Genomic DNA, 230686 nt, shown 5'->3' with positions numbered 1-230686 from the left:
GCTCCGGGGTGGTCAGTTGCGGGCGCTGGTAATCCGGGCCGATGGCGCAGCCACTTAACAGCAAACTGAGCGCAAGCAGCCCCATGTAGGAGCGAGCCGTGCTCGCGAGTGGCTTCGCCACGGGAAAGGCTTCGCGAGCATGGCTCGCTCCTACGGGTATTGGCAGCATGCTCATAGCGGAGTTTCCAGGGCAGCGTCGGTACGCACGCCGCGCCAGCGGTTAACCCGGTGGCGCAGGCGATCGAAATACAGGTAGATCACCGGGGTGGTGTAGAGCGTCAGCAACTGGCTGAGGATCAGCCCGCCAACGATGGTGATGCCCAGCGGCTGGCGCATCTCCGAGCCTTCGGCACTGCCCAACACCAGTGGCAGGGCGCCGAGAATCGCCGCCAGGGTGGTCATCATGATCGGCCGAAAACGCAGCAGGCAGGCGCGGCGGATCGATTCCTGCGGGCTCAGCTGCTCCTGGCGTTCCAGCTGCAGGGCCAGGTCGATCATCAGGATGGCGTTCTTCTTGACGATGCCGATCAGCAGGAACAAGCCGAGCAGCGAAATCAGGCTGAATTCGATGCTCATCAACTGCAAGGCGAGCAAGGCGCCGACCCCGGCCGAGGGCAAGGTGGAGAGAATGGTCAGCGGGTGAATATAGCTCTCATAGAGCACGCCGAGGACGATATACACCACCCCCAGCGCCAGCAGGATCATCCATGGCTGGCTCTGCTGGGTCTGCTGGAAGGCGCCACCGGTGCCGCCGAGCAGGCCCTGCACTTCGGTCGGCAGGTTGAGCCGCGCCACCGTACGTTCGATCGCCACGCTGGCCTGTTCCAGGCTGACGCCTTCGGCCAGGGCGAAGCCGATGTTCTCCGCGGCGAACTGGCCCTGGTGATAGACCCGATCTTCTTCCAGGCTGCGCTCCCAACGGGCGAAGCTCGACAGCGGCACCCGGGCGCCCGCGGCGCTGATCAACTGGATCTGCTCCAGTGCCTCGGGGTGCTGGGCGTATTGCGGATTGATTTCCATCACCACGCTGTACTGGTTGAGGCTGTCATAGATGGTCGACACCTGACGCTGGCTGAAGGCGTTGTTGAGCACCCCGGTGACCATGGCCATGTCCACGCCCAGGCGCTTGGCCGCATCACGGTCGACCAGCAGGCGAATCTGCTGGGTGCCGTCGGCTTCCTTGGCGTCGATATCGGTCAGTTCGGGGAGTGCCCGCAGCGCGTCGCGCACAATCGGCAGCCACTGGCGCAGCTGATCCAGATCGCCGGAAAGCAGCATGTATTCGTTCTCCGAACTGCGCCCTTCGCGCCCGCCTATTTGCAGGTCCTGATCGGGCATGAGGAACATCCGCCCGCCGGGGACCTTGGGCACCGTGCGGCGCAGGCGCTCGATCACCTGTTGTGAAGACAGCTTGCGCTCGCTCACTTGTTTCAGCCGCACGATCATGAAGGCGTTATTGATCCCGCCCGAGCCGCCGATAAAACCGGCCACGCTCTCCACCGCCGGATCGGCCAGCAGCGCGCGGCGAAAGATTTCCATCTTCGGTTGCATGACCTGAAACGACAGGCCGTCGTCGCCACGCACGAAGCCGATCAGCTGGCCGGTATCCTGCTGCGGCAGGAAGGTCTTGGGCACGCTGACGAACAGGAACACATTCAGCGCTATGGTCGCCAGCAGGCTGAACAGCATCAGCAAGGAGTGCTGCAAGGCCCAATCCAAGCTGCGCTGGTAAACGCCCAGCACCCGCGTTTGCACACGCGCGCCCATGCGTTGCATGGCATTGGCCGGCGGCTCGGACTGTTCGGCCTTGAGCCAGCGTGCGCAGAGCATCGGCGTCAGGGTCAGCGACACCAGCAGAGAAATGACGATGGCCACCGCCAGGGTGATGGAAAACTCATGAAACAGCCGTTCGACAATGCCGCCCATGAACAGGATCGAGATGAACACCGCGACCAGCGACAGGTTCATGGCCAACAGGGTGAAGCCCACCTCGCGCGCGCCCTTGAATGCGGCGGCCATGGGCGTGGCGCCGGCCTCGATATGCCGGGTGATGTTTTCCAGCACGACGATGGCGTCGTCCACCACCAGGCCGGTGGCGATGATCAGCGCCATCAGCGACAGGTTGTTCAGCGAGAAGCCCAGCAGGTGCATCACCGCGAAGGTGCCGACCAGCGACACCGGCACCGCCAGTGCCGGGATCAGCGCCGCGCGCCAGCGGCCGAGGAAGGCGAACACCACCAGAATCACCAGGGCTACGGCAATCAACAGGGTGCGCTCGGCCTCGTGCAACGTGGCGCGGATCACCGGCGAGCGGTCCATCGCCACCTGCACCGTGACACTGGCCGGAATCACCGCGCGCAACGCCGGCAACTGCTGGCGAATGCTGGCAATGGTTTCGATGATATTGGCCCCGGTCTGGCGATTGACCACCAGCAGCACCGCCTGTTCGTCGTTGTAGAAACCGCTGTTGTAGCGATCCTCTACTCCATCGCTGACCGTCGCCACATCGCCCAGGCGCACGGCGGCGCCATCCTGGTAGCGAATGATCAGCGGCAGATAATCGGCGGCTTTCTCCAGCTGGTCGCTGGCTTGCACCTGCCAATGTCGGTCGCCCTGTTCCACCGCGCCCTTGGGCCGTTTGGCGTTGGCTGCGGTGATCGTCTGGCGCACCTCATCCAAAGCGATGCCGTACTGGTCGAGCAGGCGCGGTTCGAGGGCAACCCGCACTGCCGGCAGCGAGCTGCCACCGATGGTCACTTCGCCGACACCGCTCACCTGGGAGAGCTTCTGCGCCAGGATGGTCGACGCCACATCATAGAGCTGGCCCTTGTCCAGCACCGCGCTGGTCAGCGACAGCACCATGATCGGCGCCTGCGACGGGTTGACCTTGCGGTAGGTCGGCATCGCGCGCATGCCGCTGGGCAGCAGCTCGCGCGCGGCATTGATCGCCGCCTGCACCTCACGGGCGGCAGCGTTGATGTCCTTGTCCAGATCGAACTGCAGCATGATCCGCGTGTTGCCCTGACTGCTGCGGCTGTTCATCTGGCTGATGCCGGCGATGGTGCCGAGCGAGCGCTCCAGCGGCGTGGCCACGCTCGAGGCCATGATCTGTGGGCTGGCGCCCGGCAGGCTGGCCTGCACCGTAATGGTCGGGAAATCCATCTGCGGCAGCGGCGCCACCGGCAACAGGCCGAAGCTGACGCCGCCGAGCAGGAGGATCGCCAGGCTCAGCAGCAGGGTCGCCACCGGCCGACGGATAAAGGGCGCGGAGAGGTTCATGGCCAACGGCTTCCCTGGCCCCGTAGCAGCAGGGCACTCATACCAGCACTCCCGCTGCGCTGCGTCCGGTCAGGCGCCGCGACAGGCGGTCGAAGTACAGGTAGATCACCGGCGTGGTGAACAGGGTCAGCACCTGGCTGAGCAGCAGGCCACCGACCATCACCAGCCCCAGCGGCTGGCGCAACTCGGCGCCGGAACCGCTCGCGAGCATCAGCGGAATGGCGCCGAACAGTGCCGCCAGGGTGGTCATCAGGATCGGCCTAAAGCGCAGCAGCGCCGCCTGATAGATCGCCGCCTCGGGCGCCATGCCCTGGTTGCGCTCGGCGTCGAGGGCAAAGTCGATCATCATGATCGCGTTCTTCTTGACGATGCCGATCAGCAGGATGATGCCGATGATCGCGATCAGGCCCAGCTCATTGCCGCTCAGCAGCAACGCCAGCAGCGCACCGACCGCCGCCGAGGGCAAGGTCGAGAGAATGGTGATCGGGTGGATATAGCTCTCGTAGAGCACACCCAAGACGATGTACATGGTGACGACAGCAGCCAGGATCAGCAGCAAGGTGCTCGACAGCGAGGCGCGGAAAGCCTCGGCCGCGCCCTGAAACTGGGTCTGCACCCCGCCCGGCAGACCGATGTCCTGCTCTACCCGCTCGATCACTGCCACCGCCTCGCCGAGGGACACCCCCGCAGCCAGGTTGAACGACAGGGTCGCCGCCGGGAACTGACCGATATGGTTGATCAACAAGCTGGCGGCGCGCTCGTCGATGCGCGCCAGCGACGACAAGGGAATTTGCCCGCCGTCGGCCGTCGCCACGTGGATCTGCCGCAGCGCGGCCGGGCCGATGCTGCCGGCGTTCTCGCTCTCCAGCACCACCCGGTACTGACTGGCCTGGGTGTAGATGGTGGAAATCTGCCGCTGGCCGAAGGCGTCGTACAGTGCGTCGTCGATGTCGGCGATGCTCACGCCGAGGCGCCCGGCGCTGTCCCGATCGATCTGCAGGAACACCTGCAGGCCGCGACTTTGCAGGTCGCTGGCAACATCGCTGAGTTGCGGCTGTTCACGCAGCGCGGCGACCAGTTTGGGCACCCATTCCTCCAACAAAGCCTGCTCCGGCGACTCCATGCTGAACTGAAATTGAGTGCGACTGACCCGGTCCTCGATGGTCAGATCCTGCACCGGCTGCAGGTACAACTCGATGCCGGTAAGCCTGGCCAGTTCGGGGCGCAGGCGCTCGATCACCTGGCTGGCGGTGACATCGCGTTCGGCATGCGGCTTGAGGTTGATCAGCAGGCGCCCGCTATTGAGGGTCGGATTGTCGCCATCCACGCCAATGTAGGACGACAGGCTGACCACCGCCGGATCCTCCAGGATCACCTCGCCCAGGCGCTGTTGGCGCTCGCTCATGGCGGCGAAGGAAATCGACTGCGGCGCCTCGGAAATGCCCTGGATCACCCCGGTGTCCTGCACCGGAAAGAAGCCCTTGGGCACGGCCAGGTAGAGCAACACGGTCAGGGCCAGGGTGGCGATAGCGACCAACAGCGTCAGCGGCTGACGCTTGAGCACCCACTGCAACCAGATGCCATAACGCGCGATCATGCCGTCGATAACCGCACCACTGGCCTTATAGAAGCGCCCCTGCTCCGCCTCCGGCTCACGCTTGAGCAGACGCGCGCACATCATCGGCGTCAATGTCAGCGACACCACCAGGGAAATCAGGATGGCCACCGCCAGGGTGATGGCGAACTCGCGGAACAGTCGGCCGACCACATCGGCCATGAACAACAGTGGAATCAGCACGGCGATCAACGAGATGGTCAGCGAGATCAGGGTGAAGCCGATCTGCTTGGCGCCCTTGAGCGCCGCATTCAGTGGGGTTTCGCCTGCTTCCAGGTGGCGAGCGATGTTTTCCAGCATGACGATGGCATCGTCGACCACGAAGCCGGTGGCGATGGTCAGGGCCATCAGGGTCAGGTTGTTGATGGTGAAGCCTGCCAGGTACATCACACCGAAGGTGCCGATCAGCGACAGCGGCACCACTATCGACGGAATGATCGTCGCCGACAGCTTGCGCAGGAACAGGAAGGTCACCAGCACCACCAGCAGTACCGCCAGCAACAACTCGTGCTGCACGTCCGTCACCGCGGCGCGAATGGTCTGGGTGCGGTCGGTCAGCACGCTGACCTCGACAGTGGCCGGCAAGCCTGCGCTGAGGCTGGGCAGCAAGGCCTGGATCCGCTCGACCACCTCGATCACATTGGCGCCGGGCTGACGCTGCACATTGACCAGTACCGCTTCATTGCGGTTGGCCCAGGCCGCCAGGCGACTGTTTTCTGCGCCGTCGATGATCTCGGCGACATCCTTCAGGCGCAGCGCCGCGCCGTCCTGATAACTGAGGATCAGCTCGCGGTATTCGTCCGGAGATTTCAACTGGTCGTTGGCATCCAGTTGCGAGACGCGGGTCGGCCCGTCGAAGTTGCCTTTCGGCTGGTTGACGTTGCTGGCGGTAATCAGGCTGCGCACATCCGCGAGGTTCAGGCCATAGGCGGCCAGGGCTAGCGGATTGACCCGGATGCGTACCGCTGGGCGTTGGCCGCCGGCCAGGGTGACCAAGCCGACGCCGCTGGTTTGCGCCAGCTTCTGCGCCAGGCGGGTATCGACCAGGTCGAAGACCTGCGGCAACGGCATAGTGTCCGAACGAATTGCCAGGGTCAGCACCGGGGTGTCCGCCGGGTTGACCTTGTTGTACACCGGTGGCGCCGGCAGATCGCCGGGCAGCAGGTTGCTCGCCCCGTTGATCGCCGCCTGCACCTCCTGCTCGGCGACATCCAGTTGCACTTCCAGATTGAAGCGCAGGGTAATCACCGAGGCGCCAGCGGAACTGCTCGAGGACATCTGCTTCAAGCCCGCCATCTGGCCGAACTGGCGCTCCAGCGGCGCGGTCACCGCACTGGTCATCACGTCCGGGCTGGCGCCGGGATACAGAGTCATGACGCGAATGGTCGGGTAATCCACCTCGGGCAGCGCCGACACGGGCAACATTCGATAGGCGATCAGGCCGCTGAGCAGGATCGCCAACATGATCAGGGTGGTGGCGACCGGGCGCAGGATGAACAGGCGAGAGGCGTTCATGCGTCTTTAGGTATCCGTGCTTCGGCTTGCTTGGCGGTCGGTGTCTGGCCTTCGCCGACCACCTCGACTGCGCTGCCCTCACGCAGGCGGTCGGTGCCCTCCAGCACCAGGCGTTCGCCCACCGCGACGCCCTCCTCGATCAATGTCATCTGGCCATTGCTCGGCCCCGCCACAATCGGCCGCACCTGCACCTTGTCTTGCTCATCGATCACATAGACGAAGGTGCCGCGCGCACCGAACTGCAAGGCTGCAGCGGGAATCAGCAGGGCCTGCTCGCGAGTCTCCACCAGCAGACGGACATTGACGAACTGATTGGGAAACAGCAGCTCTTCGGCATTTTCGAAGCGGGCCTTGAGCTTGACCGTACCGGTGGCGGTATCGATCAGGTTATCCATGCTGTCCAGCTGCCCTTCGGCCAGCTTGAGTTTCTCGCTGCGGTCCCAGGCTTCGACGCGCAAGGTCTGCCCCGCCCTGAACTGGTGCAGCACCGCCGGCAACTCGGCCTCGGGCAAGGTGAACATCAGGGCAATCGGCAGGGTTTGGGTAATCACCACCAGCGGCAGTGCATCGGCGGAACTGACCAAGTTGCCGCGATCCACCTGACGCAGGCCGAGACGCCCACTGATGGGGGCGCGCACCTGGGTGAAGTCGAGGTTCAGACGCGCCTCGGCGACTGCGGCCTGGTTGCTCTTGAGGGTGCCGCGGTACTGATTGACCAGGGCCTGCTGGGTATCGAGGGTCTGTTTGGCAATCGAGTCTTCTTCGTACAGGCCGCGGTAACGGGCCAGGTCCAACTCGGCATTGTGCAACTGCGCCTGATTTTCCTGCTGCACCCCCAGGGCCTGTTGCAGGGCCACTTCATAAGGCCGCGGATCGATCACCGCGAGCAGATCGCCGGCCTTGACCCGCTGACCATCCTCGAACAGCAATTTGACCAGCTCACCTTCGACCCGGCCACGCACATTGACCGTGTTGTAGGCAGTCACGGTGCCCAGGGCTTTCAGCTCAATCGGGAAACTGCCTTGCGTGACAGTCGCCACCCGCACCGGCACTAGCCCACCATCACCCCAACGACCGCCGGCCTGGCTCTGCGGTTTAGCAGGCCAGAACCACCAGATCAGCACGAGCAGAAGCGCCAACAGCATCAAGCCAATCAGCCATTGGCGTGACTGCGTCGAGGTACGGGGTATTGCAGTTGTTTCAGGCATGGCAGGGTCACTTCCTTGGAATGCCTGAACGATAAGCAGTGTCAGGCATGAAGCAAAGCCTCTTTACCGGCTATTTACCTCCAGCTGACGTTGCTAAGCCCCTGAGCCACAAATGAAAACGGCCCCCACGGGAAGCCGTCGGCTATGTTGCCGGGTATTGCCGCAGCGCCCAGCTCAATTCGGCCGCAGCAGATCGTGCTGGGCAAACAGCTCGACCAGCCAATCGACGAACACCCGCACTCGCCGCGACAGCTGTCGGTGCGGCGGGTAGAGCGCCGCCAGCGGCATCGGCGCCGGGCGCAAATCGGCGAGGATCTCGCGCAGGCTGCCGGTCGCCAACTGCTCGCGCAGGTGGTAATAAGGCGCCTGGATGATGCCCATCCCCGCTTCGCAGGCGGCGACATAGCCTTCGGCGGTACTCAGGGCGATGCTGCCGGGCAGCTCCAGCTCGACTCGTTCGCCACCCACGAGGAAATCCAGGGGAAGACGCCGTCCGGTGCGGGCAGAGAAGTAATTGACGGCGCGGTGCCCCTCCAGCTCGGCGAGCGTCTGCGGGGTACCGTGGCGCGCCAGGTAGGTCGCACTGGCGCAGGTGATCTGCGGCAGTGCCGTCAGCGGCCGCGCCACCAGACTGGTGTCGTACACCTCGCCAGCGCGCAGCACGCAGTCCACCCCTTCGCGAATCAGGTCCACCGGCCGGTCGCTGGCGCCGACCTCCAGCTCGATGCGCGGGTAGCGAGCGCAGAAATCCGGCAGTGCCGGGATCACCACGCGGTGTGCCAGCGAGGCCGGCAGGTCGACCCGCAAGCGTCCCTGCGGGCCGCTGCCGCTCTGCGAGAAGAACGACTCGGCTTCCTCCAGATCGGTCAGCAACCGCAGGCAGCGCTCGTAGTAGGCCTGACCATCCAGGGTCGGGCTGACTTGGCGGGTGGTACGGCGCAGCAGTTGCACCCCGAGGTGGGCCTCCAGCTGCTTGATCAGTTGGGTGACCGAAGCCCGCGGCAGGCCCAGGCTGTCCGCGGCCTTGCCGAAGCCGCGCAGTTCGACGATCCGACTGAACACCTGCATGGCGAGAAAACGATCCATCTGCAACACCACTATTTCGAATAAGCAAATAGTTAATACGTTTTCACCATGTTTATCCATCCTGAACAAACAGCCAGACTGGGCGTGACTCTTCCCCACCACACAGGAGCACTCCCATGAAAACCCGTCGACTCGGCCGCAACGGTCCCTTGGTCTCGGCAATTGGGCTCGGTTGCATGGGCATGAGCGAGTTCTATGTCGCCGGCCGCGATGAGCGTGAATCCATCGCCACCGTACACCGGGCCCTGGAACTGGGCCTGAACCTGCTCGACACCGCCGACGCCTATGGCCCGCACAGCAACGAGCTGTTGCTGGGCAAGGCCCTGGCCGGCAGGCGCGAGCAGGCCTTCCTGGCCAGCAAGTTCGGTTTGTTGCGCGACCCGCAGGATCCACAGCGACGTGGCGTCAGCGGCAGGCCGGAGTATGTGCGCCAATCGATCGAGGGTAGCCTCAAGCGGCTTAACACCGACTACCTGGACCTCTACTACCAGCACCGCATCGACCCCGAGGTGCCGATCGAGGAGACCGTCGGCGCCATGGCCGAGCTGGTTCAGCAGGGCAAGGTGCGCTACCTCGGCCTGAGCGAGGTAGCGCCGGAGACCCTGGAACGTGCCCACCGGGTGCACCCGATCAGCGCGGTGCAGAGCGAATACTCGTTGTGGACCCGTGACCCCGAGGAGAATGGCGTGCTGGCGACCTGCCGCCGTCTGGGTATCGCCTTCGTGCCCTACAGCCCGCTGGGACGCGGCTTTCTCACCGGCACCCTGAAGAGCCCGGAGGACTTCGCCGCCGACGATTACCGGCGCTTCAGCCCGCGCTTCCAGGGCGACAACTTCGCCAAGAATCTGCAGTTGGTCAGCCAGGTCGAACAACTGGCCGCGGATAAAGGCGTGCTGGCCTCGCAACTGGCGCTGGCCTGGGTGCTGGCCCAAGGCGAGGACCTGCTGCCGATCCCCGGTACCAAACGCCGCAGCTACCTGGAACAGAACGTCGCCGCGCTGGACGTTCAACTGAGCGCCGCCGAGATCGCCACTCTGGACGGGATTTTTCCGCCGCAAGCCGCCGCGGGTGAACGTTATGCGGCGGAATCAATGGCGATGCTGACGCGCTGAATCTATTGGCAAAAAAAACGGCCTACCGAAGTAGGCCGTTCTTGTCCGCATCGTTTGCGATTACTTCAGCACAGCCAGGGCCGCCTCGTAGTTCGGCTCGTTGCCGATCTCGGCGATCAGTTCGCGGTGCAGGACCTTGTCGTGCTCGTCCAGCACCACCACGGCGCGGGCAGCGACGCCGGCCAACGGGCCGTCGGCGATAGCTACGCCGTAGTTTTTGAGAAACTCGGCACCGCGCATGGTCGACAGGTTGATCACGTTTTCCAGGCCTTCGGCGCCACAGAAGCGCGCCTGGGCGAACGGCAGGTCGGCGGAGATACACAGGACAACGGTGTTATCCAGCTTGCTGGCGCCGGCGTTGAAGGTGCGTACCGAGGTCGCGCAAGTTGGGGTGTCGACGCTGGGGAAAATATTCAGCACTTTGCGTTTGCCCGCCAGGCTGGCCAGGCTGACATCGGCCAGACCGGCGCCGACCAGGGTGAAGGCCGGAGCTTGCTGACCGACCTGTGGCAGCTGACCATCGACTTGTACCGGATTGCCATGCAGGGTTACTTGAGTCATTGAGATGTCCTCTTTTGTCGGGAAATGAAAACGAATACAGAGTTAAGCATGCCACCTATGAAAAAACTCCGAAACCCAGGGCTTTTTCCATGCACCGCCAGCTTCTGGATAGGGCGAACCCGTTCACCCGACCTCAGGGCCAGCTGCAAGTACTAGTAGTAGCAACCAACCCTGCTGGCAATCAGGCGTTGCGGGGTGAATGGATCGCCAGCATACCGGCTGCTAATAGGGCATGGCTTTGGACATACCGCTAGGTCCGCACACTGTCCCAGGCGACTTGGGCCAACAACTCGCGGCAGTCGGCCAACTGGGTCTGCGTCCTGCCGGCCAGCCAGTTGCGCGCGAAGTCGTGGGTTGGCCCGATGATCACCGAGGCGAAGCAATCGCTTGGCATCGCCCTGTGCAACGCTGCCGAACTGGCTGCCGGGACCATGACCGACGCCTCGATCCCGGCCGGCTGCCGCTGGATTCCACGCGGCATGACGGTGGAATACCTGGCCAAGGCCGACGGCGATGTGCGCGCCGTGGCCGATGGCGCCGCCGTGGACTGGAACAACCTGGGCGATGTGACGGTGCCGGTGATGGCTTACGTCGGCGACAAAGCGGTATTGCGCGCCGAGATCAGCATGTACGTCAGTCGCGCCTGAAACGCGACGGCCCGGAAAACCGGGCCGTCGTTGGCAGGCGAGTAAGTGCCGGTCGCAGGCAACAGAACCAGGCAGTATTTCTCAGTCCACCCGCACCAGTACCCGGCCAACCAGCTTGCCGGCGAGTATCTGGCCGATGACCTCGGGCAACTGCTGCAGGCTGACTTCAGTCACCAGGCGCTCGAGGCCATCGAGCTTCCATTGCAGCGAGAGCTTGTCCCACATGGAGGCTTTGACCACCAGCGGCAGTTCGACCGAGTCGACCCCCATCAGGTTGACCCCGCGCAGGATGAACGGCAGCACGCTGCCCTTGAACGCCACCCCGGCGGTCAGCCCGCAGCAAGCGGCGCTGCCACCGTAGCGCAGCGACTTGACCACATTGAACAGAATATCGCCGCCGACGGTGTCCACCGCGCCAGCCCATTGCTCCTTGAGCAGTGGGCGCTCCGCGCCTTCCTGCAACTCGTTACGCGGGACAATCTGCCCGGCGCCCAGGCCCTTGAGAAACTCGCCCTGTTCGGCCTTGCCAGTGGACGCCGCCACGCTGAAACCAAGTTTGCTCAGCAAAGCCACGGCAATACTGCCTACGCCGCCGGTCGCCCCAGTCACCAGAACAGGCCCGGCATCCGGGAGCACGCCGGCTTGCTCCAATTTGGCGACGCAGAGCGCAGCAGTCAGGCCTGCGGTACCCAGCACCATGGCCTCACGCAGGGACAAGCCTTGCGGCCGTTTCAGCGCCCAGGCCGACGGAATCCGAATGTACTGAGCAAAGCCGCCCGCCGTATTCATGCCCAGGTCATAGCCGGTCACGATCACTTCATCGCCCACGCTGAATTCGGCGACGCTCGACTGCTCGACCACGCCCGCCGCATCGATACCTGGGGTATGCGGAAAATGTTTGGTCACGCCACGGTTGCCACTGGCGGACAGGGCATCCTTGTAGTTCAACGACGAGTAGCGAACCCGAATCAACAGCTCGCCGGCCGGCAGTTCGCTGATAGTGCGCTGGACAATCGCTTGTTCGAACTCACCCGTCGCACTTTCGCGGGCCTGCAGTGCTGTGAACGTGGTCATTTTCATCCCCCAGGGCAAAAGTGGATTACCAGAAACGCTGCTGATTGAGGCGGCTTAGCCAATTCAAGCTGAAACGGTCCAAGGCTACGCTGGCCGCCAACCCGACACGTTCCTGCAAGCTTTTCTTCTCGGCGTAGTGCAAGTGAAACAGTTCTGCCTCCTTGGCCCGCTCAGCCAGGTATTCGTCGCTGGTCTTGAGTTCATCGACCAGTTGTTTTTCCAGCGCGGCCAGACCCAGCCAGACTTCGCCGGTGGCGATGTCGTCGATGTCCAGTTGCGGCCGATAGCGGGCGACGAAGTTCTTGAACAGCTCGTGGATGACTTCCAGGTCTTCCTGGAATTTCTCCCGGCCCTTCTCGGTATTTTCGCCAAAGATGGTCAGGGTGCGCTTGTACTCGCCAGCGGTCAGCACCTCGAAATCGATGTCGTGCTTTTTAAGCAGGCGGTGCACGTTGGGCAACTGGGCAACCACGCCGATGGAACCGAGCATGGCGAAGGGTGCGGAAATGATCTTCTCACCGATACAGGCCATCATGTAGCCGCCGCTGGCCGCGACTTTATCGATGCAGATGGTCAGCGGGATGCCCGCCTGGCGAATACGCGCCAGCTGCGAGGACGCCAGGCCATAGCTGTGCACCATGCCACCGCCACTTTCCAGACGCAGCACCACTTCATCCTGAGGGGTGGCCAGACTCAGCAACGCGGTGATTTCATGCCGCAAGCTGTCAGTCGCCGATGCCTTGATATCGCCATCGAAGTCCAGGACAAATACCCGCGGCTTGTGCACCCCGGCTTTCTTCGCCAACTTGGCCGCCTTGGCCTCTTCCTTGTGCGCCGCCTTGAGTTGGTCCTTGTCCAGCACGGCCTGCTCGAGGCGTTGGCGCAGCTGCTTGTAGAAGTCGTTGAGCTTGTCCACCTGCAAATGCCCGGCAACGCGCCGGCCCTTGCTGCGTGCTGCTACTGCTGCCACCAGAATCACCAGAACAGCCACAACCAGCGTTACCGTTTTGGCCAGAAAGGCCGCATATTCTGCGAAAAACTCCACGCATGTCCCCTCATTATTCACTTCAGCGCCAGTGTCGCTCAGCGCTCGTTGCAACCAAGCATACCGACGCCACCGCCCGCCGGCCAGTTGCCTGGCGTGCAGGCATGAATGACAGTCCATAAATTCAAACAAGCGTATGTTTTTTCGTTGACAGGCCTGTGCGATCCTCATACGCTCGGCGAACTTTTACCGAATCTGGATAGTGGCAAACGTGGGCAGCATTTACCTGATCAGACATGGCCAAGCCTCATTCGGCGCCGATGACTACGATGTGCTCTCGCCCATCGGTATTCGTCAGGCCGAAGTGTTGGGCGCGCACCTGGCTGATCTCGGCATTCGCATCGACCGTAGCCTGAGTGGCGCATTACGCCGCCAACAGCACACCGCCAACGCGGCGATGAGCCAGTTGAGCAACAGCGGTCAGGCAATACCTGATTTGTACGTGGATGCCGCCTTCAACGAGTTCGATGCCGACGCGGTGATCCACAGCCTACTTCCTGGCCTGCTTGGCGAAGAACCCGAAGCCCTGCATGTGTTACGCAACGGGGCACAGAACCGCGCCGAGTTCCAACGCCTGTTCTCATTGCTGATCGGTCGCTGGATATCCGGCGAATACGACCAGCATGGCCTGCAAAGTTGGCAGGCATTTGTCGAACAGGTCCAGGGTGGCCTGACCCGCCTGTTGCAACAGGCCGATAGCAAGCAGAACATCGCGCTCTTCACCTCCGGCGGCACCATCACCGCACTGCTGCAGTTGATCACCGGCGTGCCGGCCGCCAAGGCCTTCGAACTGAATTGGCAAATCGTCAACACCTCACTGAGCTGCCTGAAATTTCGCGGCAGCCAAGTGAGCCTGGCTTCCTTCAACAGCCATGTGCATTTACAGCTGCTGAAGGAGCCGGAACTCATCACCTACCGCTGAGCTCCGGCCTACCGCGCCCATAAGGGCGCGAGAAAACCCTGAAAACAAAGGAAGACATCATGAGCGTTGCAGACATCATCAATACCATGCAGTCCAAGTTCAATGCCCCCGCCGCGGCGGGTCTGGATCTGGTGTTCCAGTTCAACATCGAAGACGGTGATAACCACTACCTGGTCATCAAGGACGGCACCTGCGACGTCCAGCAAGGCGATGCCGACAACGCCAGCGTGACCCTGATCATGGACAGCGAAACCCTCAAGGGCATCACCAGCGGCGAGACCGATGGCATGCAAGCGTTCATGGGCGGCAAGCTGCGCGCCGAAGGCGACATGATGCTGGCCATGAAGCTGGGCGAATTGTTCCCAGTCTAAGCTTCACTGCAGCAGCCTCAGCGAAAAACCGGAGCCCCAAGCTCCGGTTTTTTTTCGCCTGCAGGCTGGCCTGCAGATCAATCAGGCTGTTTGATTAAGCGGCAACACGAGCGTCTATAACGGCGTGTATTACTTGTTACGGCCAGGGTGCAGTATTAGATTGAGCAATAATCTAGAGCACCCATTATAAGTAGAAGGGATAAGTATGGCGCTTACTGACCAGTCCACTCGCATCCGCGAGGGCGAAGAGCTCGACATTGCGATCATCGACCCGTACCTCAAGTCGCAGATTCCCGGCCTGACTGGCGAGCCACGGATCAGCCAGTTCCCCGGCGGCGCATCGAACCTCACCTACCTGATCGAATACCCCGAGAAGGAATTCGTCCTGCGGCGTCCGCCATTTGGCCACAAGGCCAAATCCGCTCACGACATGGGCCGCGAGTACCGCATTCTCAACCAGCTCTACGAGGCCTTCCCCTACTGCCCGAAAGCCTACGTGCACTGCACGGACGAAGCGGTGATCGGTGCCGAGTTCTATGTGATGGAACGGGTCAACGGCATCATTCTGCGCGCCGACATGCCGGCCGAACTGAACCTCGATGCCGACAAGACCCGCCAGCTGTGCAAGAGCTTCATCGACAAGATGGTCGAGCTGCACAACGTCGACTACGCCGCCTGCGGCCTCGGCGACCTGGGTAAACCGGAAGGCTATGTAGAGCGCCAGATCGGCGGTTGGAGCGCTCGCTACGAGAAGGCCCTGACCCCTGACGCGCCGCTGTGGGAACCGGTCAAGGCGTGGCTGAAAGACAAGATGCCGGCCGACCACCCCAAGCCGGCCATCGTGCACAACGACTACCGCTTCGACAACGTGATCCTCGACCCGCAGAACCCGATGCAGATCATCGGCGTGCTGGACTGGGAGCTGACCACGCTTGGCGACCCGCTGATGGACCTGGGCAACACCCTTGCCTACTGGATCGAAGCCGACGACCCGGCGGCGGTACAAATGATGCGCCGCCAGCCGAGCAATGCCCCCGGCATGCTCAGCCGTCAGGAGTTCGCCGACTACTACGCCGAACGCGCCGGCATCGAAATCAAGAGCATCGACTTCTACTACACCTACGGCCTGTTCCGCCTGGCCGGTATCGTGCAGCAGATCTACTACCGCTATTACCACGGCCAGACCCAGGACAAACGCTTCGCGCAGTTCATTCAAATGAACAAACTGCTGGAGCAGATGAGCCTGCAGGTCATCGCCAAGTCGCAGTTGTAATCGGCCGAACAGGCCTTCAACAAGAAAGGAAACGTCCATGTCCAAGACCCAACTGTTCGATCTCGATGGCAAGATCGCCTTCGTCTCTGGCGCCAGCCGCGGTATCGGTGAGGCCATTGCCAAGCTGCTGGCCCAGCAAGGCGCCCACGTGATCGTCTCGAGCCGCAAGATCGACGGCTGCCAGGGCGTCGCCGACGCCATCATCGCCGACGGCGGCAAGGCCACCGCGATGGCCTGCCATATCGGCGAAATGGAGCAGATCACCAACGTGTTCGCACAGATCCGCGAGCAGTTCGGTCGCCTGGACATCCTAGTCAACAACGCGGCCACCAACCCGCAGTTCGGCAATGTCCTGGAGACCGACCTGTCGGCCTTCCAGAAGACCGTCGACGTCAACATCCGCGGCTATTACTTCATGTCCATCGAAGGCGGCAAGCTGATGAAGGAAAACGGCGGCGGCAGCATCGTTAACGTCGCCTCGATCAACGGCGTCAGCCCAGGTGAGATGCAAGGCATCTACTCGGTGACCAAGGCCGCAGTGATCAGCATGACCAAGGTGTTTGCCAAGGAATGCGCGCAGTTCGGCATCCGTTGCAACGCCCTGTTGCCGGGTCTGACCGACACCAAGTTCGCTTCGGCACTGACCAAGAACGACGCCATCCTCAACCTGGCCCTGCAGCGCATCCCGCTCAAGCGCGTAGCCGCCCCGAGCGAAATGGCCGGCGCCGTGCTGTACCTGGCCAGCGACGCCTCCAGCTATACCACCGGCGTGTCACTGAACGTCGACGGCGGCTTTCTCTCCTGATAAAGACCGGCGCCATGCAAAAAGGGACCTTCGGGTCCCTTTTTGTTTGCGCTCAACCACGTTCTACTGGGGTGACCTCAAGCGGATCTGCGCACCCCACTCACCGCACTCTACTGCCAATCCTGCAACGCCTGCTTGGCCGCTTGGTTCATCGGCTGCACCAGCAGGCCGGTTGACGTCAGGCTGATGCTGTATACCGCTTGGTCGGCGATCGGCAGGTAGGTGACCCGGCGTGCCTGGGCATCGAACATGAACAGGTCATGCCGGCCCAGGCGTAGCCAGCGCCACAGGTCGATGCCATAGGGGCTCTGCGCCAGCTCGACCTGGGCCTGCTGAGCTCGCGCCTGTTGCTCGATGGAGAGGAAGCGCCCCGAGAGATTTTCCAGGCGGTAGCCGGGTTGCAGTCCGATCAGTGCAGCGAGCCCCTTCCAATGGAGAAAACGCGCATCCAACTGCCACAAGTCCCCCTCCAGCAGCACACTGCGCTCGCTCCCGCGCTCCAACAGATTGACCCGATAACGTGGGCCGTCAGCCTCGAAACTCAAGGTCACCAGCGGTTTGTCTTCCGGCAACGGGGCATAGCTATAGAGGTCGTAGGCCACCAGGCCGATGAAACCGGCCAGGGCCAGAAAGGCCAGACCGCAGGTGCCGCGCAGCCAGCCGAGGAACCAGTGGCTATTGAACAAAATTCGCGCGGCAATCAATACCGCCAGCAAAGCCAGTAGCGCCGTCGCCCATGCCAGACCGTCGTATTGCATTGAGTCAGTTCCTTGCCCGTGAAAATGCCGGCATTATGCGCAGCTACCTCGCCTGCGCACAGCAGGTTCATTGCACAATCTGACACAGGTCGTCTTTTCCATGCCCTTGCCTTTCGAGCTTGCCGTTGACCCGGCAACCTTGGCCATTCTCGCCCTGGTGGCCTTCGTCGCCGGTTTCGTCGATGCCATTGCCGGCGGTGGCGGCCTGCTGACCATTCCGGCCCTGCTGATGGCCGGCCTGCCGCCGCATCTGGTGCTGGGCACCAACAAACTGTGCGCCACCTTCGGTTCGGCCACTGCCAGCTATACCTTCTACCGGCGCAAGCTGTTCACCCCCCTCCTCTGGCGCAATGCACTGATCGGCACCGCAATCGGCGCCCTGCTGGGCGCAACGCTGGTGCACTGGCTACCGGCCGCCTGGCTCAATCAACTGCTGCCGGTGGTGGTATTCGCCTGCGGGCTGTATTTACTGTTCGGTCGCACCCCGGCGGCTCCGCTCAACGCCGATGCGCCTATTGCGCAAGGCCGGCAATGGCCGCAAAGCCTCGGTCTGGGGTTCTACGATGGCGTCGCCGGGCCGGGCACCGGAGCCTTCTGGACGGTCAGCAGCCTGTTGCTGTATCCCTTGGATCTGGTTCGCGCCAGTGGCGTGGCACGCAGCATGAACTTCGTCAGCAACGCCTGTGCCCTGGTGGTATTCATCGTCGCCGGGCAAGTGGCCTGGTTGCTCGGCATCAGCATGGGCATCGCCCTGATGGCCGGGGCGTTTCTCGGTGCGCGCTCGGCAATCCGTGGCGGCTCGAAATTCATCCGCCCGGTGTTCATCCTGATGGTGTTGGCGCTCGCCGCGCGGTTGGCCTGGCAACACTGGTTCGGCCTGGCCTAGGAGCCTGTCGGACTTAACGCTGTTCTACTGCGGAAAAGCCGGACTTTCCCTCGCTACGAATGGTCAAGTCCGACAGGCTCCTAGGTGGATGGCGCTGTGTCCATCCAGCGAGCGCGACTATTCCGACAGCGACGGCTCCGGCAGCCCTAGCCGGCGCGCCACATAGACGTCGATCAGGTAGCGGGCGATCGAGCGCGCTGCCGGCAAGGGCGGTAACTGGTGCACGCTGAACCACTGTGCATCCTCGATCTCGTCGGCCTGCATGACAATCTCGCCAGTCGCAAACTCGGCATGGAAGCCGAGCATCAGCGAATGTGGAAACGGCCAGCCCTGGCTCCCCAGGTACTGCAGGTTCTTGACCTCGACCCCCACTTCTTCGCGCACCTCACGCACCACGCACTGTTCGACCGACTCACCCGCCTCGACGAAACCGGCCAGAGTGCTGTAGACACCGGGAACGAAACGCGGCGATCGGGCCAGGAGGACTTCATCCTCGCGGGTAACCAACACAATCATGCTCGGTGACAGGCGCGGGTAGTGGTGCAGCTCGCAACGCGGGCAATGCATCGCGCGCTCGCCAGCGAAATGCAGCATCGGCTCGCCACAACTGCCGCAAAAACGATGCTGGCGCGCCCAAGTACCGATCTGCGTCGCATAGCCGAGCATCTTGAAGGTCTCGGCATCGCCTTGCAGCATGAACTGGCGCAGGCTTTGCCAGCTGCAGCCGGGCATGTCGAACGGTTCCTGCAGCTCCAGCAGGTAGATGGCATCGCCAGCGAAATGGCCGATGCCGTGCTCGGCCAGAATCGGCAGCTCCTGCTTTTTCAGCCATTGGCGGGGAAACAACACGCCGTTGCTGTCCGCCAGAAACTGCTGCCGGCAATGTACCAGCGCCCAACCACCGGGCTGCTGGCTATCGAGTAAGGCGGGCTGCCAACGCTGGGTCATTTATGCGGCTACCGGGAAGCCAAGGGCACGCACGCTGTCTGCGGCCAAGTCGAGCACACTGGGCTGGGTTTCCGGGCGCAAAACCGCACCCGCTTCCAGATAGTATTCGAGACTGCTAAGTGCGTCGGCAAGGGTTTCCAGCATTTGTTCGGAAGGCATCTGGGCCGCTTCGAACATCTGCGTCTGGATGTATTCGGCGCAGGCGCCGACCAGCAAGGCCGCCCGTTCCTGGCCGAGAAACCACAGGCCGCCGCGCACCGCCTGCAAGCTGAACGGCACATTGGACAGGTGCATGCGGTCGCCGTCGGCCTCCAGGTAGGCGGTGATCGCCCGCTTGGCCAGCGCCAAGCCGCCGCGGGCCTCATCGACCACAACGATGCGTGCTTCGTTGAGCTGATAGTAGGCGAAGGATTCGATCTCCTTGCCAGGTAATAGCTGCCCAACACTGGTGTCACGCCGCTCGCCGCGCTCCAGGCTGGCGACCATGCCCTCGACATAGAGCACTGCATCGGCCAGTTTCAGCAGCTCCTGTTGTTGCGGGGCACGCGCCTCACTCCAGGCTGCAACCGTCTGCAGTTGCGCATTCAGCGCGTTGCCCGCCGAACTGAGGCCGACCATGCCCAGGGTCTTGCTCAGTTTGCCGAGCACCGCATGCAGATGGGCGAGGCTTTCAGCCTGCACGGTGCCCCGTTCGATCAGGTCGAGCATGTCCTTGGTGCTGGTCAGTTCTTCGCGAATGGCCGAACTCAGCGAGCGCATGACCGCCTGCCCAGGGCCGGCCAGACGCTGGTATTCCTCTTCCAGCAAGTGATCGGTGAATGGCAGCGAGGTCAGGCCAAATAGCCCGCGCACGGGCATGACCGCAGGTCCACTGCTGTCGGCCAGGGCCACCAGATAGAGCAGCTCCTTGAGCAGGCTACGTGGCGTCTCGTACTGGCTGTTGGCAAGTACTTGCTTGAGTTCACGATCGATCCGCGAGAACAGCTGCTTACGCGACTTGCGTGCCAATAGCTGGCCATCGAGCTGCGCCTCCACAGCCGCAGCGCCGATCCAGCACAGACGGCCACGCGGCTCGTTGGCGTACAGACTGTCCAGCCGACCCATGGCTCGGCCCATCAACTTCAGGCTGGCCTGCGGATTTTGTTCGCGAATAAAACCCAGCAGCCCTACTTGATACATCTGCCGTAGGCGCCGGCCTTCGATTTCCTTGGCCGCTGCATCCAGGGCAGCCGGCGCGGTTCGCGGGCGCGCATGATCGAGGCGCACGCTGAAGAAGAAGCTTTCCGGCAGTGCTGGCTGGCCCCCCGCCTGGCGCAGATCATTGATCGCCGGCAGCAGCAACTCGGGCATTTCCTGTCGGTGCACGTCGAGGTTTTCCAGATAGCGGCGCAATACATGCAGCGCATTGCTCAGCGCCGAGAGCTGCACATCGCGCTCCTCGCCGGCGCCGGCGGGAATATCGGTGGCCTGCTCAAGCACTTCCTGAGCGAGCAACTCGGCACCGGTCAACTCGACCACATTGAGCGTGCCGCGGACTTGATGAAGGCTTTCCACCGCCTGTTGCAGCAAGCTGCCGTTAAGCCGCTCGGCAATGAAATGCTCGAGGCTCGACTCGGCCTCCTCCATGGTGGCGAACAACTCTTTACGCACCAAATTCAGTGACGTGGCTCCAGAAACCATGCGCTAGTGCGCCTCCCGCGCCGGTAGAGAAGACAGTGGCATAGCGCGCATCAGTCGGCGAACTCCGGCTTCTGCTTACTCATGTGTGCGGCCATGGCCACGCGCAAGTCAACCGATTGCAACATCGCGGCATTCCAGGTGGCGATGTACTCGAGGCCATCGTCAACCCGATGGTCGCGCATGTAGCGAAGCATTTCCTTGGTGCCGCGTACTGCGATCGGCGATTTCGCGGCGATTTCACGGGCAATGCCCATCACCCCGTCGAGCAAGGCGGGCATGTCAGCGAAAGTGCGATTGACCAGGCCGATGCTGCGCGCTTCTTCACCGTCGATGGTACGCCCGGTGAATGCCAGCTCACGCATCATACCGTCGCCAATAATCCGCGGCAGGCGCTGCAAGGTGCCAACATCGGCGGCCATGCCAATATCGATTTCCTTGATCGAGAACTGCGCGTCGACCGTCGAGTAGCGCATGTCGCAGGCCGACACCAGGTCGATGGCGCCGCCCAGACAATAACCCTGGATCGCCGCCAATACCGGCTTGCGACACTGGTCGACGGCATTGAACGAGGCTTGCAGCTCGAGGATCTTGCGCCGTAGTTTTTCCGCGTTGCGGCCGACATCCGGGCCCATCTGGCTGCCGAGTTGGGCCAACATCATCAGGTCGATACCGGAGGAAAAATGCTTGCCGGCCCCCGACAGCACCACCACCCGCACCTCGTCCGTGGTGTCGATCCAGCGAAAGATCTCGATGATCTCCGTCCAGAAGTCGGCACTCATGGCGTTGATTTTTTCCGGGCGGTTGATCACCACGTGGGCGATCTTATCTGCCAACTCGACACTAAAGGCTTTGTAGTCGGACACGGCAGTCATCCTCAGCAACAAAAGGCGCGAACGCGCACAGAGACATTCTTGTGGTTACAACCGGGCAACTATAACAAGCACGGCATAAATGTCGATGCCGGCCTCTGTGACGCAGAACACGCCATTGGACTTAAGCAGCGTTTCGACTGTTGACGGTAACCACTTGATCTAGCGGAAATAGTCCGGCAAGGCCGCTGACGACTGACGACTGACGACTGACGCAGTCGCCCAGCCGCCAACGCGCCGGGCGCGCCCTAGACCTTGATGCAGTCCACCGTGTAGGCGTTGCCGTCCGGCCCTTCATTGCGTTGCAAGCCATGCACGTCGACGTCGAAGCCGGGGAAGCTACGGTCGAAGGTGCGGGCGAACTCCAGATAATCGATGATCGAGCGGGTCGCTGGGGTAAAGCGTTCGCCCGGCATGATCAGCGGGATACCCGGTGGATAGGGCACCAACATGACCGCGGCGATCCGTCCGTCGAGCTGATCGATAGGCACAGCTTCGACTTCGCCGCGTACCAGTTGGTTATAGGCATCGGCGGGTTTTAGCGCGACTTCCGGCAGCACCGTGTACATCCGCTTCATCGCCTTGGCCGTAGCGTTCTCGCCGTAGCAACGATGCAGCGCATCGCACAGGTCGCGCAGGCCCATGCCGTGGTAGTGGGCGCCGCCTGCCCTGGCGATCGAGGGCAAGGCGACCGTCAACGCCAGGTTGACGTCATAACTGCGCTTGAACTCCAGCAGCTCGGTGAGCAAGGTGCTCCACTTGCCCTTGGTGATGCCCATGGAGAACAGTACCAGGAAGGAATACAGGCCGGTTTTCTCGACCACCAGGCCGCGCTCCCAGAGGAACTTGCTAACCACCGCCGCCGGAATCCCACACTCATCGAGCTTGCCGCCCGCGGTCAGGCCGGGGTCACCAGGGTGACCTTGATCGGGTCGAGCAGCACGTAATCCTCGGCCACCTCGCCAAATCCATGCCACTCGGCTTGCGGCTGCAACAACCAGCTCGCGGTCGCCACCTCGTCGACGCCCTCGGCCTGAGGCGGCTGCCAGATGCTGAACCACCAATCGTCGGCGCTGAGATTCTGCCGCAGATTGGCCAGGGCACGGCGAAAGCTCAGCGCCTCGTCGAAGGTTTCCTGGATCAGCGAACGGCCCGCCGGGCCTTCCATCATCGCCGAGGCCACATCCAGCGAAGCGATGATGCCGTACTGCGGCGAGGTCGAGATATGCATCATGAAGGCTTCGTTGAAGCGGTCGCGATCGAGTTGACGCGCACCGCCATCCTGCACATGGATCATCGAGGCCTGACTGAACGCCGCCAACAGTTTGTGCGTGGAGTGAGTACTGAACACCAGCGGCGTATTGGCTGTGCGGGTCGTGCCCATGCCATAGCGCCCGGCATAGAACTCGTGGAACGCCGCATAGGCATACCAGGCCTCGTCGAAATGCAGCACCTCGACGCTGTCGCCCAGGGTCTGCTTGATCAGTTCGGCGTTGTAGCACAGGCCGTCGTAAGTCGAGTTGGTCACCACCACCAGCTTGACCATAGCCCCACTGCTGCTGGGCACGCGACCGCGTGCCAGCGGGCTGGCATCAATCTTCGCCTGGATCGACTCGCGACTGAACTCGGACAGTGGAATCGGCCCGATGATGCCCAATTCGTTGCGCTCCGGGCACAGATACAGCGGAATCGCGCCGGTCATGATGATCGAATGGAGGATCGACTTGTGGCAGTTGCGATCGACCAGCACCAGGTCGTCGCGCCCGACCATGCCGTGCCAGACGATCTTGTTGGCCGTCGAGGTGCCGTTGATCACGAAGTAGGTGTGATCGGCACCGAAGTTGCGTGCGGCGCGGGCCTCGGCCTCGGCCAGGGGGCCGGTGTGATCGAGCAGCGAACCCAGTTCCGGCACCGACACCGAGAGGTCGGAGCGCAGGGTGTTTTCACCGAAGAATTGGTGGAACGCCTGGCCGACCGGACTCTTGCGGTAAGCCACGCCGCCGCCATGGCCGGGCGTGTGCCAGGAGTAGTTGGATTGCGCGGTGTGCTGCACCAGCGCCTTGAAGAATGGCGGCAGCAGGCAGTCCAGATAATTGCGTGCGGCGCGGGCAACCTGGCGGGCGAGGAACGGTACCGTGTCCTCGAACAGATAGAGGATACCGCGCAGCTGGTTGAGGTCGGCCATGGCTTCGGCCGGCGCGTTCTCGATGGTCACCTGCTCACCAAGGGCGAAGATCGGCAACTGCGGCGCCCGTCGCCGGGCGATGCGGATCAACTCGACCATGTCCTGCAACAGGTGCTTGTTCTCCCCCGCGCCCTCGGCGGTCACCAGAATGCAGGCGAGGCCGTGATGGGTCGAAGCGACGATCCGCCCCTCGGCGGAGCTGGCGGTGGACAGGATGCTGAAACCGTCCTGCTCCAGTTCGTGGGCGATGGCACGCACCCGATCGCCGGCCACGGTGTCGGCCTTGATGTCGCGGTGCACGATCAGCACGGGAAACTTGAGGTCTTTATACATTGGGGTAATCCGGTGCTCACGGAGCGATTTGATAATTGCCGTCAGTAAACACCATGCAATGGCCTTTTAGGAAACCGCGCGACTCGGCGTCGGCAAGGCATCGCGCAGGAGAAGCACTAAAGAGCGCAGCGGTAGTTCGTCATTTAGCCGTGCCAATGATGGAGTAGCAGATCAAGTGGGCCGTTTCCTCAAATCCATGCTCACCCTCACTTGCCTCGCGACGCGCCGATGTAGATTCGACTAAACGCACTCGCAGCACGTCAAAACGTAGGATTTTTTCATCTTATCGATGGTTTATGAGTCTTATTGTCATACCAGGTGCTCTTTAGACTGAACCGGTCCGAAATAAACCCCTGGAGAAAATAACAATGAATGTCCTCCTGCTTGGCGCCGGCCACATCGGTTTCACCATCGCTCAACTGCTGCACAACACCGGCGACTACAAAGTGCTGGTGGCTGATCGCGAGGCCAGTTCGCTGCAGGCGATCGATGCCTTAGGCATCGCCACCCAGCAGCTCGATTCGGCCGATGCCGGCGCCCTCGAAGCACTGATGCACGGTTACGACGCGGTGCTCAATGCCCTGCCGTACCACATGGCCATTACCGTCGCCCAGGCGGCCAAGCACAGTGGCACCCACTACTTCGACCTGACCGAAGACGTCCACGCAACCAGGACCATCATGGAGCTGGCCAAGGATGCCAAGACCGCCTTTATGCCGCAATGCGGCCTGGCGCCTGGCTTCATCGGCATTGCCGCGCACTCCCTGGCGCGCGATTTCGACAGCGTACGCGAGGTCAAGATGCGTGTCGGCGCCTTGCCGGAGTTCCCCACCAACGCCCTCAAGTACAACCTGACCTGGAGCGTCGACGGCCTGGTCAACGAGTACTGCCACCCTTGCGAAGCGATCCGCAACGGCAAACTGCAGATGGTCCAGCCCCTGGAAGGCCTGGAACACTTCTCCCTGGACGGCGTCGAGTACGAGGCGTTCAACACCTCCGGCGGTCTGGGCACCCTGTGTGAAACCCTGCAAGGCAAGGTCGAAGTACTGGACTACAAGACCGTGCGTTACCCGGGCCACCGCGACCTGATGAAGTTCCTCCTGGAAGACCTGCGCCTGGCCGGCCATCAGGAAAAGCTCAAGGACATCCTGCGCGGCGCCGTGCCGAGCACCATGCAGGACGTGGTGCTGGTGTTCGTCACCGTCAATGGCATGCAGGACGGCAAGCTGGTGCAGCAGGTGTTCAGCCGCAAGATCTTCGCCGCCGTGCAGAACGGCCGCCTGACCAGCGCGATCCAGATCACCACCGCCGCCGGCATCTGCGCCGCGCTGGACCTGTTCCGCGAGAAGCGCCTGCCGCAAGCGGGCTTCATCAGCCAGGAGCAGGTGTCGCTGGAAGACTTCCTCGCCAACCGTTTCGGCCTGGCCTACGAAGAACACAGCGACCAGACCCAGAAAGCCGCCTGAGTTGGCCCGGTGTGCGGCGGCCTGGCTGCGGCACACCCCTGACACGCTTACCGCTGAACAACGCGCTGGGATTGCTCGACAGCCCAGCCGTTGCAAGGTCCGACCCGCAGGCACCACGCCGCCGGGCCTGCTGCGGCTCGCTCAGACTGCAAGTTGAGTCATTTGCGGAATGATGTGGGTCGTTGTTTTCGTTCGACGGATGCTCGCGCAAGCGCCCACCATCGAAGCTTGAAGCTGCCCAGGCGCGCGACTGCAACGCCTGTATTCGCTGACCAGCGACTGGTCAGCCTGACGCAATACTGAACGCCTGCGACGCATAGCGGGCAGCAGTGATCGGCGTGACCCGGCAGTATCCGCTACGCGAAAAAAGAATAATAAGAGGTGCTTCAATGACTGGCTCCCCAGCTGCACTGGAAATCCGCGACCTGCACAAAAGCTACGGCGACCATGAGGTGCTCAAGGGCATTTCCCTGACCGCCCGTGACGGCGACGTCATCTCCATTCTCGGCTCTTCCGGCTCGGGCAAGTCGACCTTCCTGCGCTGCATCAACCTGCTGGAATCGCCCCACCGCGGACAGATCCTGGTCAACGGTGAAGAGTTGCGCCTGAAGAAAAGCCACGGCGGCGCCCTAGTCGCGGCCAGCAACCAGCAGATCAATCGGCTGCGCAGCGAAATCGGTTTCGTCTTCCAGAGCTTCAACCTGTGGCCGCACATGAGCGTGCTCGACAACATCACCGAGGCGCCGCGCCGGGTGCTCGGTCTGAGCCGGGCCGAGGCCACCGAACGGGCCGAGGCGCTGCTGGCCAAGGTCGGCATCGCCGACAAGCGCCACGTCTACCCTAATCAGCTGTCCGGCGGCCAGCAGCAGCGCGCGGCGATTGCCCGCACCCTGTGCATGGAGCCCAAGGTCATCCTGTTCGACGAGCCGACCTCGGCCCTCGACCCGGAAATGGTTCAGGAAGTCCTCAGCGTGATCCGCGCCCTGGCCGATGAAGGCCGCACCATGCTGCTGGTCACCCATGAGATGAACTTCGCCCGCCAGGTGTCGAGCGAAGTGGTGTTCCTCCACCAGGGGCTGGTGGAGGAACAAGGCACGCCGGCGCAGGTGTTCGATCACCCGCAGTCGGCACGTTGCAGGCAGTTCATGTCCAGCAATCATTAACGGAGCGTCATCGCATGCATAACTACAAGAAAATCCTGCTGACCGCCGCCGCTACCCTGGCTTTCGCCAGCAGCGTAGTAGCCGCCGAAAAACTGAAGATCGGCACCGAGGGCGCCTACCCGCCCTTCAACCTGATCGCCGCCGGCGGTCAGGTGGTCGGTTTCGACGTGGAAATCGCCCAGGCCCTCTGCGCCAAGATGGAAACTGAGTGCGAAGTGCTCACCTCCGACTGGGACGGCATTATCCCGGCGCTGAACGCCAAGAAATTCGACGCCATCGTCGCCTCCATGTCGATCACCGCGGAGCGCCAGCAGGCGGTCGATTTCACCGCCCCCTACTACACCAACAAACTGCAGTTCATCGCGCCCAAAGGCGCCGAATTCAAGACCGACAAAGTCAGCCTGAACGGCAAGGTGATCGGTGCCCAGCGCGCCACCATCGCCGGTACCTGGCTGGAAGACAACCTCGGCGAGGTGGTCGATATCAAGCTGTACGACACCCAGGAAAACGCCTACCTCGATCTGACCTCGGGGCGCCTCGATGGCGTGCTGGCCGACACCTTCGTCAACTGGGAATGGCTCAAGAGCGACGCCGGCACGGGCTTCGAGTTCAAGGGCGAGCCGGTGTTCGACAACGACAAGATCGGCATCGCCGTGCGCAAGGGCGATCCGCTACGTAGCCGGCTGAATGCCGCACTGGCGGAAATCGTCGCCGACGGCACCTATCAGCAGATCAACAGCAAGTACTTCCCCTTCAGCATCTACTGACCGGCCTGACAGGCACGGCGCCTGTCGCGCCATGCCTGTCCCTGTGGTGGTACGAACTATGACTCTCGATCTCTACGGCTTCGGCCCGGCGCTACTGGCCGGTGCCCTGATGACCATCAAGCTGGCGCTGTCGGCGCTCTCACTGGGTCTGGTGCTTGGCCTGCTCGGCGCCCTGGCCAAGACCTCGCCCTACCAATCACTGCAATGGCTCGGCGGCTGCTATTCGACCCTGGTGCGCGGGGTGCCCGAGCTGCTCTGGGTGCTGCTGATCTATTTCGGCACGGTCAGCCTGCTGCGCAGCTTGGCCGACCTGCTCGGCCTCGACAGCCTGGAACTCAGCGCCTTCGCCGCCGGCACCATCGCCCTCGGCCTGTGCTTCGGCGCCTACGCCACCGAGGTGTTTCGCGGCGCCATCCTGGCCATCCCCAAGGGCCATCGCGAGGCTGGCCAGGCCCTCGGCCTGTCCAGGCCGCGAATTCTCTGGCGCCTGATCCTGCCGCAAATGTGGCGCATCGCCCTGCCGGGCCTGGGCAACCTGTTCATGATCCTGATGAAGGATACCGCCCTGATCTCGGTGATCGGCCTGGAGGAAATCATGCGCCGCTCACAGATCGCCGTGACCTCGAGCAAGGAGCCCTTCACCTTCTTCCTGGTGGCCGCCTTCATCTACCTGAGCCTGACCATCCTCGCCATGATCGGCCTGCACCTGCTCGAGAAGCGTGCCGGCCGCGGCTTTATCAGGAGCGCCGCATGAACTGGGAACTGATCATCAAGTGGCTGCCGAAGATTGCCGAAGGCGCCATGCTGACCCTGGAGCTGGTAGCGATCGCAGTGATCGCCGGGCTGATCCTGGCGATCCCCCTGGGCATCGCCCGGGCATCGCGACACTGGTGGCTGCGCGCCCTGCCCTATGGCTACATCTTCTTCTTCCGCGGTACGCCACTGCTGGTCCAGCTGTTCCTGGTCTACTACGGCCTGGCCCAGTTCGAGGCGGTGCGCGAGGGACCGCTCTGGCCGTTGCTGCGCGACGCCTACTGGTGCGCGGTGGTCACCCTGACCCTGCACACGGCCGCCTATATCGCCGAGATCCTGCGCGGCTCGATCCAGGCCATTCCGCCCGGCGAGATCGAGGCGGCGCGGGCCCTGGGCATGTCCAACCTGCGCACCCTGGTGCACATCATCCTGCCGCGCGCCGCGCGCATCGGCCTGCCGGCCTACAGCAACGAGGTGATCCTGATGCTCAAGGCCAGCGCCCTGGCCAGCACCATCACCCTGCTCGAGCTGACCGGCATGTCGCGCACCATCATCGCCCGCACCTATCAGCCGGTGGAGATCTTCTTCGCTGCCGGGCTGTTCTACCTGATCGCCGCCTATGTGCTGGTGCAGGCTTTCCGTGTGCTGGAGCGGCGCCTGCGGGTGGACGCCTGTCAGGGCCGCTGAATCATGGCAGCCCCACCCGCCGTGGGTGGGGCTGCTCCAGCGCTTTACCTCATCTCGCGCTGCCCGCAGACTTTGCCGGTTTTCCCCTTGCTCCGGCCCCACTTCTGTTCCCCTAGGTACGACCCCGTATGGCTGAACTGAACACTGCCCGCCTGGATGATATCGACCGCCAGCTGATCGCCGCCCTGCAACTCAATGCCCGCGAGAGCGTGGCCATGCTCGCGCGCAAGCTGGGCATCGCCCGCACCACGGTGATCTCGCGGATCGCCCGGCTGGAAAAGAACAAGATCATCACCGGCTACGGCCTGCGTCTGGGCCAGCGGGTTCTCGATGGTGGCCTGCAGGCCTACGTCGGCATCACCCTGCAACCGCGTTCGGGCAAGGAGGTGCTGCGTCGGCTGACCCACATGGCCGAAGTCCAGCAGCTCTGCACGGTCAGTGGCGAGTTCGATTTCGTTGCCTGGCTACGCACCGAGTCACCGGAGCGGCTCGACGAACTGCTCGATGAGATAGGGGCGGTGGATGGGGTGGAGAAGACCACCACCTCGATCATCCTGTCCTGCAAGCTGGACCGCGGGCAGAAGCTCTAGCAGGCCGTTGAAAAACTACCTACGTTGCCGATACGGCGTTAAAAACAGGCTCGGAATGCTCATTTACAGCTCGTAAACTCCGCGTCCTCGCCTGTTTTTGCCTTGTCTCGGCTGCCACGCCTACATTTTTCAACGGCCTGCTAGGACTGAGAGCGGCGGGCGCCGAACACGCCCGCCTTAGCAGGTCGTCAGGACTGCGCCAGGGCCTGCTCGCGGATCTGGCTGAGACTCTGCCGCGGGGTCAGCGCCTCGGGGTCGAGACGAATTTCGATCAGGGCCGGCATGCCGGCCTGGACGGCGCGCTCAAAGGCTGCCGGGAACTCCTCGGTGGCGGCCACCACCTCACCATGCACGCCATAGGCCCGCGCCAGGGCGGCGAAATCCGGGTTGTGCAACGTGGTGCCGGATACCCGTCCAGGATAGTGGCGCTCCTGGTGCATGCGAATGGTGCCGTACATGCCGTTGTTGACCACGATGACGATCAGGTTGGCGCCGTACTGGGCCGCAGTGGCCAGTTCCTGGCCGTTCATCATGAAGCAGCCATCGCCGGCGAAAGCCACCACCATGCGCTGCGGGGCGGTCAGCTTGGCCGCGATGCCGGCCGGCACGCCATAGCCCATCGAGCCATTGGTCGGCCCCAGCTGGGTGCGGAAACCGCGGTACTGATAGAAGCGCTGGACCCAGACCGCATAGTTACCGGCACCATTGGTGAGGATGGCGTCGCTCGGCAGGCGTTCGCGCAGCCAGGCCATGATCTCGCCGAGCTGCACCGGCCCCGGCGAGGGTGGACAGTCGAGGTTGGCCAGGTAGTGGGCATTCAGGCCGTGGGTCCAGTCGGCATGTACTGGATTGTTGCTGGACGCGAGCCTTGCGGACTGGGCCGCAAAGGCCGCCATGCCGCTGTTGATCGCCAGGGTTGGCTGGTAGACCCGGCCCAGTTCATCGATACCGGCGTGCACATGCACCAGCTGCTGGCGCGGCACCGGGATCTCCAGCAGGCTGTAGCCGCCGGAGGTGATCTCGCCCATACGCGCGCCGACCACCAGCAGCAGGTCGGCATCGCGCACCGCCTGGCTCAGCTGCGGTCCGGCCGCCAGGCCAAGGTCGCCAGCGTAGTTCGGGTGGCCATTGTCGAACAGGTCCTGACAACGGAACGAGGCCGCCACCGGCAACTGCCGTTGCTCGGCGAAGCGCTGGATGTCGGCGACCGCCGCCGCACTCCAGCCACCACCACCGAGGATCAGCAAGGGCCGCTGGGCCGCATCGAGCAGCTCGGTCATGGCCTGTAGATCGGCAGCGGCCGGACTCGCCTCGATGCGCCGGCAGGGTCTGGCATCGGCCACCGCGACGCAATCGCTCAGCATGTCCTCCGGCAACGCCACCACCACCGGTCCGGGGCGGCCATTGATGGCGCGGTGGAAGGCCTGGCTGAGCAATTCCGGCAGGCGCCGGGCATCGTCGATCTGCACCACCCACTTGGCCATCTGGCCGAACATGCGCCGGTAGTCGATTTCCTGGAAGGCCTCGCGCTCCATCTGGTCGCGGGCCACCTGGCCGATGAACAGGATCATCGGGGTGGAATCCTGATAGGCCGTGTGTACGCCAACGGCCGCATTGGTCGCACCGGGGCCGCGGGTGACGAAACAGATCCCCGGCTTGCCGGTCAGCTTGCCGTAAGCCTCGGCCATATAGGCGGCGCCGCCTTCCTGGCGGCAAACCACCAGGTCGATCTCCTCGCGGGCATCGTGCAGCGCATCGAGCACCGCCAGGTAGCTCTCGCCGGGCACGCAGAAGGCGCGCTCGACGCCATTGATGCGCAAGGCATCGACCAGAATCTGCCCGCCGCTGCGGGCACCCTTGTTGTTGTCCATGACGCGACTCCTCGAAAACGGCCAGGCTCGCGCCCGGCGGCAAGTGACTATTCAATACACCGAGCACGCGACCAGCCGTCAGTCGCCGAGCAGTTCCGCCAAGCCGAGTTGCTCGGCGCACTGGGCCAACGAGCGCTGCTGGGTCTCGGCATACAGCGCCAGTTCGTCGTAGACCGCCGCGCCCAGGTCGCGCTCGAAGGCATCCTGATTGGCCGAATGGCCGTAGCTGCCTCGCCCTGCTTCGCCGAGATTCGACTGGAAGATGCCCGCCGCGCTGACCGGCAGAAAGTCTTCGTAGACCAGCGCCTCGCAACAGAGATGCCCGGCGGCGAGCAGCGCTTCCAGGTCGCTCGCCAGCTCGCCACCCGCCCTGGCAGCCAGCCCGGCCGGACTGACGAAGTAGCGAAAATAGGCCAACTCCTGGCGCCGCAGGCTGGCGTAGTCGTCCGGGAACTCGGCGAACTGCGCAATTAGCGCCGGCACATAGGCTTCGCCGGCCTGACGGGCGTTATCCAGCAGGCGGTCAAATAGCGCCCGGCCTTTCGCGGTCAGGGCGGCACCGCGTTGCTCGATCTCGCCGAAGCGAGCCGAATGACTACCCAACGTCCGATCACCATTGTCCTCGACGAACACTACCTGCTCGTGCAGGGCCTTGAAGCTGGTCTGACGCAGCAGGATCGGACAGCGCCGCGCGGGCGGGCCTTCGATGATGGCCTTGGGGTCGATGCCGCGGCGCGGCATCCCGGCCTGCACCGCGTCTATGTCGAGGGTGCGCGGGGTCAGGTGGTTGATATGCGGGCCCTTGAACGCCACCACATCGGCGATCAGCCGGTGTTGCTCGCTCAGCTGCTGGTAGAGCGCGGCACTGACTGTCGCCTCGCGGTGCCAGCGGAAGGTCTCCAGGGCCTGTTCGATGAACTCAGCCGCCTCGGTCTGCTCCAGGCCGCCGGCCTGTTCGCAGCGCTCGATCAGCTCGATGGCGCGCGGGGTGAAGATACGCCGGCCCTCCAGCACGCTGGCGGCCAGCTTACGCAGCGCCGGGTTCTCGATCAGTTCCAGACGTAGCAAGGAGGTAAACACGCGGAAGGGACTGTGCTGCAAGGAACCTTCGTGGAGCGCCCGGAACGCAGTGGCATGCACCGGTACGCCCGCGCAGGAGAGGTCATAGTAGCCGACCGGAAACATGCCCATCACCGCGAACAGGCGGCGCATGGTGGCCAGCTCACTAGCGCAGCCCAAGCGGATGGCGCCGTGCCGTTCCATGTCCAGGCGCTGGATTTCGCCGGTCAGCTCCAGCCGCTCGGCCAGCTCGGCGTCCTGTTCCAGGGCCTGCTGGTTGACCAGGCCCACCAGCGCCAGCAACTCGCCGTAGAGCGGCACCTCAGCCTTGTACAGGGCGGACATGGCGCGGGAAAACTGCACGCGGATTTCGTCCGGATGGACCCACATTGCTCGGTTGGCGGCCGCGTGCACACTCATGGGGTTCGACTCCTTGCTTCGCCTGATCGGTCTGACCGGGATCTCCAGCGCAGAGACCTATTCCGGTGATTCATGCCAAACATACTGGCGAACCGAACAGCCCCTTTCAAACGACTAATCCTCTCCTGATCATTCCCTGAAAGAATCCTCCAGTCCATCCGTCAGTGCTGCGCCGCCTGTTTCAGGCGTCGCGCCAGCAGCACCAGGGTCAGCAGGAACAGCGGCGCCAACAGGGCGAACAGCACCTTGCTGGAAAACGGCGAACCCAGGGCCGCCAGTCCCTCCAGGGTCATCTTCAGCAGACCGATCAGGTAGTAACTGATGGCGATCAGGGAGAAACCCTCGACCGCCTTCTGGATCTTCAGCTGGGTGCTGCTGCGCGCATTGAGGCTCTCGAGGATCTTCGAGTTCTGCTCCTCGACTTCGACCTGGGCCTTGGCCTGCAGCAGCTCGCCGAGGTTGGCGATGCCGGCGGCCAGGCGATCGAGACGCTGCTCGGTGGCCGCGCAGTAACGCACGCGAGGCTTGAAGCGCCGCTCGATGAACACGCCGAGGCGCTGGTGACCGTCGACATGGCTTTCGCGCAACTCGGCAATGCGCTCGAAGACGATCTGGGCATAGGCCGCGGTGGCGCTGAAGCGCTGCCGGCAGCCAGCCGAGCAGCGCATCAGCCGGGCCGAGAGCGAGGTCAGACCGTCGAACAGGGCCTTGGCCTCGCTGTTGTCGGCGGCGGCATTACGCTCGGCCAGACCGATCAGCTCGCGGTCCAAGTCCTGCAGGATAGCGCTCAGCTCCTGGGCGGCCGGCAACCCCAGCGAGGCGAGCATCCGGTAGGTTTCGATTTCCACCAGGCGGCGGATCATCCGCCCTAGCCGGTAGGCATTCAGGCCGCGATTGACCAGCAGCAGGCGGTTGAAGCCCTGCGCCGACAAGCGAAAGTCGCTCCAGACCGTGGCATCGCCGCTGCCGAAATGCGGGCCGGCCGGGTCCTTGAAGCCATAACTGCACGGTTGGCCATCGGCGTTCGGTTCATCCTCGACGAGGATCACCAGGGCATTGATGATCAGGTGGCGATGGGTGTCGAGCCCAGCACGCAACGGCTGCGGCAGTTCGGCCCAGCGTGAGGTATCCGCCTGACGCGGCACCACCCAGGTCAGCGAGAGAAATTCGCTGTGGCGTTCCCACTTGAAGGCACAGCCGGCGATGCGCAGCAGGCCATGACGCTGCACGCCCCGTCAGGGGTTGTCCGCCAGTTCGTCGAGCTGGCGGACCAGACCGTCGAGCGACACCCCGTCATCCAGCATGGCGAAGTGGTAGACATGGGCCGGACCGGCGAAATAGATCGACGGTCGCGCATGCAGTTCCGCGTGCAGGCTTTCTCTCAGCGGGTGCATCAAGGGTCTCCTGGAAACTCACCGTCAGATCCTGACAAAGTTCCTGCCCTGAGTTTTCTAGACTGCCCCAGGCGCCGCGAGGGCACAGCCGCTGGCCGCGAGCGGCGCGCTCAGGCCAGCGCGGCCAGGCACCGTTCGAAGATGTCGAAGCCCTCCTCGAGACGCTCGCGCTCGCAGGTCAATGGCGCCAGCAAGCGAATGATGTGCCGCGCCTTGCCACTGGGCATGAGCAGCAGACCCTGCTCGCGAGCGGCGCCGAGCAGGGCGGCCAGGCGCTCGCTGCCGGGACCGCCCTCGGCGCTGCGTAACTCGATGCCGCGCATGGCGCCGACCCCGGTCAGGCGACCGATCATCGATGCCCAGGCCGTCTGCTGCCAACTGCGGTAGCGCGTCTCGATGGTGCTGGCCTGCAACTCGCCCCAGGTCGCCAGGTTGGCATCGCTCATCTCTGCCAGGCTGGCCAGGGCCGCGGCACAGGCGATCGGGTTGCCGGAGTAGGTGCCGCCCAGGCCGCCCTTGGGCAGCGCATCCAACAGTTCGCGACGGCCGACCACGGCGCCCAGCGGCAGGCCGCCGGCGATGCTCTTGCCGAGCAGCAGCAGGTCAGGCTCGATGCCCAGGCGGCTAAAGGCGAAGCGTTGGCCGGTGCGGCCGAAGCCGGACTGGATCTCGTCGATGATCAGGACGATGCCGTGGGCATCGCAAAAACGCCGCAGGTCCTGGGCGAAAGCCGCATCCAGCGCCTGGAAACCGCCCTCGCCCTGGATCGCCTCGACGATGAAGCAAGCCACCTCGGCGCGGTCGATCTCCACGCTGAACAGCCGTTCCATGGCCGCCAGCGCCTGCTCGCGGCTGACCCCGTTGTCGGCGCTGGGATAAGGCAGGTGATAGACCGGCCCCGGCAGGGTGCCGACCTTCTGCTTGTAGGGCGCGACCTTGCCGTTGAGGTTGAGGGTGGCCAGGGTGCGGCCGTGGAAGCCCCCATCAAAGGCGATCACCGCACTGCGCCCGGTGGCGGCGCGGACGATCTTCAATGCATTCTCCGCGGCCTCGGCACCGCTGTTGGTGAGCATGCCGGACAGCGGGTAACTCACTGGCACGAAGCGCGCCAGCGCGTCCATCAACTGCCCATAGCCTTCGTGCGGCACGGCATTGAATGCCGAATGGGTTAGCCGACCGGCCTGCTCGCGCACGGCCTCGACGATGCGCGGATGGCAGTGGCCCAGGTTGAGCACGCCGATGCCGCCGACGAAGTCGATATAACGCTTGCCGCTCGTGTCCCAGACCTCGGCATTGCGCCCATGGCTGAGGCTGATCGGATGGACGATGGCCAGGGAGTTGCTGATCGGCGCCTGGCTCATGGGCGCGCCCGCGCTGCGAGCGACTGGCGCAGAGGGAACGGATAACAGCTGAGCGTCTGGCATGCGGGCATGGGTGAATCCTCTGGGCCTAGTGGGATAGGCCGCTATGAAAGCGAGAGTTCAACCCGGCGCACAAACGAAAAAAAGCGCGGCTGTTATTCCTTAAATTCCGAGATCGCGTCGGTTAGCGCCCCTGCTCGAGCCTGACCTGCTCCTCGATCCACCTGACGAAGCTGCGGATCTTCGGCACCTCTGCCGCGTGCTCGGCGTAGGCCAGGAAGTGTGCGCCACTGCTGGCGACCGGATGATCCCAGGGAATCACCAGCTTGCCCTCGGCCAGTTCATCTTCCACCAGGAACCGCGGCACCAGCGCCACCCCGCAGCCGGACTGGGCGGCGCGGATGCACATATAGAAGGTCTCGAAGCGCGGGCCGTGGTAGCTGTGTTCGGTCTGCAGGCCAGGCCCTGGAACCATTCATGCCAGGCCTCGGGACGCGACGCGCACTGCAGCAGGAGCATGTCGGTCAGCTTGAGGGGGCTTTCCAGCGGCGCGACCGGGAGGATATCCGGGGCGCACACCGGCACCACCTCCTCGCCGAACAGTTCGATGCACTCGGCGCCCGGCCAGGTGCCCTGACCGAAGAAGAACACCACGTCGGCCCGCGACTGCAGCAGGTCAAAGGGTTCCAGCTCATTGCGGATATCCAGGTGAATACCCGGGTTGGCGGCGCCAAAACCCTTGAGGTGAGGGATCAGCCAGCGCGCGCCAAAGGTTGGCTGGGTGGCGACCTTGAGCACCTCGGTCTCGCCACCGTAGGAGAGGATGTAGCGGGTCGACATCTCCACCTGCTTGAGAATCTTGTTGACCTCGGTGAGGTACAGCGAGCCGGCTGGAGTCAGCTGCAGGCGCCGGCGGATGCGGCGGAACAGCAGATGCTGGAGCATCTCCTCCAGCTGCGCGACCTGCTTGCTCACCGCGCTCTGGGTCAGGAACAGCTCCTCGGCGGCGCGGGTGAAGCTGAGATGCCGGGCCACGGCCTCGAAACACTGCAGGGCGGCCATCGACGGCATCAGGCGTTTGGACATGGGGTACTCGCGAAGGCCCACTGGGGCACATGAATGAATCCTAGGAATGACATGGCGAATAATGGTCGCTTGTTGTGTTCCAGACGGAAGATTAATACTGATCTGGATCGCAATTTTCAACCACCAGCACAAACAGGAGATAGCCATGGTTGACGGACTTCTGAGCCGCCTCGGGGTTAACGCCCACGCAGTAGAGAATGGCAACTACCCGGTTTATACCCCCATCGACGGCAGCCAGATCGGTTCGGTCAGCCTCGAGGACCGCGTCGCGGTACTGGCCAAGATCGAGCGCGCCGAGCAGGCGTTCCTGGCCTGGCGCAGCGTCCCCGCCCCCCGTCGCGGTGAGCTGATCCGCTTGTTCGGCGAGGTGTTGCGCAAGCACAAGGCCGATCTCGGCGAACTGGTGTCCTGGGAAGCCGGCAAGATCACCCAGGAAGGCCTGGGTGAAGTGCAGGAAATGATCGACATCTGCGATTTCGCCGTCGGCCTGTCGCGGCAACTCTACGGCCTGACCATCGCCTCCGAGCGCCCGGGCCACCACATGCGCGAGACCTGGCAGCCGCTTGGCGTGGTCGGCGTTATCAGTGCCTTCAACTTCCCGGTCGCGGTCTGGGCCTGGAACACCACCCTGGCCCTGGTCTGCGGCGATTCGGTGATCTGGAAACCCTCGGAAAAGACCCCGCTCACCGCCCTCGCCTGCCAGGCCCTGTTCGAGCAGGCCCTGCAGGCCTTCGGCGACGCCCCGGAAGGTCTCAGCCAGCTGGTCATCGGTGATCGCGCCGCCGGCGAAGCCCTGGTCGACGACCCGCGCATGGCCTTGATCAGCGCCACCGGTAGCACCCGCATGGGTCGCGAAGTCGGTCCACGCGTGGCCGCCCGTTTCGGCCGCAGCATCCTCGAACTGGGTGGCAACAACGCCATGATCCTCGCCCCGAGTGCCGACCTGGACATGGCCGTGCGCGCCATCCTGTTCGGCGCCGTGGGCACCGCCGGTCAGCGCTGCACCAGCCTGCGTCGGCTGATCGCCCACGAGTCGGTCAAGGACGAAATCATCGCCCGCCTGAAAGTCGCCTACGCCAAGGTGCGCATCGGCCATCCGCTGGAGGGCAACCTGGTTGGCCCGCTGATCGATCAGCACGCCTATGAGGCCATGCAAACCGCACTGAACCAGGCCCGCGAAGAAGGCGGCCAGGTCTTCGGCGGCGAGCGCCAGCTGGCCGAGCAGTTCCCGCATGCCTATTACGTCGCCCCGGCCATCGTCGAGATGCCGGGCCAGAGCGAGGTGGTACGCCACGAAACTTTCGCGCCGATCCTCTACGTGATCAGTTACAGCGACCTCGATCAGGCGCTGCGCCTGAACAACGAGGTGCCGCAGGGGCTGTCGTCCTGCATCTTCACTACCGACCTGCGCGAGGCCGAGCAGTTCCAGAGTGCCGCCGGCAGCGACTGCGGCATCGCCAACGTCAACATCGGCACCAGTGGTGCGGAAATCGGTGGCGCATTCGGTGGTGAGAAGGAAACCGGCGGTGGCCGCGAGTCCGGCTCCGATTCCTGGAAGGCCTACATGCGCCGCCAAACCAACACGGTCAACTACTCCCGCGAGTTACCGCTGGCCCAGGGTATCGTCTTCGACTGAGCAACCACGCAATAAAAAGCAGCCCCGGCGCAATGCGCCGGGGCTGCTTTTTATGTATGGATACGGCAAAACAACCTCTGTAGGAGCCAGCTTGTTGGCTCCTACAGATACGGTACCGGCCTGTCTGCCCTATGGCTCCAACGTCGCCCACAACGCCGGGGCCCCAGCCGCTTTCTCGATCGCGGCCAGACGCGCGGTATGCGCCTCCAGCTCGGCCTGAGAAGCGCGAACCACCAGGGTAGGCTGGCGTTCGGCGGGCAAGCGGCGAGTCGCGCTGGGCTGCTGACGACCATTGCTGTCACCCTCTGAGCCGTCGCCGGCGAGGGACAGATGGGTCTGCCCGCCGGTCATGGTCAGGTAGACATCGGCAAGGATCTCAGCATCGAGCAAGGCGCCGTGCAGGTCGCGCCCGGAGTTGTCGACGCCATAGCGCTTGCACAGGGCATCGAGGCTGTTGCGCTGCCCCGGATGACGTTCGCGGGCCATCAGCAGGGTATCGAGGATCGAGCAATGCTCGCTGATGTCGGCGCGACCCTGCTGCTTGATCAGGGCGAATTCGTTGTTGATGAAGCCAACGTCGAACGCTGCGTTGTGGATGATCAGCCGCGCGCCCTTGATGAATTCGAAGAACTCATCGGCCACTTCCTTGAAGCGCGGCTTGTCCTGAACGAAATCGTTGGTGATGCCGTGCACCGCAATGGCGCCCTCGTCGATCTCGCGATCCGGCTGCAGATAGGCATGGAAATGCCGCCCGGTCAGGCGTCGGCCCATCAGTTCGACACAGCCGATCTCGATGATCCGGTGGCCATCGGTGACCGGCATGCCGGTGGTTTCAGTATCCAAAACTACGCTACGCACGTTGCAGCCCTCTCACTTCTTCGACGCCACGGTTGGCCAGCTGGTCGGCACGTTCGTTGCCGGGATCACCGGTATGGCCACGCACCCACTGCCAGGTCACGGTGTGTCGATTGACCTGCTCGTCCAATTCGCGCCACAGATCGGCATTCTTCACCGGCTGCTTGGCGGCGGTTTTCCAGCCGCGTTTCTTCCAGTTCGGCATCCAGTCCTGGATACCCTGCATGACGTACTGCGAGTCGGTCACCAGGCGCACATCGCAAGCCCGCTTCAACTCGGCCAGGGCGCGAATCGCCGCGGTCAGTTCCATGCGGTTGTTGGTGGTCTCGGCCTCACCGCCCCAAAGCTCTTTTTCCACGCCCTTGAAAATCATCAACGCGCCCCAGCCACCGACGCCGGGATTGCCCTTGCAGGCACCATCGGTATAAATCTCAATTTGTTCATTCATGCAGAGCATTTCTCTCAATAAATTCCGCTCGGCAGGCTCTAGCACTTACGGCTTCGAATCGCGGCGACTGACCTTGGCCACCGGCATGGGCACCAGCTTGCCCATGGGGGCTCGCTGCGTTTGCCGTAACGGGCGCAACCCGATCACCAGCTTGCGCGCCACTAATATATAGAAGCCGCCTCCTGGCGATTGCCACGCGTCGCCCCAGGCTTCCAGCGGAGCCAGGCGAGCCTGCCAGGCAGTGGAAGCAAGCGGCGGACGATAGCACCCGAAGCGGCGTTTCTCCAGCGCGAAGCCCAACAGGTGCAGCCAGTCACTGACGCGATTGGGTGCGATGCAGCGGGCCTGACGCAAGGCATCACGGGCGAACAGGTGACGCACGCCCCAGGCGCTCATCGGGTTGATACCGACCACCAGCAGGTGGCCACCTGGGCGAACGCTGTGGGCAGCCTCGCGCAACAGACCATGGGGCGACAGACTAAAATCCAGGCCATGCTGCAGCAATACGACATCGGCGGCATACTCGGTCAACGGCCAGGCCTGTTCCTCGCAAACGATCTCCACCCCGCTGAAAGGCGCGCCGACCCGCACGCTGCGCTGGATCTGCGCGGCATTCGGCGAGGCTCGTGCGGAAGGGCCGTAATGCACCATGTAGCCGCCAAAGAAGCGCGCCAGCTCTTCCTCGAGCAAGCGCTGCTCGTCCTCCAGCAGCAACTGCCCATAAGGCCCATTGAACCAATGGCGCGCCGTGCCGATGAGCTTGAGCCAATCGGTATCGGCCTGGGCGAAAGGATGATCGGACATAAAGGATTACCTGCGTAGCCAGCACCGCCAATGAGTTCTAAGATGCACCTTTATGACCTGCTTAGCGACCCGCATGATGATAAAGATCGACGCCCTGCCCGCCTTCTCGGACAACTATATATGGTTGCTGCAAGACCTCGACCAGCGCCGCTGTGCAGTGGTCGACCCCGGTGATGCGGCGCCAGTGCTGGCCTGGCTGGACAGCCATCCGGACTGGCAATTGAGCGATATTCTGATCACCCACCATCACCCCGACCATGTGGGTGGCATCCAGCCGTTGAAGGCGGCCACAGGGGCACGGGTACTCGGCCCAGCGCAGGAAAATATCCCCGCGCGCGATCTGGCGTTGCGTGAAAGCGACGAGATCGAGGTCCTCGGTCAACGCTTTCGCGTGATCGAAGTACCCGGTCATACCCTGGGGCATATCGCCTATTACCAGGCAGAGCAGCACTGGCTGTTCTGTGGCGACACCCTGTTCGCCGCCGGCTGCGGTCGCCTGTTCGAAGGCACACCCGCGCAGATGCACGACTCGCTCAGCCGTCTGGCCGCCCTGCCCGAGCAAACCCAAGTCTACTGCACCCATGAATACACCCTGAGCAACCTGCGCTTTGCCCAGGCAGTCGAGCCGGACAATCTGCAGGTCGCCCAACGCCTGAAGGAAGTCAGCGCCTGGCGCGCCGAAGGCCGCATCAGCCTGCCCTCCAGCCTGGCCCTGGAATGCGCGACCAACCCCTTTTTGCGTAGCGCCGAAGAAGCGGTCAAGGCAAGGATTGACCAGCATGACGGCCCGCAAAAACGCTCGCCCAGCGAGGTTTTCGCGCGTCTGCGCGCATGGAAGGATAATTTCTAAAAAGTCGATAACCCAGCAAAAAGAGTGGTTAAAACTTGACCACCCCGGCATCGGTTTCTAGAATCCCCCGATCTTTTCCTCGGGAAGCCCCAGCCAACTAATGCCTTTACCTCCACGCAAGACCTTGAATTTAAAGGCATTGACACTAGGCGCCCAGGCGCTCGTGGTGGTGTTTTGTGTAACCCTGGCCGGCTGCCAGACCACGGGCAAAGGCCTCGCCAGTGATCACGGCAACGATACCGATCTTACCGTGGGCCTGGAGCGGGAGCCTGTATGGCTAACCGACAGCATCACCACGGCTGAGCCCGAGGATATTTGGCAGCGGGTCCGTGACGGTTATCAAATGCAGGATGATATTGGTATCAATCCTCGCATCGAACAGCAGCGCCTGTGGTTCGTCAGCAACCCCTCCTTTATCGAGAAATCCGGCGAGCGCAGCAGCCCTTATATCCATTACATCGTCGAACGCCTGGCCGAGCGCAATATGCCGATGGAGTTGGCGTTGCTGCCGATGATCGAAAGCGCCTACAACCCCTTCGCCTATTCCAGCGCCAATGCGGTCGGTTTATGGCAATTCATCCCCTCCACCGGCCGTTATTTCAACCTGCGCCAAACCAGTTGGTACGACGGCCGCCGCGATGTCATGGCCTCGACCAATGCCGCGATGGACTATCTGTCGCGCTTGCATGAAATGTTCAATGGCGACTGGTTGCTTGCCCTGGCTGCCTACAATGCCGGTGAAGGCCGCGTTAGCCGGGCCATCGAGCGCAATCAAAAACTCGGCCTGCCGACCGACTACTGGAATCTGCCACTGCCCAAGGAGACGCAGAATTACGTGCCCAAGTTGCTGGCCCTGTCACAGGTAGTGATGTCCCCACAAGCTTACGGCGTCGACCTCGAGCCGATTGCCAACGAGCCATATTTCGAGCAGGTCGTACTCAAGCGGCGCATGGACCTGTCCAGGGTCGCCGCCATGGCTGACCTGGATGAAGATGAGCTGTATCAGCTCAACCCCGCCTTTAAACAACGCATCACCCTGGACGGCCCGCCACATCTGCTGGTGCCGACCGCCAATGCAGAACTACTGACCGCCAACCTGGCGCTGATGAAACCACAGGACCTGGTCGACTGGCAGCAGTACAGCGTCCGCTCGGGCGACAGCCTCAGCGGTATCGCCAACCGCCACCACCTGACGGTCAGCATTCTTAAAGATATCAACAAGCTTTCCAACAACCACTTACGCATTGGCCAGATGCTGAGCATACCCGCGCAACCCGGTGTCACGCCGAAAGAGCCGCTGTTTCAGACGGCCGCCGGTCGCACTGCGACGCTACGCACTTACCGGGTCAAAAATGGCGACAACCTCTGGCAAATCGCCAAGACCCATCAGGTTTCGGTCAAAGATGTAAAACGCTGGAACAAAATCACTGGCAATACCCTGCATGCCGGCCAGGCTCTGGCCTTATACGACGCCAAGGCGTCAACGAAGACCAGCAACGGCCCGCGCGGCGACGTGACCTATTACAAAGTGCGCAAAGGCGATTCGTTATACGTGATCGCCAAACGCTTCAAGGTCGAGATGCAGCACCTGCAACGCTGGAACCCGCGTACGGGCAGCGCCATCAAGCCGGGGCAGACCCTGACCCTGCGTCTACCCTGAGCAACTGGGTCAATCGCGCTGGATCAGCGCTTCCAGGCAGCGCTGGGTGAGCTGAGTAAAGCGCTGAAATGCGACAAACTGCTCATGCCTCAAGGCGCGTCCGGAAATCCGATTGTCAGCATAGAGCACGCCAATCTGACGACTGCCGGCCAATAATGGGGCGATAAAGAACATGCCCTGACCCAGCCGCTGACGAATTGGCTGGGTCACCAGTTCGTTGAGGCTGTAGCTGGCCGGTACGCCCATCCACAAAGCTTCTTTATTGCGCAGCACGTAGCTGAAGATATGCGGCTGCTCGCGCTGCTCGACAGGCAGGAGGAAATCGCTCATCCAGCCCTCAGTACCTTCGCCCACCACCCGCTTGGCCCGGAAACAACTCTGTCCATCGGCCAGCACCACCAGCATCACTCGTTCCAGCCCCGCGCCCTGATGCAGGCCTTTGAGCAGGGTATCGAGGATCAAGCCGAGATCGCCTCGGCGAGACGCCAGCAAGCCCAGATCCTGCAGGGCTTGTTGCAGCAGCTGCAGATTAGGTTGCAACAGGCGCGCCTTGCGCTGCTGCTGTTGCAAACGGATTTGCTCGGGATCGGTATTGGGGATCAGGCGGCAGAGCTGGCTGGCACCAAAGGTCGCCGCTACCTTGACCGCTTCGTCGGCACTGGCGAGAACTTGCTGCATGGCCTCTTGCGGGCTGACCCCGATAAAAGTCGCTATCTCAGCGACCACGGCCTCCATCGCCGGCGAGTCCCAACCTTCCAACGCGGCCTCACTGATCCGTGCGCCCAGACTGACCGCGCGTACCGCCGGGTCGTTATGGTTGACGCTGTTATGCGCCAAACTGGCGATCTCGCCGATGTTCCAACCTTTCACCAAGCCCTGCGTCAGTTGGCGGAAGCTGGTGCCAAGCACCGCACGCACGGCTTCCTCGACATCGACGCCGGGCTGGGCCAAGGCACTGGCCAGCTCGTCCGCCTGTTCACCGCCACATCCCCAGAAGGCCAGTTCACCCAAGTGATGGAGCAAGGCCGCGATGAAGACCTCCTCCGCATGCCTTGACAGCACGTAACCGGCAATATTGCGTGCCTGTACGGCCGCGTGAAACGACCGCGCCAGCAACTCCTGCAACTGCTCGCGCGGAGCGCGGGTAAGCAAACCATCGATAAGGCTCACGGACAGACTGATCAGGCGAACATTGTCGAAGCCGATCAGCACGATGGCCCGCGAGATAGTCTTGATGGGTTCTTGCGAGGGGTTGTAATAGGCGCTATTACCGACACGCAGCACCTTGGACGTCAGCGAAGCATCGCGAAGCAGGACGTCCGCCAGTTGTTGTACGGACGAGCGTTCGTGTTGCGCCAAGCGCTGCAGATCCTGCACCACAGTCGCCAGGGCCGGCAATTCGGCCTCGTTCAGACGATCAATCCATGCCTGCAGGCCATGGCTACGTGTATCCAAGTTCAGGGCCTCGTTGTGATTAAGCCGAAGATGGCAATAATGCCAGCATACCTAGCCAATAGGCTCGGCCTTTTTCCTGCGGATACAAGCTGTTACTGTACCGGACAAGAAGCCCCAAAGCCGCTCCGGATCGGATCTTTCACTTGATACGTCCCCTCCTCTCGCTAATCCTCAGTATGGCCATCGGCTTGCCCGCCTGGGCGACCGTCAGCGAAAGCCATGGCTATGCGCAATTTGGTGCGCTCAAGTATCCCGCCAGCTTTACCCATTTCGACTGGGTCAATCCCAATGCGCCGAAAGGTGGAACCCTGCGATTCATGGGGGCTGGCAGCTTCGACACCCTCAATGCCTACACCTTCAAGGGCACCAGCCCGATTTCCACCGCCAACTTCCTCCAATACGGCGTCACCGGGCTGAACGAAACGCTAATGGCGGGCACCGGTCATTACGACCCGTCCGGCGATGAGCCGACCTCCAGCTACGGCCTTATCGCCAAGTCGGTCGAATACAGCGAAGATCGCAGCTGGGTGGTGTTCAACCTGCGCCCTCAGGCGCACTTCCATGACGGCAAGCCGATCACCGCCTATGACGTGGCGTTCTCCTATCGCCTGCTGCTCAAGCAGGGACACCCGCAGTACCGCACCAGCCTGCAGGAAGTGAAGCGGGTCGACATCCTCAATCGTCATCGCATCCGCTTTGTGTTCAAGCGCTCGGGCAACCCCCTGCTGATTCTGCGCCTGGGCGAATTGCCGGTACTGCCGCAGCATTACTGGAAAGATCGCGACTTCAAGGCAACCACGTTCGAACCGCCGCTGGGCAGCGGCCCTTACCGCATTACCCAGGTCAACCCGGGGCGCAGCCTGACTTTCGAGCGGGTGAAGAATTGGTGGGGGGTGAAATTGCCGGTCAATCGCGGCAAATACAACTTCGATCGGGTCGAGGTCGAGTTCTATCGCGACAGCCATGTTGCCTTCGAAGCCTTCAAAGCGGGTGAATTCGACTTCTATATCGAGCAACAAGCGAAGAACTGGGCCAACGGCTACCACTTTCCGGCAGTGGATCGTGGCGAGGTGATTCGCGCCGAGATTCCGCACCAGATTCCCACGCAAACCCAGGCCTTGTTCATGAACAGCAGGCGCGCGGCATTCGCCGACCGCAAGGTACGTGAAGCCCTGGGACTGATGTTCGATTTCGAGTGGACCAACCGCGCGCTGTTCAATGGCTCCTATGTGCGCGCCAAGAGCTATTACCCAAACAGCGAGTTTTCCGCCACCGGCACGCCCGAAGGTGCCGAATGGCTGCTGCTGTCGCCCTACCGCAAGCAACTGCCGAAACGCCTGTTCAGCGAACCCTTCGCCATGCCGCAAACCGATGGTCGCGGTATCCCCCGGGATACCTTGCGCCGCGCCCTCGGCCTATTGGCCGAAGCTGGCTGGAAACCATCCGGTCAGCATCTGTTGAACAACAAAGGCGAGCCACTGCAGCTTGAGATTTTGCTGGTCAACCCAAACCTCGAGCGCATCCTTCAGCCGTTCACCGAGAACCTTGCCAGCATCGGCATCCAGGCCAACCTGCGCACCGTCGATCGCGCGCAGTACAAGCAACGCCTGGATCAATTCGATTTCGATATGATTTTGCTGACCCTGCCACAAAACCTCAGCCCGGGTCTGGAGCAATCGTTGTACTTCCACTCCAGCCAGGCAAAGGTCAAAGGCGGCAAGAACTACGCAGGCGTCAATCACCCGGTGGTCGACGCCTTGCTCGACAAACTGTTGGCGGCGCAAACCCGCGATGAACAGATCGCAGCCACTCGTGCACTCGACCGAGTGCTGCTGTGGCAGCACTACACCATCCCGAATTGGTACATCAACTATCACCGCCTGGCCTACCGCAACCGGTTTGCCTTCGTCACCACGCCGCCTTATACCCTGGGCCTGCGCACCTGGTGGCTGAAATCCACGGAGAATGCCCGATGACGTCGCCTCTGCGCTCATTTCTACTGCACGGCAGCGCTATCCTGCTGCTCGGCCTGGCCAGCTTGACCCAGGCCGCCGGCAAGCACGCCCTGACTCTGTATGACGAACCGCCGAAATACCCGGCCGACTACCAGCATTTCGACTATGTGAACCCAGAAGCCCCCAAAGGCGGCACCTTTCGTCAGGCCGGTTTTGGCGGCTTTGACAGCCTCAACCCCTTCATCAACAAGGGTGTGGCGGCCGATGATATCGGCATGATTTACGACACCCTGACACGCCACAGCCTGGACGAACCCTTCAGCGAGTACGGCCTGCTCGCTGAAAAAATCGAGAAAGCCCCAGACAACGCCTGGGTGCGCTTCTACCTGCGCCCCGAGGCCCGCTTCAACGACGGTCAAGCGGTGACCGCCGAGGACGTCAAGTTCACCTTCGAAACCCTGATGACCCATGGGGCGCCCACGTACCGCGGCTACTATGCCGATGTCGAGCGGGTCGAAGTCGAGGGCCCGCACCAGGTACGCTTCATCTTCAAGCATGCCGGCAACCGCGAACTGCCACTGATTCTCGGGCAACTGCCGGTACTGCCCAAGCACTGGTGGGCCGAACGCGACTTCAGCAAAGGCAATCTGGAGATTCCACTGGGCAGCGGCCCCTATGAAGTTGCCGAGGTCAAAGCCGGGCGCTCTATTCGCTATGAGCGGGTCAAGGACTGGTGGGGCAAGGATCTGCCGGTCAACCGCGGTTTCTACAACTTCGACACCATGCGGATCGATTACTACCGCGACAACACGGTAGCCCTCGAAGCGCTGAAAGCCGGGCAATTCGACTACTGGCTGGAAACTAGCGCGAAAAACTGGGCCACCGCCTACGACACCCCCGCCGTCGCCAATGGCCAACTGATCAAGGAAGAGATCGAGAACCACAACCCCACCGGCATGCAGGGCTTCATCTTCAATACCCGCCGACCACTGTTCCAGGACAAACGGGTGCGCGAGGCACTGGGTCTGCTGTTCGATTTCGAATGGACCAACCGCCAGCTATTCAATGGTGCCTACACCCGCACCCACAGCTATTTCGACAACTCCGAACTGGCCTCCAGCGGCCTACCCGAAACCGACGAATTGAAGCTCCTCGAACCGCTGCGCAGCATGATCCCGACGCAGGTGTTCAGCGATGAATTCAGCGTTCCCGTCACCGACGGCAGCGGCATCATCCGCGAGCAGCAGAGGCGTGCCTACCAACTGTTGCAGGAAGCCGGCTGGCGCATCGAAGGCGACCAGATGCTCAACGCCGAAGGCGAGCCAGTCAGCGTCGAGTTCCTCCTCGCCCAAACCGAGTTCGAACGGGTGCTGCTGCCACTCAAGCGCAACATGGCCGATCTCGGCATGGAGCTGGTAATTCGCCGAGTCGACGTCTCGCAATATATCAACCGCCTGCGCTCGCGGGATTTCGACCTGATCGTGGGTGGCTTCGGCCAGTCCAACTCGCCGGGTAACGAGCAGCGCGAGTACTGGCACTCCAGCAGCGCCGACAAGCCCGGCAGCCGCAACTTCATCGGCCTGAAAGACCCGGCCATCGACCAGTTGGTCGAAGGTCTGATCAACGCCAACTCACGACAAAGCCTGGTCGCCTACACTCGGGCCCTCGACCGCGTATTGTTGTGGGGCCATTACATCATCCCCAACTGGCACATCAAGACCTGGCGCGTGGCCTACGGCAACCGCTTCGAGCACCCGGCAATCACCCCCAAATACGACATCGGCCTGAATACCTGGTGGGCTCGCCCGCAACAGGAACCCGCCACCACGGACAATGCCGAAGCGGCGAACACGGAGCAATAAGATGCTGGCGTATATCTTTCGTCGCCTGTTGCTGATCATTCCCACCTTGTTCGGCATCCTGCTGATCAACTTCATCATCATCCAGGCCGCCCCGGGCGGCCCGGTGGAACAGATGATCGCCAAGCTGGAGGGCTTTGAAGGCGCCACCAGCCGTATCGCTGGCGGCGGCGCCGAAGTTGCAATCGCCGGTTCCAACTATCGTGGCGCCCAAGGCCTCGACCCGGAACTGATCGCCGAGATAGAACGCCTGTACGGCTTCGACAAGCCGGCTCCCGAACGTTTCTGGATCATGCTGAAAAACTATGCCAGTTTTGACTTTGGCGAGAGCTTTTTCCGCGATGCCAAGGTGATCGACCTGATCATCGAGAAGATGCCGGTATCGATCTCCCTGGGGCTGTGGAGCACCCTGATCATGTACCTGGTCTCCATCCCGCTGGGCATCGCCAAAGCCACCCGCCACGGCAGCGCCTTCGACGTGTGGACCAGTTCGGCGATCATCGTCGGTTATGCGATTCCAGCCTTCCTCTTCGCCATTTTGTTGATCGTGGTGTTTGCTGGCGGCAGCTACCTCGACTGGTTTCCGCTACGCGGCCTGACCTCGAACAATTTCGACGAGCTCAGCCTCACCGGCAAGATCCTCGACTATTTCTGGCACCTGGCGCTGCCCGTGACAGCCCTGGTCATCGGTAACTTCGCGACCCTGACCCTGCTGACCAAAAACAGCTTCCTCGACGAGATCAACAAACAGTATGTGACCACCGCCAGGGCCAAGGGCCTGAGCAATAATCGCGTGCTCTATGGCCATGTGTTCCGCAATGCCATGCTGATCATCATTGCCGGTTTTCCCGCCGCCTTTATCGGCATCTTCTTCACCGGCTCCTTGTTGATCGAGGTGATTTTTTCCCTCGACGGTCTTGGCCTGATGAGTTTCGAGGCGGCCATCAACCGCGACTACCCGGTGGTTTTCGGCACGCTGTTCGTCTTCACCTTATTGGGATTGGCCGTGAAACTGATCGGTGACATCACCTACACCCTGGTCGATCCGCGCATCGACTTTGAAAGCCGGGAGGGTTGAGATGACGCTCTCTCCGCTTAATCAGCGACGCCTGCTACTGTTCAAGGCCCATAAGCGCGGCTGGTGGTCGTTGTGGATCTTCCTCTTGTTATTCGGCCTGAGCCTCGGCGCCGAACTGATCGCCAACGACAAACCCCTGGTCGTGAACTATGACGGCGAGTGGTATTTCCCGGTGCTCAAACGCTACCCGGAAACCGTCTTTGGCGGCGAATTCCCCCTGCAGGCCAATTACAAGAGCCCTTATATCCAGGAGCTGATCGCCCAGAAAGACGGCTGGATGCTCTGGCCGCCGATCCCCTTCAGTTACTCCAGCATCAATTACGATCTACAAGTACCCGCCCCAGCACCGCCTTCGCGCGACAACTGGCTGGGCACCGATGATCAGGGCCGCGACGTCATGGCCAGGGTGATCTACGGCTTTCGCATTTCGGTGCTGTTCGCCCTGATCCTGACCATCCTCAGCTCGATTATCGGCGTGTTCGCCGGCGCCTTGCAGGGCTTCTATGGTGGCTGGGTCGACCTAGTCGGACAGCGCTTCCTGGAGGTCTGGTCGGGACTGCCGGTGCTCTACTTGCTGATCATTCTCGCCAGCTTCGTGCAACCGAATTTCTGGTGGCTGCTGGGCATCATGCTGCTGTTCTCCTGGATGAGCCTGGTCGATGTGGTGCGCGCCGAGTTCCTCCGCGGACGCAACCTGGAATACGTGCGCGCCGCCCGGGCGCTGGGCATGCAGAACGGCGCCATCATGTTCAATCACATCCTGCCCAATGCCATGGTCTCGACCATGACCTTCATGCCCTTCATTCTCACCGGCGCCATTGGCACCCTGACCGCGCTGGATTTCCTCGGCTTCGGCCTGCCGCCAGGCGCGCCCTCACTGGGCGAACTGGTCGCCCAGGGCAAATCCAACCTGCAGGCGCCCTGGCTCGGTATCAGCGCCTTTACCGTACTGGCACTGATGCTCAGCCTCCTGGTGTTTATCGGCGAAGCGGCACGCGATGCCTTCGACCCAAGGAAATAAGATGACCCAATCCGATGTCCTTATCGAAGTACGTGACCTGGCCGTCGAGTTCGTCAGTGGCGACTCGAAGCAGCGCGTGGTCGAAGGCGTCACCTTCGATATCCGCCGCGGCGAGACCCTGGCCCTGGTCGGAGAAAGCGGCTCGGGAAAATCGGTCACAGCCCACTCGATCCTGCGCCTGCTGCCCTATCCCCTGGCCCAGCATCCGAGCGGCAGCATTCACTATGCCGGGCAAGACCTGCTCAAACTGAGTGAGAACAAACTGCGCAACATCCGTGGCAACCGCATCGCCATGGTGTTTCAGGAGCCCATGACCTCGCTGAATCCGCTGCAATGCATCGAAAAGCAGATCAATGAAGTCCTCGCGCTGCATAAAGGGCTGTCGGGCAAAGCCGCCACCGCGCGCACCCTGGAACTGCTCGGGCTGGTCGGCATCCCCGAGCCGCACAAGCGCCTCAAAGCCTACCCCCATGAACTCTCCGGCGGCCAACGGCAACGGGTGATGATCGCCATGGCCCTGGCCAACGAGCCGGAGTTGCTGATCGCCGATGAGCCGACCACCGCGCTGGACGTCACCGTGCAGCTGAAAATCCTCGAACTGCTCAAGGACCTGCAGGCGCGCCTGGGCATGGCGCTGCTGCTGATCAGTCACGATCTCAACCTGGTTCGACGAATTGCCCATCGCGTATGTGTCATGCAGCAGGGAAAGATCGTCGAACAAGCGTCGTGTGAGCAACTGTTCCATGCACCGCAGCATCCTTATACCCGGGAGCTGCTCGGTGCCGAGCCAAGCGGCGAGCCGGTGGCCAACCCTGCCGGCGAGCCACTGTTGGAAGTCGATGATCTGCGCGTCTGGTTCCCGATCAAGAAAGGACTGCTGCGCCGTACCGTCGATTATGTGAAAGCGGTGGATGGCATCAATTTCAGCCTGCCCCAGGGCCAAACCCTGGGTATCGTTGGCGAAAGCGGTTCCGGCAAGTCCACCCTGGGCCTGGCAATCCTGCGGCTAATCGGCAGTCAGGGCGCCATTCGCTTTCAGGGCCAGACACTGAACGGATTGACGCAGCAGCAGGTTCGTCCGCTGCGCCGACAGATGCAGGTGGTGTTTCAGGACCCGTTCGGCAGCCTGAGTCCGCGGATGACGGTAGGCATGATTGTCGGTGAAGGCCTGCGCATTCATGGCATGGGCACGGCGGAGGAACAGGAACAGGCGATCATCGACGCACTTTTGGAGGTGGACCTGGATCCGGATACCCGGCACCGCTACCCCCACGAGTTTTCCGGTGGGCAACGGCAGCGGATTGCCATTGCTCGCGCACTGGTACTGAAACCGGCGCTGATACTGTTGGACGAGCCTACTTCGGCACTCGACCGTACCGTTCAGCGCCAAGTAGTCGAGTTGCTGCGTTCATTACAGGCCAAGTACAACCTGACTTACCTGTTCATCAGCCACGATTTGGCGGTGGTCCGCGCGATCAGCCACCACCTGATAGTGGTCAAGGAGGGGCAAGCGGTCGAACAAGGCCCGGCAGCGGCGATCTTCGCCGCGCCACAGCATATTTATACCCAGCAGTTACTGGAAGCGGCCTTATTGGCTCCAGGCGCTGCTGACTAAATCCTTAAAAGCAGGAAGAGGAAGAGCACACATGGGTTTTCTAAGCGGTAAGCGCGTACTGATCGTTGGCGTTGCCAGCAAACTGTCCATCGCCTCGGGGATCGCCTCGGCCATGCACCGTGAGGGTGCCGAATTGGCCTTCACTTATCAGAATGAAAAACTCAAAGGTCGCGTCGAAGAGTTTGCCGCCGGTTGGGGCTCCGGTCCCGAGCTGTGCTTTCCCTGCGACGTAGCCAGCGATGAAGAAATCGCCGCGGCATTCGACGCCCTGAGCAAGCAATGGGATGGCCTGGACTGCATCGTCCACTCGGTTGGCTTCGCCCCCGGCGATCAACTCAATGGCGACTTCACCGACGTCACCACGCGCGAAGGCTTCCGCATCGCCCACGACATCAGTGCCTACAGCTTCGTCGCCCTGGCCAAGGCCGGCCGCGAGATGATGAAAGGCCGCAATGGCAGCCTGCTGACCCTCTCCTACCTGGGTGCCGAACGCACCATGCCCAACTACAACGTCATGGGTATGGCCAAGGCCAGCCTGGAAGCCGGCGTACGTTATCTGGCCGGCAGCCTCGGCCCAGAAGGCACTCGGGTCAACGCTATCTCTGCCGGCCCGATCCGCACCCTCGCCGCCTCGGGGATCAAGAGCTTTCGCAAGATGCTTGCCGCCAACGAGAAGCAGACCCCGCTGCGCCGCAATGTGACCATTACTGAAGTCGGCAACGCCGGCGCCTTCCTCTGCTCCGACCTGGCCTCGGGCGTCAGCGGTGAAATCATGTACGTCGACGGTGGCTTCAACACCACGGCCATGGGTGCAATGGAAGATTGATTGCCACACCATGAATAATAAAAAAGGCCGCTTATAGCGGCCTTTTTTATACTCGACAGAAATCAGAAACGCTCGATATCCGCCTTGCTTTCCAATTGCTTGCGAAATGCCGCGAAGTCCTGCTGCCCACTGCGCGAAGCGAGGAAACGGCTGTATGTGGCCTTTTCTTCATCCGCCAGCGGCGCTTCAGGCTCGCTCACGCCACTGAGGCGTACCACCACGAAATCACCATTGCTCAGCGTGACTCCGGCAAACGTCGACTGGCCGGCAGCGCTCGGCTTGGGCATGCGGAACAATGCCTGCAGTACCGCGGGCTCAACCCCCTCCTGACTGCGTGTCGCCGCTTCAACCACTTCCCAGGCCTGCTCCGAGCCAGCCTGTTCAACCGGCGTCTTGCCATCACCCAAAGATGCCAGAAGAGCCTCGCCCTCAGTCTTGACAGCTTCAGTGGCACGAACCTTGGTCAGCTGCTCACGAATGCTTTCTTCAACCTGCTCGAGAGCCAGTTGCTCAGGCTTCCTGTGCTCCTTGACGCGCAACACAACCACGGTATTCGGGTCGAGTTCGATAGCGTTGCTGTTACTGCCATCCTCCAGCACCTCAGCACTGAATGCAGCCTGAATCACCTGACGGTTAGCGGCCAGACCCTCGCCACCTTCACGTCCAAAGGCTTCGCTGGTTTTGATATCCAGCCCCAGCTCCTGGGCAGGCTGAGCCAGGTCCGACGCTTCGAAGGCGGCATCCTCGAGCTGCTTGCTAATCTCGACAAAGTGCTGTTCGAGTTTGCGTGTTTTCAGATCACGCACCAGCTTGTCTTGCAGGCTGGCAAAGCTCGGCACCTCTGGAGCCTGAACAGCCAGCAGCTTGATCAGGTGCCAGCCAAACTCGCTACGTACCGGCGCCGAAACCTGGCCTTCGCTCAAGGCATACAGCGCCTTTTCGAAAGCCGGATCGTAGACACCCGGGCCGGCATAACCGAGATCGCCACCATTGGCAGCGGAACCTGGATCATCGGAGAGCTCCTTGGCCAGCGCAGCAAAGTCTTCGCCTTGTTGCAGGCGTTTCTGCACTTCGTCAATCTTGGCTTTGGCCTGCTCATCGTCTAGCGAGTCACTTGCCTCGACCAGAATATGCGCGGCTTGACGCTGCTCGGCCAAATTGGCAATTTCGTTTTCGTAAGCGCTTTGCAGGTCTTCATCACTGACTTCAACCTGATCGAAGAATGCATCCTTGCTCAGTTCGACATATTCCAGCACAACCTGCTCAGGACTCATGAACTGACTGGCCTGTGAGTCGTAGTAGGCCTTGATGTCGTCATCACTGAGCTGAACCGCATTGCTATCGGCCTTCAGAGTCAAAGTCGCGAAGTCACGGGTCTGTTTTTCCAGGCGCGCGAAAGCAGTTACTTCAGCATCGGTCACGAAGGCGCTGCCAGATAGGCCCGCGCGCAACTGGCCAATGAGCATTTCCTGCTCGAGCATCTGGCGGAACTGCATGCGCGTGTAGCCGAGCTGGCGGATTACCTGATCGAAACGAGCGGAATCGAACTTGCCATCGACCAGAAATTCGGGCGTTTGCAGAATCAGCTGATCGAGTGCCTGCGAGGAAAATGCGAATTTTGCATCGGTTGCGCCTTGCAGCAATAAAGTGCGCTCGATCAAGCCCTTCAAAGCAGCTTCGCGAAGCAATTTCTCGTCCAGCAAGGAAGCATCAAAATCACGCCCAAGCTTCTGCAACAACTGACGCCGCTGCATCTCGACGGCTTGGCCAAGGTCGTTGATCGTGATTTTTTCGCCGTTGACTTCAACGGCATTCTGGCTGTTGCTGGTACTGGTGAAAATGGCTTCGACACCGGTCAGCGCAAGCAGTACCACGATGAGACCGATGATGGTTTTGGCAATCCAACCTTGTGAATTGTCCCTGATGTTTTGCAGCATGCTTCCCCCAGAACGACTGTACAAATAAAGCAGTCGCGCAGTGTGGGTACAATCCGGATAGAAGAAAGGCGCATCCGAGGATGCGCCTTCTCGTAACTGGCGGAGCGGACGGGACTCGAACCCGCGACCCCCGGCGTGACAGGCCGGTATTCTAACCGACTGAACTACCGCTCCGCTGCCAGATCAGGGATTAAGCTGACCTGGGACAATGCCTGAAAGACGCTTAGTTGACCGCGTCTTTCAGTGCCTTACCGGCTTTGAAACCTGGAATCTTGGCGGCAGCGATGCTGATCGGATTGCCAGTTTGCGGATTGCGACCAGTGCGCGCAGCGCGCTCTTTGACAGCAAAGGTACCGAAACCAACCAGTACAACGGAATCACCAGCCTGCAGAGCGCCAGTGACAGATTCAATTACTGCATCCAGCGCACGGCCAGCAACAGCTTTCGGGATATCAGCAGATGCAGCGATGGCATCGATCAGTTCCGACTTGTTCACTCTAAGTCCCCTTAATTTCTGATGAGTTTGTTTCTTGATTTTTAGTGTAAGCAAAACGAGTGCTGGATGATCTTCCGACACAATAAGAGCCGCTTTATAACAAGGGCTCTAAAATTGTGTCAAGGAAGTCTCCCAACTAGTGCGTGCTAATTCGCTCCTTGGAATCAGTCTCGCGCTTGTCATCCTTTGTAACCAGCTCAGGAGCCGCATCAGGCAAGGGCTCCGGCGCGTATTGCAGCGCAATTTGCAGGACTTCGTCAATCCATTTAACTGGTTTAATCACCAAGTCTTGCTTAATGTTCTCCGGAATCTCTTTCAAATCGCGCACATTCTCTTCCGGAATGATCACAGTTTTGATTCCACCCCGATGCGCAGCCAGGAGTTTTTCTTTCAAACCACCGATGGCCAACACTTGGCCACGCAGGGTGATTTCTCCGGTCATGGCCACATCTGCGCGCACCGGAATCTGAGTCAAGGCCGAGACCAGCGCCGTGCACATGCCTACACCCGCGCTAGGGCCATCTTTCGGGGTTGCCCCCTCCGGCATATGGATATGGATGTCGCGCTTCTCGTAGAAGTCCAGAGGGACTCCCAGGCTCTTCGCCCGACTACGCACCACGGTCTGCGCTGCAGTAATGGATTCAAGCATCACATCGCCCAGCGAACCGGTCTTGATCAACTGCCCCTTGCCCGGCACCACTGCGGCTTCGATGGTCAGCAACTCGCCACCCACTTGAGTCCAGGCCAGCCCTGTCACCTGACCGATCTGATCTTGCAGTTCCGCCAAGCCATAACGATGCTTGTGCACACCGAGGAAATGCTCAAGCGAGTCTGCGGTCACCAGCACTTCAAAACGTTTTTCCAGGCTGTGCTCCTTCACCGCCTTGCGGCAGACCTTGGCAATCTGCCGCTCCAGGCTGCGTACACCGGCTTCGCGAGTGTAGTAGCGAATGATGTCGCGAATGGCTTCGCGCTCGACAGTGAGCTCGCCTTTTTTCAGGCCATTCGCCTGGATCTGCTTGGGCGCCAGGTACTTGATGGCGATGTTGATCTTCTCGTCTTCCGTGTAGCCGGGCAGACGGATCACCTCCATGCGATCGAGCAAAGCTGCCGGAATATTCATGGAGTTGGCGGTACAGAGGAACATTACATCCGAGAGGTCGTAATCGACCTCCAGATAGTGATCGTTGAAATTGTGGTTCTGCTCCGGATCAAGCACCTCAAGCAGCGCGGAAGCCGGATCACCCCGCATATCCTGGCCCATCTTGTCGATTTCATCGAGCAGGAACAGCGGATTACGTACGCCCACCTTGGTCATTTTCTGAATCAGGCGACCCGGCATCGAACCAATATAGGTACGGCGATGACCGCGAATCTCTGCCTCATCGCGTACACCGCCGAGCGCCATACGCACGAACTTGCGGTTGGTGGCGTGAGCGATGGACTCCGCCAACGAGGTCTTGCCCACACCCGGCGGCCCGACCAGGCAGAGTACCTGCCCCTTGATCTTCTTCACTCGCTTCTGCACAGCGAGGTACTCGAGGATACGGTCCTTGACCTCATCGAGCCCGTAGTGATCGGCATCCAGGATTGCTTCGGCGCGCGCCAGATCCAGGCGTACCTTACTGCGCGCAGTCCACGGTACATTCACCAGCCAGTCGATATAGGAGCGCACCACCGTGGCTTCGGCCGACATGGGCGACATCTGCTTGAGCTTGCTCAGTTCGGTCTGGGCCTTGCTATAGGCCTCTTTGCTCAACCCGCCGTTCTCGATGCGCTTTTTCAGCTCATCGAGCTCATTGAGACCGTCCTCGCTGTCGCCAAGTTCTTTCTGAATGGCCTTCATCTGCTCATTCAGGTAGTACTCGCGCTGGCTGCGCTCCATCTGCTTCTTGACCCGGCCACGAATGCGCTTCTCGACCTGCAACAGATCAATCTCGACATCCAGCAGGGCAAGTACATGCTCGACTCGCGCCGACAAATCGGTGATTTCCAGGATTTCCTGTTTCTGTTCGATCTTCAGCGCCATGTGTGCGGCCATGGTGTCGACCAGGCGGCTCGGCTCATCGATACTGTTGAGCGAGGACAACACCTCTGGCGGAACCTTTTTCCCCAGCTGCACGTATTGCTCGAATTGACTGAGCAAACTGCGGACAAACACTTCGGACTCGCGCCCCGGCGCATCGACCTCGTCGATCAACTGCACTTCGGCGCGACAGTGGCCATCCACTTCAATAAACCGTTCGACTTCTCCGCGCTGCTCACCTTCGACCAGCACCTTTACGGTGCCATCGGGCAGTTTCAGCAATTGCAATACCGTCGCAACGGTACCGACACGGTAGAGCCCTTCTTCGCCGGGATCATCATCGGCAGGATTTTTCTGGGCAATCAGCAAAATCTGCTTCTCGCCGGTCATCGCGGCCTCCAGGGCCTCGATGGATTTCTCGCGTCCGACGAAAAGCGGGATGACCATGTGCGGATAGACCACGACATCGCGTAGCGGAAGGAGAGGCAATTCGATGGTTGTCTTCATGATTTTTCGCTCTACAGCGGCCCATTAGGCCTTAAATAGTTGGGATAACCCTTAACCCTAAGATGGGGGTAGCCCCAGCAAAAAACAAGCGTTTCGGCTGCAAAAGCAAAGGGGCCCGCGGGCCCCTTGCTTTCAACATGTAACAGACGGACTCAAGCGTCAGGTGCGACCTTGGCAACAGGTTCGCTGTTCTCGTAAATCAACAGGGGCTTGGATGTTCCATCGACAACACTCTCATCGATGACAACCTTACTCACCTCCGACTGCGAGGGGATTTCGTACATGGTATCGAGCAGAATACCCTCGAGGATCGAGCGCAAGCCGCGAGCGCCAGTCTTACGCTCCAAGGCCTTGCGTGCAACGGACTGCAATGCGTCTGGACGGAACTCCAGATCGACACCTTCCATCTCGAAAAGCTTGGCATATTGCTTGGTCAGGGCATTCTTCGGCTCGGTCAGAATCTGCATAAGCGCAACTTCATCCAACTCGTCGAGGGTTGCGATAACTGGCAAACGACCAACAAATTCCGGGATCAAACCAAACTTGACCAGATCGTCCGGCTCAACCGCACGCAGCGATTCACCAATCTTCTTACCCAGATCCTTGCTGCGAACCTCGGCATTGAAACCGATCCCGCCCCTGGTCGAACGGCCCTGAATAACCTTTTCCAACCCAGAGAAAGCGCCGCCGCAGATAAACAGGATATTGCGCGTATCGACCTGCAGGAACTCCTGCTGTGGATGCTTGCGCCCACCTTGCGGAGGAACCGAGGCAACTGTGCCCTCGATCAGTTTCAACAAGGCTTGCTGTACACCCTCACCCGACACATCGCGAGTGATCGAAGGGTTATCGGACTTACGCGAGATCTTGTCGATTTCGTCGATATAGACGATGCCCATCTGGGCCTTTTCCACATCGTAATCGCACTTCTGCAGCAGCTTCTGGATGATGTTCTCGACATCCTCCCCCACATAACCAGCTTCGGTCAGCGTGGTGGCGTCAGCGATGGTGAACGGAACATTAAGCAAGCGCGCCAAGGTTTCAGCCAGTAGGGTTTTACCCGAACCGGTTGGACCGATCAGCAGGATATTGCTCTTGCCCAGCTCGATATCATCCTTCTTTTCGCGCTGATTAAGCCGCTTGTAGTGGTTATAAACTGCCACTGCCAAGATTTTCTTCGCCCGCTCCTGACCAATCACATACTGATCGAGGATGGCGCTGATTTCCTTTGGCGCAGGCAGCTTGTGCGCGCTGCTTTCGGCCTGGGCTTCCTGCACCTCCTCACGGATGATGTCGTTGCACAGGTCGACGCACTCGTCGCAGATAAAGACCGAGGGGCCGGCAATCAATTTGCGCACTTCATGCTGGCTTTTGCCGCAGAAGGAGCAATAAAGCAGCTTGCCGTTGTCCTCGCCATTGCGGGTGTCAGTCATTCGATCAATCCAATACGATAGGCTTGAAAAACAAGATGGAGGCAAATGCGAGCATTTTCAAGCCCGCAATGCGACCGACGGCATGTCGGCCGCGCACAATCAGCGCTGATTAGCTGGAAGCCAGGCGTTTATCGAGCACCTTGTCGATAAGGCCATAGGCAACCGCCGTTTCACCGCTCATGAAGTTATCGCGATCGGTGTCACGGGCAATTACATCCAGCGGCTGACCGGTGTGGCCAGCCAGTACATTGTTCAGGCGATCACGGATGGTCAGGATTTCGCGGGCATGAATTTCGATATCCGACGCCTGCCCCTGGAAGCCACCCAGCGGCTGATGGATCATCATTCGCGAGTGCGGCAGGCAGAAGCGCTTGCCGGCAGCGCCAGCAGTCAGCAGCAAGGCACCCATGCTACACGCCTGGCCGATGCAGATAGTCGACACGTCCGGCCGAATGAACTGCATGGTGTCGTAGATCGACATGCCTGCAGTCACCGAACCACCCGGCGAGTTGATATACAGATGGATGTCCTTGTCCGGATTTTCCGCTTCAAGGAACAACAGCTGCGCGGCTACCAGATTGGCCATATAGTCTTCGACCGGGCCAATCAGGAAGATCACGCGCTCCTTGAGCAGGCGCGAGTAGATGTCATAGGCGCGCTCACCGCGGGCCGTTTGCTCGATAACCATAGGCACCAAGCCGCCAGCGGCCTGAATGTCTGGCATTTGTTGCATAAAAGGATTGCGGGACATTTCTTGCACTCGCTCCCTAAACAGTCATGTATCAAATACGCATAAGCCAGCACGGTGGCTGGCTTATGGTGTGCTCGAACGAGGTAAAGAAATCAGGCGGCTTGCGGAGCTTCCACCGGCTTGACAGCTTCTTCGTAGGAGACCGATTTATCGGTCACATTAGCCTTCTGCAAAACAGTATCTACAACTTGCTCTTCCAGCACAACCGAACGGACTTCGTTCATTTGCTGGTCGTTTTTGTAGTACCAGGCCACGACCTGCTCAGGCTCTTGGTAAGCGGAGGCCATTTCCTGGATCATCTCGCGCACACGGGCATCGTCAGGCTTGAGTTCGAACTGCTTGACTACTTCGGCAACGATCAGGCCCAGCACCACGCGACGCCTGGCTTGTTCTTCGAACAGCTCCGCCGGCAGCTGCTCGGGTTTGATGTTGCCACCGAACTGCTGCACAGCCTGGACGCGCAGGCGATTGACTTCGTTGCCGATCAGGGACTTCGGCGCTTCGATCGGATTGGCAGCCAGCAGACCGTCCATCACCTGGTTCTTCACCTTGGACTTGATAGCCTGACGCAGCTCGCGCTCCATGTTCTTGCGCACTTCGGCGCGAAAGCCTTCCAGGCCGCCTTCCTTGACACCGAACTGGGCGAAGAATTCATCGTTGAGCTCAGGCAACTGAGGAGCGGAAACGCTGTTCACGGTAACAGTGAACTCGGCAGTCTTACCGGCCAGATCCAGGTTCTGGTAATCCTCCGGGAACACCGGGTTGATTACCCGTACATCACCGGCTTTGGCACCAACCAGTGCATCTTCAAAGCCAGGGATCATGCGGCCGGAGCCAAGAACCAGCTGAGAACCAGTGGCAGAACCACCAGCGAAGGCTTCGCCGTCGATCTGACCAGCGAAATCGATATTCAGCTGATCGCCATCTTCGGCAGCACGCTCAACCACTTCGAAGCGGGTGTTCTGCTTGCGCAGAATTTCCAGCATGTTGTCCAGATCGGCATCAGCCACATCGGCCTGAAGACGCTCGATAGCGATAGTCTCGAGACCAGCCACCACGAATTCCGGGAAGACTTCGAAAGTCGCCACGTACTCCAGGTCCTTGCCCTTCTCGAAGGTTTTCGGCTCGACGGCCGGAGAGCCTGCCGGATTGAGCTTCTGCTCGACCACGGCCTCGTAGAAGGTGGCCTGAATCAGATCGCCCAAGGCTTCCTGACGAGCGGAGTCTTCGTAGCGCTGGCGAATCACACTCATCGGTACTTTGCCAGGACGGAAGCCAGCAACTTTAGCCTTACGGGCAGTCTGTTGCAGACGCTTGTTGACCTCAGTCTCGATGCGCTCGACGGGAACGCCGACGGTCATGCGACGCTCAAGAGCAGAAGTGCTTTCAACAGAAACTTGCATGGGTATTCCTCGTTGCACAGACATAGGCCGGCCGTTTACCGGCCCCGAATCAAGGGCATGCATTCTAGAGGGTCAATTTGCAGAAGTCACCCTAGATGCTAGCGGCAAACGGGAGGGAGCTAAAGATGGTGCGGACGGAGAGACTCGAACTCTCACACCTTGCGGCGCTGGAACCTAAATCCAGTGTGTCTACCAATTCCACCACGTCCGCGTGGTAAGGCTTTCAAACAAAAACGCCAGGCTTTCGACCTGGCGCCTTTAAATATGGGGTGGACGATGGGGATCGAACCCACGACAACAGGAGTCACAATCCTGCGCTCTACCAACTGAGCTACGCCCACCATATTGCATGTACTTGCGCCAAAGCTGCCAAATGGCACGCCCGGCAGGACTCGAACCTGCGACCATCCGCTTAGAAGGCGGATGCTCTATCCAGCTGAGCTACGGGCGCCTATCCATCTGCAAGAGCAGACTTAAAGCTTTCGGCTGCAGCAGAAACCTTGCGGCCCCTGCGTTTGCCGTCTTACCCAGCGACTGGCTGTGCTCGACAAGCGGGGCGAATGTTATAGAGGCGCCGATAACACGTCAACAGGGAATGCTAAAAAAATTCAGCTATATAAAGGAGTTACGCGAAAACCCTCGCACGCGCCTTTGCCCTGGGGTTACGCCATGCGAGAATGCGCCTCCTTTTTCAATCCTTTCCAATGGTTAACCAAGCGCAATGACCGCACAACTGATCGATGGCAAAGCGATCGCCGCCAGCCTCCGCCAGCAGATCGCCAAACGGGTCGCCGAAAGGCGTCAGCAAGGTCTGCGAGCACCTGGCCTCGCGGTGATTCTGGTCGGCAGCGATCCTGCCTCTCAGGTCTACGTGTCGCACAAGCGCAAAGACTGCGAAGAAGTCGGCTTCGTTTCTCAGGCCTACGACCTTTCCGCCGACACCAGCCAAGGTGAGCTTCTGGCGCTGATCGAACGACTGAATGATGACCCGAGCATTGACGGCATCCTGGTGCAGCTGCCGCTGCCAGAAAGCCTGGATGCATCGTTATTACTCGAGCACATCCGCCCGGACAAAGATGTCGACGGCTTCCATCCTTACAACATCGGCCGCCTGGCCCAGCGCATGCCGCTGCTACGCCCCTGCACACCAAAAGGCATCATGACCCTGCTGCACAGCACCGGCGTGGATCTGTATGGCCTGCATGCCGTGGTAGTCGGGGCCTCCAATATCGTTGGCCGCCCCATGGCCATGGAACTGCTGCTGGCCGGCTGCACCGTCACCATCACCCATCGCTTCACCAAGGATCTGGCCAGCCATGTGGCACAAGCCGACATCGTGGTGGTGGCAGCCGGCAAGCCTGGCCTGGTCAAGGGCGAGTGGGTCAAGCAAGGCGCCATCGTCATCGACGTTGGGATCAACCGCCAGGCGGACGGCAAGCTGATCGGCGACGTGGAGTATGAAGCCGCCCTGCCCCGCGCCGGCTGGATCACCCCGGTACCGGGCGGAGTTGGCCCCATGACTCGCGCCGGCCTGCTGGAAAACACCCTGCATGCCGCCGAGCACCTGCACAAGTAGCGCGCTCGACAGTCATAAAAAACGGCACCCGAGGGTGCCGTTTTTTATGACCGGTTAACTATCAATCACCCGCCTGTTCCCAGGACTTGAGCAGCTCGTTGTAATTGATGGTTTCACCCTTGGGTTTTTCGTTCGCCAGTTTCGGCTTGGGAGCGCCTGGCTGATCCAACCAATACTGCGGGTCTTTTGCCTCGTTCAGCTTAGGACCGCACTCACCCAGCACGCCGGCACGCTCCAGACGACCGAGCATGGTGTCCTGAGCGGCAGCCAGACCATCCAGCGCCTCTTGCGGCGACTTGTCGCCACTGGCCGCCTCGGCAATAAACTGCCACCACAGCTGCGCCAAACGCGGATAGTCCGGTACGTTGGTACCGGTCGGCGTCCACTGCTCCCGTGCCGGACTGCGATAGAACTCGACCAAACCTCCGAGTTTCGGCGCGATATCGGTCATCGCCTGCGAGTTGATATCCGACTCGCGAATCGGCGTCAGACCAACCAGCGTCTTCTTCAGCGACACGGTTTTCGAGGTGACGAACTGGGCATACAACCAGGCCGCCAGACGCTGCTTGTCCGGGGTGGATTTGAGGAAGGTCCAGGAACCGGCGTCCTGATAACCCAGCTTCATGCCCTCTTCCCAGTACGGACCTTTCGGCGAAGGTGCCATGCGCCACTTCGGCGTGCCGTCTTCGTTGACCACCGGCAAGCCGACTTTGGTCATGTCGGAGGTAAAGGCGGTGTACCAGAAGATCTGCTGGGCGATGGCGCCCTGAGCAGGCACGGGACCGGCCTCGGAGAAGGTCATGCCCTGGGCTTCCGGCGGCGCGTATTGGCGCATCCAGTCGACATACTTGGTGGTCGCATAGACCGCCGCCGGACCATTGGTAGCACCACCGCGCGCGACACTGGAACCGACCGGGCGGCAACCGTCTACACGAATGCCCCACTCGTCCACCGGTAGGCCGTTAGGCAGACCCTTGTCGCCGCCACCGGCCATGGAGAACCAGGCATCGGTAAAGCGCCAGCCCAGGGAGGGGTCTTTCTTGCCGTAATCCATATGGCCGTAGACGCGCTGGCCGTCGATTTCCTTGACCTTCTCCGAGAAGAACTCGGCAATGTCCTCATAGGCCGACCAGTTAACCGGCACACCCAGCTCGTAACCGTAGATCTCCTTGAACTTGGCCTTCAGCTCCGGACGCTCGAACCAGTCGGCGCGGAACCAATAGAGGTTGGCGAACTGCTGGTCGGGCAGTTGATACAGCTTGCCATCCGGCGCGGTGGTGAAGTCCAGGCCGATGAAGTCCGGCAGGTCCAGAGTCGGCGAGGTGAAGTCCTTGCCATCGCCGGCCATCATGTCGGTCAGCGGCACGGCCTTGCCGTAACGGAAGTGGGTGCCGATCAGGTCCGAGTCGTTGATATAGCCATCGTAGATGTTCTTGTCCGACTGCATCTGGGTTTGCAGCTTCTCAACCACATCACCTTCTTGCATCAGGTCGTGCTTGAGCTTGATCCCGGTGATTTCACTGAAAGCCTTGGCCAGCACCTTGGACTCGTACTCGTGGGTGGCGATCGTCTCCGAGGCGACGCTGATCTCCATGCCACGGAACGGCTCCGCCGCCTTGATGAACCACTTCAGCTCTTCGAGCTGTTGTTGCGCGGTCAACGTCGAGGGACTGAATTCATCGGCAATCCATTTTTTTGCCGCCTCCTCATAGGCATCCGCCCAAGCGGCGCCGCTCAATCCGGACAACGTCAGCAAGGCAGCCAGCGCCATGCTATGTCGTGTTTTGTTGTTATTGTCGAACATAGAGACCTCCATCTCAGGTTTTGGGCGAGGTAAGTCGGTTACAGGTCACGAGTCCAGCGGTCGTGACCGACAGCAACCCGGCTTAGCCCCAACGCATCACTGCAAACAGCAAAAATAAGGACAGCACCGAGGCTATCCACACACTCCAATCGGTCGTGCCCACCACCAGCAGATGCAGGTAGGCGCTTCCCAGCAGACCGATAAACAGCCGATCACCACGGGTAGTGCTGATCGGCAAGAAGCCTTTGCGCTCAATACAAGGGGAGCGCAGTTCCCACGCCGTCATACCCGCCAGAATCGCGGCGATAGCGCAGAAGAACAATGCGGTGGGCAGAGTCCAAGCCATCCAATCCATAATTTTTGCTCCTTAGACCCGGCCCAGGGCAAAGCCCTTGGCCACGTGGTTGCGAACGAACCAGATCACCAGCATCCCCGGCAGGATAGTCAATACGCCGGCAGCCGCCAGCACCCCCCAATCGATACCGGAAGCCGAGACTGTGCGGGTCATCACCGCGGCGATGGGTTTGGCGTTCACCGAGGTCAGGGTGCGCGCCAGCAGCAGCTCGACCCAGGAGAACATGAAGCAGAAGAACGCGGTGACACCGATGCCAGAACCGATTAACGGGATAAATATCTTGACGAAGAATTTCGGGAAGCTGTAGCCGTCGATATAGGCTGTTTCGTCGATCTCCTTCGGCACCCCGGACATAAAGCCTTCGAGAATCCACACCGCCAGCGGCACGTTGAACAGGCAGTGCGCCAGGGCCACGGCGATATGGGTATCGAACAGGCCAATTGAGGAGTACAGCTGGAAGAACGGCAGCAGGAACACTGCCGGCGGCGCCATGCGGTTGGTCAGCAGCCAGAAGAACAGATGCTTATCGCCAAGGAAGCGGTAGCGCGAGAAGGCATAAGCCGCCGGCAGCGCCACCGTCAGGGATATCAGCGTGTTCAGGGTCACGTAGTACAGCGAGTTGAGGTAGCCCTCATACCAACTGGGGTCGGTGAAGATCACCTTGTAGTTGGCCAGGGTGAAGCTGTGCGGCCACATGCTCAGACCACCGAGAATCTCGGTATTGCTCTTGAACGACATGTTCAACAACCAGTAGATGGGCACCAGCAGGAACAGGATATACAGCCCCAACACCACTTTTTTTCGTAGGGTCATGGTCGGCCTCAGCGCGTCTTGTCGTTATGGGTCATGGCGGTATAGAACAGCCAGGACACCAACAGAATGATCAGGAAGTACACCAGAGAGAATGCCGCCGCCGGGCCCAGATCGAATTGGCCGATGGCCATCTGGGTCAGGGTCTGGCTGAGGAAGGTGGTGGCATTGCCCGGGCCGCCACCGGTAAGCACGAACGGCTCGGTGTAGATCATAAAGCTGTCCATGAAACGCAGCATCACCGCGATCAGCAGCACGCTTTTCAGCTTGGGCAGCTGAATGTGGCGAAACACCGCCCAGTCCGAGGCACGGTCGATGCGCGCCGCCTGGTAATACACATCGGGGATCGCCCGCAGCCCGGAATAACAGAGCAGCGCCACCAGCGACGTCCAATGCCAGACATCCATAATCAGCACCGTGACCCAGGCATCGCTGGTGTTGGCGGCATAGTTGTAGCTGATGCCCATGCTATTCAGTGCCCAACCCATCAGGCCGATGTCGGCGCGGCCGAAGATCTGCCAGATGGTGCCGACCACGTTCCACGGGATCAGCAACGGAATCGCCATAACGATCAGCACCAGCGACGCCCAGCGACCCTTGGTCGGCATGGTCAAGGCGATGGCAATGCCCAGGGGAATCTCGATCAGCAGCACGCAACCGGAAAAAATGAACTGGCGCAGCAACGAGTCATGCAGGCGCGTGTCCTGCAGCACCTGCCGGTACCAATCGACCCCGACGAAATAGCGCGTCGAATGGTCGAAGATGTCCTGCACCGAGTAGTTGACCACCGTCATCATTGGCACGATGGCGCTGAACGCCACCAGCAGGAACACCGGCAATACCAACCACCAGGCCTTGTTGTTATAAACCTTCATGGCTGCACCTCCACTGATTGCGAGCGAGCTTGCGTTGGCAGCTCTTGCACCAGGTATTCGTCGGCATAGAGCATCAGCCACTGCGCCGGAAAGCTCAGATAGACCTGCTGTTGCGGCACCGGCTGATCCTCCTGCAGGCGCACTTTGAGCAGCTGTCCGTCTAGGCGCAGGGTGAGGATTTTATAGGTACCCAGATCTTCGAGATGCACCACCTCACCGCACAGCGCGTCTTCGTTCGGGCCTTCCCAGACATGCACGAATTCGGGGCGAATGCCGACTTTCAGGCTGCTCCAGTCCAGTTCGTCAAGCCGTTGAGTCAGCGCTGGCGACAAGGGCAGCACGGTATCGGCGAAACGCACACCGCCCTCGCAACGACTGACCTCGATCAGGTTCATCCCCGGGCTGCCGATGAAATAGCCGACGAAGGTGTGGCTGGGCCGCTCGAATAGTTCGCGCGGGGTGCCGAACTGGACGATCTGGCCGCCGTACATCACCGCGATCTTGTCGGCGAAGGTCGAGGCCTCCAACTGATCGTGGGTGACGTAGACCATGGTGATATTGAACTGCTCGTGGATCTGCTTGAGCTTGCGGCGCAGTTTCCACTTCAGGTGCGGGTCGATCACCGTCAGCGGCTCGTCGAAGAGAATCGCCGAGACGTCATCGCGCACCAGGCCGCGGCCCATGGAGACCTTCTGCTTCTCGTCGGCGGTCAGGTTGCTCGCTCGCCTGTGCAACAGTGGATGCAGATCCAGCACCTCGGCGATTTCGTTGACCTTGGCCAGAATCTTGGCCTTATGCATGCCCTGGTTACGCAACGGGAAGGCCAGGTTGTCGAACACCGTCATGGTGTCGTAAACCACCGGAAACTGGAAAACCTGGGCGATATTGCGCTGTTCGGGATGCAGATGGTTGACCACCTTGCCGTCGAACTGCACCTCGCCGTGGGACGGGCTGAGCAAACCGGAGATGATATTGAGCAGGGTCGACTTGCCGCAGCCGGACGGCCCGAGCAAGGCATAAGCACCGCCCTGCGCCCAGACATGGTTCATCTCGCGGATCGCATAATCAGCCGCACTCTTGGGCTCGTGGCTGTAGCTATGGGCCAGGTTGTGCAAACGTATCTCAGCCATCAGGCAGTCCTCGCTAAACGGCGGCTCGGCGCCTGGATCAACCGGCCATTGGCTTCGAAGACGAACAGTTTATGGGTCGGGATATAGATGAGGATCGGCGTATCGACGGCGTACTCGTGTACGCCAGGCAGGTGCAGCACCAGCACGAACTGCTCATTGCGCACATGCAGGAAGGTTTCCGAGCCGCTGATTTCCGCCAGTTCGACGGTTACGGCCAATTCCAGATCGTCGTCGTTGGACGGCACCAGGCCGATATGACTGGGGCGCACGCCGAAGCGGTATTCGCCTTCGGCGATGCTTTGCAAATCGGAGTTGAGCGGAAAATGCACGGCGTCGGCGAAGCTCACTTCGGTACCACTGATGCGCCCCGGCATCAGGTTGATCGCCGGCTCCGAGAACAGCTCGGCGGCCAGCACAGTCTGCGGCTGGTGGTAGACCTCGGCGGCCTTGCCGCTTTGCACCACCCGCCCCTCGTGCAGGATGGTGGTGGTGCCGCCCAGGGCCAGGGCCTCGTTCGGTTCGGTGGTGGCATAGATGGCGATGGTATGCCGCGCTTCGAATAGCTCACGCATCTCCTGGCGCAGCTCTTCGCGCAGCTTGTAGTCGAGGTTGACCAGCGGTTCGTCGAACAGAATCAGCGAAGCATCCTTGACCAAGGCGCGAGCCATGGCCGTACGCTGCTGCTGGCCGCCGGACAGTTCCAGCGGGTGGCGCTGGAGCAAGGCCTCGATGCGCAGCATCTTCGCCGTGGCATGCACTTTTTCGAGAATCTCGGCTTTGTTCACCCCGGCCTGGCGCAGCGGCGAGGCGATATTCTCGAACACCGTCAGGGTCGGGTAATTGATGAACTGCTGGTAGACCATCGACACGTTGCGCTGGCGCACCGAGACATTGGTCATGTCCGCGCCATTCATCAGGATGCGCCCGCTGCTCGGCTTGTCCAGGCCCGCCATCAAACGCATCAGGCTGGTCTTGCCGGACAGGGTGCGGCCGAGCAACACATTGAAGGAGCCGGGGTCGAAGCTCAGGCATACATCGTCGATGTGCACCTGCTGATCGACGATACGCGTGACATTCTCAAGCGTAAGTGACATGGGCCGTCCTATTTTCTTGTTATTTGCGTTCTAGCTGCCCAGTGACAAAGCGAGTTCCGTGCCAAGCGCCTACAAATTCATATATGCAATTGATTTACATAGAATTAGCTGAATATTTCCGCGGGTAATATTTTTCCAGATGAACAATATTGAACAGTCGACCATGAACACTTGAACAGTCGACGCGTTGACTTTGAACAGCCATAGGCGACACTGAGTGCACCTCGGCGCAGACCGAAACCCGATAAAAACAAGACCCCCTGCGAGACCTTCGTTATGGCTGAAGCTGCCAGTGTCCTGCCCCACGAGACCATCATTCAGGACTCCTGGTCGCGTTGCCGCGACTTCGGCCTGACCCACCAGAGCACGCCCATCTTCACTCAGCCCAGCCCCGGCGAAGTCTCTGCCCTGCTGGAAAGTCAGCACGCGCTGGTGCATACCACCCATAAAGAAGTGCTGCCCTACTACGGCAACATCCTCGCCAATTCCAATTGCCTGATCATGCTCGCCGACAATCAGGGCCAGGTGCTGCAGTCCTGGGGCGACCAGCGCTTTATCGAGCCCAGCCGCGCACCCGGCTTCGTCGCCGGGGCCAGCTGGCTGGAGCGCTACACCGGCACCAATGCCATAGGCACCGCCTTGAACTGCGCGCAACCGGTGCATATCCAGCACGATGAGCACTTCCTCAAGGTCAACCGTTTCATGACCGGCTCGGCCTCGCCGATTTTCGACGAGCAACGGCAAATGATTGCGGTACTGGACGTTTCCAGCGACAGCTACCTGCCGCCCTCCCATACCCTGGGCATGGTCAAGATGATGAGCCAGTCGGTGGAAAACCGCCTGATCCTCAACCTGTTCCAGCAGCGCTACTTTCAACTGACGTTCAATACCAGCCTGGACAACCTGGAAAGTCCCTGGGCTGGGCTACTGATCTTCGATGACCAGGGCCAGGTGGTGTCGGCCAACCGCCGCGCCGACAGCCTGCTCGGCGTCAGTCTGGCGCGGGTGAATATCGAAAGTCTGTTCGACGTGCCCCTGCTACACCTGTTCAACCAGCCCGAAGCCCTGCCCTTCTGCCTGCGCGCCGGTGGCCGTTTCCGCTTTCACGCTCAGGTCAAACGCCCGCAGCAGCCGGCGCCGATCCAGGCCAGGGATTTCCGTCAGCCCATTGACCCTGAAGACGGCAGCAAAGGCTTTACCCTGGCCTCGATCAACCTTGGCGACCCACGCGTCGATAAAGCCGTACGCCAGGCCGAACGCCTGCTGGAAAAAGACATCCCGATTCTGGTGCATGGCGAAACCGGCGTCGGTAAGGAAGTTTTCGTCAAAGCCCTGCACCACGCCAGCTCCCGCGCCAAGCATGCGTTGATCGCGGTCAATTGCGCGGCCATTCCCGCCGAGCTGGTGGAATCCGAACTGTTTGGCTACGAAAAAGGCGCCTTCACCGGCGCCAACCAGAAAGGCAGCGTCGGCCTGATCCGCAAGGCCCATCAAGGCACCCTGTTTCTCGATGAAATCGGCGACATGCCACTGCGGGTGCAAGCCCGCTTGCTCAGGGTATTGCAAGAACGCTGCGTGCAACCGCTAGGCAGCAGCGAACTCTACCCGGTGGACGTCCGCCTGATCTCCGCCACCAACCGCTCCTTGCGCCAGGACGTCGACACCGGCCTGTTTCGCCAGGATCTCTACTACCGCATCAGCGGCCTCAACCTGGAGCTGCCACCGCTGCGCGAACGCACCGACAAAGCCGCCATGGTGCAACGCATCTGGGAATACCACCGCGAACCCCAGCAATGGGCCAAACCCAGCGCTGAGGTGATGGAACTGTTCGAGCGCCACCCCTGGCCGGGCAACCTGCGCCAACTCAGCAGCGTGCTGCAAATCGCCCTGGCCATGGCCGATGACCAGCCGATTCGACCGGAGCATCTGCCGGATGATTTTTTTGCCGACTTGCAGGACATCGATGAGGGGACATCGGCAAGTGAGCAACCGGGTTTACTGACCGCCGGTGATGATGACCTGGCCAGCCAGTTTCAGGCCTGCGGCGGCAATATTTCGCACCTGGCAAGGCGCTTGGGCGTGAGCCGCAACACGCTGTATAAGCGGTTGAGGGAGCAGGGGCTGAAGCTTTAAGGCGCTGTCATCGATCGCCCCTTGCACGGCAAGGTTGTCACAGGCTTAACACCGACTGCAGGCGAGTTCTTGCGGCGAATAGTGGACAAATTTAACTGATAATCGCCAAAACGTATTGAAACAAGCAAAACCGCCAACAATCGAGCAGCGCCGTTTTCTCACTCTCCATCTCGCGCCGTTAGCCGGCACTTGCCGGCATCCACAGCAAAGCCCCGAACCACCCCGGCTGCTGTACCCTTCGCCCCCGGCCTTCACGAGTCAAACAACCCGATGAGTTTCCCATTGCGCCCTACAGTCGCCGCTTTACGAGCATCGGCATCATTTTGCCGAGCCGCACGAAAGCTACGTACATGGGGCTGGGCGATAACGGCCCTGGTTCTGTTGAGTGCCTGCGTCAGCGCGCCGCCTCCCCAGCCATCACCCGAGATTGCGCCGATACGCTTTTTGCTTAGCTTCGACGACGGCCCGAGTGGCAGCCTGGAGCTCAACCCTACCCGACAGATTCTCGACGCCCTGGCAGACAACCCCATTCAGCCCGGAATCAAGGCGCTGTTCTTTATCCAGACGCGCGCGCCTTACGCTGGCGGCAGCGCTCAAGGGCAGGCATTGCTGCGCCGCCAGCAGAAAGACGGTCACTTGCTGGGTTTTCACACCGCCACACCTAGGCACTCCAATCACCGCTTCCTCAGCCTGGCCGAACTGGAACAGTCGCTACGCGATGGCGTGGCCGACCTCAGCGCCATCAGTGGCAAGCCGCCGCGTTTGGTCCGGCCACCGTTCTGGAACTACAACCCGCGCACCTTTGCCGCCTACCAGGCGCATGGCCTGCATTTGCTGCTGACCGACCTGAGCGCCAACGACGGCAAGACCTGGGGCATCAACGGCAGCCTGCGCCGACGCAGCAACCTGCGCGAGCAACTCGCACTGATAGCGACTCAGATCCACGCCGACCGCATGCCAGTGGTGGATGGGGTAATCCCGGTGGTCGTGACCTTCCATGACCTCAACACTTACACCGCGCGGCATATGCAGGAGTACCTGCAGATTCTGCTGGATGTAGCCGTAGACGTAGGGCTCGCCACTGATGCCAAACCCTTCTATGACCAGCGCACGGCCCTCGAACGTGCAGCCTTGCAGCGCACCCTGAGCGACCCGCTGCAGTACGCGCATCTGCCTGGCATATGGAACTGGCTATGGAACTGAGACTGACTCCCAGTGACCTGCTACAAGCCATTGTGATGACCTTTGCAGGGTGTGCCCGCGCCCTCCTTCGCATGCAGCAGCGCCAGCAGCTGGATCCTGCAAAAGCCTGCGTCCAGCCAGCGCCAGCGCACTGCTCTTGAGCAGCCGCAAATATTCAGGGCGTTGCGGGGTAGCTGCACGCCAGACTCATCCCCGATCAGCAAGAAACCCCACACCCTCGCCAAGGTATGGGGTGTCTATCGCGCTTGCGTAGAACCCGGGCGACAAAAAGACTGCTCATCGCCCTTGCCGGGAAAACCCGCGGTGATGTTCCGGAACAAGGATGACTATCGCTTCGCTCAACCTGCGCGGCCCACTCCATACCGCGAAAAAGAAAAAGGCCGCTCGAAAGCGGCCTGTCTAATCTGGCAAACGATTATTCTGCCAAGCGCCAGGTGGTCCCGCCCTTGCCGTCTTCCAGCACCACGCCCATGGTGGTGAGCTGGTCGCGGATGCGGTCGGATTCACCCCAGTTCTTCTCGGCGCGGGCTTGCAGGCGCGCGGCGATCAGCGTCTCGACCTCTGCGGCATCGACCTTGCCTGCGGCGCCGGCCTGGAGAAAAGCGTCCGGTTGCAGTTGCAGCACACCGAGCACGCTGGCCAGTTCCTTCAACCGCGCAGCCAGACCGGCCGCCGCCGGTTGATCGCTTTCGCCCAAGCGATTGATCTCACGCGCCAGTTCGAACAACACGGCGCAGGCTTCCGGCGAGTTGAAGTCATCGTCCATGGCCGCGCCGAAACGCTCGACGAAGGCTTCACCGCCGGCTGCCGGCACCTCTGGCAAGCCGCGTAGTGCGTGGTAGAAACGCTCCAGAGCGCCCTTGGCTTCCTTGAGGCTGTCTTCCGAGTAGTTGATCGGACTGCGGTAGTGACTGGACACCAGCAGGTAACGGACCACTTCCGGGTGGTACTTTTCCAGCACCTCGCGGATGGTGAAGAAGTTGCCCAACGACTTGGACATCTTCTCGCCATCCACGCGCACCGCGCCGGCGTGCATCCAGGCGTTGGCGTAAAGCTTGCCGGTGGCCGCCTCACTCTGCGCGATCTCGTTTTCGTGGTGCGGAAACACCAGGTCCGGGCCGCCGCCGTGAATGTCGAAAGTCTCGCCCAGGCAGCAGGTGGACATTACCGAACACTCGATGTGCCAGCCCGGACGGCCCGCGCCCCAGGGCGACGGCCAGCTCGGTTCGCCGGGCTTGACGCCCTTCCACAGGACGAAGTCCAGCGGATCCTGCTTGGCTTCGTCGACCTCGATGCGCGCACCGACTTTCAGGTCTTCGATCTTCTTGCGTGACAGCTTGCCGTAACCGACGAACTTGCCGACCCGGTAATACACGTCGCCATTGCCTGGGGCATAGGCGAAGCCCTTGTCGACCAGGGTCTGGATCATCTGGTGCATGCCGGCGATATGCTCGGTGGCGCGCGGTTCCTGATCCGGACGCAGCACGTTGAGCCGCGCTTCGTCTTCATGCATGGCGGCGATCATCCGCTCGACCAGGGCTTCGAACGGCTCGCCGTTCTCATGGGCGCGCCTGATGATCTTGTCGTCGATGTCGGTGATATTGCGCACGTAACTCACCTCATAACCGCGATGGCGCAGCCAGCGGGTGACCAGGTCGAACGCCACCATCACCCGCGCATGACCGATATGACAGAAGTCGTAAACCGTCATGCCGCACACGTACAGGCGCACCTGGTTGTCCACCAGCGGTTTGAAAACGTCTTTGTTTTTGGTCAGCGTGTTGTAGATCGAGAGCATCGGGATTCCTTGGAAAACCACGGGCCAGCGCACTGGCCCGGTTCAAATCAAAGCACCTGAGCCTTAAGCCCAGGAATCGCGCAGAGTCACGGTACGGTTGAACACCGGGGCACCGGGCTTGCTGTCCTTGATGTCGGCGCAGAAGTAGCCCTCACGCTCGAACTGGAAGCGCTGCTCAGGCTGGGCCTGGGCCAGCGACGGTTCGGCGCGACATCCTTTGAGCACCAGCAGCGACTCGGGATTGATGTTGTCGAGGAAGCTGCTGCCCTCTTCTGCCTTTTCTGGGGTCGGCGAGCGGAACAGGCGATCGTACAAGCGCACTTCGCACTCGATGCTGGCAGCGGCCGGTACCCAATGGATCACGCCTTTGACCTTGCGCCCCTCGGGGTTCTTGCCCAGGGTATTTTCGTCATAGGTGCAGCGCAGCTCGACGATATTGCCCTCGGCATCCTTGATCGCCTCATCGGCGCGGATCACGTAGCTGCCACGCAGCCGGGCTTCGCCACCGGGGATCAGGCGCTTGAAACCGGCGGGCGGGACTTCTTCGAAGTCGCCGGCGTCGATATAGATCTCGCGGGCAAACGGCAGCTGACGTACGCCCATGTCCTGCTTGGGATGGCGCGCCAGCTCGAGGTTTTCCACCTGACCTTCGGGGTAATTGGTGATCACTACCTTCAAGGGCCGCAATACGCACATGGCCCGCGCAGCGGAGGCATCGAGGTCTTCGCGAATGGCAAATTCGAGCATGCCAATATCTACCAGACCGCCGGCGCGGTTGACGCCGAGCATGTCGCAGAAGGTCCGGATCGAACCCGGGGTGTAGCCGCGACGGCGGTAGCCACTGAGGGTCGACATGCGCGGATCGTCCCAGCCATGCACATGACCTTCATCGACCAACTGCTTGAGCCGGCGTTTGCTGGTGATGGTGTAGTTCAAGTTGAGACGGGCGAATTCGTACTGGCGCGGCTTGGCCGGCACCGGCAGGTTGTCGAGGAACCAGTCGTAGAGCGGACGGTGATCCTCGAATTCCAGGGTGCAGATCGAGTGGGTAATACCTTCGATGGCGTCCGACTGGCCATGGGTAAAGTCATAGTTCGGGTAGATGCACCACTTGTCGCCGGTCTGATGGTGATGAGCATGGCGAATGCGGTAGAGGATCGGGTCGCGTAGGTTCATGTTCGGCGAGGCCATATCGATCTTCGCGCGCAAGGCACGAGCGCCATCAGGGAACTCACCGGCCTTCATGCGGGCGAACAAATCGAGGTTTTCCTCCACCGAGCGCTCGCGGAACGGGCTGTTTTTGCCCGGTTCAGTCAGATTGCCGCGGTACTGGCGCGCCTCATCCGGCGACAGGTCACAGACGTAGGCCTTGCCGGCCTTGATCAGCTCGACGGCCCAGTCATGCAACTGGTCGAAGTAGTTGGAGGCGTAACGCTCCTCGCCGGCCCACTGGAAGCCCAGCCACTGCAGGTCGCTCTTGATCGCGTCAATGTATTCCTGGTCTTCCTTGGCCGGGTTGGTGTCGTCGAAGCGCAGGTTGCACTCGCCGCCAAACTCCTTGGCCAGGCCGAAGTTCAGGCAGATCGACTTGGCATGGCCGATATGCAGGTAGCCGTTGGGCTCCGGCGGAAAACGAGTGATGATCTTCGTATGCTTGCCGGCATCCAGATCGGCCTGGACGATGGGACGAAGAAAGTTCGAAGCGGCGACAATCTCTGGCTTGCTCATGGGGTCCTTGATCATGCAGGTTCGCGGCACAGGGTAGGCCGACTAAAACAAAGCGCTTATCATAGCCGAAGCTGTCAACCCCCTGACAGGCCCACGAGCCCGTTCTCTATCCACCGCACAGCGCTAACGCGGCGTCAGCAACGGATATTGAGCAAGCTTGTGGATTTCTCGACAGAGCGATTACCTATGATCAAGCTGCACACCAACCACGGCGTCATCACCCTCAAGCTGTTCGAAGATAAAGCGCCGGAAACCGTGGCCAACTTCAAGCAATACGCGAAGGAAGGTCATTACGACGGCACCATCTTCCACCGCGTGATCAGCAACTTTATGGTGCAAGGTGGCGGTTTCGAGCCGGGCATGAAGCAGAAAACCACCCGCGCGACCATCAAGAACGAAGCCAACAATGGCTTGCTCAACAAGATCGGTACCGTGGCCATGGCCCGCACCATGGAGCCGCATTCGGCCTCCGCGCAGTTCTTCATCAACGTCGGCGACAACAGCTTCCTCAACCACAGCGCACCAACCGTACAAGGCTGGGGCTATGCGGTATTCGCTGAAGTGGTCGAAGGCATGGACGTGGTCGAAAAAATCAAGGGTGTTGCCACTACCATGAAGTCCGGTCATCAGGACGTGCCGGTCGACGACGTGATCATCGAGCGTGCCGAGATCGTTGAGTGATTCTACTGATCTCCGATCTGCACCTTGAACAGGAGCGCCCGGATATCAGCCGGGCGTTTCTGCATTTTCTCGAGACTCGTGCGCCTCAGGCAGAAGCGCTGTATATCCTCGGCGACTTCTTCGAAGTCTGGATTGGCGATGACGCCATGAGCCCCTTTCAACGTTCGATTGCCCAGGCCCTGCGCCAACTGAGCGACAGCGGCACGCGCATCTACCTGATGCATGGCAATCGCGACTTCATGCTCGGCAAGGTGTTCTGCCGCGAAGCCGGCTGCACCCTGCTCAGCGATCCCAGCCTGGTCGAACTGGGCGGGGAGAAAGTCCTGTTGATGCACGGCGACAGCCTCTGCACCCAGGACGCGGCCTATATGCGCCTGCGCCGCTGGCTACGCAACCCGCTGTCGCTGTTGATCCTGCGCAACCTGCCGCTGGCCACCCGACGCAAGCTGGCGCGCAAACTGCGCAATGAAAGCCGCGCGCAAAACCGCATGAAAGCCAGCGACATCGTCGATGTCACCCTGGCAGAAGTGCCGCGGGTCATGGCTGCCCATGGCGTGCGCACGCTGATTCACGGCCACACTCACCGCCCTGCGATACACCCACTGCAAGTGGCAGGTCAGCCCGCCAGGCGGATTGTCCTGGGCGACTGGGACAGTCAAGGCTGGGCCTTGCAGATCGATGGCCAAGACTGGCAACTGGCACCCTTCTCGCTCAGCTGATCACCGCCGCTGCTGGCTTAGCGCTGCAACGGCGACAGCTGCTCATAGCGTCGGTATTGCGGGCTTGCCTCGATGGTTTGCGCCAGGCGTTGAGTCGCCTCGTTGACCTGATCAGCGACGAACAGGGTGATATCCGTACCCGGCAGGGACGGCAGCCCTTCTTCGATAACGTGTAGACCCGGCTCCAGGGTCGAACGGGGAATGATGCCCACACCGATCCCCGCACGTACGGCCGCCAGGACGCCAGCCCGGCTCTGACTGGTGAAAGCGATCCGGTACGGGATCTGCGCGTCGGCCAGAGCTTTGTGCGCCGAATCACGGTGGAAGCAGCCCTCGACGAATACCGCCAGCGGCAGCGGCTCGCGCTGGTGGGTCGAATGCGCCTCGTTGCGCACCCAGACCAGTTCGTCGCGAAACAAGCGCTGCCCGCCATCCGACAAGGCCGGCATCTCAACCAGGGCCAGGTCCAACTTGCCCTCGGCCACCAGCGACGCCAGATGATAGGGCCGATGATCGCAGACCACCTCCAGGCTGGCCTCTGGGTAGCTGAGCACGAAGGCCTCCAACAGAGAGGGAAGACTGCGTGTCGCGTATTGGTCATGAGTGCCAAACCGTACCCGCCCGCCCACATCGGCGTGCTGGAAACTACCGAGGATACGGTCATGCAAGTTGAGCAGCTGCTGGGCACAGGATTTCAGCTGCTCCCCGGCCGGCGTCAGCCTGACCCCGTACTGGCCACGCTGTAGCAGTTCGGCCGTGACCAGTCCTTCCAGCCGCGTGAGCTGCATGCTGATGGTCGAAGGCGCACGATGCAGACGCGTGGCCGCAGTGGTCAGGTTCAACGTCTCGGCGACCACGACGAAGGTGCGCAACAAAACGATCGGTAGATCGCGCATGGCAGAATTCAACCTTATTGAAAGTGATGATCAATATTTATCGTTTTTCTGAACGCTGGCAAGCCTATATGTTAGCCAGCATCCAGCTTGCCCCATATGGATTCCCGAGCACTGTCACGGAGCACGAACGATGCGAATGCCCATCACGTTTGGCATGAACCAGATCGTCAGCCACGGTTTTGGCATGTTCCTGTTCGCCGCTCTGATGCCCTACATGCGCGAGTCCATCGACATCAGCAACTGGCAATTGGCAACCATCGGCGCCCTGACCCAGCTGGCCTACCTGGCCGGGGCCATGCTCCTCGGCGTGCTCGGCCACCGCCTCGGCACGGGGCGACTGGCCTTGCTGACCGGCATCACCAGCAGCAGCCTGCTGCTGACCATGGCGCAATTGCACGATCCCACGCTGATCACCCTGGTCCTGACCTGCCTGGCCGCCAGCGCGGCGATCAGCTGGGGCTGTATCGTCGAGATCCTCAGCCGCTGCGCCCGCCCCGAACTGCGCTCGACCTATCTGTCATGCGCCTCTAGCGGCACGGCTTGGGGCTATGCCCTCAACGGCCTGCTGATCCTGCTTGTGGTGCCGATGCTCGGCTGGCAAAGGAGCTGGCAGGTCGCCGGTCTGTTCGGCGCCCTGGTGGTCGGCTTCACCTGGCATCTGCTGCGCAACCTCGAGAGCCTGCCCGTCAGCCAGCTGGACCGGCGCGAGGCGGTAATCCCGACCTCCAGGCTGTTCGCCACCATCATCGGCGAGCGCACCGCGCTGTTTGCTTGCCTGATCTGCCTGCTGGTGGGCTTTACCACCATGCCGTTCTCCTACTGGCTCAATAGCTACCTGGATGAACTCATGCTGCCCGCCGCACTCGGCGGCTTCACCTGGGCGACGGTCGGCGGCACCGGCATGGTCGCCGGTTTCATCACCGGCAAGCTGGCCGATCGTAGAGGGCATGGCACGGCATTGATGGTGATTTTCAGCGGCTTCGCCTTGGGCCTGCTGGCATTTGTCTATGATCCAGGCAGATACGCCCTGATTGCCGGCTTCGGTTACGGCCTGATGTACTTCCCGATGTGGGGCATCGTCGCCGGCTGGGTCAACCAGCACTATTCGTCGACCGCTACCATGCAGATCAGCGGCATCTGCATGGTCACCTTCGGCCTGGGCGGCACGCTGGGCAACCTGCTGGCCGGGTATATCCGCGAAACAACCGGCTCATTGCAAAGCGTTTTCCTCGTGCTGACCGGCGCTTCCTTGCTGCTGGTGGCCCTGGCAATCGTCATCCTGCGCAGCAATCGCAAGGCGCTGGCGGCGAACCCAGCAACGGCCGATGCCTGCTGAGTAGCAGAAACCGCAGCGCTTTCAGGGTGACTTAGGCGGCCGCGCCACTGTGAAAGCGAAATTCCGTGTCCGGCGTGAGTATCGCCTCGCGCTCGACCTCGGCGAAGAAAGCCACCCGCTCATCGATTGGCCCCGCCGCATAATCGCGCGCCATCTTCAGGTAACCCTGGTAATGCCGCGCCTCGGACTTGAGCAAGGATCGGTAGAACTGCCCCAGCTCCTCGTCCAAGTGCGGTGCCAGGCGAAAGAACCGCTCACAGGATCGCGCCTCGATAAAAGCCCCGACGATCAGGGTGTCCACCAGTTTGTGCGGTTCGCTGGTGCGCATATTCTTGTGCAAGCGCTGGGCATACAGGGCGGCACTGACCGGTCGATAGACAATGCCGCGCTTCTTCATCAATGCTGCGACCTGCTCGAAATGCCGCAACTCTTCACGGGCCAAACGCGACAGGTTGTGCTGCAAATCGGCCTTCTCGATATAGCGGAAAAGCAGCGTCAGCGCGGTAGATGCGGCCTTCTTCTCGCAATTGGCGTGATCTATCAGCATCACGTCCTGATTCTGCAAGGCTTGGGCAATCCAGGCATCGGGGGTTGGGCACAACAGGAAGGCTTCGATTTCTGGTAACAGTTGCATAGGCTCACGACAGTGGGTGGTGGTAACCGGCGAATCGGGCCGGCCATTATACGAATGAAGCGGCGCGCGACCAGCCGGTCAGTTGATACCGGTCAACAACACAGCACTGTTGCTGCATCTATGCTGTGCCTATAGTTAATTGTTACGAGTCACAACCCACTTCGGACGGAGACGAACATGCAAGCCATTCGCAACATTTTAGTCGTCATGGAACCAGAGCGACCCGAAGGCTTGGCACTCAAGCGGGCCAAATTGATTGCTGGCGTGACGCAATCGCACCTGCACTTGCTGGTCTGCGGCAAGAAGCATGACCACTCGACTTATCTCAGTGACCTGTGCGCCACGCTCGATAAAGAGGGATACACCACCTCCAGCCAGCAGGCTTGGCATGAAAACCTGCACCAGACCATCATCAGCGTGCAGCAGGCCGAAGGTTGCGGCCTGGTGATCAAGCAGCACTTTCCCGACAACCCGCTGAAAAAAGCCCTGCTCACTCCAGACGACTGGAAACTGCTGCGTTATTGCCCGGCCCCGGTGCTGATGGTGAAAACCGACAAATCCTGGACTGGCGGCACCATACTCGCAGCGGTCGATGTCGGTAACGCCGACGGTGAACACCGTACCCTGCACAACAGCATCATCAACTACGGCTACGACATTGCCGCGCTGGCCAAGGCCAGCCTGCATGTAATCAGCGCCCATCCTGCGCCGATGCTGTCGGCCGCAGACCCGACCTTCCAGCTGAAAGAGACCATCGAGGCGCGTTATCGCGAGCAGTGCAAAGCCTTCCAGGCCGAATACGACATTGCCGAGGAGCGCCTGCATATCGCCGAAGGCCCGGCCGATGCGCTGATTCCGCAAATCGCTCATCAACTGAATGCCGCCGTGACCGTGATCGGCACAGTGGCGCGCACCGGACTGTCCGGGGCGCTGATCGGCAACACTGCCGAGGTGATCCTTGACGCGCTGGATTGTGACGTCCTAGTGCTTAAGCCCGACGACATCATCGCCCACCTGGAAGAACTGGTGGCACAGCACTGACCCCCACCACCCAAGCCGCCTGCAGGCGGCTTGCTGCCTGCCGCCCACCTGCGCGAGTGCAACGGCACTAGCACCGCTTGGCGGCGGCCCTGCAACCAGCCGACATACGGCAAGGAAAAAGTGCTGAGTATCTACCATGCTGCTTAGGTTGCACTCAGGCTCGCAGTACCTCCCACATTGCACGGCATCATGAGGTCGGCCTCTATCACAATCACTGTGGTGTAGATCGAATCGTCTGGGAGATAGCCATGCATAGCATTCGCCGCATCCTGGTGGTGCTCAATCCCGAGCAACCCGACAGCCTTCCATTGAGACGCGCCAAGCACATCGCCACGGGTATTCACGCAGAAATCCACTTAGTGCTTTGTGACAACCAGCGCGAGCATGCACCGTTCCTCCGGCACCTTAGCAAACAGCTCAGCGGTGAGGGCTTTGTTGTCTCCACGCAACAGATCAACTGCGACCATTCGCAACCAACAGACGCAATTCTCACCACCCTTCAAACCCACTCTTGCGACTTGCTGATCAAGCAGCATTACCCCGATAGCCTGTGGACCAAGCACCTGGTCATTCCTGAGGATTGGCGGCTGCTTCGTCAATCCCCGGTTCCGGTATTGCTGACCAAGACCGCGCGGCCCTGGAATGGCGGCCGGGTGCTGGCTGCCATGGATATAGAAAACGCCGAGAACCAGCATCGTGATCTGCAAGGCAGCATCATGGGCCATGCAGTCGATCTCGCCGCATTGATCGGCGGCTCCACCCATGCGGTCAGTGCCTACCCGGCAACACTCTTTTCCGCAGCTGACTCCAGCGCGCCTCGCTACGACGGCCAGGCGGCCCACTGTCTCGAGGCAAGCCGCTGGTTCAAAGAGGAATATCAGCTCCACGATTATCAGCTGCACATTGGCGAAGGGCCTGCCAAGGCGCTAATCCTGCAAATCGCCCATCAACTGGAGATCGCCGTCACCGTCATTGGCACCGTCGCACGCAATGGTCTTGCTGGAATGCTGATAGGCAATACGGCCGAAGCGATACTCGACCGCCTCGACAGCGATCTACTGGTTCTGAAGCCTCACGACCACGCAGTCCATTTACTGGAGCCCTACGAGGAATTCCAGCAAGCACCGAGCGAGGCCATCCACAGGGTTTCGCAGTGAACAACCAATTCTGTTTGCAGACTGCCCCTTGGCTCTAGGCAATCATCAGAGGCGCGGCTGCAAGCCCTCGCGCATGAACTTCGGCGCGATGTAGCGCTCGTAGTGCGCCTCGGAGAGCAGGAAAAATTCGCGATCGATGGCATCACGCAACTCGGGAAGGGTCCAGTCGCGAAACTCGGGCAGTAACACCATGCCGTAAGCGTCCAGCTGATTGATCGCTCGTGCGCCGCGGGCAATTAGCTGGTATGCCCAGCAATAAGGCGACTGATGCGGTACGAAACGAATTTTCCGTTGCTCCAACTGGCTGCGCAGGCGCGCAGCATCGAAGACTTCCAGCTTTGCCGTCATCACCTGCACCAACAACACCTCGAGGCGCAGCCAGACCGCGTATTTTTCCTCGTCGCTATAGCTGTTCCAGTTAATCACTTCATGGTGAAAGCGCTTGCAGCCACGGCACACCACGTCACCGTAGACAGTGGAGCAAAGGCCGACGCACGGGGTCTTGATGCGCTGATTGGACATGGTAAGGATGGATACATACTGGCGGAAAGGCAGGCATGTTAGCCCTTTGTCTAAGTCAGTTCACCCCTGTCGACAGACCCGATGAAAACCACCGCGCGCTTGCTTGCAGCATGGATAAACGAGCGGATAGTCACCTTAACCCTAGGGAAGCTCGGCTTTTCACCGACGATCTCTACATCTCCCCTTTGCAGATAAGCAATTTACCTAGCCTGCTCGCCGCGGGGCTTTAGCTTAACTTTATCAACGCTTTCCAGTAGAATCGGCCCGCCTTTTATAGGCACCAATGTCCGTTGGAAGCTGTTTTCAAAGCGTCACGAGCACAGTCGATCCTGCAGGTACGATGTTGACGCAGGCCCTTGGAACGCCCGTTCAAGTGTCTGCGTCAGCCCTCATCAAACCGTCCTGCCGGCGTAAAACTTTGAAAACAGCTTCTGCAAGAAACCTCTGAAACCTCGGCTGAGGGGCCCATAAAGCCACGAAGCGCCTGGTTCAGGGTTTTCTGGATCGCGTCCCGGACAACCCTTTGGGACCACTGATGAGGGTAATAACTGTGCTTGAAGCCTATCGCATACACGTAGCAGAGCGTGCCGCTCAGGGTATCGTGCCCCAGCCGCTGAACGCCGAACAAACCGCAGGCCTGATCGAGCTGCTGAAGAACCCGCCGGTTGGCGAAGACGCCTTTCTCCTCGACCTGATCACCAACCGCGTACCGCCAGGCGTGGACGAAGCCGCCTACGTCAAGGCCGGCTTCCTCTCTGCCGTCGCCAAAGGCGAAGCCTCTTCCCCGCTGATCGACAAGCAACACGCCGTCGAACTGCTCGGCACCATGCAGGGCGGCTACAACATTGCCACCCTGGTTGAGTTGCTCGACGACAGCGAACTGGCGGCTACAACTGCCGCCCAACTAAAGCACACCCTGCTGATGTTCGACGCCTTCCATGACGTCGCGGAAAAAGCCAAGAACGGCAACGCTCTCGCTCAAGGCGTACTGCAGTCCTGGGCCGATGGCGAGTGGTTCAAGAACCGCCCGACCCTGGCCGACAAGATCAGCCTGCGCGTATTCAAGGTCACCGGCGAAACCAACACCGACGACCTCTCCCCTGCGCCTGATGCCTGGTCGCGCCCGGATATCCCGCTGCACGCCCTGGCCATGCTGAAAATGGCCCGTGACGGCATCGTGCCGGACGAGCAAGGCGTCACTGGCCCGATGCAGCAAATCGAAACCATGCGTGGCGAAGGCTTCCCTATCGCTTATGTGGGTGACGTGGTCGGTACCGGCTCCTCGCGCAAATCCGCCACCAACTCGGTGCTGTGGTTCTTCGGCGACGACGTACCGAACGTGCCAAACAAGCGCGCTGGCGGTTTCTGCTTCGGCAACAAGATTGCTCCGATCTTCTACAACACCATGGAAGACGCCGGCGCTCTGCCGATCGAGTTCGATGTATCGAACATGCACATGGGCGACGTGATCGACCTGTACCCGCATGCGGGCAAAGTCTGCAAGCACGGTACTGACGAGGTTCTCACCAACTTCGAGATGAAGACCCCGGTACTGCTCGACGAAGTTCGCGCTGGCGGCCGTATCCCGCTGATCATCGGCCGTGGCCTGACCGAGAAAGCCCGTGCCGAACTCGGCCTGGGCCCAACCGACCTGTTCAAACTGCCTGAGCCTCCGGCTGTCAGCACCAAGGGCTTTACCCTGGCGCAGAAGATGGTCGGCAAAGCCTGCGGTCTGGCTGAAGGTCAAGGTGTACGCCCTGGCACCTACTGCGAACCGAAGATGACCACCGTCGGTTCCCAGGACACCACTGGCCCGATGACCCGTGACGAGCTGAAAGACCTGGCTTGCCTGGGCTTCTCCGCCGACCTGGTCATGCAGTCGTTCTGCCACACCGCGGCTTACCCGAAGCCGATCGACGTGACCACCCACCACACCCTGCCGGACTTCATCCGCACCCGTGGCGGCGTGTCCCTGCGTCCTGGCGACGGCATCATCCACAGCTGGTTGAACCGCATGCTGCTGCCGGACACCGTCGGTACCGGTGGTGACTCGCACACCCGCTTCCCGATGGGCATCTCCTTCCCGGCCGGTTCTGGCCTGGTAGCCTTCGCCGCAGCCACCGGCGTCATGCCGCTGGACATGCCAGAGTCCATCCTGGTGCGCTTCAAAGGTAAGCTGCAACCGGGCATCACCCTGCGTGACCTGGTGCATGCCATTCCTTACGCAGCCATCCAGAAAGGCCTGCTGACCGTCGAGAAGAAAGGCAAGATCAACGCCTTCTCCGGCCGCATCCTCGAGATCGAAGGCCTGGACGAGCTGACTGTAGAGCAAGCGTTCGAACTGTCCGACGCCTCGGCCGAGCGTTCGGCTGCTGGTTGCACCATCAAGCTGCCGGAAAAAGCCATCGCCGAGTACCTGCGTTCGAACATCACCCTGCTGCGCTGGATGATCAGCGAAGGCTACGGCGATGCACGCACCATGGAACGTCGCGCTCAGGCGATGGAAGCCTGGTTGGCCGATCCTAAGCTGATGACTGCCGACAAGGATGCCGAGTACGCCGAGATCATCGAAATCGATCTGGCCGATATCAACGAGCCGGTCCTCTGCGCCCCGAACGACCCGGACGACGCCCGTCTGCTGTCCAGCGTTCAAGGCGAAAAGATCGACGAAGTGTTCATCGGCTCGTGCATGACCAACATTGGTCACTTCCGCGCAGCCGGCAAGTTGCTGGAAAAAGTCGAAGGCTCCCTGCCGACACGCCTGTGGCTGTCGCCGCCGACCAAGATGGACCAGCATCAGCTCACCGAAGAAGGCTACTACGAGATCTACGGCAAAGCCGGTGCGCGTCTGGAAATGCCTGGCTGCTCGCTGTGCATGGGTAACCAGGCACGCGTTGAGGCGAACTCCACCGTGGTATCGACGTCGACCCGTAACTTCCCCAACCGTCTGGGCGATGGTGCCAACGTCTACCTGGCTTCGGCCGAGTTGGCTGCGGTTGCGGCGATCACCGGCAAACTGCCGACCGTCGAGGAGTACATGGTCTACGCGAAGGAAATCGACACCATGGCAGCCGATGTCTATCGCTACCTGAGTTTCGACCAGATCGCCGAGTTCCGTGAAGCTGCAGCGAACGCCAATATCCCGGTCGTTCAAGCCTAACGCAACAACGCAACAACGCAGCAAGAAGAGCCCGCCATCGTGCGGGGCTTTTTCTTTTCTGAAGCCCTTGCAGGTGATGCCCAGCAACTACCTTTTTCAAGCGGGGGTAACAGCGGCCTCACTCCCAGCATACGAAGCCATTCATGAAAATCTGGCTTATCGCGGCTGTATGCGCTTTCGCCCTGGCCGGCTGCAGCAGCGAATACAGCATCACCACCAGCGATGGCCAGATGCTGACCAGCGATGGCAAGCCTCGCCTGGATAAAGACACCGGCATGAGCGAGTTCACCGACAGCGAAGGCCGCGAGCAGCAGATCCCGCAAAGCAACATCAAGCAGATGCTCGAACGTTGAGCGCGGTTTGCTCATAGCGGCCATAGCATTGCCGTACGCCAGCCACAGTTCCGCCAGCACATCTCGGGTACTGGCATATCACTTGCTTAACCCCAGGTAACAGAGCCCTTCCAACGGCTGAATAGACAATGGTGTCGCTCCAATCGCTGGGTCATGCAGCTTGGTGCGGCACCTTTTTGTGTTGATCTGGGAAAAGCGCCATGAGCGAGCATACACACAGCCGTATCGATACACAGGCCTGGCCTGCCGGCAGCGAGGCTCCGGAAAAGCGCGTACTGAACGTGGGCTTTATGGCCCTGACTGATGCCGCGTCGGTGATTGTCGCCGCCACCCAGGGCTTCGCCGAGAAATATGGGTTAACCATCAACCTGCAGCGCCAGGCGTCCTGGGCAAGCCTGCGCGACAAACTGCTCAGTGGCGAGCTAGATGCCGCGCACAGCCTTTATGGCCTGATTTATGGCGTGCAGCTTGGCCTTGGCGGCGCGCCGGCTACCGACATGGCGGTGTTGATGGGCCTGAACCAGAACGGTCAGAGCATCAACCTGTCACATGCACTGCAATTCGCTGGTGTGACCACAAGCGACGCACTAAATCTGCACGCGCACCAAAAAGGCGCAAGACTGACCTTCGCTCAGACGCTACCCACCGGCACCCATGCCATGTGGCTCTACTACTGGCTGGCCAGTCAGGGCATTCACCCACTCAACGATGTCGATAGCGTGGTGGTGCCACCGCCACAGATGGTCGCTCATCTCAAAGCCCGGCGCATCGACGGCTTCTGCGCGGGCGAGCCTTGGTGTGCCCAGGCGGTCGATGAAAACCTCGGATTCACCCTGGCCACTACCCAGTCGATCTGGCCCGACCACCCGGAAAAGGTCCTCGGCTGTACCCGCGCCTTTGTCGAGCAACATCCCAATACCGCCCGCGCCTTGGTGATGGCCGTGCTGGAGGCCAGCCGCTTCATCGACGAGAACGAAGAGAACAAGCGCAGCACCGCGCAATTGCTCAGCGGCAATGACTATGTGGATGCGCCTCTGAGCGCCATTCAGCCGCGCTTCCTCGGCCAGTATCAGGATGGTCTTGGCCATGCCTGGCTGGACCCGCACCCGCTGCGCTTTCACGCCGACGGCGCAGTCAACATGCCCTACCTCTCCGACGGCATGTGGTTCATGACCCAGTTTCGCCGCTGGGGCCTGCTGCGCGACGACCCCGATTACCTCGGTATCGCCCGCCAGGTACAACAGCTTGACCTCTACCGCCAAGCGGCGGAGGCTTTGAATATCAGGGTGCCGACCGAACAACGCAGCGCTACGTTGCTCGATGGCAAGACTTGGGATGGCTCAGATCCGGCTGGCTATGCCCGCAGCTTTAACCTCCACGCCTTGGTCGATAGCGACGTTGTCGCCCTGTAATTGCCCGGAGAATCACCCCTATGCTGCGCATCCTATTGATCAACGACACCCCGAAGAAGGTCGGTCGCCTGAAAGCCGCGCTGATCGAAGCCGGTTTCGAAGTGATCGACGAATCCGGCTTGACCATCGACCTGCCCGAACGCGTCGAGGCGGTACGCCCCGATGTGATCCTGATCGACACCGAATCCCCCAGTCGTGACGTGATGGAGCAAGTGGTACTGGTCAGCCGTGATCAGCCGCGCCCGATCGTCATGTTCACCGACGAACACGACCCTGGCGTAATGCGCCAGGCCATTCAGTCTGGGGTCAGTGCCTATATCGTCGAAGGCATCCACGCTCAACGCCTGCAACCGATACTCGACGTGGCCATGGCCCGCTTCGAGAGTGATCAGGCGCTGCGCGCACAACTGCAGGCCCGCGACGCGCAGCTGGCCGAGCGCAAACGCATCGAGCTGGCCAAAGGCCTGCTGATGAAGATGAAAAGTTGCAACGAGGAAGAGGCCTACACCCTGATGCGCCGCCAGGCCATGAGTCGTCAGCAGAAACTGCTCCAAGTCGCCGAACAGATCATCGCCATGCACGACATGCTCGGTAACTGATAGCCGGGCAACCTTTCGCCCCCGCTGTACGCCTGCAGAACTGTACCGCTCGACGAGCCGCTGTTCGGCTCGTCGAGGCTTTCGCCACACCACTGTACGGCGGCAACACCGAGCGAGTGTGCCTGCTGTTAAGGGCTGCGGCTGGCTAAAGTAGATAAGACCTTTGCCTACTGCGAGCCGCCCATGAACAACCCTTGCGAAGAACGCCAGCTCCTGGTGGATGCCGACCAGCGCGCCCTCAACTACTTCGACGGCATTGCCGAGCGCCCGGCGTTTCCCTCCGCCTCAGCCATTGCCGGACTGCAGGCCTTCGAGCGGAGCCTGCCAGACCAGGGCTACCCCGCCGGCCAGGTGCTCCAGCAGCTGGATGAACGCGGCTCGCCCGCCACAGTCGCCTCCAACGGCCCGCGCTATTTCGGTTTCGTCATCGGTGCCACCCTGCCCGCCGCCGCCGCTGCGGAGCGCATGGTGCTGGCCTGGGATCAATGCGCCTCCTCCTTCGATAACTCACCGGTGGCCGACTGCCTGGAACGTATCGCCGGGCGCTGGGTCACCGAGCTGCTCGGCCTGCCCCGAGACAGCGCGGTGGGCTTTGGCACCAGCGCCACGGCCTGCACCTTGGCCTGCCTGAGCGCGGCCCGTCGCGCCTTGCTGGCACGCAATGGCTGGAACTTCGATGAAGACGGCCTGAACGGTGCGCCGACGGTGCAGGTGGTGGTGTCGGCCACCTGCCATGTCACGGTCATCAAGGCCCTGCGCATCCTCGGCTTCGGCGTCAAGCGCTTAAAGATCGCGGCCACCGACGCGCACGGGCGCATCGACCCTGGACAACTTCCCGCGCTGGACGAACTGAGCATCCTCTGCCTGCAGGCCGGCGAAGTGAATACCGGGGAGTTCGACCTCTTTACGGCGTTGATCCCCACCGCCAAGGCCGCCGGCGCCTGGGTGCATGTCGACGGCGCCTTCGGCCTCTGGGCGCGCGCCTCCTCATCGGCGCACCTAGCCGCAGGCGTCGAGCTGGCCGACAGTTGGACCACCGACGGGCACAAATGGCTGAACACCCCCTACGATGGCGCCATGGCCATCTGTCGCGACGCCGATGCCCTGGCCAGCGCGATGAACAGCGATGCGGTATATGCCAGCGCGTCCAAGGATGCGCAAAAGAACCTCAACCTGGAATTCTCCCGCCGTGCCCGCGGCATCCCGATCTGGGCTGCGCTGTCCTCCATGGGCCGCGACGGCTTGCGCGAGATGATCGACCAGCATATCCGCCAGGCCGGCCAACTGGCCGATGCATTGCGCGCCGCTGGCTATCAGGTGCTTAACCGGGTGGTACTCAATCAGGTGCTGGTGCGCGCCGACAGCGACGAACAGACCCTGGCGATTCGCCTGGCGGCCCAGCAATCTGGTCTCGTCTGGTTCGGCCCGACCGTCTGGCAAGGTCGCCCGGCCTTTCGCCTGAGCATCAGCTCTTGGCGCACCACCGACGCCGATATCGCGCTGCTGGCAGACCTGTTGCTGCGCCTGAAAAGGCAGCTTGCATAAGAGGGCTTGAACACAGTGACGCCCATCATCGTCAAGATGCAGGGCGTCTATGCAGCGCACCCATCCTGCAGCTGATTTCAGTTGCCAAAACAGTATCCAACGACGCTTACAAGACACTCGACAACCCCCTGGCAGTCGGCTTATCTTCGTCACCTGGCCAGCGCACTGGCCAACGTCGCTCGGACGGTTCCGGGCGCTTACGTTTTCGAGGACAGCATGGCTGACCAAGCTCCGCGCCGCTTTGCGCGCATCGATCGACTCCCGCCCTACGTATTCAACATCACTGCCGAACTGAAGATGGCTGCCCGCCGCCGCGGCGAGGACATCATCGACTTCAGCATGGGTAATCCCGACGGCCCGACACCGCCGCATATCGTCGAGAAACTGGTACAGGTCGCCCAGCGCGAAGACACCCATGGCTACTCCACCTCCCGTGGTATCCCACGTCTGCGCCGCGCCATTTCGCGCTGGTACCAGGATCGCTACGCCGTCGAGATCGATCCGGAAAGCGAAGCCATCGTCACCATCGGTTCCAAAGAAGGCCTGGCGCACCTGATGCTCGCCACCCTGGATCATGGCGACACCGTACTGGTACCCAACCCCAGCTACCCGATCCACATCTATGGCGCGGTGATCGCCGGTGCCCAGGTGCGTTCGGTGCCGCTGGTGCCCGGCGTGGACTTCTTCGCCGAACTGGAACGGGCGATTCGCGAGTCGATTCCCAAGCCGAAGATGATGATCCTCGGTTTTCCCTCCAACCCCACCGCCCAATGCGTGGAGCTGGACTTCTTCGAGCGCGTGGTGGCCCTGGCCAAGCAGTACGACGTGCTGGTAATTCACGATCTGGCCTATGCCGATATCGTCTACGACGGCTGGAAGGCCCCGTCGATCATGCAGGTACCCGGGGCCAAAGACATTGCCGTGGAGTTCTTCACCCTGTCGAAGAGCTACAACATGGCCGGTTGGCGTATTGGCTTCATGGTCGGCAACAAGGAACTGGTCAACGCCCTGGCGCGGATCAAGAGCTACCACGACTATGGCACCTTCACTCCGCTGCAAGTCGCCGCCATCGCGGCGCTGGAAGGCGATCAACAGTGCGTGCTCGATATCGCCGAACAGTATCGCCAGCGCCGCAATGTGCTGGTCAAAGGGCTGCATGAGATCGGCTGGATGGTGGTGAACCCGAAAGCTTCGATGTACGTCTGGGCGAAGATTCCCGAAGCCTACGCCAAGCTTGGCTCGCTGGAGTTCGCCAAGAAGCTGCTGCTGGATGCCAAGGTGTGCGTGTCACCCGGCATCGGCTTTGGCGATTACGGCGATGACCATGTGCGCTTTGCCCTGATCGAGAATCAGGATCGCATTCGCCAAGCCGTACGCGGGATCAAGGCAATGTTCCGTGCCGATGGCTTGATTCAGGCCCCAGTGCCGAGCAAACCGCGCAAGACGCCTACAGACAGCTAAGCAATTCGTCACTTTGCTGTCGTGCCCGCTAACGCATTGTAGCGGGCACGACAGCGGGTAGCCCGTCTGCGTATTAGCCCGAATAATCCAGCACCGTCCACACCCGAGCCAGCCCATTGCCAAGCATGCAGCCAGCGTCGTCTAGTTGCTGGTTGTTGTGCAGCGACATCAGGGTGGTGGCACCGTCCGCATCATCGGCGCGCTCGGTCAGCCATTGCACCCGGCCGCAGTTGGTCGTTTCGATCACATAGCTGGCGGCCACTGCAGAATGCCGGCTGGCCAGCTTGATCACATCCACCACGGTGCCGCGCTCCTCCACCCGCTTGCCATCGGAGATGAGTACCGCCCACGCCTGGCTGTTTTCAATCACCAGATAGGAGCCATTGGCCTTGGGTTGCTCGACCTGCGGCTGGGCGCAGCCTGCCAGCAGCCCCAGCAGCCCCAGCAGCCCCAGCAGCACAATTGTCATCAGCATCTGTTGCATTACTAGTTGCTCCTCTGCAGTCCCGACGGTCAGTGGCTGTGCAAGCGGCTGGCGAGGGTGATCGAGTGAATACCCGGGTGGGTCTTGGGATTACTATTGTCGAATACTGTTTATTTGTACAGTCCTTTTCGACTACCCTTGTCTCAGTCATCTCGTCAGGTCTGCTGGCTACGGACACCTGACCAAACCACAGCGTCAATCAGGAGCACAACGATGCTGGACGTCATACAACTGAAACACAGCATGAACCGGATGCCCCTGGATAAAGTTCGTGCCACCGTCGCCGAACTGCACCTGGAGGGCATTGTCACTGAGGGGCGAACCCCTTTCACCCGCGTGCACTTCAACACCTGCTTCGCCGAAATCGAAGCCCTATTGCAACGCGCCGGCTATCACAAGCAACTGGACGTGGTGGGCTATCAAGGCCTTGCCTACGCGATGTTCGACCCTGCGCGCTGGGATGCTGTCGATGTGCTCAAGTGGCTCAAGGAGTTTGTCGAGGAGGCGCAGGTTAAACCTACCGTGCAATAAGTCGCGGGCGCAATCAAACGACCCGCTCGATTGCACGGGCTGCGCCCTCGACGTAGGAGCGAGGGCCGCAGGCCAAGTAGCGCCGCCATCTGGCCGCGCGTTTGGCACAGGTACAGAGCAAGTCTCCACCAACATCCTTCACGTTGCCGAACAGGCCGTCTGCCACTAAGCGGATTGCAACATGGCGAATCGAGCATGAGTGATGAGACATCGAGGCGGTGTTTCAGAATTAGTGACAGTCGGCGGCAAAGGAACGAAGGGCTACTGTTGGTCTTTGTACTTGGCCGCACTCTGCCTGAGAAGGGCAACGCCGAAGGACATCATCAGCACGCGAGCAACGCCTGCCACCACGAATACCTTGGGGGGAGGTAAAAACAAAGGCACTCAAGACTGAGGGCCCATAGCCTGCAAGAAGCGGTTGACTGCTTCAACCCTGGAACCCAGCCAGCAGACCCGATCCCCTGCACACAACCGCTTTCAGTCGCAGGCAGCTGTGGAGGAGGCTCGATCACCCTGTTCGGATGATCGAGCAGCAACTGACCGACCAAAAGTCAGTTTGCCGGATACTCCGCGACCACTTGATCGCTACCCGCCTTGCTCAAGCCGATGACCTGATAGGCCTGCTGCTTGCCGCCGACCTCCATACCAGGAGAATCTGCCGGCATGCCCGGCACAGCAATCCCAAGCAGATCGGAGCGCTTGCTCAACGCCACAATCTGCGCCGCCGGCACGTGCCCTTCGACGAACTTGCCATCGATCACCGCGGTGTGACAGGCGGCCAGGCGCGGAACAACGCCGAGGCGCTGCTTGACTGCCGTCATGTTCGATTCGACATGATCGATGACCTTGAAGCCATTGGCCTCAAGGTGCGCGACCCATTTCTTGCAACAACCGCAGTTGGCGTCGCGGTGCACATCGATGCTCAGCGGATCAGCCGCTTGCGCCGCAGAGCCGCTGAACAATGCAGCCAGTGCGGCGACACGCAGTAGTCGCCCCCCGTACAGGCGTCCCTTAGTTGGCATGGACATGCTCCTTGCCATCGGCATGGGTGTGAGAATTGGCAGCCAGTTTGGACTTGGCCGCGGGCTTGTCAGCTGCTTGCTCCGCGTCATGGTGGCTCATCCCAACCATCTCACCAGCATGGTGATCTTCGCCGGCGGCGTCATGCCGGCTTGCCCCGGCCGCTTCGCCAGCATGGTGGTCTTGAGCTGCCGAGTCATGGTGACCGGCCTCAGCCTTTTCGCCGGCATGGTGATCTTCGCTGGCTGCGTCATGCTGACTGGCCCCAGCCGCCTCGCCAGCATGATGATCTTCGACTGCCGCGTCATGCTGACTCATCCCAGCCATCTCACCGGCATGGTGGTCTTCGTCTGCCGCTTCTGCGCCGCCGTGCTGACCTTCATGGTTGTGCATGATGGTCTCACCGCCGCCATGCTGGTGACCGCTGCTGGAGGCGACCAGCGTTTGATACTGCTGCGCGTCGAGCGTCGGCAATTGCTGCATGAAGGCGACCATTCCCCAAATATACGGATCACCCATGCTCTTGCCCCACGCGGGCATGCCAGTGGCCTTGATGCCATGCTTGATGGTCCAGAAGGTCGCCGCCGGGTTGCCATTGACGCCGATCTTGGTCAAGTTCGGCGGCGCGGGATAGAGGCTCTGACTCAACTCGGTTTCGGCTGTGCCAGGCGCCAGGTGACAGCCAATGCACATCGAGTTGTAGTTACCGGCCCCGGCACGGATCAGCGCCTCATCCTGCAGATCAGGCACCTGAATATCCCGCGAGCGCACCTCGATGGAGCGATCACGGGCCATGGTCAAAAAGGCATGCACAGCCGGCAAATGGGGATCATCGGCACCGACGTTAACCAGACCAAAGTAGGCAACGGCGGTGGCCGCAGTGCCAGCGACGACACTGGCTGCAAGCAAGGTTTTAATTGTTCTTTTCATCTCAGGTCCTCAAAACCACAGCCGAATACCGGCGACAAAGCGCGCCTCGCTAACATCACCGCCTTCATCGCGCAGCAGGTCGGCAGTATTGCCGTAGGCACGATTCCAGGTCACCCCGATATAGGGTGCGAACTCGCGGCGGATTTCATAACGCAATCGCAGGCCCACCTCAGTATTTGCCAGCCCGGAGCCAATACCGCGCTCAGGGTCGTTCTTGCCATAGAAGTTCACTTCAGCAGTGGGCTGCAGGATCAGGCGGTTGGTCAGCAGGATGTCGTAGTCGCCTTCCAAACGCGCGGCAGTCTGGCCGTTCTCGCCGATAAAGGCCGTGGCTTCAGCTTCGAAGGCATAGAGCGGCATGCCCTGGATGCCGAAGGCCGCCCAGGTCTGTGGCGAGCCGGGTTTGAAGTCCTGGCGAATCCCGCCGACCACATCCCACCAAGGGCCGATGGCGTGGCCCCAGAGCGCCTGGATTTCTGCCTCTTCGGTCACGCCATTGGTTCGCTCACCTTCGGAGCGCAACCACAGGCGGTCGATATCGCCGCCGATCCAGCCGGAAGCGTCCCAACTGAGTACGCTGCCTTCATCGGCCGCCTGATACTCCAGCTGATCGAGCAGGAAGAACGCGTTAATCGCGTCGTCATGCACGTTATGACCCTCCAACGGCGGGAACGCAGCTTCACGATCGGCATCGGTCAGCACGGGAATCGGCGTGCGACTGGTGGTGCGCGGCGCGCCTTCTGCGCTGTCCTGGTCCATCTTGCTGTGATCCATGGCGCCGTGGTCCATCGAGCTCATTGAGCCCGGGTCCATCTGCGCATGATTCATTTTGCTGTGATCCATCGCGCCCATGTCACTGGACTGCGTGGACTGCATGGCGCCATGCCCCATTGCCGCATGGTCCATCGGGGCGCCTTCGCCGCCGTACTGATTGGCCGGGGGCGTTTTCGTCGTCGATGCGGGTTGTGCCTCGACCGCCGTCGGCGCGGCCGCAGAGGAGTGCATCGAATGATCCATGGGCTCGGCAGCGCTGGCCATGCCGGCCGTCACTGTGCCGAGCGAGACTGCCAAGGCAATCAGGGTCGGGCGTGAAAAGCTACTGGTCATGATGGTTATCCGCCGCAGCCGGGTTGGCGTTGTGCTCATGCTTCATGGTGCCATGCGCCATCTTGCTGTGATCCATCGCGGCATCCGCCATGGAACCCTTGGCCATGGCGGCGTGATCCATTTTCTGGGCGTCAGCGGCATGGCCCATATGCGCGGAGGCGGCCTTGTCGGCAGCGGGCGCAGCGAGGTGCACTTGCTCAGCATGAGCGCCGGATGCAAGCGCGCCAGGCACCTGTACAACACTCAGTACACCGAGGATTAAGGCGCTAGCGACCAGCGCTTTACGATTGAGAAATTTGCTCATCATTGGTCTCCCTAATTATTCATCCACACGGACTTCACGGAACATGCCCATTTCCATGTGCAACAGCAGGTGACAGTGGTAGGCCCAACGCCCTAGCGCGTCTGCCGTAACCCGGTAGCTGCGCTTCGAGCCTGGCGGCATGTCGATGGTGTGCTTGCGCACCATGAAATTGCCGTTCTCATCTTCCAGGTCGCTCCACATGCCATGCAGGTGAATCGGGTGAGTCATCATGGTGTCGTTGACCAGGGTGATGCGCAGACGCTCGCCGTACTTGAGCCGCACAGGCTCCGAGCTGGAGAACTCGATGCCGTCGAACGACCAGGAGAACTTCTCCATGTGCCCGGTCAGGTGCAGTTCGATGGTACGGCCAGGCTCGCGCCCGTCCGGATCGGCGAACGTGCTCCTGAGGTCGGCATAGGTCAGCACCCGACGACCGTTGTCGCGCAAGCCTATGCCCGGATCATTCAATTTATGGGTTGGCATCATGGTCTGCATATCGACCAGCGGGTTGTTGGTCTCGGACGCCGGGTGCGCTTGCATCTGGCCGCTCATTCCAGCCATACCAGCCATGCCAGCCATCTTGCTGTGGTCCATCCCGGCCATGTCGCCCATGCCAGCCATCTTGCTGTGGTCCATACCGGCCATGTCGCCCATGCCAGCCATCTTGCTGTGATCCATCCCGGCCATGTCGCCCATGCCGGCCATCTTGCTGTGGTCCATGCCGGCCATGTCGTCCGTGCCAGCCATCTTGCTGTGGTCCATGCCGGCCATGTCGTCCATGCCAGCCATCTTGCTGTGATCCATGCCGGCCATGTCGCCCATGCTGCCGTGGTCCATGCCCATGTCGCCCATGCTGATCAACGGCCGCGGATCGAGTTCAGGCACAGGCGCGCTCACCCCTTCACGCACGGCCAGGGTGCCGCGGGCATAGCCGGTGCGGTCCATGGACTGGGCGAAAATGGTGTAAGCCTCGGCGCTGGATGTTTCAACGATCACGTCATAGGTTTCCGCCACGGCGATGCGCAATTCGTCGACGCTGACCGGCTCCACGTACTGGCCGTCGGCGGCCACCACGGTCATCTTCAGGCCGGGGATGCGCACGTCGAAATAGCTCATGGCCGAGCCGTTGATGAAGCGCAGACGCAGCTTCTCGCCCGGCTTGAAGATACCGGTCCAGTTGCCGTTGGGCGCCTGGCCGTTCATCAGGTAGGTGTAGGTGTGAGCGCTGACGTCGGCGAGATCGGTGGGGCTCATCTTCATCTCGGCCCACATCTTGCGGTCGGCCACGGTTGCAGCCCAACCCTGCTCACTGACGTCGTCGATGAAGTCACCGACGGTGCGCTTGTGGAAGTTGTAGTAGTCCGACTGCTTCTTCAGCTTGGCCATGACACGCGAAGGGGCTTCGTCGGTCCAGTCGCTCAGCATCACCACATAATCGCGGTCGTACTGAAATGACTCCGGCTCCTTGGCATCGATCACGATCGGCCCATAGACCCCGACCTGCTCCTGCAGGCCCGAGTGACTGTGATACCAGTAGGTGCCGTTCTGCTGCACCTTGAATCTGTACTCGTACATGCCATCGGGCGCGATGCCGTGGAAGCTCAGGCCCGGCACACCGTCCATGTTGGCCGGCAGGATGATCCCGTGCCAGTGGATCGAGGTGTCTTGGTCCAGGCGATTTCTAACCCGCAGGGTCACGGTATCGCCCTCGCGCCACCGCAGCAGTGGCCCAGGCAGGCTGCCGTTGATGGTCATGGCGGTACGTGGCGAACCGGTGATATTCACCGGGGTTTCGCCTATGAACAGTTCAAAATCGGTGCCACTGAGAACGTTCGGCTGGCCTGGGCTGACGACTGCCCAAGCTGGGGCTCGCCACAGGCCTAGACCTGCGAGTATGCCGCAGGCGGTCAGGCCCTTGACGAATGTTCGCCTCGAATTTTTGGATTGCATGCCGTTTATGTCCAATCGATCAAAGGAAATCAGTGCTGAATAGCCAGCGCGCAGACTTGCGGGTTAGGAGGCTCGCCCAGAAAGATGGCGCGCCCCGCTCCGTCCCAGCCACAACTTGGTTAAATGCGCACGGCCAGCGAGCCTAGAAACTGCCACATTTAAACCGTCAGGGTGATTACATTTCTGTCAGCTTGGACACGCCCTGCAAAGATCAGCAGCTGACGTGGTCTGTCATCTTGGCTTTGCTTTTGCTCAAGGGCGCTTGACTCTTCTGCGTCTGGGCAACTTGCTCGACTGGTGACGACGCTTGCTGAGCTTGCTCGATGCGGGTAAGGGTGCGCTCGGCACCACCTTCGGCCATAGCCAAAGAGGAAAGGCTCAGAGCGGCGACTACGAAGAGAGTTTTCATGGCTTTCATATGGGTATCCTCAAGTACGATTTAGTTAGCCCATCGACGCCACATCTCGACGTAGCGCTTAGGGCGGAGCTTCAAACTCGAAGTAACCTTAACTGGCAGGCCCTGTCAGAAAGCTGAGGTGGGCATTACAGTTCTGTCAGATTGCTCTTGCCGTGCGGCTCGCTCTCACGCGCTTGCTTAAGTGCCATGGGCTTGGTGCGAGACAGGCAGCACGGTCCCCACGCCGCTAAAGTTCGTTCAGACGGGCGCTGAATACAGCGGACTAAATCGATGAGCGCAAAGCTGCACATGTCCTCAGACGCTGATCTTGGCGAGGTAGCCCGCAGACTCATGCCCACCAGCAATAAAGCGACCTACCTGACATGCCTTATGGCTGGGCACCCTGCTCCAGTTGTTCCAGGGCGCGAGCGAGGCTCGCGCGGGACAATTCACCGAGATGGCTGCCTACTTGGCGGCCATCGGCGTCGTAGAACAACGTAGTGGGCAGAGCCATGGAGCCGACGTGCTGGCCGAGCCGTCCGTCGCTGTCGAGCAGGACGTTTTGCAGGTCCAGCCTGCCGGCATCGAGGAAGCGGCGGATTTCGCCCTCGCCCTCGCCCTGATTGACGAACAGAAAGGTCAGTGCCTGTTCCCTGGCCTGAGCCTCGGCCAACACCGGCATTTCTCGCCGACAGGGTGGACACCAGGTCGCCCAGAGGTTGATCACCAGCGGTTTGCCCAGATAATCCTGTAGCGCTACTGGAGCGCCGCGACTATCGCGCAGTGCCAGTTCGGGCAGACGTGTGCCTTGCTCGAGGGCATGCCAAGCGAGATTGCCCAAGCCCCAACTCAGCATGCCGACCGCCAGCGCCACGCCAAGCGGCTTGCGCAATCCACGGTCGCGCCAGGCCTGCCAACTGCCCAGCAACAAGGCCGCGATCAAGCCGGGCCAGGCGATGAAGCCGCCGTCGCGAATGTCCAGCACTCGCCAGAGCTCGCCCTGATAGTGCTCGAAATAACCCACCACGAAGGCCAGACGCGCCACTAACAGGGCGACCAGCAGCAACCGGAACACCTGCTGTTCGGGGTTGCGTGCGCTGGCCCGACCGACCCACCAGCCGCTCAGCGTCGCCAGCAGCAGGCTGCCGATCAGCAGTAGATGAGGGACGCCCAGGGTCAGCGGCCCCAGATTGACGGTTAGCATCAACGATACTCCGGGTTGCCCAGCACACGCTTGGCGGTGCCGAAGCGCGATGCCAGATTGAAGCCTGGTTTTGTGGTTGTTGAACAGCGCGGGCCTGATCGACTGACACACCGCCGCAACTCAGAGCTTGTTGAGTTACTGGCGATGCTCATGCGGGGTTTTGCAGAACCCCTGAGCTGGCACATCGAGAGCGCTATTGAATTTGCTCGACAAGTTCTGGAATGCAATAAGCCCAGTCAACTCAACGATACCGTCCTGGTCAAAGAAACGGCTTAACTTCAGCATCAGCTCATCAGTGACTGTCGATCCGAATACGTGATGGCTTCAGCATATTCCAGCACCACCTTTTCCTTATCGTCAAACAGCTCACTCGCCCTCCACTGCGAGAGCTGCTCAACCTTTTCCGTAGATCCCGAGCGTTTTGCAAGCGTGGCTGAATTGAGATCAACACAGAAGTTGCACCCATTGATCTGTGATACTCGCACCGTAACCAATGAGCGCAAAATCGGGCTCAGTGGAGAGTTCTTTCTGTCCAGCACACCATAAAGTACCGCCACCGCCCCGAACAATCTTGGAACGCGTGCCCACAGCAACCCTGGCTGCAGGATCGCGCCATATTTCCTTTTTTGATTCCAGAAAAATGGCCGCAAAATCCACGGATAGTCGCTCAATTTTTGAGCTGAAACTCTCACGCGGCACCTCAAAATAAGCCCAGGCTTTAGTTCAGCCAACTGGTTGTGCGCTTATCGCGAAAACAACCTCTGCCTGCATGCCCACAAACACCCGGAAGCATCCGTTCAATCGCGTGAGCTCCCGCGCGCTCGGCTTGTTGGCCACTCTGAGAATGCCAGAAAATACAGCAGTATGAGGTTGACGATCGGCACGATCATCAGCAGCCCCAACCACTGTGAGTACCCTGCCTTCCGAAAAATGAAGCTAAACGGCAGGATAATTAGCACTGCAAATACCAGCATCATCAATGGCCCAAATGGCCACATCGTAGTGTCATGCATCATCCGTCTCCGATAGGTTGTTTATATATCTGTTGAGTTCAGTCCCATTTTCAGCCGATTACCACCCGCCGCAGACGCAGCGCATTGAACACCACCGAGGCCGAACTCACGCTCATGGCCAGCGCCGCGATCATCGGTGACAGCAAGAGGCCGGTCAGTGGATACAACAGTCCGGCGGCGAGCGGAATGCCCATCGCGTTGTACAGGAAGGCAAACCCCAGGTTCTGGCGCATATTCCTCACCGTGGCGACTGACAAGGCTCGCGCACGGAGAATGCCCATCAAGTCACCCTTGACCAGGGTCACCTGAGCACTGTTCATCGCCACATCGGTGCCGGTACCCATGGCGATGCCGATGTCGGATCGCGCCAGGGCCGGGGCATCGTTGATGCCATCCCCCGCCATTGCGACGCGTCGGCCCCGGGCCTGCAAGTCGGCGACCAAACGTTCCTTGTCCTGTGGTTTGACTTCGCCATGCACCTCGTCGATGCCCAGTTGCTTGGCTACAGCCCGTGCGGTGGTGAGGCCATCGCCAGTCGCCATGATGACGTTCACATGCTCGGCTTGCAGCTTGGACACGGCCTCTTGGGAGGTCGCTTTGATCGGGTCAGACACCGCCAGCAGCCCGGCCAGCACGCCATCGGCTGCCAGGTAGATGATGCTGATACCCTCGAGGCGGAGCTGTTCGGCGCGGCTTTTCAGCGGCGTGATATCCACCCCGGCATCCTCCATCAGGGCGGTATTGCCCAACTGTAGTGCTGCGCCGTCTACCTGACCGCTCACCCCAATACCGGAGGCGGACTCGAATGAGTCCGGCTTGCTCAACTCAAGCCCTTGGGCACGGGCATGGTCGACGATGGCATGTGCCAGAGGGTGTTCGCTGCCTTGATCGAGACTGGCGGCCAGGCGCAGCAGCTCTACTGAGTCGAACTGGGCAGTCGCCTCCGCGCTATGGAAAACCGGCCGTCCCTCGGTCAGGGTGCCGGTCTTGTCGACGATCAGCGTGTCGATCTTGCAGAGGTTCTCGATGGCGCTGGCATCCCGGAACAGCACGCCGCTGCTGGCGGCCTTTCCGGTAGACACCATGATCGACATGGGTGTGGCCAGGCCAAGGGCGCAGGGACAGGCGATGATCAATACGGCCACCGCATTGATCAGGCCGAACACCCAACCGGGCTCAGGCCCGAACAACCCCCAAGCGAAGAAGGTCAATACCGCGATCGCGATGACGCCCACCACGAAATACCCGGCGATCACATCGGCCATGCGCTGCATGGGCGCTTTCGAACGCTGTGCGCGCACCACCATCTGCACAATCTGCGACAGCGTGGTCTCACTGCCGACCTTCTCCGCACTCATAATCAGACTGCCGTGCGTATTGAGGGTGGCACCGATGAGCGTATCGCCCGCCCTCTTCATCACCGGCACAGGCTCACCCGTCAGCATGGATTCATCGACGGCGCTCTCCCCCTCCAGCACGCTGCCATCGACCGGCACCTTCTCGCCCGGGCGGACCCGCAGATGGTCGCCCTGATGGACGTGGGTAAGGGGGATGTCCTCCTCCTGGCCATCCGCATTGATCCGCCGGGCCGTCTTCGGCGCCAGCCCAAGCAGCGACTTGATCGCCGCAGAGGTCTGCGAGCGCGCTTTGAGTTCGAGCATTTGCCCCAGCAGGGTCAGGGAAATGATGACCGCGGCGGCCTCGAAGTAGACGCCAATGCGCCCGTCCTGCATGAAGGTCTGCGGGAATAGCTGCGGGAACAGGGTTGCCACCACGCTGTACAGATAGGCCGCCGATGTGCCGAGGCCGATCAGGGTCCACATGTTCGGGCTGCGCTGACGTACGGAGGCCACGCCGCGAACAAAGAAAGGCCAGCCAGCCCATAGGGTCACGGGTGTGGCGATGACCAGCTCGACCCAGTTTTGCGTCGTCCCATGAAAAATCTGCAACGCATGACCGGCCATCGCCAGTACCGTCACGATCACCGTCAGCGGCAGCGTCCACCAGAAGCGCCGGGAAAAATTCTTGAGTTCTGGGTTTTCCTCCTCATCCAGTGCGGGCATGACCGGCTCCAGCGCCATGCCGCACTTGGGGCAGGTGCCAGGACCGGGCTGGCGGATTTCCGGATGCATGGGGCAGGTGTACTCAGCCGCCTCCGCTATCGGCTCAAGCGTCTCATGAGGCGCATGCCCTGCATGCTCAGCCGCGGGCTGAAGCCCGACGTAGGACTGCGGCTGAGCACGAAACTTGTCCTGACACTTCTGGCTGCAGAATCGATAGGTCTGCCCTTCGTACTGTTCGCGTAGTTGACTGTCGCTGCTGACAGTCATGCCGCACACCGGATCCGTCAGTCCCCCCTGTTGCGCTTCACCAGGCTTGGAGTGAGCGGGATCGTGGTGGCTCGCAGAGCTGTGCATAAGCTATTTCCTTGTATCGTCCATGGAGTCATCTGTGGCGTCACGGTGCGCCGCATGGCCGCCGTGCTTATGCCCAAACAGGTGCATCAAAGGGCACAGCAGCAGAATCAGGTAAGGCAGGTAGGGCAACGCCTGAGAGGCATGGTAGTAGTGCTCGCGCAGCAGATAGAACGCGCCGATAACCAGCAACATGATCAGTGCGACAGCGGCCTTGCTGCGCCAGAAGGATGGCGAGGGATCAGTCGGGTTATGCCAATGGCTCATGACTGTATCTCCTTGGTTTATCCACTCGGGCTCTGCTCAGTTCTATACAGGTGAGGGTAGACAACGCCCGTCCCGATGTATTGATACTCATCAAGCTGACGTCACTTGGCCTTAATCTGACCATCCCTCTCAGACTGAATAGTGAGCGGATCGTTGCAGGCGAATTCACCACGGCACTCCGGCCACCGCCCAGCCCCATGCTTCGGTGGCGCCGATCTCGACTAGAACCTTGTTCGCAGCGCCTGCTGACGCAACGCCGAGCGAGTGGCCTGTTCGGCTAGTTGCTTAACTCACGTGCGGAAGGCAGAGGCGCTGAGGCAAGGCACTGCAACGGGTCATAGCGGGCTATGGCGAGGAGCGGCAACTCGGTATCAGAAGCTCAGAAAGCATAATTGACGCATTGAACTCGCCGCACTGGGCACTGGGCACTGCACCGAAAAATACGGCGCCCTAAAGCGCCGTCAGGCCAAAGGAGCAATCAGGGAAGGCCTCGAAAATGGAGAAGTCTATTGGTGAAGGTCGAGCATCATTAACCTGCGTGCATGCGGCAACGGGCTAAGTAGAGGGATCGCAGCTGATCGTGCGGCGCCATTCGGGTCTGCTGGTGCTTGGTGCTCAGGGTCTTACCCTAAACACCTTTGCCTGACAGCGACCTGAAGCGCGGATTACATTTCTGTCAGCCGCTGGTTGGTTCGGGGTTTTCACTGCACACTCGGGCCGACATTCGCTTGAGCAAAAACCCATGAGACTTTTGGTCGCCGAGGATGAGCCGAAAACCGGCACCTACTTACAGCTGGGGCTCAGAGAGGCAGGGTTCAACGTCGACCGGGTTACCACCGGCACGGATGCGCTGCAGCATGCATTGAGTGAGGCGTACGACTTATTGATCCTCGACGTCATGATGCCGGGTCTGGATGGCTGGGAAGTGCTGCGCAGGGTGCGCGCGGCGGGCAAGGATGTTCCGGTGCTATTTCTCACCGCCCGCGACCGGGTGGAAGACCGGGTCAAAGGGCTCGAGCTGGGCGCGGACGATTACCTGATCAAACCCTTCGCGTTTTCCGAGCTGCTCGCACGGGTCAGAACCCTCTTGCGTCGCGGCAACAACACGCCCACCCAGACCCACCTGAAAATTGCGGATCTTGATGTCGACCTCCTCAAACGCAGGGTCATTCGGGCGGGCACACGCATTGACCTGACCGCCAAGGAGTTCGCGCTCTTGGAATTGCTGCTGCGCCGGCGCGGCGAGGTGCTGCCGAAGTCGCTGATCGCCTCGCAAGTCTGGGACATGAACTTCGATAGCGACACCAACGTCATCGAGGTGGCCATCCGGCGTTTGCGCGCGAAAATCGATGATGACTTCGAGCCCAAGCTTATCCACACCGCTCGCGGCATGGGCTACGTGCTGGACGCCCCGGAGAGCAAATGAGGCGCCTATCCCTGACCACACGCCTGAGCCTGATGTTCATGCTCGCAGTGACTGGCGTACTGATCGTTGCTGGGCTCAGCTTTAATCGTCTCAGCCAGCATCATTTCGAATCCCTTGATCGGCAAGAGCTGCTGGAAAAGGCCCACGCGGTCCAGAGCATTCTCGGAAAACTGCAGAGTCTCGATAACTTTGCGGCACTGAAACCCCAGCTGGGTGCCTTGCTCGGTGCCCACAGAGACCTGAAAGCGATCATCAAGGACAGCGCCGGACGGGTGCTGTTCGCCGACCCTGGGCCGCTCGATCTTCCGGAGCGCTTCAGCGTCATCGCCAGCAACGTCATCTGGGAGTGGCAGGATCAGCAACAGGTGTTTCGTGGCCTGACCCAGCAGGTAACCGGCCCTGCTCAGGAGCCTCCCCTGACCCTGATGCTGGTGCTCGATGTCACCCCGCACATGGACTTCTTCGACGCACTGGAGCGCTGGTTCGCAATTGGCCTGATCATCAGCGCGCTGGTCAGCGCCGGGCTGGGCTGGGTGATGGCCCGCAGTGGGTTACGCCCTTTGCGTCAGGTCACTGCGGTGGCGACCGCCATGTCAGCCAAGTCGCTCAAAGAACGTATTCCCCTGGCGCCGGTGCCATTAGAACTGCAGCAACTGGTCTCGTCCTTCAACGCCATGCTGTCACGCCTGGACGAGGACTTTGTGCGGCTGTCCAATTTCTCCGCCGACATTGCGCACGAGCTGCGCACGCCCGTCAGCAACCTGATGACCCACACCGAGGTGGTGCTGTCGAGAAAGCGCAATATCGAGGACTACGAGGACAACCTGCACTCGAATCTGGATGATTTGAAACGCATGTCACGGATGATCGATGACATGCTTTTTTTGGCCAAGGCGGACAATGGCTTGATCACTCCAGAACATAAGAAGATTGCCCTTGAGCAGGTCATCGACAAACTGTACGAGTATTACCGCCTGCTGGCAGACGAACATGCTATCGAGCTCAAGCTGATCGGCTCTGGCGAGATTCAGGGTGACGTACTGATGCTCCGCCGCGCCATCTCCAACCTGCTGTCCAATGCCCTTCGCTATACGCCAGAGCGCCATGCCATCACGGTGAATATCAGCCAGACCAGACAATCCACCCGGCTGACCGTGGAGAACCCCGGCGAGGCCATCTCGCCCGAACACCTTGAATGGTTGTTCGACCGCTTCTACCGCGCGGACCCTGCCCGCCGCGAAGGCAGCCCCAGCAATGCAGGCCTCGGTCTGGCCATCACGCGCTCCATCGTCGAGGCGCACCAGGGCAAAATCTGGTGCACCTCATCCAATGGCCAGACCGCATTCCATATGGAATTTCCTCGGTCAGCAGGCTCGACAGCGAAGCAATGACAACAGATGCCCCCAAATACCAGGGGCAAGCTCATATCGAGCACGACACCGCTGAACGTTGACGCGCTTCCTGTGCGCGTGAAAAACGAACCAAAAGCGCTCATTACTCCTTCAGCGCGCCCGCCATTGGCTCAAAACCTCGCCAACAGGCCGACCGCTTAAGCGTTTCGGCTTCAGCGAAGGCTGGGAACGTTATATATATTCAGCATTAACTAACAACCCTATCTAACTGATATATATAGTTTATATATAACCATTCTAGAATCAGTCGAGGTGCCACAACCGCGCCAGACAAGCCGCCCTGCCCATCGCCGCAGCAAACCTGGCAAGCCCTTTGCAGATATCTCCCCAAGACCTAACACCCGTCTTCGGATCGCCAACGGCGGTGATCGAGACGAATAGACAAAGACGTCAAAGGCACCCTGCCCTAGCTGGCCGAGTTGTCCGTTGACGTCTTTTTTCGTTTCCGAGAACTGAGGAATCACCATGCGTAAGGCCACCGCTCGCCGCTCCTTGATGAAAAAGACCCTGACTGGCCTGGGCTGCGTCGCCGTCATGCTGCTCACGCCGCTGAGCATGCAGATCGCCCACGCCGCCAATCCGGAGAAGGACGAACTCAAGCTTGGTTTCATCAAGCTGACTGACATGGCACCACTGGCCATTGCTTACGAAAAAGGCTTCTTCGAGGACGAGGGCTCTACGTCACTCTGGAAGCCCAGGCCAACTGGAAAGTCCTGCTGGACCGGGTGATCACCGGCGAACTGGACGGCGCGCACATGCTCGCCGGCCAACCCCTGGGCGCCACCATCGGCTTCGGCACCAAGGCCGACATCGTCACCGCCTTCTCCATGGACCTCAATGGCAATGGCATCACTATGTCCAACGCCGTCTGGGAGGAAATGAAGAAGCATGTGCCGATGGCAGACGGCAAGCCGGTGCATCCGATCAAGGCCGACGCGCTGCTGCCGGTGATCGAGCAGTACAAGGCCAAGGGCAAGCCCTTCAACCTGGGCATGGTGTTCCCGGTGTCCACCCACAACTATGAGTTGCGCTACTGGCTGGCCGCCGGCGGTATCAACCCAGGCTATTACGCACCGGCCAAGGGCGATATCACTGGCACGCTCAACGCCGACGCCCTGCTCTCGGTGACCCCGCCGCCGCAAATGCCGGCCACCCTCGAAGCCGGCACCATCGACGGCTACAGCGTGGGCGAACCCTGGAACCAGGCGGCCGTATTCAAGGGCATCGGCGTGCCGGTGATCACCGACTACGAAATCTGGAAAAACAACCCGGAAAAAGTGCTCGGCGTGTCAAAAGCCTGGGCCGATGCCAACCCGGAAACCCACAAGCGGCTGGTCAAGGCGCTGATCCGCGCCGGCATGTGGCTGGATGAAAACAACAACGCCAACCGTCAGGAAGCCGTGGAGATCCTCTCGCGTCCTGAGTACGTCGGCGCCGATGCCGAGGTGATCGCCAACTCGATGACCGGCACCTTCGAGTACGAGCAGGGTGACAAGCGCGAGGTCCCGGACTTCAACGTGTTCTTTCGCTATAACGCGACCTACCCTACTACTCCGACGCCATCTGGTACCTGACTCAGATGCGTCGCTGGGGCCAGGTTGGCGAAGCCAAACCGGATAGCTGGTACTTCGATATCGCCAAACAGGTCTACCTGCCGGCGGTGTACCGCAGTGCCGCCAATGAGCTGATCGCCGAAGGCAAAGCCAAGGCCGCAGACTTCCCCGCGGTTGGCGAAGAAGGTTTCCGTGCCCCCACCAACGAGTTCATCGATGGCCTGAGCTACGACGGGCGCAAACCGAACGAGTACATCAACCAGTTCAAGATTGGTCTGAAAGCCGACTCAGTTCTGTAACGCAGCCAATGCCCTGGGGGCCGGACACGCCGGCCCCCTCTGCTCCGAGGACAAGACGATGAGCAACCCCGCCGTCGCCCAGCCCATTCAAGACACCCTGAAATCCGCGCGCAGACTGGCGATCAAACGCTGGTTACCTAGCGTACTGATGCCCATGTTTGGCATCCTCGCCTTTCTGCTGTTCTGGCAGATGGTTGCCAGCAGCATTGATACCAGCCTGGGTAAATTCCCTGGGCCAACCCAGGTGGCCAGCCAGTTCGGCACGCTGATCGATGAACACCTGCGCGAACAGAGGCGCGCCGATGCCTTCTTCGAGCGTCAGGACGTACGCAACGCCGAGAAGCTGGCCAAGGACCCTGAAGCGAATGTCAGCATTCGCCCTTACACCGGCAAGCCGACGTTCTTCAAACAGATCTTCACCAGCCTGTACACGGTGATGACCGGTTTCTTCATCGCCTCGCTGATCGCCATCCCGCTGGGGATTGTCTGCGGCCTGAGCAAGCCGATCTACAACGCCGTCAACCCGCTGATCCAGATCTTCAAACCGGTGTCACCGCTGGCCTGGCTACCGCTGGTGACCATGGTGGTCAGCGCCGTCTACACCAGCAGCGACCCACTGTTTGCTAAATCCTTCGTCACTTCGGCGGTGACCGTGGCGCTGTGCTGCCTGTGGCCGACCGTGATCAACACCACCGTCGGGGTGGCCAATCTGGACAAGGATCTGCAAAACGTCAGCCGTGTGCTCAGTCTGTCGCCTCTCAGCCATGTCCGCCGCATCGTCCTGCCGGCCGCGATCCCGATGATCTTCACCGGCCTGCGCTTGTCCCTGGCCACCGGCTGGATGGTGCTGATCGCCGCTGAAATGCTGGCGCAGAACCCAGGCCTGGGCAAATTCATCTGGGACGAGTTCCAGAACGGCAGCTCCAACTCGCTGGGGCGGATCATGGTCGCGGTGGTGGTCATCGGCCTGCTCGGCTTCGCCCTCGACCGTCTCATGCTCATGCTCCAGCGCTATGTGAGCTGGGACAAGCACGCCGACCTGCGCTAATCGCCACTTCCAGGAGCTCTCCATGAACCATCCACACCTTGAACTGACCGGCGTCGGCATCAGCTTTCCCACCGACAAGGGCCTGTACTGCGCCCTGCAGAACGTCAATCTGAAAATCAACAAGGGCGAGTTCGTGTCCTTGATCGGCCATTCCGGCTGCGGAAAATCGACCGTGCTGAACATCGTCGCCGGCCTCTACCAGGCCAGCACCGGCGGGGTAATCCTCGACAGCCGCGAGGTCAACTCGCCAGGCCCGGAGCGCGCGGTGGTGTTCCAGAACCACAGCCTGCTGCCCTGGCTGAGCTGCTACCAGAACATCGAACTGGCCGTGCGCCAGGTGTTCCAGGGCAAGAAGTCGCGCAGTGAAATGCGCGAATGGATTGAGCACAACCTGGAACTGGTGCACATGAACCACGCGCGCGACAAACGCCCCAGTGAGATTTCCGGCGGCATGAAGCAGCGCATCGGCATCGCCCGCGCACTGGCCATGCAGCCCAAGGTGCTGTTGATGGATGAACCCTTCGGCGCCCTGGATGCCCTGACCCGCGCCCATCTGCAGGACTCGCTGATGGAGATCCACGCGGACCTCGGCAATACGGTGATCATGATCACCCACGACGTCGACGAGGCCGTGCTGCTGTCCGACCGTATCGTCATGATGAGCAACGGCCCGGCGGCCAGTGTCGGCGAGATCCTCCGCGTAGAACTGCCGCGTCCGCGCGAGCGTATCGCTTTGGCACATGACCCGCGCTATCACCAATACCGCGCCGCGGTGCTGGAATTCCTCTACCAGAAGCAACAGCGCCCGGCTGCTTGAGCGGTGCCCCTGTGAACCCGCTGCAACCCACGCACCAGGGCGCGGGTTGCAGCGTTCTTGCCTGTATCCAGGCCAAACGACGCCGCCACTAGCCGTCGATAAATCCTGCTAAGCCAGCCGCACAGGCCCGATCAATCCCCCGGCAGTCTGGTTGAGCAATTCCCGATCCAATTGAACTTACTGCGCTTGAGGCTACCGAACCGAGACCATTCGTATTTTTTCAAGGCCATTAAGGATCAGTCGTGCTTGATCTCACCACCTGGAATCTCTCGATTCCCACCGACCCATCCCCCACAACCATCGAAACCGGGCGCTTGAACAACGGTTATGACAGCCAATATTTTCGCCACAACGACGACGGCAGCGTCACGTTCTGGGTACCGGTTGATGGCTCGCATACCGCTGACGCCCGCTACCCGCGCAGCGAGCTGCGTGAAACCCAGGCCGACGGCATCCTGAGCAACTGGTACCACGCCAGTTCCGACAGCTACCTCAGTGCAGTTGTGTCGGTCAATCAGGTGCCGAGTAAGAACAAGGTCGTCATCGGCCAGATCCACAGCACGGACGAACCCGGCAGCGACAATGACCCACTACTCAAGCTGCAATACCACTACCTGCGCGGCGTTGGCCGTCTCGAGTTGTTGCTACGCAACCGCCCCGGTGATTCCGAGGTACAGAACATCCTGCTGGCCGAGAACATCCAGCTCAACGAGCGTTTCAGCTACGATCTGCGCATCACGCCGAGCGGCAAGCTCGGCGTCAGCGTCCAGAGCAGCGATGGTGACCATGGCTCGCTGTATCAGCAACTGAGCGGCTACTGGAGCGTGCAACAGTTGTACTTCAAGGCTGGCGCCTACATTCAGGACAACTACGGTCCGGCCAATGAGGGCGGCCGGGTAACCTTCTACCACTTGAATAGCCTGCATCGCTGATCCGCGGCCACGGGCACGGGCACGGGCAGCCTGCTAGTCGGCGGCGCGTCATTCACCGGGCAAATCATGCAAAATCGGCACAAGCCCACGTACAATCGCGCCGCCTATCCCGCCTATCCCGCCTGCACGAGACCTGCTCATGGCCCGCCTTCAACTCGAGTTCCCGGAAAACCAATTCTGCTACAGCACCCACCTGACCGTCCGCGTGACCGACATCAATGCGGCCAACCACCTGGGCAACGACTCGATGATCTCGATGATTTCAGAGGCACGGGCGCGTTTCTTGTTCGAATTCGGCATTCACGAAACCCACGCAGATGGCACCGGCATAATCGTCACCGACCTCGCCACCACCTACCGCACGGAAGCTCACGCGCGCGATCAATTGCTGTTCGAGGTCGGCGTGATGGATTTCAACAAATACGGCGGCGATATCACCTTCCGGATTACTCGCCCGGCAGACGGCAGCCAGGTGGCGATGGCCAAGTCAGGCTTTGTGTTCTTCAACTACAAAGCAGGCAAGGTGGTGGCGATGCCCGAGTCGTTCAGCGTGCTGTTTCCCGCCGTCAATTGGCTCGAGTAACCGCCGGGCGGCACGCTTGATGCGGTGATACGGGCTAACCGGCTTTGCTTAACCCGCGATCGCGCTCAAGGCCTGTTGCAGATCGCGGCGCAGGTCCTCGACATGTTCAATACCCACCGACAGGCGCACCAGGTTATCGCTGATGCCAAGCTGCGCGCGGCGCTCGGCGGGAATCGAGGCGTGGGTCATTTTCGCCGGTTGGCTGATCAGGCTTTCCACCCCGCCCAGGCTTTCGGCCAGGGTGAACAGCCGGGTGGCTTCGAGAAAACGCCGGGTGCCTGCACCATCGCCGGCCAGGTACAGGCTGATCAGGCCGCCGCTGCCGCGCATCTGCCGCACCGCCAGTTCGTGCTGGGGATGGCTGCTCAGGCCAGGGTAGAGCACCGACGTCACCTGTGGCTGCTGCTCCAGCCAGACGGCCAGCTCAGTGGCGTTGGCGACGTGGCGTTGCAGGCGCAGCGCCAGGGTGCGCATGCCGCGCAGGCAGAGGAAGCTGGAAAACGGATCGAGGATGCTACCCACCGAGTTCTGCAGGAAGGCCAGTTGCTCGGCCAGTTCCGCGCGATCGGCGATAGCCACCAACCCGGCGATTACGTCGGAATGGCCGTTGAGGTACTTGGTCGCCGAGTGCACGACGATGTCGAAACCGTATTCGAGCGGCCGCTGCAGGTAGGGCGAGGCGAAGGTGTTGTCGGCCACCGTGAGGATGCCGCGGGCGCGACCCAACTTGCCGACCTGGGCCAGGTCGCAGAGTTTCAGCGTCGGGTTGGTCGGCGTCTCGACCCAGATCATCTGCGTTTCGGGCCTGAGCGCGGCGGCCAGGGTGGCGGCGTCGGCGTCCGCCGGCACGTAGCTGACCTGCAGGCCGGCGCTGGGCTTGCGCACCCGCTCGAACAGGCGATAGCTGCCGCCGTAAAGGTCGTCCACCGCGACTATGTGACTATTCACCGGGAGCAGTTCCAGCACCGTGGCGCAGGCCGCCAGTCCGGATGCAAAGGCATAGCCGTGGGCGCCTCCCTCCAGCTCGGCAATCGCCCGTTCCAACGCCTGGCGCGTGGGGTTCTGGCTGCGCCCGTATTCGTAGCCGGCGTGCACCCCCGGCGACTGCTGGCGGAAGGTCGAGGTGGCGTAGATCGGCGGCATCACCGCGCCGGTCCAGTCCGGCTCGTAACCGGCGTGCACGCTAAGGGTTTCGAATTCGCTCATGCTGGACTCCCGTATAGGTTATGCCTGCCCACTGCCGGCGCTTCGACCCGTAAGATGGGTTAGCCGCGCAGCGGCGTAACCCATCGTTCCGCCAGCCCTCGCAGGCCTGCAACAGCATAGATATCGCTGCGCTCAACCTACGCGGCCCGGCCCATCCTACGCACTGCCCGGCGGTCGCAAGAACATCGCCCCGGCGCGGGGCTCCTACAGATAAGGCTCAAGCCTGCGACTCTGAGTCAACCGACTAACCGTACCTAACGCAGGGTGCGGCGCCAGAGGTTGAGCACATCGCTCTTGGTGATCAGGCCGAGAAAGCGGCCCTGCTCGACGATCAACGCCACATGGCCCTCGTCGAAGGTCTGCAGCAGGCGCTCCAGCGACACGTCAGGGTCGAGGGTCTGCAGCTTGCTGACCATCGCATCGCGCACCGGCAGCTGGAAATGCGTCGGCGCGTCCTTCACCGCGCGCAGCAGGTCCCACTCGTCAATCAGGCCGACCACGCGGTCGCCGTCCATCACCGGTACCTGGTCGATGTCGTGGAAGCGCATGCGCGCGTAGACCGCCGCCAGGGTTTCGTCGGGCTTGCAGGTGACGGTGCTGCCTTCCTCGTAACGGCGGACGATCAGGTCGCGCAAGTTGCCCTGTTTGGGCCGCTCGATCAGGCCCTGGTCGAGCATCCAGTAGTCGTTGAACATCTTCGACAGGTACTTGTTGCCGCTGTCGCAGACGAATGTCAGCACCCGCTTGGGCGTGGTCTGCTCGCGGCAGTAGCGCAAGGCCGCGGCAAGCAGGGTGCCAGAGGAGGAACCGGCCAGCACGCCCTCCTGCTGCAGCAGTAGCCGCGCGGTGTGCAGGCTCTCGGCGTCGCTGATGCGGTAGGCGCGCTTGACCAGGGCGAAGTCGGCGATGGCCGGGATAAAGTCCTCGCCGATGCCCTCCACCAGCCAGCTACCGGCCTCGCCGAAGTGGCCGGACTCGACGAAGTCGGCCAGCACCGAGCCCTCGGGATCGGCCAGGACCATCTCGATCTGCGGCGCCACCTTTTGAAAGAAATGGGTCAAGCCGCCCAAGGTACCGCCCGAACCCACGCCGACCACCACCGTATCGACACGCTGTTCCATCTGCCGCCAGATTTCCGGGCCGGTGCCGCTCTCATGCGCCCAGGCGTTGGCCGGGTTGTTGAACTGGTCGATGTAGAAGGCACCCGGCATTTGCGCGGCGATGCTGCGCGCCAGATCCTGGTAGTACTCGGGATGGCCCTTGGCGACATCGGAGCGGGTCAGGCGCACCTCCGCGCCGAGCGCCTTGAGGTGGAAGATCTTCTCGCGACTCATCTTATCCGGCACCACCAGGAGCATGTGGTAGCCCTTCTGCGCGGCAACCAAGGCCAGACCCAGGCCGGTGTTGCCGGCGGTGGCTTCGATAATGGTGCCGCCCGGCTGCAACTGGCCGCTGAGCTCCGCGGCCTCGATCATGCTCAGGGCGATGCGGTCCTTGATCGAGCCGCCGGGATTCTGGTTTTCCAGCTTGACGAACAGCTGGCACGGGCCGGTGTCGAGGTGGGTGAGCGGCAAAATCGGGGTGTTGCCGATCATCTCGAGCAAGGGATTGGCGGACATCGTCTTGGCCCTCCGCGACACAGTCGATCGCACTGCCGAGTCGGAATTACGCCTTAACTTATAGGTGCTGCACCGGCAGAGGGCCAATCCACCCGACCGACGACCCTCGCCAGGCACACCTACTGTCGACTTGGGCAGCGCGACTTTTCCTCCCCTATACTTCCCCCAGCGCTTCCCCCAGCGTTGCTCGCTGGCCTGCTAGTTGCTCGCCGGCCTGCTAACAGGACCAGGCGCGACGCGGGAAGAATTGCTGGCCGAATTTATTCGACCTTGCTGTTCGGCAGGATGTTTGTGTAGCCAGTGCGCGACAGGAACAGGATGCAAAACACATGGTATTTGCAATTGTCTTGGTGCTAATCGTTGTGGCATCGGTACTGTTCCATGTACTGAGCCCTTGGCAGGCAACAGCGGCAGCCTCCAACTGGGGTTCGATAGACGCCGCACTGTTTATCACCCTGCTCATCACCGGCATATTCTTCATCGCCGTCACCCTGTTTATGGCGCTTGCGATCGTTCGCTACCGCCATAAAGAAGGGCGCAGAGCGGCCTATCAGCCCGAAAACAAGAAGCTGGAATGGTGGTTAATCGGCGTCACCAGCGTCGGTATCATCGGCCTGCTGGCGCCAGGCCTGGTGGTTTACCACGACTTCGTCCGGGTTCCGCAAGACGCTCACGAACTGGAAGTGGTCGCCCAGCAGTGGCAGTGGTCTTATCGCTTCCCGGGCCAGGACGGCAAGCTGGGCAAGTCGGGGATCAAATGGATCAACAGCGCCAACCCCTTCGGCCTCGACCCCAATGATCCTCTCGGCCAGGACGATGTGCTGATCCGCAACAATGAAGTGCGCCTGCCGCTCGATCAACCGGTGAAAGTACTGCTGCGCTCCAAGGACGTGTTGCACAATTTCTATGTTCCACAGATCCGCAGCAAGATGGACATGGTCCCCGGCATGGTTTCCCACTTCTGGTTCACCCCGACCAAACTCGGCACCTATGAAGTGTTGTGCGCCGAGTACTGCGGCCTGGCCCATTACAATATGCGCGGCCACATGATCATCGAGGAGCCCGCGGCCTTCGACCAGTGGCTGAGCAGCCAGCCGACCTTTGCCCAGACCCTGCGTACCGCCGCCAAACCCAGCCGGGAAACGCTGCTGGAGACAGGCCGCCAGCTGGTGCAAAACCATGGCTGCCTGGCCTGCCATAGCCTGGATGGCAGCGCCAGTCTCGGTCCCGGCTGGAAGGGTCTGTACGGGCGCACCGAGTTGCTGGCCGACGGCAGCAGCGTGAAAGTCGATGAGGCTTACCTGATCGAGTCGATCTCCGCCCCCAAAGCCAAACTGGTCCAGGGCTACCCGCCGGTCATGGTGGCCTACACTTTCAACCAGGATGAATTGGATGCGCTGCTCGCCCTGATCAAATCATTGAGTGGCGCGCCGCCAGATGAACCCCCTGCGGCCGACGTCGATCTGGCGCTGCAGGGCCAACGCCTGGCAGAGACCCACGGTTGCCTGGTCTGCCACAGCGTCGATGGCAAGCTGGGCGTCGGGCCGACCTGGCAGGGCCTGTACGGCAAGACGCAGAGCCTGGCCGACGGCACGTCGGTGATGGTCGACGAGGCCTATCTGCAGGCATCCATTCGCGATCCCGCTGCGGTGATCGCCAAGGGCTTTGCCCCGGTCATGCCGACTATCGACCTGACGGATGACGAGCTGGACGCCTTGATCGCGTTCATCAAGTCCATCGCCGGAAAAACTGACGACACAGCGGAAGCAGTGCCCTAGCCGGCTGTCGGACTTCCCCTCGCGACGGTGGATGGTCAAGTCCGACAGCCGGCCAACCGCCAACATCCACTCAACCCTCACCCGGAGGATGACGTGATGGCCTATGCGGAACAGGTGGAAACAGAAGAGTTACATGAGCCCAAGAGCTTTCTGACCCGTTATATCTGGAGTCAGGACCACAAGGTCATAGCCATTCAATATTCCTTGACGGCTATCTTCGTCGGCCTGATCGCCCTGGTGTTGTCCGGCCTGATGCGCATGCAGCTGGGCTTCCCCGGCAGCATCGAATTCATGGACGCCAGCGCCTATTATCAGGCGATGACCATGCACGGCATGATCATGGTCATCTACCTGCTCACCGCCCTGTTCCTCGGCGGCTTCGGCAACTACCTGATCCCGCTGATGGTCGGGGCCCGGGACATGGTCTTCCCCTACGTCAACATGCTCAGCTACTGGTTCTACCTGCTCTCGGTAGTGGTCTTGCTCGCCAGTTTCTTCGCCCCCGGCGGCCCCACCGGCGCGGGCTGGACGCTCTACCCACCGCAGTCAATCACCCAGGGCACCCCGGGCACCGAATGGGGCATCGTATTGATGCTGGTGTCCCTGGCGATTTTCATCGTTGCCGCCACCATGGGCGGTTTGAACTACGTGACCACGGTGCTGCAGGCGCGCACCCATGGCATGACCCTGATGCGCATGCCGCTTACGGTCTGGGGCATCTTCATGGCCTCGATCCTGGCCTTGCTGGCCTTCCCGGCGTTGCTAGTCAGCGCGGTGATGATGCTGTTCGACAAACTGCTGGGCACCAGTTTCTTCATGCCGGCGATCATCTCGCTGGGTCAGACGCTGGAGCACCAGGGCGGCAGTCCGATTCTGTTCCAGCACCTGTTCTGGTTTTTCGGCCATCCGGAGGTCTATATCGTCGCCCTGCCCGCCTTCGGCCTGGTCTCCGACCTGATCAGCACCCATGCGCGCAAGAATATCTTCGGCTACCGCATGATGGTCTGGGCCATAGTCGCGATTGGCGTGCTCAGCTTCGTGGTCTGGGCACACCACATGTATGTCAGCGGCATGAACCCCTACTTCGGCTTTTTCTTCGCCACCACCACCCTGATCATCGCGGTGCCGACCGCGCTGAAGGTCTACAACTGGGTGCTGACCCTGTGGCAGGGCGACATCCACCTGACCGTGCCCATGCTGTTCGCCCTGGCCTTTATCGTGACCTTTCTGGTCGGTGGCCTGACCGGGTTGTTCCTCGGCAACGTGATCGTCGACATCCCGCTGTCGGACACCTATTTCGTCGTCGCCCACTTCCACATGGTCATGGGCGTTGCGCCGATCCTGGTGGTGTTCGGCGCCATCTACCATTGGTACCCGAAAGTAACCGGGCGGATGATGAATGAGCGCCTGGGCAAGCTGCACTTCTGGATCACCTTCCTCGGCACCTATGCCATCTACTTCCCCATGCACTACCTGGGTTTCCTCGGCATGCCACGGCGCTACTACGCCTATGAGGACTACGCGTTCATTCCGCAGTCGGCGCAGGACCTGAATGCCTTCATCACCGTGGCCGCCCTGATCGTCGGCGTTGCCCAACTGCTGTTGCTGTTCAACCTGTTCTGGAGCCTGTTCAACGGCAAACCCGCTGGCGGCAATCCCTGGCAGGCCACCAGCCTGGAATGGCAAACCCCGCAAACCCCGCCAGTACACGGCAACTGGGGCGCCAAGCTGCCGGTCGTGCACCGCTGGGCCTATGACTACAGCGTGCCCGGGATCGAGCAGGACTTTGTCCCGCAGACGGTGTCCGCCGAGGAACTGCAACGGATGCGCCAGCGCGGCGCCGAGACCACCCCAGCGGATGAACGACCATGAACCGGCTACTGTTGAGGAACACCGACAGCATCGAGCCCAGTGGCGGCTGGAATCCCGACGCAGGGATGCCCAGTCCTGCCGCGATGGATAGTGCACGCACCGCAAGAGTCGGCCTGCGCCTGTTGCTCGCGGTGGTCAGTTCGTTATTCCTGCTGTTCCTGATCGCCTTCATCATCCGCGCGCAAGTACCTGACTGGCAGCCACTGACCGAACCGCTGGCGCCGCTGGCCGACACCCGCGCGCTCTGGCTGAATACCGCCGCGCTGGCAGGCGCCAGCATCGCCCTGCAATGGGCCCGCGTGGCCGCCCGCCGAGGTAATGCGCAGGCGACGCTGGTCGGCTTCGCCTTGGCCGGCGTGCTGGCGATCGCCTTTCTGCTCGGGCAACTCTGGGTCTGGCAGCGGTTCGCCGCCTGGGGCTATTTCGTCGCCAGCAACCCGGCCAACAGCTTCTTCTACCTGCTCACTGGCCTGCACGGCCTGCACCTGCTGGGCGGCCTGGTGGCCTGGGGCAGAACCCTGGGTAAATGCCTGCGGCACGTGCCCCTGGCGCGGCTCGCCAGCAGCGTCGAGCTCTGCGCCATCTACTGGCATTACCTGCTGGGGCTGTGGCTGCTGCTCTTCGCCCTGCTGACCAGCACACCGCAAACCTATGAGGCCATTGCCGCATTCTGCGGCCTGAGGTGAAGCCATGGCAGCGCACTCAGCAACACCCGAAGATCGCCCAGCGCTTGCACCCGATGCATCTGCCGCGGGCTGGCAGGGCATCGCCGGCGACTGGTCGTCGGATAAGGATGCGTTCAAGCAGGTGCCTTGGGGCAAGGCGATGATGTGGATCTTCCTGCTCAGCGACACCTTTATCTTCACCTGCTTCCTGACCGGCTATATGGCGGTGCGCATGACCACCACCGAGCCCTGGCCGAACACCAGCGAAGTCTTCGCCCTGACCATCGCCGGCAACCACATTCCGCTGATCCTGATCGCCATCATGACCTTCGTGCTGATCAGCAGCAGCGGCACCATGGCCATGGCAGTCAACTACGCCTACCGCCGCAACCGCGGCAAGACCGCCGCCCTGATGCTCGCCACCGCCTTCTGCGGCGCGGCCTTCGTCAGCATGCAGGCGTTCGAATGGAGCAAGCTGATAGCCGAAGGCGTACGCCCCTGGGGCAACCCCATGGGCGCGGCGCAATTTGGCGCGAGCTTTTTCATGATCACCGGGTTCCACGGCCTGCACGTATCGATCGGCGTGCTCTACCTGTGCATCATCGCGTGGAAGGTGTTACGCGGGGACTACGAGCGCTCCGGCAACTATCAGAACGTCGAGATAGCCGGGCTGTACTGGCACTTCGTCGATCTGGTGTGGGTGTTTATCTTCGCTTTCTTCTATTTGTGGTAGCACTGCAGAGGAGCACTGGTCATGACGCACACCGGACAACAGCATCCGATCAGCCTGTACCTGAAGATCTGGGGGCTGCTATTCGTCCTCAGCACCTTCTCCTACTTGGTCGATTACTTCCACTTCAGCGGGTATCTCAGGTGGGCGCTGATCATCACCTTCATGCTGCTGAAGGCCGGCTTGATCCTCGCCATCTTCATGCACATGGCCTGGGAGCGCCTGGCCATGGTCTACGCCATTCTCGTGCCGCCCCTGTGCCTGCTGGTGCTGGTGGGGCTCATGGCCAGCGAGGCGGACTATATCTTTCTCAGTCGAGTGCTTTTCTTTGGCCAAGGCATAACCGCGCAGTCACCTTGATGACCCGCGGTTGCTGTAATCACGGCTAGCTAGATCGTTCGTTTGAACTGATGCCATCTGTGCTGCCAGACCACGATCCAGTGCGGGGCTGCCGAACCTATGCCGGCGACCTGCAGCGCAGGATGATGGTTGACCACCTGCTCCAGCACGGCTTCCTGCTCCGGCTCGACATCGACGAAAAAGACGTGTTTGCCTTCTTGTAGATTTTCCTTGAAGCGACGGAATTGGGTATTGGGCACCTGGATACCGAAAAAGCCACCTTCCCAGGTACAGAAACCCAGCAGCACGATCGCCAGGAAGATAAAGGGCACCCAGCCCGCAGCGGTTGCGGTCCACCCCAGTAGATAGGCGCCACCGAGCACCAGTATGGCAAGGACCACACCGACGGCTGCACCAATCTCCCCGGAGTGAACGACATCCTGCTTCATAAAGGAGGGCACATCGTGCAGGTGATGTTGCTCAACATCGGCATCCTTTTCGCTGAGCACATGAATCTGCTCGGTGCTGATGCCCTTGGCCTCCAACTCCTGCTCGACGGCTTCAAGATCGTCGAGATTGTCACTGGTGTAATAGTGCCGATTCATGACGCACCTCCCATCTAGCGTAACGGCCGCCGCCACTGCAAAATCGCGATCACCCGACAATCACAGACTGAGCCCTGCAGAGGTAAACGACATGGCCCTACTTGTCTTGTTCGATCAACTTCAAGTATAGGCGCCGCGACACAAACAACAAATAAACAAAAGTCAAGGCCAATAATAAAAACCCTCGCAAACACTCTGCATAGAGCCCAGATCACGGATTCCGACCATCACTGCGGCGAACGGACTTTCTGACCAATGGATCCGTGCTGACGTGTCCAGAGCACTGGCCGCGGCCCCACCGACCTCAGCGCATGACCTCGCCCCATCTCGGCGCACAAACAAGCATCACGCTCCTTTTTGCATCACAGAAAGGGCCGCGTGCTACCTGCATATCCCGCGCAACCGTTGAGTTTCTGTGTTGGCTCAGCTCTTGCTTAGGCATAGCCATAGGCAGCCAATGGCGGCTGTCCTCATAAACGACAAAGACGTCGCCTCACCCTCGCCCAAGCGCGAACGGTGCCGCGGCGTTTTTTAGTTTCTGCCCCAACGCTTGGGGATGGTGGCTCCTCTGCGATCCAGAGGTTCCGCTTGTCACTCTCTCAACCCAGCTGTGGCCTCGGCCGCAGGGCCTTGCACCACAAGTGCATAGCCTCCCCGGCCCGTTGCGGTCGCCGTGTCCACGACCACGACGAACCGCAACAGACCGGGACCCTTTCTGCTGACGAGGTATTCGATGAATAACAGTTTCTGGAAAGCCGGCCATACACCGACACTGTTCGCCGCCTTCCTCTATTTCGACTTGAGCTTCATGGTCTGGTACCTCCTCGGCCCCCTGGCCGTGCAAATTGCTACCGACCTCGATCTGACTGCGCAACAACGCGGCCTGATGGTCGCCACGCCAATCCTGGCAGGCGCCGTGCTGCGCCTGCTCATGGGCTTTCTGGCCGACCGGCTATCGCCCAAGACTGCCGGTTTGCTCGGTCAGGTGGCGGTCATCACGGCCTTGTTCTGCGCCTGGCAAATCGGCATTGAAAGCTACGAGCAAGCCTTGTTGTTCGGCCTGTTCCTCGGCTTTGCCGGTGCCGCCTTTGCCGTCGCCCTGCCGCTGGCCTCGCAGTGGTATCCACCTGAGCACCAGGGCAAAGCCATGGGCATCGCCGGCGCCGGCAACTCCGGCACCGTACTGGCGGCGCTGTTCGCCCCGGGCCTGGCGGCCTTGTTCGGCTGGCAGAACGTGTTCGGCTGGGCGCTGATTCCGTTGCTGGTGACCTTGGTGATCTTTGCCCTGATGGCGAAGAACTCGCCTGAGCGGCCCAAGCCAAAGGCCGCGGCCGACTACCTGCACGCCTTGGGCGACCGCGACAGCTGGTGGTTCATGTTCTTCTACAGCGTCACCTTCGGCGGTTTCATTGGCCTGGCCAGTGCCCTGCCTGGTTATTTCAGCGATCAGTACGGCCTCAATCCAGTCACCGCCGGCTACTATACGGCCGCCTGCGTCTGCGCCGGCAGCCTGATGCGCCCGCTTGGTGGCGCTCTGGCCGACCGCATCGGTGGCATCCGTTCGCTGCTGATGATGTACACCCTGGCCTCGCTGAGCATCGCCGCCGTCGGCTTCAACCTGTCTAGTTCCACCGCAGCGCTGGCCTTGTTCGTCACCGCCATGCTCGGCCTGGGTGCAGGTAATGGTGCGGTGTTCCAGCTGGTGCCACAGCGCTTTCGGCGGGAGATTGGCGTCATGACCGGCTTGATCGGTATGGCCGGCGGCATCGGCGGTTTCCTCCTGGCCGCAGGCCTGGGGGCGATCAAGCAACAGACCGGCGACTATCAGTTGGCCCTGTGGTTTTTTGCCAGCCTCGGTGTACTGGCCTGGTTCGGCCTGTATAGCGTCAAACGCCGTTGGCGCACCACCTGGGGCTCGGCCGCCGTCACCGCGGCAAGAGTGTAGGCTGCTAACGTAGGGCGGGTGCAACCCGCCCTACGGATGAACGAATCAACGGAGGAGTGAGGCAAAGGCGGGGCTGACCGGCAGAGTTGAATCGCACTGGTCAGCAACGAAGGGTGAAGCCGGCAACGGCCAACCCATGCAGCCATGCCCCGGCCCCGCCTTTGCCTCAACCCTTCCTCGCCAGGAACGCCGCCATGGCCCTGCAACTCATCTTCGGCGAAGCCAGCGCTACCGGTCCGCGCCCAGAAAACCAGGACGCCATTCGCGTGGTGACCCCGGCTCCATCCCTGGCGGCGAGCAAGGGTTACCTGTTTGCCCTGGCCGACGGTGTCAGCCAATGCGCCGACGGCGGCCTGGCCGCTCGCGCGACCCTGCAAGCGCTGGCGCTGGACTACTACGCCACCCCGGAAACCTGGGCAGTGGCGCAATCGCTGGATCGTCTACTGGTCGCGCACAATCGCTGGTTACAGGCCAATGGTGGCGGCCAGCCGTTGCTGACCACCCTCACCGCCCTGGTGCTGCGTGGCCGGCGCTTCACCCTGGCGCATGTTGGCGACTGCCGAGCCTATCGCTGGCACGCAGGCCAACTCCAGCGCATCAGCGAAGACCACGTCTGGGAACAACAGGGCATGCAGCATGTGCTCAAACGTGCCATGGGCCTGGACCAACACCTGGTGGTCGACTACCTGGATGGTGAGTTGCGCGAGGGCGAGAGCTTCCTGATGGTCAGCGATGGCGTCTGGGCGACACTCGGCGACCCGGGTATCCAGCGCATCCTGCACGATGAGCGAGACCCTGCCGCCGCGACCCGCGCGCTGGTCAGTGCCGCTCACCTGGCCGGCAGTCAGGACAATGCCAGCGCCTTGCTGGTGAGGGTCGAAGGCCTGCCGGAAAACGCTCTGGCCGATACCCTCGCCCAACTCGAGCATTGGCCCTTGCCGCCGAAACTGCGCGCAGGCCAGGACTTCGAAGGCTGGCAGGTCGAGCGCTTGCTGGCCGAGTCGCGCCAGTCGCTGCTCTACCGCGTACGCGATGGCCAGGCGCGCCGCTGGCTGTTGAAGACGCTGCCCGCCAGCCGCGCCGACGAGCCGCAAGCAGGCCCTGCCCTGCTGCTCGAGGAATGGTTCTTGCGCCGAGTGGCCGGGCGCTACTTCGCCGAAGTCCATCCGCTGCCGCAACGCCAGCACCTGTACTACCTGCAGCGCGAATACGCCGGGCAGACCCTGGCCGAACAGCTGCGCCTGTCCGGCCCTCTCGGCCTGCCCGACTGGCTGGATCTCGCCCCGCGCCTGGTCAGGGCCCTGGGCATGCTGCATCGGCGCAACATTCTGCACCGCGACATCAAGCCGGAAAACCTGTTGTGGGGTGACGACGGCGAACTGCGCGTGCTGGATTTCGGCCTGGCCTACTGCCCCGGTCTGTCTCGCGATGCGCCCAATGACCTGCCTGGCACCCCCAGCTACATTGCTCCGGAGGCCTTTACCGGCGGCGCACCCAGCGCCCAACAAGATCTCTATGCAGCAGGCGTAACCCTCTACCACCTGCTTACCGGCCACTATCCCTATGGCGAGATCGAGGCTTTCCAGCACCCCCGCTTCGGCAGCGCAACGCCAGCCAGCCGCTATCGCCCCGACTTGCCGAACTGGATCGACGAGAGCCTCAGTCGCGCGGTCAGCGCCGAGCCGAAGCAACGCTACGAGACCGCCGAGGAGTGGCTACTGGCTCTGGAACAGGGTGAGCGCCAGTCACTGAGCAGCAGGCCGCGTCCATTGCTCGAACGCGAACCGGTGAAAGTCTGGCGCACCGTGGCCCTGGTGTCCTTACTCGCGAATCTGGCCCTGCTGGTACTGCTGCTGAAGTAAGCCTGCAAACGCACCAGAACGGCGCAACACGCCTTATACAGGTGCGATTAAACGCCAATACGCCAGCAAAAAACTGCTCCGACTCGCTAATATTCAGGCCCTTGCCAAGTTGGCATAAGCCCTGCATTGATATTTGCAAATTTCAATAAAGTGCGTCCTTCAACGGTGAAGAACGCACTTCCCGAGAGAACGGGACTTGGACAAAGGCGTCCTCGCTAGGTGACTAGCGGGACGCCTTTTTTGTTTTCCGGTTATGCGTGACGGTGAGGAACCATGAAAAAACTCAAGCTGGTAATGATCGGTAATGGCATGGCCGGAGTGCGTACCCTCGAAGAGCTGATCAAGCTCGTCCCTGACCTCTACGACATCACGGTGTTCGGCGCCGAACCGCACCCGAACTACAACCGCATCCTGCTTTCCCCGGTATTGGCCGGCGAGCAGACCTTCGAAGAGATCGTGCTCAACGACCTCAGCTGGTACGCGGACAACGGCATCCAGCTACTGCTCGGGCGCAAGGCGGTGAAGATCGACCGCAAGACCCGTGTAGTAGTCGCCGATGACGGCAGCCAGGCCGAATACGACCGCCTGCTGATTGCCACCGGCTCCAACCCGTTTATCCTGCCGATACCGGGCAAGGACCTGCAGGGCGTGATCGGCTACCGCGATATCGCCGACACCCAGATGATGATGGACACCGCCAAGACCCATAAGCATGCAGTGGTCATCGGCGGCGGCCTGCTCGGCCTGGAAGCGGCTAACGGCCTCAAGTTGCGCGGCATGGACGTCACCGTGGTGCATATCGGCGACTGGCTGCTGGAACGCCAGCTCGACGTCACCGCCGGCCGCCTGCTGCAAAAATCCCTGGAAGACCGTGGCCTGAAGTTCCTCCTGCCCAAACACACCGCCGAGCTGTTGGACAACGGCGAGGGCCGGGTCTGCGCGGTCAAATTCAAGGACGGCGAGGTCATCCCCGCCGACCTGGTGGTAATGGCCGCCGGTATCCGCCCCAACAGCGAACTAGCGGAACAATCCGGGATCGCCTGCAACCGCGGCATTCTGGTCAACGACACCCTGCAGACCTATGATCCGCGGGTCTATGCGATCGGCGAATGCGCCAGCCACCGCGGTATCGCCTATGGCCTGGTGGCACCGCTGTTCGAGCAAGCCAAGGTCTGCGCCAACCACCTGGCTCAGCTCGGCTTCTCGCGCTACCAGGGCTCGGTGACTTCGACCAAACTGAAAGTCACCGGCATCGACCTGTTCTCCGCCGGCGAGTTCATGGGCGCCGAAGGCACCGAGACCATCACCCTGTCCGACCCGATCGGCGGCGTGTACAAGAAGCTGGTGATCAAGGACGACGTGCTGGTCGGCGCCTGCCTGTATGGCGACACCGCCGACGGTGGCTGGTACTTCCGCCAGATCCGCGAGAACCACAACGTCAGCGAGATCCGCGATCACCTGATGTTCGGTGAAAACGCCATTGGCGACGCCGGCCACCAGGGCCAGAGCAGCGCCGCCAACATGCCGGACGACATGGAAGTGTGCGGCTGCAACGGCATCTGCAAAGGCACCATCGTCAAAGCCATCCAGGAAAACGGCCTGTTCAGCGTCGACGACGTGAAGAAGCACACCAAAGCCGCCAGCTCCTGCGGCTCCTGTGCCGGCCTGGTCGAGCAGATCCTGATAAATACCGTGGGCGGCGCGGCGGACGTCAAACCGAAGAGCGAGAAAGCCATCTGCGGGTGCAGCGATCTCAACCACGGGCAGATCCGCAAGGCCATCCGCCAAGAGCACCTGACCAGCATCCCGGCCACCATGGCCTTCCTCAACTGGAGCACGCCGAACGGCTGCGCCACCTGCCGCCCAGCGCTGAACTACTACCTGATCTCCACCTGGCCGGGTGAGGCCAAGGACGATCCGCAATCGCGCTTCATCAACGAGCGGGCCCACGCCAACATCCAGAAAGACGGCACCTATTCGGTGGTGCCACGCATGTGGGGCGGCGTGACCAATTCAGCCGAACTGCGGCGCATCGCCGATGTTGCCGACAAGTACAACGTGCCCATGCTCAAGGTCACCGGCGGTCAGCGTATCGACCTGCTGGGGATCAAGAAAGATGACCTGCCAGGCGTGTGGAAGGATCTCGACATGCCGTCCGGTCACGCCTACGGCAAATCCATCCGCACCGTGAAGACCTGCGTCGGCAGCGAATTCTGCCGCTTCGGCACGCAGAACTCGACGCAGATGGGCATCGACCTGGAACACGCGCTGTTCAACATGTGGTCACCGCACAAGGTCAAGCTTGCGGTCTCCGGTTGCCCGCGCAACTGCGCAGAATCCGGCATCAAGGACGTTGGCATCATCGGCGTCGACTCCGGTTGGGAGCTGTATATCGGCGGTAACGGCGGGATCAAGACCGAGGCCGGCGAGTTCTTCGTCAAGCTGAAAACGGCCGAAGACGTCATGGAATACAGCCTGGCGTTCCTCCAGCTCTACCGTGAAGAAGCCTTCTACCTCGAGCGCACCGTGCACTACATGCAGCGCGTCGGCATGGAGCACATCAAGAAGGGCGTGCTGGAAGATGCCGAAAGACGCAAGGCGCTGCACGAGCGCCTGCTGTTCTCGCTGTCCTTTGAGCAGGACCCGTGGCAGGAACAGCTGGCCAAACCGCAACTGAAGAAAGAATTCGAGCGCATCGCCCTGCGCGACCTGGAGATGCACGCATGAGCTGGCTGGATATCTGCGCCCTGGAAGAAATCAACCCGCTGGGCTCGCGCATAGTCGCCGGGCCCAAGGGCAATATCGCCATTTTCCGCACGTCCAACGATGAAGTGTTCGCCCTCGATGACCGCTGCCCGCACAAGGGCGGACCACTGTCCCAGGGCCTGGTCTACGGCAAGCGCGTGGCTTGCCCGCTGCATAACTGGCAGATCGAACTCGACTCCGGCGAAGCGGTGGCGCCAGACGTTGGTTGCGCGCACCGGCATGCAGCCAAGGTCGAGAACGGCCGGGTGCTGCTGACCCTGAATACCGCCACCGAATGTGCCTGAAAGGTCATGTGTAGGCCGCGCCCCGCGCGGCGCGGCCTACACAATTACCGCAGAGAGATGACGCCATGACCCATCCCCATCAGATCACCGCCTCCACCTGCTGCTATTGCGGCGTGGGTTGTGGCGTGCTGATCGAACACGATGACGAGAAGATTCTCGGTGTCCAAGGCGATCCCGAGCACCCGGCCAATTTCGGCAAGCTGTGCAGCAAGGGTTCAACCCTGCACCTGACCGGCGACCTCGATGCCCGCGGCCTCTATCCCGAACTGCGCCTGGGCAAGGGCCTGGCGCGCTCGCGCACGGACTGGGACAGCGCCCTGGATCACGCCGCCAACGTCTTCGCCGAGACCATCCGCGAACATGGCCCGGACAGTGTCGCCTTTTATATCTCCGGGCAACTGCTGACCGAGGACTACTACGCCTTCAACAAATTGGCCCGCGCGCTGGTCGGCACCAACAATATCGACAGCAACTCACGCCTGTGCATGTCCTCCGCGGTGGTCGGCTACAAACGCAGCCTCGGCGCCGATTCGCCGCCGTGCAACTACGAAGACATCGAGCAGAGCGACTGCGTGCTGATCGCCGGCAGCAACATGGCCTACGCCCATCCGGTCCTGTTCCGCCGCTTGGAAGAAGCCAAGGCCAAGCGCCCGGACATGCGCGTGATCGTCATCGACCCGCGGCGCACCGACACCTGCGAACTGGCCGACCTGCACCTGGCGATCCAGCCGGGCAGCGACGTCGCCCTGTTCCACGGCATCCTGCATATCCTTATGTGGGAAGGCTGGATCGACCGCGCCTTTATCGATGCCCACACCCTGGGTTTCGACGCATTGAAGACCCTGGTGCGCGACTACAGCCCACAGATGGTCAGCGAGCTGTGCGGCATCAGCCAACAAGACCTGCAACAGTGCGCACGGATGATCGGCAGCGCGCCGAGCTTCCTCTCACTCTGGTGCATGGGCCTTAACCAGTCGAGCAGCGGCAGCGCGAAGAACAGCGCCCTGATCAACCTGCACCTGGCCACCGGCCAGATCGGCAAGCCCGGCGCGGGCCCCTTCTCCCTTACCGGCCAACCGAATGCCATGGGCGGCCGCGAAACCGGCAGCCTGTCCAACCTGCTGCCAGGCCATCGCGATGCCGCCAACGCCAAGCACCGCGCCGAGGTCGCTGACTACTGGGGCAGCGACGCCCTGCCGGAAAGCACCGGGCTGACCGCCATCGAGCTGTTCGAGGCGGTGCGGGTCGGCAAGGTCAAAGCCTTGTGGATCGCCTGCACCAATCCGGCGCAGTCCATGCCGGATCAAAACAAGGTGCATGAAGCCCTCGCCGCCTGTCCTTTTGTCGTTGTGCAAGAAGCGTTCTTCACCACCGAGACCTGCCACTACGCCGACCTGCTGCTGCCCGCCGCCAGCTGGGGCGAGAAGGAAGGCACGGTGACCAACTCCGAGCGCCGCGTCAGCCATGTGCGCCGCGCCGTGCCCGCGCCCTTCGAGGCGCGGCCGGATTGGGCGATCACCTCGGATTTCGCCCGCCGTTTGGAAAAGCTGCTCCGCCCCGGCCTGCCCAGCCTGTTTGCCCTCGATAGCAGCGAAGCGCTGTTCGAGGAATACAAATACCTGACCCAGCATCGCGACCTCGACCTCAGCGGTCTGAGCTACGCCATCCTCGACAACCAAGGCCCCCAGCAATGGCCGTTCCCGGCCGGTGCAACCCAGGGAACGGCGCGCCTGTACGGCGACGGCCGGTTCCCCACCGAGAATGGCCGTGCGCGCTTCCATGCCGACCCCTACCGCGCGCCCAAGGAACAACGCGACGCGCGTTTCCCGCTGGCCCTCAATACCGGCCGCCTGCGCGATCAGTGGCACGGCATGAGCCGCACCGGCACTGCTGCCCGCCTGTTCGGCCATGTCGAGGAGGCAGTGCTCAGCCTGCATCCGGATGAACTGCGCCGCCTGCGCCTGCAAGCCGGCGACCTGGTCAAGGTGCGCAGCCGCCGCGGCAGCCTGATCGTACCGGTCCAGGCCGACGAGGCGGTTCGCTCCGGCCAGGCCTACCTGCCCATGCACTGGGGCAACCGCTTTCTCAAGGGGTTGGGCACCAACGTACTGACCCTGCCGGCCTACGACCCGCTGTCCAAGCAGCCCGAACTCAAGCACGCCGGCATCCAGGTGGAAAAGGTCGATCTGCCCTGGCAGTTGTTCGCCCTGGTCGAGGGTGACGTACAGAAGCGCTTCGAGGCATTGCGTCCGCTGTTCGAGTCCTTTGCCTACGCCAACCTCAGCCTCACTGGCCGCGAACGCCCGGCCCTGGTCATCCGTGCGGCAAGCGCGGTAGCCCCCGAGGCCGAACTGCTGACCCAGATCGATCAATTGCTGGGCCTGCACGAAGGGCCGGTACTGGCCTACGACGACCCACGCCGGGCAGTGGGCAAGCGCGTACGCATCGAGGACGGCCGCATCATCGCCATCCGCCTGGCCGGTGAGACCGCGGCCCGCGACTGGCTGAAGAGCCTGTGGAGCGAAGGCCAGGCCGATGCCGACCTGCGCCGCTGGCTACTGGCGCCGCTGTCCACCCCGCCGGGTGCGGCTGCGGGCAAGAAACCCAGCAAGACCCTGTGCAACTGCCTGAACGTCAGTGAAGCCGCAGTCTGCGCTGGAATCGCCCGCGGCCTCGACATCGACGGACTGAAGCAGGAACTGGAATGCGGAACCAGTTGCGGTTCTTGCGTACCGGAAATCAAACGGCTATTGGCCACCCAGCCTGTAGTGCTGAATGCATAACCCTAGGGTGGAAGGCCACCCCGTGGAAATCCGCGAAGTGTTTACTGCCAAGGCAACTACCACGGTGGGGAACGCTTCGCGGTTACCCGCCCTACGACGAGGATTTTGATATGAGCGCAAAAGTCTGGCTGGTAGGTGCAGGCCCGGGTGACCCGGATCTGTTGACGCTCAAGGCAGTGAAAGCCTTGCGTCAGGCTGAGATCGTGATGATCGACGATCTGGTCAACCCGGCGGTGCTGGAACACTGCCCAAGCGCACGCATAGTCCAAGTGGGCAAGCGCGGCGGCTGCCGCTCGACACCGCAAGCCTTTATCCATCGCCTGATGCTGCGCTATGCGCGCCAGGGCAAGTGCGTGGTACGCCTGAAGGGCGGTGATCCGTGCATCTTCGGCCGCGGCAGCGAAGAGCTCGACTGGTTGCAGCAGCACGGTATCGAAGTGGAGATGGTCAATGGCATCACCGCTGGCCTGGCTGGCGCCACCAACTGTGGCATTCCCCTGACCCTGCGCGGTGTTGCCCGCGGCGTGACCCTGGTTACAGCCCACACCCAGGACGACAGCACGCTGAACTGGCAAGCCCTGGCCCAGGGTGGCACCACCCTGGTGGTGTATATGGGCGTGGCCAAGCTGGCGGACATCCGCGATAGCCTACTGGCGGGCGGCATGTGCGCCGACATGCCGGTGGCGATGATCGAAAATGCCTCACTGCCACACCAGCGCGAATGTCGCAGCTCACTGGCGGCGATGCAGCAAGACGCCCTGGCTTTCCAGCTGAAAAGCCCGGCGATCCTGGTGATTGGCGAAGTCGCAGCCGGACATCAAGCACAAACCATGGCCGCGACTGCCTGACCCCTGCGGAGTTGTTCGTGCCCGGCCTGCTCCGGGCTTTTTTATAGACAAAGAAAAACCCGGCCGAAGCCGGGTTTTTCCTAGCAGCTAAGACCCGTTACTGGACTTGAGCTTCTACTTGAGCTTCAACGCGACGGTTGATGGCACGGCCCGACTCAGTTGCGTTGTCGGCAACCGGCTGAGTTTCGCCATAACCAGCGGCATTTACGCGCTGACCTTCAACACCGTACTGGTTGACCAGAACTTCACGCACAGCGCTCGCACGCTTTTCGGACAACTTCTGGTTGTAGGTATCAGTACCGACGGAGTCAGTGTGACCTTCAACAGTGGTGTTGGTCTGCGGGTACTGATTCATGAAATCAGCCAGGTTCTTGATATCGCCATAGCTTTCTTCTTTGACTTGAGCCTTGTCGAAGTCGAATTTCACGTCCAGTTCAACGCGCACAACCTGGGCTGGCTCTTCAACAACCGGAGCCGGCTCTGCCATCGGCTCTGGAGCGGCTTCTGCAACCTGGACAGGCTTGCTGCCACCACCGAAGTTCATGCCAACGCCGATGCTTGGAGCCCACTCGGTGTCGCCCTGGTCGATGTTGTACTGAGCTTCAACGCCAGCACGAGCATAGAGATTCTCGGTGATGAAGTACTTGGCACCGCCGCCAATGTTGGCAAAGGTGGAGCCGTTACGACCGCCGCGACCACTTTGACCGATGCTCTGATCCGAGAAACCGGCAGAGACGTAAGGACGCAGCGCGTCACCGGTATTGTTGAAGTGGTACAAAGCATCAAGGGCGGTATTCGAGCCTTTGATGTTACGACCGTCTTCGCCACGAGCGTTGTGTACTTCGTCATAGCCCAGACGCAATTCAACGTCGTCGGTCAGGTAGTAACCGATGCTGCCGCCGAACAGATTGCCGTTGTTCTTGAAGTCACGGGCGCTGTCGAACATTTCCTTCTTAGCAAAACCCTCCACTTCGACCGCGCCTTGGCCCTGCGCCAGAACGCTAAGGGAAGAACTAGCGAGCATCGAGCCGATGACAACGCCTAAAGTGTTTTTAAATTTCATCCGTAAATCCCCATCATTGGTGGCCAGTAAGTTGTCTGACAAACAAGACAACCAAGGAGCGATTCTAACAGAATCGCTCCGGATGTTAGAGCGTCCTACATATATTTAAGTTTCAAGATTGCCTGAAAATTTTTCTCGCAGCCGGTCGAGGGCGCGCTTGTAGCGCATTTTAGTGGCGCTCAGACCCATGTGCATGATGTCGGCAATCTCTTGAAACTCCAGCTCTGCGACAAAACGCAGAACCAGGATTTCCCGGTCAATTGGGTTGACATGCACAAGCCAGCGATCCAGCCCCCCACGGCTCTCAACTGTAGGCATCTTTTCTTCAGATGCCTCTTCCAATGGATCCAGACTTAATGCATCCACTAGGCGACGTTTGCGCCGTTCTTTACGGTACTGGGTAATACACTCGTTATAGGTAATGCTGTACAGCCAGGTTTTAAACTTCGATTTACCTTCGAAATTCTTCAAACCATAAAGAACCTTGAGCATAACCTCTTGACAAACATCATCGGCGTCACGCTCGCTCCCCAGATAACGTGCGCATACGTTAAACAATGTGCGCTGGTAACGACGCATCAGCTCTTCATAAGCACGGGTAACGTGAAAAAGCTCGCCATGCGCGCGCGCAACGAGTTCCTCATCGGAGAGTTCGCGGGGGTCATAGCGCAAGGACATCGGTTGGGCTTTATTCAAAACAAGTCAGGCCGACAGTCGGGACGGAGGCTGCCAACGCCTAATGCATCAGGCGCTGGGTTGGCGGCATACTTTAGCAGGATTGGCGCGTTAGCGACTGCTTACCCGCTGCTCGAGCAGGGTGCGATTAGCCACCGAGACCAACTCGCCCGCGTCGGTTAGCAGGATAGTCTTGACCGTGCCAATTTCCTCGATCTGCCCTTCGACCTCACCAACCTGAACTTGTTGCCCTACCTGGTACAACTCGCGCACATAAATTCCGGCCAGGATCTGTCCGGCAATTTCCCGGCTACCCAAGCCCAGCGCCAGAGCGGCAGCCAGCCCCACCGAAATCAACACGATGGCAATGACGTTGTTCAGCAGGTCGGTTTTGATCTCCAACTGGCCGATGGCCACCGAAATACTGATGATGATCACCAGACCCTGGCCAATGCGGGCCAGGCCATGGGCATAATCCAGGCCTACGCCCTCGGCGGCACCGCGCACCACGCCACTGACCAATTGCGCCAACAGCACGCCAGCGACCAGCACCAGTGCTGCACCAAATACCTTGGGCAGATAGGACGCCAGCACATCGAGCGTGGCCGATACTCGTTCCAGACCGAGCGATTCCGCCGCCGAGACGAGAAAAATCAACAGTACGAACCAGTAGATGATCTTGCCTATGAAGGTCGAAACCGGCACCTGGATACCGGCGCGGCTCAGTAGTTTGGTCAGCCCGGTACCCGCCATCAGACGATCCAGACCGATCTTGCCGAGCAGCTTCGACAGCAAGGTATCGAGCAGCTTGGCCACGACAAAGCCGAGCAGCACCAGGATCAACGCCACGAACAGATTCGGGATAAACACGGCGACTTTGGTCCAGAGCGCAGTCATCGCGGTTACCAGGCTTTGAGTCCAGGGATCTAGTTCCATTTCAGTCAGCCTTATTAGTAGAAGCAGAATTGGTAGACGCGCTAGAGTCGCGACGGGTAACCGGTGCGACATGGGCCGAGCCGCTATTCAGGGCGATCATCAAGGCGCCGAGCCAATGGCCCATGAGCGCGAACAGATCACCCGCGCCGACCTGGCGATTGGCAGTCTTCAATACGCGATGCAGACAAGCGTCGTCGTCGTGATCGGACGCGCCGGACTTGAGCATATCGCGCAGGGATTCTTCAAATGGATCGGGCATGACGCACCTCACAGGACGTCTCGGCTAGACGAGACCAACTCGGGGCAAGTCACATCAGGCCCAGCGCAAACGGCGTAGCAGCCACCACTGAGCAAGGGCGACAACCAGCATGATCAAGCAGGCGATAAGGAAGCCATAGGCGTTCTCAGAGCCGGGGATGCCGCCAACATTGATGCCCAGCAGACCGGTAAGGAAGCTCATCGGCAGGAACACCCCGGTGATGATGGCAAAGCGGTACATGATGCGGTTCATCCGCTGATCCATACGGCGGTTTTCCGCCTCCAGCAGCAGACTGACTCGTTCACGGCTGAGTTCCAGCTCTTCCAGGTAGCGGGTCAGACGGTTGTGCAGTTCGTTCCAATAACCAGGGTCGTCGACAAGGAACCAGATCTGTTGCTTGCGCGTCAGCTGCGCGTAGATTTCACTCTGTGGCGCGAGAAAGCGGCGCAGGCTGGCAGCGCGCCGCCGCACTTGCAGCAACTGCGCGTGATCCGGTACCGCGTGCTCATCGGCATCGACCAGTTCCTCCTGCTCGTCGACCCGCTCGGACAAGTCGGCGACCAGGGCGTCGACCTTGTCCGTCAGGTAATCCGCCAGGGTCAGGATCAGCTCTGACGAGGTTTTCGGTCCGCGCCCGACCGCAAGGTCGGCGATCACGTCCTCGGTCGCGCGCAACGGTCGCAGGCGCAGAGAAATGACCCGGCGGGCAGCGGCGAAGATGCGTACTGACACCATGTCCTCCGGCTCCGCGCCTGGGTTGAGATTGATCCCACGGAGAAACAGCAACAACTCGTCATCAGGCAGTGCCAGCAAGCGTGGCCGGGTGTTCTCCTCCAGCAGCAGATCGCAGGCGAATTCGCTCAAGCCGCTTTCGCCGCGCAGCCAGTGCTGGGTCTGCGAGTGACTGCGATCCCAGTGCAGCCACAGGCTTTCCTGCTCGGCCAGTTCGAGGCCGGCCAGTTGCCCCTGGGTTATCGCACGCGCTCCGCCTGCGCCATCCAGGACAAAAGCATGCACCAAGCCCCATTGCGCGTTGTCTTCCTCGTGCATGCCTACTCCTGGCATCACTTATTCCGGCATTTTCAGTGCAGCGGGCGAAATGATGATGCCGTTGTTGTCGGCATACAGGTACTCGCCCGGGCGGAAAGTCACACCAGCAAAGGTCACCGCCACATTTAGGTCGCCGATACCGCGCTTGTCGGTCTTCATCGGATGGCTGGCCAACGCCTGTATACCGAGGTCGGTCTGCGCCAAGACATCCACATCGCGTACACAGCCATAGATCACCAGGCCTTCCCAGCCATTCTTCGCGGCTTTTTCCGCGAGCATGTCGCCAAGGAGAGCGCGGCGCATGGAGGCGCCACCGTCGACCACCATCACCTTGCCCTTGCCTGGCTGCTCGACCTGCTCCTTGACCAGCGAGTTGTCTTCAAAGCACTTGATGGTGACAATCTCGCCGCCGAAGGAATCGCGGCCGCCGAAATTGCTGAACATCGGCTCGACGACCTGCACCAACTCCGGGTAGGCGTCACACAAATCTGGGGTGATGTAATGCATGGGAAAACTCCTGGTTAACTAGACAGTGAAAATCAGTTCGATGCCGGCACGATCAGCGCATACGTCACAGGCAGTGGCACCAGGCCCGCCAGCACCTGACTTATGCCAGTGGCCCCGCGCAAGGGTGCCCTCATGTGGATAGCAGTTCTCCCGAGCGACGAGCAACGCAACTGCGCCAAGCCCAGAAAACCACCGAGCAACCACTTGGCAGCATATTAGCGGGTATCACTGCGCAGGCGAAACGCCCTCTCCCTGCTCAAGCGCGGCCCTTTTGATATCCCGAGCCTTGCCCAGCCAACCCGCCACCAGCGGCCATACCTCGCGTTGCGCCTCTTTGCTGACCAGCATCTCGACATGGCCAAAATCGCTGGCGAAACCGTTTTCCTTACCCAGACAAAGAAACTCGTTGAGCGGTGAACCGAACTGCTCGAGCAACTTGCGGCAGGCCCACGGCGGATCCTGCCGGTCACCCGCTGCCGCTACCGCCAATACCGGAACCCGCACCTCGGCCAGGCCGGCCCACCAATCACGTTCGGCATCGCCAAAGCGGCCAAACAGACCATGCCAGCGCAAACTCTCCAAAGCCAGACCAATCGGCTCATCTTCCGGCCCGCGCTTGAGCCGGCTGCCGGACAATACGGAAAAACGCTTGAGCAGCAAGCGCCCGCCCCACTCCACCGGCGGTACTTTCAGCGGCCAGTAGGTGCGACTGATCTGACTGCCGAATAACGCCGCCGACGCCACTCGGTCCTGGTCAAGATGATGCCCGCCCAGCGCACCGGCCAAGGTGATGCCGCCCAGCGAGTGCCCCAGCCAATGGGCCGGTTGTGGATTCTGCTCATGGACGAAGTCGGCAATCGCCGGCAAGTCGTAGCGCACGTAGTCGCTGACGCGGTTGTGCCTGTAACCCTTGTTGCGCGGTGACAGCCCATGCCCGCGCATTTCGGCGATCCATACATCGAAGCCGGCACGCGCCAGGTGAGGACCGAGACCAAGCCCCTTGGGTGAATACCAGAAGCGTCGATTGGAAAAACTGCCAGGCAACAGGATCACCGGCACGCCGCGCTCGGTCGCGTGGCCGGCCACGCCCAAACGGGTGAGGGCCAGCTCGACGCTGGCGTCGGGGCTGTTGCCGGGCTTGAGGCGATAGACATCCTCACTCAAGTCGAAACGAAATTCCGCGCTGATCAAGGCGACGGGGAAAAGCTGACTGCTACTTTGCATCTTCGCTCTGGCACAAAAAAGGGCAGGATTAACCTGCCCTTGAATCAAAAGGTTAACGGTAAATCAGGATGGCTGGGCTTCCGCCAGGAAGAACCAGGTATCCAATACCGAGTCTGGGTTAAGCGACACACTTTCGATGCCCTGTTCCATCAGCCACTTGGCCAGATCCGGGTGATCGGATGGACCCTGACCACAGATGCCGACGTACTTGCCGGCCTTGTTGCAGGCCTGAATGGCATTGGACAGCAGCTTCTTGACCGCCGGATTACGTTCATCGAACAGGTGCGCAACGATGCCGGAATCGCGGTCCAGGCCCAGGGTCAACTGGGTCAGGTCGTTGGAACCAATCGAGAAGCCGTCGAAAAACTCGAGGAACTCTTCAGCCAGAATCGCGTTGGACGGCAGTTCGCACATCATGATGATGCGCAGCCCGTTCTCGCCGCGCTTGAGGCCATTGCTGGCCAGCAGGTCGATCACCTGGCTGGCTTCGCCCAGGGTGCGCACGAAAGGCACCATGATCTCGACGTTAGTCAGGCCCATCTCGTTGCGCACCTTCTTCATCGCCCGGCATTCCAGCTCGAAGCAATCGCGGAAGGACTCGCTGATATACCGCGAGGCGCCACGGAAGCCGAGCATCGGATTTTCTTCTTCCGGCTCGTAGAGCTTGCCGCCGATCAGGTTGGCGTATTCGTTGGACTTGAAGTCGGACAGACGCACGATGACCTTCTTCGGCCAGAACGCCGCAGCCAGGGTGCTGATACCTTCGACCAGCTTCTCGACATAGAAATTGACTGGATCATCGTAACCGGCAATACGCTTCTCGACGCTGTCCTTGATTTCCGGCGGCAGGCCGGCGAAGTTCAGCAGCGCTTTCGGGTGTACACCGATCATCCGGTTGATGATGAATTCCAGACGCGCCAGGCCCACGCCGGCGTTCGGCAGCTGGGCAAAATCGAAGGCGCGATCAGGGTTGCCGACGTTCATCATGATCTTGAACGGCAGGTCGGGCATGGCATCTACGGAGTTTGTGCGGATATCGAAGCCCAGCTCGCCCTCGAAGATGAATCCGGTGTCGCCCTCGGCGCAGGAAACCGTCACACCCATGCCGTCTTTCAGCACCTGGGTGGCATTGCCACAGCCAACCACCGCCGGAACACCCAGCTCACGGGCGATGATCGCCGCGTGGCAGGTGCGCCCGCCACGGTTGGTGACGATGGCACTGGCACGCTTCATCACCGGTTCCCAATCCGGGTCGGTCATGTCGGAAACCAGCACGTCGCCTGGCTGGACCTTGTCCATTTCGGAGATGTCATTGATTACCCGCACCTTGCCTGCGCCGATCTTCTGCCCGATCGCCCGGCCCTCGACCAACACGGTGCCGGTTTCCTTGAGCAGGTAGCGCTCCATCACATTGATATTGGTGCGGCTTCTCACCGTTTCCGGACGGGCCTGGACGACGTATAGCTTGCCGTCATCGCCGTCCTTGGCCCATTCGATGTCCATCGGCCGGCCGTAGTGCTTCTCGATGATCAAGGCTTGCCTGGCCAGCTCGCTGACCTCGGCATCGCTCAGACAAAACCGTGCACGATCAGCACAGTCGACATCGACCACCTTGACCGACTTGCCGGCCTTGGCTTCATCGCCGTAAATCATCTTGATTGCCTTGCTGCCCAGATTGCGGCGCAGGATCGCCGGACGCCCGGCCTCAAGAGTCTGCTTGTGCACATAGAATTCGTCGGGATTGACCGCCCCCTGCACCACTGTCTCGCCGAGACCGTAAGCGCCGGTGATGAACACCACATCGCGAAAACCCGACTCGGTGTCGAGGGTGAACATGACCCCCGCGGTGCCGGTTTCCGAGCGCACCATGCGCTGCACGCCGGCAGACAGGGCCACCAGCTTGTGGTCGAAGCCTTGATGGACGCGGTAGGAAATGGCGCGGTCATTGAACAGTGAAGCGAACACTTCCTTGGCCGCACGGATCACGTTGTCCACGCCGCGAATATTCAAGAAGGTCTCTTGCTGGCCGGCGAAGGAAGCATCTGGCAGGTCTTCCGCGGTGGCCGAAGAACGCACAGCTACGGCCATATGCTCGTTGCCTTCGGACATAGCGGCGAAGGCCTTGCGGATCTCAGAATTGAGCTTCTCCGGGAAGGGTGCATCCATCACCCACTGACGAATTTGCGCACCGGTCTTGGCCAGAGCATTGACATCGTCAACATCCAAGGCATCCAGCGCCGCATGGATCTGCGCATTCAGGCCGCTCTGCTCGAGAAAGTCGCGGTAGGCCTGAGCGGTAGTAGCGAAACCACCGGGAACCGATACACCGGCGCCAGCAAGGTTGCTGATCATCTCGCCCAGGGAGGCGTTCTTGCCCCCTACGTGCTCAACATCGTGATTGCCGAGCTTATCGAGGGAAACTACGTACTCTACCAAGGTGATCTCTCCACTAATGGTGTTGGAAAAGCTCAAGGGGCTGGAAAATTCGGCGGAGCATGTCCGCACGATTGTGGCCGGGCCCTGGAAAATAAGTAACAATGCAGCCACTTTCGGCCTGCAAAAGCGGGCCTATGATAGCCAAGAATCGTCCTCAGCTTAAGGCCCACGGTGCAAATGAAACGAACCGCTTTCTTCATCTCCGACGGCACCGGCATTACGGCCGAAACCCTGGGTCAGAGCTTATTGGCGCAGTTCGAAACCATCACCTTCACCAAACTCACGCGACCGTACATTGATAGCGTGGAAAAAGCGCGCGCAATGGTACAACAAATCAATAGTGCTGCCGAGAATGACGATGCGCGACCAATCATCTTCGACACCATCGTCAACCAGGAAATCCGCGAGGTTCTAGCCGAATCCGAAGGCTTCATGATTGACATCTTCTCGAGCTTTCTCGCACCACTCGAGCAAGAATTGAGTTCGCACTCGTCCTACTCGGTCGGCAAGTCCCACTCCATCGGGCACAACTCCAATTACATGGAACGTATCGAGGCGGTGAACTTCGCCCTGGACAACGACGACGGCGCCCGCACTCACTATTACGACAAGGCCGACCTGATCCTGGTCGGCGTTTCCCGTTGCGGTAAAACGCCTACTTGCCTGTATATGGCAATGCAATACGGAATTCGTGCCGCAAATTACCCGCTAACCGAAGACGACATGGAACATCTGCAGCTTCCAGCCGTGCTGAAGAAGTACCGAGACAAGCTGTTTGGCCTGACCATCGACCCGGATCGATTGACCGCCATTCGCCATGAGCGCAAGCCCAACAGTCGCTACGCCAGCTTCGCCCAGGCCGAATTCGAGGTGCGCGAGGTGGAGGGTCTGTTCCGCCGCGAAAACATCAACTTCATCAATTCCACGTATTTTTCCGTGGAAGAGATTTCCGCCAAGATTCTGGTGGAAAAAGGCGTCGAGCGCCGCCTAAAGTAGGGTTGATCGGGGCTTTACACCACCCACATATCCATGAATCGCTGCACCGGCGTGGCTTCAAGCGCCGCCTGATCCTGGCACAGGTGGAAAATCTGCGCGCTACGCTGGGCGCTGAAACGGGTTGCCAGGTTGGCCTTGAACTTGTCCTCCAGCAACGCAATGCCCTCGGCGCGACGACGGCGGTGACCGACTGGGTACTCAACCGCGACCTGCATGGTCGATGAGCCATCCTTGAAGAACACCTGAACGGCATTGGCAATCGAACGCTTGTCGGCTTCCAGGTACTCGCGGGTGTAGCGCGGGTCCTCGACTATCTCCATCTTCTCGCGCAACTGGTCAATGATCGGGTGGGCGGCATGAAAGTCATCTTCGTACTGCTCGGCCACCAGGTTGCCGAACACCAGCGGTACGGCGGTCATGTACTGGATGCAGTGATCACGATCGGCCGGATTGGCCAAGGTGCCCACCTTGGAGATGATGCGAATCGCCGATTCGTGGGTGGTGATGACGATTTTATCGATTTCGTGCAGGCGATCCCTGACCTCAGGGTGCAGAATGACCGCCGCTTCGCAGGCGGTCTGCGCATGGAATTCGGCCGGGAAACTGATCTTGAACAGCACGTTTTCCATTACGTAGCTGGCGAAACCCTGCGGGAAACTGAATTGGCGCGCCTCAGTAGGCTTCAGCGCCAGGTCGTTGTTGGTATGACTGAACAGCACATCGTAGAAACCCCATTGCGCTGCGCTTAGCGCGCCAGGAATGCCCATTTCGCCACGCATGGCGATATCGGCCAGGCGCACACCACGGCTGGTAGCATCGCCCGCCGCCCAGGATTTGCGCGACCCGGCGTTCGGCGCGTGGCGGTAGCTACGTAGCGCCTGGCCGTCGACGAAGACATGCGAGATAGCCGACAGCAGTTGCTCGCGGTTGGCCCCCATCAGCCTGGCGCAGACGGCGGTGGAGGCCAGCTTGACCAGCAGCACATGATCCAGACCAACCCGGTTGAAGGAATTTTCCAGGGCAAACACGCCCTGGATCTCGTGGGCCATGATCATCGCGTCCAGCACCACACGCATGCTCAGCGGCGTTTCGCCCCGGGATACGCGCAGTTGCGACAGGTGGTCGGCCACCGCGAGAATACCGCCGAGGTTGTCCGATGGATGGCCCCACTCGGCCGCCAGCCAGGTGTCGTTGTAGTCCAGCCAACGCACGATGCAGCCGATATCCCAGGCGGCCTTAAGCGGATCCAGACGGAAACTGGTGCCCGGCACGCGCGCCCCATTCGGCACCACGGTACCCTCGACGAACGGACCGAGATGCTTGGTGCACTCGGGAAAGCGCAGCGCCAGCAAACCGCAACCGAGGGTGTCCATCAGGCAGTTGCGTGCGGTATTCAGGGCCTCGGCGGACTCGATCTTGTAGGTCAGGACGTAGTCGGCGACGTCCTGGATCACTTGGTCATAGTCGGGGCGGATATTCAGGTCGACATTGGCGCTCATGTGTTCACTCCTCCTTCGGCTTCTTGTGGCCCGGCCCCTCGGGGAAACGCGAAACCACTGCAGGTATACGGCGTTGGCGCAATTTGTAGCCCGTCTGACTTCATAGAGCAGGCACCAACGCAATCCCAGAGCACTCCAAGGGTGCATGGCTAAACGTGGGGCTAGGTCAGGGGCGATCCGAACCACCTACATGACTGCAGCCACGACATGCCAACCCAGAAGGCGAAAAACCCGCTTGTGCGGGCTCTTCTTCAGCTTAGGCCATACGCCTCAGAACGCATCGCCGGGTACGCGCACCCAGCCTTCCATCAGCACGCGGGCGCTGCGACTCATGATCGCCTTGACCACCGTCCACTCGCCGTCGACTTGGTTGGCTTCGGCGCCAACCCGCAGGGTGCCGGAGGGGTGGCCGAAGCGCACGGCGCTGCGCGCCCCGCCGCCAGCCGCGAGGTTCACCAGGGTGCCCGGAATCGCCGCGGCGGTGCCGATGGCCACGGCAGCCGTGCCCATCATGGCGTGATGCAGCTTGCCCATCGACAGCGCGCGCACCAGCAGGTCGATATCGCCCGCGGCCACTGGCTTGCCGCTGGAAGACAGGTAAGCCGCCGGCTTGGCGACGAAGGCGACTTTCGGCGTGTGCTGGCGTTGGGCGGCTTCATCCACGTTCTGGATCAGGCCCATGCGCAGCGCACCATAGGCGCGAATGGTCTCGAACATGGCCAGGGCCTTGGCGTCACCGTTGATGGCGTCCTGCAGTTCAGTGCCGGTGTAGCCAATGTCCTCGGCGTTGACGAACACGGTGGGGATGCCGGCGTTGATCATGGTCACCTTGAAGGTACCGACACCCGGCACCTCGAGCTCGTCGACCAGGTTGCCGGTGGGGAACATCGAATCACCGGCGCCCTCCTCGTCCGCGGCCGGGCTGATGAATTCGAGCTGCACTTCGGCGGCAGGGAAGGTCACCCCATCGAGTTCGAAGTCACCGGTTTCCTGCACGTCACCCTGGGTGATCGGCACGTGGGCGATGATGGTTTTGCCAATATTGGCCTGCCAGATCCGCACGACAGCCATACCGTTCTCGGGAATGCGGCTGGCATCGACCAGGCCGGCACTGATGGCGAACGAGCCGACCGCCGCCGAGAGGTTGCCGCAGTTGCCGCTCCAGTCGACGAAGGCCTTGTCGATCGACACCTGGCCGAACAGATAATCGACGTCGTGGTCGGCTTTCTCGCTTTTGCTCAGGATCACGGTCTTGCTGGTGCTGGAAGTCGCCCCCCCCATGCCATCGGTTTGCTTACCATAGGGATCGGGGCTGCCAATCACGCGCAATAGCAAGGCATCGCGGGCCGCACCGGCAACCTGCGCAGTATCGGGGAGGTCTTGCAGGCGGAAGAACACGCCTTTACTGGTGCCGCCACGGATATAGGTGGCAGGAACCTTGATTTGGGGTACATAGGCCATGAAATGCCTTTCCTCTGAGACTGAAGCGGCAACTTGCCGCCTCGCTCAATCATGTTCGGTGGGTTGTAGATCGGGCCACGCGTGTTGAACGTCGCGATACCCGCGCGCCTTGGCACATTGGCTATCGCTACGTTCAACAGCAACCTACGGGCTGTCAGGCCGTGACAGTCGATTCCAGGAAGTCCTGGGCAAAACGCTGCAGCACACCACCCGCCTCGTAGATCGAGACCTCTTCGGCGGTATCCAGACGGCAGGTCACCGGCACCTCTACTCGCTCGCCATTCTTGCGGTTGATCACCAGTGTCAGCGTGGCCAGCGGCTTGCGCTCGCCAATCACGTCATAGGTTTCAGTACCGTCAATATTCAGCGTATGGCGATTAGTGCCCGCCATGAACTCCAGCGGCAACACCCCCATACCGAGCAGGTTGGTGCGGTGGATGCGCTCGAAACCTTCCGCGGCAATGGCTTCCACACCGGCCAGACGCACGCCCTTGGCAGCCCAGTCGCGGGAGGAACCCTGACCGTAGTCAGCACCGGCAATGATTATCAGCGGCTGCTTACGCTGCATATAGGTCTCGATCGCTTCCCACATGCGCGTGACCTGGCCTTCCGGCTCGATACGCGTCAGCGAACCCTTCTTCACCTTGCCATCGACTACCGCCATCTCATTGACCAGTTGCGGGTTGGCGAAGGTGGCGCGCTGCGCAGTCAGGTGATCGCCACGGTGGGTGGCGTAGGAATTGAAGTCCTCCTCCGGCAGGCCCATCTTGTGCAGGTACTCACCGGCGGCACTGTCGAGCATGATGGCGTTGGACGGCGACAGGTGATCGGTGGTGATGTTGTCTGGCAGCACGGCCAACGGGCGCATGCCCTTGAGCGAGCGCTCACCGGCCAGCGCGCCTTCCCAGTACGGCGGACGGCGGATATAGGTGCTCATCTCGCGCCAGTCGTACAACGGGCTGATCTGTTCGCGGGCCTCGCGGGTGATGTCGAACATCGGGATATACACCTGACGGAACTGCTCGGGCTTGACCGAAGCCTTGACCACCGCGTCGATTTCCTCGTCGCTCGGCCAGATGTCCTTGAGGCGGATTTCCGTGCCATCGACCACGCCCAGCACATCCTTTTCGATATCAAAGCGGATGGTACCGGCAATGGCGTAGGCCACCACCAGCGGTGGAGAAGCGAGGAAGGCTTGTTTGGCGTATGGGTGGATACGCCCATCAAAGTTGCGGTTACCCGACAATACGGCGGTGGCGTACAGGTCGCGCTCAATGATTTCCTGCTGGATAACCGGATCCAGCGCGCCGCTCATGCCATTACAGGTGGTGCAGGCAAACGCCACTACGCCAAAGCCCAGCTGCTCCAACTCAGGCAGCAGCTGCGCTTCTTCCAGGTACATTTTTACGGTTTTAGAGCCCGGCGCCAGGGACGACTTGACCCAGGGCTTGCGCGTCAGCCCCAGCTTGTTGGCATTACGCGCGATCAGGCCGGCGGCAATCATGTTGCGCGGGTTACTGGTGTTGGTGCAGCTGGTGATGGCGGCGATGATCACCGCACCGTCCGGCATTTTGCCCGGCTGGTTTTCCACCACACCGCTGATGCCACGGGCAGCCAGCTCGGCGGTAGGCAGCAAGGCATGCGGGTTGGACGGGCCGGCCAGGCTACGCGCGACATTGGACAGGTCGAAACTCAGCACCCGCTCGTACTCGGCGCTCTTCAGGCTATCGGCCCACAGGCCCGTGTGCTTGGCGAACTGCTCGACCAACTTGACCTGCTCGTCCTCGCGACCGGTGAGCATGAGGTAGTCGATGGTTTGCTGGTCAATGTAGAACATGGCCGCCGTGGCGCCGTATTCCGGGGTCATGTTGGAAATTGTGGCGCGGTCTCCAATGGTCAGCGCATTAGCGCCTTCACCGAAGAACTCCAGGTACGCACCAACCACCCGCTCGCGCCGCAGGAACTGGGTCAGCGCCAGCACCATGTCGGTACTTGTAATGCCCGGTTGCAGCCGGCCAGTCAGTTCGACCCCGGTAATATCCGGCAGACGCATCCAGGACGCGCGACCGAGCATCACGCTCTCCGCTTCAAGACCACCAACGCCCACGGAAATCACGCCCAACGCATCGACCATCGGGGTGTGACTGTCGGTACCGACACAGGTATCGGCAAAGGCCACCCCGTCACGCACCTGCACCACCGGCGACATCTTCTCCAGATTGATCTGGTGCATGATGCCGTTGCCCGGTGGGATCACGTCGACGTTCTTGAACGCCTTCTTGGTCCAGTTAATGAAGTGAAAACGGTCTTCGTTGCGCCGGTCTTCGATGGCGCGGTTCTTGTCGAAGGCGTCCGGATCAAAACCACCCGCTTCGACCGCCAGCGAGTGGTCGACGATCAGCTGGGTCGGCACCACCGGATTGACCAGCGCCGGATCGCCACCCTGATCGGCAATCGCATCACGCAGACCGGCCAGATCAACCAGTGCGGTCTGGCCGAGAATGTCATGGCACACCACACGGGCCGGGAACCAGGGGAAATCCAGGTCACGTCTGCGCTCGATAAACTGGCTCAGCGAGGCCGTCAGCGTGGCCGGGTCACAGCGCCGCACCAGGTTTTCCGCCAAGACGCGGGAGGTGTAGGGCAGCTTGTCGTAAGCACCCGGCTGGATCGCATCGACTGCGGCACGGGTATCGAAGTAATCCAGCGTGGTGCCGGGCAGGGATTTGCGGTATTGGCTGTTCATCTTATTGGCGATCCTTGAGCGGCACGAACTTGCGGTCCTCGGGACCGACGTAGTTGGCGCTCGGGCGAATGATTTTGCCGTCGATGCGCTGCTCGATGACGTGGCTGGACCAGCCTGAGGTGCGGGCAATCACGAACAGCGGAGTGAACATGGCGGTCGGCACACCCATCATGTGGTAGCTGACCGCACTGAACCAGTCGAGGTTGGGGAACATCTTCTTGATTTCCCACATGGTCGATTCCAGGCGCTCGGCGATGTCGTACATCTTAGTGCTGCCCTGCTCGGTGGAGAGCTCGCGGGCTACGCCCTTGATCACATTGTTACGCGGGTCGGACACGGTGTAGACCGGATGGCCGAAACCGATGACCACTTCCTTCTTCTCGACCCGGGCACGAATGTCGGCCTCGGCCTCGTCCGGGTTGTCGTAGCGCTTCTGAATCTCGAAGGCGACCTCGTTGGCACCACCATGCTTGGGTCCGCGCAGGGCGCCGATGCCACCGGCAATGGCGGAGAACATATCCGAACCAGTGCCGGCAATCACCCGCGAGGCAAAGGTAGAGGCATTGAATTCGTGCTCGGCGTAGAGAATCAGCGAGCAGTGCATGGCACGCACCCAGGACTCGCGCGGCGTCTCGCCATGCAGCAGATGGAGGAAGTGACCACCGATGGAGTCGTCGTCGGTTTCCACCTCGATGCGCTTGCCGTTATGGCTGAAGTGGTACCAGTACAACAGCATGGAACCCTGCGAGGCCATCAGCTTGTCGGCGATGTCGCGGGCACCGGGGTGATTATGATCATCCTTCTCTGGCGCCAGGCAGCCGAGCACGGACACGCCGGTGCGCATCACATCCATCGGGTGAGCGGACGGTGGTAGCTGCTCCAGGGCGGCTTTCAGCGCCGCCGGCAGGCCACGCAGGGCCTTGAGTTTGGCCTTGTAACCCGCCAGCTCGGCGGCATTGGGCAGCTTGCCGTGTACCAGCAGGTGAGCGATTTCCTCGAACTCGCAGGTGGTGGCGACATCGAGAATGTCATAGCCACGGTAGTGCAGGTCGTTACCGCTGCGACCGACGGTACACAGCGCGGTGTTGCCGGCGGTGGTGCCGCTCAGGGCTACGGATTTCTTCGGCTTGAAGCCTGGGGTGGTGGTTTCTGGGGTCGAGCTCATCGTTTGTCTCTCCTCGTCCGATCCGGTCGGGTATTTCTTGTTATGCGCAGGCCGCGGCGGCTCGCGCGCCAGTTATTTCTTGGCGGCAAACAGCGCGTCGAGATGCGCTTCGAACGCGTGGTAGTTGATGCGCTCGTAGAGCTCCATGCGGGTCTGCATGGTGTCGATCACATTCTTCTGGGTGCCGTCACGGCGCAGCGCGGTGTAGACGTTCTCGGCCGCCTTGTTCATGGCGCGGAAGGCCGACAACGGATAGAGCACCAGGGACACGTCGACACTGGCCAGCTCGTCGGTGGTGTACAGCGGGGTGGCGCCAAACTCGGTGATGTTGGCCAGGATCGGCGCCTTGATGCGGTCGGTGAAGGTCTTGTACATCGCCAGTTCGGTGATCGCCTCGGGGAAGATCATGTCGGCGCCGGCCTCGACGCACGCCTCTGCACGATCCAGCGCCGAGTTCAGGCCCTCGACGGCTAGCGCATCGGTGCGCGCCATGATCACGAAGCTGTCGTCGGTGCGCGCATCCACGGCCGCCTTGATCCGGTCGATCATCTCCTGCAGGGTGACGATTTCCTTGTTCGGCCGATGACCGCAGCGCTTGGCGCCCACCTGGTCTTCGATGTGAATCGCCGCGGCGCCGAACTTGATCATCGACTTGACGGTACGCGCCACGTTGAACGCCGAGGAACCGAAGCCGGTGTCGACATCCACCAGCAGCGGCAGGTCGCAGACGTCGGTGATCCGCCGTACATCGGTGAGCACATCGTCCAGCCCGGTGATACCCAGATCCGGCAAACCCAGTGAGCCGGCCGCCACACCGCCACCGGACAGGTAGATCGCCTTGAAACCGGCGCGTTTGGCCAACAGCGCATGGTTGGCATTGATCGCACCTACGACCTGCAGCGGATGTTCTGCGGCAACCGCATCGCGGAAACGCTGGCCGGGACTGCTCTGACTGGAAGGCTGACTCATGACTCACCTCGGGGTTTGGCTGTCTTGGTTGACGCGCCCTGGTAGTGGCGCTCGATATTGCGCTTGGACGCACCGATGTGACGGCGCATCAGCAACTCTGCGAGTTCACCATCGCGCTCGGCGATGGCGTCGAGAATGCGGTGGTGTTCGGCGAACGCCTGACGCGGGCGGTTCGGTGTAGCGGAGAACTGCAGGCGGTACATGCGCACCAGCTGATACAACTCACCGCAGAGCATCTGCACAAGGGTGCGGTTGCCGCTGCCTTGAATGATCCGGTAGTGGAAATCGAAATCGCCTTCCTGCTGGTAGTAGCCGACACCCGCCTTGAAGGCCGCGTCCTGCTCATGCAGATCGAGCACCCGGCGCAGGTCATCGATTTCCGCCTGGCTCATCCGCTCGGCGGCCAGGCGGCAGGCCATACCCTCCAGCGACTCGCGGATCTCATAGAGCTCGATCAGCTCGGCGTGATCGAGCGACACCACCCGTGCACCCACATGGGGAATGCGCACTAACAGACGCTGACCTTCCAGGCGGTGAATCGCCTCGCGCAGCGGCCCACGACTGATGCCATAGGTGCGTGCAAGCTCCGGTTCGGAAATCTTGCTGCCTGGTGCGATCTCGCCTTTGACGATGGCAGCCTGAATCCGGCGAAAAACATGCTCGGACAGCGTTTCCGAGTCATCTTGAACGATACGGGGCAACTCAATGGCATCGGGCATATTGTCGACACTACTTGCTAGATTTGCCAAAAAATTACCCCATGTAAGCATTGATGTCAAACATTCGACCTAGACTGTCGACAATCACCCGGATAACAAAAAGTTCTGACCCGCTCTCTCTTCTTGCATAAACGCCTATAAGCGTCTGTCGCAGCAGCAAAACCCCCGTGATAGAATGCCACCCACTTGCGCCTGGCCTAGCGTTGCTGCCATGCCCGCTAGAGTTCAAACCAGGCGCAGCGGCTATGCCGTCTCGCCCGCTGGTCTTGTTATTCGATGACCGCGCTATACCTAAATAGGACTTATGAGACTCAAGCCCTTCGCCCTGCCGTTCTGCCTGTTATTACTGCCTGGCCTGGGTCTCGCCGCCGCAGAGAAGGCCGTATACGGCCTGAATGAACACGCAATGCTGTTCAACCTCGGCCTGCAAGTGCCGGCCAAGTTGGATACTGGCGCCAAGACAGCGTCCTTGAGCGCGCGGGATATCAAACGTTTCAAGCGTGAAGGCGAACCCTGGGTACGCTTTTACCTGGCAATCGACGATGCCCATGCCCATCCTATCGAGCGCCCGCTGGCGCGGATCAGCAAAATCAAACGCCGCGCCGGCGACTATGATCCAGAGGAAGAAAAAACCTATACCGCACGCCCGGTCATCGAGCTGGATATCTGCATGGGCCAAGCCCTGCGCACTATCGAAGTGAACTTGACCGACCGTAGTGCATTCCAATACCCGTTATTGATCGGCTCCGATGCACTCAAGCGTTTCAGTGCACTGGTCGATCCAAGCCTTAAATACGCAGCAGGAAAACCTGGCTGTCCTCCTGACGCAAACATTGGCGCCACCCCTAATGAGTAATGCCTATGCGCTCTCTTAACCTGCATCTGAAAATCCTGATCACACTATTGGTGGGTCTGGGGATTCTGATTACGGCCTATCAAATTTTCATTCTCGGCATACCACTGACCGAAGATGAAACCGATGACCTGTGGAACATCGACGCCAGAGTCGAATTCCAGGCCAGCCCGCGTGAGCCAGTCAAGCTACAGATGTTCGTGCCGCCACTGAATCAGGATTACGTCAGCCTCAACGAGAGCTTCATCTCGAACAATTATGGCGTGAGCATCAATCGCGCCAACGGCAATCGCAAGGTCACCTGGTCTGCCCGGCGCGCCGGCGGCAAGCAAACCCTGTACTACCGCCTGGTATTGACCAAGCGCTACAGCGGCGAGCAAGCCAAGAGCGAAGGCCCGATCTTCCGCGACAGCATTCCCGTGGAAGGCGCCGAGAAGATTGCGGCCGAAGCCCTGCTCGCACCGATCCGGCAACACTCGGCGGACGTCGAAACCTTTATCAGCGAGACCATCAAACGGGTCAACAACGTCAACGACGACAACGTCAAACTGCTGCTGGGCGGCGATGCCTCGACCGCAAATAAAGCCGATGCCATCGAGCTGCTGCTGTCCATTGCCCATGTGCCTATGGAGCGCGTACACACCATTCGCCTGGCTGCCGAGATTCAGCAAAGCCCCGAGTTATGGTTGCGCAGCTTCAACGGCGAAAAATGGCTGTACTTCAACCCTGATACTGGCCAACAAGGTATGCCGAGCGACCGCCTGATCTGGTGGATCGGCGACGATAATCTGGTCAACCTCGAAGGCGGCAAGCAAGCGAACGTCAGCTTCACCCTGAGCAACAGCGAGATGAATGCCATCCGCCTGGCCAAATTAACTGACGAAAACACTGACGCCGACTTCCTCGAATACTCGATGTACAGCCTGCCGCTTTCTACCCAGCAGACTTTCCAGATCATGATGGTGATCCCGGTCGGCGTGCTGGTGATTCTGATCCTGCGCAACCTCGGTGGCTTGCAGACCCTAGGCACCTTCACGCCGGTGCTGATCGCCCTGGCCTTCCGTGAAACCCAGCTGGGCTTCGGCATCATGCTGTTCACCGTCATTACGGCTTTGGGCCTGTCACTGCGCTCCTACCTCGAGCACCTGAAACTGCAGATGCTGCCCAGACTCTCGGTGGTCCTGACCTTCGTGGTGGTACTGATCGCGGCAATCAGCCTGTTCAGCCATAAACTTGGCCTCGAACGCGGCCTCTCGGTGGCGTTGTTCCCGATGGTGATTCTGACCATGACCATCGAACGCCTGTCCATCACTTGGGAAGAACGTGGTGGCGGTCATGCCTTCAAGGTTGCCATCGGCACCCTGGTCGCCGCGACCCTGGCTCACTTGCTGATGAGCGTGCCGGAGCTGACCTACTTCGTCTTTACCTTCCCGGCTGTGCTGATGATCCTGGTGGGCTTCATGCTGGCGATGGGCCGCTATCGCGGTTACCGCCTGACCGAACTTTTCCGCTTCAAAGCCTTCCTGAAGGATTGAGCCATGCTAGGTCTCTGGAAAACATGGAAGGCCCTTGAAGCCAAAGGCATCATGGGCATCAACCGCCGTAATGCGGACTACGTACTGAAGTACAACAAGCGCAATCTCTATCCGATCGTCGATGACAAGATCATCACCAAGGAACGCGCCATCGCAGCCGGCATCGATGTGCCGGAAATGTATGGCGTGATCGAGACCGAAAAAGGCATCGACAAGCTGCGCGAGATCATTGGCGATCGCCCGGACTTCGTGGTCAAGCCAGCGCAAGGTGCTGGCGGCGATGGCATTCTGGTCATCGCTGACCGCTTCGAGGATCGCTATCGAACGGTTTCCGGCAAGATCATCAGCCATGAGGAAATCGAACATCAGATCTCCAGCATTCTCACCGGCCTCTACTCGCTGGGCGGTCACCGTGACCGCGCACTGATCGAATACCGCGTCATTCCCGACCCCATCTTCAAGAGCATCAGCTACGAAGGTGTACCGGACATCCGCATCATCGTGCTGAAGGGCTACCCGGTGATGGCCATGGTGCGCTTGCCGACCCGCCAGTCTGGCGGCAAGGCCAACCTGCACCAAGGCGCGATCGGTGTGGGCGTGGATCTGGCAACCGGGGTGACCCTGCGCGGCACCTGGCTGAATACCAAGATCAGCAAGCACCCAGACACCACCAATTCGGTAGACGGCGTACAGCTACCCAACTGGAACGGTTTCATGACGCTTGCCGCCGGCTGCTATGAGCTGTGTGGCCTTGGCTATATCGGCGTGGACATGGTCCTCGACCAAGAGAAAGGCCCGCTGATTCTCGAGCTCAACGCGCGCCCCGGCCTGAACATCCAGATCGCCAACGACTGCGGCCTCACTCACCGCGCCCATGCAGTGGAAGCACGCCTGGTCGAACTGGCGAAAAAAGGCATAACCGAGACGCCAGAGGAACGCATGCGCTTCGCCCAGGAGCTGTTTGGTCACGCAGCCAAAGCAGAGATCTGAACCAAGTCGTCCGCAGGTTTTATCACGGCGGCCAGCGAAGGTAGACAGGCTGCCCGCAACAGAAATCGGAAACGACCCAAAGTGCCGCTCACTCAAGCAAAGTGATCGGCACTTTTTTTGACCTGGATGCACGCCTGAATATCGAGACCCAGCTCCCTTATCCGCACAGTACCCAGACAGAGCTCTAGGATGAATCTGGCAGGCGTTCTACAATCGCCTGCCGCGCGCCTCCGAAAGCCTCGCATGTCTACTTGCCTTGTACACGCCCTGCCCTATCGTGCCGACCCGGCCAGCTACTTCGACGTCGTCTGTCACGCGCCAGGGGCGGTGCTGTTGGATGCCGGCCGCCCGGCCGCCCAGCGTGGACGCTATGATCTGATCAGCGCCTGGCCAACGGCCGAGCTGATCCCAACGCCTGACGAACCGGCCACTGACTTCCTGCAACGCCTGCGCGCCAGTCTGGCGGCGCTGGGTGTGGCCAAAGCACCTGACGACTGCCCACTGCCCTTCGTCGGCGGCTTGATTGGCTACCTGGGCTACGACTTCGGCCGACGCCTGGAAACCATGCCCGAACAGGCAAGCGACGACCTGGGCTTGGCCGATGCGCAACTGGGCTTGTATGCCTGGGCCCTGATTACCGACCATCACCTGGGCACCAGTCAGCTGATGTTTCATCCAACGCTGAGCACTGCACAACGGCAGCGCTTGATCGAGCTGTTCGATGCGCCACAAGCGCCAGCGCCGGCGCCTTTTGCGCTGACCGGGGCATTCAAGGCAGATATCGATGCAAGCGAGTATCGCCATGCCATCGAACGCATCCAGGCCTATATTCAGTCCGGCGACTGTTACCAGGTGAACTTTGCCCAACGCTTTCGCAGCCACTACCAGGGCGATCCCTGGACGGCTTATCGCACCTTGCGCGCGGCCTGCCCGACGCCCTTCTCCGGCTACCTGGCCCTGGCAGATAACGGCGCAATCATCAGCCTGTCGCCTGAACGCTTCCTGCGCGTCAGCGAAGGTCACGTGGAAACCCGCCCGATCAAGGGCACCCGCCCACGTCACAGCGACCCCGAGCAGGATGCCGCGCATGCCGAAACGCTATTGGGCAGCCCCAAGGATCGTGCCGAGAACCTGATGATCGTCGATCTGCTGCGCAACGACCTGGGCCGCAGCTGCACGATCGGTTCGGTACGTGTGCCCGAGCTGTTTGCCCTGGAGAGCTATCCCAACGTGCACCACCTGGTCAGCGCGGTGACGGGCGAACTGGCGCCAGGCAAAGACGCCCTGGATCTGCTCGCCGGCAGCTTCCCCGGCGGTTCAATCACCGGCGCGCCGAAAATCCGCGCCATGCAGATCATCGACGAACTGGAGCCCACCCGCCGCGCACTCTATTGCGGCTCGCTGCTTTATCTGGACGTGCGTGGAGAGCTGGACAGCTCGATTGCCATCCGCAGCCTACTGGCCAAAGACGGGCAGATCAGTTGCTGGGGCGGCGGCGGGATAGTCGCCGACTCCGCCTGGCAGGCGGAATACCAGGAGTCCATCACCAAGGTGAAGATCTTGCTGGAAACGCTGGAGGGGATGTAGCTGCAAGCTGCAAGCGAGCTCGGAACGAAGTGACAACCGCCTAACGCCTTCGCCCTACTCTTGCAAGCTTGCAGCTTGTCGCTGCGGTTACACGCTCAGGTCGCGATTGGACGCCTTGATGAACTCGCGCTTGAGATCATCAAAGGTGTGCACCGCCGGGAACTGCGGAAACTCGCGAATCACGTTTTCCGGCGCATGAAACAGGATGCCCGCATGGGCCTCGCTGAGCATGGTGGTGTCGTTGTACGAGTCGCCTGCGGCGAGCACCCGGTAGTAGAGACTCTTGAGCGCGACCACCGACTGCCGCTTGGGATCCTTCTGGCGCAACTGGTAACTCACCACGCGATCATTCTCGTCGGTGATCAGCTTGTGGCACAGCAGCGTCGGGAAACCCAGCTGACGCATCAGCGGCTGGGAGAATTCATAGAAGGTGTCCGAGAGAATCACCACCTGAAAGCGCTCACGCAGCCAGTCGATGAACTCCACCGCGCCGTCCAGCGGCTTGAGGGTGGCAATGACTTGCTGGATGTCGTTCAGCTTCAGGCCATGCTCATCGAGAATGCGCAGGCGCTGCTGCATCAGCACGTCGTAATCCGGAATATCCCGGGTGGTCGCTTTCAGCGATTCGATGCCGGTTTTTTCCGCGAAGGCGATCCAGATCTCCGGGACTAGAACACCTTCCAGGTCGAGACAAGCGATTTCCACGGGACACTCCTAGATTGGGCTTGAAAGAAGGCGGCACTCTAGCGGCTCGCCGGAGGCTGCGCAACGCAAGGCTTATACCCAAACTAGACGGACACCCTCGCACTTGGTTATTTAGCGGTATAACGCCTTTTTGCTACCATCGACGCACAGAGCGTCCCGAGGACGCAAATACGCCAGGCGCAGTAGCCGGGCAGCTTCCTCTTAGCGCCACCCCAACCAGGAATCCAGCCCGATGAGCCACCCATTCGATGTAGCCGAACTGGCCGCAACCTACGCCAACAAGTCGCCCCAGGACATTCTCAAACTTGCCTTTGAGCACTTTGGCGATGAACTGTGGCTGTCCTTCAGCGGCGCCGAGGACGTGGTGCTGGTGGACATGGCCTGGAAGCTGAACAAAAACGTCAAGGTCTTCAGCCTCGACACCGGCCGCCTGCACCCGGAGACCTACCGCTTCATCGAGCAGGTGCGCGATCACTACGGCATCGCCATCGACGTACTTTCCCCCGACGCGACGGCACTAGAGGCACTGGTCAAGGAAAAAGGCTTATTCAGCTTCTACAAGGACGGCCACGGCGAATGCTGCGGTATTCGCAAGACCGCCCCGCTGCGGCGCAAGCTCGCCACGGTCAAGGCCTGGGCTACCGGCCAGCGCCGCGATCAGAGCCCCGGCACCCGCAGCGAGGTCGCGGTGGTGGAAATCGACACGGGCTTCTCCACCCCGGAAAACACCCTGTACAAGTTCAACCCGCTGGCGCAGATGAGCAGCGAAGACATCTGGGCCTATATCCGCATGCTGGAAATCCCCTACAACAGCCTGCATGAGCGCGGCTTCATCAGCATCGGCTGCGAGCCGTGCACCCGCCCCGTACTGCCCAATCAGCACGAGCGCGAAGGCCGCTGGTGGTGGGAGGAAGCCACGCAGAAGGAGTGCGGCCTGCACGCCGGCAACCTGATCGCCAAGAGCTGATGCACTGATGAGCAAGAAAAACCCGGCACTTGGCCGGGTTTTTTCTTGCTCGAAAGCCACTCAGTAAGTCGGCAACTCGACATCGCGGAACAACTCTTCCAGCTCGGCCTTGTTATGACACTGCACCGCACTGGCCAGCACATCGCGGGTCAGGTGCGGGGCGAATTTCTCGATGAAATCGCACATGAATCCGCGCAGGAAGGTGCCGCGGCGGAAACCTATCTTGGTCACACTGGACTCGAACAGATCGCTGGCATCGAGCACCACCAGATCGGGATCGAGTGTGGCATCCACCGCCATTTTGGCCACGATGCCCACGCCGAGCCCAAGCCGCACATAGGTTTTGATCACGTCGGCATCGGCGGCGGTGAAGACCACCTTGGGCGTCAGGCCGCGGTGACTGAAGGCCTCGTCCAGCTTGGAGCGGCCGGTGAAGCCGAATACATATGTGACGATAGAGTGCTCGGCGAGGGCTTCCAGGGTCAGCTTCGGCAGCTTGCTCAACGGATGCCCCTGAGGCACTACCACGCAGCGATTCCAGCGGTAGCACGGCATCATCACCAGATCATTGAACAGTTCCAGCCCCTCGGTGGCAATGGCGAAATCCACGGTGCCATCGGCGGCCATTTCGGCGATCTGCATCGGCGTGCCCTGGTGCATGTGCAGGGCGACATCCGGGTATTGCTTGATGAATCCACTGATCACTGCCGGCAAGGCATAGCGCGCCTGGGTATGGGTCGTGGCGATGGACAAGGTGCCCTTCTTCTCGTTGGAGAATTCCTGGGCGATCTGCTTGATGCTTTCGACCTTGCGCAGGATTTCTCCGGCAGTGGTGATGATCCGCTCGCCCGCCGGGGTAACCCGGGTCAGGTGCTTGCCGCTGCGTGCGAAGACCTCCACGCCCAATTCGTCTTCGAGTAAACGGATCTGCTTGCTGATGCCCGGCTGCGAGGTATAGAGGCTTTGCGCTGTGGCCGACACATTGAGGTCGTGATGCGCGACTTCCCAGATGTAGCGCAGTTGCTGAAGCTTCATAAAAATCCCTCAAAGCAAAATAAGCAGCCGTTCAGTGGCCGGCGGCGTCATATAACCATATATATGGTTTAACTATTAAATCTAGATGATTTTATTTGGTTTTGCCGATTATTCTTTGAAATATAAAACGACCTCAAGCCTCCCCACGAGCTCGGTGCTGCAGCATCGGCACCAGATACACCGGAACTTCGGACAACTGCACCAGGCGCGCGGCCGTGCGCCCCAAGGGGATATCCAGACCGGCGCCATGGCTATGACTGCCGACGACCAACATATCCACCCCACGTTTCTGCGCCTCCTCGAGAATCACCTGAGGCGGATCGCCCTGCACCACCTGCACCGCACGGATCACCTCGAGCTCATGCTGGGACTCGCCAAGTTCATCACGAAAGCCCTCCAACACCCTCTGTTCGATACTCGCCATGACCGTACTCAGGCCATTAGAGCGCAGCTCCTTGAGCTGCTCTTCATCCAGGAAGGTTTGCAGCACCGATTCGGCAAACAACCCCATTGGCTCCACCGCATGCACGACATATAGGCTGGCATTGAACGCGCGAGTCAGCGCCAAGGCATGTTGCAAGACATAGGGGGCATAAAGACCAAGATCGGTAGCATAGAGAATCGAGCGAATCATGCGGCCTCCTAGACTGCCTACGTCTGGCAGGCCTCACTTGAGCTTAGCAGTGCCATCCGCATGTCAACAAAACTACAGTTATTCAGGACGAATGGTTATATGCACAAGGCCTGGGTGCCGCGGGGTTCGGCATCCGTATTCAGGCTTGTACAGTAGAACTACGCGTGAACCGACAGGCTGCTAGAGCTGCGGCTCGTTACTCACGCCATGCGGTACATGCCCGGTAGCAACGACTTCACGGGCTTTCTCGCAGTGCCCCGCCTGGTCGTCGAAGAATACGTCGGCACCGAAGGTCTCGAGGATCGCAGCCTTCTCCAGCCCGCCCAGAAAGAACGACTCATCCAGGCGAATATTCCACTCGCGCAAGGTGCGAATGACCCGTTCATGGGCCGGCGCCGAACGAGCCGTGACCAAGGCCGTGCGGATCGGACAGGCCTCCTCGGGAAACTCCTGCTGCAGGAGGTGCAGCGCCGCCAGGAAGGGCTTGAAGGGTCCCCCGCCGAGCAACTCGCGAGCCGACTCGCGCTCGTGGCTCTGGAAGGCTTCCAGGCCGCCCTGCTGATAGACCCGCTCGGACTCGTCGGAAAACAGCACGGCATCGCCGTCGAAAGCGATGCGCAGCTCATTGCTCGCGGCCCGCCGCGCCCCACCAGAAAGAATAGTGGCCGCGCCAAAACCCGAGCGCAGCGCGCTACGCACATCTTCGGCGTGAGTCGAGAGAAACAGATGGCAGCCGAACGCCGCCAGATAGGGATCAGGGCTGCGACCCCCGACAAAAGCCGCACGCGAGATGCCAAGGCCGTAGTGCTGGATCGAGTTAAACGCGCGCAACCCGGTATCGGCACTGTTGCGCGACACCAGAATCACTTCCACTCGCGCCTGACCCAGCGTCGTGTTCAACCCCAGCAGCTTCTCGACCAAGGGAAACGCGTCGCCAGGCATGAGAATTTCGTCCTCATGCTCGATCTGATAGCGACGATAGGCTTCGACCCCTTCGCCCTCATATACGCGATGACTCTCGCGCAGGTCGAACAGCGCCCGTGAGGAAATCGCCAGCACCAGCTTGTCACTCATCCCCTTGCTCATACTTACCTCGGTGTCTGTGTAAAACTCGGCCACCGTCGCGAGGCCACTATCCGTGGGATTGCAGGCAGCGGACCGGCGGATGGAACACCGCATAGCGTGCGACCAGGCCAGCATTATCGGCTGCGTCGATCCAGGCCAGGCGCGTGATCGGCAGCAGCAATGTCGGCAGCTCCCGGTGCGCCCAACGACAATTGCTACAGCCTGTGCCGGTGAAAATCAGCAGAGGAGTGCCGGGTAGATCCAGCAAGCGGCGATCCGCATCAAAGTCGGTCAGTTGCAATTCAGACACTATACTATTTAGAACGATGTCAAATTGATGGCATAGGGAGTCGGTTGCCATGCGACGGTTTCTGCGTCACCCCAGCGATATGCCCGTGGAGTTGGTGCTCCGCAAATCAACCTTTATACCCAAACAACGGCTGAACAATATCAGCCTCGGCGGAGTGGCGTGCAACTCCAGATGCGGTTTTCGCCCTGGTACTGCGATAGAGCTACGCATCCCACTGCTTGGCGAGCAAGCACGCTACCCCGGGGTGGTGGCCTGGTGCCGCAAACAGCCCGACGATTACCTGGTTGGCATAGCCTTTATCGACGAGGACACGTTATTTCGAGCACGCATGATCGAACAGATCTGTCAGATCGAACATTACCGCCAGCAACGCGAACAAGAGCTGGGCGAACACCTCGCCATCGAGAGTATCGCCGAGGAGTGGGTAGCACAGCACGCGGCCGAATTCGCCAGCGCCAACCTGTAATCCTGGTTTCGTTCCGCTTAACGACCTTAGACCCATTGTCTAGCCAGCCTGTAACGCGCTAAGGTTCTGCATCCCCGCTGTGCTCATAAATGCTGCGCTCCGCCACACGGGGAGCGCTGGCGGCCGGCACCCGTGACCTGACGACCCTGACCTGATGAAAAGCACGATGGCTGATTTACCAATCAATGACCTTAACGTTGCCTCCAACGAAACCCTGATCACTCCCGATCAGCTAAAGCGCGAAATTCCGCTGACCGATACCGCGCTGCACACTGTTGCCACTGGTCGCCAGGTGATTCGCGACATCCTCGATGGTAAAGACCATCGCTTGTTTGTCGTAGTTGGTCCCTGCTCGATTCACGACATCAAAGCGGCCCACGAATACGCCGAACGCCTCAAGGCGCTTGCGGCAGAAGTGTCGGACAGCCTGTACCTGGTGATGCGCGTGTACTTTGAAAAGCCGCGCACCACGGTGGGTTGGAAAGGCTTGATCAACGACCCCTATATGGACGACTCGTTCAAGATTCAGGACGGCTTGCACATCGGTCGCCAGTTGCTGCTCGACCTGGCTGAAATGGGCCTGCCGACTGCTACCGAGGCACTCGACCCAATCTCCCCGCAGTATTTGCAGGATTTGATCAGCTGGTCGGCCATCGGTGCACGCACCACCGAGTCGCAAACCCACCGCGAAATGGCCTCTGGCTTGTCCTCGGCGGTTGGCTTCAAGAACGGTACCGACGGCGGCCTGACCGTAGCGATCAACGCGCTGCAATCGGTTTCCAGCCCGCATCGCTTCCTCGGCATCAACCAGGAAGGTGGCGTGTCCATCGTCACCACCAAGGGTAATGCCTACGGTCATGTGGTGTTGCGCGGCGGCAACGGCAAGCCGAACTACGATTCGGTCAGCGTGGCCGTTTGCGAGCAGGAACTGACCAAGGCCGGTATTCGCCCGAATGTCATGGTCGACTGCAGCCATGCCAACTCGAACAAGGATCCGGCGCTGCAACCGTTGGTGATGGACAACGTTGCCAACCAGATCCTCGAAGGCAATCAATCGATTATTGGTCTGATGGTCGAGAGTCATCTGGGCTGGGGTAGCCAATCGATACCGAAAGACCTCAACCAGCTGAAATACGGCGTGTCCGTCACCGATGCCTGCATCGACTGGGATAGCACCGAAAAAACGCTGCGCAGCATGCACGCCAAACTCAAGGATGTACTGCCCCAGCGTCATCGCGGCTAAACGCCGCAGTTACAAAAACGCCGGGCTATGCCCGGCGTTTTTGTAAGCGTCTTCGTCAGTCTTTGACACTATGGCGCTGGCGGCGCTCCATATAACGTTCGACGTAGGAACACGAAGGAATCACCGTGTAATCCATGCGCTCGGCGTACTGCAAGGCATGCTCGGTCAATGCGGCGGCAATGCCACGACCACGCAGCGAATTCGGAACAAAGGTGCGGTAAATATCCAAGGTCTGCTTGCCCAGATCCATATAGGCCAGGTACGCACGATTACCATCCACTGTGGTCTCGAACTGGTGACCCTTAAGGTCATGGTGAATGGACAACGCCTCGCTCATCCCAACTCCTCTGAAAATAGCCTGCAAACCATACCCGCACCTTAGCGATATTTTCCCGGCGAAGCGACCTTGGCATTCCAGCATCATCGAACTTGCATTCGCAATCGTCCGCATTCACCAGCGCTGCCGCCCCGAATTGCATATTCAGGCAAAGTCGCAGACGTACACAGGCATACCCGACAACCCAGGCAATCTTCGCCTCGCCTTGCCTAGAACACACTCAAGTAAGCGATGCTGCACAGCACCGCAATCACCGGAATCAATACCGTCACGACGAAAATGTCCTTGTAAGCCTGCTTGTGGGTCAAGCCCATGATCATCAGCATGGCAATCACTGCTCCGCAGTGTGGCAGCGAGTCAAACCCGCCGGAGGCAATGTTGGCTATACGGTGAAGGACTTCGGGCTCGACACCCATTTCCAGATATTTTGGCGCCAGGGTCTGCATGAATATCTGCAAGCCGCCTGAGGAGGAACCGACGATCCCGGAAACCACGCTGACCGAGACAAAAATCGACAACAGCGGCGGCAAATCAACCGTCAGAATCCACTGGGAAAACTGGGCAAAGCCAGGCGTCTGGGTGACCACGCCACCAAAGCCAATCACTGCAGCGGTGTTCAGCAACGGCATGATCGCATCGTCAGCGCCCTGCCCGAGCAACACGAGCGTATTGCGCCGCAATCCCGCAAACAGCATGACCGCAACCCCAGTGGCGATCACCAGAGCCAGGCTCGGCCAAAGAATAGGCTGCTGTTGACTGAAGCCCAGCAACGGGCCCAACAAGCCTTGCCCCGGGACGATCGCGTCACTCATCAGCAGCACGCGCGGCAGCATGATGATGCCCAACACCACCAGGATAGGCACCACAGCCAAGCTCCAATGCGGACCCGAACCCGGCGCGCTGGCCAATTGTTCCATGCGCAAATCCTGCGCATTGGCCTCAAAACCCTCGCCGCGCTCGCGCGCCAAGCGCCATTCACGCTGAACATAAGCCATGCCCATCGCAACCATCATCACGCTCACGGCCACACCAATCCAGGCCCCGGCAAACAGGTCGGTGCCCAAGGCGCTGGCAGCGATGACATTATGAATCGAGGGCGTGCCCGGCATCGCAGTCATGGTGAAGGTGCCGGCGCCCAAGGCGGTGGCAGCACAGAATAGGCGCTTGGGTAGGTTGGCCTCACGCATCAAGGTGATGCCCAGTGGGTACATGGTAAAAATAACCACGAAAACCACCACCCCGCCATAGGTCAGCAATGCACAGACCAGCATGGTGACCCACAGGGTCCGATTAATGCCGAGACTGCGCGTAATGGCCTGAGCGATACTGCTGGCCGCCTGGCTTGCGGCCATGACCTTGCCAAATATAGCGCCGCAAAGGAACAACACGAAGAACTTGCCGGCAAAGCTGAAGGCGCCCAAGGGGCCGAAAGGGAAATACTCGAGTAGTGCCTTTGGAGCCGGCAAGCCATTGCTCAGCGCCACCACCAGGGCGCAGAGCAAGGCCGCAATGAATATATTCACCCCGCGCAGTGCCATAAAAATCAATAAGGCCAAGCCAACCAACAACCCTGCATTCCCGAGCATATGTAATTCTCCGTGATTTTCGTACTTGTCAGACCACCTTCAAAAACCGCAACGCATGCCTGGGTCTGCCGAGATACCGCTCACTTAAGCCCAGCGAGTGGCATTGTGTAGCCCAATAAAACCCAGGGAATCCAGCGTCGACAGACCTCGCGCAGATTGTATCTGGAACCCTGCATGCGACAAACGAAGCAACAGAGTTCCTTAACCGGAGGCGCGACGCAGCATAAACAACGAAAACTGTATGTTTTTCATACAAAGCAGCACAACTTGGCGCTGCGTCCTTAGCCCGCATGAAAAAAACATGCCGCACTTGCACGGCCTACATTTACTTACTAAAAGTTATGGGTAGTATGTACGCCGGCTAATTTCCTATTATTTGGAAATTGCTTTTATGGAAAATTCCACCCCAAGGGGAACACGATGAACAACGTTCTGAAATTCTCTGCTCTGGCTTTGGTCGCAGTTCTGGCTACCGGTTGCAGCAGCATGTCCAAAGAAACTGAAGCACGTCTGACCGCTACCGAAGACGCTGCTGCTCGCGCTCAAGCCCGTGCCGATGAAGCCTATCGCAAGGCTGATGACGCTATGGCAGCTGCTCAGAAGGCTCAGCAAACTGCTGACGAAGCCAATGAGCGCGCTCTGCGTATGCTGGAAAAAGCCAGCCGCAAGTAATAGTCCTTCAAGGCTAATTAAAGCCGACCCCTCTAAGGGTCGGCTTTTTTATGCGTGCACCAAGCGCGGTAATCCCTCCAGAAGAAACTCACCTAGCGGCTTTCGCAACACCACTGCCACCAGCGCCTTATCCCAATAGCGCCGCTAGCGTCGCGCAGTGCGCTTCTTTTCAGCACACGCCTGTTAGCGCTTGGGGTTGGTCATTAACTTAAGCCCCAAGCAAGCCAAGGCTTGGCTAGACAATTGCTGCCGGGGTTTTATTACTGTGTTTCTGCCAATTGACCGGGAGTGCGAACGCTGCTGAAGCCGATTGCTTTCGCGCAGCGTAAGCGATCCCGAACTGTCCGACCGCCTGCTGCAAACTCCGAAACGCCTGCTACTCGAGCAGGTCGAAGGAACACCGACACGCTGCCACCTGAGCCCCGTTGGCTCGGCGACATCACCCAATACGCTGGATTGCCACAGGTTACGTAGACAGCCGTGCATGCCGGTAATGGTTGGCCAGCCGCCACACAGGTCGAGGGTCTGCGCTGGAGGCTCTAAATGACCACTTCGGCTTCACTGCCCGACTAGGCTTCGGCGCCGATTGCCGGCGCCAAATCGCGACCCCGCCGCCACTATCAGCAATAAGCTCAAAGCCCCCAGCATCGCTAGTCCAGAATCTTTTTGAGCGTCCCATTCGTCGCCCTGGGTACCCAGGAACGCTGAACCCAACTCTGGGCTGACCAACACGGCCGCGAGCATTTCCACCTGCTCGTAGAATGCACTTAAGGCCATCACCACGGCGAGGCTGAGGATGGCCAGCCACAGGCCAGTGAGCCTCGCCGAACGATGCAGTAACTCGCGCAGGGGATAGACCAACAGTAAGCCAAAGGAGAAATGCACCAGCCGGTCGTAGTGGTTGCGGCCAAGCGCAAAGGTTTCCTGATACCAGAAGCCCAGCGGCGTTTCGGCATAGGTGTAATGGGAGCCGTACAGGTGCATGCCGAGGAACAGGGCGAACAGCCAGTACGCCGTCAGGGAAAAGGCAAAGCGTCGATAGGTCGCCAGCAACAGACCGGCGAAAAACAACACCAGCAGGTTTTCCAACAACCAGTCCTCGCGGCTCAAGGGGTTGATCGCGGCCCACAGCCAGATCAGCAAGAGTATGACCACGATCAGCGCCAACTGGATTTTGCGGCTGGGGACTTCGATCATGCGCAGGTTCACTCCAGACGGTTGCCGCCAGGGCGGCTGGCATAGGGTCAAAGCAATCGACTGATCGACCTGCTTCGAACTGTAGCAGCCCGGCGCAACATGCCGCGTGCATCGAGCAGAGTGAGCCCCTGGTTAACCCAGCATGCTCACATGCTTCGGGTGACTGGCGACGCGATCGAGCCAGGCGCGAATGGACGGATAGGGGCTGAGATCGAAGCCGCCCTCATCGGCCACATGGGTGTAGGCGCACAGCGCGATATCGGCAATCGAATACTGTTCGCCAACCAGGTAGGAGGTGCGCTGCAGTTGCCGCTCCATCACCTTGAGCGCCTTGTGGCCGCGCGCATGGCAGTCCTCATATTCCTGACGGCGCGCCTCGGGCAGGCCCTGGTAGAGCTGGATAAAGCGCGCCACGGCGATGTAGGGTTCGTGGCTGTACTGTTCGAAGAACTGCCACTGCAGCACCTGGGTGCGCAGGCGCGGCTCGCTCGGCAGAAACTCCGTGCCGTCGGCGAGGAAGTTGAGAATCGCATTGGACTCCCACAGGCAGGTGCCGTCTTCCAGTTCCAGCACCGGGATCTTACCGTTGGGATTCTTCGCCAGAAACGCCTCACTCTGGGTTTCGCCCCTGAGGATGTCCACGGGCACCCACTGATGGGCAAGACCCAGCAGGTTGAGCATCAACTTGACCTTGTAACAGTTGCCCGAACGGGTGTCGCCGTAGACCTTGTACATCGCCCTGCCCTCCCTCTATTCATCTGCCGCTGCGCGGCGAGGCCGGCCTACTCGATCAAGCCGCTAGATTGGCCTGCGCTTCGCGGATCACCCCGGCCAGGCGCTTGATACCTTCGTTCAGGCGCGCCGGGGCGATATGGCTGAAATTAAGCCGCATATGCCCCGGATGCTGATCCGGATCGATGAAAAACGGCTCGCCCGGCATGAAGGCAACGTTCTGCGCCAGCGCTGGCGCGAGCAAGGTACGCGTATCCAGCGGCTGTTTGAGGGTCAGCCAGAAGAACAAGCCGCCCTGAGGAATCTGCCAATCGGCCAGATCGCTGAAATGCTCCTGCAACACCACTTGCATGGCATCGCGGCGGATACGGTAGAAGTCGCGCAACTCGGCCAGATGCTCGCGGTAGTGGCGGGTGCCCAACCATTGCAGGGCCTGCCACTGGCCGACGCGGTTGGTATGCAAATCCGCCGACTGCTTGAGACGCAGCAGATAGGGGAACAGGTCCGGGGTGGCGATCAGGTAACCGACGCGCAGGCCAGGCAGCAGGGTCTTGGACACGGTGCCGGTGTAGATCCAGCTGGCTTTTTGCAGGCGGCTGACGATCGGCGTGGCGCTGCCCTCGTCGAACACCAGTTCGCGGTAGGGTTCATCCTCGATCAGGGTCACGCCGAACTCGTCGAGCAAGGCCGCCACCGCGTCGCGCTTGGCTTCGCTGTAGCGCACCGCCGAAGGGTTCTGGAAAGTCGGTATCAGGTAGGCAAAAGCCGGCTTGTGCTGTTCCAGGCGCTGCCGCAGGGCGTCGATCTGTGGGCCATCGGCCTCCTGCGGCACGGCGATGCAATCGGCGCCGAACAATTGGAAAGCCTGCAGCGCCGCCAGGTAGGTCGGCGCTTCGAGCAGCACTTCGGTGCCCGGATCGATAAACAGTTTGCTGGCCAGATCCAGGGTCTGCTGCGAACCACTGACGATCAGCACCTGGCTGGCATCGCAGGGTACGCCGAGGGCTCGGGCTTCATCGGCGATGGCCTCGCGCAACTCCGGTTCGCCTTCGCTCATGCCGTACTGGCCCATGCTCGCCGGCATATCCGCCCATTCGACCTTGGGCAGCATTGGCTCGGCCGGCAGGCCACCGGCAAAGGACATTACTTCCGGGCGCTGCGCCGCGGCGAGGATTTCACGGATCAAGGAGCTTTTCAGGCGGGCAACGCGTTCGGAGAAGGCCATGGAGACACCGGTAGCAAATACGAAGATAAATAGGTCAAACTGTTTGACCGAAATTACGACACCCCGACCCAATACGTCAACAGGCTTGACCTTAATGCTTGACCTCAAAAACGTCACCACCCAGCAAGCCGCCATGGAGGCCTTCTTCTTCGGTTACCAGGCGTTCACCGCCAAGGCCGACGAGATGCTGGCGCGTCGCGGCCTGTCACGCGTGCACCACCGCATTCTGTTTTTTATCGCCAAGTACCCAGGGCTGAGCATGAAGGAACTGCTGGCCTACCTGGGGGTGAGCAAACAGGCACTCAATACGCCGCTGCGCCAGTTGCTGGAAATGGGGCTGCTGGAGAGCCTGGCGGCCGAGGACGACAAGCGCAAACGCCTGCTCGGCTTTACCCCTGAAGGGGCCAAGCTGGAACTGGCCCTGCGCCGCGAGCAGGCCAAACTGCTGCAACGAGCCTTCGGCGAAGTCGGTGAGGAGGCCGTATCGGGCTGGCTCGAGGTCAATCAGGCTCTGGGCAACAGCCATCAGTGACAGCTGAAGCCAGTCATCCGGAGCAACTGTACCGCTCGTTGTAGCGAACACTTGCAAACTGTTCCACTCATTGCCTGCCCCGCTGTACCGCAACGCGCCGCGCAACTGCCCTTAGGCTGAGCTGCACTGACCCCGAGTGCCGCCACCATGACCACCGAACTGCTGATCGCCTTTATCGCCTTTGCCTTCGTCACCTCAGTCACCCCGGGACCGAACAACATGATGCTGCTCGCCAGCGGGGTGAACTTCGGCGTGCGCCGCAGCCTGCCGCACATGTTTGGTATCAGCCTGGGCTTCATGGTGCTGGTGATGGCCGTGGGCTTCGGTCTTGGCCAGGTGTTCGAGCAGGTTCCCCAGCTCTATACCCTACTGCGCTACCTGGGTGCGACTTACCTGCTTTACCTGGCCTGGAAAATTGCCAACGCCGGCGCGCCAGACAGCAACGTCGGCGCGCACGGCAAACCGTTCAGCTTCCTCCAGGCCGCGGCTTTTCAATGGATCAACCCCAAGGCCTGGGTAATGGCCATCGGTGCGATCACCACCTATACGCCGCAGGACAATTTCGTGGTCAACGTGCTGCTGATCGCCGCCCTGTTCGCCCTGGTCAACTGCCCCAGCGTTGGTCTGTGGACCATGGCCGGCAGCCTGCTGCGCAACTGGCTGGGTAATCCGCGGATATTGCGCGGCTTCAATATCACTATGGCGCTACTCTTGGTCGTCTCGCTGTACCCAATTCTTACGGACGTCAAAGGAGTCCTGTAGATGCCCGAAGCGGTTCAGACACGCCTACGCCCACTGGCCGACACCTCAACCTCGGCGGTGGTCGCCGGCTTTATCGCCATGCTCACCGGCTACACCAGTTCACTGGTGCTGATATTCCAGGCTGGCCAGGCGGCGGGACTGAGCAGCGGACAAGTTTCTTCATGGATCTGGGCGCTGTCGATCGGCATGGCCATTGGCTGTATCGGCCTATCGCTGCGTTACCGCGCGCCGGTGATGATCGCCTGGTCGACCCCGGGTGCGGCGCTGTTGATCAGCAGCCTGCCGGGGGTGCCCTACAGCGAGGCGATTGGCGCCTATATCCTCGCCTCGGGATTGATCGTGTTGATCGGCCTGACCGGCAGCTTCGACCGCCTGATGCGGCGAATCCCAGGTTCCATCGCCGCCGCCCTGCTCGCTGGCGTGCTGTTCAAGATCGGCCTGGAGATCTGCGTGGCCGCCGAGCAGCAGCCAGTGCTGGTGGTGGCGATGCTGCTCGCCTACCTGTTGGGCAAACGTCTGCTGCCGCGCTATGCGGTGCTCGCCGCGCTGCTGGTCGGCACCCTGCTGGCCGGCATCTTCGGCCTGCTTAATTTCGAGCACTTCGAGCTGCAACTGGCCACGCCCGAATGGACCACGCCGGACTTCTCCCTGGCGGCAGCCATCAGCATCGGTATTCCGCTGTTCATAGTCGCCATGACCTCGCAGAACCTGCCCGGCATGGCCGTATTGCGTGCCAACGGTTACAACGTGCCGGCCTCGCCACTGCTCACCGTCACCGGCCTGACCTCGATGCTGCTGGCCCCCTTCGGCAGCCATGGCATTCATATGGCAGCGATCAGCGCCGCGATCTGCGCCGGCCCGGAGGCCCATGAAGACCCGCAAAAACGCTATACCGCCGCCATCTGGTGCGGGCTGTTCTACGGCATCGCCGGGATCTTCGGCGCCACCCTGGCCGCCCTGTTCACCGCCCTGCCCAAGGCGCTGATCCTGTCGATCGCGGCGCTGGCGCTGTTCGCCTCGATCATCGGCGGCCTGACCCAGGCCATGAGCGAACCCAAGGAGCGCGAGGCGGCGCTGATCACCTTCCTGGTCACCGCCTCGGGCATGACCCTGTTCTCAGTTGGCTCGGCCTTCTGGGGCATAGTCGCCGGCTTGCTGACCCTGGCAATTTTGAACTGGGGTAAGGATTGATGGGATCCACGGACAAGCTCTGTTGGGCTTTGCAGGCTTAGCGCCAACCTACGGGCATTGCAGACGGCGTAACGGGAGCGGATGAAATCCGGGGAAATTGCCGCCCACCAAGACGTAGGGCGGGTTCACCCGCCCTACGTCTTGGTGGGCTTCGCTGCGCTCAGCGCCAACCCTCCCGCTCGTCCAACGAACAAGGCGCCTGTCTAGGCGCCTTGTTCGTGCTGCTAGCGAAGCGCGCTCAGATCGCGGTCACCCCACCATCCACCGCCAAGGCATGGCCGGTGGTGAAGGCGGCGCCGTCGCAGCACAGGTAGAGCACCGCGGTGGCGATTTCCTCGACCTTGCCGATGCGCCCAACCGGGTGCATGGCGGCGGCGTACTCGGCCTTCCTCGGATCGGACTCGTAGGCGCGGCGGAACATGTCGGTGTCGATCACCGCCGGGCACACCGCGTTGACGCGGATTTTCTTCTTCGCGTATTCCACCGCTGCCGACTTGGTCAGGCCGATGACCGCGTGCTTGGAGGCGCTGTAGATGCTCATCTTCGGCGCGGCGCCAAGGCCGGCGACCGAGGCGGTGTTGACGATGGCGCCGCCACCCTGGGCCAGCAGCAGCGGGATCTGGTGCTTCATGCACAGCCACACACCCTTGACGTTGACACCCATGATGGCGTCGAACTCGGCTTCGTTGCCGTCTGCCAGCTTGCCCTGCTCGATCTCGATACCGGCATTGTTGAAGGCATAGTCCAGGCGGCCGTAAGCGGCTACCGTGGCGTCCATCAACGCCTTGACCTCGGCATCGCGGGTCACGTCGCAGCGCACGAAGGTGGCTTGGCCACCGGCTCCACGGATCAGTTCGGCAGTGCCTTCGCCGCCGGCCACGTCGACATCGGAAACCACCACCTTGAGGCCTTCGTTGGCGAAAGCCAGGGCCGTCGCCCGACCAATGCCGGCAGCGCCGCCGGTGACCAGGGCAACCTGGCCGGAAAAGCTCAAACTCATCTGTGTGTCCTCGCGAGAATTGAAAATCTGCGCAGAGTCTAGTCAGAGCAGCGCCCGGCGCGGCAGCACTATTTGAACAACAGTTTTGCCTTCATGCGAAATAATGATTAAGCACCCCACGCCCTCATCACTCTAATGGATTAACCCGTATTCGGCTGACTGGCTTACCTTGCCCAGCGCCCGGCGAAGGGCTATCACCGTGGTTTCCGCTCAGTGAGTACCGACCATGACTGCCCTGCTCAACCGCCAATTCCTCCTCGCCCAACGTCCGGTCGGCTTGCCCAGCCGCGACACCTTCAGTTATGAGGAAAAGCCGGTCGGCGAACCCGGCCCCGGACAGATCCTGGTGAAGAACGCTTACCTGTCCCTCGACCCGGCCATGCGCGGCTGGATGAACGACGCCAAGTCCTACATCCCGCCGGTCGGTCTCGGCGAGGTGATGCGCGCCCTCGGCGTCGGTGAAGTTGTCGCCTCGCAGCACCCGGACTTCGCCGTCGGCGAGCACGTCAACGGCGCCCTCGGCGTGCAGGACTATTTCCTCGGCGAACCCAAAGGCTTCTACAAGGTCGACCCCAAGCGCGCCCCGTTGCCACTGTACCTGTCGGCACTGGGCATGACCGGGATGACCGCCTACTTCGCCCTGCTCGACGTCGGTGCGCCCAAGTCCGGTGAAACCGTGGTGATCTCCGGGGCCGCCGGTGCGGTCGGCAGCGTCGCCGGGCAGATCGCCAAGCTCAAGGGCTGCCGCGTGATCGGCATCGCCGGCGGCGCCGACAAGTGCAAATTCCTGGTCGATGAACTGGGCTTCGACGGCGCCATCGATTACAAGAACGAAGACCTGCATGCCGGCCTCAAGCGCGAGTGCCCGAAAGGCGTGGACGTGTATTTCGACAACGTCGGCGGCGACATCCTCGATACAGTGCTGACGCGCCTCCGGTTCAAGGCGCGGGTGGTGATCTGCGGCGCCATCAGCCAGTACAACAACAAGGAGGCGATCAAGGGCCCGGCCAACTACCTGCAGTTGCTGGTCAACAGCGCACGCATGGAAGGCATGGTGGTGATGACCTACGCCCCGCGCTTCGCCGAGGCAGCCCAGGAAATGGGCGGCTGGCTGGCCAGTGGTCAGCTGAAGTCCAAAGAAGACATCGTGGTCGGCCTGAAAACCTTCCCCGACACCCTGCTCAAGCTGTTCAGCGGCGAGAACTTCGGCAAGCTGGTGCTCAAGGTCGAGTAACAAGTCACTTGTAGGAGCGGGCGATGCCCACGATGTTTTGCAGGCCATACCTTATCGCGGGCATGGCCCGCTCCTACGGGTATCAGCTTTAGCCGCCAGCAGCGCAGCATGGACTCACGCCGTAGGGCGTACTCGCGAAGCAGTACGCCACTGCTGCCGGCAATGGTGGACTGTTCGCTGCGCTCCTGAGCGGCCGGCGCTCCGGTCCATCCTACGTCGCGACCATTTCCGCTTCCTGTACCAGCGGCCGCCAGCGGCGCAGCAGCATGAAGAGCGTTGGAATCACAAATAGGGTGAAGAAGGTGCCAACCAGCAGGCCGCCGACTATCACCAGGCCGATCTGCTGACGGCTTTCGGCGCCAGCACCCGTGGCGATTGCCAGTGGCAACGAACCCAGGACCATGGCCCCGGTGGTCATCAGAATCGGCCGCAGGCGCTGGACCGAGGCATCGATAACCGCACTGCGCAGTTCCTGCCCCTGACGCAGCAGCACGTTGGCGAACTCGACGATGAGAATCCCGTGTTTGGTAATCAAGCCAATCAGCGTCACCAGACCAATCTGCGAGTAGATATTCAGGGTGCCGCCGAACAGGGTCAGCGCCAGCAAGGCGCCGGCCATCGACAGCGGTACGCTGAACAGGATGATCAGCGGATCAGTGAAACTCTCGAATTGCGCCGCCAGCACCAGGAAGATAAAGGCCAGGGCCAGGGCGAAGATCAGCGCGATACCCGAGCCGGATTCCTTGAACTCACGCGACGTACCGGTGTAGTCGTATTGGGTGTCAGCTGGGAATACACCGCGGGCAGTGTTTTCCAGATAAGCCAAAGCCTCGCCCAGGGTATAGCCGGAACCGACGTTGGCACTCACCGTGACCGCACGCAGTTGGTTGAAGTGATTGAGCTCGCGCGGCGCCACCGTCTCGCGCACCTCGATCAGGTTGGACAGTTGCACCATGCTCTCGTCGCGCCCACGCACGTAAACACGGTCGAGATCCTGCGGATTGCTGCGATCAACGTCCTGCAATTGCACCATCACGTCGTACTGCTCGCCGTTCTGCTTGAAGCGCGTCACCTGGCGGCTGCCGAACAGGCTTTCCAGGCTGCGGCCGATGGTCGCCACATCGCTGCCAACCGCCACCGCCTGCTCGCGATTGACCGTCACCTTGAGCTGCGGCGCGTTCAACTTCAGATCGCTGTCCAGGCTTTCCAGGCCGGGGTAATCACGCAGGCTATGCAACAGCTCATCGACATAGGCTTGCAGCTCGGCGTACTCCAGCGAGGAGCGGATCACGAAGTTGACCGGCTGATTGCGCGCACTCTGTCCGAGCGGCGGCCGATTGACCGGAAAGGCCCGAAACCCGGCGATGTCCTGGAACTTGGTCAGTAATTCATTGCGGATCTCGAACTGGCTGCGCGAGCGCTCACCCCAGTCCTCCAGTTTCATAAAGGAAATACCCTGGGCCACGGTGGGGAAACCGGCGATCACCATGTAGCGATTGGTTTCTGGGACGCTCGCGTAAGCCGCCTCAATCTCCCGCGCATAACGCCCGGTGTAGTCGATGGTGGCGCCGTCCGGGCCGTTGAACACGCCGATGATGGTGCTGGTGTCTTCGGTCGGCGCCAGCTCGGCCTTCAACCCGGAGAACAGCAGCAGGCAGGCCAGCAGGGCCAGCACCAGTACCCCAACCACCAGCCACCAGGCCGCCAGGGCGCGGGCCAGCAGGCGTTTATAGCCATGGGTCAGGCTATTGAGGAAGTCCTCGATCAGGTTGTACAGGCGGTTGTGCCGCTCGCCCACTTGATGTGGTTTGAGCAGCAGCGCGCACATCATCGGGGTCAGGGTCAGGGCGACGAACCCCGAGACCAGCACCGCGCCAGCCAGGGTCCAGGCGAACTCGGTGAACAGTTTGCCGGTGGTGCCCTGCATAAAGCCGATGGGGGCGAACACCGCAGCCAGGGTCAGGGTCATGGCGATCACTGCAAAGGCGATCTCGCGGCTGCCGGTGAGAGCCGCCTGCATCGGTTGCATACCTTGTTCGATATGCCGGTGGATGTTCTCCAGCATGACGATGGCGTCGTCCACCACCAGGCCGATGGCCAAAACCATGGCCAGCAGTGTCAGAGTATTGATGGTGAAACCCATCAGGCTCATCAGGGCGAAGGCGCCGATCAGCGACACTGGGATGGTCACCAGCGGAATGATGGTGGCGCGTAGCGAGCGCAGGAAAATGAAGATGATCAGGATGACCAGCGCCACCGCTTCCCAGATGGTGATAAAGACGTTGTCGATCGACTCGCGGATAAACAGCGAATTGTCGTGGGCGATGGCCATTTCCATGCCTTCAGGCAGCAACCCCCGGACTTCCGGCAGGGCGGCGTTCAAGCCATCGGAGATGTCCAGGGGATTGGCTGTGGCCTGTTTGATCACGCCCATGGACACTGCCGGGCGGCCTTTGTAGCGCACGATACTGCGCTCGTTCTGCGCGCCTATCTCGGCATGCCCGACATCGGCCAGGCGCAGCAGATAGCCCTGTGAATCATCGAGAATCAGTTGGTTGAATTGCTCGGGCGTATTCAGGTCGGTTTCCGCAAGCACGGTGAACTCGCGCTCGCGTGACTCGATACGTCCGGCGGGGATCTCCACGTTCTGCCGGCGCAGGGCGTCTTCCACGTCCTGCACGGTGAGGTTGTGCGCCGCGAGCTTCTCCGGATCGAGCCAGATGCGCATGGCCAGGGTGCGGCCGCCGCGGACCTGCACCTCGGAGACACCGGCAATGGTCTGCAGGCGATCCTTGATCACCCGCTCCAGCACGTCGGTGATCTCCAGGGCGCTGTAGCGTTCGCTGTAGAAGGCAAGCCACACCACCGGCTGGGCATCGGCCTCGACCTTCTGCACGATGGGTTCGGCGATTTCATCCGGCAGCAGGCCGCGCACCCGCCCGAGGCGGTCGCGCACATCGTTGGCGGCCTCATCGGAATTGCTGCCGAGGCGGAACTGCGCGGTGATCTGGGTATTTTCCGAGCGGCTGATAGAACTGACGAAGTCCAGCCCCTCGATGCCCGAGAGCACATCCTCGATCGGCTGGGCGACCTGGGACTCCATGATTTCCGGGCTGGCGCCGGGATAGGTGACGTTGACCGTAACGATGGGCACGTCGACGTTGGGGTATTCGCGTACGCTCAGGCGGTCATAGGCCATCAGGCCGAGCAGGACCAGGATCAGCGACAGTACGCTGGCGAACACCGGCCGGCGGATGCAGATGTCCGACAGCGTCATGGCGTGCGCTCCACCACCTTGGTGCGCACCGTCATGCCCTCGTGCACTTTCTGCCAACCGGCGCTGATCAGCACCTCATCGCCGCCCAGGCCCTCGCGCACCTCGACCTTGCCGCCCAGGCGCTTACCCAGCGTGACCTCGCGCTGCTCGACCTTGTCGTTCACCACCAGATTGACCAGCAGCTGCTCGCCGACCGGCATCACCGCCTCCTCGGGGATTACCAAGGCCGCGGCACGCTCGGCAACAATCACCGCCACCCTGACGAACTGGCCGGGGCTCAGGCGCCGATCGGTGTTAGCGAGATGGGCACGAACCGCCTGACTGCGCCCGGCCTCATCCAGGCGTGGATTGATCGCGTAGATCTCGCCACTGAAACGCTCCCCCGGATAGGCATCCAGGCTGATCTCGATCAGTTGGCCCAGACGAATCTGGCTGACGGCTTTTTGCGGAATGCGAAAGTCGACCTTGAGCGGATCAAGCACCTCCAGGTTGACGACATCCTGGCCGGCACTCAGGTAGTCGCCCGGGCTGACATGGCGCAAGCCCAAGACCCCGTCGTAGGGCGCATGAATTCGGGTTTTGTCCAGGCGCGCCTGGGCCAACGCCAAGCTGGCGCGGGCAACTTGCTGCTGAGCATTGGCTTCATCCAGCGCTTGGGCATTGCTGGCGCCGCGGGTGAACAACAGTTGCGCACGCTGATGGTTTTTTTCCGCCAGATAGAGATTGGCCTGCGCCTGGGCCAACTCGGCACGGGCAATCGCATCGTCCAGGCTGACCAGCAAGGTTCCGGCCGCGACGGCCTGGCCTTCGCGAAAATGCAAGGAGGCCAGACGCCCTTCTATCTCCGGGCGGATCATCACCGACTCATCGGAGCGTAGCGAGCCGAAGGTAATCAGCTCGTCGCGCACCAGGGCTTTTTCCACTTGCACGACTTCAACCAAGGGGCCTTCAGCTGCATGCGCCAACGGCAAAAGGGTCGAGAGCAGCAACAGCGATGCCACCAATAGAACGCGCGGACGGGCAGCCATATACAACCCCAGTTATTCCATAGAGGCTGAGTCTAACGGCCTCGCCGTGCGCTTCAGCCGTTCGAGATGTTTCCCGATATTATTTGCAAAAAAACCTCGTCACTGACGCATGCCACGTCCGCTGATCAGCAAGCGAATGCACACGCCATACAGCACGGCAGTGGCGATCAGCATGAAGCCGATGGCGACACCGATGCGAATGTCCGACACGCCGAGGATGCCGTAGCGAAACGCATTGACCATATGCAGCACCGGGTTGACCAGCGACACCGTCTGCCAGAACGGCGGCAGCAGGTTGATCGAGTAGAACACCCCGCCCAGGTAGGTCAGCGGAGTGAGAACAAAGGTCGGAATGATCGAAATATCGTCGAAGTTGCGCGCAAATACCGCGTTGATGAAGCCGCCCATGGCGAAAATGGTCGCGGTCAGCAACACCACCAGCACGGTCACACCGAGGTGATGCACCTGCAAGTCGGTGAAGAACAGCGACAGCAGGGTGACGATCAAGCCCACCGCCAGCCCGCGCAACACACCGCCGGCGACGAAGCCGATGAGGATGATGTGCGGCGACACCGGCGACACCATCAATTCCTCGATCGAACGCTGGAATTTGCTGCCGAAGAAGCTTGACACCACGTTGCCGTAGGAATTGGTGATCACCGACATCATGATCAGCCCCGGCACTATGTACTCCATATAGGTGAAGCCACCCATGTCGCCGATCTGCCGGCCGATCAGGTTGCCGAAGATGACGAAGTACAGAACCATGGTGATCGCCGGCGGCAGTAGGGTCTGCGGCCAGATGCGGGTGAAGCGGCGGATCTCGCGGTAGACGATGGTCCGCAACGCCACCATGTTGGCGGCGAACTCGGTATTCACATAAGCCGTGCTCATACTGCCACCTTCACCAGGTTCTTCTCGACCAGGGAGACGAACAACTCCTCCAGGCGATTGGTTTTATTGCGCAAGCTGAGCACCTCGATGTTCTGCAAGGCCAACTGGCGAAACAGTTCGGTAATGCCCTGACTCTTGTCGATTTGCACTTCCAGGGTGTGATGGTCGAGCATTTGCGCCGGGTAACCGATCAAATGCGGCGGCACCAGTAACGACTCTTTCAGGTCGAGCAGGAAGGTCTCCACATGCAGCTTTTTCAGCAATTCGCGCATGCTGGTGTTCTCGACGATACGCCCGTGATCGATGATGCCGATGTTGCGGCACAACTGCTCGGCCTCCTCCAGATAATGGGTGGTGAGGATGATGGTGATGCCTTGCTGGTTCAGCTCGGTGAGAAAACTCCACATCGAGCGACGCAATTCGATGTCGACGCCTGCAGTCGGCTCATCGAGGATCAGCAAGCGTGGCTGATGAACCAGGGCGCGAGCGATCATCAAACGCCGCTTCATGCCACCGGACAGTTCGCGCGAGGGCACATCGCGCTTGTCCCACAGCCCCAACTGGTTGAGGTACTGCTCGGCACGCTCCTTGGCGATGCGCGCGGGAATGCCGTAGTAACCCGCCTGGGTCACGACGATGTCGAAGACCTTCTCGAACTGGTTGAAATTGAATTCCTGCGGCACCACGCCGAGACAGCGCTTGAGCGCCGACGGTTGCTTGTCCAGATCATGGCCAAACACATTGACCGTGCCGCTGGACTTGGTCACCAGGGTCGAGAGAATGCCGATGGTGGTGGATTTGCCGGCGCCATTGGGGCCGAGCAACGCGAAGAAATCGCCTTCGGCTACGTCCAGATCGATGCCATGCAGAGCCTGGAAGCCATTGCCGTAGGTTTTGGTCAACTGCCGGATGGACAGAGCAGTACTCATAAAAAATGCACGCACCTGTAAAAAAGAAGAAATCAAAAGATGGGGGCGGCGCCGCTCACTACAAGGGCAACGCGCAGCAAGTCTAGCGCCATGGCGCCATCAATCGCAGTGATATCGAGAGAAATTCTGGGGTGCCGGCAAAACTGCCACACACAAATCCAATCGGCAGGCCATGCCCCCGACAAACTCGATTCACCACAGCTCACGAGTACAGCGCGGTTTGAAAGCCAGTTTGGCGCAGACAAGTGCGCGGCCCGGGGTTATCGTCCGGGCATGAATAACGCCCCGCAAGCAACGCTGCTGTTGCCCTACAACGCACCCTGGGATTGGCAACAGTTCCACGACCACTTCGCCCTGCGCGCCCTGGCGGGCGTCGAACGGTTGAGCCGCGAGCGCTATTGCCGCAGCTTCCGGCTGGCAAACGCCAGCGGTTGGTTCAGCGTAAGCCCGCAGCCCGGGCATAACGCCCTGGCCTTGAGCTACAGCGCCTCGGCCATCCCCTGCCTGGCCGAATTGCAGCAGCGGGTGCGGCGCATGTTCGACCTGGATGCCGAACCGCAGCGCATCGGCAGACATTTCGCCAATGACCCCTACCTGGCCACGCTGGTCGCGCGCAATCCGGGGCTGCGCCTGCCGACGGCCTTCGACCCGTTCGAGCAGGCGGTGCGGGCCATCGTCGGTCAGCAGGTCACGGTAAAAGCCGCGGTGACCATCAGCGGGCGCCTGGTCACCCGCCTGGGCGAGCCGTTACCGGTAACCGACGGCGACGGCATCGACCGCCTGTTCCCCAGCGCCGAGGCAATCGCCGGGGCTAACCTGGATGGCATCGGCATGCCGGGTAAACGCGTGCAGACGTTGCAGCACTTCGCCGGGCTAGTCGCCAGCGGCGCGTTGCACCTGGATCTGCGGCATGGCAGCGAAGCCCTGATCGAACGGCTCTGCACCCTGCCCGGCATCGGCCCCTGGACCGCCGAATACATTGCCCTGCGCGCCTTCGGCGTAGCCGATGCCTTTCCCGCCAGCGACCTGGGCCTGCTCAAGGCGCCGCTGTGGGGCGCAGACGGCATCGACGCCAGGCAACTCAAGGCCCGCGCCGAAGCCTGGCGACCGTGGCGCGCCTACGCCGCCGCCCACCTGTGGCACAACTATTCGCAGAGGGCATAGCCATGTTCTACCGCTATCACCACAGCCCCATCGGCCGCCTGCTGCTGGCCGGCGATGAAACGGGCCTGCAGCAATTGTTGATGGAAATAGACGACAAACCCTGGCGGATCGCCGAGCACTGGCAGACCGCGGCTGACGAACTGGATGAGGTGTGCCGGCAACTCGACGATTATTTTGCCGGCCGCCGGCAACGCTTCGAGCTGCGCCTGGCGCCGCACGGCACGGCCTTTCAACAGGCGGTGTGGCAGGCGTTACAGCGCATTCCCTTCGGCCAGACCAGCAGTTACAGCGCCCTGGCCGAACGGATCGCCCGGCCCAAGGCGGTGCGGGCGGTCGGCGCGGCCAATGGCGCCAACCCTATTGCGGTGATCATCCCCTGCCACCGGGTGATCGGCCGCGACGGCAGCCTGACCGGCTATGCCGGGGGCCTGGCGCGCAAGGCGCTGCTGTTGCAGCTGGAAGGCATGCAGGTACCGGAGCAGGCCACATTGGCGCTTTGAGGCAGGCAGTTAGGGCGCTGGAATGCGCGCCAACACCTGGGCAGGAACGCCAAGCGGCACGGCCGGGATCAGGTCTTCGCCGGAGGCGGGATTAATGCCAGTCAAGGCGCTGATATTCACTTGATGACACGCCAGCACGATGGGTGCCCCGCACGCAGGGCGCCTCACGCTTGGGAATCGCGGGCCTAGCTGGAGCCGGGCAGACTCAGCCAGGCCAACCACCCAAAACGACCAGGCGAGCCATGCGTTTAGAAACGCACGCTGCCACGCGGCCCCAGCAGCGCCCAGATGATCAGACCGATCACCGGCAGAAACAGGATCAACAACACCCAGAGGACTTTCTTGCCGACCTCGGTGTTGCTTTTGACGATATTGATAATGGCCCAGATACTCAGAGCCAGAATAATCAGGCCGACAAGGCCATTCATTGTAGAACCCATGAGGACACTCCTGTGCAAAGGGTTGCCCATCTAGGATAGCCATCGATGCCCGGAGTTCCACAAGCGTTATATTACCCAGGCGCTGCGGCGAGGAACCGCAGCCATCGAGCAAGCGGCGTATCAGTCATCCAGCCGCGGAAAACGGCTGGCAATATCATCGCCGGTGAACTCGCCGACCCAACCGTCAGTATTGCTGAACAGACGAATCATCACGAAGTGCGGATGCTCGCCCATGTCGAACCAGTGCCGCGTGCCGGCCGGCACCGAGATCAGGTCACCCTTCTCGCACAACACGGCGTAAACGTAATCGTCGATATGCAGGCTGAACAGGCCGCTGCCCACCACGAAGAAACGCACTTCGTCCTCGGCATGCCGATGCTCGTCGATAAATTTGGCGCGCAGCTCGGCTTTGTCCGGGTGATCATCGCTCAAGCTGAGCACATCAACCTCGACATAGCCGCGCTCGCTCATCAGTTGCTCGATCTGCGGGCGATAGGCGGCGATCACCTGATCCTGACTGCAGCCTGGAACCAGCGGCGCCGAAGCCTGCCAGCGCTCGAAATGCACACCGACGGCGGCCAGGGTGCTGGCGATATCTTCCAGATGGGTCAGTACCTTGTTCGGCAGATCGGCAGAAGACTCGTGATAGACGCTCAGGCTGCTCATGGTCAGAACTCTCGTTGGTTATCCGTAGGCTGAGTAAAGGCACGCTGCGAGCCAAAACCCAATGAGGTCATGCACGCCCGGCTCATGGTCGCGGCTCGTGCATGCGCGTGGCAGTGATGGCCGCGACCAGGGCTACCAGGCTGGCGATGGCGAACGTCCAAGCCGGGCCGAGGCTGTTCCAGCTATAACCGGAATAGAGCGCGCCCAGGGCACCACCGACCCCGGTCAGTGCGGCATACAATGCCTGCCCCTGGCCCTGCTGACGGTCGGCGAAACTGCGCTGCACGAAGTGAATGGCCGCCGCATGAAAACTGCCAAAAGTCGCGGCATGCATCAACTGAGCGAACAACAATACCAGCAGGTTATCGGCCAGGTTGCCCAGCAGCAACCAGCGCACGGCGGTGATCAGAAAGCTGGCCAACAGCACGCTGCGCAGCGAATAACGCGCCAGCAGCTTGGCCATGACCATGAACAGCACGATCTCCGCCAACACCCCGAGGGCCCAGAGCTGGCCGATCAGGCCACGCGAATAACCGAGCGACTCCAGGTGCAAGCTCAGAAAGGTGTAGTACGGGCCGTTGCTCAGCTGCATCAGCCCCGCACTGAGGTAAAACGCGAGAATACCGGGGCGGCGCAACTGCTGGATAAAGCCGCCCTCGCCCACCACATTGGGGCGCATGCGCGGCTCAGCGTTGGGCACCCACCAACTGCTCAGCACGATGCCGGCCATGATCAGGATCAGCGCCCAGGGATAGGCATCCAGGCTGAGCAGTTCGAACAGCTGGCCCAGACCGACCACCGCGACGATAAAGCCGATGCTGCCCCACAGGCGAATCTTGCTGTAGCGCGCCGCCTGCTCCTTTAGATGGGCGAAGGTGATGACTTCGAATTGCGGCAGCACGGCATGCCAGAAGAACGCGTGCAGCGCCATGATCAGCGCCAGCCAGGCATAAGTCTGGCTGATGAAGATGCCGGCAAAGCACAGCAGCGTGCAGATCGCACCAAAGCGCACGATAGCCAGGCGCTGGCCGCTGTAATCGCCCAACCAGCCCCAGATATTGGGCGCGATGCAGCGCATCAGCATCGGAATGGCGATCAGCTCGCCGATGCGAGCGGAGGAAAAGCCCAGGTGATCGAAGTACAACGCCAGAAACGGCGCCGTGGCGCCGAGCAACGCGAAATAGAAGAAATAGAAACCGGACAGCCGCCAATAGGGCAATGCACTAGTCATGGTTTAACCAACCCAGGTTGGGTTGAGGCGCCCAACGGCGCAACCCAACACTGCGAGCCGCGCTCAGCCTGCGCGGCCCGGCCCAACCTACCCTTGCTCAAAGCTGCGGCAACACCGGTGTGGTCACCCGTACATCGGCGTTCTGCGCACGGTGGCGCAGCAGGTGATCCATCAGCACAAGGGCCATCATCGCCTCGGCGATCGGCGTGGCGCGGATGCCGACGCAGGGGTCGTGACGGCCCTTGGTGATCACCTCCACCACATTGCCATCGACGTCGATCGAGCGCCCCGGCGTGGTAATACTGGAGGTTGGCTTGAGCGCCAGGTGGGCGACGATTGGCTGCCCGCTGGAAATGCCGCCGAGAATGCCGCCGGCGTTATTCGACAAAAAGCCCGCAGGCGTAAGCTCGTCGCGATGCTCGGTGCCGCGCTGGGCGACACTGGCGAAACCGGCGCCGATTTCCACGCCCTTGACCGCGTTGATGCTCATCAGCGCATGGGCCAGCTCGGCGTCCAGACGGTCGAAGATCGGCTCGCCCAGCCCCGGCATCACCCCTTCGGCGACCACGGTGATCTTCGCCCCGACCGAATCCTGATCGCGGCGCAGTTGGTCCATATAGGCTTCCAGTTCCGCCACCTTATCCGGGTCAGGGCAGAAGAAGGCGTTCTGCTCGACGCTGTCCCAGCTCTTGAACGGAATCTCGATCGGACCGAGCTGGCTCATATAACCGCGAATCACGATGCCCTGGGTCGCCAGGTATTTCTTGGCAATGGCGCCGGCAGCCACGCGCATGGCGGTCTCGCGGGCCGAGCTACGGCCACCGCCACGGTAGTCGCGGATGCCGTACTTGTGCTGATAGGTGTAATCGGCGTGGGCCGGGCGGAAGACATCCTTGATCGCCGAGTAATCCTTGGACTTCTGATCGGTATTGCGGATCAGCAGGCCGATGGCGCAACCAGTGGTCTTGCCCTCGAACACCCCGGCGAGGATTTCCACCACATCGTCTTCCTGACGCTGGGTGGTGTGGCGGCTGGTGCCCGGCTTGCGCCGGTCGAGGTCGCGCTGCATGTCGTCCAGCGACAATTCCAGGCCCGGTGGACAACCATCGACGATGGCGACCAGCGCCGGGCCATGGCTTTCGCCTGCGCTGGTGACGGTGAACAACTTGCCGTAGGTATTGCCGGACATTTGCAGGATACTCCGCGGGAATCAGCACCGGGCCCGGCGCAACGCTTGCCCGCGCGCGCCAAACCCCTACTCGATAAAGGCCGCGAGTATACCCGCGGTGCCAGCCCAGTTCACCCTAGTAGCCTGTCGGACTTGCCCCTTCGTGGTGAGGCAAAGTCCGGCCTGGGGCAGTCTGATTGCCCGTTTGAAGCGAATAGCAGGCCATTTAACGAGAAACTGCAGAAAAAATGCGGCCTTCACGCTAAAGACAGTGGCATCTGCGCAGCAGGGCTGAGGGGCCGCTAGAACCTTATGTCGGTGCTGACGTCCAACTCACTTCCGTTGCCATAGTACCTACCCATGCTGCGAGTCCTCCTCTTGAGCCTTACCTTGCTTGCCGGCCTGACCCAGGCCGCGCCCCATACCATCGAGCAACGACCGATTCGTCTGGCAACCGATCAGGGCACCCTGCATGGCACTTTATTACGACCGCTAAGCGCCAAGCCGGTCCCTGTCGCGCTGCTGGTCGCCGGCTCCGGGCCGACCGACCGCGATGGCAACAATCCCGCTGGCGGGCACAGCGACAGCCTCAAGCGCCTGGCCCAGGCGCTGGCCAAGCATGGCATCGCCAGTGTGCGCTACGACAAGCGCGGGATCGCCGCCAGCCGCACGGCCACCCCGGACGAGCGCGACTTGACTGTCGAGCAGTATGTCGCCGACGTGGCCGCCTGGGGCCAGCTGCTCAAGGCCGATGGGGATTTCAGTCGCCTGATCCTGATCGGCCACAGCGAAGGCGCCTTGATCGCCAGCCTGGCGGCCCCCGCAGCCGGCGCCGATGCGCTGATCTCGCTTGCCGGCAGCTCACGCCCCATCGACCAGGTACTGCGCGAACAACTGCACTATCGCCTGCCGCCGAAATTGCTCACGCACAGCCAGCGGTTGCTTGACTCGCTGCTGGCCGGCCAGCCGACCGATGCAGTGCCCGATGAGCTGCAAGTGCTGTTTCGTCCCAGCGTGCAGCCCTATCTGATCTCACTGTTCCGCTACAACCCCAGCGAGGTTTTTGCCCGCCTGCAGATCCCCGCACTGATCGTCCAGGGCAGTCACGACATCCAGGTCGGCGTCGCCGATGCCGAGGCCTTGCAAGCCGTCAAGACGGATGCGCAACTGGTGATAGTCGAAGGCATGAACCACGTCCTGCGCATCGTCCCGCTGGACGGCAAGGCGCAATTGGCGTCCTACGACAACCCGCGCCTGCCCCTGGCGCGCCTGCTGACCGAGCGGATCGCCAGCTTCATCGACGTCACCGGCACAGCGCCAGCCTCCAGCGTCGCGCAAACCGGCCGATAAAGGTTGGGCCAGCCCGATGCCCTATGCTGGTATCGCGCACAGGACTGCCTTTATGACCGACGCCAATTCTCCACAATCTGCGCCTGACACCGCCGCCCAAGCCCAAGCCATGGCCGAGAAAGCCCATCCCTGGGCGAATCTCGCGCCCGAGCACTTTCGCCTGTTGCGTCTGGCCCCTCTACCGGTCGACCGTCACACCGGCGCGCGGCCTTTGCGCTTCGTGCAACTGGGCCGGGTGGAACGGCACGCCAAGGGCCAGAGCCTGCTGCGCCTGACCCTGCACCTGCCCGGCGTGGGGGGGCGCAAGGAACTGAACCTGCTGGAAGTATGGATCGACCATCGCAGCAAGGAGATGCACCTCGGCCCGGAAAAGGGCTTGCTGGTAGAGCCGGCCAATCGAGGCCTGGGACGTTTTCTGCTAGCCCAGGGTATCGCCTGGGCCCAGCAACACTGCGCGCACTACCTGGTAGAGGGTGCTGCCCTGGCGGCCAAAGACGCCCTCAGCGAAGACGCCCGCCTACGCCGCGACCACTGCCTGCAAGCCCAGGGCTTCGTCATCGAATACCTCGACCCCCTGCAACTCAAAGCGCGTTACAGCGCAGAGCGGGTCAGCAGCCTGCACAGCGATTGGTCTAGCGAAAAGGTGCAGATGGTCGACCTGCTCGATGCTGCGGCCATGTTGCAACAAGCCGATCTGAGCCTGCGCGAACAGGACGCCAAGCTGCGCAAGTTGGAATCGCGCATCGAATTGTTCCGCCGCGACGACAGCAGCCTGCGTTTCACCATCGCCTGCCTGGTGGCGTTTTGCATGTTCCAGGCGGGCTTGCTGATCTGGATGGCCACGCGCTAATGCAGCAGCCAGCACCGTAGGGCGCTACTCGCGGTAGGCGGTACGCCGTGGATAGTCCGAACGGATCGCCGCCCGGCCGTCCTGCGCAGCGATGCCCGCCAGCAAACAAAAAAGCCCGCAGTGGGCGCGGGCCAGGGACTCTACTCATGAGTCAGAGGGCCACAAGCATTCGCTATCAGCTACCGCAATCGATCGAGCCGCTGCCGGGAAGCTCAGCAAGGGCACCTGACCTACACGGCCGCCTACGACCCAGCAAGCGAGCGTACCGCAGCGCAAAACTGCCTCTCTAGCGGTCCACGCGGCAACAGTTGGCGCGAATAGACAACTGGCGAGCGCACTGGGTAAAGCTCTCAGCTAGGCAGCCGACACTATAAGAGCCCCCCAAATTCCCGCACAGCGTCGTGCGCAAGGACCCCTGATGAACATAAAACAAAAACTGACCTGGGCCTTCGCCATCATCGCCTGCGTCCCCATCATGCTGGTCGCCGTTCTGGTCATCGTCAATCTACGTAGCGATGCCAGAACTGAGTTCGTCGACACCAGCGCCCGCGAGATCCGCCAGGTAGAGAACGCCATGCGGTTATTTTTCGATGGCATCAACCAAAACGTCGAATACCTGGCCAAGCACCCGCTCGTTGCTCAATCCGACGACAGCCTCAAGCAATATATTGATGCCAACGCTGCAAGCATCCCAACCGGCGAGCAAGACACGCAAATCCTCGCCCTGTTTGCTGGCCTGGGGACCAGCCACCCGGCCTATTCCTATGTATCGATGGGAAATATCCAAGGCGGCTATGTGAGCTGGCCAGAAGACTCCAAAGTGAGCAATTACGACCCGCGCAAACGCCCCTGGTATCAAAAAGCCATGGACAATCAGGGCAAGACCGTGCGCACCGACGCCTACTACTGGGCCCCCGACGATGCCGTACTGTTAGCCAGCGCTCGCAGCATTGCCAACACCCTCGGCAACCCGGGTGGGGTGATCAGCATCGACGTCTCACTCAAGCAGCTGACCGACATCGTCAAGCAGATCAAACTGGGCGAAAGTGGTTACCTGATGCTGATGGAGGATAACGGCACCATTCTGGTCGACCCTCAAAACCCTACTAACAACTTCAAGAAAATAAGTGACTTGAAGGACGGATACAACACGCTGAGCAATGCACAAAAAGGCCTGGTCGAAGTAGAGCTGAACGGGGCACGTTATATGGCCAACGTCTGGCCTTCCGAACAACTTGGCTGGCGCTTTGTCGGCCTGATCAGTGAACAAGAAGCGATGGCCGGGGTCACCCGCCTGACCTGGATCATCGCGGGGCTGGCAATCGTGCTCGCCGCCGTGTTTGCCCTGGTGGGAGCCAGCTTTGCCGGGCTTATCGTCAGACCGATTCGCGCGGTAGCCAGTGGCCTGGAAGGCATTGCCCAAGGTGAAGGCGACCTGACTCAGGCCCTTACCGTGCGTGGCCAGGATGAAACCGCGCAACTGGCCAATTGGTTCAATCAGTTCCTCACAGCCATTCGTCAATTGATCCTCAACATTGGCCAAGCTGCCCAGCATATCCAGCAGACCTCAACCACCTCCTCCAAGGTTTCTGGCGACATGACCGAAGCTGCAGGGCGGCAGCGTGAATCGATCGACATGGTCTCCACCGCCTTTCACGAGATGGTCGCCACCGCCAACGAAGTGGCGCGCTCCTGCTCTCAGGCCGCGGAGTCGGCGGACAATGGACAAAAACAGGCGCGTGACGGGCAACTGCAAATCGATGCTGCCGTCAGCAATGTCGAGAAGCTGAGCCGAGAAATATCCCAGTCTGCCGCGGCGATGCAACAGCTCGAGCAGGACAACAATAATATCCAGTCGATTCTCGGCACCATTCGCTCGATCGCCGAACAAACCAACCTGCTTGCCCTCAATGCTGCGATTGAAGCGGCACGTGCCGGCGAACAGGGACGGGGCTTTGCCGTTGTGGCTGACGAGGTTCGCGCGCTGGCCAAGCGCACCGCGGACTCCACCGCTGAAATTGACGGACTGCTGAGCAGTCTGGCCCAGCGCACCCGGGAGATGGGCAAGCAAATGCATGCCAGCCTGGAGGTCTCGCAGAGTACGGTTAGCAGCATTACCGACGCCCGCTCAAGCTTCGGCTTGATCCGCGAGTCGGTCGATGTAATACGCGATATGAATGCGCAAATCGCCACTGCCGCCGAAGAACAGCACCAGGTCGCCGAAGACATCAACCGTCACATCAGCATGATCCATGGCGATGCGCAGCTGGTCGCAGGCCTGGCAGAGTCGGCGCGCAGTGACTCGCACAACCTCTCCAGCCTCTCCACTCAGCTCAATGAACTGGTTAATCGCTTCAAGACTTGATGGCGTCATTCGCTGCGCAGAAACAATGATGGCAGGCACTCGAGTGCCTGCCATCAGGTTCCGCACAACGGGCCTGCCGGCTCACCCAGCGCAGCCCCGCCTGAGCAGTCAACTACCGCGATAAGTGGAGTAGCTGTACGGGGAGATCAGCAGCGGCACATGGTAGTGATCCTGGCCGGCATCGATACCGAAGCGCAGCACCACCACATCGAGAAACGCCGGATCGGGCAACTGCACGCCACGGGCCCGGTAATAGTCGCCCGCATGGAAGTGCAGCTGGTAGACACCACTGCGGTAATCGTCGCCCTGCAGAATAGGCGCATCGCAACGGCCGTCATGGTTGGTCACCACGCGGGTAACCAGCTCCATCTGCGCGCCTTCGACCCGATACAACTCAACAGTGATGGCGCTGCCGGGGCAGCCGTGCGCGGCATCTAGAACATGTGTGGTCAATCGTCCCATAGCTATCAGGCATCCACGCCGGCCAATTGCCACGCAGACACCGCACCTCCTCTACTGTTATTGAATATTGAATTCGGCAGATGACTCAGGCTCCAGCAGCCTTGAGTTGGGCGGAGCATAGCATGCCGCCGAATCATTCAAGACATTTTTTTGTTTTATTGTACACAATTATATTTACAATAATTCCGTCAAAACCGCCGCTTCAGGTACCGCCATGACGGCAAACTTCGCGGGTAAGGGCAGGCGCCAGGCGCACGGACTGGGCACCCACACAGATTCAATGGCGAGAATTGATTTAGCAATAAAGCTGATTTTTTATTTACAAAGCGTTATTCATTTTGTATACAATTAGCTCATCACGGTCGCGTCCCTTGTCACCTGGGCTACGCAGTGACCGCAACACGCCAAGAAGGAAGACTGCAGTGAGCGCTGACTACCCACGCGACCTGATCGGTTACGCCAACAACCCGCCGCACCCACACTGGCCTGGCGATGCCCGCATTGCCCTGTCGTTCGTCCTCAACTATGAGGAAGGTGGCGAGCGCAACGTGCTGCACGGCGACCAGGAATCCGAGTCCTTCCTCTCCGAGATGGTCTCCGCCCAGCCGCTGCAGGGCGAACGCAACATGAGCATGGAATCGCTCTATGAATACGGCAGCCGCGCCGGCGCGTGGCGCCTGCTCAAACTGTTCGACCAGCACGCGATTCCGCTGACCGTGTTCGCCGTCGCCATGGCCGCCCAGCGTAACCCCGACATGATCAAGGCCATGGTCGCGGCCGGCCATGAAATCTGCAGCCACGGGTACCGCTGGATCGACTACCAGTACATGGACGAGGCGCAAGAGCGTGAGCATATGCTCGAAGCCATCCGCATCCTCACCGACATCACGGGCGAGCGCCCGCTGGGCTGGTACACCGGCCGCACCGGGCCGAACACCCGGCGCCTGGTCATGCAGGAAGGCGGCTTCCTCTACGATTCCGACACCTATGACGACGACCTGCCCTACTGGGATCCGGCCAGCAGCGTGGCCAAGCCGCACCTGGTGATCCCCTACACCCTGGACACCAACGACATGCGCTTCACCCAGGCGCAGGGTTTCAACACCGGCGACGACTTCTACCAGTACTTGAAAGACGCCTTCGATGTGCTCTACGCCGAAGGCGTGGCTGGCGCGCCGAAGATGCTGTCGATCGGCATGCACTGCCGCCTGCTCGGCCGCCCCGCGCGGATCGCCGCCCTGGCGCGCTTTATCGAGTACGTCAAAAGCCACGAAAAAGTCTGGTGCGCCCGCCGCGTCGATATCGCCCGCCACTGGCACGCCACCCACCCTTTTGTCGAGACCCGCACATGAGCCGCTTTCAGACCCTGACCCCGTCGCGCCTGAGCCGCGAAGACTTCGTCAACGTCTTCGCCGATATCTACGAGCATTCGCCCTGGGTGGCCGAGAAGGCGTTCGAACTGGGCCTGGACGACAGCGTTAATCAAGTCAATGGCCTGCACCAGCGCATGGCCGACATCCTGCTCAGCGCCAGCCATGCCGAGCAACTGGCCCTGATCAACGCTCACCCGGACTTGGCCGGCAAGGCGGCAGTGCGTGGCGAGCTGACCGCCTCCAGCACCACCGAACAGGCCGGCGCCGGCATCAGCGCATGCACGGCCGAGGAGTTCTCCCGCTTTACCGAACTGAATGACGCCTATAAGGCCAAGTTCGGCTTCCCCTTCATCATGGCGGTGAAAGGCAGCAACCGACACCAGATTCTGGCGGCATTCGAGGAGCGTATCCACAACGCTCCGGAGCAGGAATTCGCCTGCGCCCTGGCCGAGATCAATAAGATCGCCCTGTTTCGCTTGCAGCAGCTCTAGCCCGCCACTCCCCGCCCTCACTGTTAAGGCAGACACGACATGAAAGCTTACGCCGTACCCTTCGAGAAATACGTCAACCTGGCCGACGCGCGCCTCGGCACCCAGGCCATCTCGGTAACCGATGACTGGTTCGCCGACGTCAACCGCTTGTTCCAACCGACCCCGGCGGTGTGGAAGGAAGGCGTGTTCGATGACAACGGCAAGTGGATGGATGGCTGGGAATCGCGGCGCAAGCGTTTCGAAGGCTACGACAGCGCCGTGATTCGCCTCGGCGTGGCCGGTTCGATCAAAGGTGTTGATATCGACACCAGCTTCTTCACCGGCAACTTCCCGCCGTCCGCCTCGCTGGAAGGCTGCTTCGTCGCCGCAGGCGACCCGACTGATAGCACCGAGTGGACTGAAGTGCTGGGCGCGGTTGAGCTGCAAGGCAACAATCACCACTACCACGCAATCAACAATGCCCAGGCCTTTACCCACCTGCGCTTCAACATCTACCCGGACGGCGGCGTCGCCCGCCTGCGCGTTTACGGCGTGCCGTTCCGCGACTGGAGCAACGTCGGCGACAACGAGCAGGTCGACCTGGCCGCCGCGCTGAATGGCGGTCGCGCCCTGGCCTGTTCGGACGAGCACTTCGGCCGCATGAGTAACATCCTCAACCCGGGCCGTGGCATCAACATGGGTGACGGCTGGGAAACCGCACGCCGACGCACCCCTGGCAACGACTGGGTGATCGTCGCCCTTGGCGCTCCGGGTGAAATCGAACGCATTGTCGTCGATACCCTGCACTTCAAAGGCAACTACCCGGACAGCTGCTCGATCCAGGCCGCGTTCGTCAAAGGCGGCACCGACAGCCAGATCGAAACCCAGAGCCTGTTCTGGCGTGACCTGCTGCCAAGCCAGAAGCTCGAGATGCACGCCGAGCACGAGTTCGCCGAACAGATCAAGGCGCTGGGCCCGATCACTCACGTACGGCTGAACGTATTCCCGGACGGTGGTATCAGCCGCCTGCGCCTGTTCGGTAAAGTCGCCAAGTAAACACCCTGTGGGAATGGCTTCAGCCGCGAGATGGCCAGTGCCTGCCGCTGAGTTTCGCGGCTAAAGCCCCTCCCACCAAAACCGCCTCCGCTCCTGAATAGGAGGCAGAATTACCCACGAACAAGTAGACCGACATGCGCAAACTGATCATCGAGCCGTTAAGCAAAGAAGCCTTCGCCCCCTTTGGTGACGTTATCGAATCCGAGGGCAGCGAGTTCTTCATGATCAACAATGGCTCCACTCGCCGCTATCACCAGCTGGCCACTGTGGAGACCGCCCAGCCTGAGGATCAGGCGATCATCAGTATTTTCAGTGCCCAAGCCCTGGAGATGCCGCTGACCGTGCGTATGCTGGAGCGTCACCCGCTGGGCAGCCAGGCGTTCATACCGCTGCTCGGCCAGCCCTTTCTGATCGTGGTCGCGCCACTTGGCGATGCACCTGAATCAGCGTTAGTCCGCGCCTTCCGCAGCAACGGCAGGCAGGGCGTCAATTACCATCGCGGCGTCTGGCACCATCCGGTGCTGACGATCGAAAAGCGGGATGACTTCCTGGTGGTTGATCGCAGTGGTTCCGGCAACAACTGCGATGAGCATTTCTTTGATGAGCATGAGCAACTGCTGCTCGCTCCCCACCAATAAGAGAAGCCTGGCGCCGGCCTGCCGGCATCGGGAAAGAGGTACTGACTGTGGAAGCACATTTGACTGAGTGGCTGAATCTGGGCGTGCGCTGGGTTCACATGATTACCGGTATCGCCTGGATTGGCGCATCCTTCTATTTCGTCTGGCTGGAAAACAACCTCAATCGGGTCAACCCGAAAGACGGTTTGGCCGGTGACCTTTGGGCGATCCACGGTGGCGGCATCTATCACCTGGAGAAGTACAAGTTGGCGCCGCCGAAAATGCCGGAGAACCTCCATTGGTTCAAGTGGGAAGCCTACTGGACCTGGATGTCCGGCGTTGCCCTACTGATGCTGGTGTACTACCTCAACCCGTCGCTTTACCTAATTGCGCCCGGCAGCGACATGGCACCCACCGTGGCCATCGCCATCGGCCTCGGTTCACTGGTTGCAGGCTACGCGGCCTACCACTTCCTCTGTGACTCGGCGCTGGGCAAGCAACCGGCCCTGCTCGGCGCGGTGCTGTTTATCCTCCTGATCGCGGCTGCCTACGGCTTCAGCACTATCTTCAGTGGTCGCGCAGCCTATCTACATGTCGGCGCCATCATCGGCACCATCATGGTCGGCAACGTGTTCTTCACCATCATGCCGGCACAACGCGCACTGGTTAAGGCCATCGAAGGCAACACCACGCCGGACCCAGCACTGCCGGCCAAGGGGCTGCTGCGTTCGCGTCACAACAACTACTTCACCCTACCGGTGCTGTTCATCATGATCAGCAACCACTTCCCAAGCACCTATGGCAGCAGCTACAACTGGCTAATTCTGGCGGGCATCGCCATCATTGCAGTACTGGTTCGCCACTACTTCAACACCCGCCACAACAGCAACAAATACGCCTGGACCCTGCCAGTGGCAGCACTGGGCATGATCTGCCTGGCTTATGTCACCGCCCCGCTGCGCCCGGCCGCAAACGCCATCCCGGTAGCCACTCCAGCCAGCCAGCCAGCCGTCAGCGTCGCCAAGGTAGAAGAAGTGCTCGAGCCCTCGCCTGACGCGGCCCCAGGCGGAGCAGGCACTGCCTTTGCCGAGGTCAACCAGGTGATCCAGGAACGTTGCAGCGTATGCCACTCGGCCACGCCGAGCAGCCCGATGTTCAGCGCCGCGCCACTGGGTTTCATGCTCGACACCCCGCAGCAGATCAAGGCCCAGACCGCGAAAATCCAGGCCCAGGCCATCGCCTCGCAGGTCATGCCGCTGGGCAACATCACCCAGATGACCCAGGACGAACGCGACCTGATCGGCGCATGGATCGCCCAGGGCGCACAGATCGACTAAACAACGCCTCTGGACAGGCACGGCCTGTCCTTCACTCTTTGAGCCCGCCTATGTGCGGGCTTTTTGTTAGCGGAGAAAACACGCCTGCTCGACTGTATTTGCACCGAAGCGGCCCCGCGCTAGACATGGCCTTCTGCTGGCCCGTTACAATGCACCGTCTCTAGCCCGATGCTTCACGCCAATAAGGACAGCCCATGATCGAAGCCACCTGGATCGCCTTCGCCTTCGTCTTGGGCCTGGCAGCTCGCGCCCTGGGTCTGCCGCCGCTGATCGGCTACCTGGCGGCCGGCTTCGCCCTGGCGGCTATCGGCGAACCCCTCGGTGTAGGCCCGGGCGACAGTGCTTCGCTGGAACATATTGCCCACCTCGGTGTGCTCCTGCTGCTATTCACCGTCGGCCTCAAGCTCAAGCCGAGCAACCTGATCAGGCGCGAGGTGATTGGCGGTGGGCTACTGCACTTCGTCATCTCGAGCCTGATCTTCCTCTCGGCCATCCTGCTGATCCTCGATCTGCCCTGGCAGGAAGGACTACTGTTGGCCATTGCCCTGTCCTTTTCCAGTACCGTGCTGGCGGCGAAGGTCCTGGAGAGCAAGCGCGAGCTGCGCGCCTTTCACGGCCGGGTAGCAATCGGCGTACTAATCATCCAGGACCTGATCGCCCTGCTGGTGATGAGCCTGGCCAACGGCGATGCCCCTTCACCCTGGGCGCTGCTGGTATTCGCCCTGCCCCTGCTGCGCCCGCTGCTGTTCCGCCTGCTCGATGCCAGCGGTCACGATGAACTGATGGTGCTGCTCGGCCTGCTGTTGGCGCTGGTCGTCGGTGGCTATGGCTTCGAGTCGCTGGGGCTCAGCTCCGAACTCGGCGCCTTGGCGTTTGGCGCCCTGCTGGCCAAACACAAGCGAGCCGTCGAGCTGTCCAACTCGCTGTGGGGCATCAAGGAAGTGTTCCTGGTCGGCTTCTTCCTGCAGATCGGCATCGGCGGCCTGCCGGATGCCGATGCCATGATCTTCGCCGTGGTCATGTCGCTACTGCTGCCGCTCAAGGGCATGCTGTTCTTCGGCCTGTTCCTGATGTTCCGGCTACGCGCGCGCAGCGCCTTTCTCAGCAGTGTCAGCCTGACCAACTACAGCGAGTTCGGCCTGATCGTGGCCAGCGTGGTACTGCCACAATGGCTCACCCCCCTGGCCATCAGCGTGGCCCTATCCTTCGTCATTTCCGCGCAACTGAACCGCTTCGTCCACCCGCTCTACGAGCGCCTGGCCAGGCGCCTGATCCCGCTTGAGCGCAACATCCGCCACCCCGACGAACAGCCGATTTCGCTGGGCGATGCGCAGATCCTGATCATCGGCATGGGCCGCACAGGCCGCTCTGCCTACGATCACCTCAAGGGCAAGGGCTTCCTGTTGTCGAGCCTGGACTCCGACCCAGGGATGATCGAGTTGAGCACCAGGGCCGGGCGCCGGGTGCAATTCGCCGACGCCGAAGATCAGATGTTCTGGCAGAGCCTGGAGATGCCGGCAGTCGAAGCGGTGATCCTGGCTATGAACGACCAGGAAGCCAAGATCATCTCCACCCATAAGCTGCGCGAACGCGGCTTCGCGGGGCTGATCGTCGCCCACGCGATGTATGAAGACATGGCCCAGCGCATCCAGGAGGCCGGTGCCGACCGTACCTACCTGACCATGAGCGAGGCCGGCACCGGTCTGGCAGAGCACGTCGCCCGCAGCCTGCAAACGGGCGACTGAGCGCTGGTATAAAAGCGCTCCCCCGGGCTCTGCAACAATTCGCGAACCCTAGGCTGACACTCGCCGCAGGCAGTGCACCGAGGATGATGGCCGCGGCACTCGGCATGGCTGGCTGTCGCTGCGCGCCGAGCGGAGCGCGCCCGGACCAGCGATGACCTGTTCAACATCGCGAAAACGACTCAATCACCAGAGCGCACTCGCCTAGCAGCCCAGCATTCACAGCGACAACAGACTGCCAGCCACGGCACTCACTCGCGTCGCCATAAACTTGTACACAATATTAAAATAAATTGTTTTTAACCTTGTGAGCAAGTTGCTATAGTCGGCCCATTCTGACCGACCAGACAGCTTTAGTGGCGATCAGACAGAGGCACCGTGAAGCCTCGTGCAAGCCCATGACCATATAAAAACAATTGGCAGGCTCTGACATGACCACGACCAGCACTACGCAAGCCCCTACTCCGTCTGCGGGCAGCAACGACTTGATCTACCAACTCGATGACCGCCCGGCCTTTGTCCCGGCGATCTTCGCCGCCCTGCAACACGTACTGGCCGCCTTCGTCGGCATCATCACCCCGACGCTGATCATCGGTAACGTGCTTGGCCTAGGCGCCCATGTGCCCTATCTGGTGAGCATGGCGCTGTTCGTCTCCGGCCTCGGCACCTTCGTCCAGGCCAAGCGCTTCGGCCCCATAGGTTCCGGCCTGCTGTGCCTGCAGGGCACCAGCTTCGGCTTCCTCAGTGTGATCCTCAGCGCCGGCTTCATGGTCAAGGGCCGTGGCGGCAGCGAGGAGGAAATCCTCTCGACCATCTTCGGCGTGTGCTTCTGCGCCGCCTTCGTCGAGATCGCCTTTAGCCAGTTCATCAACAAGCTGCGCCGGGTCATCACCCCGGTGGTCACCGGCACCATCATCTGCCTGATGGGCCTGTCACTGATCAAGGTCGCCATGACCGACATCGCCGGCGGCTTCGGCGCAGCGGACCTCGGTGCGCTGCACCACCTGGCCCTCGGCGGCCTGGTGTTGGCCACCATCGTCGTGTTCAATCGCTTCCAGTCCCAGTCGGTACGCCTCAGCGCGGTGATCGCCGGCCTGGCCCTGGGCTTCGGCGTGGCCTGGTACACCGGCCAGGTGGATTTCGCGCAAATGGCCGAAGTCCCCCTGGTCAGCGTACCGGTACCGTTCAAGTACGGTTTCAGCTTCGACTGGGTGGCCTTCGTACCGATTGCCGTGATCTTCCTGATCACCCCGCTGGAAACTGCCGGTGACCTGACCGCCAACTCGATCATTTCCGGGCAACCGGTCAGCGGCCCGCTGTACCTGCGCCGGATCAAGTCCGGGGTACTCGCCGACGGCTGCAACTCGGCGCTCGCGGCCATGTTCAACAGCCTGCCGATGACCACCTTCAGCCAGAACAACGGGGTCATTCAACTGACCGGCGTAGCCAGCCGCTACGTGGGCTTCTACATCGCCGGCATCCTGGTTCTGCTCGGTCTGTTCCCGGCGGTCGGTGCGGTACTGCAACTGATGCCAAAACCGGTATTAGGCGGCGCCACCCTGATCATGTTCGGCACCGTCGCCGTGGCCGGGATCAAGATCCTCACCGAGGCCGGCCTGCATCGCCGCAACGTGCTGATCGTAGCCATTTCGCTGGGCCTTGGCCTCGGCGTGGCCGGCGTGCCGGAAGCCCTGTCGCAGATGCCCGACGCGCTGAAAAACATCTTCGGCTCGCCAATCACCATCGGCGCCTTCAGCGCCATCCTGCTGAACTTCTTCCTGCCGGAAGAGCAGCAACCTCTGGCAGAGAACGACTACGACCCCGAAGCCCATCTGCACAGCGTGCTGCAAAACCCGCAGGACGCCGAGCATGATCAACCGTCAAATGCTCTGAAAGATGGCTTCAGCCCGGCCAACCAGGCCAGTTGAACCATCCGTGTTGCGCCATTACCACCCGCGGCTCGCCGCAGGGTCGAGATCCCTGTAAGTCCAAACAATAAGGAAAACCCGATGAAACTGAAGCATCTGCCTCACTGCATTGCGCTTTCTGCCGGCCTGTTGGCCGGCCAACAGGCCTTCGCCGGCGACATGCTGTTCTGGCAAGACAACAGCCTGAGCTACCTCAACGGCAGCAATTTCCAGCCCCTCAACTTCAACGGCGAGGAACAGCGTTCGCAGACCACCTACACCTTCGAGCACGCCAGTGGCTGGGTCTGGGGCGATGCGTTCTTCTTCCTCGACTACATCGATGCCGACAACCTGCAGTACCGTGGGAGCAACTTCGGCAACCTCGAAGTCAAGGACAAGAGCGACTTCTACTACATGGAGTTCTCGCCGCGGGTCAGCCTCAGCTGGTTGAGCGGCCAGGACCTGTCTGCCGGCCCGTTGAAGGACGTCAAGGCCGCCTTCACCTACGAGAAAGGCAACGGCGGTCCCGGTACCGAGAACTACCTGTATGGCCTCGGCTTCGACTGGGACGTGCCCGGCTTCGCCTTCCTGCAGACCAACCTGTACCGGGTCAAGATCAACAACCATATCTTCTTCGACCATGACTTCAAGGCCAGCGACGCGGGCAATGGCTACGCCACCCAACTGACCGTGGCCGGCGCCTACCCCTTCGCCATCGGCGAGCAGGACTTCGTGGTCGACGGCTACATCGACTGGCGCTCTCCATCCAAGGATGCCGGCACCCAGACCTCGGTCGGCTCCTCGATCCAGGTCAAATGGGACGCCGGCAAAGCCCTATTCGGCAAGGAGCGTAAACTCTATGTCGGCACCGAGCTGAACATGTGGCACAACAAATACGGGATCAAGCCCATCGACGGCTCCACCGACGGTTTCGATCAGACCGCCGTACAGGCGCTGGTCAAATACCACTTCTGATGGCAACGAACTGAACCGCTGCCGGATAGGCGGCAGCGGGAAGGTAGAGGGGCGGCATGCTGGTCATGCTGCCCCTTTTTTATCCGACGCATCTGGTGCGCAGACAGCATCTGACTCTGCAGCGCCTGTTCTCGGCCGAAGCCGGTACGTCCTACCATTACGATGACGGCTGGAACCGCAAAGCCATGATCGCCTTCACCATCGCCGCATTGTTTTCCGGCGCCTCGGTCTGGCCCCCCGGCCTCAGCAACTTGTCCGGGCACTCCTGGATCTTCGCTGCCACGCTCGGCGCACTGATTCATTACCTGCTGATACGCAAGAGCTGCGCCACAAAGAAGAGCGCAGCGGGGACGCTGAGTTCGCGCAACTAACAGCCGAGAGGCACCTGCCGAGGCAGCGCCGCGCGGCTGCCTCAACTATGGCTCAAGCCATCACTCAGAAAGGCCATCAGCCCCCCCGGCTTTGGCCTTCTGCCGCTTGAGAAAGTCGACCTTCCACTGCTCCATGCCAATGAACTCGGAGTCCAGGTTGGCCTCGACTCGGTACCGCTCCTTGAGCGCCGCCACCTCAGCCTGCTGCTCGATAAGAAAACGATCGAAACGCTGGATCAACTGAGGATGCTTGAGAGTGGAGAGGTGAAAGCTGCCGCGGGTGTTCGGCAACTTCGGATCGAAAACCAAGGCGCCGGGACGAGCCCGGATGTTGTCGAGGTAATGGGTCGCCACCACCACATTGAAGTAGGCGCCGTCGACATCCTTCTTCAGCACCTGATGGATCATCTTGCGCAAATCCTCGCTATAGGTCAGCTGGATCTGCTCGGCGTCGATACGCGCCTGATAACCCCAGGGCGTCCAGCCGTTAACCATGCCCAGGCGTTTGAGCTGCTCCACTGGCTGGCCCTGGCGTTTTGGCGCGACCAACACGCCGTCGACATAACCGACTACCGCCTGGCTGTAATGCAGGTTCTTGCCGGTCTTTTGGGCCTGCGCCCAGCTGCTGCTGTCGGGGTATTTGAAATCCACTTCGCCCTGTACCAGGGCCGACAACAAGCGCTTCACCGGCAACGGCTTGTAGCTCAACTGCAGCCCACTGCGCAGGGCGAACAGGTCGAACAGCTCGCGGGCAAAGCCCTGATACTGACCCTGGCTGTCGATGCTGTAATGCGGCGCAAAGGCCATGTCCTCGACGCCGATGACGTAACTTTCGGCATGAGTAGCAGCGCAGAACAGCACGGCGAACAAACTGCAGACGCGAATAGGCTTCACAGCAACCCTCCAGGTTATTGTTGATTGGGTCTAACAGGTTCTATGGGGAAGCGGGCGGCGGTTATCCAGCAACTCAGCCGCCGGTCATGCTCATGAAACGCACCACCTGCACCTGCGCATCGGCCTCAAAGTGATGACGTTCGGGCTTGAGTTGCAGGGCCTCCAGCAAAGCCTCGCGCAGACGCGGGCTGTCGCCTGGGTGACGGCGAATCAAGGCCTTGAGATCAAGCGCATTGTCGTGGCCCAGGCACAGCACCAGTTTGCCTTCGGCCGTGACCCGCACCCGGTTGCAGTCGCCGCAGAAGTTGTGGCTGTGTGGCGAAATGAAGCCAACCTGGGTATCGCTGCCAACCACGTGCCAGTAGCGCGATGGCCCGCCGGTCTGTTTGCTGCTGCGCAGCAGCGGGTAGCGCTGTTCGATGCGCGCACGTACCTCGTCACTGGAACAGAAGGTGTCCTGGCGCTGGTGACTGGAGACGCTGCCCAGCGGCATCTCCTCGATAAAGCTGATGTCCAGGGCACGCGCCATGGCGTACTCAACCAGGTCGAGTACCTCGTCGTCGTTGCGGCCCTTCTGCACCACGCAGTTCAATTTGATCTTGCGAAAACCCGCCGCCCGCGCCACGTCGATGCCAGCCAGTACCTGATCGAGCTTGTCACGCCGGGTGAAGGCAGCGAAGCGCTCGCGCTGCAGGGAGTCCAGGCTGATATTCAGCCGCGCGACGCCCGCGGCGCGTAGGTGCGGCGCCAACTCGGCCAGTTGCGAGCCGTTACTGGTGATGGACAAGTCATCCAGCTCCGGGCGCTGGCCCAGGCGAGCCAGCAGGCTGAGCAGGTTCTTGCGCACCAGCGGCTCGCCACCGGTGATGCGGATGCGCTTGACGCCCAGACCGATAAAGGCATCGGCCACGGCATACAGTTCTTCCAGACTGAGAATCTGCGCACGCGGGGCGAAGACCATGTCCTCGCTCATGCAATAGGTGCAGCGGAAGTCACAGCGGTCGGTAACCGACAATCGCAGGTAGGTGATGCGCCGACCGAAAGGGTCGACCAGTTGCGCGTGATCCACGGCGAGTCTCCTGTACGCAAGGAGTCGAGGCATTATTGTTATGAAATGCAGTACGCAAATAAAAACAGAAATGCATTTTTTTGTACACAACAATCTGACCGCAGGGTCAGCTTGAGCCACCTGCAACGCCGGTGCTACCATGCCCGACCGCCGCCCAGCGCCGGGCGGCACATGGAAGCACAGGGGCTTATGACCAGTATTCGCGAGCGCAACAGAGAGCTGATTTTGCGCGCAGCCAGTGAAGAGTTCGCCGACCAGGGTTTTGCCGCCAGCAAGACCAGCGATATCGCCGCCAAGGCCGGTGTGCCCAAGCCCAACGTCTATTACTACTTCAAGTCGAAAGAGAACCTCTATCGCGAAGTACTGGAAAGCATTATCGAACCGCTGCTGGAGGCTTCGGCGCCGTTCAATCAGCCCGGTAACCCGGCTGAAGTGCTGACGGCCTATATCCGCTCGAAGATCCGCATCTCCCGCGAGCTGCCCTCCGCCTCCAAGGTATTCGCCAGCGAGATCATGCATGGCGCGCCGCATCTGTCTGCCGAACAGGCCGAACAGCTCAACGCCCAGGCCCAGCACAACATCTCCTGCATTCAGCGCTGGATCGACCAGGGCCTGATGGCCAAGGTCGACCCACATCACCTGATGTTCAGCATCTGGGCCGCGACCCAGACCTACGCCGACTTCGACTGGCAGATCGCCACTGTCACCGGCAAAGCCAGCCTGGACGATGCCGATTACGAAGCCGCCGCGCAGACCATCATCCGCCTGGTGATCAAGGGCTGCGAGATCGACGAAAAACAACCCAGCGCCTCCGAGCAGGTCACCCGCGCCTGAGCCTGGTTGTGCGCCCTACCCTTGGCTAAGGGCGACCATAAAAAACGGTGAAGGTCTGCACAGCATTCACCGTTTTTTATGGTCGCCCGCACTGCCCGCGGGCGCAGTGGGAGGCGCTTTAGCGGCGAACTGTTAGAACTCTCGTCGCGGCTAAAGCCCCTCCCACTGGATCAGGCCGCGCCCCCGGCATCGGCGGTCAGCCCCACCGACTCCACCGCACCAATCGCGCACTGCTCGTCGATGTCCGAAGTATCGCCGGTGATACCGATGGCGCCGATCACTGCGCCCTGCTCGTCACGGATCAATACACCACCCGGCGCTGGCACCAGTTTGCCGTCGGCCAGGTTATTCAGCGCACCGATAAAGGCCGGCCGCTGCAGCGCGTCTGCCGCGATGGCACGCGAACCCTTGCCCAGCGCCACCGCGCCCCAAGCCTTGCCGATGGCTATCTGCGGGCGCAGCAGGCTCGCGCCGTCCTCACGCTGCAGGCTGATCAGGTGGCCGCCGGCATCCAGCACGGCAACAGTCAACGGTGCCGCGGACAGCTCCCGGCCAAGCGCCAGGGCTTGGTTGCTGATGGTGGTCGCGGTGTGCAGGTTCATAGCGCTCATATCTAGAGCCCTCCTCGGAAAATGGATGGAAACAGGGCCTGCACGCACGACGTCATCGCCCGGAGCGAACAGGCGGGACAAGCCCAACGCGCAAATCGTACACAATCAATAATCTTTTTAGTACATATAAAAATATTATTTGTATACAATTTAGCCGTCATTCATCCTTCCCAATACCCCGGGCTGCTGTAGATCGTTTTCAGGTAGTCGATGAAAAAACGCACCTTGGCGGGCAAATAACGCTGCTGCGGATAGACCGCCTGAATGTCGTAGGCCGGCACGGCGAACTCGTCGAGCACCGTAACCAACTGCCCGCGCTTGAGTTCAGCCTGGATCTCCCAGGTCGAGCGCCAGCCGATGCCCAGGCCCTGTTTGACCCAGTCGTAGAGGAGTTCGCCGTCATTGCAATCGAGATTGCCGGAAACCTTGACCGCCACCTGTTTGCCATCACGCAGGAAGGTCCAGCCGCGCTGCTGGCCACCCTGCAGGTTGAACGCCAGGCAGTTGTGCTCGGCCAGGTCCTCGAGGGCCTGGGGTGCGGGATGGCGCTGAAAATAGCCCGGCGAACCGCAGACCACACGACGATTGGGGAACAGCTTGACCGCCACGTAGTTGGGGTCGGTCACCTCGCCGATGCGGATGCCCATGTCGTAGCCCTGACGCACCAGGTCGACCACGCTATCGGTCAGGTTGAACGACAGGTTCAGCTCCGGATAACGCGCCTGGAACGCCGGCGCATGCGGCGCGATATGCCGACGGCCGAACGCTGCAGGCGCCGACACCACCAGGTGCCCGCTCACCGAATGGCTGCCGTGGGTGATGCTGGCGTCGGCCTCGGCGAAATCGCGCAGCAAACCGCGGGCCCGCTCCAGGTATTGCTCGCCCAGATCGGTCAGCGACAGGCCACGGGTCGAGCGATGCATCAGCTTGACCCCCAGGTGCCGTTCGAGCATGTCGAGTCGCCGGCCCATCACCACCGGGGTCACCCCTTCAACCAGGGAGGCAGCGGCGAAGCTGCCCTGATCGGCCACCAGAACAAAACTGTGCAAAGCCGTATAACGGTCCATTCGATACTCCTGATACCGACAGAAATGCAAATTCCTGCAATTTACTCCATTACACCCTACCTTCATGCTCTAGGCATGTAGAAATAATATCGACTAAAGCCTGGAGGAATTTTTCATGGCGCGTATGAGAGCAATCGAAGCTGCAGTACTGGTGATGCGCCGCGAGGGCGTTGACACAGCGTTCGGGATTCCCGGCGCGGCGATCAACCCGCTGTACGCGGCCCTGCAAAAAATCGGCGGCATCGACCACGTCCTGGCGCGCCACGTCGAAGGCGCCTCGCACATGGCCGAGGGTTACACCCGCACCAATGCCGGCAACATCGGCGTGTGCATCGGCACCTCGGGCCCGGCCGGCACCGACATGGTCACCGGCCTGTACTCGGCTTCCGCCGATTCCATCCCGATCCTCTGCATCACCGGCCAGGCGCCGCGTGCACGCATGCACAAGGAAGACTTCCAGGCGGTCGACATCACCAGCATCGTCAAGCCGGTGACCAAGTGGGCGACCACCGTAATGGAGCCGGGTCAGGTGCCGCGCGCCTTCCAGAAAGCCTTCTTCGAAATGCGCAGCGGCCGTCCAGGCCCCGTGCTGATCGACCTGCCGTTCGACGTGCAGATGGCTGAAATCGAATTCGACATCGACGCTTACCAGCCACTGCCGCTGGCCAAGCCAGCCGCCAACCGGGTGCAGGCCGAGAAGGCCCTGGCCATGCTGAATGACGCCGAGCGTCCATTGCTGGTCGCCGGTGGCGGTATCTTCAACGCCGACGCGGCCGACAAGCTGGTCGAGTTCGCCGAACTGACCGGCGTGCCGGTTATCCCGACCCTGATGGGCTGGGGCGCGATTCCAGACGACCACAAGCTGATGGTCGGCATGGTGGGTTTGCAAACCTCGCACCGCTACGGCAACGCCACCTTGCTGGAATCCGATCTGGTATTCGGTATCGGTAACCGCTGGGCTAACCGTCACACCGGCAGCGTCGAGGTGTACACCGAAGGCCGTAAATTCATCCACGTTGATATCGAACCGACCCAAATCGGCCGCGTGTTCAACCCGGACCTGGGCATTGTTTCCGACGCCGGTGCAGCCCTGGATGCCTTTATCGCCGTAGCCAAGGAATGGAAAGCCGCGGGCAAGCTGAAAGATCGCAGCGCCTGGTTGGAATCCTGCCAGCAGCGCAAGCGCACCCTGCAGCGCAAGACTCACTTCGACAACGTACCGGTCAAGCCGCAGCGCGTGTACGAAGAGATGAACGAGTTCTTCGGCAAGGACACCTGCTACGTCAGCACCATCGGTCTGTCGCAGATCGCCGGCGCGCAGTTCCTCCACGTCTACAAGCCGCGCCACTGGATCAACTGTGGTCAGGCCGGTCCGCTCGGCTGGACCATTCCAGCGGCACTCGGTGTGGTCAAGGCCGACCCGACTCGCAACGTAGTGGCGCTGTCCGGCGACTATGACTTCCAGTTCATGATCGAAGAGCTGGCAGTCGGCGCGCAGTTCAATCTGCCGTACATCCACGTGGTGGTGAACAACTCCTACCTGGGTCTGATCCGCCAGGCGCAGCGCGGCTTCGAGATGGACTACTGCGTGCAGTTGGCCTTCGAGAACATCAACGCGCCGGAGATCAACGGTTACGGTGTCGACCACGTGGCCGTGGTGGAAGGCTTGGGCTGCAAGGCCATCCGCGTGTTCGAGCCGAACGACATCCAGGCGGCATTGGCCAAGGCCAAGGCGTTGATGGAAGAGTTCCGCGTGCCGGTGGTGGTGGAGATCATCCTCGAGCGGGTGACCAACATCTCCATGGGCGTCGAGATCAACGCGATCAACGAGTTCGAAGCGCTGGCCGAACGCGGCGCCGATGCGCCGAGCGCGATTTCGTTGTTGGATTGATGCAACCGTACGGTGGATGTCACGAAGCACATCCACCGTTTCAAGATGGAAAACACTATGCGTTTTCCACGGGGTGGCCATCCACCCTACGCACCGAACAAAGGAGCCAACCATGCCCCGTTTTGCTGCCAACCTGTCCATGCTGTTCACCGAAGTGGACTTCCTGGAGCGTTTCGACGCTGCCGCAGCCGCCGGCTTCAGCGGTGTCGAGTACCTGTTTCCCTATGATTTCCCAGCCGAGGCGATCAAGGCCCGTCTGGATGCCAATGGCCTGACCCAGGTGCTGTTCAACTTGCCGGCCGGCGACTGGGCCAAGGGCGAGCGTGGTATCGCCTGCCACCCGGATCGGGTCGAGGAATTCCGTGCCGGCGTCGACCAGGCCATCGCCTACGCCCAGGTGCTGGGCAACAGCCAGATCAACTGCCTGGCCGGCATTCGCCCGCAAAGTCATGACTGCGCGACCGTCGAGCAGTGCTTCGTCGACAACCTCAAGTTCGCCGCCGAAAAACTCCAGGCCGCCGGCATCAAGCTGGTCATGGAAGCCATCAACACCCGCGACATCCCCGGCTTCTACCTGAACAACACCAAGCAGGCGCTGGCTATTCGCGAGAAAGTCGGCAGCCGCAACCTGTACCTGCAATACGACATCTACCACATGCAAATCATGGAGGGCGATCTGGCCCGTACCGTGGAGGCGAACCTCGCCGCCATCAACCATGTGCAGTTGGCCGACAACCCGGGCCGCAACGAGCCGGGCACCGGTGAGATCAACTACCGCTTCCTCTTCGAGCACCTGGACCGCATCGGCTACCAGGGCTGGATTGGCTGTGAATACAAGCCAGCCACCACCACCGCTGCCGGCCTCGGCTGGATGAAAGCGCACAACGCGATTTAAGGAGCACTCTCATGGCTAAAATCGGATTTATCGGTACCGGCATCATGGGCAAGCCCATGGCTGAAAACCTGCAGAAAGCAGGTCACCAACTGTTCCTCTCGACTCACCACGAACCAGCACCTGCTGACTTGGTCGCGGCAGGCGCAATCGCGCTGGCCAACCCGAAAGAAGTCGCTCAGGAAGCCGAGTTCATCATCGTCATGGTGCCGGACACCCCACACGTTGAAGACGTGTTGTTCCGCAGTGCAGGCATCGCCGAAGGCGTCGGCCCGAACAAGGTCGTGATCGACATGAGTTCGATCTCGCCGAGCGCGACCAAAATCTTCGCAGACAAGATCAAAGCCACTGGCGCCGCCTACCTCGACGCACCGGTTTCCGGCGGTGAAGTCGGTGCTAAAGCGGCCACGCTGAGCATCATGATCGGCGGCTGTGAAAAAGCCTTCGAACGCGCCCTGCCACTGTTCCAGGCGATGGGTAAGAACATCACCCGCGTCGGCGGCAATGGCGACGGCCAGACCGCCAAGGTGGCCAACCAGATCATCGTCGCCTTGAACATCCAGGCGGTGGCCGAGGCCCTGCTGTTCGCCGCGAAAAACGGTGCCGACCCGGCCAAGGTGCGCGAAGCGCTGATGGGCGGTTTCGCCGGCTCGAAGATTCTCGAAGTGCACGGCGAGCGTATGATCAAGGGCACCTTCGATCCGGGCTTCCGCATCAGCCTGCATCAGAAGGACCTCAACCTGGCCCTGGCCGGCGCCCGCGAGCTGGGCCTCAACCTGCCCAACACCGCCAATGCCCAGCAGGTGTTCAGCACTTGCGCGGCGATCGGCGGCAGTAATTGGGATCACTCGGCGCTGATCAAGGGGTTGGAGCACATGGCCAACTTTTCGATCCGCAAGGAGTAAGCAACGCATCAGGCACTGATCGTTCCCACGCTCCGGCGTGGGAACGCCTCTGAGGACGCTCCTGCGTCTGCTGTGGTGACGCAGAGCGTCACGGGCTAAATGCCCACGCAGAGCATGGGCACAATCAGCAAGCAGTGCCTGTACCCCTTTCGATCTGCCCGGCAGGCGGTGTCACGGCCTGACTGCCGGGTGGGTCGATTCTAGTGCGCAGCGCCTGCCGGGCGGACGCTGCGCACTAGAATCACCGTTGATCCAGCGATCACAAGAGAACCCGCCATGCCTATCGATCCGCAAAGCCTGCTGCGCGAGCTGTTCGCCAGCGCCATCGACGCCGCCCACCCGCGCCAGGTTCTGGCCGATTACCTGCCGGCTGACCGCAGCGGCCGGGTCATCGTCATCGGTGCCGGCAAGGCCGCCGCGGCCATGGCCGAGGTGATCGAGCGCGAATGGCAGGGTGAAGTCTCCGGCCTGGTGGTGACCCGCTACAAGCACGGCGCCAACTGCAGCCGAATCGAGGTGGTGGAAGCCGCCCACCCGGTGCCGGACGACGCCGGCGAACGGGTCGCCCGCCGCGTGCTGGAACTGGTCAGCAACCTGACGGAAAGTGACCGGGTGATCTTCCTGCTCTCCGGCGGCGGTTCTTCCCTGCTCGCCCTGCCGGCCGCTGGCATCACCCTCAAGGACAAGCAGGCGATCAACAAGGCGCTGCTCAAGTCCGGCGCCTCGATCGGCGAGATGAACTGCGTGCGCAAACACCTCTCGGCGATCAAGGGCGGTCGCCTGGCCAAGGCCTGCTGGCCGGCCAGCGTGTACACCTATGCGATTTCCGACGTGCCGGGCGATGAGGCCACGGTGATCGCCTCCGGCCCGACCGTGGCCGACCCCACCACCTCGGCCCAGGCCCTGGCGATCCTCAGCCGCTACGCCATCGAGATCCCGGCCAGCGTGCGCGCCTGGCTGCAGAGTCCGGCATCGGAAACGGTCAAGCCGGGTGATCCGTGCCTCGCGCGCAGCCACTTCCAGCTGATCGCCGCGCCGCAGCAATCGCTCGACGCCGCTGCCGCCAGGGCCGAGGCCGCCGGTTTTGCCACGCTGATCCTCGGCGACCTGGAAGGCGAGTCGCGCGAGGTGGCCAAGGTGCATGCCGGCATCGCCAAGCAGGTGTTGCTGCACGGCCAGCCGATCCAGGCGCCCTGCGTGATCCTCTCCGGCGGCGAAACCACCGTGACGGTGCGTGGCAACGGCCGCGGTGGCCGCAACGCCGAGTTCCTCCTGAGCCTGACCGACAGCCTCAAGGGCCTGCCCGGAATCTACGCCCTGGCTGGCGACACCGACGGCATCGACGGCTCGGAAGACAACGCCGGCGCCATCATGACCCCCGCTAGCTACGCCCGCGCCGCGGCGCTGGGCTTGAGCAGCAGCGACGAGCTGGACAACAACAACGGCTATGGCTACTTCGCCGCCCTCGACGCGCTGATCGTCACCGGGCCGACCCGCACCAACGTCAACGATTTCCGCGCCATTCTGATTCTCGAGAGCAAGCAAAAATGACCCCGAATAAAAAAGTAAAGATTCTCGCCACGCTCGGCCCTGCGATCAAAACCATCGATGAGATTCGCCAGTTGGTGGAAGCCGGGGTCAACCTGTTCCGTCTCAACTTCAGCCACGGCGAACACGCCGACCACGCCCAACGCTACGACTGGGTGCGCGAGGTGGAACAGCAGCTGAACACCCCGATTGGCATCCTCATGGACCTGCAAGGACCGAAGCTGCGCGTCGGCCGCTTCAAAGAAGGCAAGGTCAACCTGCAACGCGGGCAGACCCTGCGCCTGGACCTGGACAGCACCCCGGGCGACGCCCAGCGGGTCAACCTGCCGCACCCGGAAATCATCGAGGCCCTGCAACCCGGCATGAGTCTGCTGCTCGACGATGGCCGCCTGCGCCTGCAAGTGACCAGCAAGCAAAGCGACGCGGTGATCACCGAAGTCATCGCCGGCGGCGAACTGTCCGACCGCAAGGGCGTCAATGTGCCGGAAGCAGTGCTGCAACTGAGCCCGCTGACCGACAAAGACCGCCGCGACCTGGCCTTCGGCCTGCAGTTAGGTGTGGACTGGGTAGCCCTCTCGTTCGTCCAGCGCCCGGAAGACATTATTGAGGCGCGCGAACTGATTGGCGACAAAGCCTTCCTGATGGCCAAGATCGAGAAACCCTCGGCCGTGATTCACCTGGAAGAAATCGCTCGTCTGTGCGATGCGATCATGGTCGCCCGCGGCGACCTGGGCGTGGAAGTACCGGCGGAAAACGTGCCGCGCATCCAGAAGGACATCATCCGCACCTGCCGCCAACTCGGTAAGCCGGTGGTGGTGGCCACGCAGATGCTCGAGTCCATGCGTTTCTCGCCGGCGCCGACCCGCGCCGAAGTTACCGACGTGGCCAATGCCGTGGCCGAAGGCGCCGATGCGCTGATGCTCTCGGCGGAAACCGCCTCGGGCGACTACCCGCTGGAAGCCGTGCAGATGATGAGCAAGATCATCCGTCAGGTGGAACACGGCCCGGACTTCCAGGCCCAACTCGACGTCGGCCGGCCGCAGGCCGAAGCCACCACCTCCGATGCGATCAGCTGCGCGATCCGCAGGATCAGTTCGATTCTGCCGGTGGCCGCACTGGTCAATTACACCGAATCCGGTGCCTCTAGCCTGCGCGCCTCGCGCGAACGCCCGACCGCGGCGATCCTTAGCCTGACGCCGAGCCTGAATACCGCACGGCGCCTGACGGTGGCCTGGGGCATCTATTCGGTGGTCAACGAACGCCTGCACAAGGTCGAGGAAGTCACCAGCACCGCCCTGGAAATCGCCCAGGCGCAAGGCATGGCCCAGCGCGGCGACACCCTGGTAATCACCGCCGGCGAACCCTTCGGCCAACCCGGCAGCACCAACAGCCTGAGGATCGAAACCCTGCATTGAGCCATCGCCGTATAACACCCGGCGGGAGCATGGCTTTGCGTAGGGTGGGTTAGCGGCGCGCAACAGCGCCTCCCGAGTCGGCGACGACAGCGGCGCGCCGCGTAACCCACCGGCAGACGGATCGTCTTGGTGAGTTACGGCGCCGCGCCATCGCCGTCAACACTCGGCAATGTGCCGCGCGCCTACCCCCCTACGTCACAACGACATACATCCCACGCTGGCCTGGCCAGCGATTCCAGGCGCCCTGATCGGCGCCGCTTTTTATTCAGGCCGACCGAGCATGCATCAGCTGTCTCTGCCACCCCACGCGCGACGGGGCTTGCGTGCGCTGCTCCATGGCTTCAGTCAGATTTTCCTGCTCAGCCACGCCGGCTGCGGCCTGCTGGTGGTGCTGACGATCCTGCTCGGCGCGCCGCACCTGCTCGGCGGCGCCTTGCTCGGCGGCGGCTGCAGCATGCTCACGGCGCAGCGCCGCGGTTACCCGCAGGCCGACATCGCCGCCGGGTTATACGGCTACAACGGCATCCTCCTGGGGATGTTGATCAGCGCGCAGTTCAGCTGGTCGCTGCTGCTGCCGCTGCTGATCATCCTCGGCGCAGGCCTGTCCAGCCTGGTTCTCGCACCCTGGATGCGCTGCATGCGCGAACGTCAGTGGCTGCCGGCCTTCACCTTGCCCTTCGTCGTCCTGAGCTGGCTGCTGTTGTGGCTGGCGCAGCCACTGCAGCTGCAACTGCAACTGCACAGCGACCCTGTCACGGCGGCGCATAGTCTGGATTGGCTCGCCAGCCTGCTGGCACTGCTGCGCGGCCTGGGCCAGGTGATCTTCCTCGACCAGCCGCTAGCCGGGCTGTGCCTGTGGCTCGGTCTGCTGCTGGCCGACCGCCGCGCCGCCCTCTGGGCCTTGCTCGGCTCCGCCGCGGGCTTGAGCCTGGCGCTGTATCAGGGCTGGGAGCAGCACAGCGCCCTCGCCGGCCTCTATGGTTACAACGCGGCGCTGGCGGCCATCGCCTTGAGCCAGGTGCATCGCCAGCCGTGGGCGCCGTTGCTGGGAATCGGTCTCGCCCTGCTCCTGCAGCCAGGCTTCGCCGCCCTCGGCCTGCCGCCACTGACCATGCCGTTCATCCTCGCCTGCTGGCTGATCCAGGCCAGCCGGCAAGTGCTGCGCCCGGCCACCGGCGACTGCACACCAGCGCGCCCTGACTGAGAGGCGGTGAAAAACTCCCGTCTGCTGCGGTCGCCTGCAAACGCCCGCTGCGGTATCGCACTAGGTAAAAAGCAGGGTCATTTTGCTCACTAACCCCCCAAGTTTTTCACGCAGCGCGCCTGGCCGCGCACGCCTGCAGTTGCTCGCACGACGGCACTCGCTATTTTTACAACCGCTGAGAGCTTGCTTTGCAGCGGTAGAACTCCCTAGGCTGCGTGCATAGTCGTTGCCAGCCGAGTCGCAAGGGAAAACACAATCCACCATGAGTAGCTCAGACAACTGGCGCCAGCGCCTATACATCATCATCTTCCACACCGACACCCCGGCCGGGCAGCGTTTCGACAATTGGCTGCTGCTGACCATCCTGGCCAGCCTGATCGTGGTGATGCTCGACAGCGTGAGTAGCGTTCACGATCGATATGGCGCCTGGCTGAAGATCTTGGAATGGAGCTTTACCGCCTTGTTCGCCATCGAGTACGTGGTGCGCCTGTACTGCTCGCCCAAGCCACTGCGCTATGCCTTCAGCTTTTTCGGGTTAATCGACCTGCTGGCGATTCTGCCGGCGATCCTCGCCCTGCTGTTCGCCGACGCCCAGTACCTGCTGATCATCCGGGTGATCCGCATGCTGCGGGTGTTCCGCGTACTCAAGCTGAGTCCCTACCTGCGCCAGGCCAACTTCCTGCTCACCGCGCTACGCGGCAGCCGGCAGAAGATCATCGTGTTCTTCGCCACCATCGCCACCCTGGTAACCGTGTTCGGCACCCTGATGTACGTGGTCGAAGGACCGGCAAATGGCTTCACCAGCATCCCCAAAGGCATCTACTGGGCGGTGGCCACTCTGACCACCGTGGGCTTCGGCGACATAGTCCCGCATACGTCGCTGGGCCAGGCGCTGGCAACCCTGATCATGATCATCGGTTACTCAATCATCGCCGTACCCACCGGCATATTCACTGCCGAACTGGCCAACGCCATGCGCGGCGGCGACCAGCGCCAGCAAGACTGCCCGAGCTGTGCGAAGGATTTTCACGAGCAGGGCGCGGCGTTCTGCAGCCGCTGCGGCAATCCGTTGTTTCCACGTCAAACCGATCAAGACTGAGGCGCGATAGCGCCGTCACAAACGCGATAGAACCCCCTGCGCGGCGCTAGGGGGCTATGGCCCAGGCAGAAAAAACCCGCAGTTGCATGCGGGTTTTCTTTTCAGGACGAAGGCCTCAGCAGCGCTCGACCGGCGCCGAGGTGAGTTCGAAGGGACTGTTGCTGCGCCGCAGGTTGCGGTCTTCACGCGGGGTGGCACCGAAGAAGTTGCGGTAGGCACTGGAGAAATGTGGGCCGGAGGAGAAGCCGCAGGACAGGCCGATCTGGATGATCGACTTGCTGGTCTGCATCAGTAACTGACGCGCCTTGTTCAGGCGCAGTTCCAGGTAGTACTGGCTGGGCACCCGGTTCAGGTACTGCTTGAAAATGCGTTCCAGCTGGCGGCGCGAGACGCAGACATGCTGGGCGATTTCGTCGGTGGTCAGCGGTTCTTCGATGTTCGCCTCCATCAGCAGCACCGCCTGGGTCAGCTTGGGATGGCTGGAACCCAAACGGTTCTGCAGCGGAATGCGCTGACGCTCGCTGCCCTCGCGAATCCGCTCGACCACCAGCTCTTCCGACACCGCACCGGCCAGCTCGGCGCCGTGATCACGCGCCAGCAAAGCCAGCAGCAGATCGAGCACCGCCAGACCGCCGCAGGCGCTGAGGCGGTCACGGTCCCAGTCGAACAGGTGGCTGGTGGCGATGACTTTAGGGAAACGTTCGCTGAAATCGTCCTGCCAGCGCCAGTGCACCGAGGCGCGGTAACCATCGAGCAGGCCCAGTTGCGCCAGTGGATAGACCCCGGCGGATATCCCGCCGATCACGCAACCGCCACGCACCAGTTGCTTGAGCGCGCTGGACAAGACCAGGGGCATGGGCCCGGGCGGCTCGTCGGCGAGCAGGAAGAGCTTGTGCAAACCGTCCAGCTTGCCCACCCAGGGTTCTCCCGGGAGACGCCAGGCACCTTCGGCCGGGGGTTCGGCCTGAATGAACGTCAGTTCGTAGACCACGTCCGGGTGGACACGCTGGGCAACGCGCAAGGCCTCCTCGGCCAAAGCCAAGGTCAGGGGTTTGCAGTTGGGCCAAAGCAGGAAACCGATTCGATGGGCAGTCATGGGGGGCAGTTTAGGCTCTGTTGGCGGACAAGGGCATGCCGCTCACTTAAGGCTACCAGAGAGGAACTGCTGAAGGCGTTCCGATTGTGGATTGACCAACACTTCGCGCGGATCGCCACGCTCCTCGACCACACCCTTATGCAGGAATACCAACTGGTTGGACACCTCGCGAGCGAAGCCCATTTCGTGAGTCACCACCACCATGGTGCGGCCTTCCTGAGCCAGATCCTGCATGACCTTGAGTACCTCGCCGACCAGTTCGGGGTCGAGCGCCGAGGTCGGCTCGTCGAACAGCATCACTTCCGGCTCCATGGCCAGGGCACGGGCAATCGCCACGCGCTGCTGCTCGCCGCCGGACATGTGCGCCGGGTAGGCATCCTTGCGATGGGCCACGCCGACCTTGTTCAGGTAGTGTTCGGCCTTTTCCAGGGCTTCCTTCTTGCTCATGCCGAGCACATGCACCGGCGCTTCCATGACGTTTTCCAGGGCGCTCATGTGTGACCACAGGTTGAAGTGCTGGAACACCATGGCCAGCCGCGAGCGCATGCGCTGCAACTGCTTGGGATCGGCGGCCTTGAGCGCACCTTCCTTGTTGGCCACCAGCTTCAGCTCTTCGCCGTTGAGCAGGATCTTGCCGCCATGGGGTTGTTCGAGCAGGTTGATGCAGCGCAGGAAAGTACTCTTGCCCGAGCCGCTGGAGCCGATGATGCTGATCACGTCACCGGCCTTGGCCGCCAGGGACACACCCTTGAGCACTTCGTGGCTACCATAGCGCTTGTGCAGATCCTGAACTTCGAGTTTGTACATGGTTTCCACTCTCTTGAGTCAGTCGCTGAGCAAGCGACCCTGGCGAATAGGGGTACGACCGGCGACCTTGGCCAACCACAAACCGGGCTGGGCAAAGCGCATCCGTTCACGAACGTAAAGCACACCATCGGTCGAGGCGCAGACAGTGCTGTGGCGATCGCTCAGCGGATCGATCACCTCGAACAGCGGATCACCGGCCTTGACCCGCGCACCTACCGGCTGCAGAAAACTCACCACCCCGGCATGCGGCGCACAGGCATATTCGGCACCCTCGAAAGGCGTGGCCTCGCAGCAGTCCACGGGCGCTGGCGGCCAATCGCCGGCGATCAGGCCCTGCTCGGCGAGAAACGCCAGAATACTCTCGGCACTGGCTGCGGCCTGCTCCTTGCCGGTATCGGCCATGCCACCCAACTCGACCGTGGCCGCCAGGCAAGCCAGCGGAATGGTCGCCGCGGGGAACTGCCGGGCCAGGCGCAACCAGGGCAGCGAGCAGGATTCGTCGAAGGAACTGCCGCCGCCATCCTCGGTCACCAGCACCGCCCCGGCCTGCAGGCGGGCGGCCAGCGGGCGCAATTGCGCCCATTGCTGCGGCAGCGTGTACAGATGCACCACCGCCTCGAAGTCGCAGTGCAGATCCAGCACCACATCGGCATCGCAAGCGTGCTTGAGCAACAAGCGCTGCAAGGCCTGCAACTCGGAAGTTGGCGCAGGCAGGACATCCAGGGCGGCCTGCATCGCCGCACGGATCAAGCGCACATTGGCCGGGCCATCGTCACCCAGGAAGCCGTCGAGTGCCGGGGCAATGACCTCGGCCAAGGCGAAGAAGTCACGGTTGAAATTCTTGCCGCTGGCGAACTCGAAACGCCCCTGCTGGGTCGCCTGAAACACCTGACCCAGGCCGATCGGATTGGCCACCGGCACCAGCTCGATGACTCCGGTCAAACGGCCCTGGGCTTCGAGTTCACGCAGGCGCCGCTTGAGTTCCACGGCGACTCGCATGCCCGGCATCTCATCGGCATGCAGCGCGGCCTGGATATAGGCCTTGCACGGGCCGCTGCCAAAGCGCAACACGCTTAAACGCCGTTCCGTGCCGGGGCAGTTCCAGGGCAACACATGATCGATCCGTTGCATGTTCAGCTCCTCAGGCCTTGCGTGGCGCCAGATAGGCCAGCCAGCGCCGCTCGGCATATTTGAACAGGCGCACCAGAACGAAGGTCAGGCACAGATAGAACAGCCCGGCGGTGATGAACGCCTCGAACGGCAGGTAATGCTGCGAACTGACGGTGCGCGCCGCACCAGTGATGTCGACCAGGGTGACGATCGACGCCAGGCTGGTGGTGTGCAACATCATGATCACTTCGTTGCTGTACTGCGGCAGTGCCCGGCGCAGTGCCGACGGCAGGAGAATCCGCCGGTACAGCTTGCCCCGCGACATGCCCATGGCCTTGGCCGCCTCGATTTCGCCAGGCGGGGTCGACTTCAGACTGCCGGCGAGAATCTCCGCGCTGTAGGCGCTGGTGTTAATGCCAAACGCCAGGCAGGCACAGAAGGTCGCACTGGAAAAATACGGCCAGAGGAAACTCTCCCGCACCGCCTCGAACTGGGCCAGACCGTAGTAGATCAGAAACAACTGCACCAGCATCGGCGTGCCGCGGATCACATAGGTATAGAGCCAGGCCGGAAAGTTCAGCAGCGCTGACTTGGACACTCGCATCAACCCCAGCGGAATCGCCAGCGCCAAGCCGAACGCCAGGGAAATCAGGAGCAGCTGCAGGGTCACCAGGACGCCACCGAAGTACAGCGGCAGGTTTTCCCAGATCACGTTGTAGTCGAAGATCATGCGTTCGCTCCCATGCTCACAGATCGGCGGCTTTGGTGCCGACCGAGTAGCGCTTTTCCACATAGCGCAGCACCAGCAGGGACACGCTGGTCAGCACCAGATAGAGGGCGCCGACCGCCAGGTAAAAGGTGAACGGCTCACGCGTGGCATCGGCCGCGCTTTTCGCCTTGAACATCATGTCCTGCAACCCCACCACCGAAATCAACGCGGTGGCCTTGGTCAGCACCAGCCAGTTGTTGGTGAAGCCCGGAATGGCGAAACGGATCATCTGCGGCACCAGGATGCGGAAGAACACCTTGATCCCGCTCATGCCATAGGCGGCACCCGCCTCGCTCTGGCCTTTGGGAATCGCCATGAAGGCGCCGCGAAAGGTCTCCGACAGGTAGGCACCGAAGATGAAGCCCATGGTGAATACACCGGCGACAAACGGATTAATATCGATGTATTCGTTGAAACCCAGTAGCGGTGCCACCCGATTCACCAGATCCTGGCCGCCATAGAAAATCAGCAGGATCAGCACCAGGTCGGGAATGCCACGAATCACGGTGGCGTAGGTTTCACCCAGAATCGCCAACCACCTGATCGGCGACAGACGGCACGCCGCACCGAGCAAGCCGAGGAAGATGGCAACCGTAATGGATGACAGAGCCAACAGCAGGGTGAGCCAGGCGCCTTCGAGAATGGTCGAGCCGTAGCCGTCAAGCATGCTCTAGTACCTCATACAGGCGCCGGGCGGCGCCGAGGAGCACAACGGAAAAGTGGCACAAGCACGCTATCGCCTGTTTGCGCCACTCTCACTGATAAGCGACTTGATTGCGGGAATCAGTCGCCGTAGACGTCAAAGTCGAAATACTTGTCCTGCACTTCCTTGTACTTGCCATTGGCACGGATACTGGCAATGGCTGCCGTGAATTTGTCGGCCAGGGCCGTGTCGCCTTTACGCACGGCAATGCCCTGCCCTTCACCGAAGTACTTCACGTCGGTAAAGTCAGGCCCAGCGAAGGCGAAGCCCTTGCCGGCGTCGGTCTTGAGGAAGCCGTCGTCGATGTTCACCGAGTCAGCGAGGGTGGCGTCAAGGCGACCGGTCTGCAAGTCGAGGAAGATCTCGTTCTGCGAGCTGTAGCGCACGATCTCGGCACCAGCCGAGGCGAACACGTCGGAGGCATAGCGGTCATAGACCGAAGAACGCTGCACACCAATCTTCTTACCCTTCAGGTCAACCTGCGGATCATTGATCTCGCTGCCAGCCTTCATCGCCAACTTGGCTGGAGTGGCGTAATACTTGCCAGTGAAGTCGACCGACTTCTTGCGGTCCTCGGTGATTGACATGGACGACAGCACGGCGTCGAACTTGCGGACTTTCAGCGCCGGGATCAGGCCGTCGAACTCCTGCTCGATCCACTTGCACTCGACGTTCATCTCTTCGCACAGGGCGTTGCCGATGTCGTAGTCGAAACCGGTGATATTGCCATCGGGAGTCTTGTAGGCGAACGGTGGGTATGCCGCTTCGATACCGATGCGCAGGGGTTTGGCGTCTTCAGCCATGGCCAGCGGCGACAGCACGGATAGCGCCAGTGCGCCGAGAAGTGCAATCTTCTTCATCTTGTGACTCCTTCGAATGGGAATGGATGCGGCTGGCAGTATCTCTGTGAGCGCATATGCACCCAGCCCTGGATAAATGGTAGCGAACTCGCCATGTTTGTTGGGTAACTCGCAGCGACAAGCAGGTCCGGCTGGGTGAGCGGCATTCTAGCGACAGGTCGAAAGTCGATATTTCTTCAATGCGACAAGTAATTACAAAAGACCCGGACGGGCACTGCGGACGTATTGACAGTCTCCGCAAAACATGGGGAGACAGATAGAAAGGGCAACCGATATAGAAAGCAATTATCGCGCCTGTTTTAGCAAAACCCATTGTTTACGGTCCTTACAGCGCCTATTTATTCTTTAGCATCTGGATGTTCCCGCATCGAACCCGCACGATATGTTTCCATGCCGCCCACATAAGTGCGCGGTGTTACCGGCGTGCGGCCTCCGCGCACCTCGGTAGCGCGCAAGCTTAGCGCCGATGGATCAGCCGGAAACGTTAAAGGGCGCGCTTGCGCAGCAGTGCCGCCACGGCAGCAGAGGGGGCTGACAGAAAGCAAAACGCCCCGCTTCGGCTTGTGGCCGAGGCGGGGCGCAGATTGCCGGTGCCGGTTAGGCGACCTGCATGTCGCGATGAGTATCGATGAGGTGTTGCACCACGCCAGGATCGGCCAGCGTGGAGATATCGCCGAGTGCATCGTATTCGCCGGTCGCGATCTTGCGCAGGATGCGGCGCATGATCTTGCCCGAGCGAGTCTTCGGCAAACCGGGAGCCCACTGGATCACATCCGGCGAGGCGATCGGACCGATCTCCTTGCGCACCCAGTTCTTCAATTCCTGACGCAGCTGCTCGGAAGGCTCCTGGCCACCGTTAAGGGTGACGTAGACGTAGATGCCCTGCCCCTTGATGTCGTGCGGCACACCGACCACTGCGGCTTCAGCCACTTTCGGGTGAGCAACCACGGCGCTTTCAATTTCGGCGGTACCCATGCGGTGACCGGAGACATTGAGCACGTCATCCACCCGACCGGTAATCCAGTAGTAACCGTCTTCGTCACGGCGAGCACCGTCGCCGGTGAAATACATGCCCTTGAAGGTTTTGAAGTAGGTATCGACGAAACGGTCGTGGTCGCCGTACAGGGTACGCGCCTGACCCGGCCAGGAGTCGATGATCACCAGGTTGCCCTCGGCGACACCCTCCAACAGGTTACCCATATTATCCACCAGGCCCGGTTGCACGCCGAAGAACGGCCGCGCCGCCGAGCCGGGCTTGAGGTCATGAGCCCCCGGCAACGGGGTCATCAAGGTGGCACCGGTTTCGGTCTGCCACCAGGTGTCGACGATCGGGCAGCGACTCTGGCCGACGGTCTCGTAGTACCAATGCCAGGCCTCCGGGTTGATCGGCTCGCCCACCGAACCGAGCAGGCGCAGGCTGGAACCGTCGAAGCCCTCCACCGCCGCCTGACCCTGCGCCATCATGGCGCGGATCGCGGTCGGTGCGGTGTAGAGGATATTGACCTGGTGCTTGTCGATGATCTTGGCGACGCGGCTAATGTCCGGGTAGTTCGGCACACCCTCGAACAGCACGATAGTGGCGGCGTTGGCCAGCGGCCCGTAGACGTTGTAGCTGTGACCGGTAACCCAGCCGATGTCGGCAGTGCACCAGAACACCTCACCCGGCTTGTAGTCGAACACCCGCTCATGGGTCATCGCGGCATACAACAGGTAACCCCCGGTGGTGTGCAGCACGCCCTTGGGCTTGCCGGTGGAACCGGAGGTATAGAGGATGAACAGCGCCTCCTCGGCGCCCATTTCCTTAGGTGCACAGACACTGCCGGCGACCTGCATCAGGTCTTCGTACCAGATGTCGCGGTGCTGGTTCCACTTGATCTCGCCACCGGTGCGCCGGCAGACGATAACCTTCTGCACGCTGGCGGTTTCCGGATTGGTCAAGGCGTCGTCGACATTCTCCTTCAGCGGAATGCTCTTGCCGCCGCGCAGGCCTTCGTCGGCGGTGATCACCACCTTGGACTTGCAGTCGATGATCCGCCCAGCCAGCGCCTCGGGAGAGAAGCCGCCGAACACCACCGAGTGGATGGCGCCAATACGTGCACAAGCAAGCATGGCCACCACCGCTTCCGGGATCATCGGCATGTAGATGGTCACCACGTCGCCACGGTGCACGTCCTGGCCGCGCAGGGCGTTGGCCAGCTTGCACACCTGTTCATGCAACTCGCGGTAAGTGATGTGCTTGTGCTCGGAAGGATCATCACCCTCCCAGATGATTGCCACCCGATCGCCATGCTCTTCCAGGTGACGGTCCAGGCAGTTGTAGGAAACGTTGAGAGTGCCGTCGGCAAACCACTTGATATCGACGTGATGGTCATCGAAGGAGGTCTGCTTGACCTTGGTGAACGGCTTGATCCAGTCCAGCCGCTGGGCCTGCTCACGCCAGAAGCCGTCGGGATTGATCACCGACTGCTGATACATGGCTTTGTAGGTGGCTTCGTCGGTAAACGACTGAGCCGCCACCTCTGGGCGTACGGGATAGAGGGACGCAGCACTCATTGGATAGACCTCGGTGAGTAGTTGTTTTTCTATGGGGCATTTTGTCACCAGATACCCCTACTAGGGCCATTCGACCATGGTATTACCGCTCTACAACCATGGTCTTGCTCCACTGACAGCCCGCAAAGGCGCTGCAAGCATGTCTCAGCGGCGGTGAAAATATTAGCCATCAGCAGCGGGATCCTGGAGGCGGTCGTAGGCGAGCGTTTTCCACAACCTCTCAAGTAAAGCAGTTGCATGACCAGCCGCCAGGCGCCGCTGCAACTGCAACCGGGTCACTGAGCGGCCGTCAAAACGCTCGACGGGGGTAGATTGCATACGAAAAAAAGGCGACCCAGAGGCCGCCTACCCAAACACTCCGCAAGCGGAATGGAGAACCACTTACATCCAGATCACGCAGGATTCGGACAGCTACAGTCTCCCCCAGCCACTTGCATGCAGGCTATTGCGCCAAGGTCTTGCAAGACTCGGCCCCAGCCTCAACGCGCCCGGCCTCGCCCACAGCCCGCACCACGACCAGCGCCACGCCAGCGGCCAGCAGCAACAGCGCGGCGAAGCCCGCCATGATATGTAGATAAGGCATGCCGTGGTTCCACGGCCGCGCCACCCCGAGGAAGGCAGCGAACAGCCAGCCACTCATCGACAGCGCCCCCAACAGACCGAGGCGTAAGCGGGCCGGACCGGGCAAGGCGACGAAGGGAGCCTGGTGCAACAGGGGAAACCCGTTGCGGTGCAATAGCAGGCCGTTGAGACTCAACAGCACCACCACCGTGCCCTTGGCCCAGAGTTTCTGATTGAGCAGATAGGCCATGCCTTCAGAGAAATAACCCTGCGCCACCAGCGCCAGCCCGGTTAGCCACAGGGCCAGCAGCGCCAGACCAACCACCTGTTGAACCTCGGCCAACTGGGCGCGCTGGCTCGCATCCAACCAATCCCGGCGCCAGCGCCAGAGCTTGTGGTCGGCCGTCAACAGGGTACCGAGGGCGACGCAGGTGGCGAGTAGATGACTGTAGATGAGCAGCGTTTTGAGCATGATTTACCTTCTTGTTGTTCGGCCAGGCACTCCCTGCGGCAGAATATTGAAGGCGAATGATGCAAGTTATCATTTGTATCCGCAAGAACCATTATGCAACGTCCTACTCCTTGCCCAACCCGTGCTGACGCAGCTTGTTGGCGATGGTGGTGTGCGACACGCCGAGGCGCTTGCCCAGTTGCCGGCTGCTCGGATGCTCATGATACAGCCGCTCCAACACGGCCTTCTCGAAGCGCCCAAGGATGTCATCCAGGCCGCCTTCCAGCGAGAACGCGCCCAACGGCTGCGGTGCGCCGTAGTCCGGCAGGCGGATATGTTCGAGCTTGATCGTACCGCCCTCGCACAGCGACACCGCCTGGAACAGTACGTTTTCCAACTGGCGCACATTGCCTGGCCAATGATAGTGGCCGAGCTTGTCCAGCACCTGCGGGGCCAGCTTGGGCAACGGGCAACCGATCTGCCGGCTGGCCGAATCGAGGAAGTGATCGACCAGCGGCGCCAGCCCGTCCAGGCACTCACGCAAGGGCGGAATATGCAGGCTGAGCACGTTGAGCCGATGGTAGAGGTCCTGGCGGAATTCGCCCTTGGCGCACAGCTCGGACAGGTCGACCTGGGTGGCGCAGACCACCCGCACGTCCAGGTACACCTCCTCGTCGCTGCCGACCCGGCGGAAGCAGCCGTCCTGCAAGAAGCGCAGCAGCTTGGCCTGCAGACGCGGGCTCATCTCGCCGACGCCATCGAGGAACAGCGTGCCGCCGGCAGTCAATTCCAGCAGACCAAGCTTACCCTCCGGGCGGGCGCCCTCGAAGGCACCGGGGCCATAGCCGAACAGCTCGGTCTCGGCCATGGATTCCGGCAGGCCGGCGCAATTGAGCGCCATAAAGGGCGACTGCCCGCGCGGGCTGGCCAGGTGGCAGGCGCGCGCCAGCAGTTCCTTGCCGGTGCCGGTCTCGCCCTCGATCAACAGCGGCGCATCCAGCGGCGCCATGCGCCGCGCCTCGCGCACCACCGCAGTCATGATCCTGGAACTCTGGAAGATGCTGTCGAAGCCGCGCAGTTCCTGCTTGCGCACATGGTAGATGCGCTCGCCGACCCGATCGGCGCGGTGCAGGGTGAGCACCGCACCGGCCAGGGCATCGCTCTCGTCGTGTTCGGTTTGCAAGGGCGCGATGTCGGCGAGGAACACATCGCCCTTGACCTTGACCCGCAGGCCATTGATCCGCGACTTGTTGGCCCGCACCAACTCCGGCAAATCGAAATCTTCGGCGTAACGCGACAGCGGAATCCCCGGCACTTCATCCACGCGCACGCCAAGCAACTGCGCGGCGGCGCGGTTGGCCGCCACTATCGAACCGCCCATGTCGATCGACAGCACCGGAAACTCCAGGGCGCCGAGCAAGGCGTTCAACTCCAGATGACGGCGCTCGCTGGGCATCAGGCCGACGCGCTTGACCCCGAACACCCCGGGAATCGCCTCCAGCTTCGGCCGCAGGGCCTGGAATTGCAGGTTGATCAGGTTCGGGCAGAGCATATAGATGGCGTTGCCCTGCTCACCGCCGACCTCGCCACGGGCGACGTTGATGCCGTACTCAACCAGCAGGTTGAGGATGTCGCGCAGAATACCGATCCGGTTTTGACAGTGAATCTTGATACGCATGGCAGGCCCTGAGCACATTTTCTGATAGCAGAGCGTCGGAAATCGACTAACTCGCCTTATTATTCGTCAAGAATATGTGACAGATTAGTCCAGCAGCAACACGATAATTGGCTGCGCCGCCAGCAACGTAACCTTTTCTTTACGAAATTCCCGCCTTAGCCCTTCCCCGCCGCCGCATTCACTGCTGCGCAACCTCACAACCTGGGGTATCCATTGTCCAATATAACAACGACAGATCCAGCAGGAGGCAGTGATGAAGAGCACGCAGTATGTGGCTCGGCAACCGGATGAAAGCGGTTTTATCCACTACGGCGAAGCCGAGCATCAGGTGTGGAACACCCTGATCACCCGGCAACTCAAGGTGATCGAAGGGCGCGCTTGCCAGGAGTATCTGGACGGCATCGAGCAACTCGGCCTGCCCCATGAGCGTATCCCACAGCTCGATGAAGTGAATCGGGTGTTGCAAGCCGCCACCGGCTGGCGCGTCGCCCGGGTGCCGGCGCTGATTCCGTTCCAGACCTTCTTCGAACTGTTGGCCAGCCAGCAATTCCCGGTCGCCACCTTTATCCGCAGCCCCAAGGAACTGGACTACCTGCAGGAGCCTGACATCTTTCACGAGATCTTCGGCCACTGCCCGTTGCTGACCAACCCCTGGTTCGCCGAGTTCACCCACACCTACGGCAAGCTCGGCCTCAAGGCCACAAAAGAACAGCGCGTCTACCTCGCTCGCTTGTACTGGCTGACCATCGAGTTCGGCCTGGTCGACACCAGCCAGGGTCGCCGGATCTATGGCGGCGGCATCCTCTCCTCGCCGAAAGAAGCCGTCTACAGCCTGTCCGGGGAAGCCGAGCACCTGCCATTCGATCCGATCGAGGCCATGCGCACGCCTTACCGCATCGACATCCTGCAACCGCTGTACTACGTCTTGCCGGAACTCAAGCATCTGTTCGAACTGGCTCATCAGGACATCATGGGCATGGTCCAGCAGGCCATGCAAATGGGCCTGAACGCGCCGAAATTTCCGCCGAAAGCGGCGTAGGCTGGAGACGCCGCTTGCGACTTATTCACCATTACCCCAAGGGGCGGAAAACGCTTCACGGTTTTCCACCCTACGCTTTGCCCACCCTTTGCCCTGGAGAATCCCCTATGAGCCTTGCCCAAGCCCAATGCGAAGCCTGCCGCGCCGACGCCCCGAAAGTCTCGGACGAGGAGCTGGCCGAGCTGATCCGCGAGATCCCCGACTGGAACATCGAAGTCCGTGACGACCACATGGAGCTGGAGCGGGTGTTTCTGTTCAAGAACTTCCGCCATGCCCTGGCCTTCACCAACGCGGTCGGCGTCATCGCCGAGGAAGTCGGCCACCACCCGGCCCTGCTCACCGAGTGGGGCAAAGTCAGCGTGACCTGGTGGAGCCACGAAATGCGCGGCCTGCACCGCAACGACTTCATCATGGCCGCGCGCACCGATGTCCTCGCCGGCAACGCCGAGGGCCGCAAGTGAGCCATTTCGCCCAGATTGCCCGGGTGCCTGGCGACCCGATTCTCGGCCTGATGGAGGCGTATCGTGGCGACCGCAACCCGGCCAAGCTCGACCTCGGCGTCGGCGTGTACAAGGACGCCCAGGGCCTGACGCCGATTCCGCGCGCGGTAAAGCTGGCCGAGCAGCGCCTGGTCGACAGCGAAACCAGCAAGAGCTATATCGGTGGCCACGGCGATGCCTTGTTTTGCAGCCACCTGACCAGGCTGGTGCTCGGCGCCGACAGCCGCCTGCTGGAACAACAGCGCGCGGCGGCCAGCCAGACACCCGGCGGCACCGGTGCCCTGCGCCTGGCTGCGGACTTTGTCCGCCACTGCCTGCCGGGCCGCGGCATCTGGCTGAGCGATCCGACCTGGCCGATCCATGAAACCATCTTTGCCGAGGCCGGGCTGCGCGTCGGCCACTATCCTTATGTCGGCGCCGACAACCGGCTCAACGTCGAGGCGATGATCGCCGCGCTCAGCCACTTGCCCCAAGGCGATGTGGTGCTGCTGCACGCCTGTTGCCATAACCCGACCGGCTTCGACCTCGGCCAGGATGACTGGCGCCGCGTGCTGGAGGTGGTCAAGGCGCGCGAGCTGCTGCCGTTGATCGACTTCGCCTACCAGGGCTTCGGCGACGGCCTGGAGCAGGACGCTTGGGCCGTGCGCCTGTTCGCGGCCGAGTTGCCTGAGCTGCTGATCACCAGTTCCTGCTCGAAGAACTTCGGCCTCTACCGCGAGCGCACCGGCGCCCTGCTGGTTTGCAGCGCCGATGCGGAAAAACTGTTGGATGTGCGCAGCCAACTGGCCTCCATCGCCCGCAACCTGTGGTCGACGCCACCGGCCCACGGCGCGGCCGTGGTCGCCACCATCCTCGCTGATGTCGAGCTCAAGGCCCTGTGGAGCAACGAGTTGGAAAGCATGCGCCAACGGGTGGTCAGCCTGCGACATGGTCTGATCGAGGCCTTGCAGCCCTATGGCCTGGCCGAGCGCTTCGCCCATATTGCCGTGCAACGCGGGATGTTCTCCTACACCGGCTTGTCGCCCCAGCAGGTGCAGCGCCTGCGTGCGGAGTACAGCGTGTATCTGGTCGGCAGCGGCAGGGCCAACGTCGCCGGCTTGGATAGCCAACGCCTGGATGCCTTGGCCCAGGCAATCGCCCGAGTGTGCTCAAGCTAATTGCTCAATGCCGCCAGCCGGCATGATGACGCAGCGGTTACCCAGCGGTAGCCGCTTCGCTGCGAGGATCGTTACGCTCCAGAGCAATTCCGCTGTCTTGCTACCCAGGTCGGCGGAGGCTTCACACGAGCTGAGCTGGGGCCACGGAACTCGTGATTATAGTTGTATAGTTTGACCAACCTCCTTGGTCAGCACGAGACAACCAGTGGTCCACCCAGCCAACCTGTTCTTTCGCACCTACCACCGCGTCACTCACAGCCTGGCGTTCTTCCCCACGCTGATAGCCGTGGGTTTCTTACTGGTGTGCATATTTAACATGGCCATTGAATACCAGCCCTGGCTGATGGCGCTCAAACAGCGGTTCGACTTCGGCCTGGTGCGTAACCCCGACAATGCCCGGTTGATTCTCGGCACCCTGGTCGGCGGCATCCTGACATTGATGGTGTTCAGCTTTTCGATGGTCATGGTGGTGCTCAATAATGCCTCTGCATCCCTATCGCCACGGGTAATCCCAGGCCTGATCAGCAGCAAGAGTCACCAGAAGACCCTGGGCTTTTACCTCGGCACCATCCTCTACGCCCTGCTGTTGATCACCACCATCGAGCAGACCGAGCAATATCAGGCCCCCAGCCTTGGCGTGCTGATTACGCTGGGGCTGGCTATCGCCTGTCTGGGTCTGTTCGTGCACTTCATCCGTTCCATCTCGCAATCGATCCAAGTCGAATACATCCTCAACAACCTTTACGCCACCACTCTTGAGAAGCTCACCAGCCGCGTGGACAAACTGCTCGACGCCAGCGAGCTGCCTGCCTGGCCGGCAGACCAAGGGTGGGTGGTGGTCAATGCGCAACGCAGCGGTTATTTCAAGACGTTCAATATCCACACCCTCAACCGGCTGCTGGTAGACAATGACCTGCGCATGACCGTGCTGATCCATCGCGGCTTTTTCGTCATGCCCGGCCACCCGCTGCTCAAACTCGAGCGAAAAGTTGACGACGAACTGTGCCAGCAACTGCTCGATTGCTTCGACTTCTTCGTCGAGCAATACGCCAGCACGCATTACGTATTTGGTTGCCAGCAAATTTCCGAAATTGCGGTGAAAGCCCTGAGCCCCGGCATCAACGATCCATGCACCGCCATTACCGCTATCGACATGCTCAGCGTGCTGTTCTGCAAGCGCTTGCAGTTGCCCGACCTGGACTGCGCGCCGCTGGCGGACGAAGCCCCCCGTGTATTTTTCTTCGAACTATCGCTGGACCAACTGCTCCAGCAGATTTTCGGCCCGATACGCACCTATGGCAGCAGCGACCCACAGGTACTGACCAACCTGCTAGAGGCGTTCAAGAACCTGATGTTCCAAAACCCTCGCGCCCAGCACCAAGCCGAGCTGATCACGCACGCACGCAGTGTCGTGGAAACAGCCGACCGGCATATTGCCATTCGACGCGACCGCCAGGAGCTGAATGACATGATCGAACGCTTCAACAAGGTCGCCGGGCTCTCACCGCCAGCGCTAGCGCCGCTGCAGCTCGAGCAACGCTGAGCAGAACCCGCACCGGGATGGTGCGGGTTCTGCCAATAGAAAAGCCAGCAACCGCCTGTCAGACTATTTTATATATATAAATCAACAGATTAGAAGCATGCCTTAAAAACCATGGCGCGCTTCCTGCTTGCTATCAAAGCCATAGTCCCCTAGGGTAGATCGCCATGTGGTCCCTGATTGCCCCTATCAGCTCATTGCTCGGTGGGGTTGCTTTACTCCTCCTCGGCAATGGCCTGCTCAACACCCTACTGACCCTGCGTGGCGTCGCCGAAGGCTACTCCACCGGGATGCTCGGACTGATCATGTCCGGGTACTTCGTCGGTTTTCTCCTTGGCACCTGGCTAGCGATTCCGCTGGTTCGTCGCGTTGGGCATATTCGTGTGTTTGCCTTTTGTGCCGCGCTGGCTGCCATCACCGCCCTACTCCACGTCCTGATCATCAACCCCTGGGTCTGGCTGGGTTTGCGCGTGCTCTATGGCCTGGCGCTGGTCGGCCTGTACATGGTGATCGAGAGCTGGCTCAACGCTCAGGTGCCCGACGGCAAACGCGGCCAGGTGTTCGCCCTGTATATGGTGGTGAATCTCGGCGCGCTGGCGGCGGCGCAGCAACTGCTCAACCTGGCCGACCCCAGCGAGTTCACACTCTTCGTGCTCGCCGCTATCTTGATCAGCATGGCGCTGATGCCAATCACCCTGACCCGCCAGATTCAGCCCAGCGTCCCTGAAACCCTGCACACCAACCTGCGCCAGATCGTCAGTATCGCACCCGTGGCAATTGCCGCCGCGGGGCTATCGGGCCTGGCCTTGAGCGCGTTCTGGGCCATGGCCCCGGTGTATGCCAGCCTCAACGGCTTCGATGCCACCGGCGTTGGTCTGTTGATGAGCACTGCGATTCTCGGCGGCGCCTTACTGCAATGGCCGATCGGTATTTATTCCGACAAACATGACCGCCGCCTGGTGCTGCTCTGGGTAGTGGCGCTATCGGTAGCCGTGGCCCTGCTGATGAGCGTATTGCCAGCCGGACGCCTGTTGCTCGGACTGATCTTCGTCTGGGGCGGCCTGGCCTTCGCCATTTACCCGATCGCCGTGGCGCAGCTGATCGACCAGTTGCACCCCGATGAAATTCTCGCCGGATCCAGCAGTCTACTGATGGTTAATGGTATTGGTTCTGTCTGTGGGCCACTACTGGCCGGCTTGCTCATGCAGCACCTGGGTGCCCAGGCGCTGCCACTGTACTTCGCCGCCACCCTCGGCGTGCTCGCGGCTTATACCTTCTACCGCTTGCGCCACGTCACTGACTTGGTCAGCGAGCCGCATGCGCACTTCATGCCGATGCTGCGCACCAGCCATACCGTGCTGGAACTGATGCCCGATGCACCGCCGTCGCACGACGTCAGCGAGGAGCCCACCACCGAATCAGCGCTGGAGCGGACCAACTAGCTTCTGCCCACCAAAAGAGGTGACCGCCGTGAGGCGAGTCCACCCAACACTTTGCACGTCGGCCCATGTCGGCGCGTCAACTGCATAGGAGACTGCGCATGTTACTTGCCACCGATCTCGATGGAACCTTTCTCGCCGGTGACCCCGAGGATCGTTTAAGCCTTTATCAAATCATCGCCGCCCACCCGGAAATCCAACTAGCCTACGTCACCGGCCGCAGCCTGGAGTCGGTACTGCCCCTGCTGGCCGACCCAACCCTGCCACAGCCGGACTTCATCATCTCCGATGTCGGCGCCAGCTTTACCCACGGCGACACCCTGCAGCCAATCCAGCCGCTGCAAAGCATGGTCGATGCGCTCTGGCCCGGCGAGAGCCAGGTTGCCAGTGCTATCGAAGGCTTCGCTCTGGAGCGCCAGGACGTGCCGCAGATGCGCCGTTGCTCCTACTTTTGCACCCCGGAAGAGGCCGCCAATCCGGCCCTGCTGGCCGCCGCCCAATCGCTCGGCTGCGACCTGCTCTATTCGGCCGAACGCTTTCTCGACTTCCTGCCTCAGGGCGTCAACAAAGGCAGCAGCCTGCAAGCCCTGGTTGACTGGCTGGAACTGGACAATGACCAGGTGCTGGCCGCTGGCGACAGCTTCAACGATCTGAGCATGCTCAACGGTGACTTCAACAGTGTCTGCGTCGGCGACTCGGAAGCCAATCTGCTGCAAGCTACCGAGACGCACTCGCGGACGCTGCACGCCAGCCGCGCCGGTTGCGGCGGCATTCTCCAGGCGTTCGCCCACTTCGGTTACCTCGGCGAGCACGGTATCGCCGCCGAACGGCGTATCGCCGCGGCACCCGGCAAGTCGGAGCTGGTGATGGTCTACCACCGCCTGCCCTATGAAGAACACCGGGTCGACGGCAAGCTGCAACGCCGCCGCCCGACCTCACCGAACGGCATCATCCCCACCCTGCTGAGCTTTTTCGGCGACGGTCGCCCCGGCTCCTGGGTCGCCTGGGCCGTGCATGAGGAAGGTGATGAAACCTTCGACATCCACACCACCGTAGACGCCGAGCGCTACCCCAAGCTCAAGGCCGCCAGGGTCAAACTGAGCAAGGAAGAGGTCGACATCTTCTACAAGCGCTTCTCCAAGGAAGCCTTCTGGCCGACCCTGCACACCTTCTGGGAACGCGCCACCTTCAACGAAGACGACTGGCAGGTGTTCCTCAAGGTCAACCGCGCCTTCGCCGAGCGCACTGCACTGGAAGCCGCCGAAGGGGCCATCGTGTGGCTGCATGACTACAACCTGTGGATGGTGCCCGGCTATCTGCGCGAGTTGCGCCCGGATCTGCGCATCGCCTTCTTCCACCACACCTATTTCCCCTCTGCGGACGTGTTCAACGTACTGCCGTGGCGCAAACAGATCATCGGCAGCCTGCTGCAATGCGATTACATCGGCTTTCACATCCCGCGTCAGGTGGAGAACTTCGTTGACGTGGCACGCGGCGTGACGCCGTTGCAAACCGTTAGCCGGCAGAATTGCGCCCCGCGCTTCATCACCTATGGCTGCGCCGTGGGCCTGGAGCGCATGACCACCGCCGTCGACACCGGCAGCCGCATCGTCAAACTAGGCGCACACCCGGTCGGCCTGGATATGGGCGGATCAGCAGCGCCCTGGCGCAACCGAAGATTCAGGAGCAGATGGCCAACCTGCGCAAAGAACTCAGCGGCCTGAAACTGATCCTCTCGGTGGAACGTCTCGACTACACCAAGGGCATCCTGGAAAAACTCAAGGCCTTCGAGCGTCTGCTGGAGGACAACCCGGAGCTGCTGGGCAAGGTCACTCTGGTCAGCATCTGCGTACCGGCTGCCAGCGAAATGACCATTTATGACGAACTGCAAGCGCAGATCGAGCAAGCCGTAGGCCGCATCAACGGACGCTTCGCCCACATCGGCTGGACCCCAGTACAGTTCTTCTTCCGCAGTTTCCCGTTCGATCAAGTGGTGGCCTGGTACGCCATGGCCGACGTCATGTGGATCACCCCACTGCGCGACGGCCTCAACCTGGTGGCCAAGGAGTTCGTCGCCACCCAGGGCCTGCTCGAAGGCCATGGCGTGCTGGCACTCTCGGAGTTCGCTGGCGCCGCCGCCGAGCTCAAGGGCGCGCTGCTGACCAATCCGCACGACACCGCGGATCTGGCGCAAGTCTGCTACCTGGCGCTGAACATGCCCAAGACCGAAGCTCAGGCGCGCCTGCGCGAACTGTTCGATATCGTCAACTACAACGACATCCGTCGCTGGGGCGATGAATTCCTCGCCGGTGTAGCCGAACCGGCAGAACAGCCGCAAGCGGTACTGACGCTGACCGGCTAAGGCATGCGCGGCAAAGCGCTTGCTGGCCTAGGAGCCTGTCGGACTTGACCGTTCGTAGCGAGGCAAAGTTCGTGGTCCGACAATTCGGTTTGAGGCAGTTTTGTAGCTTTTCCGAGGCGAATAGCTGGCTATTTAACGAGGAGAAGCGGCAAAAATGGCCAAATCCGGCTTTTCCGCAGCAGAACAGTGTTAAGTCCGACAGGCTCCTAAGTGCACCCTGCGGATCGCAATATCCCGTCGGGTGCGCCGCGCGCACCAGTAGTCCGTAGCAGGCTCAGTCCATCTGGCTCACCGTGCAATTGATCATCCAGGACACGCCGAAGCGGTCTGTGAGCATGGCGAAGCGCGTGGCCCAGAAGGTCTGCTGCAGCTCCATCTGTACCGAACCTTGAGCAGACAGCGCGGCATACAGACGCTCGGCTTCGGGCACATTGTCCACCTGCAACGAAATCGAACAGCCCTTGATGCCGTCGTACGGGCATTGCCGGGTGCTGTCGGAGGCCATCAGCAGCTGGTCGCCCACCGTCAGGCAGACATGCATGATGCGCGGGTGGAACTCCGCCGGAATGTCGCCGACGTCCGGGCTTTGCGCGTAGCGCATCATTTCCAGGGTGCCACCCAGGCACTCGGCGTAGAAGTTGAAAGCGGCCTCGCATTGACCATCGAACATCAGGTAGGCATTGATCTTCATGAAAACTCTCCTCAGTCGTGAAGGTCGATACGCGCGAATACGGGCTTCCTGCTCGCGCAACTCGGGGGTGAACTCGGCGCCGAAGTCCTCGGCGTCGAATAGCTGACGAATCTCGACTTCCGACTCGCCGGGCATGGGGTTAGGACAGCGCTTGACCCACTTAATGCATTCTTGCAATGAGGCTATCTGGAAGATCCAGAAACCGGCGATCAGTTCCATGGTTTCCATGAACGGACCGCCGGTCACGCTGCGCTGGCTGCCGGAAAATTTCACCCGCGCGCCCTTGGCACTGGGCTGCAAGCCCTCGCCGGCGAGCATCACGCCCGCCTCGAGCAGTTCCTCGTTGTAGCGCCCCATGGCCGCCAGCAGCTCTTCGCTGGGCATCACCCCGGCGCAGAGTCTGCGGTTGCCTTGACTATCACCATAAAACGCATCGTCGTCGCTCCTCGCCGGTACACAGCCACGCGGCCAGTGGCGTGGCGTCTGCCCAGTAGTCGAACGCCTCATGCGCGAATCGACAGACTGCAGCGACTTTGTTGCCCCGCCACTTTGGTTACCGGGTACACCTTCAGCCGGACGTCTTGAGGATGGCCGCCACGATATGCGCCGGCGCCTCGGCGTAGCGTGCGAATTCCATGGAGAAGCTGGCGCGCCCCTGGGACATCGAACGCATGTCGGTGGCATAGCCGAACATTTCGCCCAGCGGCACCTCGGCGCGCACGATGCGGCCCGAAACGGCGTCCTCGGTGCCATGGATCAGGCCACGGCGGCGATTGAGGTCGCCCATGATGTCGCCCATGTACGCCTCGGGCGTGACCACCTCGAGGCGCATCAGCGGCTCCAGCAGCACCGCCCCACCTCTCTGCGCCAGCTGCTTGGTGGCCATTGAGGCGGCGATCTTGTAGGCCAGCTCGCTGGAGTCGACATCATGGGAGGAACCATCGAATACCGCGGCCTTGAGCCCAAGCAGCGGGTAACCGGCAAGCACGCCGTTTTTCATCTGCTCCTCGATGCCTTTCTGGATAGCCTGAATGTATTCGCGTGGGATCGCCCCGCCGACGATCTCATTGCTGAATTGCAGCCCCTCCTGGCCCTCGTCGGCTGGCGCGAAACGGATCCAGCAGTGGCCATACTGGCCGTGCCCGCCCGTCTGGCGAACGAACTTGCCCTCGATCTCGCACGTATTGCGAATGGTCTCCCGATAGGCCACCTGCGGCTTGCCGGTGTTGGCCTCGACGCCGAATTCGCGGCGCAGGCGGTCGACAATGATGTCCAGGTGCAACTCGCCCATGCCGGAGATGATGGTCTGCGCGGTTTCCTCATCGGTGCGCACCCGGAACGAGGGATCTTCCTGGGCCAGCCGGCCCAGGGCGACGCCCATTTTTTCCTGATCGGCCTTGGTCTTCGGCTCCACGGCAATGGCGATCACCGGCTCGGGAAAGTCCATGCGCTCGAGCACGATCGGTTTGTTCAGGTCGCACAGGGTGTCGCCGGTGGTGACGTCCTTGATGCCGATCAGCGCGGCGATGTCGCCGGCGCGTACCTCCTTGATCTCGGCGCGGTGATTGGCGTGCATCTGCACCATGCGCCCGACCCGCTCCTTCTTGCCCGTGACCGAGTTGAGCACCGCATCACCGGAGTTGAGTACCCCGGAATACACGCGAATGAAGGTCAGGGTACCGACGAAAGGATCGCTGGCAATCTTGAACGCCAGCGCCGCGAACGGCTCCTCGTCAGCGGCGTGGCGCTCGTCCTCGCGCTCCGGGTAATCCGGATGGCTGCCACGG

Annotated in this window: 194 protein-coding genes, 4 tRNA genes and 9 pseudogenes (2 of these 207 running past the window's edge); 99 read left to right on the top strand and 108 right to left on the bottom strand. The window is 61.2% G+C overall.

What is annotated here, in order from left to right:
* From B2D37_RS06185 to B2D37_RS06165, 5 genes are all read right to left on the bottom strand, one after another.
* Window positions 1-85, bottom strand: the 5' portion of a protein-coding gene (locus B2D37_RS06185) for an efflux transporter outer membrane subunit (RefSeq protein WP_256573189.1). The gene continues 1370 nt to the left of window position 1, outside the view; 85 of the gene's 1455 nt are visible here — the first part of the coding sequence; it begins with the start codon at window positions 83-85; its stop codon lies beyond the left edge, outside the window.
* An 86-nt stretch (window positions 86-171) separates the two neighbouring features.
* Entirely contained in the window at window positions 172-3279 is a 3108-nt protein-coding gene (locus tag B2D37_RS06180) for an efflux RND transporter permease subunit (protein ID WP_079201891.1), read from the bottom strand.
* Window positions 3280-3316: 37 nt separating this feature from the next.
* Complete coding sequence (locus tag B2D37_RS06175) at window positions 3317-6409, bottom strand: MdtB/MuxB family multidrug efflux RND transporter permease subunit (protein ID WP_079201890.1); 3093 nt, start codon at window positions 6407-6409, stop codon at window positions 3317-3319.
* Complete coding sequence (locus B2D37_RS06170; protein ID WP_079201889.1) at window positions 6406-7617, bottom strand: MdtA/MuxA family multidrug efflux RND transporter periplasmic adaptor subunit; 1212 nt, start codon at window positions 7615-7617, stop codon at window positions 6406-6408. The genes B2D37_RS06175 and B2D37_RS06170 overlap by 4 nt, the downstream gene beginning before the upstream one ends.
* Window positions 7618-7791: 174 nt before the next feature.
* Window positions 7792-8703: a LysR family transcriptional regulator gene (locus B2D37_RS06165; protein WP_079201888.1), complete on the bottom strand. Its 912-nt coding sequence runs from the start codon at window positions 8701-8703 to the stop codon at window positions 7792-7794.
* 116 nt (window positions 8704-8819) lie between these two features.
* On the opposite strand from B2D37_RS06165, the gene B2D37_RS06160 reads away from it, so the two are divergent.
* A complete protein-coding gene (locus tag B2D37_RS06160) occupies window positions 8820-9815 on the top strand; it encodes an aldo/keto reductase (protein WP_079201887.1) in 996 nt (331 codons plus the stop codon).
* Between the two features lie 60 nt (window positions 9816-9875).
* Here the strand turns inward: B2D37_RS06160 and tpx are convergent, their stop codons facing one another.
* Together tpx and B2D37_RS06150 are read right to left on the bottom strand one after the other, a co-directional pair.
* The gene (gene tpx, locus B2D37_RS06155) at window positions 9876-10376 is read right to left on the bottom strand and encodes a thiol peroxidase (protein ID WP_079201886.1); all 501 of its coding nucleotides are present in this window, start codon (window positions 10374-10376) and stop codon (window positions 9876-9878) included.
* Between the two features lie 250 nt (window positions 10377-10626).
* Window positions 10627-10782: pseudogene (locus B2D37_RS06150) on the bottom strand (TetR/AcrR family transcriptional regulator); the annotation flags it as partial.
* Here B2D37_RS06150 and B2D37_RS06145 point away from each other — a divergent pair.
* A pseudogene (locus tag B2D37_RS06145) lies at window positions 10769-11023 on the top strand (DUF4442 domain-containing protein); the annotation flags it as partial. The pseudogenes B2D37_RS06150 and B2D37_RS06145 overlap by 14 nt on opposite strands.
* A gap of 81 nt (window positions 11024-11104) precedes the next feature.
* Here the strand turns inward: B2D37_RS06145 and B2D37_RS06140 are convergent.
* Both B2D37_RS06140 and sohB read right to left on the bottom strand, forming a co-directional pair.
* Entirely contained in the window at window positions 11105-12097 is a 993-nt protein-coding gene (locus B2D37_RS06140; RefSeq protein WP_079204913.1) for a YhdH/YhfP family quinone oxidoreductase, read from the bottom strand.
* 25 nt (window positions 12098-12122) lie between these two features.
* Complete coding sequence (gene sohB / locus B2D37_RS06135; protein WP_079201884.1) at window positions 12123-13142, bottom strand: protease SohB; 1020 nt, start codon at window positions 13140-13142, stop codon at window positions 12123-12125.
* Window positions 13143-13353: 211 nt separating this feature from the next.
* On the opposite strand from sohB, the gene B2D37_RS06130 reads away from it, so the two are divergent.
* From B2D37_RS06130 to B2D37_RS06115, 4 genes are all read left to right on the top strand, one after another.
* Window positions 13354-14064: a histidine phosphatase family protein gene (locus B2D37_RS06130; protein ID WP_079201883.1), complete on the top strand. Its 711-nt coding sequence runs from the start codon at window positions 13354-13356 to the stop codon at window positions 14062-14064.
* Between the two features lie 56 nt (window positions 14065-14120).
* The gene (locus B2D37_RS06125; RefSeq protein ID WP_154067046.1) at window positions 14121-14435 is read left to right on the top strand and encodes an SCP2 sterol-binding domain-containing protein; all 315 of its coding nucleotides are present in this window, start codon (window positions 14121-14123) and stop codon (window positions 14433-14435) included.
* Between the two features lie 205 nt (window positions 14436-14640).
* The gene (locus B2D37_RS06120) at window positions 14641-15708 is read left to right on the top strand and encodes a phosphotransferase family protein (RefSeq protein WP_079201881.1); all 1068 of its coding nucleotides are present in this window, start codon (window positions 14641-14643) and stop codon (window positions 15706-15708) included.
* 37 nt (window positions 15709-15745) lie between these two features.
* Window positions 15746-16513 (top strand): SDR family oxidoreductase, encoded by a 768-nt coding sequence (locus tag B2D37_RS06115; protein ID WP_079201880.1) that lies wholly within the window; start codon window positions 15746-15748, stop codon window positions 16511-16513.
* Between the two features lie 110 nt (window positions 16514-16623).
* Here the strand turns inward: B2D37_RS06115 and B2D37_RS06110 are convergent, their stop codons facing one another.
* Window positions 16624-17271 carry a hypothetical protein gene (locus tag B2D37_RS06110; protein WP_079201879.1) on the bottom strand — a complete coding sequence of 216 codons (648 nt, stop codon included), beginning with the start codon at window positions 17269-17271 and terminating at the stop codon, window positions 16624-16626.
* Between the two features lie 106 nt (window positions 17272-17377).
* Between B2D37_RS06110 and B2D37_RS06105 the strand changes: the two genes are divergently transcribed.
* Window positions 17378-18157: a TSUP family transporter gene (locus B2D37_RS06105; protein ID WP_177345266.1), complete on the top strand. Its 780-nt coding sequence runs from the start codon at window positions 17378-17380 to the stop codon at window positions 18155-18157.
* Between the two features lie 117 nt (window positions 18158-18274).
* On the opposite strand, the gene nudC is transcribed toward B2D37_RS06105, so the two are convergent.
* The 4 genes and pseudogenes from nudC to B2D37_RS06085 all read right to left on the bottom strand — a co-directional run bounded on the left by nudC (window position 18275) and on the right by B2D37_RS06085 (window position 24172).
* Complete coding sequence (gene nudC, locus B2D37_RS06100; RefSeq protein WP_079201878.1) at window positions 18275-19105, bottom strand: NAD(+) diphosphatase; 831 nt, start codon at window positions 19103-19105, stop codon at window positions 18275-18277.
* On the bottom strand, window positions 19106-20785 hold the full coding sequence (locus B2D37_RS06095; protein WP_079201877.1) for a ferrous iron transporter B: 1680 nt from the start codon (window positions 20783-20785) through the stop codon (window positions 19106-19108).
* 50 nt (window positions 20786-20835) lie between these two features.
* Window positions 20836-21648: a crotonase/enoyl-CoA hydratase family protein gene (locus B2D37_RS06090; protein WP_079201876.1), complete on the bottom strand. Its 813-nt coding sequence runs from the start codon at window positions 21646-21648 to the stop codon at window positions 20836-20838.
* Window positions 21649-21902: 254 nt separating this feature from the next.
* Window positions 21903-24172, bottom strand: a pseudogene (locus B2D37_RS06085) (Orn/Lys/Arg decarboxylase N-terminal domain-containing protein).
* Between the two features lie 368 nt (window positions 24173-24540).
* Between B2D37_RS06085 and B2D37_RS06080 the strand changes: the two are divergent.
* From B2D37_RS06080 to B2D37_RS06055, 6 genes are all read left to right on the top strand, one after another.
* Window positions 24541-25638, top strand: coding sequence for a saccharopine dehydrogenase family protein (locus B2D37_RS06080; protein WP_079201875.1), 1098 nt, complete (start codon window positions 24541-24543; stop codon window positions 25636-25638).
* Window positions 25639-26027: 389 nt separating this feature from the next.
* Entirely contained in the window at window positions 26028-26801 is a 774-nt protein-coding gene (locus B2D37_RS06075; RefSeq protein WP_079201874.1) for an ABC transporter ATP-binding protein, read from the top strand.
* 14 nt (window positions 26802-26815) lie between these two features.
* On the top strand, window positions 26816-27568 hold the full coding sequence (locus B2D37_RS06070; RefSeq protein WP_079201873.1) for an ABC transporter substrate-binding protein: 753 nt from the start codon (window positions 26816-26818) through the stop codon (window positions 27566-27568).
* Between the two features lie 58 nt (window positions 27569-27626).
* Window positions 27627-28322 (top strand): ABC transporter permease, encoded by a 696-nt coding sequence (locus tag B2D37_RS06065; RefSeq protein ID WP_079201872.1) that lies wholly within the window; start codon window positions 27627-27629, stop codon window positions 28320-28322.
* Window positions 28319-29008, top strand: coding sequence for an ABC transporter permease (locus B2D37_RS06060; protein WP_079201871.1), 690 nt, complete (start codon window positions 28319-28321; stop codon window positions 29006-29008). The genes B2D37_RS06065 and B2D37_RS06060 overlap by 4 nt, the downstream gene beginning before the upstream one ends.
* A gap of 128 nt (window positions 29009-29136) precedes the next feature.
* Window positions 29137-29598 (top strand): Lrp/AsnC family transcriptional regulator, encoded by a 462-nt coding sequence (locus B2D37_RS06055; RefSeq protein ID WP_079201870.1) that lies wholly within the window; start codon window positions 29137-29139, stop codon window positions 29596-29598.
* Window positions 29599-29786: 188 nt separating this feature from the next.
* Here the strand turns inward: B2D37_RS06055 and B2D37_RS06050 are convergent, their stop codons facing one another.
* The 5 genes and pseudogenes from B2D37_RS06050 to B2D37_RS06030 all read right to left on the bottom strand — a co-directional run bounded on the left by B2D37_RS06050 (window position 29787) and on the right by B2D37_RS06030 (window position 36789).
* The gene (locus B2D37_RS06050; protein WP_079201869.1) at window positions 29787-31469 is read right to left on the bottom strand and encodes a thiamine pyrophosphate-binding protein; all 1683 of its coding nucleotides are present in this window, start codon (window positions 31467-31469) and stop codon (window positions 29787-29789) included.
* A 78-nt stretch (window positions 31470-31547) separates the two neighbouring features.
* A complete protein-coding gene (locus B2D37_RS06045; protein ID WP_256573152.1) occupies window positions 31548-32948 on the bottom strand; it encodes a VOC family protein in 1401 nt (466 codons plus the stop codon).
* Between the two features lie 161 nt (window positions 32949-33109).
* Window positions 33110-34342, bottom strand: a pseudogene (locus B2D37_RS06040) (DUF3422 domain-containing protein).
* 110 nt (window positions 34343-34452) lie between these two features.
* Window positions 34453-35703, bottom strand: a complete 1251-nt coding sequence (locus B2D37_RS06035; RefSeq protein WP_079201868.1) for an aspartate aminotransferase family protein — start codon at window positions 35701-35703, stop codon at window positions 34453-34455.
* Window positions 35704-35887: 184 nt separating this feature from the next.
* Window positions 35888-36789, bottom strand: a pseudogene (locus tag B2D37_RS06030) (LysR substrate-binding domain-containing protein).
* Window positions 36790-36934: 145 nt separating this feature from the next.
* Between B2D37_RS06030 and B2D37_RS06025 the strand changes: the two are divergent.
* Window positions 36935-38425 carry an aldehyde dehydrogenase family protein gene (locus B2D37_RS06025; RefSeq protein ID WP_079201867.1) on the top strand — a complete coding sequence of 497 codons (1491 nt, stop codon included), beginning with the start codon at window positions 36935-36937 and terminating at the stop codon, window positions 38423-38425.
* Window positions 38426-38554: 129 nt separating this feature from the next.
* On the opposite strand, the gene dnaQ is transcribed toward B2D37_RS06025, so the two are convergent.
* Genes dnaQ through B2D37_RS06010 form a run of 3 tightly spaced genes read right to left on the bottom strand, consistent with a single transcriptional unit; the run spans window position 38555 to window position 40532 of the window.
* Window positions 38555-39283 carry a DNA polymerase III subunit epsilon gene (gene dnaQ / locus B2D37_RS06020; protein WP_079201866.1) on the bottom strand — a complete coding sequence of 243 codons (729 nt, stop codon included), beginning with the start codon at window positions 39281-39283 and terminating at the stop codon, window positions 38555-38557.
* Window positions 39276-39728, bottom strand: coding sequence for a ribonuclease HI (gene rnhA / locus B2D37_RS06015; RefSeq protein WP_079204910.1), 453 nt, complete (start codon window positions 39726-39728; stop codon window positions 39276-39278). The genes dnaQ and rnhA overlap by 8 nt, the downstream gene beginning before the upstream one ends.
* Window positions 39729-39773: 45 nt before the next feature.
* Window positions 39774-40532, bottom strand: coding sequence for an SAM-dependent methyltransferase (locus B2D37_RS06010; protein WP_079201865.1), 759 nt, complete (start codon window positions 40530-40532; stop codon window positions 39774-39776).
* A 76-nt stretch (window positions 40533-40608) separates the two neighbouring features.
* Here B2D37_RS06010 and gloB point away from each other — a divergent pair, with 76 nt between their 5' ends.
* Together gloB and B2D37_RS06000 are read left to right on the top strand one after the other, a co-directional pair.
* On the top strand, window positions 40609-41382 hold the full coding sequence (gene gloB, locus B2D37_RS06005) for a hydroxyacylglutathione hydrolase (RefSeq protein ID WP_079204909.1): 774 nt from the start codon (window positions 40609-40611) through the stop codon (window positions 41380-41382).
* 100 nt (window positions 41383-41482) lie between these two features.
* Complete coding sequence (locus tag B2D37_RS06000) at window positions 41483-43042, top strand: LysM peptidoglycan-binding domain-containing protein (RefSeq protein WP_079201864.1); 1560 nt, start codon at window positions 41483-41485, stop codon at window positions 43040-43042.
* 9 nt (window positions 43043-43051) lie between these two features.
* Here the strand turns inward: B2D37_RS06000 and B2D37_RS05995 are convergent, their stop codons facing one another.
* On the bottom strand, window positions 43052-44497 hold the full coding sequence (locus tag B2D37_RS05995; protein WP_256573151.1) for an HDOD domain-containing protein: 1446 nt from the start codon (window positions 44495-44497) through the stop codon (window positions 43052-43054).
* 146 nt (window positions 44498-44643) lie between these two features.
* Here B2D37_RS05995 and B2D37_RS05990 point away from each other — a divergent pair, with 146 nt between their 5' ends.
* Genes B2D37_RS05990 through fabI form a run of 6 tightly spaced genes read left to right on the top strand, consistent with a single transcriptional unit; the run spans window position 44644 to window position 52851 of the window.
* A complete protein-coding gene (locus B2D37_RS05990) occupies window positions 44644-46473 on the top strand; it encodes an extracellular solute-binding protein (protein WP_079204907.1) in 1830 nt (609 codons plus the stop codon).
* Window positions 46470-48314, top strand: coding sequence for an extracellular solute-binding protein (locus B2D37_RS05985; protein ID WP_079201863.1), 1845 nt, complete (start codon window positions 46470-46472; stop codon window positions 48312-48314). Before B2D37_RS05990 ends, B2D37_RS05985 begins: the two co-directional genes overlap by 4 nt.
* 1 nt (window position 48315) lies before the next feature.
* On the top strand, window positions 48316-49389 hold the full coding sequence (locus tag B2D37_RS05980; protein WP_079201862.1) for a microcin C ABC transporter permease YejB: 1074 nt from the start codon (window positions 48316-48318) through the stop codon (window positions 49387-49389).
* 1 nt (window position 49390) lies between these two features.
* Window positions 49391-50410, top strand: coding sequence for an ABC transporter permease (locus B2D37_RS05975; RefSeq protein ID WP_079201861.1), 1020 nt, complete (start codon window positions 49391-49393; stop codon window positions 50408-50410).
* A 1-nt stretch (window position 50411) separates the two neighbouring features.
* Entirely contained in the window at window positions 50412-52025 is a 1614-nt protein-coding gene (locus tag B2D37_RS05970; RefSeq protein WP_079201860.1) for an ABC transporter ATP-binding protein, read from the top strand.
* 31 nt (window positions 52026-52056) lie between these two features.
* Window positions 52057-52851 carry an enoyl-ACP reductase FabI gene (fabI, locus tag B2D37_RS05965; RefSeq protein WP_079201859.1) on the top strand — a complete coding sequence of 265 codons (795 nt, stop codon included), beginning with the start codon at window positions 52057-52059 and terminating at the stop codon, window positions 52849-52851.
* A gap of 62 nt (window positions 52852-52913) precedes the next feature.
* On the opposite strand, the gene B2D37_RS05960 is transcribed toward fabI, so the two are convergent.
* The 10 genes from B2D37_RS05960 to B2D37_RS05915 all read right to left on the bottom strand — a co-directional run bounded on the left by B2D37_RS05960 (window position 52914) and on the right by B2D37_RS05915 (window position 61855).
* Window positions 52914-54788 (bottom strand): SurA N-terminal domain-containing protein, encoded by a 1875-nt coding sequence (locus B2D37_RS05960; protein ID WP_079201858.1) that lies wholly within the window; start codon window positions 54786-54788, stop codon window positions 52914-52916.
* Between the two features lie 97 nt (window positions 54789-54885).
* Window positions 54886-54962, bottom strand: a tRNA-Asp gene (locus B2D37_RS05955).
* A gap of 49 nt (window positions 54963-55011) precedes the next feature.
* Window positions 55012-55284 (bottom strand): HU family DNA-binding protein, encoded by a 273-nt coding sequence (locus tag B2D37_RS05950; protein WP_079201857.1) that lies wholly within the window; start codon window positions 55282-55284, stop codon window positions 55012-55014.
* A 136-nt stretch (window positions 55285-55420) separates the two neighbouring features.
* Window positions 55421-57817: an endopeptidase La gene (gene lon / locus B2D37_RS05945; protein ID WP_079201856.1), complete on the bottom strand. Its 2397-nt coding sequence runs from the start codon at window positions 57815-57817 to the stop codon at window positions 55421-55423.
* Window positions 57818-57969: 152 nt separating this feature from the next.
* Entirely contained in the window at window positions 57970-59250 is a 1281-nt protein-coding gene (gene clpX, locus B2D37_RS05940) for an ATP-dependent Clp protease ATP-binding subunit ClpX (RefSeq protein ID WP_079201855.1), read from the bottom strand.
* A 109-nt stretch (window positions 59251-59359) separates the two neighbouring features.
* On the bottom strand, window positions 59360-60001 hold the full coding sequence (gene clpP / locus B2D37_RS05935) for an ATP-dependent Clp endopeptidase proteolytic subunit ClpP (protein ID WP_079201854.1): 642 nt from the start codon (window positions 59999-60001) through the stop codon (window positions 59360-59362).
* A gap of 92 nt (window positions 60002-60093) precedes the next feature.
* Window positions 60094-61404: a trigger factor gene (tig, locus tag B2D37_RS05930; RefSeq protein ID WP_079201853.1), complete on the bottom strand. Its 1311-nt coding sequence runs from the start codon at window positions 61402-61404 to the stop codon at window positions 60094-60096.
* A gap of 126 nt (window positions 61405-61530) precedes the next feature.
* Window positions 61531-61615 (bottom strand) — tRNA-Leu (locus B2D37_RS05925).
* A gap of 54 nt (window positions 61616-61669) precedes the next feature.
* Window positions 61670-61745 (bottom strand) — tRNA-His (locus B2D37_RS05920).
* 33 nt (window positions 61746-61778) lie between these two features.
* A tRNA-Arg gene (locus tag B2D37_RS05915) sits at window positions 61779-61855 on the bottom strand.
* Between the two features lie 270 nt (window positions 61856-62125).
* Between B2D37_RS05915 and folD the strand changes: the two genes are divergently transcribed.
* Window positions 62126-62980, top strand: a complete 855-nt coding sequence (gene folD, locus B2D37_RS05910) for a bifunctional methylenetetrahydrofolate dehydrogenase/methenyltetrahydrofolate cyclohydrolase FolD (protein ID WP_079201852.1) — start codon at window positions 62126-62128, stop codon at window positions 62978-62980.
* 61 nt (window positions 62981-63041) lie between these two features.
* On the opposite strand, the gene B2D37_RS05905 is transcribed toward folD, so the two are convergent.
* The 6 genes from B2D37_RS05905 to B2D37_RS05880 form a co-directional block, all read right to left on the bottom strand.
* Window positions 63042-64784 (bottom strand): ABC transporter substrate-binding protein, encoded by a 1743-nt coding sequence (locus B2D37_RS05905; RefSeq protein ID WP_079201851.1) that lies wholly within the window; start codon window positions 64782-64784, stop codon window positions 63042-63044.
* Between the two features lie 82 nt (window positions 64785-64866).
* Window positions 64867-65139 carry a DUF2160 domain-containing protein gene (locus B2D37_RS05900; protein ID WP_079201850.1) on the bottom strand — a complete coding sequence of 91 codons (273 nt, stop codon included), beginning with the start codon at window positions 65137-65139 and terminating at the stop codon, window positions 64867-64869.
* Window positions 65140-65151: 12 nt separating this feature from the next.
* On the bottom strand, window positions 65152-65952 hold the full coding sequence (locus tag B2D37_RS05895) for a carbohydrate ABC transporter permease (RefSeq protein WP_079201849.1): 801 nt from the start codon (window positions 65950-65952) through the stop codon (window positions 65152-65154).
* 8 nt (window positions 65953-65960) lie between these two features.
* Window positions 65961-66824 (bottom strand): carbohydrate ABC transporter permease, encoded by an 864-nt coding sequence (locus tag B2D37_RS05890; protein WP_079201848.1) that lies wholly within the window; start codon window positions 66822-66824, stop codon window positions 65961-65963.
* A complete protein-coding gene (locus B2D37_RS05885; RefSeq protein WP_079201847.1) occupies window positions 66821-67954 on the bottom strand; it encodes an ABC transporter ATP-binding protein in 1134 nt (377 codons plus the stop codon). Before B2D37_RS05885 ends, B2D37_RS05890 begins: the two co-directional genes overlap by 4 nt.
* Window positions 67954-69048, bottom strand: coding sequence for an ABC transporter ATP-binding protein (locus tag B2D37_RS05880; protein WP_079201846.1), 1095 nt, complete (start codon window positions 69046-69048; stop codon window positions 67954-67956). Before B2D37_RS05880 ends, B2D37_RS05885 begins: the two co-directional genes overlap by 1 nt.
* Before the next feature lie 276 nt (window positions 69049-69324).
* Here B2D37_RS05880 and B2D37_RS05875 point away from each other — a divergent pair, with 276 nt between their 5' ends.
* Together B2D37_RS05875 and B2D37_RS05870 are read left to right on the top strand one after the other, a co-directional pair.
* On the top strand, window positions 69325-71181 hold the full coding sequence (locus tag B2D37_RS05875) for a sigma-54-dependent Fis family transcriptional regulator (RefSeq protein WP_079201845.1): 1857 nt from the start codon (window positions 69325-69327) through the stop codon (window positions 71179-71181).
* Window positions 71182-71625: 444 nt separating this feature from the next.
* A complete protein-coding gene (locus B2D37_RS05870) occupies window positions 71626-72384 on the top strand; it encodes a polysaccharide deacetylase family protein (protein WP_371915429.1) in 759 nt (252 codons plus the stop codon).
* A gap of 415 nt (window positions 72385-72799) precedes the next feature.
* Here B2D37_RS05870 and cysS read toward each other — a convergent pair whose 3' ends face one another.
* Together cysS and B2D37_RS05860 are read right to left on the bottom strand one after the other, a co-directional pair.
* Window positions 72800-74182, bottom strand: a complete 1383-nt coding sequence (gene cysS / locus B2D37_RS05865) for a cysteine--tRNA ligase (RefSeq protein ID WP_079201843.1) — start codon at window positions 74180-74182, stop codon at window positions 72800-72802.
* A gap of 63 nt (window positions 74183-74245) precedes the next feature.
* Window positions 74246-75910 carry a glutamine--tRNA ligase/YqeY domain fusion protein gene (locus B2D37_RS05860; RefSeq protein ID WP_079201842.1) on the bottom strand — a complete coding sequence of 555 codons (1665 nt, stop codon included), beginning with the start codon at window positions 75908-75910 and terminating at the stop codon, window positions 74246-74248.
* 186 nt (window positions 75911-76096) lie between these two features.
* Here B2D37_RS05860 and B2D37_RS05855 point away from each other — a divergent pair, with 186 nt between their 5' ends.
* Both B2D37_RS05855 and lpxH read left to right on the top strand, forming a co-directional pair.
* Window positions 76097-76591, top strand: a complete 495-nt coding sequence (locus B2D37_RS05855; RefSeq protein WP_079201841.1) for a peptidylprolyl isomerase — start codon at window positions 76097-76099, stop codon at window positions 76589-76591.
* Window positions 76588-77310, top strand: coding sequence for a UDP-2,3-diacylglucosamine diphosphatase (lpxH, locus tag B2D37_RS05850; RefSeq protein ID WP_079201840.1), 723 nt, complete (start codon window positions 76588-76590; stop codon window positions 77308-77310). Before B2D37_RS05855 ends, lpxH begins: the two co-directional genes overlap by 4 nt.
* 17 nt (window positions 77311-77327) lie before the next feature.
* On the opposite strand, the gene B2D37_RS05845 is transcribed toward lpxH, so the two are convergent.
* A complete protein-coding gene (locus B2D37_RS05845) occupies window positions 77328-78206 on the bottom strand; it encodes a LysR substrate-binding domain-containing protein (RefSeq protein WP_079201839.1) in 879 nt (292 codons plus the stop codon).
* A 136-nt stretch (window positions 78207-78342) separates the two neighbouring features.
* On the opposite strand from B2D37_RS05845, the gene B2D37_RS05840 reads away from it, so the two are divergent.
* On the top strand, window positions 78343-79542 hold the full coding sequence (locus B2D37_RS05840; protein WP_218190371.1) for a nitrate/nitrite transporter: 1200 nt from the start codon (window positions 78343-78345) through the stop codon (window positions 79540-79542).
* Between the two features lie 31 nt (window positions 79543-79573).
* Here the strand turns inward: B2D37_RS05840 and B2D37_RS05835 are convergent, their stop codons facing one another.
* Complete coding sequence (locus B2D37_RS05835; RefSeq protein WP_079201837.1) at window positions 79574-80176, bottom strand: tRNA-(ms[2]io[6]A)-hydroxylase; 603 nt, start codon at window positions 80174-80176, stop codon at window positions 79574-79576.
* Window positions 80177-80353: 177 nt separating this feature from the next.
* Here B2D37_RS05835 and B2D37_RS05830 point away from each other — a divergent pair, with 177 nt between their 5' ends.
* Window positions 80354-81217 (top strand): universal stress protein, encoded by an 864-nt coding sequence (locus B2D37_RS05830; protein WP_079201836.1) that lies wholly within the window; start codon window positions 80354-80356, stop codon window positions 81215-81217.
* A gap of 248 nt (window positions 81218-81465) precedes the next feature.
* The gene (locus tag B2D37_RS05825; protein WP_079201835.1) at window positions 81466-82374 is read left to right on the top strand and encodes a universal stress protein; all 909 of its coding nucleotides are present in this window, start codon (window positions 81466-81468) and stop codon (window positions 82372-82374) included.
* 45 nt (window positions 82375-82419) lie between these two features.
* Here the strand turns inward: B2D37_RS05825 and B2D37_RS05820 are convergent, their stop codons facing one another.
* Window positions 82420-82896 carry a DUF1289 domain-containing protein gene (locus B2D37_RS05820; RefSeq protein WP_079201834.1) on the bottom strand — a complete coding sequence of 159 codons (477 nt, stop codon included), beginning with the start codon at window positions 82894-82896 and terminating at the stop codon, window positions 82420-82422.
* Between the two features lie 550 nt (window positions 82897-83446).
* Between B2D37_RS05820 and acnB the strand changes: the two genes are divergently transcribed.
* From acnB to alaC, 6 genes are all read left to right on the top strand, one after another.
* A complete protein-coding gene (gene acnB, locus B2D37_RS05815; RefSeq protein WP_079201833.1) occupies window positions 83447-86056 on the top strand; it encodes a bifunctional aconitate hydratase 2/2-methylisocitrate dehydratase in 2610 nt (869 codons plus the stop codon).
* Between the two features lie 143 nt (window positions 86057-86199).
* On the top strand, window positions 86200-86409 hold the full coding sequence (locus tag B2D37_RS05810) for a YgdI/YgdR family lipoprotein (RefSeq protein WP_079201832.1): 210 nt from the start codon (window positions 86200-86202) through the stop codon (window positions 86407-86409).
* A 200-nt stretch (window positions 86410-86609) separates the two neighbouring features.
* Entirely contained in the window at window positions 86610-87821 is a 1212-nt protein-coding gene (locus B2D37_RS05805) for a CmpA/NrtA family ABC transporter substrate-binding protein (RefSeq protein WP_079201831.1), read from the top strand.
* Window positions 87822-87841: 20 nt separating this feature from the next.
* Window positions 87842-88420: an ANTAR domain-containing response regulator gene (locus tag B2D37_RS05800; protein WP_079201830.1), complete on the top strand. Its 579-nt coding sequence runs from the start codon at window positions 87842-87844 to the stop codon at window positions 88418-88420.
* Between the two features lie 183 nt (window positions 88421-88603).
* A complete protein-coding gene (locus tag B2D37_RS05795; protein WP_079201829.1) occupies window positions 88604-89965 on the top strand; it encodes a pyridoxal-dependent decarboxylase in 1362 nt (453 codons plus the stop codon).
* Window positions 89966-90181: 216 nt separating this feature from the next.
* Window positions 90182-91426 carry an alanine transaminase gene (gene alaC / locus B2D37_RS05790; protein WP_079201828.1) on the top strand — a complete coding sequence of 415 codons (1245 nt, stop codon included), beginning with the start codon at window positions 90182-90184 and terminating at the stop codon, window positions 91424-91426.
* Window positions 91427-91499: 73 nt separating this feature from the next.
* Here the strand turns inward: alaC and B2D37_RS05785 are convergent, their stop codons facing one another.
* Entirely contained in the window at window positions 91500-91910 is a 411-nt protein-coding gene (locus B2D37_RS05785; RefSeq protein ID WP_079201827.1) for a hypothetical protein, read from the bottom strand.
* A 213-nt stretch (window positions 91911-92123) separates the two neighbouring features.
* Between B2D37_RS05785 and B2D37_RS05780 the strand changes: the two genes are divergently transcribed.
* Window positions 92124-92441 carry a transcriptional regulator gene (locus tag B2D37_RS05780; RefSeq protein WP_079201826.1) on the top strand — a complete coding sequence of 106 codons (318 nt, stop codon included), beginning with the start codon at window positions 92124-92126 and terminating at the stop codon, window positions 92439-92441.
* Between the two features lie 551 nt (window positions 92442-92992).
* Here the strand turns inward: B2D37_RS05780 and B2D37_RS05775 are convergent.
* The 7 genes from B2D37_RS05775 to B2D37_RS05745 all read right to left on the bottom strand — a co-directional run bounded on the left by B2D37_RS05775 (window position 92993) and on the right by B2D37_RS05745 (window position 99353).
* Entirely contained in the window at window positions 92993-93463 is a 471-nt protein-coding gene (locus tag B2D37_RS05775) for a DUF411 domain-containing protein (protein ID WP_079201825.1), read from the bottom strand.
* The gene (locus B2D37_RS05770) at window positions 93453-94391 is read right to left on the bottom strand and encodes a c-type cytochrome (RefSeq protein ID WP_079201824.1); all 939 of its coding nucleotides are present in this window, start codon (window positions 94389-94391) and stop codon (window positions 93453-93455) included. Before B2D37_RS05770 ends, B2D37_RS05775 begins: the two co-directional genes overlap by 11 nt.
* A gap of 9 nt (window positions 94392-94400) precedes the next feature.
* Window positions 94401-95498 carry a copper resistance protein B gene (locus B2D37_RS05765; RefSeq protein WP_079201823.1) on the bottom strand — a complete coding sequence of 366 codons (1098 nt, stop codon included), beginning with the start codon at window positions 95496-95498 and terminating at the stop codon, window positions 94401-94403.
* On the bottom strand, window positions 95488-95802 hold the full coding sequence (locus B2D37_RS05760; RefSeq protein WP_079201822.1) for a hypothetical protein: 315 nt from the start codon (window positions 95800-95802) through the stop codon (window positions 95488-95490). The genes B2D37_RS05765 and B2D37_RS05760 overlap by 11 nt, the downstream gene beginning before the upstream one ends.
* Window positions 95803-95817: 15 nt before the next feature.
* Window positions 95818-97752, bottom strand: a complete 1935-nt coding sequence (locus B2D37_RS05755; protein ID WP_079201821.1) for a copper resistance system multicopper oxidase — start codon at window positions 97750-97752, stop codon at window positions 95818-95820.
* A 211-nt stretch (window positions 97753-97963) separates the two neighbouring features.
* Entirely contained in the window at window positions 97964-98170 is a 207-nt protein-coding gene (locus B2D37_RS05750; protein WP_079201820.1) for a co-regulatory protein PtrA N-terminal domain-containing protein, read from the bottom strand.
* Between the two features lie 367 nt (window positions 98171-98537).
* Window positions 98538-99353, bottom strand: coding sequence for a TlpA disulfide reductase family protein (locus tag B2D37_RS05745; protein ID WP_079201819.1), 816 nt, complete (start codon window positions 99351-99353; stop codon window positions 98538-98540).
* 15 nt (window positions 99354-99368) lie between these two features.
* Between B2D37_RS05745 and B2D37_RS23405 the strand changes: the two genes are divergently transcribed.
* Window positions 99369-99629 (top strand): hypothetical protein, encoded by a 261-nt coding sequence (locus B2D37_RS23405; protein WP_218190370.1) that lies wholly within the window; start codon window positions 99369-99371, stop codon window positions 99627-99629.
* A gap of 8 nt (window positions 99630-99637) precedes the next feature.
* Here the strand turns inward: B2D37_RS23405 and B2D37_RS05740 are convergent, their stop codons facing one another.
* The 3 genes from B2D37_RS05740 to B2D37_RS05725 all read right to left on the bottom strand — a co-directional run bounded on the left by B2D37_RS05740 (window position 99638) and on the right by B2D37_RS05725 (window position 103047).
* Window positions 99638-100045 carry a carboxymuconolactone decarboxylase family protein gene (locus B2D37_RS05740; protein ID WP_218190369.1) on the bottom strand — a complete coding sequence of 136 codons (408 nt, stop codon included), beginning with the start codon at window positions 100043-100045 and terminating at the stop codon, window positions 99638-99640.
* 371 nt (window positions 100046-100416) lie between these two features.
* Window positions 100417-102783, bottom strand: coding sequence for a heavy metal translocating P-type ATPase (locus tag B2D37_RS05730; protein WP_079201817.1), 2367 nt, complete (start codon window positions 102781-102783; stop codon window positions 100417-100419).
* Window positions 102784-102786: 3 nt separating this feature from the next.
* Window positions 102787-103047, bottom strand: coding sequence for a DUF2933 domain-containing protein (locus B2D37_RS05725; protein WP_079201816.1), 261 nt, complete (start codon window positions 103045-103047; stop codon window positions 102787-102789).
* Between the two features lie 742 nt (window positions 103048-103789).
* On the opposite strand from B2D37_RS05725, the gene B2D37_RS05720 reads away from it, so the two are divergent.
* The 8 genes and pseudogenes from B2D37_RS05720 to B2D37_RS05690 all read left to right on the top strand — a co-directional run bounded on the left by B2D37_RS05720 (window position 103790) and on the right by B2D37_RS05690 (window position 111117).
* A complete protein-coding gene (locus tag B2D37_RS05720; protein WP_079201815.1) occupies window positions 103790-104473 on the top strand; it encodes a heavy metal response regulator transcription factor in 684 nt (227 codons plus the stop codon).
* The gene (locus tag B2D37_RS05715; protein WP_079201814.1) at window positions 104470-105864 is read left to right on the top strand and encodes a heavy metal sensor histidine kinase; all 1395 of its coding nucleotides are present in this window, start codon (window positions 104470-104472) and stop codon (window positions 105862-105864) included. Before B2D37_RS05720 ends, B2D37_RS05715 begins: the two co-directional genes overlap by 4 nt.
* 486 nt (window positions 105865-106350) lie before the next feature.
* Window positions 106351-107459: pseudogene (locus B2D37_RS05710) on the top strand (CmpA/NrtA family ABC transporter substrate-binding protein).
* Between the two features lie 5 nt (window positions 107460-107464).
* Window positions 107465-107737 carry a hypothetical protein gene (locus tag B2D37_RS24075; protein ID WP_371915427.1) on the top strand — a complete coding sequence of 91 codons (273 nt, stop codon included), beginning with the start codon at window positions 107465-107467 and terminating at the stop codon, window positions 107735-107737.
* 58 nt (window positions 107738-107795) lie between these two features.
* A complete protein-coding gene (locus B2D37_RS05705) occupies window positions 107796-108785 on the top strand; it encodes an ABC transporter permease (RefSeq protein WP_079201813.1) in 990 nt (329 codons plus the stop codon).
* Between the two features lie 22 nt (window positions 108786-108807).
* The gene (locus B2D37_RS05700) at window positions 108808-109602 is read left to right on the top strand and encodes an ABC transporter ATP-binding protein (RefSeq protein ID WP_079201812.1); all 795 of its coding nucleotides are present in this window, start codon (window positions 108808-108810) and stop codon (window positions 109600-109602) included.
* 242 nt (window positions 109603-109844) lie between these two features.
* Window positions 109845-110534, top strand: a complete 690-nt coding sequence (locus tag B2D37_RS05695; RefSeq protein WP_079201811.1) for a polysaccharide lyase family 7 protein — start codon at window positions 109845-109847, stop codon at window positions 110532-110534.
* 139 nt (window positions 110535-110673) lie between these two features.
* Window positions 110674-111117 carry a thioesterase family protein gene (locus B2D37_RS05690; protein WP_079201810.1) on the top strand — a complete coding sequence of 148 codons (444 nt, stop codon included), beginning with the start codon at window positions 110674-110676 and terminating at the stop codon, window positions 111115-111117.
* A gap of 48 nt (window positions 111118-111165) precedes the next feature.
* On the opposite strand, the gene B2D37_RS05685 is transcribed toward B2D37_RS05690, so the two are convergent.
* Together B2D37_RS05685 and B2D37_RS05680 are read right to left on the bottom strand one after the other, a co-directional pair.
* Window positions 111166-112323 carry a PLP-dependent aspartate aminotransferase family protein gene (locus tag B2D37_RS05685; protein WP_079201809.1) on the bottom strand — a complete coding sequence of 386 codons (1158 nt, stop codon included), beginning with the start codon at window positions 112321-112323 and terminating at the stop codon, window positions 111166-111168.
* Between the two features lie 254 nt (window positions 112324-112577).
* Window positions 112578-113942: a cystathionine beta-synthase gene (locus tag B2D37_RS05680; RefSeq protein WP_079201808.1), complete on the bottom strand. Its 1365-nt coding sequence runs from the start codon at window positions 113940-113942 to the stop codon at window positions 112578-112580.
* A gap of 329 nt (window positions 113943-114271) precedes the next feature.
* Here B2D37_RS05680 and B2D37_RS05675 point away from each other — a divergent pair, with 329 nt between their 5' ends.
* The 5 genes from B2D37_RS05675 (at window position 114272) to B2D37_RS05655 (ending at window position 119347) form a co-directional block, all read left to right on the top strand.
* On the top strand, window positions 114272-115720 hold the full coding sequence (locus B2D37_RS05675; protein ID WP_079201807.1) for a c-type cytochrome: 1449 nt from the start codon (window positions 114272-114274) through the stop codon (window positions 115718-115720).
* A gap of 96 nt (window positions 115721-115816) precedes the next feature.
* A complete protein-coding gene (ctaD, locus tag B2D37_RS05670; RefSeq protein ID WP_079201806.1) occupies window positions 115817-117592 on the top strand; it encodes a cytochrome c oxidase subunit I in 1776 nt (591 codons plus the stop codon).
* Window positions 117589-118278, top strand: a complete 690-nt coding sequence (locus tag B2D37_RS05665) for a cytochrome c oxidase subunit 3 (RefSeq protein WP_079201805.1) — start codon at window positions 117589-117591, stop codon at window positions 118276-118278. Before ctaD ends, B2D37_RS05665 begins: the two co-directional genes overlap by 4 nt.
* Before the next feature lie 4 nt (window positions 118279-118282).
* The gene (locus B2D37_RS05660) at window positions 118283-118990 is read left to right on the top strand and encodes a heme-copper oxidase subunit III family protein (RefSeq protein WP_079201804.1); all 708 of its coding nucleotides are present in this window, start codon (window positions 118283-118285) and stop codon (window positions 118988-118990) included.
* 21 nt (window positions 118991-119011) lie between these two features.
* Window positions 119012-119347 carry a cytochrome C oxidase subunit IV family protein gene (locus B2D37_RS05655; RefSeq protein ID WP_079201803.1) on the top strand — a complete coding sequence of 112 codons (336 nt, stop codon included), beginning with the start codon at window positions 119012-119014 and terminating at the stop codon, window positions 119345-119347.
* Between the two features lie 29 nt (window positions 119348-119376).
* On the opposite strand, the gene B2D37_RS05650 is transcribed toward B2D37_RS05655, so the two are convergent.
* Complete coding sequence (locus B2D37_RS05650) at window positions 119377-119931, bottom strand: magnesium transporter (protein WP_079201802.1); 555 nt, start codon at window positions 119929-119931, stop codon at window positions 119377-119379.
* Window positions 119932-120664: 733 nt separating this feature from the next.
* Here B2D37_RS05650 and B2D37_RS05645 point away from each other — a divergent pair.
* The 6 genes from B2D37_RS05645 (at window position 120665) to cobA (ending at window position 130419) form a co-directional block, all read left to right on the top strand.
* Window positions 120665-121876, top strand: a complete 1212-nt coding sequence (locus B2D37_RS05645) for a NarK/NasA family nitrate transporter (RefSeq protein WP_079201801.1) — start codon at window positions 120665-120667, stop codon at window positions 121874-121876.
* A gap of 194 nt (window positions 121877-122070) precedes the next feature.
* Window positions 122071-123738: a bifunctional protein-serine/threonine kinase/phosphatase gene (locus B2D37_RS05640; RefSeq protein ID WP_079201800.1), complete on the top strand. Its 1668-nt coding sequence runs from the start codon at window positions 122071-122073 to the stop codon at window positions 123736-123738.
* Window positions 123739-124011: 273 nt separating this feature from the next.
* Window positions 124012-126465, top strand: a complete 2454-nt coding sequence (gene nirB, locus B2D37_RS05635; protein WP_079201799.1) for a nitrite reductase large subunit NirB — start codon at window positions 124012-124014, stop codon at window positions 126463-126465.
* On the top strand, window positions 126462-126788 hold the full coding sequence (nirD, locus tag B2D37_RS05630) for a nitrite reductase small subunit NirD (protein WP_079201798.1): 327 nt from the start codon (window positions 126462-126464) through the stop codon (window positions 126786-126788). The genes nirB and nirD overlap by 4 nt, the downstream gene beginning before the upstream one ends.
* A gap of 65 nt (window positions 126789-126853) precedes the next feature.
* The gene (locus tag B2D37_RS05625) at window positions 126854-129571 is read left to right on the top strand and encodes a nitrate reductase (protein WP_079201797.1); all 2718 of its coding nucleotides are present in this window, start codon (window positions 126854-126856) and stop codon (window positions 129569-129571) included.
* A gap of 110 nt (window positions 129572-129681) precedes the next feature.
* Window positions 129682-130419 (top strand): uroporphyrinogen-III C-methyltransferase, encoded by a 738-nt coding sequence (gene cobA, locus B2D37_RS05620; RefSeq protein WP_079201796.1) that lies wholly within the window; start codon window positions 129682-129684, stop codon window positions 130417-130419.
* 97 nt (window positions 130420-130516) lie between these two features.
* Here the strand turns inward: cobA and B2D37_RS05615 are convergent, their stop codons facing one another.
* The 8 genes from B2D37_RS05615 to ppsA all read right to left on the bottom strand — a co-directional run bounded on the left by B2D37_RS05615 (window position 130517) and on the right by ppsA (window position 138569).
* Window positions 130517-131482: an OmpA family protein gene (locus tag B2D37_RS05615; RefSeq protein ID WP_079201795.1), complete on the bottom strand. Its 966-nt coding sequence runs from the start codon at window positions 131480-131482 to the stop codon at window positions 130517-130519.
* Between the two features lie 105 nt (window positions 131483-131587).
* Window positions 131588-132178 carry an RNA polymerase sigma factor SigX gene (sigX, locus tag B2D37_RS05610; RefSeq protein WP_079201794.1) on the bottom strand — a complete coding sequence of 197 codons (591 nt, stop codon included), beginning with the start codon at window positions 132176-132178 and terminating at the stop codon, window positions 131588-131590.
* 90 nt (window positions 132179-132268) lie between these two features.
* On the bottom strand, window positions 132269-133093 hold the full coding sequence (locus tag B2D37_RS05605) for a mechanosensitive ion channel domain-containing protein (RefSeq protein ID WP_079201793.1): 825 nt from the start codon (window positions 133091-133093) through the stop codon (window positions 132269-132271).
* 1 nt (window position 133094) lies between these two features.
* Window positions 133095-133352 (bottom strand): CrfX protein, encoded by a 258-nt coding sequence (locus tag B2D37_RS05600; protein ID WP_079201792.1) that lies wholly within the window; start codon window positions 133350-133352, stop codon window positions 133095-133097.
* 54 nt (window positions 133353-133406) lie between these two features.
* Window positions 133407-134402 carry a zinc transporter ZntB gene (locus B2D37_RS05595; RefSeq protein ID WP_079201791.1) on the bottom strand — a complete coding sequence of 332 codons (996 nt, stop codon included), beginning with the start codon at window positions 134400-134402 and terminating at the stop codon, window positions 133407-133409.
* A gap of 18 nt (window positions 134403-134420) precedes the next feature.
* Complete coding sequence (rraA, locus tag B2D37_RS05590; protein WP_079201790.1) at window positions 134421-134909, bottom strand: ribonuclease E activity regulator RraA; 489 nt, start codon at window positions 134907-134909, stop codon at window positions 134421-134423.
* 225 nt (window positions 134910-135134) lie between these two features.
* Window positions 135135-136133: an alpha/beta fold hydrolase gene (locus tag B2D37_RS05585; protein WP_079201789.1), complete on the bottom strand. Its 999-nt coding sequence runs from the start codon at window positions 136131-136133 to the stop codon at window positions 135135-135137.
* A gap of 63 nt (window positions 136134-136196) precedes the next feature.
* Window positions 136197-138569 carry a phosphoenolpyruvate synthase gene (gene ppsA / locus B2D37_RS05580; protein WP_079201788.1) on the bottom strand — a complete coding sequence of 791 codons (2373 nt, stop codon included), beginning with the start codon at window positions 138567-138569 and terminating at the stop codon, window positions 136197-136199.
* Between the two features lie 177 nt (window positions 138570-138746).
* Here ppsA and B2D37_RS05575 point away from each other — a divergent pair, with 177 nt between their 5' ends.
* Window positions 138747-139565, top strand: coding sequence for a pyruvate, water dikinase regulatory protein (locus tag B2D37_RS05575; protein ID WP_079201787.1), 819 nt, complete (start codon window positions 138747-138749; stop codon window positions 139563-139565).
* Window positions 139566-139579: 14 nt separating this feature from the next.
* Here B2D37_RS05575 and prpD read toward each other — a convergent pair whose 3' ends face one another.
* From prpD to B2D37_RS05545, 6 genes are all read right to left on the bottom strand, one after another.
* Window positions 139580-141064 carry a 2-methylcitrate dehydratase gene (prpD, locus tag B2D37_RS05570; protein ID WP_079201786.1) on the bottom strand — a complete coding sequence of 495 codons (1485 nt, stop codon included), beginning with the start codon at window positions 141062-141064 and terminating at the stop codon, window positions 139580-139582.
* 270 nt (window positions 141065-141334) lie between these two features.
* Window positions 141335-142525, bottom strand: coding sequence for a 2-methylaconitate cis-trans isomerase PrpF (gene prpF, locus B2D37_RS05565; RefSeq protein ID WP_079201785.1), 1191 nt, complete (start codon window positions 142523-142525; stop codon window positions 141335-141337).
* A gap of 154 nt (window positions 142526-142679) precedes the next feature.
* Entirely contained in the window at window positions 142680-145271 is a 2592-nt protein-coding gene (gene acnD / locus B2D37_RS05560; RefSeq protein ID WP_079201784.1) for a Fe/S-dependent 2-methylisocitrate dehydratase AcnD, read from the bottom strand.
* Window position 145272: 1 nt separating this feature from the next.
* The gene (prpC, locus tag B2D37_RS05555; RefSeq protein WP_079201783.1) at window positions 145273-146436 is read right to left on the bottom strand and encodes a 2-methylcitrate synthase; all 1164 of its coding nucleotides are present in this window, start codon (window positions 146434-146436) and stop codon (window positions 145273-145275) included.
* A 72-nt stretch (window positions 146437-146508) separates the two neighbouring features.
* A complete protein-coding gene (prpB, locus tag B2D37_RS05550) occupies window positions 146509-147405 on the bottom strand; it encodes a methylisocitrate lyase (protein ID WP_079201782.1) in 897 nt (298 codons plus the stop codon).
* Window positions 147402-148124: a GntR family transcriptional regulator gene (locus B2D37_RS05545; protein WP_079201781.1), complete on the bottom strand. Its 723-nt coding sequence runs from the start codon at window positions 148122-148124 to the stop codon at window positions 147402-147404. Before B2D37_RS05545 ends, prpB begins: the two co-directional genes overlap by 4 nt.
* A 304-nt stretch (window positions 148125-148428) precedes the next feature.
* Here B2D37_RS05545 and B2D37_RS05540 point away from each other — a divergent pair, with 304 nt between their 5' ends.
* The 4 genes from B2D37_RS05540 to pabB all read left to right on the top strand — a co-directional run bounded on the left by B2D37_RS05540 (window position 148429) and on the right by pabB (window position 153089).
* A complete protein-coding gene (locus tag B2D37_RS05540) occupies window positions 148429-148980 on the top strand; it encodes an ATP-dependent zinc protease (protein WP_079201780.1) in 552 nt (183 codons plus the stop codon).
* 5 nt (window positions 148981-148985) lie between these two features.
* Window positions 148986-150512: an inactive transglutaminase family protein gene (locus B2D37_RS05535; protein WP_079201779.1), complete on the top strand. Its 1527-nt coding sequence runs from the start codon at window positions 148986-148988 to the stop codon at window positions 150510-150512.
* Window positions 150513-150515: 3 nt separating this feature from the next.
* Window positions 150516-151502 carry an alpha-L-glutamate ligase-like protein gene (locus tag B2D37_RS05530; protein ID WP_079201778.1) on the top strand — a complete coding sequence of 329 codons (987 nt, stop codon included), beginning with the start codon at window positions 150516-150518 and terminating at the stop codon, window positions 151500-151502.
* A gap of 243 nt (window positions 151503-151745) precedes the next feature.
* Window positions 151746-153089, top strand: a complete 1344-nt coding sequence (gene pabB / locus B2D37_RS05525; RefSeq protein ID WP_079201777.1) for an aminodeoxychorismate synthase component I — start codon at window positions 151746-151748, stop codon at window positions 153087-153089.
* 87 nt (window positions 153090-153176) lie between these two features.
* On the opposite strand, the gene thrH is transcribed toward pabB, so the two are convergent.
* A complete protein-coding gene (thrH, locus tag B2D37_RS05520; protein ID WP_079201776.1) occupies window positions 153177-153794 on the bottom strand; it encodes a bifunctional phosphoserine phosphatase/homoserine phosphotransferase ThrH in 618 nt (205 codons plus the stop codon).
* Window positions 153795-154026: 232 nt separating this feature from the next.
* Here thrH and B2D37_RS05515 point away from each other — a divergent pair, with 232 nt between their 5' ends.
* Window positions 154027-154761, top strand: coding sequence for a phosphoadenylyl-sulfate reductase (locus tag B2D37_RS05515; protein WP_079201775.1), 735 nt, complete (start codon window positions 154027-154029; stop codon window positions 154759-154761).
* Between the two features lie 60 nt (window positions 154762-154821).
* Here B2D37_RS05515 and cysB read toward each other — a convergent pair whose 3' ends face one another.
* The 4 genes from cysB to B2D37_RS05495 form a co-directional block, all read right to left on the bottom strand.
* A complete protein-coding gene (gene cysB / locus B2D37_RS05510) occupies window positions 154822-155796 on the bottom strand; it encodes an HTH-type transcriptional regulator CysB (protein ID WP_079201774.1) in 975 nt (324 codons plus the stop codon).
* A gap of 133 nt (window positions 155797-155929) precedes the next feature.
* A complete protein-coding gene (locus tag B2D37_RS05505) occupies window positions 155930-156430 on the bottom strand; it encodes a universal stress protein (RefSeq protein ID WP_079201773.1) in 501 nt (166 codons plus the stop codon).
* A gap of 180 nt (window positions 156431-156610) precedes the next feature.
* On the bottom strand, window positions 156611-157516 hold the full coding sequence (locus tag B2D37_RS05500; protein ID WP_079201772.1) for a 5'-nucleotidase: 906 nt from the start codon (window positions 157514-157516) through the stop codon (window positions 156611-156613).
* 46 nt (window positions 157517-157562) lie between these two features.
* The gene (locus B2D37_RS05495) at window positions 157563-157856 is read right to left on the bottom strand and encodes a thioredoxin (RefSeq protein WP_154067045.1); all 294 of its coding nucleotides are present in this window, start codon (window positions 157854-157856) and stop codon (window positions 157563-157565) included.
* On the opposite strand from B2D37_RS05495, the gene B2D37_RS05490 reads away from it, so the two are divergent.
* Both B2D37_RS05490 and B2D37_RS05485 read left to right on the top strand, forming a co-directional pair.
* Complete coding sequence (locus tag B2D37_RS05490) at window positions 157855-158271, top strand: PilZ domain-containing protein (protein WP_079201770.1); 417 nt, start codon at window positions 157855-157857, stop codon at window positions 158269-158271. The two genes, B2D37_RS05495 and B2D37_RS05490, sit on opposite strands and share 2 nt — an antisense overlap.
* 166 nt (window positions 158272-158437) lie before the next feature.
* Window positions 158438-159514: a 3-deoxy-7-phosphoheptulonate synthase gene (locus tag B2D37_RS05485; protein WP_079201769.1), complete on the top strand. Its 1077-nt coding sequence runs from the start codon at window positions 158438-158440 to the stop codon at window positions 159512-159514.
* A gap of 55 nt (window positions 159515-159569) precedes the next feature.
* On the opposite strand, the gene B2D37_RS05480 is transcribed toward B2D37_RS05485, so the two are convergent.
* Together B2D37_RS05480 and B2D37_RS05475 are read right to left on the bottom strand one after the other, a co-directional pair.
* Window positions 159570-159851, bottom strand: coding sequence for a GNAT family N-acetyltransferase (locus B2D37_RS05480; protein WP_079201768.1), 282 nt, complete (start codon window positions 159849-159851; stop codon window positions 159570-159572).
* A 209-nt stretch (window positions 159852-160060) separates the two neighbouring features.
* Window positions 160061-161437, bottom strand: a complete 1377-nt coding sequence (locus B2D37_RS05475) for a GntP family permease (RefSeq protein ID WP_079201767.1) — start codon at window positions 161435-161437, stop codon at window positions 160061-160063.
* 420 nt (window positions 161438-161857) lie between these two features.
* On the opposite strand from B2D37_RS05475, the gene B2D37_RS05470 reads away from it, so the two are divergent.
* Complete coding sequence (locus tag B2D37_RS05470; RefSeq protein WP_079201766.1) at window positions 161858-162109, top strand: Lpp/OprI family alanine-zipper lipoprotein; 252 nt, start codon at window positions 161858-161860, stop codon at window positions 162107-162109.
* 558 nt (window positions 162110-162667) lie between these two features.
* On the opposite strand, the gene B2D37_RS05465 is transcribed toward B2D37_RS05470, so the two are convergent.
* The 3 genes from B2D37_RS05465 to B2D37_RS05455 all read right to left on the bottom strand — a co-directional run bounded on the left by B2D37_RS05465 (window position 162668) and on the right by B2D37_RS05455 (window position 165263).
* The gene (locus tag B2D37_RS05465; protein ID WP_079201765.1) at window positions 162668-163306 is read right to left on the bottom strand and encodes a DUF2238 domain-containing protein; all 639 of its coding nucleotides are present in this window, start codon (window positions 163304-163306) and stop codon (window positions 162668-162670) included.
* 132 nt (window positions 163307-163438) lie between these two features.
* On the bottom strand, window positions 163439-164041 hold the full coding sequence (locus B2D37_RS05460; RefSeq protein ID WP_079201764.1) for a glutathione S-transferase family protein: 603 nt from the start codon (window positions 164039-164041) through the stop codon (window positions 163439-163441).
* Window positions 164042-164096: 55 nt separating this feature from the next.
* A complete protein-coding gene (locus B2D37_RS05455; RefSeq protein ID WP_079201763.1) occupies window positions 164097-165263 on the bottom strand; it encodes a PLP-dependent aminotransferase family protein in 1167 nt (388 codons plus the stop codon).
* A 94-nt stretch (window positions 165264-165357) separates the two neighbouring features.
* On the opposite strand from B2D37_RS05455, the gene B2D37_RS05450 reads away from it, so the two are divergent.
* The 3 genes from B2D37_RS05450 to B2D37_RS05440 all read left to right on the top strand — a co-directional run bounded on the left by B2D37_RS05450 (window position 165358) and on the right by B2D37_RS05440 (window position 167748).
* Entirely contained in the window at window positions 165358-165795 is a 438-nt protein-coding gene (locus tag B2D37_RS05450; RefSeq protein WP_079201762.1) for a MarR family winged helix-turn-helix transcriptional regulator, read from the top strand.
* Between the two features lie 147 nt (window positions 165796-165942).
* The gene (locus B2D37_RS05445) at window positions 165943-166557 is read left to right on the top strand and encodes a LysE family translocator (protein WP_079201761.1); all 615 of its coding nucleotides are present in this window, start codon (window positions 165943-165945) and stop codon (window positions 166555-166557) included.
* Entirely contained in the window at window positions 166558-167748 is a 1191-nt protein-coding gene (locus tag B2D37_RS05440) for a benzoate/H(+) symporter BenE family transporter (RefSeq protein ID WP_079201760.1), read from the top strand.
* A 238-nt stretch (window positions 167749-167986) separates the two neighbouring features.
* Here the strand turns inward: B2D37_RS05440 and B2D37_RS05435 are convergent, their stop codons facing one another.
* Entirely contained in the window at window positions 167987-168748 is a 762-nt protein-coding gene (locus B2D37_RS05435) for an SDR family oxidoreductase (RefSeq protein ID WP_079201759.1), read from the bottom strand.
* Window positions 168749-168974: 226 nt separating this feature from the next.
* Between B2D37_RS05435 and B2D37_RS05430 the strand changes: the two genes are divergently transcribed.
* Entirely contained in the window at window positions 168975-169982 is a 1008-nt protein-coding gene (locus B2D37_RS05430) for an NADP-dependent oxidoreductase (RefSeq protein ID WP_079201758.1), read from the top strand.
* A gap of 211 nt (window positions 169983-170193) precedes the next feature.
* On the opposite strand, the gene B2D37_RS05425 is transcribed toward B2D37_RS05430, so the two are convergent.
* From B2D37_RS05425 to B2D37_RS05410, 4 genes are all read right to left on the bottom strand, one after another.
* On the bottom strand, window positions 170194-173259 hold the full coding sequence (locus B2D37_RS05425; protein WP_079201757.1) for an efflux RND transporter permease subunit: 3066 nt from the start codon (window positions 173257-173259) through the stop codon (window positions 170194-170196).
* A complete protein-coding gene (locus tag B2D37_RS05420) occupies window positions 173256-174287 on the bottom strand; it encodes an efflux RND transporter periplasmic adaptor subunit (protein ID WP_079204906.1) in 1032 nt (343 codons plus the stop codon). The genes B2D37_RS05425 and B2D37_RS05420 overlap by 4 nt, the downstream gene beginning before the upstream one ends.
* Before the next feature lie 99 nt (window positions 174288-174386).
* Window positions 174387-175181: an ABC transporter permease gene (locus B2D37_RS05415; RefSeq protein WP_371915425.1), complete on the bottom strand. Its 795-nt coding sequence runs from the start codon at window positions 175179-175181 to the stop codon at window positions 174387-174389.
* A complete protein-coding gene (locus B2D37_RS05410; protein ID WP_079201756.1) occupies window positions 175178-176110 on the bottom strand; it encodes an ABC transporter ATP-binding protein in 933 nt (310 codons plus the stop codon). Before B2D37_RS05410 ends, B2D37_RS05415 begins: the two co-directional genes overlap by 4 nt.
* 273 nt (window positions 176111-176383) lie before the next feature.
* Between B2D37_RS05410 and B2D37_RS05405 the strand changes: the two genes are divergently transcribed.
* Both B2D37_RS05405 and B2D37_RS05400 read left to right on the top strand, forming a co-directional pair.
* Window positions 176384-177274, top strand: coding sequence for a DNA-3-methyladenine glycosylase (locus B2D37_RS05405; RefSeq protein WP_079201755.1), 891 nt, complete (start codon window positions 176384-176386; stop codon window positions 177272-177274).
* Between the two features lie 2 nt (window positions 177275-177276).
* Window positions 177277-177774 carry a methylated-DNA--[protein]-cysteine S-methyltransferase gene (locus B2D37_RS05400; RefSeq protein ID WP_079201754.1) on the top strand — a complete coding sequence of 166 codons (498 nt, stop codon included), beginning with the start codon at window positions 177277-177279 and terminating at the stop codon, window positions 177772-177774.
* Between the two features lie 248 nt (window positions 177775-178022).
* On the opposite strand, the gene B2D37_RS05395 is transcribed toward B2D37_RS05400, so the two are convergent.
* The 4 genes from B2D37_RS05395 to aroC all read right to left on the bottom strand — a co-directional run bounded on the left by B2D37_RS05395 (window position 178023) and on the right by aroC (window position 181300).
* On the bottom strand, window positions 178023-178214 hold the full coding sequence (locus B2D37_RS05395) for a PLDc N-terminal domain-containing protein (RefSeq protein WP_079201753.1): 192 nt from the start codon (window positions 178212-178214) through the stop codon (window positions 178023-178025).
* Window positions 178215-178334: 120 nt separating this feature from the next.
* Window positions 178335-178880 (bottom strand): acireductone dioxygenase, encoded by a 546-nt coding sequence (locus tag B2D37_RS05390; RefSeq protein ID WP_079201752.1) that lies wholly within the window; start codon window positions 178878-178880, stop codon window positions 178335-178337.
* A gap of 82 nt (window positions 178881-178962) precedes the next feature.
* Window positions 178963-180111, bottom strand: a complete 1149-nt coding sequence (locus tag B2D37_RS05385) for an MFS transporter (protein WP_079201751.1) — start codon at window positions 180109-180111, stop codon at window positions 178963-178965.
* Between the two features lie 97 nt (window positions 180112-180208).
* Window positions 180209-181300, bottom strand: a complete 1092-nt coding sequence (gene aroC, locus B2D37_RS05380; protein WP_079201750.1) for a chorismate synthase — start codon at window positions 181298-181300, stop codon at window positions 180209-180211.
* A 339-nt stretch (window positions 181301-181639) separates the two neighbouring features.
* Here aroC and B2D37_RS05375 point away from each other — a divergent pair, with 339 nt between their 5' ends.
* From B2D37_RS05375 to B2D37_RS24065, 4 genes and pseudogenes are all read left to right on the top strand, one after another.
* Window positions 181640-182629, top strand: coding sequence for an alpha/beta hydrolase (locus tag B2D37_RS05375; RefSeq protein WP_079201749.1), 990 nt, complete (start codon window positions 181640-181642; stop codon window positions 182627-182629).
* A 109-nt stretch (window positions 182630-182738) separates the two neighbouring features.
* Window positions 182739-183479 (top strand): hypothetical protein, encoded by a 741-nt coding sequence (locus B2D37_RS05370; protein ID WP_154067161.1) that lies wholly within the window; start codon window positions 182739-182741, stop codon window positions 183477-183479.
* 418 nt (window positions 183480-183897) lie between these two features.
* Window positions 183898-184989 (top strand): annotated as a pseudogene (locus B2D37_RS24070) (cache domain-containing protein); the annotation flags it as partial.
* Window positions 184990-185076: 87 nt separating this feature from the next.
* Window positions 185077-185844 carry a methyl-accepting chemotaxis protein gene (locus B2D37_RS24065; protein ID WP_371915442.1) on the top strand — a complete coding sequence of 256 codons (768 nt, stop codon included), beginning with the start codon at window positions 185077-185079 and terminating at the stop codon, window positions 185842-185844.
* 108 nt (window positions 185845-185952) lie between these two features.
* On the opposite strand, the gene uraH is transcribed toward B2D37_RS24065, so the two are convergent.
* Entirely contained in the window at window positions 185953-186306 is a 354-nt protein-coding gene (gene uraH, locus B2D37_RS05360; RefSeq protein WP_079201746.1) for a hydroxyisourate hydrolase, read from the bottom strand.
* Window positions 186307-186728: 422 nt separating this feature from the next.
* Here uraH and puuE point away from each other — a divergent pair, with 422 nt between their 5' ends.
* From puuE to B2D37_RS05315, 9 genes are all read left to right on the top strand, one after another.
* A complete protein-coding gene (puuE, locus tag B2D37_RS05355; protein ID WP_079201745.1) occupies window positions 186729-187658 on the top strand; it encodes an allantoinase PuuE in 930 nt (309 codons plus the stop codon).
* Window positions 187655-188170, top strand: coding sequence for a 2-oxo-4-hydroxy-4-carboxy-5-ureidoimidazoline decarboxylase (gene uraD, locus B2D37_RS05350; RefSeq protein ID WP_079201744.1), 516 nt, complete (start codon window positions 187655-187657; stop codon window positions 188168-188170). The genes puuE and uraD overlap by 4 nt, the downstream gene beginning before the upstream one ends.
* Before the next feature lie 39 nt (window positions 188171-188209).
* Window positions 188210-189205: an allantoicase gene (alc, locus tag B2D37_RS05345; RefSeq protein ID WP_079201743.1), complete on the top strand. Its 996-nt coding sequence runs from the start codon at window positions 188210-188212 to the stop codon at window positions 189203-189205.
* A gap of 134 nt (window positions 189206-189339) precedes the next feature.
* Entirely contained in the window at window positions 189340-189843 is a 504-nt protein-coding gene (locus B2D37_RS05340; protein WP_079201742.1) for an ureidoglycolate lyase, read from the top strand.
* A 47-nt stretch (window positions 189844-189890) separates the two neighbouring features.
* Complete coding sequence (locus B2D37_RS05335; protein ID WP_079201741.1) at window positions 189891-191159, top strand: urate hydroxylase PuuD; 1269 nt, start codon at window positions 189891-189893, stop codon at window positions 191157-191159.
* 194 nt (window positions 191160-191353) lie between these two features.
* A complete protein-coding gene (locus B2D37_RS05330) occupies window positions 191354-192904 on the top strand; it encodes a cation:proton antiporter (protein ID WP_079201740.1) in 1551 nt (516 codons plus the stop codon).
* Window positions 192905-193332: 428 nt separating this feature from the next.
* On the top strand, window positions 193333-194829 hold the full coding sequence (locus tag B2D37_RS05325) for a uracil-xanthine permease family protein (RefSeq protein WP_177345183.1): 1497 nt from the start codon (window positions 193333-193335) through the stop codon (window positions 194827-194829).
* Window positions 194830-194910: 81 nt separating this feature from the next.
* Window positions 194911-195783, top strand: a complete 873-nt coding sequence (locus B2D37_RS05320; RefSeq protein ID WP_079201738.1) for an outer membrane protein OmpK — start codon at window positions 194911-194913, stop codon at window positions 195781-195783.
* Window positions 195784-195839: 56 nt separating this feature from the next.
* Window positions 195840-196154, top strand: a complete 315-nt coding sequence (locus B2D37_RS05315) for a hypothetical protein (RefSeq protein WP_079201737.1) — start codon at window positions 195840-195842, stop codon at window positions 196152-196154.
* A gap of 60 nt (window positions 196155-196214) precedes the next feature.
* On the opposite strand, the gene B2D37_RS05310 is transcribed toward B2D37_RS05315, so the two are convergent.
* Window positions 196215-197048: an ABC transporter substrate-binding protein gene (locus B2D37_RS05310; RefSeq protein WP_079201736.1), complete on the bottom strand. Its 834-nt coding sequence runs from the start codon at window positions 197046-197048 to the stop codon at window positions 196215-196217.
* 73 nt (window positions 197049-197121) lie between these two features.
* Window positions 197122-198150, bottom strand: a complete 1029-nt coding sequence (gene moaA, locus B2D37_RS05305) for a GTP 3',8-cyclase MoaA (RefSeq protein WP_079201735.1) — start codon at window positions 198148-198150, stop codon at window positions 197122-197124.
* 156 nt (window positions 198151-198306) lie between these two features.
* On the opposite strand from moaA, the gene B2D37_RS05300 reads away from it, so the two are divergent.
* Window positions 198307-198951 carry a TetR/AcrR family transcriptional regulator gene (locus B2D37_RS05300; RefSeq protein ID WP_079201734.1) on the top strand — a complete coding sequence of 215 codons (645 nt, stop codon included), beginning with the start codon at window positions 198307-198309 and terminating at the stop codon, window positions 198949-198951.
* A 170-nt stretch (window positions 198952-199121) separates the two neighbouring features.
* Here the strand turns inward: B2D37_RS05300 and B2D37_RS05295 are convergent, their stop codons facing one another.
* Window positions 199122-199562, bottom strand: a complete 441-nt coding sequence (locus tag B2D37_RS05295) for a heme-binding protein (protein WP_079201733.1) — start codon at window positions 199560-199562, stop codon at window positions 199122-199124.
* A gap of 161 nt (window positions 199563-199723) precedes the next feature.
* On the bottom strand, window positions 199724-200629 hold the full coding sequence (locus tag B2D37_RS05290) for a LysR family transcriptional regulator (protein ID WP_079201732.1): 906 nt from the start codon (window positions 200627-200629) through the stop codon (window positions 199724-199726).
* Window positions 200630-200744: 115 nt separating this feature from the next.
* Here B2D37_RS05290 and gcl point away from each other — a divergent pair, with 115 nt between their 5' ends.
* From gcl to B2D37_RS05255, 7 genes are all read left to right on the top strand, one after another.
* A complete protein-coding gene (gcl, locus tag B2D37_RS05285; protein WP_079201731.1) occupies window positions 200745-202520 on the top strand; it encodes a glyoxylate carboligase in 1776 nt (591 codons plus the stop codon).
* A gap of 112 nt (window positions 202521-202632) precedes the next feature.
* A complete protein-coding gene (gene hyi, locus B2D37_RS05280) occupies window positions 202633-203415 on the top strand; it encodes a hydroxypyruvate isomerase (protein WP_079201730.1) in 783 nt (260 codons plus the stop codon).
* Between the two features lie 11 nt (window positions 203416-203426).
* A complete protein-coding gene (locus B2D37_RS05275; RefSeq protein WP_079201729.1) occupies window positions 203427-204317 on the top strand; it encodes a 2-hydroxy-3-oxopropionate reductase in 891 nt (296 codons plus the stop codon).
* Window positions 204318-204593: 276 nt separating this feature from the next.
* The gene (locus B2D37_RS05270; RefSeq protein ID WP_079201728.1) at window positions 204594-205868 is read left to right on the top strand and encodes a glycerate kinase; all 1275 of its coding nucleotides are present in this window, start codon (window positions 204594-204596) and stop codon (window positions 205866-205868) included.
* Window positions 205865-207280, top strand: a complete 1416-nt coding sequence (gene pyk / locus B2D37_RS05265) for a pyruvate kinase (RefSeq protein ID WP_079201727.1) — start codon at window positions 205865-205867, stop codon at window positions 207278-207280. The genes B2D37_RS05270 and pyk overlap by 4 nt, the downstream gene beginning before the upstream one ends.
* 280 nt (window positions 207281-207560) lie before the next feature.
* Window positions 207561-208484, top strand: coding sequence for an urea transporter (locus B2D37_RS05260; protein ID WP_079201726.1), 924 nt, complete (start codon window positions 207561-207563; stop codon window positions 208482-208484).
* A 262-nt stretch (window positions 208485-208746) separates the two neighbouring features.
* Window positions 208747-209583 (top strand): ion transporter, encoded by an 837-nt coding sequence (locus tag B2D37_RS05255; protein ID WP_079201725.1) that lies wholly within the window; start codon window positions 208747-208749, stop codon window positions 209581-209583.
* 115 nt (window positions 209584-209698) lie between these two features.
* On the opposite strand, the gene B2D37_RS05250 is transcribed toward B2D37_RS05255, so the two are convergent.
* The 9 genes from B2D37_RS05250 to B2D37_RS05210 form a co-directional block, all read right to left on the bottom strand.
* Entirely contained in the window at window positions 209699-210679 is a 981-nt protein-coding gene (locus B2D37_RS05250; RefSeq protein WP_079201724.1) for a GlxA family transcriptional regulator, read from the bottom strand.
* Between the two features lie 42 nt (window positions 210680-210721).
* Complete coding sequence (locus B2D37_RS05245; RefSeq protein WP_079201723.1) at window positions 210722-211486, bottom strand: ABC transporter ATP-binding protein; 765 nt, start codon at window positions 211484-211486, stop codon at window positions 210722-210724.
* Window positions 211487-211504: 18 nt separating this feature from the next.
* Window positions 211505-212617, bottom strand: coding sequence for a succinylglutamate desuccinylase/aspartoacylase family protein (locus B2D37_RS05240; RefSeq protein WP_079201722.1), 1113 nt, complete (start codon window positions 212615-212617; stop codon window positions 211505-211507).
* 10 nt (window positions 212618-212627) lie between these two features.
* On the bottom strand, window positions 212628-213326 hold the full coding sequence (locus B2D37_RS05235) for an ABC transporter permease (RefSeq protein WP_079201721.1): 699 nt from the start codon (window positions 213324-213326) through the stop codon (window positions 212628-212630).
* A gap of 16 nt (window positions 213327-213342) precedes the next feature.
* Complete coding sequence (locus B2D37_RS05230) at window positions 213343-214032, bottom strand: ABC transporter permease (RefSeq protein ID WP_079201720.1); 690 nt, start codon at window positions 214030-214032, stop codon at window positions 213343-213345.
* Between the two features lie 116 nt (window positions 214033-214148).
* Window positions 214149-214928 (bottom strand): ABC transporter substrate-binding protein, encoded by a 780-nt coding sequence (locus B2D37_RS05225; RefSeq protein ID WP_079201719.1) that lies wholly within the window; start codon window positions 214926-214928, stop codon window positions 214149-214151.
* 597 nt (window positions 214929-215525) lie between these two features.
* Window positions 215526-217481, bottom strand: coding sequence for an acetate--CoA ligase (gene acs, locus B2D37_RS05220; protein WP_079201718.1), 1956 nt, complete (start codon window positions 217479-217481; stop codon window positions 215526-215528).
* A gap of 442 nt (window positions 217482-217923) precedes the next feature.
* Window positions 217924-218514, bottom strand: a complete 591-nt coding sequence (locus B2D37_RS05215; RefSeq protein WP_079201717.1) for a DUF2214 family protein — start codon at window positions 218512-218514, stop codon at window positions 217924-217926.
* 103 nt (window positions 218515-218617) lie between these two features.
* Complete coding sequence (locus B2D37_RS05210; protein ID WP_079201716.1) at window positions 218618-220171, bottom strand: sigma-54-dependent transcriptional regulator; 1554 nt, start codon at window positions 220169-220171, stop codon at window positions 218618-218620.
* A gap of 253 nt (window positions 220172-220424) precedes the next feature.
* Between B2D37_RS05210 and phhA the strand changes: the two genes are divergently transcribed.
* The 6 genes and pseudogenes from phhA (at window position 220425) to ggpS (ending at window position 228208) form a co-directional block, all read left to right on the top strand.
* The gene (phhA, locus tag B2D37_RS05205; protein WP_079201715.1) at window positions 220425-221210 is read left to right on the top strand and encodes a phenylalanine 4-monooxygenase; all 786 of its coding nucleotides are present in this window, start codon (window positions 220425-220427) and stop codon (window positions 221208-221210) included.
* Window positions 221211-221317: 107 nt separating this feature from the next.
* Window positions 221318-221671 (top strand): 4a-hydroxytetrahydrobiopterin dehydratase, encoded by a 354-nt coding sequence (locus B2D37_RS05200; RefSeq protein WP_079201714.1) that lies wholly within the window; start codon window positions 221318-221320, stop codon window positions 221669-221671.
* Window positions 221668-222867: an amino acid aminotransferase gene (locus B2D37_RS05195; protein WP_079201713.1), complete on the top strand. Its 1200-nt coding sequence runs from the start codon at window positions 221668-221670 to the stop codon at window positions 222865-222867. Before B2D37_RS05200 ends, B2D37_RS05195 begins: the two co-directional genes overlap by 4 nt.
* A 205-nt stretch (window positions 222868-223072) precedes the next feature.
* Window positions 223073-224410 (top strand): DUF2254 domain-containing protein, encoded by a 1338-nt coding sequence (locus B2D37_RS05190; RefSeq protein WP_079201712.1) that lies wholly within the window; start codon window positions 223073-223075, stop codon window positions 224408-224410.
* Window positions 224411-224574: 164 nt separating this feature from the next.
* Window positions 224575-225849, top strand: coding sequence for an MFS transporter (locus tag B2D37_RS05185; protein ID WP_079201711.1), 1275 nt, complete (start codon window positions 224575-224577; stop codon window positions 225847-225849).
* 98 nt (window positions 225850-225947) lie between these two features.
* Window positions 225948-228208, top strand: a pseudogene (gene ggpS, locus B2D37_RS05180) (glucosylglycerol-phosphate synthase).
* 274 nt (window positions 228209-228482) lie between these two features.
* On the opposite strand, the gene B2D37_RS05175 reads toward ggpS, so the two are convergent.
* The 3 genes and pseudogenes from B2D37_RS05175 to fusA all read right to left on the bottom strand — a co-directional run.
* A complete protein-coding gene (locus B2D37_RS05175; RefSeq protein ID WP_079204904.1) occupies window positions 228483-228899 on the bottom strand; it encodes a VOC family protein in 417 nt (138 codons plus the stop codon).
* A 30-nt stretch (window positions 228900-228929) separates the two neighbouring features.
* A pseudogene (locus B2D37_RS05170) lies at window positions 228930-229333 on the bottom strand (YciI family protein); the annotation flags it as partial.
* A gap of 134 nt (window positions 229334-229467) precedes the next feature.
* Window positions 229468-230686: the 3' portion of an elongation factor G gene (gene fusA / locus B2D37_RS05165; protein WP_079201710.1), read on the bottom strand. The gene runs 884 nt beyond the window's last position; only the last 1219 of its 2103 coding nucleotides appear in the window; its start codon lies off the right edge, out of view; its stop codon occupies window positions 229468-229470.

Source organism: Pseudomonas sp. CC6-YY-74, from assembly GCF_002025205.1.
In the GTDB taxonomy this organism is placed as follows: Bacteria; Pseudomonadota; Gammaproteobacteria; order Pseudomonadales; family Pseudomonadaceae; genus Aquipseudomonas; species Aquipseudomonas paeninsulae.
The sequence above is the reverse complement of the archived record's forward strand: the minus strand, read 5'-3'. Positions and strand labels throughout refer to the sequence as shown.

What these genes read in the sequence shown, in the direction of transcription:
- B2D37_RS05330 (WP_079201740.1), top strand. Translation starts at nt 191,354, where the DNA reads ATGATCGAAGCCACCTGGATCGCCTTCGCCTTCGTCTTGGGCCTGGCA.
- B2D37_RS05460 (WP_079201764.1), bottom strand. Translation starts at nt 164,041, where the DNA reads ATGTACAAGGTCTACGGCGACACCCGTTCGGGCAACTGTTACAAGGTC.
- phhA (WP_079201715.1), top strand. Translation starts at nt 220,425, where the DNA reads ATGAAGAGCACGCAGTATGTGGCTCGGCAACCGGATGAAAGCGGTTTT.
- B2D37_RS05315 (WP_079201737.1), top strand. Translation starts at nt 195,840, where the DNA reads ATGCTGGTCATGCTGCCCCTTTTTTATCCGACGCATCTGGTGCGCAGA.
- B2D37_RS06060 (WP_079201871.1), top strand. Translation starts at nt 28,319, where the DNA reads ATGAACTGGGAACTGATCATCAAGTGGCTGCCGAAGATTGCCGAAGGC.
- B2D37_RS05430 (WP_079201758.1), top strand. Translation starts at nt 168,975, where the DNA reads ATGACTGCCCTGCTCAACCGCCAATTCCTCCTCGCCCAACGTCCGGTC.
- B2D37_RS05900 (WP_079201850.1), bottom strand. Translation starts at nt 65,139, where the DNA reads ATGGATTGGATGGCTTGGACTCTGCCCACCGCATTGTTCTTCTGCGCT.
- nirB (WP_079201799.1), top strand. Translation starts at nt 124,012, where the DNA reads ATGAAAAAACTCAAGCTGGTAATGATCGGTAATGGCATGGCCGGAGTG.
- B2D37_RS05490 (WP_079201770.1), top strand. Translation starts at nt 157,855, where the DNA reads ATGCGACGGTTTCTGCGTCACCCCAGCGATATGCCCGTGGAGTTGGTG.
- B2D37_RS05465 (WP_079201765.1), bottom strand. Translation starts at nt 163,306, where the DNA reads ATGATCGAAGTCCCCAGCCGCAAAATCCAGTTGGCGCTGATCGTGGTC.
- B2D37_RS05445 (WP_079201761.1), top strand. Translation starts at nt 165,943, where the DNA reads ATGACCACCGAACTGCTGATCGCCTTTATCGCCTTTGCCTTCGTCACC.
- B2D37_RS05450 (WP_079201762.1), top strand. Translation starts at nt 165,358, where the DNA reads ATGCTTGACCTCAAAAACGTCACCACCCAGCAAGCCGCCATGGAGGCC.
- B2D37_RS05290 (WP_079201732.1), bottom strand. Translation starts at nt 200,629, where the DNA reads ATGGACCGTTATACGGCTTTGCACAGTTTTGTTCTGGTGGCCGATCAG.
- rnhA (WP_079204910.1), bottom strand. Translation starts at nt 39,728, where the DNA reads ATGAATGAACAAATTGAGATTTATACCGATGGTGCCTGCAAGGGCAAT.
- B2D37_RS06170 (WP_079201889.1), bottom strand. Translation starts at nt 7,617, where the DNA reads ATGCCTGAAACAACTGCAATACCCCGTACCTCGACGCAGTCACGCCAA.
- B2D37_RS05705 (WP_079201813.1), top strand. Translation starts at nt 107,796, where the DNA reads ATGAGCAACCCCGCCGTCGCCCAGCCCATTCAAGACACCCTGAAATCC.
- B2D37_RS06055 (WP_079201870.1), top strand. Translation starts at nt 29,137, where the DNA reads ATGGCTGAACTGAACACTGCCCGCCTGGATGATATCGACCGCCAGCTG.
- B2D37_RS06075 (WP_079201874.1), top strand. Translation starts at nt 26,028, where the DNA reads ATGACTGGCTCCCCAGCTGCACTGGAAATCCGCGACCTGCACAAAAGC.
- B2D37_RS05270 (WP_079201728.1), top strand. Translation starts at nt 204,594, where the DNA reads ATGCCTATCGATCCGCAAAGCCTGCTGCGCGAGCTGTTCGCCAGCGCC.
- clpP (WP_079201854.1), bottom strand. Translation starts at nt 60,001, where the DNA reads ATGTCCCGCAATCCTTTTATGCAACAAATGCCAGACATTCAGGCCGCT.
- B2D37_RS06140 (WP_079204913.1), bottom strand. Translation starts at nt 12,097, where the DNA reads ATGACCACGTTCACAGCACTGCAGGCCCGCGAAAGTGCGACGGGTGAG.
- B2D37_RS06080 (WP_079201875.1), top strand. Translation starts at nt 24,541, where the DNA reads ATGAATGTCCTCCTGCTTGGCGCCGGCCACATCGGTTTCACCATCGCT.
- B2D37_RS05535 (WP_079201779.1), top strand. Translation starts at nt 148,986, where the DNA reads ATGCGCTCTCTTAACCTGCATCTGAAAATCCTGATCACACTATTGGTG.
- B2D37_RS05665 (WP_079201805.1), top strand. Translation starts at nt 117,589, where the DNA reads ATGAACCGGCTACTGTTGAGGAACACCGACAGCATCGAGCCCAGTGGC.
- B2D37_RS05300 (WP_079201734.1), top strand. Translation starts at nt 198,307, where the DNA reads ATGACCAGTATTCGCGAGCGCAACAGAGAGCTGATTTTGCGCGCAGCC.
- B2D37_RS05755 (WP_079201821.1), bottom strand. Translation starts at nt 97,752, where the DNA reads ATGCAATCCAAAAATTCGAGGCGAACATTCGTCAAGGGCCTGACCGCC.
- aroC (WP_079201750.1), bottom strand. Translation starts at nt 181,300, where the DNA reads ATGTCCGGCAATACCTACGGCAAGTTGTTCACCGTCACCAGCGCAGGC.
- B2D37_RS05660 (WP_079201804.1), top strand. Translation starts at nt 118,283, where the DNA reads ATGGCAGCGCACTCAGCAACACCCGAAGATCGCCCAGCGCTTGCACCC.
- B2D37_RS05375 (WP_079201749.1), top strand. Translation starts at nt 181,640, where the DNA reads ATGCTGCGAGTCCTCCTCTTGAGCCTTACCTTGCTTGCCGGCCTGACC.
- B2D37_RS05595 (WP_079201791.1), bottom strand. Translation starts at nt 134,402, where the DNA reads ATGCACGAGGAAGACAACGCGCAATGGGGCTTGGTGCATGCTTTTGTC.
- alaC (WP_079201828.1), top strand. Translation starts at nt 90,182, where the DNA reads ATGGCTGACCAAGCTCCGCGCCGCTTTGCGCGCATCGATCGACTCCCG.
- B2D37_RS05545 (WP_079201781.1), bottom strand. Translation starts at nt 148,124, where the DNA reads ATGCCCGATGCCATTGAGTTGCCCCGTATCGTTCAAGATGACTCGGAA.
- B2D37_RS05395 (WP_079201753.1), bottom strand. Translation starts at nt 178,214, where the DNA reads ATGGGTTCTACAATGAATGGCCTTGTCGGCCTGATTATTCTGGCTCTG.
- nirD (WP_079201798.1), top strand. Translation starts at nt 126,462, where the DNA reads ATGAGCTGGCTGGATATCTGCGCCCTGGAAGAAATCAACCCGCTGGGC.
- B2D37_RS05800 (WP_079201830.1), top strand. Translation starts at nt 87,842, where the DNA reads ATGCTGCGCATCCTATTGATCAACGACACCCCGAAGAAGGTCGGTCGC.
- B2D37_RS05225 (WP_079201719.1), bottom strand. Translation starts at nt 214,928, where the DNA reads ATGAAGAAGATTGCACTTCTCGGCGCACTGGCGCTATCCGTGCTGTCG.
- B2D37_RS05960 (WP_079201858.1), bottom strand. Translation starts at nt 54,788, where the DNA reads ATGCTGCAAAACATCAGGGACAATTCACAAGGTTGGATTGCCAAAACC.
- B2D37_RS05585 (WP_079201789.1), bottom strand. Translation starts at nt 136,133, where the DNA reads ATGCAAAGTAGCAGTCAGCTTTTCCCCGTCGCCTTGATCAGCGCGGAA.
- B2D37_RS05200 (WP_079201714.1), top strand. Translation starts at nt 221,318, where the DNA reads ATGAGCCTTGCCCAAGCCCAATGCGAAGCCTGCCGCGCCGACGCCCCG.
- B2D37_RS05255 (WP_079201725.1), top strand. Translation starts at nt 208,747, where the DNA reads ATGAGTAGCTCAGACAACTGGCGCCAGCGCCTATACATCATCATCTTC.
- nudC (WP_079201878.1), bottom strand. Translation starts at nt 19,105, where the DNA reads ATGACCCAGCGTTGGCAGCCCGCCTTACTCGATAGCCAGCAGCCCGGT.
- B2D37_RS05435 (WP_079201759.1), bottom strand. Translation starts at nt 168,748, where the DNA reads ATGAGTTTGAGCTTTTCCGGCCAGGTTGCCCTGGTCACCGGCGGCGCT.
- B2D37_RS05805 (WP_079201831.1), top strand. Translation starts at nt 86,610, where the DNA reads ATGAGCGAGCATACACACAGCCGTATCGATACACAGGCCTGGCCTGCC.
- B2D37_RS05260 (WP_079201726.1), top strand. Translation starts at nt 207,561, where the DNA reads ATGCATCAGCTGTCTCTGCCACCCCACGCGCGACGGGGCTTGCGTGCG.
- B2D37_RS06095 (WP_079201877.1), bottom strand. Translation starts at nt 20,785, where the DNA reads ATGGTTTCTGGAGCCACGTCACTGAATTTGGTGCGTAAAGAGTTGTTC.
- B2D37_RS05895 (WP_079201849.1), bottom strand. Translation starts at nt 65,952, where the DNA reads ATGACCCTACGAAAAAAAGTGGTGTTGGGGCTGTATATCCTGTTCCTG.
- B2D37_RS05340 (WP_079201742.1), top strand. Translation starts at nt 189,340, where the DNA reads ATGCGCAAACTGATCATCGAGCCGTTAAGCAAAGAAGCCTTCGCCCCC.
- B2D37_RS05600 (WP_079201792.1), bottom strand. Translation starts at nt 133,352, where the DNA reads ATGCCCGATCCATTTGAAGAATCCCTGCGCGATATGCTCAAGTCCGGC.
- prpC (WP_079201783.1), bottom strand. Translation starts at nt 146,436, where the DNA reads ATGAGCTCGACCCCAGAAACCACCACCCCAGGCTTCAAGCCGAAGAAA.
- B2D37_RS06050 (WP_079201869.1), bottom strand. Translation starts at nt 31,469, where the DNA reads ATGGACAACAACAAGGGTGCCCGCAGCGGCGGGCAGATTCTGGTCGAT.
- B2D37_RS05770 (WP_079201824.1), bottom strand. Translation starts at nt 94,391, where the DNA reads ATGAAAAGAACAATTAAAACCTTGCTTGCAGCCAGTGTCGTCGCTGGC.
- B2D37_RS05745 (WP_079201819.1), bottom strand. Translation starts at nt 99,353, where the DNA reads ATGCTAACCGTCAATCTGGGGCCGCTGACCCTGGGCGTCCCTCATCTA.
- prpD (WP_079201786.1), bottom strand. Translation starts at nt 141,064, where the DNA reads ATGAGCGCCAATGTCGACCTGAATATCCGCCCCGACTATGACCAAGTG.
- uraH (WP_079201746.1), bottom strand. Translation starts at nt 186,306, where the DNA reads ATGGGACGATTGACCACACATGTTCTAGATGCCGCGCACGGCTGCCCC.
- B2D37_RS05795 (WP_079201829.1), top strand. Translation starts at nt 88,604, where the DNA reads ATGAACAACCCTTGCGAAGAACGCCAGCTCCTGGTGGATGCCGACCAG.
- rraA (WP_079201790.1), bottom strand. Translation starts at nt 134,909, where the DNA reads ATGCATTACATCACCCCAGATTTGTGTGACGCCTACCCGGAGTTGGTG.
- B2D37_RS05325 (WP_177345183.1), top strand. Translation starts at nt 193,333, where the DNA reads ATGACCACGACCAGCACTACGCAAGCCCCTACTCCGTCTGCGGGCAGC.
- B2D37_RS05370 (WP_154067161.1), top strand. Translation starts at nt 182,739, where the DNA reads ATGGCCGAGAAAGCCCATCCCTGGGCGAATCTCGCGCCCGAGCACTTT.
- B2D37_RS05750 (WP_079201820.1), bottom strand. Translation starts at nt 98,170, where the DNA reads ATGAAAGCCATGAAAACTCTCTTCGTAGTCGCCGCTCTGAGCCTTTCC.
- B2D37_RS05215 (WP_079201717.1), bottom strand. Translation starts at nt 218,514, where the DNA reads ATGCTCAAAACGCTGCTCATCTACAGTCATCTACTCGCCACCTGCGTC.
- fabI (WP_079201859.1), top strand. Translation starts at nt 52,057, where the DNA reads ATGGGTTTTCTAAGCGGTAAGCGCGTACTGATCGTTGGCGTTGCCAGC.
- B2D37_RS05480 (WP_079201768.1), bottom strand. Translation starts at nt 159,851, where the DNA reads ATGAGCGAGGCGTTGTCCATTCACCATGACCTTAAGGGTCACCAGTTC.
- B2D37_RS05390 (WP_079201752.1), bottom strand. Translation starts at nt 178,880, where the DNA reads ATGAGCAGCCTGAGCGTCTATCACGAGTCTTCTGCCGATCTGCCGAAC.
- B2D37_RS05385 (WP_079201751.1), bottom strand. Translation starts at nt 180,111, where the DNA reads ATGACTAGTGCATTGCCCTATTGGCGGCTGTCCGGTTTCTATTTCTTC.
- ctaD (WP_079201806.1), top strand. Translation starts at nt 115,817, where the DNA reads ATGGCCTATGCGGAACAGGTGGAAACAGAAGAGTTACATGAGCCCAAG.
- B2D37_RS05970 (WP_079201860.1), top strand. Translation starts at nt 50,412, where the DNA reads ATGACCCAATCCGATGTCCTTATCGAAGTACGTGACCTGGCCGTCGAG.
- gloB (WP_079204909.1), top strand. Translation starts at nt 40,609, where the DNA reads ATGATAAAGATCGACGCCCTGCCCGCCTTCTCGGACAACTATATATGG.
- B2D37_RS05605 (WP_079201793.1), bottom strand. Translation starts at nt 133,093, where the DNA reads ATGGAACTAGATCCCTGGACTCAAAGCCTGGTAACCGCGATGACTGCG.
- prpB (WP_079201782.1), bottom strand. Translation starts at nt 147,405, where the DNA reads ATGAGTCAGCCTTCCAGTCAGAGCAGTCCCGGCCAGCGTTTCCGCGAT.
- B2D37_RS05680 (WP_079201808.1), bottom strand. Translation starts at nt 113,942, where the DNA reads ATGTCCGCCAATCCCTTGCTCGAGATGATCGGCAACACCCCGATTTTG.
- alc (WP_079201743.1), top strand. Translation starts at nt 188,210, where the DNA reads ATGAAAGCTTACGCCGTACCCTTCGAGAAATACGTCAACCTGGCCGAC.
- B2D37_RS05650 (WP_079201802.1), bottom strand. Translation starts at nt 119,931, where the DNA reads ATGAATCGGCACTATTACACCAGTGACAATCTCGACGATCTTGAAGCC.
- B2D37_RS05275 (WP_079201729.1), top strand. Translation starts at nt 203,427, where the DNA reads ATGGCTAAAATCGGATTTATCGGTACCGGCATCATGGGCAAGCCCATG.
- B2D37_RS05625 (WP_079201797.1), top strand. Translation starts at nt 126,854, where the DNA reads ATGACCCATCCCCATCAGATCACCGCCTCCACCTGCTGCTATTGCGGC.
- B2D37_RS05860 (WP_079201842.1), bottom strand. Translation starts at nt 75,910, where the DNA reads ATGAGCAAGCCAGAGATTGTCGCCGCTTCGAACTTTCTTCGTCCCATC.
- B2D37_RS05760 (WP_079201822.1), bottom strand. Translation starts at nt 95,802, where the DNA reads ATGAGCAAATTTCTCAATCGTAAAGCGCTGGTCGCTAGCGCCTTAATC.
- B2D37_RS05890 (WP_079201848.1), bottom strand. Translation starts at nt 66,824, where the DNA reads ATGAAGGTTTATAACAACAAGGCCTGGTGGTTGGTATTGCCGGTGTTC.
- B2D37_RS05825 (WP_079201835.1), top strand. Translation starts at nt 81,466, where the DNA reads ATGCATAGCATTCGCCGCATCCTGGTGGTGCTCAATCCCGAGCAACCC.
- B2D37_RS05185 (WP_079201711.1), top strand. Translation starts at nt 224,575, where the DNA reads ATGTGGTCCCTGATTGCCCCTATCAGCTCATTGCTCGGTGGGGTTGCT.
- B2D37_RS05675 (WP_079201807.1), top strand. Translation starts at nt 114,272, where the DNA reads ATGGTATTTGCAATTGTCTTGGTGCTAATCGTTGTGGCATCGGTACTG.
- acs (WP_079201718.1), bottom strand. Translation starts at nt 217,481, where the DNA reads ATGAGTGCTGCGTCCCTCTATCCCGTACGCCCAGAGGTGGCGGCTCAG.
- B2D37_RS05495 (WP_154067045.1), bottom strand. Translation starts at nt 157,856, where the DNA reads ATGGCAACCGACTCCCTATGCCATCAATTTGACATCGTTCTAAATAGT.
- B2D37_RS05210 (WP_079201716.1), bottom strand. Translation starts at nt 220,171, where the DNA reads ATGCGTATCAAGATTCACTGTCAAAACCGGATCGGTATTCTGCGCGAC.
- B2D37_RS24065 (WP_371915442.1), top strand. Translation starts at nt 185,077, where the DNA reads ATGACCGAAGCTGCAGGGCGGCAGCGTGAATCGATCGACATGGTCTCC.
- tpx (WP_079201886.1), bottom strand. Translation starts at nt 10,376, where the DNA reads ATGACTCAAGTAACCCTGCATGGCAATCCGGTACAAGTCGATGGTCAG.
- B2D37_RS06070 (WP_079201873.1), top strand. Translation starts at nt 26,816, where the DNA reads ATGCATAACTACAAGAAAATCCTGCTGACCGCCGCCGCTACCCTGGCT.
- B2D37_RS05615 (WP_079201795.1), bottom strand. Translation starts at nt 131,482, where the DNA reads ATGAAATTTAAAAACACTTTAGGCGTTGTCATCGGCTCGATGCTCGCT.
- B2D37_RS05235 (WP_079201721.1), bottom strand. Translation starts at nt 213,326, where the DNA reads ATGATCTTCGACTACAACGTGATCTGGGAAAACCTGCCGCTGTACTTC.
- B2D37_RS05245 (WP_079201723.1), bottom strand. Translation starts at nt 211,486, where the DNA reads ATGTACAAACTCGAAGTTCAGGATCTGCACAAGCGCTATGGTAGCCAC.
- B2D37_RS05765 (WP_079201823.1), bottom strand. Translation starts at nt 95,498, where the DNA reads ATGACCAGTAGCTTTTCACGCCCGACCCTGATTGCCTTGGCAGTCTCG.
- B2D37_RS05250 (WP_079201724.1), bottom strand. Translation starts at nt 210,679, where the DNA reads ATGACTGCCCATCGAATCGGTTTCCTGCTTTGGCCCAACTGCAAACCC.
- B2D37_RS06025 (WP_079201867.1), top strand. Translation starts at nt 36,935, where the DNA reads ATGGTTGACGGACTTCTGAGCCGCCTCGGGGTTAACGCCCACGCAGTA.
- B2D37_RS05840 (WP_218190371.1), top strand. Translation starts at nt 78,343, where the DNA reads ATGCCCATCACGTTTGGCATGAACCAGATCGTCAGCCACGGTTTTGGC.
- B2D37_RS05725 (WP_079201816.1), bottom strand. Translation starts at nt 103,047, where the DNA reads ATGAGCCATTGGCATAACCCGACTGATCCCTCGCCATCCTTCTGGCGC.
- B2D37_RS05485 (WP_079201769.1), top strand. Translation starts at nt 158,438, where the DNA reads ATGGCTGATTTACCAATCAATGACCTTAACGTTGCCTCCAACGAAACC.
- B2D37_RS05980 (WP_079201862.1), top strand. Translation starts at nt 48,316, where the DNA reads ATGCTGGCGTATATCTTTCGTCGCCTGTTGCTGATCATTCCCACCTTG.
- pyk (WP_079201727.1), top strand. Translation starts at nt 205,865, where the DNA reads ATGACCCCGAATAAAAAAGTAAAGATTCTCGCCACGCTCGGCCCTGCG.
- B2D37_RS05515 (WP_079201775.1), top strand. Translation starts at nt 154,027, where the DNA reads ATGAGCCACCCATTCGATGTAGCCGAACTGGCCGCAACCTACGCCAAC.
- B2D37_RS05905 (WP_079201851.1), bottom strand. Translation starts at nt 64,784, where the DNA reads ATGTTCGACAATAACAACAAAACACGACATAGCATGGCGCTGGCTGCC.
- prpF (WP_079201785.1), bottom strand. Translation starts at nt 142,525, where the DNA reads ATGGCCTATGTACCCCAAATCAAGGTTCCTGCCACCTATATCCGTGGC.
- B2D37_RS05640 (WP_079201800.1), top strand. Translation starts at nt 122,071, where the DNA reads ATGGCCCTGCAACTCATCTTCGGCGAAGCCAGCGCTACCGGTCCGCGC.
- folD (WP_079201852.1), top strand. Translation starts at nt 62,126, where the DNA reads ATGACCGCACAACTGATCGATGGCAAAGCGATCGCCGCCAGCCTCCGC.
- B2D37_RS05500 (WP_079201772.1), bottom strand. Translation starts at nt 157,516, where the DNA reads ATGAGCAAGGGGATGAGTGACAAGCTGGTGCTGGCGATTTCCTCACGG.
- B2D37_RS05405 (WP_079201755.1), top strand. Translation starts at nt 176,384, where the DNA reads ATGAATAACGCCCCGCAAGCAACGCTGCTGTTGCCCTACAACGCACCC.
- B2D37_RS06010 (WP_079201865.1), bottom strand. Translation starts at nt 40,532, where the DNA reads ATGTCCGATCATCCTTTCGCCCAGGCCGATACCGATTGGCTCAAGCTC.
- B2D37_RS05830 (WP_079201836.1), top strand. Translation starts at nt 80,354, where the DNA reads ATGCAAGCCATTCGCAACATTTTAGTCGTCATGGAACCAGAGCGACCC.
- B2D37_RS05785 (WP_079201827.1), bottom strand. Translation starts at nt 91,910, where the DNA reads ATGCAACAGATGCTGATGACAATTGTGCTGCTGGGGCTGCTGGGGCTG.
- moaA (WP_079201735.1), bottom strand. Translation starts at nt 198,150, where the DNA reads ATGCCTCGACTCCTTGCGTACAGGAGACTCGCCGTGGATCACGCGCAA.
- B2D37_RS05655 (WP_079201803.1), top strand. Translation starts at nt 119,012, where the DNA reads ATGACGCACACCGGACAACAGCATCCGATCAGCCTGTACCTGAAGATC.
- B2D37_RS05175 (WP_079204904.1), bottom strand. Translation starts at nt 228,899, where the DNA reads ATGAAGATCAATGCCTACCTGATGTTCGATGGTCAATGCGAGGCCGCT.
- hyi (WP_079201730.1), top strand. Translation starts at nt 202,633, where the DNA reads ATGCCCCGTTTTGCTGCCAACCTGTCCATGCTGTTCACCGAAGTGGAC.
- B2D37_RS06065 (WP_079201872.1), top strand. Translation starts at nt 27,627, where the DNA reads ATGACTCTCGATCTCTACGGCTTCGGCCCGGCGCTACTGGCCGGTGCC.
- B2D37_RS05240 (WP_079201722.1), bottom strand. Translation starts at nt 212,617, where the DNA reads ATGCAACGGATCGATCATGTGTTGCCCTGGAACTGCCCCGGCACGGAA.
- B2D37_RS05985 (WP_079201863.1), top strand. Translation starts at nt 46,470, where the DNA reads ATGACGTCGCCTCTGCGCTCATTTCTACTGCACGGCAGCGCTATCCTG.
- B2D37_RS05775 (WP_079201825.1), bottom strand. Translation starts at nt 93,463, where the DNA reads ATGCCAACTAAGGGACGCCTGTACGGGGGGCGACTACTGCGTGTCGCC.
- B2D37_RS05540 (WP_079201780.1), top strand. Translation starts at nt 148,429, where the DNA reads ATGAGACTCAAGCCCTTCGCCCTGCCGTTCTGCCTGTTATTACTGCCT.
- B2D37_RS06115 (WP_079201880.1), top strand. Translation starts at nt 15,746, where the DNA reads ATGTCCAAGACCCAACTGTTCGATCTCGATGGCAAGATCGCCTTCGTC.
- B2D37_RS24075 (WP_371915427.1), top strand. Translation starts at nt 107,465, where the DNA reads ATGCGTCGCTGGGGCCAGGTTGGCGAAGCCAAACCGGATAGCTGGTAC.
- B2D37_RS06175 (WP_079201890.1), bottom strand. Translation starts at nt 6,409, where the DNA reads ATGAACGCCTCTCGCCTGTTCATCCTGCGCCCGGTCGCCACCACCCTG.
- B2D37_RS05575 (WP_079201787.1), top strand. Translation starts at nt 138,747, where the DNA reads ATGAAACGAACCGCTTTCTTCATCTCCGACGGCACCGGCATTACGGCC.
- B2D37_RS05420 (WP_079204906.1), bottom strand. Translation starts at nt 174,287, where the DNA reads ATGGCTGCCCGTCCGCGCGTTCTATTGGTGGCATCGCTGTTGCTGCTC.
- B2D37_RS05820 (WP_079201834.1), bottom strand. Translation starts at nt 82,896, where the DNA reads ATGTCCAATCAGCGCATCAAGACCCCGTGCGTCGGCCTTTGCTCCACT.
- B2D37_RS05475 (WP_079201767.1), bottom strand. Translation starts at nt 161,437, where the DNA reads ATGCTCGGGAATGCAGGGTTGTTGGTTGGCTTGGCCTTATTGATTTTT.
- B2D37_RS05645 (WP_079201801.1), top strand. Translation starts at nt 120,665, where the DNA reads ATGAATAACAGTTTCTGGAAAGCCGGCCATACACCGACACTGTTCGCC.
- B2D37_RS05415 (WP_371915425.1), bottom strand. Translation starts at nt 175,181, where the DNA reads ATGAGCACGGCTTATGTGAATACCGAGTTCGCCGCCAACATGGTGGCG.
- tig (WP_079201853.1), bottom strand. Translation starts at nt 61,404, where the DNA reads ATGCAAGTTTCTGTTGAAAGCACTTCTGCTCTTGAGCGTCGCATGACC.
- B2D37_RS05720 (WP_079201815.1), top strand. Translation starts at nt 103,790, where the DNA reads ATGAGACTTTTGGTCGCCGAGGATGAGCCGAAAACCGGCACCTACTTA.
- B2D37_RS05975 (WP_079201861.1), top strand. Translation starts at nt 49,391, where the DNA reads ATGACGCTCTCTCCGCTTAATCAGCGACGCCTGCTACTGTTCAAGGCC.
- uraD (WP_079201744.1), top strand. Translation starts at nt 187,655, where the DNA reads ATGAGCCGCTTTCAGACCCTGACCCCGTCGCGCCTGAGCCGCGAAGAC.
- B2D37_RS06110 (WP_079201879.1), bottom strand. Translation starts at nt 17,271, where the DNA reads ATGCAATACGACGGTCTGGCATGGGCGACGGCGCTACTGGCTTTGCTG.
- B2D37_RS05230 (WP_079201720.1), bottom strand. Translation starts at nt 214,032, where the DNA reads ATGCTTGACGGCTACGGCTCGACCATTCTCGAAGGCGCCTGGCTCACC.
- B2D37_RS05880 (WP_079201846.1), bottom strand. Translation starts at nt 69,048, where the DNA reads ATGTCACTTACGCTTGAGAATGTCACGCGTATCGTCGATCAGCAGGTG.
- B2D37_RS05455 (WP_079201763.1), bottom strand. Translation starts at nt 165,263, where the DNA reads ATGGCCTTCTCCGAACGCGTTGCCCGCCTGAAAAGCTCCTTGATCCGT.
- B2D37_RS05885 (WP_079201847.1), bottom strand. Translation starts at nt 67,954, where the DNA reads ATGGCTGAGATACGTTTGCACAACCTGGCCCATAGCTACAGCCACGAG.
- B2D37_RS05295 (WP_079201733.1), bottom strand. Translation starts at nt 199,562, where the DNA reads ATGAGCGCTATGAACCTGCACACCGCGACCACCATCAGCAACCAAGCC.
- B2D37_RS05715 (WP_079201814.1), top strand. Translation starts at nt 104,470, where the DNA reads ATGAGGCGCCTATCCCTGACCACACGCCTGAGCCTGATGTTCATGCTC.
- B2D37_RS06120 (WP_079201881.1), top strand. Translation starts at nt 14,641, where the DNA reads ATGGCGCTTACTGACCAGTCCACTCGCATCCGCGAGGGCGAAGAGCTC.
- B2D37_RS05470 (WP_079201766.1), top strand. Translation starts at nt 161,858, where the DNA reads ATGAACAACGTTCTGAAATTCTCTGCTCTGGCTTTGGTCGCAGTTCTG.
- B2D37_RS05730 (WP_079201817.1), bottom strand. Translation starts at nt 102,783, where the DNA reads ATGCACAGCTCTGCGAGCCACCACGATCCCGCTCACTCCAAGCCTGGT.
- B2D37_RS05505 (WP_079201773.1), bottom strand. Translation starts at nt 156,430, where the DNA reads ATGATTCGCTCGATTCTCTATGCTACCGATCTTGGTCTTTATGCCCCC.
- B2D37_RS05845 (WP_079201839.1), bottom strand. Translation starts at nt 78,206, where the DNA reads ATGCGCGATCTACCGATCGTTTTGTTGCGCACCTTCGTCGTGGTCGCC.
- B2D37_RS05320 (WP_079201738.1), top strand. Translation starts at nt 194,911, where the DNA reads ATGAAACTGAAGCATCTGCCTCACTGCATTGCGCTTTCTGCCGGCCTG.
- acnD (WP_079201784.1), bottom strand. Translation starts at nt 145,271, where the DNA reads ATGAACAGCCAATACCGCAAATCCCTGCCCGGCACCACGCTGGATTAC.
- gcl (WP_079201731.1), top strand. Translation starts at nt 200,745, where the DNA reads ATGGCGCGTATGAGAGCAATCGAAGCTGCAGTACTGGTGATGCGCCGC.
- B2D37_RS06165 (WP_079201888.1), bottom strand. Translation starts at nt 8,703, where the DNA reads ATGGATCGTTTTCTCGCCATGCAGGTGTTCAGTCGGATCGTCGAACTG.
- clpX (WP_079201855.1), bottom strand. Translation starts at nt 59,250, where the DNA reads ATGACTGACACCCGCAATGGCGAGGACAACGGCAAGCTGCTTTATTGC.
- B2D37_RS06160 (WP_079201887.1), top strand. Translation starts at nt 8,820, where the DNA reads ATGAAAACCCGTCGACTCGGCCGCAACGGTCCCTTGGTCTCGGCAATT.
- B2D37_RS05425 (WP_079201757.1), bottom strand. Translation starts at nt 173,259, where the DNA reads ATGACGCTGTCGGACATCTGCATCCGCCGGCCGGTGTTCGCCAGCGTA.
- B2D37_RS06180 (WP_079201891.1), bottom strand. Translation starts at nt 3,279, where the DNA reads ATGAACCTCTCCGCGCCCTTTATCCGTCGGCCGGTGGCGACCCTGCTG.
- lon (WP_079201856.1), bottom strand. Translation starts at nt 57,817, where the DNA reads ATGAAGACAACCATCGAATTGCCTCTCCTTCCGCTACGCGATGTCGTG.
- pabB (WP_079201777.1), top strand. Translation starts at nt 151,746, where the DNA reads ATGTCTACTTGCCTTGTACACGCCCTGCCCTATCGTGCCGACCCGGCC.
- B2D37_RS05700 (WP_079201812.1), top strand. Translation starts at nt 108,808, where the DNA reads ATGAACCATCCACACCTTGAACTGACCGGCGTCGGCATCAGCTTTCCC.
- B2D37_RS05440 (WP_079201760.1), top strand. Translation starts at nt 166,558, where the DNA reads ATGCCCGAAGCGGTTCAGACACGCCTACGCCCACTGGCCGACACCTCA.
- B2D37_RS05855 (WP_079201841.1), top strand. Translation starts at nt 76,097, where the DNA reads ATGATCAAGCTGCACACCAACCACGGCGTCATCACCCTCAAGCTGTTC.
- B2D37_RS05690 (WP_079201810.1), top strand. Translation starts at nt 110,674, where the DNA reads ATGGCCCGCCTTCAACTCGAGTTCCCGGAAAACCAATTCTGCTACAGC.
- B2D37_RS06000 (WP_079201864.1), top strand. Translation starts at nt 41,483, where the DNA reads ATGCCTTTACCTCCACGCAAGACCTTGAATTTAAAGGCATTGACACTA.
- B2D37_RS05810 (WP_079201832.1), top strand. Translation starts at nt 86,200, where the DNA reads ATGAAAATCTGGCTTATCGCGGCTGTATGCGCTTTCGCCCTGGCCGGC.
- cysB (WP_079201774.1), bottom strand. Translation starts at nt 155,796, where the DNA reads ATGAAGCTTCAGCAACTGCGCTACATCTGGGAAGTCGCGCATCACGAC.
- cobA (WP_079201796.1), top strand. Translation starts at nt 129,682, where the DNA reads ATGAGCGCAAAAGTCTGGCTGGTAGGTGCAGGCCCGGGTGACCCGGAT.
- B2D37_RS05410 (WP_079201756.1), bottom strand. Translation starts at nt 176,110, where the DNA reads ATGAGTACTGCTCTGTCCATCCGGCAGTTGACCAAAACCTACGGCAAT.
- B2D37_RS06045 (WP_256573152.1), bottom strand. Translation starts at nt 32,948, where the DNA reads ATGAGTGTGCACGCGGCCGCCAACCGAGCAATGTGGGTCCATCCGGAC.
- B2D37_RS05400 (WP_079201754.1), top strand. Translation starts at nt 177,277, where the DNA reads ATGTTCTACCGCTATCACCACAGCCCCATCGGCCGCCTGCTGCTGGCC.
- B2D37_RS05875 (WP_079201845.1), top strand. Translation starts at nt 69,325, where the DNA reads ATGGCTGAAGCTGCCAGTGTCCTGCCCCACGAGACCATCATTCAGGAC.
- B2D37_RS06035 (WP_079201868.1), bottom strand. Translation starts at nt 35,703, where the DNA reads ATGAGCCAGGCGCCGATCAGCAACTCCCTGGCCATCGTCCATCCGATC.
- B2D37_RS05780 (WP_079201826.1), top strand. Translation starts at nt 92,124, where the DNA reads ATGCTGGACGTCATACAACTGAAACACAGCATGAACCGGATGCCCCTG.
- B2D37_RS05530 (WP_079201778.1), top strand. Translation starts at nt 150,516, where the DNA reads ATGCTAGGTCTCTGGAAAACATGGAAGGCCCTTGAAGCCAAAGGCATC.
- B2D37_RS05835 (WP_079201837.1), bottom strand. Translation starts at nt 80,176, where the DNA reads ATGCAACTGTTACCAGAAATCGAAGCCTTCCTGTTGTGCCCAACCCCC.
- B2D37_RS05685 (WP_079201809.1), bottom strand. Translation starts at nt 112,323, where the DNA reads ATGAGCGAATTCGAAACCCTTAGCGTGCACGCCGGTTACGAGCCGGAC.
- cysS (WP_079201843.1), bottom strand. Translation starts at nt 74,182, where the DNA reads ATGCTCTCGATCTACAACACGCTGACCAAAAACAAAGACGTTTTCAAA.